The organism is Pseudomonas sp. LBUM1652, from assembly GCF_059716105.1.
In genome coordinates this window covers 1967303-2197988 of sequence record NZ_CP166804.1, presented here as the reverse complement: position 1 = coordinate 2197988, position 230686 = coordinate 1967303, and the positions used below count along the sequence as shown (strand labels likewise).

Annotated in this window: 206 protein-coding genes, 5 tRNA genes, 1 other RNA gene and 1 riboswitch (2 of these 213 cut by a window edge); of the genes, 105 read left to right on the top strand and 107 right to left on the bottom strand. The window is 59.0% G+C overall.

Annotation, left to right across the window (positions count from 1 at the left end):
• The 5 genes from ACA069_RS09995 to ACA069_RS09975 all read left to right on the top strand — a co-directional run.
• Positions 1-34 carry the 3' end of a cupin-like domain-containing protein gene (locus ACA069_RS09995; protein ID WP_497617261.1) on the top strand. The gene continues 1100 nt to the left of window position 1, outside the view, so 34 of the gene's 1134 nt are visible here — the last part of the coding sequence; the start codon falls outside the window, past its left edge; it ends in the stop codon at positions 32-34.
• Between the two features lie 182 nt (positions 35-216).
• On the top strand, positions 217-1221 hold the full coding sequence (locus tag ACA069_RS09990) for a terpene synthase family protein (protein ID WP_497617260.1): 1005 nt from the start codon (positions 217-219) through the stop codon (positions 1219-1221).
• Between the two features lie 129 nt (positions 1222-1350).
• The gene (locus tag ACA069_RS09985) at positions 1351-2151 is read left to right on the top strand and encodes a glucose 1-dehydrogenase (protein ID WP_187680924.1); all 801 of its coding nucleotides are present in this window, start codon (positions 1351-1353) and stop codon (positions 2149-2151) included.
• On the top strand, positions 2144-3970 hold the full coding sequence (locus ACA069_RS09980) for a glycoside hydrolase family 15 protein (RefSeq protein ID WP_497617258.1): 1827 nt from the start codon (positions 2144-2146) through the stop codon (positions 3968-3970). The genes ACA069_RS09985 and ACA069_RS09980 overlap by 8 nt, the downstream gene beginning before the upstream one ends.
• A gap of 378 nt (positions 3971-4348) precedes the next feature.
• Positions 4349-4738 (top strand): hypothetical protein, encoded by a 390-nt coding sequence (locus ACA069_RS09975; protein WP_489878684.1) that lies wholly within the window; start codon positions 4349-4351, stop codon positions 4736-4738.
• Here the strand turns inward: ACA069_RS09975 and ACA069_RS09970 are convergent.
• Positions 4735-5706: a GlxA family transcriptional regulator gene (locus tag ACA069_RS09970; protein WP_497617256.1), complete on the bottom strand. Its 972-nt coding sequence runs from the start codon at positions 5704-5706 to the stop codon at positions 4735-4737. The two genes, ACA069_RS09975 and ACA069_RS09970, sit on opposite strands and share 4 nt — an antisense overlap.
• Before the next feature lie 89 nt (positions 5707-5795).
• On the opposite strand from ACA069_RS09970, the gene inhA reads away from it, so the two are divergent.
• The 4 genes from inhA (at position 5796) to ACA069_RS09950 (ending at position 9872) form a co-directional block, all read left to right on the top strand.
• A complete protein-coding gene (inhA, locus tag ACA069_RS09965) occupies positions 5796-6482 on the top strand; it encodes an isonitrile hydratase (RefSeq protein WP_187680919.1) in 687 nt (228 codons plus the stop codon).
• 217 nt (positions 6483-6699) lie between these two features.
• Positions 6700-7491 carry a CPBP family glutamic-type intramembrane protease gene (locus tag ACA069_RS09960; RefSeq protein WP_489878682.1) on the top strand — a complete coding sequence of 264 codons (792 nt, stop codon included), beginning with the start codon at positions 6700-6702 and terminating at the stop codon, positions 7489-7491.
• 102 nt (positions 7492-7593) lie between these two features.
• Positions 7594-9159 carry a methyl-accepting chemotaxis protein gene (locus tag ACA069_RS09955; protein WP_497617253.1) on the top strand — a complete coding sequence of 522 codons (1566 nt, stop codon included), beginning with the start codon at positions 7594-7596 and terminating at the stop codon, positions 9157-9159.
• A gap of 239 nt (positions 9160-9398) precedes the next feature.
• Positions 9399-9872, top strand: coding sequence for a hypothetical protein (locus ACA069_RS09950; protein ID WP_401265549.1), 474 nt, complete (start codon positions 9399-9401; stop codon positions 9870-9872).
• A gap of 67 nt (positions 9873-9939) precedes the next feature.
• On the opposite strand, the gene ACA069_RS09945 is transcribed toward ACA069_RS09950, so the two are convergent.
• Positions 9940-10305 (bottom strand): DUF6124 family protein, encoded by a 366-nt coding sequence (locus ACA069_RS09945; RefSeq protein WP_401265547.1) that lies wholly within the window; start codon positions 10303-10305, stop codon positions 9940-9942.
• A gap of 996 nt (positions 10306-11301) precedes the next feature.
• Entirely contained in the window at positions 11302-11982 is a 681-nt protein-coding gene (locus tag ACA069_RS09940; RefSeq protein WP_497617250.1) for an alpha/beta family hydrolase, read from the bottom strand.
• Between the two features lie 95 nt (positions 11983-12077).
• Between ACA069_RS09940 and ccoN (ACA069_RS09935) the strand changes: the two genes are divergently transcribed.
• The 10 genes from ccoN (ACA069_RS09935) to ACA069_RS09890 all read left to right on the top strand — a co-directional run bounded on the left by ccoN (ACA069_RS09935) (position 12078) and on the right by ACA069_RS09890 (position 20175).
• Complete coding sequence (gene ccoN / locus ACA069_RS09935) at positions 12078-13502, top strand: cytochrome-c oxidase, cbb3-type subunit I (RefSeq protein ID WP_497617249.1); 1425 nt, start codon at positions 12078-12080, stop codon at positions 13500-13502.
• Between the two features lie 10 nt (positions 13503-13512).
• Positions 13513-14121, top strand: coding sequence for a cytochrome-c oxidase, cbb3-type subunit II (ccoO, locus tag ACA069_RS09930; RefSeq protein WP_339495618.1), 609 nt, complete (start codon positions 13513-13515; stop codon positions 14119-14121).
• Between the two features lie 5 nt (positions 14122-14126).
• Entirely contained in the window at positions 14127-14324 is a 198-nt protein-coding gene (locus ACA069_RS09925; RefSeq protein WP_497617247.1) for a cbb3-type cytochrome oxidase subunit 3, read from the top strand.
• Complete coding sequence (gene ccoP / locus ACA069_RS09920; protein ID WP_497617246.1) at positions 14321-15274, top strand: cytochrome-c oxidase, cbb3-type subunit III; 954 nt, start codon at positions 14321-14323, stop codon at positions 15272-15274. Before ACA069_RS09925 ends, ccoP (ACA069_RS09920) begins: the two co-directional genes overlap by 4 nt.
• A 482-nt stretch (positions 15275-15756) precedes the next feature.
• On the top strand, positions 15757-17199 hold the full coding sequence (gene ccoN / locus ACA069_RS09915; RefSeq protein WP_187681077.1) for a cytochrome-c oxidase, cbb3-type subunit I: 1443 nt from the start codon (positions 15757-15759) through the stop codon (positions 17197-17199).
• Positions 17199-17807 carry a cytochrome-c oxidase, cbb3-type subunit II gene (gene ccoO / locus ACA069_RS09910; RefSeq protein WP_095047713.1) on the top strand — a complete coding sequence of 203 codons (609 nt, stop codon included), beginning with the start codon at positions 17199-17201 and terminating at the stop codon, positions 17805-17807. The genes ccoN (ACA069_RS09915) and ccoO (ACA069_RS09910) overlap by 1 nt, the downstream gene beginning before the upstream one ends.
• A 5-nt stretch (positions 17808-17812) precedes the next feature.
• The gene (locus ACA069_RS09905) at positions 17813-17998 is read left to right on the top strand and encodes a CcoQ/FixQ family Cbb3-type cytochrome c oxidase assembly chaperone (RefSeq protein ID WP_003175465.1); all 186 of its coding nucleotides are present in this window, start codon (positions 17813-17815) and stop codon (positions 17996-17998) included.
• Entirely contained in the window at positions 17995-18978 is a 984-nt protein-coding gene (gene ccoP / locus ACA069_RS09900) for a cytochrome-c oxidase, cbb3-type subunit III (protein WP_187681076.1), read from the top strand. The genes ACA069_RS09905 and ccoP (ACA069_RS09900) overlap by 4 nt, the downstream gene beginning before the upstream one ends.
• A gap of 523 nt (positions 18979-19501) precedes the next feature.
• On the top strand, positions 19502-19756 hold the full coding sequence (locus tag ACA069_RS09895; protein WP_187681087.1) for a type II toxin-antitoxin system Phd/YefM family antitoxin: 255 nt from the start codon (positions 19502-19504) through the stop codon (positions 19754-19756).
• Positions 19756-20175, top strand: a complete 420-nt coding sequence (locus ACA069_RS09890) for a type II toxin-antitoxin system VapC family toxin (protein ID WP_497617244.1) — start codon at positions 19756-19758, stop codon at positions 20173-20175. The genes ACA069_RS09895 and ACA069_RS09890 overlap by 1 nt, the downstream gene beginning before the upstream one ends.
• A 44-nt stretch (positions 20176-20219) precedes the next feature.
• Here the strand turns inward: ACA069_RS09890 and ACA069_RS09885 are convergent, their stop codons facing one another.
• Positions 20220-21224, bottom strand: coding sequence for a metallophosphoesterase family protein (locus ACA069_RS09885; RefSeq protein ID WP_497617243.1), 1005 nt, complete (start codon positions 21222-21224; stop codon positions 20220-20222).
• Positions 21225-21671: 447 nt separating this feature from the next.
• Here ACA069_RS09885 and ccoG point away from each other — a divergent pair, with 447 nt between their 5' ends.
• From ccoG to hemN, 6 genes are all read left to right on the top strand, one after another.
• Entirely contained in the window at positions 21672-23087 is a 1416-nt protein-coding gene (ccoG, locus tag ACA069_RS09880) for a cytochrome c oxidase accessory protein CcoG (protein WP_187681073.1), read from the top strand.
• 11 nt (positions 23088-23098) lie between these two features.
• Positions 23099-23638 (top strand): FixH family protein, encoded by a 540-nt coding sequence (locus ACA069_RS09875; protein ID WP_187681072.1) that lies wholly within the window; start codon positions 23099-23101, stop codon positions 23636-23638.
• Between the two features lie 213 nt (positions 23639-23851).
• On the top strand, positions 23852-26302 hold the full coding sequence (locus ACA069_RS09870; protein ID WP_497617241.1) for a heavy metal translocating P-type ATPase: 2451 nt from the start codon (positions 23852-23854) through the stop codon (positions 26300-26302).
• 22 nt (positions 26303-26324) lie between these two features.
• Complete coding sequence (gene ccoS / locus ACA069_RS09865; protein WP_187681070.1) at positions 26325-26537, top strand: cbb3-type cytochrome oxidase assembly protein CcoS; 213 nt, start codon at positions 26325-26327, stop codon at positions 26535-26537.
• Positions 26530-27213, top strand: a complete 684-nt coding sequence (locus tag ACA069_RS09860) for a sulfite exporter TauE/SafE family protein (protein ID WP_187681069.1) — start codon at positions 26530-26532, stop codon at positions 27211-27213. Before ccoS ends, ACA069_RS09860 begins: the two co-directional genes overlap by 8 nt.
• A 256-nt stretch (positions 27214-27469) precedes the next feature.
• Positions 27470-28852 carry an oxygen-independent coproporphyrinogen III oxidase gene (gene hemN / locus ACA069_RS09855; RefSeq protein ID WP_497617240.1) on the top strand — a complete coding sequence of 461 codons (1383 nt, stop codon included), beginning with the start codon at positions 27470-27472 and terminating at the stop codon, positions 28850-28852.
• Here hemN and ACA069_RS09850 read toward each other — a convergent pair.
• Positions 28849-29331, bottom strand: a complete 483-nt coding sequence (locus ACA069_RS09850) for a hypothetical protein (RefSeq protein ID WP_401269624.1) — start codon at positions 29329-29331, stop codon at positions 28849-28851. The genes hemN and ACA069_RS09850 overlap by 4 nt on opposite strands.
• Positions 29332-29486: 155 nt before the next feature.
• Here ACA069_RS09850 and fnr point away from each other — a divergent pair, with 155 nt between their 5' ends.
• Together fnr and ACA069_RS09840 are read left to right on the top strand one after the other, a co-directional pair.
• Complete coding sequence (gene fnr / locus ACA069_RS09845) at positions 29487-30221, top strand: fumarate/nitrate reduction transcriptional regulator Fnr (protein ID WP_187681067.1); 735 nt, start codon at positions 29487-29489, stop codon at positions 30219-30221.
• Between the two features lie 78 nt (positions 30222-30299).
• The gene (locus tag ACA069_RS09840; RefSeq protein ID WP_187681066.1) at positions 30300-30848 is read left to right on the top strand and encodes an adenine phosphoribosyltransferase; all 549 of its coding nucleotides are present in this window, start codon (positions 30300-30302) and stop codon (positions 30846-30848) included.
• A 120-nt stretch (positions 30849-30968) separates the two neighbouring features.
• Here the strand turns inward: ACA069_RS09840 and ACA069_RS09835 are convergent, their stop codons facing one another.
• The 5 genes from ACA069_RS09835 to dnaX all read right to left on the bottom strand — a co-directional run bounded on the left by ACA069_RS09835 (position 30969) and on the right by dnaX (position 36678).
• Positions 30969-32117 carry an acyl-CoA dehydrogenase family protein gene (locus ACA069_RS09835; protein ID WP_489878671.1) on the bottom strand — a complete coding sequence of 383 codons (1149 nt, stop codon included), beginning with the start codon at positions 32115-32117 and terminating at the stop codon, positions 30969-30971.
• A 193-nt stretch (positions 32118-32310) separates the two neighbouring features.
• Complete coding sequence (gene recR / locus ACA069_RS09830; RefSeq protein WP_187681064.1) at positions 32311-32913, bottom strand: recombination mediator RecR; 603 nt, start codon at positions 32911-32913, stop codon at positions 32311-32313.
• 66 nt (positions 32914-32979) lie between these two features.
• Positions 32980-34014 (bottom strand): NADPH-dependent curcumin/dihydrocurcumin reductase, encoded by a 1035-nt coding sequence (gene curA / locus ACA069_RS09825; RefSeq protein WP_489878670.1) that lies wholly within the window; start codon positions 34012-34014, stop codon positions 32980-32982.
• 170 nt (positions 34015-34184) lie between these two features.
• The gene (locus ACA069_RS09820) at positions 34185-34523 is read right to left on the bottom strand and encodes a YbaB/EbfC family nucleoid-associated protein (protein ID WP_042558527.1); all 339 of its coding nucleotides are present in this window, start codon (positions 34521-34523) and stop codon (positions 34185-34187) included.
• 67 nt (positions 34524-34590) lie between these two features.
• Positions 34591-36678, bottom strand: a complete 2088-nt coding sequence (gene dnaX / locus ACA069_RS09815) for a DNA polymerase III subunit gamma/tau (RefSeq protein ID WP_497617238.1) — start codon at positions 36676-36678, stop codon at positions 34591-34593.
• Positions 36679-36823: 145 nt separating this feature from the next.
• Here dnaX and ACA069_RS09810 point away from each other — a divergent pair, with 145 nt between their 5' ends.
• On the top strand, positions 36824-37573 hold the full coding sequence (locus ACA069_RS09810; RefSeq protein WP_497617237.1) for a substrate-binding periplasmic protein: 750 nt from the start codon (positions 36824-36826) through the stop codon (positions 37571-37573).
• Positions 37574-37767: 194 nt separating this feature from the next.
• Here ACA069_RS09810 and ffs read toward each other — a convergent pair.
• From ffs to ACA069_RS09780, 6 genes are all read right to left on the bottom strand, one after another.
• An RNA gene (gene ffs, locus ACA069_RS09805) (signal recognition particle sRNA small type) lies at positions 37768-37864 on the bottom strand.
• A gap of 146 nt (positions 37865-38010) precedes the next feature.
• Complete coding sequence (locus ACA069_RS09800; RefSeq protein ID WP_489878667.1) at positions 38011-39174, bottom strand: zinc-binding metallopeptidase family protein; 1164 nt, start codon at positions 39172-39174, stop codon at positions 38011-38013.
• A 262-nt stretch (positions 39175-39436) separates the two neighbouring features.
• Positions 39437-41794 carry an NAD-dependent DNA ligase LigA gene (ligA, locus tag ACA069_RS09795; protein ID WP_497617236.1) on the bottom strand — a complete coding sequence of 786 codons (2358 nt, stop codon included), beginning with the start codon at positions 41792-41794 and terminating at the stop codon, positions 39437-39439.
• 86 nt (positions 41795-41880) lie between these two features.
• Entirely contained in the window at positions 41881-42744 is an 864-nt protein-coding gene (gene zipA, locus ACA069_RS09790; RefSeq protein WP_489878665.1) for a cell division protein ZipA, read from the bottom strand.
• A 259-nt stretch (positions 42745-43003) separates the two neighbouring features.
• On the bottom strand, positions 43004-46492 hold the full coding sequence (gene smc / locus ACA069_RS09785) for a chromosome segregation protein SMC (protein WP_497617234.1): 3489 nt from the start codon (positions 46490-46492) through the stop codon (positions 43004-43006).
• A gap of 2 nt (positions 46493-46494) precedes the next feature.
• The gene (locus ACA069_RS09780) at positions 46495-47154 is read right to left on the bottom strand and encodes a GntR family transcriptional regulator (protein ID WP_489878663.1); all 660 of its coding nucleotides are present in this window, start codon (positions 47152-47154) and stop codon (positions 46495-46497) included.
• Between the two features lie 290 nt (positions 47155-47444).
• Here ACA069_RS09780 and xdhA point away from each other — a divergent pair, with 290 nt between their 5' ends.
• From xdhA to guaD, 4 genes are all read left to right on the top strand, one after another.
• Positions 47445-48899, top strand: a complete 1455-nt coding sequence (gene xdhA, locus ACA069_RS09775) for a xanthine dehydrogenase small subunit (RefSeq protein WP_187680665.1) — start codon at positions 47445-47447, stop codon at positions 48897-48899.
• Positions 48892-51288 (top strand): xanthine dehydrogenase molybdopterin binding subunit, encoded by a 2397-nt coding sequence (xdhB, locus tag ACA069_RS09770; protein WP_497617232.1) that lies wholly within the window; start codon positions 48892-48894, stop codon positions 51286-51288. Before xdhA ends, xdhB begins: the two co-directional genes overlap by 8 nt.
• 124 nt (positions 51289-51412) lie before the next feature.
• A complete protein-coding gene (gene xdhC, locus ACA069_RS09765) occupies positions 51413-52270 on the top strand; it encodes a xanthine dehydrogenase accessory protein XdhC (protein ID WP_187680663.1) in 858 nt (285 codons plus the stop codon).
• Positions 52271-52283: 13 nt separating this feature from the next.
• Complete coding sequence (gene guaD / locus ACA069_RS09760; RefSeq protein ID WP_401269675.1) at positions 52284-53588, top strand: guanine deaminase; 1305 nt, start codon at positions 52284-52286, stop codon at positions 53586-53588.
• A gap of 156 nt (positions 53589-53744) precedes the next feature.
• Here the strand turns inward: guaD and ACA069_RS09755 are convergent, their stop codons facing one another.
• Entirely contained in the window at positions 53745-54509 is a 765-nt protein-coding gene (locus ACA069_RS09755; protein WP_007961054.1) for a GntR family transcriptional regulator, read from the bottom strand.
• Between the two features lie 354 nt (positions 54510-54863).
• Between ACA069_RS09755 and ACA069_RS09750 the strand changes: the two genes are divergently transcribed.
• Complete coding sequence (locus ACA069_RS09750) at positions 54864-56054, top strand: benzoate/H(+) symporter BenE family transporter (RefSeq protein ID WP_401269678.1); 1191 nt, start codon at positions 54864-54866, stop codon at positions 56052-56054.
• Between the two features lie 51 nt (positions 56055-56105).
• Here the strand turns inward: ACA069_RS09750 and ACA069_RS09745 are convergent, their stop codons facing one another.
• On the bottom strand, positions 56106-56450 hold the full coding sequence (locus ACA069_RS09745) for a YggL family protein (RefSeq protein WP_187680660.1): 345 nt from the start codon (positions 56448-56450) through the stop codon (positions 56106-56108).
• 234 nt (positions 56451-56684) lie between these two features.
• Here ACA069_RS09745 and dacB point away from each other — a divergent pair, with 234 nt between their 5' ends.
• Entirely contained in the window at positions 56685-58145 is a 1461-nt protein-coding gene (dacB, locus tag ACA069_RS09740) for a D-alanyl-D-alanine carboxypeptidase/D-alanyl-D-alanine endopeptidase (protein WP_187680659.1), read from the top strand.
• A 136-nt stretch (positions 58146-58281) separates the two neighbouring features.
• Here the strand turns inward: dacB and ACA069_RS09735 are convergent, their stop codons facing one another.
• Both ACA069_RS09735 and rlmKL read right to left on the bottom strand, forming a co-directional pair.
• Positions 58282-60663 carry a sensor domain-containing diguanylate cyclase gene (locus tag ACA069_RS09735; protein ID WP_497617230.1) on the bottom strand — a complete coding sequence of 794 codons (2382 nt, stop codon included), beginning with the start codon at positions 60661-60663 and terminating at the stop codon, positions 58282-58284.
• Between the two features lie 145 nt (positions 60664-60808).
• The gene (rlmKL, locus tag ACA069_RS09730) at positions 60809-63079 is read right to left on the bottom strand and encodes a bifunctional 23S rRNA (guanine(2069)-N(7))-methyltransferase RlmK/23S rRNA (guanine(2445)-N(2))-methyltransferase RlmL (RefSeq protein ID WP_187680657.1); all 2271 of its coding nucleotides are present in this window, start codon (positions 63077-63079) and stop codon (positions 60809-60811) included.
• 530 nt (positions 63080-63609) lie between these two features.
• Between rlmKL and rmf the strand changes: the two genes are divergently transcribed.
• On the top strand, positions 63610-63825 hold the full coding sequence (gene rmf / locus ACA069_RS09725) for a ribosome modulation factor (RefSeq protein WP_003223300.1): 216 nt from the start codon (positions 63610-63612) through the stop codon (positions 63823-63825).
• Positions 63826-63974: 149 nt separating this feature from the next.
• Here rmf and ACA069_RS09720 read toward each other — a convergent pair whose 3' ends face one another.
• The 9 genes from ACA069_RS09720 to ppsA all read right to left on the bottom strand — a co-directional run bounded on the left by ACA069_RS09720 (position 63975) and on the right by ppsA (position 73302).
• A complete protein-coding gene (locus tag ACA069_RS09720; RefSeq protein ID WP_401269685.1) occupies positions 63975-64994 on the bottom strand; it encodes a quinone-dependent dihydroorotate dehydrogenase in 1020 nt (339 codons plus the stop codon).
• A 146-nt stretch (positions 64995-65140) separates the two neighbouring features.
• Entirely contained in the window at positions 65141-66175 is a 1035-nt protein-coding gene (locus ACA069_RS09715; RefSeq protein WP_095120047.1) for an OmpA family protein, read from the bottom strand.
• A gap of 107 nt (positions 66176-66282) precedes the next feature.
• Positions 66283-66873, bottom strand: coding sequence for an RNA polymerase sigma factor SigX (gene sigX / locus ACA069_RS09710; protein ID WP_166222309.1), 591 nt, complete (start codon positions 66871-66873; stop codon positions 66283-66285).
• Between the two features lie 90 nt (positions 66874-66963).
• Complete coding sequence (locus ACA069_RS09705) at positions 66964-67788, bottom strand: mechanosensitive ion channel family protein (protein WP_007916401.1); 825 nt, start codon at positions 67786-67788, stop codon at positions 66964-66966.
• A gap of 2 nt (positions 67789-67790) precedes the next feature.
• Positions 67791-68039 carry a hypothetical protein gene (locus ACA069_RS09700; protein ID WP_008076827.1) on the bottom strand — a complete coding sequence of 83 codons (249 nt, stop codon included), beginning with the start codon at positions 68037-68039 and terminating at the stop codon, positions 67791-67793.
• A gap of 63 nt (positions 68040-68102) precedes the next feature.
• Positions 68103-69098: a divalent cation transporter CmaX gene (gene cmaX, locus ACA069_RS09695; protein WP_497617227.1), complete on the bottom strand. Its 996-nt coding sequence runs from the start codon at positions 69096-69098 to the stop codon at positions 68103-68105.
• A gap of 21 nt (positions 69099-69119) precedes the next feature.
• Positions 69120-69611 carry a ribonuclease E activity regulator RraA gene (rraA, locus tag ACA069_RS09690; RefSeq protein ID WP_008061717.1) on the bottom strand — a complete coding sequence of 164 codons (492 nt, stop codon included), beginning with the start codon at positions 69609-69611 and terminating at the stop codon, positions 69120-69122.
• 226 nt (positions 69612-69837) lie between these two features.
• A complete protein-coding gene (locus tag ACA069_RS09685; protein WP_497617226.1) occupies positions 69838-70827 on the bottom strand; it encodes an alpha/beta fold hydrolase in 990 nt (329 codons plus the stop codon).
• A gap of 99 nt (positions 70828-70926) precedes the next feature.
• A complete protein-coding gene (gene ppsA / locus ACA069_RS09680) occupies positions 70927-73302 on the bottom strand; it encodes a phosphoenolpyruvate synthase (protein ID WP_497617224.1) in 2376 nt (791 codons plus the stop codon).
• 174 nt (positions 73303-73476) lie between these two features.
• On the opposite strand from ppsA, the gene ppsR reads away from it, so the two are divergent.
• Positions 73477-74295: a posphoenolpyruvate synthetase regulatory kinase/phosphorylase PpsR gene (gene ppsR, locus ACA069_RS09675; protein ID WP_008076822.1), complete on the top strand. Its 819-nt coding sequence runs from the start codon at positions 73477-73479 to the stop codon at positions 74293-74295.
• A 96-nt stretch (positions 74296-74391) separates the two neighbouring features.
• Here the strand turns inward: ppsR and ACA069_RS09670 are convergent, their stop codons facing one another.
• Complete coding sequence (locus ACA069_RS09670) at positions 74392-75801, bottom strand: aminotransferase-like domain-containing protein (RefSeq protein WP_497617223.1); 1410 nt, start codon at positions 75799-75801, stop codon at positions 74392-74394.
• A 90-nt stretch (positions 75802-75891) separates the two neighbouring features.
• On the opposite strand from ACA069_RS09670, the gene ACA069_RS09665 reads away from it, so the two are divergent.
• Both ACA069_RS09665 and ACA069_RS09660 read left to right on the top strand, forming a co-directional pair.
• Complete coding sequence (locus ACA069_RS09665; RefSeq protein ID WP_401271300.1) at positions 75892-76812, top strand: DMT family transporter; 921 nt, start codon at positions 75892-75894, stop codon at positions 76810-76812.
• A 31-nt stretch (positions 76813-76843) separates the two neighbouring features.
• Positions 76844-77572 (top strand): alanyl-tRNA editing protein, encoded by a 729-nt coding sequence (locus ACA069_RS09660; RefSeq protein ID WP_497617221.1) that lies wholly within the window; start codon positions 76844-76846, stop codon positions 77570-77572.
• A 3-nt stretch (positions 77573-77575) separates the two neighbouring features.
• Here ACA069_RS09660 and prpD read toward each other — a convergent pair whose 3' ends face one another.
• The 6 genes from prpD to ACA069_RS09630 form a co-directional block, all read right to left on the bottom strand.
• On the bottom strand, positions 77576-79060 hold the full coding sequence (gene prpD / locus ACA069_RS09655; RefSeq protein WP_497617219.1) for a 2-methylcitrate dehydratase: 1485 nt from the start codon (positions 79058-79060) through the stop codon (positions 77576-77578).
• Positions 79061-79237: 177 nt separating this feature from the next.
• Entirely contained in the window at positions 79238-80428 is a 1191-nt protein-coding gene (prpF, locus tag ACA069_RS09650) for a 2-methylaconitate cis-trans isomerase PrpF (protein ID WP_497617217.1), read from the bottom strand.
• Between the two features lie 54 nt (positions 80429-80482).
• On the bottom strand, positions 80483-83077 hold the full coding sequence (acnD, locus tag ACA069_RS09645; RefSeq protein ID WP_489878654.1) for a Fe/S-dependent 2-methylisocitrate dehydratase AcnD: 2595 nt from the start codon (positions 83075-83077) through the stop codon (positions 80483-80485).
• Positions 83078-83186: 109 nt separating this feature from the next.
• The gene (prpC, locus tag ACA069_RS09640) at positions 83187-84314 is read right to left on the bottom strand and encodes a bifunctional 2-methylcitrate synthase/citrate synthase (RefSeq protein ID WP_187680646.1); all 1128 of its coding nucleotides are present in this window, start codon (positions 84312-84314) and stop codon (positions 83187-83189) included.
• A 43-nt stretch (positions 84315-84357) separates the two neighbouring features.
• Positions 84358-85248 carry a methylisocitrate lyase gene (prpB, locus tag ACA069_RS09635; protein ID WP_095047757.1) on the bottom strand — a complete coding sequence of 297 codons (891 nt, stop codon included), beginning with the start codon at positions 85246-85248 and terminating at the stop codon, positions 84358-84360.
• Positions 85245-85967 carry a GntR family transcriptional regulator gene (locus tag ACA069_RS09630; protein WP_497618214.1) on the bottom strand — a complete coding sequence of 241 codons (723 nt, stop codon included), beginning with the start codon at positions 85965-85967 and terminating at the stop codon, positions 85245-85247. Before ACA069_RS09630 ends, prpB begins: the two co-directional genes overlap by 4 nt.
• A gap of 292 nt (positions 85968-86259) precedes the next feature.
• Here ACA069_RS09630 and rloA point away from each other — a divergent pair, with 292 nt between their 5' ends.
• From rloA to pabB, 4 genes are all read left to right on the top strand, one after another.
• The gene (gene rloA, locus ACA069_RS09625; RefSeq protein ID WP_489878652.1) at positions 86260-86796 is read left to right on the top strand and encodes a retropepsin-like aspartic peptidase RloA; all 537 of its coding nucleotides are present in this window, start codon (positions 86260-86262) and stop codon (positions 86794-86796) included.
• 5 nt (positions 86797-86801) lie between these two features.
• Positions 86802-88337: an osmotic stress tolerance membrane protein RloB gene (rloB, locus tag ACA069_RS09620; RefSeq protein ID WP_187680644.1), complete on the top strand. Its 1536-nt coding sequence runs from the start codon at positions 86802-86804 to the stop codon at positions 88335-88337.
• Positions 88337-89323, top strand: coding sequence for an alpha-L-glutamate ligase-like protein (locus tag ACA069_RS09615; RefSeq protein ID WP_095189425.1), 987 nt, complete (start codon positions 88337-88339; stop codon positions 89321-89323). The genes rloB and ACA069_RS09615 overlap by 1 nt, the downstream gene beginning before the upstream one ends.
• 213 nt (positions 89324-89536) lie before the next feature.
• Positions 89537-90880 (top strand): aminodeoxychorismate synthase component I, encoded by a 1344-nt coding sequence (pabB, locus tag ACA069_RS09610; protein ID WP_497617214.1) that lies wholly within the window; start codon positions 89537-89539, stop codon positions 90878-90880.
• A 92-nt stretch (positions 90881-90972) separates the two neighbouring features.
• On the opposite strand, the gene thrH is transcribed toward pabB, so the two are convergent.
• On the bottom strand, positions 90973-91590 hold the full coding sequence (gene thrH / locus ACA069_RS09605) for a bifunctional phosphoserine phosphatase/homoserine phosphotransferase ThrH (RefSeq protein ID WP_401271323.1): 618 nt from the start codon (positions 91588-91590) through the stop codon (positions 90973-90975).
• A gap of 163 nt (positions 91591-91753) precedes the next feature.
• Here thrH and ACA069_RS09600 point away from each other — a divergent pair, with 163 nt between their 5' ends.
• The 3 genes from ACA069_RS09600 (at position 91754) to ACA069_RS09590 (ending at position 95297) form a co-directional block, all read left to right on the top strand.
• Positions 91754-92488, top strand: a complete 735-nt coding sequence (locus tag ACA069_RS09600) for a phosphoadenylyl-sulfate reductase (protein WP_007960132.1) — start codon at positions 91754-91756, stop codon at positions 92486-92488.
• Positions 92489-92974: 486 nt separating this feature from the next.
• Positions 92975-94513: an NCS1 family nucleobase:cation symporter-1 gene (locus tag ACA069_RS09595; protein ID WP_497617212.1), complete on the top strand. Its 1539-nt coding sequence runs from the start codon at positions 92975-92977 to the stop codon at positions 94511-94513.
• Between the two features lie 55 nt (positions 94514-94568).
• Positions 94569-95297 (top strand): aspartate/glutamate racemase family protein, encoded by a 729-nt coding sequence (locus ACA069_RS09590; protein WP_187680110.1) that lies wholly within the window; start codon positions 94569-94571, stop codon positions 95295-95297.
• 130 nt (positions 95298-95427) lie between these two features.
• Here the strand turns inward: ACA069_RS09590 and ACA069_RS09585 are convergent, their stop codons facing one another.
• Positions 95428-96354, bottom strand: a complete 927-nt coding sequence (locus ACA069_RS09585; RefSeq protein ID WP_489878649.1) for a LysR family transcriptional regulator — start codon at positions 96352-96354, stop codon at positions 95428-95430.
• A 126-nt stretch (positions 96355-96480) separates the two neighbouring features.
• On the opposite strand from ACA069_RS09585, the gene ACA069_RS09580 reads away from it, so the two are divergent.
• On the top strand, positions 96481-97227 hold the full coding sequence (locus ACA069_RS09580) for a 3-oxoacyl-ACP reductase family protein (RefSeq protein ID WP_187680108.1): 747 nt from the start codon (positions 96481-96483) through the stop codon (positions 97225-97227).
• Between the two features lie 82 nt (positions 97228-97309).
• Here the strand turns inward: ACA069_RS09580 and ACA069_RS09575 are convergent, their stop codons facing one another.
• A complete protein-coding gene (locus ACA069_RS09575; protein WP_187680107.1) occupies positions 97310-98005 on the bottom strand; it encodes an HAD-IA family hydrolase in 696 nt (231 codons plus the stop codon).
• Positions 98006-98251: 246 nt separating this feature from the next.
• Between ACA069_RS09575 and ACA069_RS09570 the strand changes: the two genes are divergently transcribed.
• On the top strand, positions 98252-103105 hold the full coding sequence (locus tag ACA069_RS09570; protein ID WP_497617210.1) for an RHS repeat-associated core domain-containing protein: 4854 nt from the start codon (positions 98252-98254) through the stop codon (positions 103103-103105).
• Positions 103102-103488: a hypothetical protein gene (locus tag ACA069_RS09565; protein ID WP_489878646.1), complete on the top strand. Its 387-nt coding sequence runs from the start codon at positions 103102-103104 to the stop codon at positions 103486-103488. The genes ACA069_RS09570 and ACA069_RS09565 overlap by 4 nt, the downstream gene beginning before the upstream one ends.
• Before the next feature lie 113 nt (positions 103489-103601).
• Here the strand turns inward: ACA069_RS09565 and ACA069_RS09560 are convergent, their stop codons facing one another.
• From ACA069_RS09560 to ACA069_RS09530, 7 genes are all read right to left on the bottom strand, one after another.
• Positions 103602-103760: a hypothetical protein gene (locus tag ACA069_RS09560; RefSeq protein WP_187680104.1), complete on the bottom strand. Its 159-nt coding sequence runs from the start codon at positions 103758-103760 to the stop codon at positions 103602-103604.
• Between the two features lie 122 nt (positions 103761-103882).
• Positions 103883-104305: a glycine zipper domain-containing protein gene (locus tag ACA069_RS09555; protein WP_305442238.1), complete on the bottom strand. Its 423-nt coding sequence runs from the start codon at positions 104303-104305 to the stop codon at positions 103883-103885.
• A 134-nt stretch (positions 104306-104439) separates the two neighbouring features.
• Positions 104440-104811 carry a bacteriocin gene (locus tag ACA069_RS09550; protein ID WP_401269758.1) on the bottom strand — a complete coding sequence of 124 codons (372 nt, stop codon included), beginning with the start codon at positions 104809-104811 and terminating at the stop codon, positions 104440-104442.
• 329 nt (positions 104812-105140) lie between these two features.
• Entirely contained in the window at positions 105141-105329 is a 189-nt protein-coding gene (locus tag ACA069_RS09545; RefSeq protein ID WP_187680101.1) for a hypothetical protein, read from the bottom strand.
• 201 nt (positions 105330-105530) lie between these two features.
• Complete coding sequence (locus tag ACA069_RS09540; RefSeq protein ID WP_187680100.1) at positions 105531-105851, bottom strand: YbjQ family protein; 321 nt, start codon at positions 105849-105851, stop codon at positions 105531-105533.
• Between the two features lie 151 nt (positions 105852-106002).
• Positions 106003-106092: transfer RNA gene (locus ACA069_RS09535), tRNA-Ser, on the bottom strand.
• Positions 106088-106324, bottom strand: coding sequence for a hypothetical protein (locus ACA069_RS09530; protein ID WP_497617207.1), 237 nt, complete (start codon positions 106322-106324; stop codon positions 106088-106090). The genes ACA069_RS09535 and ACA069_RS09530 overlap by 5 nt, the downstream gene beginning before the upstream one ends.
• Positions 106325-106387: 63 nt before the next feature.
• On the opposite strand from ACA069_RS09530, the gene ACA069_RS09525 reads away from it, so the two are divergent.
• From ACA069_RS09525 to ACA069_RS09515, 3 genes are all read left to right on the top strand, one after another.
• The gene (locus ACA069_RS09525; RefSeq protein WP_497617205.1) at positions 106388-107077 is read left to right on the top strand and encodes a crotonase/enoyl-CoA hydratase family protein; all 690 of its coding nucleotides are present in this window, start codon (positions 106388-106390) and stop codon (positions 107075-107077) included.
• 217 nt (positions 107078-107294) lie between these two features.
• Entirely contained in the window at positions 107295-108017 is a 723-nt protein-coding gene (locus tag ACA069_RS09520) for a 1-acylglycerol-3-phosphate O-acyltransferase (protein WP_187680098.1), read from the top strand.
• Between the two features lie 134 nt (positions 108018-108151).
• Positions 108152-109123 carry a magnesium and cobalt transport protein CorA gene (locus tag ACA069_RS09515; RefSeq protein ID WP_187680097.1) on the top strand — a complete coding sequence of 324 codons (972 nt, stop codon included), beginning with the start codon at positions 108152-108154 and terminating at the stop codon, positions 109121-109123.
• Between the two features lie 47 nt (positions 109124-109170).
• Here ACA069_RS09515 and ACA069_RS09510 read toward each other — a convergent pair whose 3' ends face one another.
• From ACA069_RS09510 to ACA069_RS09500, 3 genes are all read right to left on the bottom strand, one after another.
• Entirely contained in the window at positions 109171-109899 is a 729-nt protein-coding gene (locus tag ACA069_RS09510; RefSeq protein WP_489878642.1) for an amidotransferase, read from the bottom strand.
• Positions 109900-109993: 94 nt separating this feature from the next.
• Entirely contained in the window at positions 109994-112138 is a 2145-nt protein-coding gene (locus ACA069_RS09505) for a 3-hydroxyacyl-CoA dehydrogenase NAD-binding domain-containing protein (protein ID WP_497617204.1), read from the bottom strand.
• Between the two features lie 24 nt (positions 112139-112162).
• Positions 112163-113368: an acetyl-CoA C-acetyltransferase gene (locus ACA069_RS09500; RefSeq protein WP_497617202.1), complete on the bottom strand. Its 1206-nt coding sequence runs from the start codon at positions 113366-113368 to the stop codon at positions 112163-112165.
• A gap of 585 nt (positions 113369-113953) precedes the next feature.
• On the opposite strand from ACA069_RS09500, the gene ACA069_RS09495 reads away from it, so the two are divergent.
• Positions 113954-114775, top strand: coding sequence for a c-type cytochrome (locus tag ACA069_RS09495; protein WP_497618213.1), 822 nt, complete (start codon positions 113954-113956; stop codon positions 114773-114775).
• A 113-nt stretch (positions 114776-114888) separates the two neighbouring features.
• On the opposite strand, the gene ACA069_RS09490 is transcribed toward ACA069_RS09495, so the two are convergent.
• From ACA069_RS09490 to ACA069_RS09445, 10 genes are all read right to left on the bottom strand, one after another.
• Positions 114889-115698 carry a transglutaminase family protein gene (locus ACA069_RS09490; RefSeq protein WP_401269748.1) on the bottom strand — a complete coding sequence of 270 codons (810 nt, stop codon included), beginning with the start codon at positions 115696-115698 and terminating at the stop codon, positions 114889-114891.
• Entirely contained in the window at positions 115695-116645 is a 951-nt protein-coding gene (locus ACA069_RS09485) for an alpha-E domain-containing protein (protein WP_007914063.1), read from the bottom strand. The genes ACA069_RS09490 and ACA069_RS09485 overlap by 4 nt, the downstream gene beginning before the upstream one ends.
• Before the next feature lie 12 nt (positions 116646-116657).
• Positions 116658-118067 (bottom strand): circularly permuted type 2 ATP-grasp protein, encoded by a 1410-nt coding sequence (locus tag ACA069_RS09480; protein WP_187680092.1) that lies wholly within the window; start codon positions 118065-118067, stop codon positions 116658-116660.
• Between the two features lie 478 nt (positions 118068-118545).
• A complete protein-coding gene (locus tag ACA069_RS09475) occupies positions 118546-118893 on the bottom strand; it encodes a ribonuclease E inhibitor RraB (RefSeq protein ID WP_007960698.1) in 348 nt (115 codons plus the stop codon).
• Between the two features lie 212 nt (positions 118894-119105).
• Positions 119106-119339 (bottom strand): hypothetical protein, encoded by a 234-nt coding sequence (locus ACA069_RS09470; protein ID WP_085613485.1) that lies wholly within the window; start codon positions 119337-119339, stop codon positions 119106-119108.
• Between the two features lie 130 nt (positions 119340-119469).
• Positions 119470-120345, bottom strand: coding sequence for a polyamine aminopropyltransferase (gene speE, locus ACA069_RS09465; RefSeq protein ID WP_489878639.1), 876 nt, complete (start codon positions 120343-120345; stop codon positions 119470-119472).
• 178 nt (positions 120346-120523) lie between these two features.
• Positions 120524-120715 carry a PLDc N-terminal domain-containing protein gene (locus ACA069_RS09460; RefSeq protein ID WP_016773784.1) on the bottom strand — a complete coding sequence of 64 codons (192 nt, stop codon included), beginning with the start codon at positions 120713-120715 and terminating at the stop codon, positions 120524-120526.
• A gap of 71 nt (positions 120716-120786) precedes the next feature.
• Positions 120787-121317: a hypothetical protein gene (locus tag ACA069_RS09455; RefSeq protein ID WP_187680089.1), complete on the bottom strand. Its 531-nt coding sequence runs from the start codon at positions 121315-121317 to the stop codon at positions 120787-120789.
• A gap of 135 nt (positions 121318-121452) precedes the next feature.
• Positions 121453-121971 carry an ankyrin repeat domain-containing protein gene (locus ACA069_RS09450; RefSeq protein WP_187680088.1) on the bottom strand — a complete coding sequence of 173 codons (519 nt, stop codon included), beginning with the start codon at positions 121969-121971 and terminating at the stop codon, positions 121453-121455.
• Between the two features lie 97 nt (positions 121972-122068).
• Positions 122069-123907 carry a long-chain-acyl-CoA synthetase gene (locus ACA069_RS09445; protein ID WP_497617199.1) on the bottom strand — a complete coding sequence of 613 codons (1839 nt, stop codon included), beginning with the start codon at positions 123905-123907 and terminating at the stop codon, positions 122069-122071.
• A gap of 387 nt (positions 123908-124294) precedes the next feature.
• Between ACA069_RS09445 and ACA069_RS09440 the strand changes: the two genes are divergently transcribed.
• The gene (locus tag ACA069_RS09440; RefSeq protein ID WP_095191301.1) at positions 124295-124573 is read left to right on the top strand and encodes a DUF3509 domain-containing protein; all 279 of its coding nucleotides are present in this window, start codon (positions 124295-124297) and stop codon (positions 124571-124573) included.
• Positions 124574-124653: 80 nt separating this feature from the next.
• Here the strand turns inward: ACA069_RS09440 and mtnC are convergent, their stop codons facing one another.
• From mtnC to aroC, 5 genes are all read right to left on the bottom strand, one after another.
• Positions 124654-125337, bottom strand: a complete 684-nt coding sequence (gene mtnC / locus ACA069_RS09435) for an acireductone synthase (RefSeq protein WP_401269738.1) — start codon at positions 125335-125337, stop codon at positions 124654-124656.
• Between the two features lie 4 nt (positions 125338-125341).
• Positions 125342-125887, bottom strand: coding sequence for a 1,2-dihydroxy-3-keto-5-methylthiopentene dioxygenase (locus ACA069_RS09430; protein ID WP_401269735.1), 546 nt, complete (start codon positions 125885-125887; stop codon positions 125342-125344).
• Between the two features lie 94 nt (positions 125888-125981).
• Positions 125982-126608, bottom strand: a complete 627-nt coding sequence (locus ACA069_RS09425; RefSeq protein ID WP_497617197.1) for a methylthioribulose 1-phosphate dehydratase — start codon at positions 126606-126608, stop codon at positions 125982-125984.
• On the bottom strand, positions 126605-127750 hold the full coding sequence (locus ACA069_RS09420) for an MFS transporter (protein ID WP_401269730.1): 1146 nt from the start codon (positions 127748-127750) through the stop codon (positions 126605-126607). The genes ACA069_RS09425 and ACA069_RS09420 overlap by 4 nt, the downstream gene beginning before the upstream one ends.
• A 34-nt stretch (positions 127751-127784) precedes the next feature.
• Entirely contained in the window at positions 127785-128876 is a 1092-nt protein-coding gene (gene aroC / locus ACA069_RS09415; RefSeq protein WP_401269729.1) for a chorismate synthase, read from the bottom strand.
• 130 nt (positions 128877-129006) lie between these two features.
• On the opposite strand from aroC, the gene ACA069_RS09410 reads away from it, so the two are divergent.
• Together ACA069_RS09410 and ACA069_RS09405 are read left to right on the top strand one after the other, a co-directional pair.
• On the top strand, positions 129007-129960 hold the full coding sequence (locus ACA069_RS09410) for an alpha/beta hydrolase (protein WP_401269726.1): 954 nt from the start codon (positions 129007-129009) through the stop codon (positions 129958-129960).
• Between the two features lie 99 nt (positions 129961-130059).
• Positions 130060-130851 carry a hypothetical protein gene (locus ACA069_RS09405; protein ID WP_497617195.1) on the top strand — a complete coding sequence of 264 codons (792 nt, stop codon included), beginning with the start codon at positions 130060-130062 and terminating at the stop codon, positions 130849-130851.
• Between the two features lie 75 nt (positions 130852-130926).
• Here ACA069_RS09405 and prmB read toward each other — a convergent pair whose 3' ends face one another.
• Complete coding sequence (gene prmB / locus ACA069_RS09400) at positions 130927-131835, bottom strand: 50S ribosomal protein L3 N(5)-glutamine methyltransferase (RefSeq protein WP_401269721.1); 909 nt, start codon at positions 131833-131835, stop codon at positions 130927-130929.
• A gap of 239 nt (positions 131836-132074) precedes the next feature.
• On the opposite strand from prmB, the gene ACA069_RS09395 reads away from it, so the two are divergent.
• The 5 genes from ACA069_RS09395 (at position 132075) to ACA069_RS09375 (ending at position 134846) form a co-directional block, all read left to right on the top strand.
• Positions 132075-132665 (top strand): cysteine hydrolase family protein, encoded by a 591-nt coding sequence (locus ACA069_RS09395; protein ID WP_053118675.1) that lies wholly within the window; start codon positions 132075-132077, stop codon positions 132663-132665.
• 131 nt (positions 132666-132796) lie between these two features.
• Positions 132797-133117 carry a hypothetical protein gene (locus ACA069_RS09390; RefSeq protein ID WP_064118638.1) on the top strand — a complete coding sequence of 107 codons (321 nt, stop codon included), beginning with the start codon at positions 132797-132799 and terminating at the stop codon, positions 133115-133117.
• 74 nt (positions 133118-133191) lie between these two features.
• The gene (locus ACA069_RS09385) at positions 133192-133749 is read left to right on the top strand and encodes a Smr/MutS family protein (protein WP_497617192.1); all 558 of its coding nucleotides are present in this window, start codon (positions 133192-133194) and stop codon (positions 133747-133749) included.
• A 77-nt stretch (positions 133750-133826) separates the two neighbouring features.
• Entirely contained in the window at positions 133827-134372 is a 546-nt protein-coding gene (folE, locus tag ACA069_RS09380) for a GTP cyclohydrolase I FolE (RefSeq protein ID WP_003204506.1), read from the top strand.
• 102 nt (positions 134373-134474) lie between these two features.
• Complete coding sequence (locus ACA069_RS09375; RefSeq protein ID WP_401269716.1) at positions 134475-134846, top strand: glutathione S-transferase N-terminal domain-containing protein; 372 nt, start codon at positions 134475-134477, stop codon at positions 134844-134846.
• 95 nt (positions 134847-134941) lie between these two features.
• On the opposite strand, the gene ACA069_RS09370 is transcribed toward ACA069_RS09375, so the two are convergent.
• Complete coding sequence (locus ACA069_RS09370; RefSeq protein WP_497617190.1) at positions 134942-136108, bottom strand: aminotransferase-like domain-containing protein; 1167 nt, start codon at positions 136106-136108, stop codon at positions 134942-134944.
• A gap of 82 nt (positions 136109-136190) precedes the next feature.
• Here ACA069_RS09370 and ACA069_RS09365 point away from each other — a divergent pair, with 82 nt between their 5' ends.
• The 8 genes from ACA069_RS09365 to ACA069_RS09330 all read left to right on the top strand — a co-directional run bounded on the left by ACA069_RS09365 (position 136191) and on the right by ACA069_RS09330 (position 150602).
• Complete coding sequence (locus ACA069_RS09365) at positions 136191-136637, top strand: MarR family winged helix-turn-helix transcriptional regulator (protein WP_187680076.1); 447 nt, start codon at positions 136191-136193, stop codon at positions 136635-136637.
• Between the two features lie 200 nt (positions 136638-136837).
• Positions 136838-138187 (top strand): NCS2 family permease, encoded by a 1350-nt coding sequence (locus tag ACA069_RS09360; RefSeq protein ID WP_401269712.1) that lies wholly within the window; start codon positions 136838-136840, stop codon positions 138185-138187.
• A gap of 91 nt (positions 138188-138278) precedes the next feature.
• On the top strand, positions 138279-138908 hold the full coding sequence (locus ACA069_RS09355; RefSeq protein WP_497617189.1) for a LysE family translocator: 630 nt from the start codon (positions 138279-138281) through the stop codon (positions 138906-138908).
• Between the two features lie 521 nt (positions 138909-139429).
• A complete protein-coding gene (locus tag ACA069_RS09350) occupies positions 139430-140926 on the top strand; it encodes a hypothetical protein (protein WP_497617188.1) in 1497 nt (498 codons plus the stop codon).
• A gap of 39 nt (positions 140927-140965) precedes the next feature.
• Entirely contained in the window at positions 140966-142873 is a 1908-nt protein-coding gene (locus ACA069_RS09345; RefSeq protein WP_497617186.1) for a hypothetical protein, read from the top strand.
• 44 nt (positions 142874-142917) lie between these two features.
• Positions 142918-144837 (top strand): hypothetical protein, encoded by a 1920-nt coding sequence (locus ACA069_RS09340; RefSeq protein WP_497617185.1) that lies wholly within the window; start codon positions 142918-142920, stop codon positions 144835-144837.
• A gap of 282 nt (positions 144838-145119) precedes the next feature.
• On the top strand, positions 145120-146901 hold the full coding sequence (locus ACA069_RS09335; RefSeq protein WP_497617183.1) for a hypothetical protein: 1782 nt from the start codon (positions 145120-145122) through the stop codon (positions 146899-146901).
• Between the two features lie 149 nt (positions 146902-147050).
• Complete coding sequence (locus tag ACA069_RS09330; protein ID WP_497617181.1) at positions 147051-150602, top strand: calcium-binding protein; 3552 nt, start codon at positions 147051-147053, stop codon at positions 150600-150602.
• Positions 150603-150713: 111 nt separating this feature from the next.
• Here the strand turns inward: ACA069_RS09330 and uraH are convergent, their stop codons facing one another.
• Positions 150714-151067 carry a hydroxyisourate hydrolase gene (uraH, locus tag ACA069_RS09325; protein WP_401269699.1) on the bottom strand — a complete coding sequence of 118 codons (354 nt, stop codon included), beginning with the start codon at positions 151065-151067 and terminating at the stop codon, positions 150714-150716.
• Between the two features lie 432 nt (positions 151068-151499).
• Between uraH and puuE the strand changes: the two genes are divergently transcribed.
• The 8 genes from puuE (at position 151500) to ACA069_RS09285 (ending at position 159568) form a co-directional block, all read left to right on the top strand.
• Complete coding sequence (gene puuE / locus ACA069_RS09320) at positions 151500-152426, top strand: allantoinase PuuE (protein WP_192564080.1); 927 nt, start codon at positions 151500-151502, stop codon at positions 152424-152426.
• The gene (gene uraD, locus ACA069_RS09315) at positions 152423-152938 is read left to right on the top strand and encodes a 2-oxo-4-hydroxy-4-carboxy-5-ureidoimidazoline decarboxylase (RefSeq protein ID WP_401269694.1); all 516 of its coding nucleotides are present in this window, start codon (positions 152423-152425) and stop codon (positions 152936-152938) included. Before puuE ends, uraD begins: the two co-directional genes overlap by 4 nt.
• 88 nt (positions 152939-153026) lie before the next feature.
• Positions 153027-154022, top strand: coding sequence for an allantoicase (gene alc / locus ACA069_RS09310; RefSeq protein ID WP_497617179.1), 996 nt, complete (start codon positions 153027-153029; stop codon positions 154020-154022).
• Between the two features lie 134 nt (positions 154023-154156).
• Positions 154157-154660, top strand: a complete 504-nt coding sequence (locus ACA069_RS09305) for an ureidoglycolate lyase (protein ID WP_008005655.1) — start codon at positions 154157-154159, stop codon at positions 154658-154660.
• A gap of 51 nt (positions 154661-154711) precedes the next feature.
• Positions 154712-156025, top strand: a complete 1314-nt coding sequence (locus ACA069_RS09300; protein ID WP_187680061.1) for a urate hydroxylase PuuD — start codon at positions 154712-154714, stop codon at positions 156023-156025.
• Between the two features lie 168 nt (positions 156026-156193).
• Positions 156194-157552: a nucleobase:cation symporter-2 family protein gene (locus tag ACA069_RS09295; RefSeq protein ID WP_497617177.1), complete on the top strand. Its 1359-nt coding sequence runs from the start codon at positions 156194-156196 to the stop codon at positions 157550-157552.
• A gap of 71 nt (positions 157553-157623) precedes the next feature.
• Positions 157624-158409, top strand: coding sequence for an outer membrane protein OmpK (locus ACA069_RS09290; protein ID WP_401272156.1), 786 nt, complete (start codon positions 157624-157626; stop codon positions 158407-158409).
• A gap of 373 nt (positions 158410-158782) precedes the next feature.
• Complete coding sequence (locus tag ACA069_RS09285; protein WP_077571766.1) at positions 158783-159568, top strand: outer membrane protein OmpK; 786 nt, start codon at positions 158783-158785, stop codon at positions 159566-159568.
• A 134-nt stretch (positions 159569-159702) separates the two neighbouring features.
• On the opposite strand, the gene ACA069_RS09280 is transcribed toward ACA069_RS09285, so the two are convergent.
• Positions 159703-160863, bottom strand: coding sequence for a patatin-like phospholipase family protein (locus tag ACA069_RS09280; protein WP_497617175.1), 1161 nt, complete (start codon positions 160861-160863; stop codon positions 159703-159705).
• 32 nt (positions 160864-160895) lie between these two features.
• Positions 160896-161828, bottom strand: coding sequence for a lipid A biosynthesis lauroyl acyltransferase (locus tag ACA069_RS09275; protein WP_187680057.1), 933 nt, complete (start codon positions 161826-161828; stop codon positions 160896-160898).
• Between the two features lie 117 nt (positions 161829-161945).
• Here ACA069_RS09275 and minC point away from each other — a divergent pair, with 117 nt between their 5' ends.
• The 8 genes from minC (at position 161946) to ACA069_RS09235 (ending at position 170099) form a co-directional block, all read left to right on the top strand.
• Positions 161946-162683 (top strand): septum site-determining protein MinC, encoded by a 738-nt coding sequence (gene minC / locus ACA069_RS09270; RefSeq protein WP_038367080.1) that lies wholly within the window; start codon positions 161946-161948, stop codon positions 162681-162683.
• A gap of 169 nt (positions 162684-162852) precedes the next feature.
• A complete protein-coding gene (gene minD / locus ACA069_RS09265) occupies positions 162853-163665 on the top strand; it encodes a septum site-determining protein MinD (protein ID WP_187680056.1) in 813 nt (270 codons plus the stop codon).
• Entirely contained in the window at positions 163665-163919 is a 255-nt protein-coding gene (gene minE / locus ACA069_RS09260; RefSeq protein ID WP_003223146.1) for a cell division topological specificity factor MinE, read from the top strand. The genes minD and minE overlap by 1 nt, the downstream gene beginning before the upstream one ends.
• A gap of 91 nt (positions 163920-164010) precedes the next feature.
• Entirely contained in the window at positions 164011-164646 is a 636-nt protein-coding gene (locus ACA069_RS09255; protein WP_007960625.1) for an RluA family pseudouridine synthase, read from the top strand.
• Positions 164647-164838: 192 nt separating this feature from the next.
• Positions 164839-166128 carry a M18 family aminopeptidase gene (locus ACA069_RS09250; RefSeq protein ID WP_187681369.1) on the top strand — a complete coding sequence of 430 codons (1290 nt, stop codon included), beginning with the start codon at positions 164839-164841 and terminating at the stop codon, positions 166126-166128.
• 164 nt (positions 166129-166292) lie between these two features.
• Positions 166293-166469, top strand: a complete 177-nt coding sequence (locus ACA069_RS09245; protein ID WP_305442182.1) for a hypothetical protein — start codon at positions 166293-166295, stop codon at positions 166467-166469.
• Positions 166470-166546: 77 nt separating this feature from the next.
• Positions 166547-168700 carry a mechanosensitive ion channel domain-containing protein gene (locus tag ACA069_RS09240; protein ID WP_497617171.1) on the top strand — a complete coding sequence of 718 codons (2154 nt, stop codon included), beginning with the start codon at positions 166547-166549 and terminating at the stop codon, positions 168698-168700.
• A 64-nt stretch (positions 168701-168764) separates the two neighbouring features.
• Positions 168765-170099, top strand: a complete 1335-nt coding sequence (locus ACA069_RS09235) for an amidohydrolase (protein ID WP_187677496.1) — start codon at positions 168765-168767, stop codon at positions 170097-170099.
• Positions 170100-170499: 400 nt separating this feature from the next.
• Here the strand turns inward: ACA069_RS09235 and ACA069_RS09230 are convergent, their stop codons facing one another.
• A complete protein-coding gene (locus ACA069_RS09230; RefSeq protein ID WP_187677495.1) occupies positions 170500-171213 on the bottom strand; it encodes a UTRA domain-containing protein in 714 nt (237 codons plus the stop codon).
• Between the two features lie 352 nt (positions 171214-171565).
• Here ACA069_RS09230 and ACA069_RS09225 point away from each other — a divergent pair, with 352 nt between their 5' ends.
• From ACA069_RS09225 to ACA069_RS09200, 6 genes are all read left to right on the top strand, one after another.
• Positions 171566-172633: an ABC transporter substrate-binding protein gene (locus ACA069_RS09225; protein WP_187677494.1), complete on the top strand. Its 1068-nt coding sequence runs from the start codon at positions 171566-171568 to the stop codon at positions 172631-172633.
• Between the two features lie 133 nt (positions 172634-172766).
• A complete protein-coding gene (locus tag ACA069_RS09220) occupies positions 172767-173573 on the top strand; it encodes an alkaline phosphatase family protein (RefSeq protein WP_187677493.1) in 807 nt (268 codons plus the stop codon).
• A gap of 5 nt (positions 173574-173578) precedes the next feature.
• Positions 173579-174415, top strand: a complete 837-nt coding sequence (locus tag ACA069_RS09215) for an ABC transporter permease (protein WP_497618211.1) — start codon at positions 173579-173581, stop codon at positions 174413-174415.
• Positions 174402-175202: an ABC transporter permease gene (locus tag ACA069_RS09210; RefSeq protein ID WP_401271989.1), complete on the top strand. Its 801-nt coding sequence runs from the start codon at positions 174402-174404 to the stop codon at positions 175200-175202. The genes ACA069_RS09215 and ACA069_RS09210 overlap by 14 nt, the downstream gene beginning before the upstream one ends.
• The gene (locus ACA069_RS09205) at positions 175199-176188 is read left to right on the top strand and encodes an ABC transporter ATP-binding protein (protein WP_187677491.1); all 990 of its coding nucleotides are present in this window, start codon (positions 175199-175201) and stop codon (positions 176186-176188) included. Before ACA069_RS09210 ends, ACA069_RS09205 begins: the two co-directional genes overlap by 4 nt.
• Before the next feature lie 34 nt (positions 176189-176222).
• The gene (locus ACA069_RS09200; protein WP_187677490.1) at positions 176223-176876 is read left to right on the top strand and encodes an HAD family hydrolase; all 654 of its coding nucleotides are present in this window, start codon (positions 176223-176225) and stop codon (positions 176874-176876) included.
• 96 nt (positions 176877-176972) lie between these two features.
• Here the strand turns inward: ACA069_RS09200 and ACA069_RS09195 are convergent, their stop codons facing one another.
• Positions 176973-177935, bottom strand: coding sequence for a zinc-binding dehydrogenase (locus ACA069_RS09195; protein WP_187677489.1), 963 nt, complete (start codon positions 177933-177935; stop codon positions 176973-176975).
• A 138-nt stretch (positions 177936-178073) separates the two neighbouring features.
• On the opposite strand from ACA069_RS09195, the gene ACA069_RS09190 reads away from it, so the two are divergent.
• Together ACA069_RS09190 and ACA069_RS09185 are read left to right on the top strand one after the other, a co-directional pair.
• Entirely contained in the window at positions 178074-180158 is a 2085-nt protein-coding gene (locus tag ACA069_RS09190; RefSeq protein WP_187677488.1) for a carboxy terminal-processing peptidase, read from the top strand.
• Positions 180159-180292: 134 nt separating this feature from the next.
• The gene (locus ACA069_RS09185; RefSeq protein WP_497617167.1) at positions 180293-182083 is read left to right on the top strand and encodes a bifunctional diguanylate cyclase/phosphodiesterase; all 1791 of its coding nucleotides are present in this window, start codon (positions 180293-180295) and stop codon (positions 182081-182083) included.
• A gap of 51 nt (positions 182084-182134) precedes the next feature.
• On the opposite strand, the gene ACA069_RS09180 is transcribed toward ACA069_RS09185, so the two are convergent.
• The 7 genes from ACA069_RS09180 to bamJ all read right to left on the bottom strand — a co-directional run bounded on the left by ACA069_RS09180 (position 182135) and on the right by bamJ (position 190230).
• The gene (locus ACA069_RS09180) at positions 182135-182545 is read right to left on the bottom strand and encodes a hypothetical protein (RefSeq protein ID WP_497617165.1); all 411 of its coding nucleotides are present in this window, start codon (positions 182543-182545) and stop codon (positions 182135-182137) included.
• Positions 182546-182552: 7 nt separating this feature from the next.
• Positions 182553-187298, bottom strand: a complete 4746-nt coding sequence (locus ACA069_RS09175; protein WP_497617163.1) for an RHS repeat-associated core domain-containing protein — start codon at positions 187296-187298, stop codon at positions 182553-182555.
• 237 nt (positions 187299-187535) lie between these two features.
• Positions 187536-187943, bottom strand: a complete 408-nt coding sequence (locus ACA069_RS09170) for an SEL1-like repeat protein (RefSeq protein ID WP_187677484.1) — start codon at positions 187941-187943, stop codon at positions 187536-187538.
• Positions 187944-188315: a hypothetical protein gene (locus ACA069_RS09165; protein WP_003223109.1), complete on the bottom strand. Its 372-nt coding sequence runs from the start codon at positions 188313-188315 to the stop codon at positions 187944-187946.
• Positions 188312-188653 (bottom strand): helix-turn-helix domain-containing protein, encoded by a 342-nt coding sequence (locus ACA069_RS09160; RefSeq protein WP_497617161.1) that lies wholly within the window; start codon positions 188651-188653, stop codon positions 188312-188314. The genes ACA069_RS09165 and ACA069_RS09160 overlap by 4 nt, the downstream gene beginning before the upstream one ends.
• A 112-nt stretch (positions 188654-188765) precedes the next feature.
• Complete coding sequence (locus tag ACA069_RS09155; protein ID WP_187677482.1) at positions 188766-189221, bottom strand: YkvA family protein; 456 nt, start codon at positions 189219-189221, stop codon at positions 188766-188768.
• 292 nt (positions 189222-189513) lie between these two features.
• Positions 189514-190230, bottom strand: a complete 717-nt coding sequence (gene bamJ, locus ACA069_RS09150) for a BamJ family beta-barrel-assembly machinery protein (RefSeq protein ID WP_187677481.1) — start codon at positions 190228-190230, stop codon at positions 189514-189516.
• Between the two features lie 270 nt (positions 190231-190500).
• Here bamJ and ACA069_RS09145 point away from each other — a divergent pair, with 270 nt between their 5' ends.
• Together ACA069_RS09145 and ACA069_RS09140 are read left to right on the top strand one after the other, a co-directional pair.
• Complete coding sequence (locus ACA069_RS09145) at positions 190501-192309, top strand: di-heme-cytochrome C peroxidase (protein WP_497617159.1); 1809 nt, start codon at positions 190501-190503, stop codon at positions 192307-192309.
• Between the two features lie 26 nt (positions 192310-192335).
• The gene (locus tag ACA069_RS09140; RefSeq protein WP_497618210.1) at positions 192336-193469 is read left to right on the top strand and encodes a catalase family protein; all 1134 of its coding nucleotides are present in this window, start codon (positions 192336-192338) and stop codon (positions 193467-193469) included.
• 328 nt (positions 193470-193797) lie between these two features.
• Here ACA069_RS09140 and ACA069_RS09135 read toward each other — a convergent pair.
• From ACA069_RS09135 to ACA069_RS09120, 4 genes are all read right to left on the bottom strand, one after another.
• Positions 193798-193874 (bottom strand) — tRNA-Asp (locus ACA069_RS09135).
• Between the two features lie 19 nt (positions 193875-193893).
• Positions 193894-193969, bottom strand: a tRNA-Val gene (locus ACA069_RS09130).
• A 197-nt stretch (positions 193970-194166) separates the two neighbouring features.
• Positions 194167-194243, bottom strand: a tRNA-Asp gene (locus tag ACA069_RS09125).
• Between the two features lie 19 nt (positions 194244-194262).
• A tRNA-Val gene (locus ACA069_RS09120) sits at positions 194263-194338 on the bottom strand.
• A gap of 159 nt (positions 194339-194497) precedes the next feature.
• On the opposite strand from ACA069_RS09120, the gene rdgC reads away from it, so the two are divergent.
• The 3 genes from rdgC (at position 194498) to sugE (ending at position 196990) form a co-directional block, all read left to right on the top strand.
• Complete coding sequence (gene rdgC / locus ACA069_RS09115) at positions 194498-195418, top strand: recombination-associated protein RdgC (protein WP_122593573.1); 921 nt, start codon at positions 194498-194500, stop codon at positions 195416-195418.
• 171 nt (positions 195419-195589) lie between these two features.
• A complete protein-coding gene (locus ACA069_RS09110) occupies positions 195590-196555 on the top strand; it encodes a bile acid:sodium symporter family protein (protein ID WP_187677479.1) in 966 nt (321 codons plus the stop codon).
• A gap of 120 nt (positions 196556-196675) precedes the next feature.
• Positions 196676-196990 carry a quaternary ammonium compound efflux SMR transporter SugE gene (sugE, locus tag ACA069_RS09105; RefSeq protein WP_497617157.1) on the top strand — a complete coding sequence of 105 codons (315 nt, stop codon included), beginning with the start codon at positions 196676-196678 and terminating at the stop codon, positions 196988-196990.
• 97 nt (positions 196991-197087) lie between these two features.
• On the opposite strand, the gene ACA069_RS09100 is transcribed toward sugE, so the two are convergent.
• The 4 genes from ACA069_RS09100 to ACA069_RS09085 form a co-directional block, all read right to left on the bottom strand.
• Positions 197088-198962 carry an MFS transporter gene (locus ACA069_RS09100; protein ID WP_497617156.1) on the bottom strand — a complete coding sequence of 625 codons (1875 nt, stop codon included), beginning with the start codon at positions 198960-198962 and terminating at the stop codon, positions 197088-197090.
• Positions 198963-199058: 96 nt separating this feature from the next.
• Positions 199059-200210 (bottom strand): TDT family transporter, encoded by a 1152-nt coding sequence (locus ACA069_RS09095; RefSeq protein WP_497617154.1) that lies wholly within the window; start codon positions 200208-200210, stop codon positions 199059-199061.
• Positions 200211-200315: 105 nt separating this feature from the next.
• Positions 200316-200627, bottom strand: a complete 312-nt coding sequence (locus ACA069_RS09090; RefSeq protein WP_497617153.1) for a cupin domain-containing protein — start codon at positions 200625-200627, stop codon at positions 200316-200318.
• Positions 200628-200679: 52 nt separating this feature from the next.
• Positions 200680-201867: an MFS transporter gene (locus ACA069_RS09085; protein WP_497617151.1), complete on the bottom strand. Its 1188-nt coding sequence runs from the start codon at positions 201865-201867 to the stop codon at positions 200680-200682.
• Between the two features lie 91 nt (positions 201868-201958).
• Here ACA069_RS09085 and ACA069_RS09080 point away from each other — a divergent pair, with 91 nt between their 5' ends.
• Positions 201959-202501, top strand: coding sequence for a TetR/AcrR family transcriptional regulator (locus ACA069_RS09080; protein ID WP_401269872.1), 543 nt, complete (start codon positions 201959-201961; stop codon positions 202499-202501).
• A 222-nt stretch (positions 202502-202723) separates the two neighbouring features.
• Positions 202724-206194, top strand: a complete 3471-nt coding sequence (locus ACA069_RS09075) for a hybrid sensor histidine kinase/response regulator (RefSeq protein ID WP_489878562.1) — start codon at positions 202724-202726, stop codon at positions 206192-206194.
• A gap of 78 nt (positions 206195-206272) precedes the next feature.
• Here ACA069_RS09075 and ACA069_RS09070 read toward each other — a convergent pair whose 3' ends face one another.
• Positions 206273-207637 carry a DNA recombination protein RmuC gene (locus ACA069_RS09070; RefSeq protein WP_187677502.1) on the bottom strand — a complete coding sequence of 455 codons (1365 nt, stop codon included), beginning with the start codon at positions 207635-207637 and terminating at the stop codon, positions 206273-206275.
• 175 nt (positions 207638-207812) lie between these two features.
• Entirely contained in the window at positions 207813-208136 is a 324-nt protein-coding gene (locus ACA069_RS09065; protein ID WP_305442149.1) for an SEL1-like repeat protein, read from the bottom strand.
• A 964-nt stretch (positions 208137-209100) separates the two neighbouring features.
• On the opposite strand from ACA069_RS09065, the gene ACA069_RS09060 reads away from it, so the two are divergent.
• The 3 genes from ACA069_RS09060 (at position 209101) to ACA069_RS09050 (ending at position 211513) form a co-directional block, all read left to right on the top strand.
• Positions 209101-209325 (top strand): hypothetical protein, encoded by a 225-nt coding sequence (locus ACA069_RS09060; RefSeq protein ID WP_003223079.1) that lies wholly within the window; start codon positions 209101-209103, stop codon positions 209323-209325.
• A gap of 287 nt (positions 209326-209612) precedes the next feature.
• Positions 209613-210095 carry a hypothetical protein gene (locus tag ACA069_RS09055; protein WP_401269879.1) on the top strand — a complete coding sequence of 161 codons (483 nt, stop codon included), beginning with the start codon at positions 209613-209615 and terminating at the stop codon, positions 210093-210095.
• 146 nt (positions 210096-210241) lie between these two features.
• Entirely contained in the window at positions 210242-211513 is a 1272-nt protein-coding gene (locus ACA069_RS09050) for an OmpP1/FadL family transporter (protein ID WP_497617149.1), read from the top strand.
• An 81-nt stretch (positions 211514-211594) separates the two neighbouring features.
• Here the strand turns inward: ACA069_RS09050 and ACA069_RS09045 are convergent, their stop codons facing one another.
• From ACA069_RS09045 to cobO, 14 genes are all read right to left on the bottom strand, one after another.
• Complete coding sequence (locus ACA069_RS09045) at positions 211595-212155, bottom strand: glutathione peroxidase (protein ID WP_497617147.1); 561 nt, start codon at positions 212153-212155, stop codon at positions 211595-211597.
• Positions 212156-212209: 54 nt separating this feature from the next.
• Positions 212210-212332, bottom strand: coding sequence for a hypothetical protein (locus ACA069_RS09040; protein ID WP_305442146.1), 123 nt, complete (start codon positions 212330-212332; stop codon positions 212210-212212).
• The gene (locus ACA069_RS09035; RefSeq protein ID WP_497617145.1) at positions 212329-213531 is read right to left on the bottom strand and encodes an MFS transporter; all 1203 of its coding nucleotides are present in this window, start codon (positions 213529-213531) and stop codon (positions 212329-212331) included. Before ACA069_RS09035 ends, ACA069_RS09040 begins: the two co-directional genes overlap by 4 nt.
• 52 nt (positions 213532-213583) lie before the next feature.
• Positions 213584-213988 carry a MarR family winged helix-turn-helix transcriptional regulator gene (locus tag ACA069_RS09030; RefSeq protein WP_187677467.1) on the bottom strand — a complete coding sequence of 135 codons (405 nt, stop codon included), beginning with the start codon at positions 213986-213988 and terminating at the stop codon, positions 213584-213586.
• A 124-nt stretch (positions 213989-214112) separates the two neighbouring features.
• Positions 214113-214844, bottom strand: a complete 732-nt coding sequence (locus tag ACA069_RS09025) for an adenosylcobinamide-GDP ribazoletransferase (protein WP_497617143.1) — start codon at positions 214842-214844, stop codon at positions 214113-214115.
• Between the two features lies 1 nt (position 214845).
• Positions 214846-215421 carry an alpha-ribazole phosphatase family protein gene (gene cobC / locus ACA069_RS09020; protein ID WP_497617141.1) on the bottom strand — a complete coding sequence of 192 codons (576 nt, stop codon included), beginning with the start codon at positions 215419-215421 and terminating at the stop codon, positions 214846-214848.
• A complete protein-coding gene (gene cobT, locus ACA069_RS09015) occupies positions 215418-216473 on the bottom strand; it encodes a nicotinate-nucleotide--dimethylbenzimidazole phosphoribosyltransferase (protein ID WP_497617139.1) in 1056 nt (351 codons plus the stop codon). The genes cobC and cobT overlap by 4 nt, the downstream gene beginning before the upstream one ends.
• On the bottom strand, positions 216470-216991 hold the full coding sequence (gene cobU / locus ACA069_RS09010; RefSeq protein WP_497617137.1) for a bifunctional adenosylcobinamide kinase/adenosylcobinamide-phosphate guanylyltransferase: 522 nt from the start codon (positions 216989-216991) through the stop codon (positions 216470-216472). Before cobU ends, cobT begins: the two co-directional genes overlap by 4 nt.
• Before the next feature lie 90 nt (positions 216992-217081).
• Positions 217082-218533: a cobyric acid synthase gene (locus tag ACA069_RS09005; RefSeq protein ID WP_497617136.1), complete on the bottom strand. Its 1452-nt coding sequence runs from the start codon at positions 218531-218533 to the stop codon at positions 217082-217084.
• Entirely contained in the window at positions 218530-219522 is a 993-nt protein-coding gene (gene cobD / locus ACA069_RS09000; RefSeq protein ID WP_401269894.1) for a threonine-phosphate decarboxylase CobD, read from the bottom strand. Before cobD ends, ACA069_RS09005 begins: the two co-directional genes overlap by 4 nt.
• On the bottom strand, positions 219515-220423 hold the full coding sequence (gene cbiB, locus ACA069_RS08995) for an adenosylcobinamide-phosphate synthase CbiB (RefSeq protein ID WP_497617134.1): 909 nt from the start codon (positions 220421-220423) through the stop codon (positions 219515-219517). Before cbiB ends, cobD begins: the two co-directional genes overlap by 8 nt.
• Entirely contained in the window at positions 220420-221070 is a 651-nt protein-coding gene (bluB, locus tag ACA069_RS08990; RefSeq protein WP_401269898.1) for a 5,6-dimethylbenzimidazole synthase, read from the bottom strand. The genes cbiB and bluB overlap by 4 nt, the downstream gene beginning before the upstream one ends.
• On the bottom strand, positions 221067-222467 hold the full coding sequence (locus tag ACA069_RS08985; protein ID WP_497617131.1) for a cobyrinic acid a,c-diamide synthase CobB: 1401 nt from the start codon (positions 222465-222467) through the stop codon (positions 221067-221069). The genes bluB and ACA069_RS08985 overlap by 4 nt, the downstream gene beginning before the upstream one ends.
• Complete coding sequence (cobO, locus tag ACA069_RS08980; protein WP_187677457.1) at positions 222464-223075, bottom strand: cob(I)yrinic acid a,c-diamide adenosyltransferase; 612 nt, start codon at positions 223073-223075, stop codon at positions 222464-222466. The genes ACA069_RS08985 and cobO overlap by 4 nt, the downstream gene beginning before the upstream one ends.
• An 81-nt stretch (positions 223076-223156) precedes the next feature.
• Positions 223157-223382, bottom strand: a riboswitch (cobalamin riboswitch).
• 153 nt (positions 223383-223535) lie between these two features.
• On the opposite strand from cobO, the gene ACA069_RS08975 reads away from it, so the two are divergent.
• Together ACA069_RS08975 and ACA069_RS08970 are read left to right on the top strand one after the other, a co-directional pair.
• Positions 223536-224120 (top strand): hypothetical protein, encoded by a 585-nt coding sequence (locus ACA069_RS08975; protein WP_489878553.1) that lies wholly within the window; start codon positions 223536-223538, stop codon positions 224118-224120.
• Between the two features lie 68 nt (positions 224121-224188).
• Positions 224189-225502: a PQQ-dependent sugar dehydrogenase gene (locus ACA069_RS08970; protein WP_497617129.1), complete on the top strand. Its 1314-nt coding sequence runs from the start codon at positions 224189-224191 to the stop codon at positions 225500-225502.
• A 132-nt stretch (positions 225503-225634) separates the two neighbouring features.
• On the opposite strand, the gene ACA069_RS08965 is transcribed toward ACA069_RS08970, so the two are convergent.
• The 5 genes from ACA069_RS08965 to ACA069_RS08945 form a co-directional block, all read right to left on the bottom strand.
• The gene (locus ACA069_RS08965; protein ID WP_497617127.1) at positions 225635-226168 is read right to left on the bottom strand and encodes a C40 family peptidase; all 534 of its coding nucleotides are present in this window, start codon (positions 226166-226168) and stop codon (positions 225635-225637) included.
• A gap of 221 nt (positions 226169-226389) precedes the next feature.
• Positions 226390-227004, bottom strand: coding sequence for a C40 family peptidase (locus tag ACA069_RS08960; RefSeq protein WP_187677453.1), 615 nt, complete (start codon positions 227002-227004; stop codon positions 226390-226392).
• 214 nt (positions 227005-227218) lie between these two features.
• The gene (gene hda / locus ACA069_RS08955; RefSeq protein ID WP_007919828.1) at positions 227219-227923 is read right to left on the bottom strand and encodes a DnaA regulatory inactivator Hda; all 705 of its coding nucleotides are present in this window, start codon (positions 227921-227923) and stop codon (positions 227219-227221) included.
• 219 nt (positions 227924-228142) lie between these two features.
• The gene (locus ACA069_RS08950; RefSeq protein WP_187677451.1) at positions 228143-229216 is read right to left on the bottom strand and encodes an AI-2E family transporter; all 1074 of its coding nucleotides are present in this window, start codon (positions 229214-229216) and stop codon (positions 228143-228145) included.
• 34 nt (positions 229217-229250) lie between these two features.
• Entirely contained in the window at positions 229251-230309 is a 1059-nt protein-coding gene (locus ACA069_RS08945; RefSeq protein ID WP_497617125.1) for a DUF2066 domain-containing protein, read from the bottom strand.
• Between the two features lie 369 nt (positions 230310-230678).
• Between ACA069_RS08945 and purM the strand changes: the two genes are divergently transcribed.
• Positions 230679-230686, top strand: partial view of a phosphoribosylformylglycinamidine cyclo-ligase gene (gene purM, locus ACA069_RS08940; protein ID WP_401269917.1) — the start only. The gene runs 1051 nt beyond the window's last position; only the first 8 of its 1059 coding nucleotides appear in the window; it begins with the start codon at positions 230679-230681; its stop codon lies off the right edge, out of view.

Here is a 230686-nt window from a genome sequence, read left to right as displayed (position 1 = left end):
GAATTTCTGGGTCAACTCGGGGCGCGGTTGGTAAGCCGCGAGTGACTCCACCACCCGTCGCAAAACCTGCACACCTGTCAGACCTGACAGGTGTGCTTTCTCCCGACAAAGCGCATTTATATTCCCACCGTTACTTACGCAGGAACTCGCCCGTCAAGCACGGACCCGACTATTGCGTTCAGTGTCCTGAGTCAGCGTCGATAACAGGAGCACACCATGAATCAGCCCACGATCTCGTCACAACCACGCAGCGCAATTGCACCCTTTGTCGTGCGCGAACTCTTTTGCCCTCCACCCACACGCATTGATGAGGCGTTGGGCCAGGAGGTCAACGAGCGTCTGATGGCGTGGATACCGAGCGTGGGTATCTTTGCCGGTAAACACGAGAAACTGCGCGCCAGTGACTTCGGCCGCTATGCAATGTTGTGCCATGCCGACACGGACGATCCGGACAGGTTGCTGCTCGCAGCGCAGTGTTTCGCGGCATTGTTCGCGGTGGATGACCATTATTGTGACGACCAATCGCTTGGCGGCCGCCCTGAGAATGTGGCCCAAATGCTGTCGTTCGCCATCACGGCGATCGACCCGGTTTATTTGCCTGCGCCTTTCGATGAAGAACTCTCGCAACAACAATCGCGCGACCCGGTGATCAGAGGATTGCTGTCTTACATGACACGCGTGGGTCATTTCTGCACACCCTCACAAGTGGCTCGAGTCCGGCAAATCACCATTGCCATGTTTGTCACCATGGCTGCCGAAGCTCCGTGGCGTATCTATGGCACCCAACCCACCATCGCGGAATACCTGGCCAGCCGACAGGTCAACAGTTTCTGGCCTTGTCAGGTTCTGATTGATGCTATCGGGGGATACGAAGTACCCGCCAACCTGTATTCCCAGCCGGAGATTCACCACATCAGCGCGCTGGCAGCACTGGCCACGACGTTGGTCAACGACTTGTACTCCGCTTACAAAGAGCACCTCAAGGAAACGGGAGACTTCAAGCTTCCCTACCTGCTGGCGGCCAGACACGACTGCTCGCTTCAAGATGCCATCGATAAATCGGCGGATATTCATGATGCCGTCATGCAGGAATACGTAACGCTTGAAAAGCAATTGCTGAGCACGGCCACGCCTTTGACCAAACGCTATCTGAACGGCTTGACCACTTGGATTGCGGGCAATCGGGAATGGCATAAACACAGTTCGCGTTATCACATCTGAGCGATCGTTTTAATACGCGATGCCCCCTCAAAGCGCATTGGGCTGGCAGGGGCAGCTATTTTTTCACTGAACTCTCGCCTGCGCCGGCCAGTCAGCTATTCAAGACTAACGCTTCAGGCCCTGACACTCATGCAGATTTCCCTCGCCCGCCAAGTTGCCCTCATCACCGGCGCCAGCTCCGGCATCGGCCACGCCGCCGCCAAAGCCCTTGCCGCTGCCGGCGCCGCCGTGGTCATCAACTACAACCGCCAGGCCGAACCCGCCGAAGCACTCGCCCGGCAGATCATCGCCGACGGCGGTCAGGCGATTGCCATTCGCGCCGATGTGTCAAAGGAAGATGACGTAGAACGGCTGTTCGCCGAGACCCTCGACGCCTTCGGTTCGCTGGACATTCTGGTGGCCAATTCCGGTCTGCAAAAAGACGCGGCGGTTATGGACATGTCGTTGGCGGACTGGAACGCCGTGATCGGCGTCAACCTCACCGGCCAGTTCCTCTGCGCCCGCGCCGCCCTGCGGATTTTCAACCGCCAGGGCGTGCGCGAAGGCGTGTCCCGGGCCGCCGGCAAGATCATTCACATGAGTTCGGTGCACCAGCGCATCCCTTGGGCCGGGCATGTGAATTACGCGGCGTCCAAGGGCGGCGTCGATCTGTTGATGCAGTCTCTGGCGCAGGAAGTCAGCCATCAGCGCATTCGCATCAACGGCATTGCGCCGGGTGCGATTCGCACGGCCATCAATAAAGAAGCCACCGAAGGCGCGGCCGGCGAAAAACTGCTTGAGCTGATTCCCTACGGTCGCATCGGCGATGTCGAAGACGTCGCCAACGCGGTGGTGTTTCTCGCTTCCGATGCCGCCGATTACATCGTCGGCACCACCCTGTTTATCGACGGCGGCATGAGCCTCTATCCGGAGTTTCGCGGCAATGGCTGAGCATCATCCAGAACGACAAAGCTCCATCGACGCCCACGGCATCATCGGCGACATGCGCAGTGCGGCACTGGTCAACGACAAGGGCAGCGTGGATTTTTTCTGCTGGCCGGAGTTCGACAGCCCATCGATTTTCTGTTCGCTGCTGGACACCCCTGACGCAGGGATTTTTCAACTGGCGCCGGACTTGCCCGATGCCCGCCGCGAGCAGATTTACCTGCCGGACACCAACGTCCTGCAAACCCGCTGGCTCAGTGAATATGCCGTGGTGGAAATCACCGACATGCTGCCGGTGGGCGACAGTGAAGATGACTTGCCACTGCTGATGCGCCGGGTGCGGGTGGTCAGTGGCGAGGCGACGTTCCACATGCGCTGCGCCGTTCGTCACGACTATTCCCGCGCCGACACCCGTGCGCAGCTGGATCAAAAAGACGTGGTGTTCAGTGCCACAGGGCAACCAACACTGCGTCTGGCTTCGGATCAGCCCATGCAAGTCGACGCAGATGCAGCGGTTGCCCGCTTCACCCTCAAACAGAATCAGACCGCCGCCTTCATGCTCGGCGCCACCGACGATCCGCGCTTTGCCGAAGGTGCCGGAGACTTCTGCATGGAGCGCACCCTGAAGTTCTGGCGCGACTGGATCGGTCAGTCGATTTATCGCGGACGCTGGCGGGAAATGGTCAACCGCTCCGCCCTCGCGCTCAAGCTGCTGACCTCACGCAAACACGGTGCGATCCTCGCCGCAGCCACCTTCGGCCTGCCGGAAACCCCCGGCGGCGAGCGCAACTGGGACTATCGCTACACCTGGATCCGCGATGCCTCGTTCACGGTTTACGCGTTCATGCGTCTGGGTTTCGTCAGTGAAGCCAACGCCTACATGGGCTGGCTACGCGGACGGGTCAGCGATTGCTGTGGCCAACCGATGACACTGAACATTCTGTACTCCATCGACGGTCGTCAGGAATTGCCTGAAACCGAATTGACCCACCTGTCAGGCCATGGCGGTGCGCAACCGGTCAGGATCGGCAATGGCGCGTATGACCAGATCCAGCTCGACATCTTTGGTGAGTTGATGGACGCGGTGTATCTGGTCAACAAGTACGGTGACGCGATTTCCCACGAAGGCTGGAAACACGTGCGCGAAGTGGTCGATCAGGTTTGTGAGACATGGCAGACCAAGGATGTAGGCATTTGGGAAATGCGTGGTGAGCAACATCACTTTCTGCACTCGCGGCTGATGTGCTGGGTGGCTTTGGACCGGGCGATTCGGCTGGCCTCGAAGCGCTCGCTGCCGGCACCGTTCGCGCAATGGGATCAGACTCGCCAAGCGATCTACGCCGACATCTGGGACAACTTCTGGGACGAAGAACGCGGGCATTTCGTGCAGTACAAGGGCGGCACTGCGCTGGATGGTTCAATGCTGTTGATGCCGCTGGTGCGTTTCGTCAGCGCGAAGGACCCGCGCTGGCTGTCGACGCTTGAGGCCATCGAAAAGACGCTGGTGCGCGACGGCATGGTTTATCGCTACCGCAATGATGACGCCAACATCGACGGTTTGACCGGCACTGAAGGCGCGTTTGCTGCGTGTTCATTCTGGTATGTCGAATGCCTGGCCCGTGCCGGGCAAGTGGAAAAGGCCCATCTGGAATTCGAACAACTGCTGCGCTACGCCAATCCGTTGGGGCTGTACGCCGAAGAGTTCGACAGTCATGGGCGGCATCTGGGCAATACACCCCAGGCGCTGACGCATCTGGCATTGATCAGTGCAGCGAGTTTTCTCGATAGGCGCTTGAGTGGGGAAAAGAGTGAGTGGCAGCCGTAATTGTCATCGGAGTCTGTCGGACATTTGCCACCTCCCACTCGCAGCAAGACTAATTCCTACAATCAGTCACTCCCTGTGGCGAGGGGATTTATCCCCGATGGGCTGCGAAGCAGCCCCAAACCCTCCACAAGCAATCCTCCAGAAATACCGCATTCACTGACTTTGCGACTGCTGCGCAGCCGGTCGGGGATAAATCCCCTCACCACAGTTGCGCGGCTCAGTTCCTACATTCGCTAAACACCACCACTCAATCCCTCCCCCCGCAACTTGCACTTACACCCTGAAATACCTTGTTGCCAGCTGTTACATCCGCCCCTACCATCCAACGCAACGGGCACAGCGGAGCTGTCCAACAAAACCCGAATTCAAGGAACCAGAATGTCCCAGCACGTCCAGCGCACCATCAATTCCCCCCTGCGCACCGGCCTGACCCGCACCCAACTGTGGGAAGCCGCCGACAAAGGCCTGATCAAATGCTGGGAAATCGGCCGCCAGCGCGCCACCCGCTTCCCCGACCTCGCTCTACAATGCCTCGCGGGTGAATTGCCGGTGCTCGGCTGGAAAGGTGGCGTCAGCCGCAGCCTGAAGAAAAACGAGAAGTACGGCTCACTGAAATACCTCGCCCAATGGCAAGGGTTGCGCGGAGAAGATCTGGATATCGATTTGAGTGATGAGCGCTCGCTGACGTGTTCACGGACGAAGATGGTGGTGACGTTTACCCCGGATCGGACGAAGTATTTCAATCAGGTGGCGGAAGCTGAGGCTTAAGGAACAGCGGCACTCGCCGAAAACCGCTCCCGATAAGCCTGAGGCGTCACGCCGATAGCGCGCAGGAAACTGCGGCGCAATGTCTCTTCACTGCCAAACCCGCAATTGGCAGCAATTCGTTTGACCGGCAGCCCGGTATCACCGAGCAGCCGCCGCGCGGTCTCGACGCGGATCAACTCGATAGCCCGCGCCGGGGTCTGGCCGGTGTCGGCGCGGTAGTGGCGGACGAAGCTGCGTTCGCTCATTCCGGCTTGTTCGGCCAACGTCGGCACGCCGAGATCGCAGGTCAGGTTTTCGGCGATCCAGGCATGCAAGTCATCGAAACGATTGCCCTGATTCTGCAGCGACAACGTCACGCTGAACTGTGACTGCCCGCCCGGGCGTTTGAGGAACACCACCAGATGCCGGGCGACGTCCAGCGCGATGTCGCGGCCGAGGTCTTCCTCGACCATGGCCAGCGCCAGATCGATGCCGGCAGTGACGCCTGCCGAAGTCCAGACCGGGCCGTCGTTGATGAAGATCGGATTGGCCTCGACTTGCAAGTTAGGGTGCTGCTGCGCCAGTTGCTCGCAACGGGTCCAGTGGGTGACGACGCGACGACCGTCGAGCCAGCCACTGGCCGCGAGCAAAAATGCCCCGGTGCACACCGAGGCCACGCGCCGGCATTTCGCGGCGTGTTCCCGCACCCAGTCCACGAGTGACACATCTTCAGCGGCGGAATAAATCCCCCAGCCGCCCGCGATGATCAGCGTATCGCTCGGCTCCACCGGTAACGGTTCGGCCAGCACCGCCAACCCCGCCGACGACATCACCGCCCCGCCCTCGCTGGCAATCACTGACGGCGCATAAGGAACCGGCAAGCCGCGCTGACGGGCGAGATCATTGGCCGAGGCGAATACCTGCAAGGGACCTGTGACATCGAGGATCTGCATGTTGGCAAACGCGAGTACGTGGATGGCTTTGGGCATTTGGCGTAATTCGTGGGGTAATTGGCGTATGCGCCAAAACCTACGCGCCTACAGTGAAGCCGTCCACCCCTTTTAATGGAGCAAGAACGATGACGCTGCAGATCGGTTTTCTGTTGTTTCCGCAGGTTCAGCAATTGGATCTGACCGGGCCATACGACGTGCTCGCTTCGCTGCCGGGCGTGCAGGTGCATCTGATCTGGAAGGATCTGATGCCGGTCACCGCCAGCACCGGGTTGCTGCTCAAGCCGACCACCACGTTCGAGGACTGTCCGGATCTGGATGTGATCTGTGTGCCCGGTGGCGGTGGCGTCGGGCCGCTGATGGAAGATGAGCAGACGCTGAGCTTCATCAAACGTCAGGCGGCGCAGGCGCGTTACGTGACGTCGGTGTGCACCGGCTCGTTGGTGCTTGGCGCGGCGGGCCTGCTGCAAGGCAAACGCGCAACCACGCACTGGGCGTATCACGATCTGCTGCCGACACTGGGCGCGATTGCGGTGAAGGATCGGGTGGTGCGTGACGGCAATCTGTTTACCGGTGGCGGGATTACTGCCGGGATCGATTTTGCGCTGGTGCTGGCGGCTGAACTGGTTGATGCCGATACGGCGCAACTGGTGCAGTTGCAACTTGAGTACGCGCCGGCACCGCCGTTCAATGCCGGCAGCCCCGATACAGCGCCGAGCGCAATCGTCGATGAAGCCCGGCTGCGTGCGGCGCCATCGTTGAAACTGCGCACGGAAATCACCGGGCGCGCGGCGGCGAAACTCAACTTGCGCTGATCCTCAGCCATCCACAAAACCCTGTAGGAGCTGCCGAAGGCTGCGATCTTTTGACTTTGGCTTTTTCAAGATCAAGATCAAAAGATCGCAGCCTTCGGCAGCTCCTACAGGTCGGCTGTCACTGGCTTCAGCCCCTGCTTTGCTCTTCACCTTCACTTGTCCCCCGCCGCCCGTCCGTGTAGAAAGCCCTTCCACAAAATCTGCACAAGGACCCTCCATGAAGTCTCTGCCATGGCTTTATCTGGCACTTCTCGGTATCGGCTACGGATTGGCGCTGAGTTACGGCCAACTCGGCTGGCTCGCGCTGATTTCTGTCGGGCTTCTGCTCTTCGCCGGTTTTGCCGTACGTCAGCAACACGTGCCGGTCGCGCGCTATCTCGGTCACGGTCTGTTCGTCGTTCTGGCGTTGGCGCTGGCGTTGCATTGGTTGCCCGGTTTCTACAACGGTCGCGCCATCGACCCGCAACGCTTCACCGACAACGCCGTACCGTTCTCGATGTACCTGAATCAGGACAAACCGCTGATCGGCCTCTGGCTGTTGCTGGTCTGCCCATGGATTGTCGAGCGGCGTTCATTGCGCCTGACGGTGTACGCCAGCGCTCTCGCCCTGACCTTGAGCGCGATCCTCGCCCTCGGCGGGGCTGTGTTGCTGGGCGTGATCGCCTGGGCGCCGAAGTGGCCGGATCAGGCGTGGCTGTGGGTGCTGAATAATCTGCTGCTGGTGACGCTGGTCGAGGAAGCGCTGTTTCGCGGCTATATACAGGGCGGCCTGAGCCGACGCTTCAAGCACCTGCCATACGGCGAAAATCTCGCCCTGCTGCTGGCTTCATCATTGTTCGCACTGGCGCATATCGGCGCTGGCTGGACATGGGTGTTGCTGGCGGGTCTGGCAGGTGTCGGCTATGGTCTGGCCTACCGTTTTGGCGGACTCGGCGCGGCGATCGCCACGCATTTCGGGCTGAACCTGCTGCATTTCGGCTTGTTCACCTATCCGATGCTCGCGGGCTGAAGCAAGGCCGGTTTTGCGACGCCGTACATAAATCTGAAAAAAAATTTCAATAAAAAGCTGACACCGCCGACAACCTTTCAAAGCCTTGCGGATTGAAAAACCATGCGTAATAACCAGCCCATCACACAACGCGAACGGACTTTCCCGGCTCAGCAACGGTTGATTTCCACAACCGACGCCAAGGGCATGATCACCTACTGCAACGACGCTTTCGTCGAGATCAGCGGGTTTTCGCGTGAGGAACTGATCCGCGCGCCGCACAACCTGGTTCGTCACCCCGACGCCCCGGCCGCGGTGTTTTCGCACATGTGGGGCACACTGAAACAAGGCTTGCCATGGATGGGCATTGTCAAGAATCGCTGCAAGTCCGGGGACCACTACTGGGTTAACGCCTACGTGACACCGGTGTTTGAAGGCAATCAAGTGGTCGGTTACGAGTCGGTGCGGATCAAACCCACCGCCGAACAGATCCGCCGTGCCGAAGCGCTCTACCAACGCATCAACCAGGGCAAGTCGGCGATCCCTTCCAGCGATAAATGGCTGCCGGTGCTGCAAGACTGGCTGCCGTTCATTCTGGTGAGTCAGTTGGGTTTCGTGATCGGCGCAACCCTGAACTCGCAGTGGGGCTTTGCTTTGGCGGCCGGTCTGTCGGTGCCGCTGGGCCTGATGGGTTTGCAATGGCAACAACGCGGGCTCAAACGCCTGCTGCGTCTGGCCGGGCAGACCACGTCCGACCCGTTGATCGCGCAGATGTACACCGACAGCCGTGGCGCCCAGGCACGTCTGGAAATGTCGATCCTCAGCCAGGAAGCCCGTTTGAAAACCTGCCTGACCCGTCTGCAGGACACCGCCGAACACCTGACCGATCAGGCCAAACAGTCCGACCGACTGGCGCACAGCAGCTCTACCGGCCTGGAACGTCAGCGCGTGGAAACCGAACAGGTCGCCACCGCCGTCAACCAGATGGCCGCAACCACTCAGGAAGTCGCCAGCCACGTGCAGCGCACGGCTGATGCCACTCAAGAGGCCAATCGCCTGACCGGTCGCGGCCGCGACATCGCCGGCGAAACCCGCGAAGCCATCCAGCGCCTGTCGGTGGTGGTCGGTGAAACCGGCCTGACCGTGACCCAACTGGCCAAGGACAGCGACGAAATCGGCGGCGTGGTCGACGTGATCAAAGGCATCGCCGACCAGACCAACCTGCTCGCCCTCAACGCCGCCATCGAAGCGGCCCGTGCCGGCGAGATGGGCCGTGGGTTTGCCGTGGTGGCTGACGAAGTGCGTCAATTGGCGCAACGCACCAGCGAATCGACTGGGCAGATTCATGCGCTGATCGCCAAGTTGCAGCAGACTGCTTCGAGCGCCGTGCAAACCATGGAAGCCGGGCATCGCCAGGCGGAAGAAGGTGTGGCGCGAGTCCTGGAAGCGGATCAGGCACTGGTCGGCATCAGCGAAGCGGTGGCCAACATCACCGACATGACCACCCAGATCGCCGCCGCGACCGAAGAGCAAAGTGCGGTGGCCGAAGAAATCAGCCGCAACATCAGCAATATTTCGGAACTGGCGGATCAGACCTCGGAACAGGCGCACAACTCGGCATTGCTGAGTGAAGAGCTGACGAAGACGGCCAATACGCAGTATTCGTTGGTGGAGCGGTTTAACCGCTGATTGAACTGGCGATAACAAAAACCCGGACAGCGAAAGCTTCCGGGTTTTTTATTGCAGGTCGGAAATGGATGGCGCCAGAGCCGGAATTCGCTGACTACCTTGGTTTGCCTACGCATCCACACTTGCCCGACGCTGTCTAGCTGTCAGGTTTTACAGTAGACGCGCGTTCATTAAAGAACCTTCAATGGCACCCAGGTGTTCTCACCTGTCTTTGTTCATACACGGAGAAGGATTTCATCATGAGCGCGAAGTGCATTTTCATCACGAAGCAAAACAGTTTCCAGCCCGCCACCAATGATTTTCACTGGAGTTTCGGGGCTGAGCCCATCAACGCTCAACACAGCTCGTTCGCCTATAGCGTCTTCGCGCCTACCGGCGAAGAAAGTTGGGTCTTTGCCGGTTCGACCGGATCGTTGGACGAAGAAAACTACTTTAGCTTTCTTCTGAGCGTGCCTTATCTCGATGAAGATTTGATGGAGTACACCTACAAACTGAATGACGGCAAAGGGTTGCATGTTGCCCATATCCATTCGATACCTGCCCCACCGGGTTTCACGGGATTCGCAACAGTCGATGCCGATGACGCGGAACTTACAATCAGACTGGACCGGACAACAGGCACCGTCACCGGTGACTTCACCGCAACGTTCAAATCCGAAGGTTATCGTTTGTGGCCGAACGGAACGTTCAAACTGACAAGAACCGATCAATGAATCAGCATTAGGCGGTACGGCTTCTGTGCGATGAGCGGGGCAAACGCCCCACTCATCGGCTTCGCAACTATTGCGGCAAACGGAGTTTATCCAATAGTCGATTGACCAACAGCTCGTTCAGCATGATCACCTGTTGCAGCGCCAGCAGCGGTTTGCGCTCCGGGCCACCCACCGAGTTGGCGATATTACCGGCAATGGCATGGGCGTACGACAGCGATTCACAGGCTTCGACGAGCAGGGTTTCGTCATCCAGCGTGGGGTCAACGAGAAACACGGGGCGAAACTTGGGCGATTTTGGCGGAGCCGCCAGGTCTTCGGGTTTGAGGTAGTAGTCGAGGGCGCGATCGGTTGCCTCTTTTACCTTTTGCGGGTCGAGCGCAGGGTCGTGGGGGATCGGATCGGTGTGCGGTGGGTTGGGTGTGATTTTGAACATTGGTGTAACTCCAGTTTCGAATATTAGGAGCCATCACCCTCGCTACCAAACGATTGGGTGGTGGCCATACGTGGGTTGGTAGACCGGTCGAAACGGGAAACCCGGCGCTCACGAGTGAGCCCCACGCATGTCCACCATAAAAATCTGAGCCCCAAAAAGGGACTGCTTACGGTGACGCCATACGACGGTTTCGAAGCGGGCTACCAAACCCGATCACTGTTTTTCAGTGACAGGGGAACGATATAGCCCACTGCATAGCCGTGTAAGCCGGCGGATTCTGGCGTACGCGTAGGTAACGGCGCAAGGTGTTGTAGGCCCGATGGCGTAACGGGTTGTGTAGTTTAAACGTGCTCGCGGGATTGCGTTTATGGGCAGAAAAAGCGGGAAGTTGGCCTGTTGTTTTGATGTTGTTTGTCAGGCCGCTTTCGCGAGCAGGCTCGCTCCTACAGTTGCGCCGGGTACACCAGCAAGAGATTGGTCGGCTCGCAGGCCGCCATCGCTGGCAAGCCAGCTCCCACAAGAATGAGTACACCCCGCACGCGGCGCATGCCGCCCCACTCAAAGGATGAGCGTTAGCTCGGCTGCGGCTTTTGATCTTGATCCACGGGCGACGTCGGAAGGCTGAGTGGAGGGATCGATCTGGGCGTGGGAGCGCAGCGACCGTTTGGCGAAGCCAAACACAGCGAGAGGAGGTGCAGCGCAGCAAACCGGAGACGCTGCGCCCGGATCGATCCCGGAGCGAAGGAACCCCGAGCCCCAGCGAGCGGGCCGCACGTAGGAGCAAGCGTTTTTTTGCTTACTTTTTTTAGGCGTTTGTAAAAAAAGTGAGTCGCCGTCAGGGCGAAACCCTAAGTGGCCGTTACCGCAGCAATGGATATGTACCCAAAAAATATGTCGTGACTGAAATCGATCCCCCTCACCCCAGCCCTCTCCCCCATGGGGGCGAGGGGAAAGGGAGCAGATCTTCATGCAGTTCAAAATCTCAGACCAGCTCGGTCAGCTGCTGAGAAACTCGGCTACTTTCTGCGCGGCACTGGCCAAATGCTGCTCATGCGTAAACCCGGAAACCTTGAGCGGCTTCAGGTCATGATCCCCCGCCACAAGCCAAAACACCTCAATACTCGGCGATAACGAATAAGCCTCAACCGCCTCACGATTACCCAGCGCATCCCGCTCCCCCTGCACAATCAACGTCCGCGTCTGCAAACCAGCCAAATGCTCAACCCGCGGCTTCTCCGGTTTGCCCACCGCATAAAACGGATAACCCAGGCAAACCAAGGCATCAGCGCCCAACTCATCGGCCAAAAGACTCGCCATCCGCCCCCCCATCGACTTCCCACCAATCGCCAAAACCCCAGTGACATGACGTCGCACTTCAGAGAAAACCTCACGCCAGCACTCAAGCAGTTTCGCCGCAGGATTCGGCGGCCGCTTGCCCCCATCCACCCGCCGCTGCGCCATATACGGAAACTCGAACCGCAACACGTTCACCCCAAGCCCAGCAAGGCGCCCAGCCATATCCGTCATCCACTCGCTATCCATCGGCGCACCCGCCCCATGCGCAAGGATCAACGTCGCCGAAGCCTCACCCACAGCCGCATCCCATAACCACCCATGATCACGTACGCACTGCGCCCATTGATCCCCGTCAATACTGGCCTTGTGCTGTTTGTCCATGCTTGCCTCGCTTTTAGTCTGCCTATAACTCCAGACGAAGGATTCGCAGCGTTTTCTGCGTGCGCTCACTTCGGCTGAACCGTGGATGGGGAACCATGAACACTTCTATCAGTACCGCCTACAACTACAAGGTGGTCCGCCAATTCGCCATTATGACGGTGGTGTGGGGCATCGTCGGCATGGGCCTCGGGGTTTTTCTCGCGGCTCAATTGGTCTGGCCCGAACTCAACTTCAATTTGCCCTGGACCAGTTTCGGCCGCTTGCGCCCGCTGCACACCAACGCGGTGATCTTCGCCTTCGGTGGCTGCGCGCTGTTCGCCAGTTCGTTCTACTCGGTGCAGCGCACCTGCCAGACTCAGCTGTTTGCGCCGAAAATCGCCGCGTTCTGCTTCTGGGGCTGGCAGCTTGTAATCCTGTTGGCGGCAATCAGCCTGCCGCTGGGTTACACCAGTTCCAAGGAATACGCCGAGCTGGAATGGCCGATCGACATCCTGATCACCATCGTCTGGGTCGCCTACGCGGTTGTGTTTTTCGGCACGATCATGCAGCGCAAGACCAAGCACATTTATGTCGGCAATTGGTTCTTCGGTGCGTTCATCATCACCGTGGCGATTCTGCACATCGTCAATAACCTGGAATTGCCGGTGAGTTTCACCAAGTCCTACTCGGTGTATGCCGGTGCGACCGACGCGATGGTGCAATGGTGGTACGGCCACAACGCCGTGGGCTTTTTCCTCACCGCCGGTTTCCTCGGGATGATGTACTACTTCGTGCCGAAACAGGCCGAGCGTCCGGTGTATTCCTATCGTTTGTCTATCGTGCACTTCTGGGCGCTGATCACCCTGTACATCTGGGCCGGCCCGCACCACTTGCACTACACCGCGCTGCCGGACTGGGCACAGTCGCTGGGCATGGTGATGTCGCTGGTGCTACTGGCACCGAGCTGGGGCGGCATGATCAACGGCATGATGACCCTCTCGGGCGCGTGGCATAAGTTGCGCAGCGACCCGATCCTGCGCTTCCTCGTGGTGTCGCTGGCGTTCTACGGCATGTCGACCTTCGAAGGTCCGATGATGGCGATCAAGACCGTCAACGCCCTCTCCCACTACACCGACTGGACCATCGGCCACGTTCACGCTGGCGCTCTGGGCTGGGTGGCAATGATCTCGATCGGCGCGCTGTACCACATGATCCCGAAAGTCTTCGGCAAAGAGCAGATGCACAGCATCGGTTTGATCAACGCGCACTTCTGGCTCGCGACCATCGGCACCGTGCTCTACATCGCTTCGATGTGGGTCAACGGCATCGCCCAGGGCCTGATGTGGCGTGCGGTGAACGAGGACGGCACGCTGACCTACTCCTTCGTCGAAACCCTGGTGGCCAGCCACCCAGGTTTTGTCGTGCGGCTGATTGGTGGGGCGATCTTCCTCAGCGGCATGTTCCTGATGGCTTACAACACCTGGCGCACCGTGCGGGCCTCGCAGCCTGCTGACGTCGTTGCCGCCGCGCAGATGGCCTGAGGAGTCCGCCATGAAACACGAAACGATTGAAAAGAACGTCGGCCTGCTGATGTTGCTGATGGTGTTCGCCGTGAGCATCGGCGGCCTGACCCAGATCGTCCCGCTGTTCTTCCAGGACGTCACCAACAAACCGGTGGAAGGCATGAAGCCCTACACCGCGCTGCAACTGGAAGGTCGCGACATCTACATCCGCGAAGGCTGCGTCGGTTGCCACTCGCAGATGATCCGGCCGTTCCGCGCCGAAACCGAACGCTACGGGCACTACTCGGTGGCCGGTGAAAGCGTGTGGGATCACCCGTTCCTGTGGGGTTCGAAACGTACCGGTCCGGACCTTGCCCGGGTCGGCGCGCGTTACTCGGATGACTGGCACCGTGCGCACTTGTACAACCCGCGCAACGTCGTGCCCGAGTCGAAAATGCCGGCCTACCCATGGCTGGTCACGCAAGCGGTCGACAGCAGCCACACCGAAACCAAGCTCAAGACCCTGCGCACCCTCGGCGTGCCGTACACCGACGACGACATCAGCGGTGCGGTGGCCAGCCTCAAGGGCAAGACCGAAATGGATGCCCTCGTCTCCTACCTGCAAGTGCTCGGCACTGCGATCAAGAGCAAGAGGTGAGCACGATGGTCATTGAAATGAGTGCAGGCCTGATTCGCGGCCTCGGCACGGTCGTGGTGTTTGTCGCCTTCGTCGGCCTGACGCTTTGGGTGTTCAACGGCAAGCGCAATCCGGAATTTGCCGAAGCACGCCTGCTGCCGTTCGCCGACGAGCCGCAACCCGACCCCCCCCCAGCATCTGAACCAAGGAGTACCCGGCCATGACCACCTTCTGGAGTACGTGGATCTGCGTACTGACCATCGGCAGCCTGATCGGCCTGACGTGGCTGCTGATCGGCACACGCCGGGGCGAGACCAAGGGCAGCGTCGACCAGACCATGGGCCACAGCTTCGACGGCATCGAGGAGTACGACAACCCGCTGCCGCAGTGGTGGTTCATGCTGTTCGCCGGCACGCTGGTGTTTTCCGTGGGCTATCTGATTCTGTATCCGGGCCTGGGTAACTGGAAAGGCATCCTGCCCGGCTACGAGGACGGCTGGACCGGCGTGCATGAGTGGGAAAAGGAGATGAACAAGGCTGACGCCAAATTCGGCCCGATCTTCGCCAAATTTGCCGCCATGCCAGTGGAAGAAGTAGCGAAGGACCCACAGGCGCTGAAAATGGGTGGCCGCTTGTTCGCCTCAAACTGCTCGGTGTGCCACGGCTCGGACGCCAAGGGGGCATTCGGTTTCCCTAACCTGGCCGACAGCGACTGGCGCTGGGGCGGTAATGCCGACACCATCAAGACCACCATCATGGGTGGCCGGATGGCGGCCATGCCCGCCTGGGGCGAAGTGCTCGGCGAGGCTGGGGTGAAGAACGTCGCCGCATACGTGCGTCACGAACTGGCTGGTCTGCCATTGCCAGCCGACAGCAAGGCAGATCTGCAAGCCGGGCAGCAGGCGTTCAGCACCACGTGCGTCGCCTGCCACGGGGCAACCGGCAACGGCACTGAAGCCATGGGCGCACCGAACCTGACGCACCCGGCCGGATTCATCTACGGCACCAGCCTGACCCAGCTTGAGCAGACCATTCGCCATGGTCGTCAGGGGCACATGCCGGCGCAGAACGAACTGCTGGGCAACGATAAAGTGCAATTGCTGGCAGCTTATGTGTACAGCCTTAGCCATGGATTGAATACAGACAACCTGATTACTGAAGACAATAAAAAGTAATCATTGCACACACCTCTGCCGCACCATTCTCGGTGCGGCAGATCCCCACCCCTTTGCGACGCATTGTCGCACCCCTTTACACCCTCTCCTTTCGGTTCCCCGGATTCGGGTCTACGCTTGGTCGATGCGGACTGGCTCGTGCCGGTTCCAGGTCAACGCTAACCGCTGTGTTCTTCGAACCGGCTGACTGACGTGGCCGCAAAGGCCGGCAGATACCGGCTGTCGTGCCATTTGCCGTCCGTCACCCGAACAGGCCGTTTGAACACACCCCGTTACGCGCGATCTGAACCCCTCGCTTTTTTCGTCCGCTGCGACATTTTGTCCGAGGCCAATTTTGACCTTACGCGGCGCATGGAAAGGCCGCAGAATCAGCGCTGGAAAGCATTGACCCAGGTCATGGCGCGTTGCAATGACCCCCTGCTCTCTGCATACTTGCGGCCGATTCTAATCCTAATAAAACACCCAAACCGTGGAACCTTAGAATGAGCACAGCAATCAGTCCGACTGCTTATAACTATAAGGTAGTCCGCCAGTTCGCCATCATGACGGTGGTCTGGGGGATCCTTGGCATGGGGCTCGGTGTCTTCATCGCCTCGCAACTGGTCTGGCCGGAATTGAACTTCGGTCTGCCGTGGACGAGCTTTGGACGCCTGCGCCCGTTGCACACAAACCTGGTGATTTTTGCCTTCGGTGGCTGTGCACTGTTTGCCACTTCCTACTATGTCGTGCAGCGAACCTGCCAGACGCGACTGATTTCCGACAGCCTCGCCGCCTTCACCTTCTGGGGCTGGCAAGCGGTGATCGTCGGCGCAATCATTACCTTGCCGCTGGGTTACACCACCACCAAGGAATACGCGGAACTGGAATGGCCGCTCGCCATTCTGCTGGCCATTGTCTGGGTCACCTACGGTCTGGTGTTCTTCGGCACCATCACTAAGCGCAACACCAAGCACATCTACGTCGGCAACTGGTTCTACGGCGCCTTCATCGTCGTGACCGCGATGCTGCACATCGTCAACCACATGTCGCTGCCGGTCAGCCTGTTCAAGTCCTACTCCGCCTACTCCGGCGCCACCGACGCGATGATCCAGTGGTGGTACGGCCACAACGCCGTAGGCTTTTTCCTGACCACCGGTTTCCTCGGGATGATGTACTACTTCGTGCCGAAACAGGCCGAACGTCCGATCTACTCCTATCGCCTGTCGATCGTGCACTTCTGGGCACTGATCACCCTGTACATCTGGGCTGGCCCGCACCACCTGCACTACACCGCGCTGCCGGATTGGGCTCAATCGCTGGGCATGGCGATGTCGATCATTCTGCTGGCGCCAAGCTGGGGCGGCATGATCAACGGCATGATGACCCTGTCGGGCGCGTGGCATAAATTGCGCACCGACCCGATCCTGCGTTTCCTCGTGGTTTCCCTGGCGTTCTACGGCATGTCGACCTTCGAAGGTCCGATGATGGCGATCAAGACCGTCAACTCGCTCTCGCACTACACCGACTGGACCATCGGCCACGTACACGCCGGCGCTCTGGGCTGGGTGGCGATGATCTCGATCGGCGCGATCTACCACATGATCCCGCGCCTGTTCGGTCGCGCGCAGATGCACAGCACCGGCCTGATCAACGCGCACTTCTGGCTCGCGACCATCGGCACCGTGCTGTACATCGCGTCGATGTGGGTCAACGGCATCACCCAAGGCCTGATGTGGCGTGCAATCAACGACGACGGCACCCTCACCTACTCGTTCGTTGAAGCGCTGCAAGCCAGCCACCCGGGCTACATCGTCCGTGCGCTGGGCGGTGCATTCTTCGCCAGCGGCATGTTCCTGATGGCTTACAACGTCTGGCGCACCGTGCGCGCCTCGAACCCGGCTGAAGCCGAAGCCGCTGCCCAGATCGCTGTCGTTGGAGCTCACTGATGAAGCATGAAGCTGTCGAGAAGAATATTGGCCTGCTGGCCTTCTTCATGGTCATCGCTGTCAGCGTTGGCGGCCTGACCCAAATCGTTCCGCTGTTTTTCCAGGACGTCACCAACAAGCCGGTCGAAGGCATGAAGCCACGTTCGGCGCTGGAACTGGAAGGCCGCGACGTTTACATCGCCAACGGCTGTGTCGGCTGCCACTCGCAGATGATCCGTCCGTTCCGCGCTGAAACCGAACGCTATGGCCACTACTCCGTCGCCGGTGAAAGCGTCTGGGATCACCCGTTCCTGTGGGGTTCCAAACGTACCGGTCCGGACCTGGCCCGTGTGGGCGGTCGTTACTCCGATGACTGGCAACGTGCGCACTTGTACAACCCGCGCAACGTCGTCCCAGAGTCGAAAATGCCGGCTTACCCGTTCCTCGTGGAAAACAAGCTCGACGGCAAAGACACGGCCAAGAAAATGGAAGTGTTGCGCACGCTCGGCGTCCCTTACACCGACGAAGACATCGCCGGTGCCAAAGATGCCGTGAAGGGCAAAACCGAAATGGACGCGCTGGTGGCCTATCTGCAAGGCCTGGGCACCATCATCAAAAGCAAACGGTGAATTAGATGGATATCGGGATGATTCGTGGCCTGGGCACCGTTGTCGTGATGGTGGCCTTCATCGGTCTGGCGCTGTGGGTGTTCAGCCCCAAGCGCAAGTCGGAGTTTGAAGACGCGACCTTGCTGCCTTTTGCGGATGATCCCGAAGCCATCAAGCACGTCGAGCAAGCTTCTAGGAGTAACAAAGAATGACTACATTCTGGAGTCTGTACGTCACAGTCCTCAGTCTCGGTACGATCTTCGCCCTGACCTGGCTGCTGCTGTCGACCCGCAAGGGCCAGCGCAGCGAACAGACGGACGAGACGGTCGGCCACTCCTTCGACGGGATCGAGGAGTACGACAACCCACTGCCGAAATGGTGGTTCATGCTGTTCGTGGGCACCATCGTGTTTGCACTGGGTTATCTGGTGCTGTACCCGGGCCTGGGTAACTGGAAAGGCCTGCTGCCGGGCTACAACTACCTTGATACCGACAAGCAGACCGCGTTCGCCAACGGCCAGACTGGCTGGACCGGCGTTCACGAGTGGGAAAAGGAAATGGCTCGTTCGGACGCCAAGTTCGGTCCGATTTTCGCCAAATTCGCTGCCATGCCGATCGAGGAAGTCGCCAAGGACCCACAAGCGCTGAAGATGGGCGGCCGTCTGTTCGCCTCCAACTGCTCGGTCTGCCACGGTTCCGACGCCAAGGGTGCCTATGGTTTCCCTAACCTGACCGACGCCGACTGGCGCTGGGGCGGCGAGCCGGAAACCATCAAGACCACCATCATGGGCGGTCGTCACGCCGTGATGCCGGCCTGGGCCGAAGTGATTGGTGAACAAGGCGTTGCCGACGTCGCCGCTTACGTGATCACTAATCTTGATGGCCGCAAACTGCCGGAAGGCACCAAGGCTGATCCGGCCAACGGCGGCAAACTGTTCGCCGCCAACTGCGTGGCTTGCCACGGCCCGGCGGGTAAAGGCACCCCAGCCATGGGCGCGCCTGACCTGACTCACCCGGGCGCGTTCATCTACGGTTCGAGCTTCGCGCAACTGCAGCAGACCATCCGTTACGGCCGTCAGGGCCAGATGCCTGCGCAGGAGCAGTTGCAAGGCAACGACAAGGTGCACCTGCTGGCGGCGTATGTTTACAGCCTGTCCCATGGTGAGAAACCAGCGGAAGCCGAGGCGCAGTAAGGCCCACGCTTCACGCAATAAAAATGGCCCCGCCAATGAGAATTGGCGGGGCCTTTTTTATTGCATAGTCATCACTTGAGACATTTACCCAATAGACCCGGATACCGAGGCCCTGTAGCGTTTTGCCGATCCCGATGATCGACATCGGGTTAACTTCAAGGATGAAGTCGCATGTTTAAGAATGACAAAATCACACTGCCAGCCAAGCCATTACCGCACCATCCCGACGACTTTCTCCGTCCTGCACCAGAACCCGCCAAATCCGCAGATTCAGCTCTCCGAGCCCTGGCCAGTCCAGGCAACGGCGGTGGCCTGGACGGCCTCGGAGGCGGCCGATTGCTCTGATCAGTGCAGTACATCAAACGCCAACCGAAACACCCAGCACGCCCGCCAGCTTGCGGGCGTGCTTTCGCTCAGTCGAAGTGACGGTGACAAGCCGATCGTCCCCACCCAGTTTTCCGATTGCAGGGACACCCTCATGGTAGTAACGTTTCTACATCAGAACTTCTGGAGGCCGAACATGATGGCCATCACGACCATTTCCAGCCGCGAATTCAATCAAGACACAAGTGGTGCCAAAAAAGCTGCGCACCAAGGCCCGGTCATCATTACTGATCGTGGCAAGCCTGCACATGTGCTGCTAAGCATTGAGGAGTACCAAAAACTGACGGGCAATCAGACCAGCATCGTTGATCTGCTGGTCATGCCTGGCGCTTCGGAAATCGAATTCGAACCAGAGCGCGCCATCATTATTCCTCGTAGTGTGGATCTGTCCTGATGTTTCTACTCGATACCAATGTGATTTCTGAATTGCGAAAACCCCAAGCCGATAAACAAGTGGTGGCCTGGGCTAACAGCATCCCTGCGGCAAACCTGTATTTGTCGGCAATGACTGTGCTCGAACTGGAAACCGGCATTCTGCGCATCGAGCGCCGAGACCCTCCCCAAGGTGGCCTGCTGCGTAACTGGCTGGAGCGTCACGTCAAACCTGCGTTCTCGGGAAGAATCCTGTCGGTTGATAGCGCAGTTGCCACACGATGCGCACAACTGCATGTCCCTGATCGCTCCAATGAATGCGACGCGCTGATCGCCGCCACCGCGCTTGTACACGGATTGACGGTCGTCACCCGTAATGTCGCAGACTTTGAAATGAGCGGTGTTCATTTGATAAACCCCTGGCTCGCCGCCAACGCATGAAACAACTGAAAAGGCCCCGCCAACGAGAATTGGCGGGGCCTTTTTCATGGACGCCTGGCCCAGATTGATTTCACCGGGATCGTATCGATCAACTTCCGGTTCTGCCATTTATTGTTCTCCACCAGATAGATCTGCAGTTGCTTGCGATCCTCGGTGAAACTGGTGATCAGGTAGGTTTGTTGCGAGGTTGCCCCACTCAGGTACATCGGCACATTGCCCAGCCAGTAAGAACTACCGCCATCCTGATGCAAATGACCGGCAAATACAGCAGTGACCTGATATTTATCGAGCATTTCACGGAAGCGTCTCAGTTGCGCCTCGTTACCCTGCATATCAAACGGCTTATGCATGTTGATGATGATGGCGTAACCTTGAGTCTTGGCGGTACTGAGATCTTTTTCCAGCCAATCCAAGGCGCTGTTGATATTGAAAGTAGTGGGGTTTAGTGCATGCGCAATTCGGGCCGTATACGTCGGCTCATTATTGAGTTGAACCAGATGGACTTCACCGATATTCGTTGAGTAAGCGAGACTGCCCGAATAAGTATTGCTCAAGAAACCACTGGTGATCTTCAAGTCAAAGTTATCCACCTTGTTTTCATGATGTTCTTTAAACTCAACGATACTGCCCGCCGCGCAGCTATTGCTAAAACAATCGTCGACATTGTTTTCATAATCGTGATTACCCAGACCGTACAGATACTCGCCCTTGAAGTGCTGATCCAATGCAGCCTTCATGTAAGAACGCTGCCAACCATGACCAAACGCTGTGATATCGCCATTGATCATGAGTGGCACCTGTGCCTGCCCACCCTGGCTGTTGCGAAAAGCAGCAATACTGGCAAGTTGCGTTTCAACCAGCCATTTCGAGCGGACTTTGAAGTCCGCATCGGACTCCGGTTGCTGGCTATCCGTTTTGTCTGTCCAGGGATACTGGGTATCAGAGGCAAACACCATATGTCGAGGAGTTCCCTCTAACGCCTGAACCCAAGTAGCCGAAGATAACAAAAAAATGCCGAGCAAAAATCGTAGAACTCCATGAGAAGCCATCGTATTCATTTCCATATAAAGTTAGAAAGTTAAAAGCAAATCAATATTGCTGAAATCAACATATTGGAAAAAACAGAAAACATCAAAGGCCAAACCCGAGGCAATTAAATTAATATATTTCAGCAGTACAAACAAACAGCCAACCAACTTCCATTTAACTGACCTGAAACTTTTTCAAGCATCCATTACAGCGAATGCTGAACTCGACGCGCCAGCAAGAAGGTCATGAATCACCTAGACTCTCCCATCTGCATGCGCAAAACCGTTGAGGCGCAGAAGTCAATTGACCCAGATCACTACACCATCAATTGATTTTCCCCAACGCGACCAAAGGTCGCACCCGTTCGTCGGGGTGACAGGCGTATCATTGGGCCACTGCAACGCCCTTTCTGACCGCGGTCGGCACGTATCGACCGAGGCATTTTTCCACTGCCGTGGGATGCAATGATGAGTAACCAGATTCCGGTACACGACGTCACGCCACCGAGCAAAAACGCGAACAACAGCGTCGATCTTTACGCCTCTCGAGAAAAAATCTACACCCGGGCTTTCACCGGACTGTTCCGCAATCTGCGGATGATGGGCGGCGCCGCGCTGTTCCTGCTGTATTTCGGTACGGTCTGGCTGAACTGGGGCGGCCATCAAGCCGTGTGGTGGAACTTGCCGGAGCGCAAGTTCTTCATCTTTGGCGCCACCTTCTGGCCACAAGATTTCATTCTGCTCTCGGGCCTGCTGATCATTGCGGCATTCGGCCTGTTCTTCATCACCGTTTATGCCGGCCGCGTCTGGTGCGGCTATACCTGCCCGCAAAGTGTGTGGACGTGGATTTTCATGTGGTGCGAGAAGGTCACCGAGGGCGACCGCAACCAGCGGATCAAGCTCGACAAGGCGCCGATGAGCGGCAACAAGTTACTGCGCAAACTCGCCAAGCACTCGCTGTGGCTGTTGATCGGCTTCGTCACCGGCATGACCTTCGTCGGCTATTTCTCGCCTATCCGCGAACTGGTCTTCGAATTCTTCACCGGGCAAGCCGATGGCTGGTCGTATTTCTGGGTCGGTTTCTTCACCCTCGCCACGTACGGCAACGCCGGCTGGTTGCGTGAGCAAGTGTGCATTTACATGTGCCCGTACGCGCGCTTCCAGAGCGTGATGTTCGACAAGGACACACTGATCGTTTCCTACGACCCGCGTCGTGGCGAAAGCCGTGGCCCGCGCAAGAAAGGCATCGACTACAAGGCTCAGGGCCTGGGCGACTGCATCGACTGCACCATGTGCGTCCAGGTCTGCCCGACCGGCATCGACATCCGCGACGGCCTGCAGATCGAGTGCATCGGCTGCGCGGCATGCATCGACGCCTGCGACAGCATCATGGACAAGATGGATTACCCGCGCGGCCTGATCAGCTACACCACCGAGCACAACCTGTCCGGCCAGAAAACCCATAAACTGCGGCCTCGCCTGATCGGCTATGCGGTGGTGTTGCTGGCGATGATCAGCCTGTTGGTGACGGCGTTCGTCATGCGTTCGCTGGTGGGTTTCGACGTCAGCAAGGATCGCGTGCTGTACCGCGAAAACGCCGAAGGCCGGATCGAAAACGTCTACAGCCTGAAAATCATGAACAAGGATCAGCGCGACCACACCTACGTGCTGGAAGCCGCCGGCCTGCCGGATCTGCGTCTGCAAGGCAAACGCGAGATCAAGGTTCAGGCGGGGGAGATTTTCAGTATGCCGGTCGAGTTGTCGAGCGCACCGGAACAATTACCATCGAGCACCAACGAGGTGAAATTCATCCTCAAGGATGCCGATGACGACAGCGTCCACGTTGAAGCCAAGAGCCGATTCATCGGCCCACAAATCCGTTGAGAGAACTGAACATGCCCGCAGCAAACGCCGCAAGTCCCTGGTACAAGCACCTTTGGCCCTGGATCATCATCGCGATTCTGGCCTGTTCGGTGACGCTGACCCTGTCCATGGTGACCATTGCGGTGAATAACCCGGACAATCTGGTCAACGACAATTACTACGAGGCCGGCAAAGGCATCAACCGCTCGCTGGATCGCGAACTGCTGGCGCAGACGCTGAAGATGCGCGCTGCCGTGCATCTGGATGACGTGACCGGCGAAGTCGACCTGCGTTTGAGCGGCGACAGTCAGCCAAAAACGCTGGAGCTGAACCTGATCTCACCGACCCAGCCGGAGAAGGATCGCAAGATCGTCCTGACCCGCAGCGAAACAGAACAGGGCCGTTACATCGGCCAGTTGAGCGACAAGATCGACGGCCGCCGGTTTGTCGAGTTGCTGGGGTCGCAGGATGATCACGTGTGGCGGATGTTCGAAGAAGAACTGGTCAATCATGACAAGGAGCTCCTGCTCGGTGATGAACCGCTGCAAGGCGCCGAAGACCTGAAGAAGTAAGTCACCTTCAGAATCCCCCTCACCCTAACCCTCTCCCCCAGGAGAGGGGACTGATCTCGAGCGTTTGCATGTTGTGTGTACGACAGTGACGATGTCAGCGAATGAAGCTGCTTCCGCGGCCAACATCAATCGGCTCCCTCTCCCTCCGGGAGAGGGCTGGGGTGAGGGCAAGCGGACAACTCAAATACAAGGGCTTGCCCCCTCAAAGATGCCATGACCACCCCACTCCCCTGCTACCACTGCGCCCTGCCCGTCCCGTCCGGCAGCCGCTTCACCGCCGTCGTACTCGGGGAGTCCCGCGAGTTCTGCTGCCCCGGCTGCCAGGCTGTGGCCGAAGCCATCGTGGCCGGTGGTCTGGAAAGCTATTACCGGCACCGCAGCGAAGCCTCGGCCAATCCCGACGCGCTGCCGGTGCAACTGGTCGACGAACTGGCGCTGTACGACCGCGCCGATGTGCAGAAACCCTTCGTGCGCCATGAAGGCGATCTCGCCGAAACCACCCTGTTGATGGAAGGCATCAGTTGCGCTGCCTGCGGCTGGCTGATCGAGAAACACCTGCGCACGCTGCCGGCAGTCGCCGAAGCCCGTTTGAACCTTTCCAACCATCGCTTGCATGTGCGTTGGGCCGACGGGCAATTGCCGCTGAGCCAGATCCTCGCCGAACTGCGGCACATCGGTTACGCCGCCCACCCGTATCAGGCCGACCGCGCCAGCGAACAACTGGCCAGTGAAAACCGCCTTGCCCTGCGTCAGCTTGGCGTCGCGGGCCTGCTGTGGTTCCAGGCGATGATGGCGACCATGGCGACCTGGCCGGAATTCAACATCGATCTCAGTCCCGAACTGCACACGATTCTGCGCTGGGTTGCGCTGTTTCTGACCACGCCAATCGTGTTCTACAGCTGCGCACCGTTTTTCAAAGGCGCCATGCGTGACCTGCGCACCCGCCACCTGACCATGGACGTCTCGGTGTCGCTGGCGATTGGCAGCGCCTACATCGCCGGGATCTGGACGTCGATCACTGGCGTCGGCGAACTGTATTTCGATGCAGTCGGCATGTTTGCCCTGTTTCTGCTCGCCGGACGTTATCTGGAACGCCGTGCCCGAGAACGCACGGCCGCAGCCACTGCACAGCTTGTCAATCTGCTGCCCGCCTCGTGCCTGCGACTCGACGAGGCCGGCCAGAGCGAGCGCATCCTGCTCAGCGAATTGCGCCTTGGCGATCAGATTCTGGTGCAACCGGGTTCGATTCTGCCGGCGGACGGCAAGATTCTCGACGGCCAATCGAGCATCGATGAGTCGCTGCTCACTGGTGAATACCTGCCGCAGCCGCGTATGCCGGGCGATGCCGTGACAGCCGGCACGCTCAACGTCGAAGGTGCGCTGACCGTGCAAGTGCAGGCCTTGGGTCACGACACGCGCCTGTCGGCCATCGTCCGTTTGCTCGATCGCGCTCAGGCCGAGAAACCGCGACTGGCAGAGATCGCCGACCGCGCCGCGCAATGGTTCTTGCTGTTGTCACTGATCGCCGCCGCCGCCATCGGCCTGTTGTGGTGGCAGCTGGATTCATCGCGCGCCTTCTGGATCGTCCTCGCCATGCTGGTTGCGACTTGCCCTTGCGCACTGTCGCTGGCGACGCCGACTGCGCTTACTGCTGCTACTGGCACCCTGCACAAACTCGGTCTGCTGCTGACCCGCGGTCATGTGCTGGAAGGTTTGAATCAGATCGACACGGTGATCTTCGACAAGACCGGGACGCTGACCGAAGGCCGACTGGTGCTGCGTTCGATCCGTCCGCTGGGCTCTCTGAACAGCGATCAATGCCTGAGCCTTGCCGCCGCGCTGGAGAACCGTTCGGAACATCCGATTGCCCGCGCCTTCGGCCGTGCACCTTTGGCGGCTGAAGAAGTCCAGAGCACACCGGGGCTTGGTCTCGAAGGATTGGTCGGCGAACAGCGTTTGCGCATCGGCCAGGCGGAATTTGTCTGCGCCCTTAGCGGCGCCCTGATGCCAACGATGCCGGATGAGCCAGGCCAGTGGCTGCTGCTCGGTGACAGCTCGGGACCACTGGCCTGGTTCGTCCTCGACGACCGTCTACGCGACGATGCGCCCGCCCTGCTTGCCGCTTGCAAGGCGCGCGGCTGGCGTACCTTGCTGTTGTCCGGCGACAGTTCGCCAATGGTCGCCAGTGTCGCTGCCGAACTGGGTATCGACGAGGCACGAGGTGGCCTGCGCCCGGACGACAAGCTGCAAGTATTGCAACAGTTGCACAAGGAAGGTCGCAAAGTGCTGATGCTCGGCGACGGGGTCAACGATGTGCCGGTTTTGGCCGCCGCCGACATCAGCGTAGCCATGGGCTCGGCCACCGATCTGGCGAAAACCAGCGCCGATGCAGTGCTGCTGTCCAACCGTCTCGACGCCTTGGTGCAAGCGTTCACACTGGCGCGACGCACCCGCCGGGTAATCATCGAGAACCTGCTGTGGGCCGCGCTGTACAATGGCCTCATGTTGCCGTTCGCCGCCCTCGGCTGGATCACTCCAGTGTGGGCGGCGGTCGGCATGTCGATCAGTTCGTTGACCGTGGTGCTCAACGCCCTGCGCCTGACTCGCCTGCCGAGCGCGCCGGTCGCCCGCCCCTCGTCAGACACCCGCCCGCTGCCGGCCTGAGCCGCGCGGGCCTGGAGTACAGATGCCAGCTCTCTACGTGATGATTCCGGCCGCGCTGCTGATCGTGGCCATCGCCGTGTACATCTTCTTCTGGGCGGTGGACAGCGGTCAGTACGACGACCTCGACAGCCCGGCCCACAGCATCCTGTTCGACGATCAGGACCCGAACCACACCGCCGCCGTGGACGAAGCCAACGCCAGCAAACCGGACGACAAGGCACCACCCCATGCTTGAACTGGCACCACTGCTGGTTTCGGCACTGATCCTCGGCCTGCTGGGTGGCGGCCATTGCTTGGGGATGTGCGGCGGTTTGATGGGCGCGCTGACGCTGGCGATTCCCAAGGAGCAGCGCAGTCGGCGCTTTCGCTTGCTGCTGGCCTATAACCTTGGGCGAATTCTCAGTTATGCGACAGCCGGATTGCTGATCGGCCTCGCCGGTTGGGCGGTGGCCAACAGCCCCGCTGCGCTGTTTATGCGCGTGCTGGCCGGGCTGTTGCTGATTGCCATGGGCTTGTATCTGGCCGGTTGGTGGAGCGGACTGACCCGCATCGAAAGCCTTGGGCGCGGTTTGTGGCGTTACATCCAACCGGTAGCCAACCGCCTGCTGCCAGTGTCGAGCCTGCCCCGCGCCTTGCTGCTCGGCGCCTTGTGGGGCTGGCTGCCGTGCGGACTGGTTTACAGCACACTGCTGTGGTCGGCGAGCCAGGGCAATGCGCTGGACAGTGCGTTGTTGATGCTCGCGTTCGGGCTGGGGACTTGGCCGGTTTTGCTCGCCACCGGGCTGGCGGCGGAACGGGTGACTGCGCTGCTGCGCAAACGTAGCGTGCGCATGGCGGGCGGGGTTCTAGTGATTCTGTTCGGTATCTGGACCTTACCCGGCCCCCATCAGCATTGGTTGATGGGCCACTGACCTTAAGCAAGGCTTTGATCCAGTGATATCTACTGTGGTGAGGGGATTTATCCCCGACCGGCTGCGAAGCAGTCGTAAACCTGTCGGCACGTTATGACTGTTGGAATGTGGCGCGCGCTTCGCGGGCCATCGGGGATAAATCCCCTCACCACAAAAACCGGGCCAAGCCTTCAACCACCGTTGATGCAAATCAAGATGCCCCCGCACGCCCTCCCCTAGACTCGCCACACTGCCAGCCTATCCGGGGAATGCCCGCATGCTCGACGCCATTCGTTGGGACACTGATCTGATCCGCCGCTACGACCTGGCGGGGCCGCGTTACACCTCGTATCCGACGGCCGTGCAATTCAACAGTCAGGTCGGCACATTCGACCTGTTCCATGCCCTGCGCGACAGCCGCAAGGCCCTGCGCCCGTTGTCGCTTTATGTGCATGTGCCGTTCTGCGCGAACATCTGTTACTACTGCGCCTGCAACAAGGTCATCACCAAGGATCGCGGTCGCGCCCAGCCCTATCTGCAACGGCTCGAACAGGAAATCCAGCTGATCGCCTGCCATCTCGACCCGGCGCAGAAAGTCGAACAACTGCACTTCGGCGGCGGCACTCCGACCTTTCTCAGCCACGATGAGCTGCGCCAATTGATGGCGCACCTGCGCAAGCACTTCAATCTGCTCGATGACGACTCCGGCGATTACGGCATCGAAATCGATCCGCGTGAAGCCGACTGGTCAACCATGGGCCTGCTACGCGAACTGGGTTTCAACCGGGTCAGCATCGGCCTGCAAGATCTTGATCCGGCGGTGCAACGGGCGGTCAATCGCCTGCAAAGCCTGGAAGAAACCCGCGCCGTGATCGACGCCGCGCGCACCCTGCAATTTCGCTCGATCAACATCGATCTGATCTACGGCCTGCCCAAGCAGACCCTGGACAACTTCGCGCGCACCGTCGAGGAAGTCATCAGCCTGCAGCCGGACCGGCTCTCGGTGTTCAACTACGCGCACCTGCCGGAACGCTTCATGCCGCAGCGGCGGATCAACGCCAACGAACTGCCGAGTCCGGCGCAGAAACTGGAAATGCTCCAGCGCACCATTGAGCAACTGACCGCCGCCGGTTACCGCTACATCGGCATGGACCACTTCGCGCTGCCCGACGATGAACTGGCGATAGCTCAGGAAGAAGAAACCCTGCAGCGCAACTTCCAGGGCTACACAACTCACGGTCATTGCGATCTGATTGGTCTGGGCGTGTCGGCGATCAGCCAGATAGGCGACCTTTACTGCCAGAACAGCAGCGATCTCAACGAATACCAGAACACCCTCGCCTCCGCGCAACTGGCGACCAGCCGTGGGCTGGTGTGTAACGCCGATGACCGCTTGCGTCGGGCGGTTATTCAGCAGTTGATCTGCAACTTCAGCCTGGAATTCATCAAGATCGAGCAGCAATTCAACATCGACTTCCAGGGCTATTTCGGTGCTCTGTGGCCACAACTGCAAGGCATGGCAGAGGATGGTCTGATTACGCTGGACAGTCAGCGGATCGAAGTACTGCCGGCAGGACGACTGTTGGTGCGTTCAGTGTGCATGGTGTTCGATGCGTACCTCGAACAGCAGAACCGCCAGCGTTTCTCGCGGGTGATTTAGTTTTTCATCAGCAACGAGGCGGTTTTCATGGTTTGTTCCGGCGTCAGGTCGGACTGGTTCATGACTTTGGACAGGGACAGATTGGCGGTAATCAGACCGTTGTTCAGCGCGGCAATGGCACCTCTGAGGGCGGCGAGTTTGGCGATCTTCACTTCCGTGGAGAGCGTCTTGTCGGCCATGACGGCTTTGATGCGCGCGTTCTTTTCGGCGATCTGCTGCTGCAAATTGCGGATCATCTTCAGCAATTGCTGGATATTCTCGGGCAAGCCGCTTTCTTCGATGTCGCGATTGTCACCGCCGGCACTGGCCGACTTCTCGATCGAGGCACCGGACAGCGACACTTTGACGCCCTCGACCAAGGTCGGGGTTGTCCCTGTTGTCGATTCAGCGTCGTGGTGCTTGTCGGCCGTGTTTTTAAACGCCTCCGACAGCGCTTCAACACCGCTGCTACCAAGGCCCAGCGTACCAATGGCCGTCATCGATTCGATTCCTTGCATGCGTTCTGATACCACCTTATCGGCCACTTGCCCTGCGGCTTTACGCCGTTATGGCAATCTCGCCACAGACTGGCCTGAATGTCCCCCCGTGGGTTACCCTTACGTCTTATGTGTGTTTTCCCACAAGGATTAAAGAAATGTCCGAGCCAGTTAAACTGCGCGCTCACAGCCAGGCCCATTGCAAGGATTGCAGCCTGGCCCCTCTCTGCCTGCCACTTTCTCTGAATCTGGAAGACATGGATGCGCTGGACGAAATCGTTAAACGGGGCCGCCCGTTGAAAAAGGGTGAGTTCCTGTTCCGCCAGGGCGACACGTTCGATTCCGTTTATGCAGTACGCTCCGGCGCCCTGAAGACGTTCAGCCTGAGTGATGCTGGCGAAGAGCAACTCACTGGTTTCCACCTGCCGAGTGAACTGGTCGGCCTGTCCGGCATGGACACCGAGAAACACCCGGTTTCCGCCCAGGCACTGGAAACCACGTCGGTCTGCGAAATTCCTTTCGAACGCCTCGATGAACTGGCCCTGCAACTGCCGCAACTGCGCCGCCAGTTGATGCGCGTGATGAGCCGGGAAATTCGCGACGATCAGCAAATGATGTTGCTGCTGTCGAAAAAAACTGCCGACGAGCGCATCGCTACCTTCCTGGTCAATCTGTCGGCGCGCTTCCGTGCTCGCGGATTTTCGGCCAACCAGTTCCGCCTGAGCATGTCGCGCAATGAAATCGGCAACTACCTGGGTCTGGCGGTGGAAACCGTGTCGCGCGTGTTCACGCGTTTCCAGCAAAACGAGCTGATCGCTGCCGAGGGCAAAGAGATTCACATCCTCGACCCGATCCAGCTCTGCGCCCTGGCCGGCGGCTCGCTCGACGGTTGATCTCGACCCGCGGCCGAGCGAATCGATTCAGCCGCGGGTATACTGCGCCGTTTGCAGCCCTGCCAGGACACCTCGACGATGGTCTTCGACTCCTTCGACATCAAATCCCTGATCCGCCCTGTGATCGACTTCCCGAAACCGGGCGTGATCTTTCGCGACATCACCCCGCTGTTCCAGTCGCCAACGGCCCTGCGCCTGGTGATGGACAGCTTCGCCCACCGCTATGTGGAAGCCGACTTCACCCACATCGGCGCGATGGACGCCCGCGGTTTCCTGATCGGTTCGGTGCTGGCTTATCAACTGAACAAGCCGCTGGTGCTGTTTCGCAAACAAGGCAAATTGCCGGCGGACGTGTTGGCCGAGGGTTACGCCACCGAGTACGGCGAAGCGTTTCTGGAAGTCCACGCCGACAGCCTGTGTGAAGGTGATTCGGTGGTGATGTTTGACGATTTGATCGCCACCGGCGGGACGCTGATTGCTGCGGCCAACCTGATCCGCCGCATGGGTGCGCGGGTGCACGAGGCGGCGGCGATCATCGATCTGCCGGAGCTGGGTGGTTCACAGCGTCTGGGGGATATGGGGATTCCTACGTTCTGCCTGACGCAGTTTGCGTTGACTGATAAGTAAGTAGCGTCTGTAAGTCAGCCTTCGCGAGCAGGCTCGCTCCCACATTGGATCTGTGCCGCTCACAAATCCCCTGTGGGAGCGAGCTTGCTCGCGAAGGCGTCAGTCGCCTCACCACATGACTTAAAGCCCCATCTGCTTGCTGATGATCTCGTTCATCACTTCCCGCGTCCCGCCGCCAATCGAAAGAATGCGGTTATCCCGATACAGCCGCTCGACCAGACTCTCGCGCATATAACCCATCCCGCCCAGAATCTGCACCGCCTCGGTGGTGATCCGGTCGGAGGTGTCCGTGGCAAAGTTCTTCGCCATGGAAATTTCCTTGATCACACTTTTGCCCGCGGCCATTTTGGCTGCCTGCCGATACGTGAACTCGCGCGACACTTCCAGCGCCGTGGCCATTTCGGCGAGACGATGCTTGATCACCTGAAACTTGCCGATCGGCTTGCCGAACGCTTCACGCTCGCGTGCCCACTTCAGGCTCTCCTCAAGTGCAAGCTGCGATGTCATGTTGGCCATCAGCGCCAACGCCAGCCGCTCGCTCTGAAAGTTGCCCATGATGCAGGCGAAGCCCATGTTCTCGGCACCGATCAGATTTCCCACAGGCACCTGGCAATCGTCGAAGAACAATTCAGCCGTGTCCGACGCCCACCAGCCCATTTTCTTCAGTTGGCGGCCAACGGTGAAACCCGGCGTACCCTTTTCGATCAGCAGCAGACTGATGCCGCCGAAACCGGGCGCCCCCGTGCGTACCGCGACGGTATAAAAGTCGGCGCGCACGCCACTGGTGATAAAGGTTTTGCTGCCGCTGACCCGGTAGAACTCGCCGTCAAGCACGGCGCGGGTTTGCAGGTTGGCGACGTCGGAACCGCCGCCGGGCTCGGTGATGGCCAGTGCACTGATCTTCTCGCCACTGAGCACTTGTGGGACCACGCGGTCGCGCACCTCGGGCCGCGCCCATTTGACGATCGGTGGCAGGCCGATATCCAGCGACCCCAGCCCCGCCACCAGGCCGCCCGAGCCGCAACGCATCAACTCTTCACTGGCGGCCACCTTGGCGAACACATCGCCTTCATGGCTGCCACCCAGCGCTTCGGGGTAGCCGATACCGAGGATCCCTGCGGCACCCGCCTTCAGGTACAGCTCACGGGGGAAGCTTTCTGATTCTTCCCACAGATCAATGTCCGGCAGGATCTCACGCTCGACGAAACGTCTGACGCTGTCGCGGACCAATTGGTGGCTGGGGTCGAAGTATTCCTGAAAGGCAGGCATGGGCGAGCTCCACGGAAGGGTTCGCCGAAGTTAACCGAGCGCTTGCTTGGTTTTCAACAATATTGTGTGAATCAGTCAAACCGAGGTATGCCATTCGCGAGCAGGCTCGCTCCCACAGAGGATTTGTAAACGACACAAATTCATTGTGGGAGCGAGCCTGCTCGCGAAGGCGTCAAATCAGACACCATAAATATCAGAGGGCGATCGGTTTACGCCCGGCGAACGAATGCGCCAAGGTGCCGCCATCCACCAGCTCCAGCTCACCACCCAACGGCACACCGTGAGCAATTCGCGAAGCGATCAAACCTTTATTGTTGAGGAGCTGAGCGATGTAATGCGCCGTCGCCTCACCTTCCACGGTCGGGTTGGTGGCGAGGATCACTTCGGTAAACGTGCCGGCTTCTTCAATCCGCGCAATCAACTGCGGAATGCCAATGGCCTCAGGCCCGAGCCCGTCGAGCGGCGACAAATGCCCCTTGAGCACAAAGTAACGCCCACGGAATCCGGTCTGCTCGACCGCATAAACATCCATCGGCCCTTCCACCACGCACAGCAACGTATCGTCGCGACGGGTATCGGCGCATTGCGGGCACAGATCGTCTTCGGTCAGCGTACGGCACTGGCGGCAGTGACCGACGCCTTCCATGGCCTGGCTCAAGGACTGGGCCAGACGCAGACCGCCACTGCGATCACGTTCGAGCAACTGCAACGCCATGCGCTGGGCAGTTTTCTGACCCACACCCGGCAGAATTCGCAGGGAGTCGATCAGTTGGCGAATCAAAGGGCTGAAGCTCATGGGTAAAAAGTCCGACAAAACAACGAGACGCGGTTTATACCCGCGCCTCTGGCCAGCGTCAAATACTCAGTCCTGGGCGACCTTCACCACCAGTTTGCCGAAGTTGCGTCCTTCCAGCAGACCGATAAACGCGTCAGGCGCCTGCTCCAGGCCCTCGACCACGTCCTCGCGAAACTTCACCTTGCCCTCACGCACCCACGGCACCATGTGGCTGATGAATTCCGGCTGACGATCACCGTAGTCATCAAACACGATGAAGCCCTGAATCCGCACACGCTTGGTCAACAGCGTGCGTTGCAGCATCGGCAAGCGATCCGGGCCTTTCGGTGCTTCGGTGGCGTTGTAACCGGCGATCAGACCGCACAACGGAATGCGCGCTTTGGGGTTGAGCAACGGCACCACCGCATCGAACACATGACCACCAACGTTCTCGTAATAGACGTCGATGCCATCGGGGCAGGCCTTGGCCAACTGCTCGGCAAAGTCCGCAGCCTTGTGATCGATGCAGGCGTCAAAGCCCAGCTCCTCGACCACGTATTTGCACTTCTCGGCACCGCCGGCCACGCCAACCGTGCGCAGCCCTTTGATCTTCGCCACCTGGCCGACCACCGAGCCGACCGCGCCCGACGCCGCCGCCACCACGAGAGTCTCGCCCTCTTTCGGTTGGCCTATGTCCATCAGCCCCATGTACGCAGTCATGCCCGGCATACCCAGCACGCCGAGCGCCATCGACGGGCTCGGCAGCCCGGACGGAATCGGAATGATATTGCGCCCGTCGCTGATGCTGTGGCTCTGCCAACCGGTCGCGCCGACCACCAGATCACCTTCGTGAAATTTTGGATGACGCGATCGCTCGATTCGGCTGACAGCGCCACCGGTCATCACCTCGCCGATTTCTACCGGCGCGGCGTAGGACGGTGCGTCGCTCATGCGTCCGCGCATGTAGGGATCGAGTGACAGGTACAGGGTTTTCAGCAGAACCTGGCCTTCTTCGAGATCCGGCAGGGCTTCACGTTCGAGGCGGAAGTTTTCCGGGGTCGGCGCACCGACCGGTCGGGATGCCAGGACGATACGTTGGTTTAGGGTCAGAGGGTCGGACATGTCAGCGTCTCCTGTGAATGATGAGTTCGGGGGTATAGGGAGCAGACCTTTGTGGCGGTGGCGCGTTCCACTTGATCGTTCCCACGCTCCGCGTGGGAACGATCAGCCAAAAAAAATGCCAGGCGCAATGCCTGGCATTTTGTGTAGCTCATCTGCCGCCGGATGGCGAATCAGAATGGCAGTTTCATACCCGCTGGCAGGTTCATGCCGGCGGTCATGCCGCCCATTTTTTCCTGGCTGTTGGCTTCGATCTTGCGCACGGCGTCGTTGACGGCGGCGGCAACCACGGCTTCCAGCATTTCTTTGTCGTCTTCACTCAGGCCTTCGACCAGGCTTGGGTCGATGCTCACGCTTTTCACGTCGTGACGACCGGTCATCACCACGGTGACCATATCGCCACCGGCCTTACCGGTGACTTCAGCGTTGGCCAGTTCTTCCTGCATCTTGGCCATTTTTTCCTGCATCTGCTGTGCCTGCTTCATCAGGCCGGCCATGCCACCTTTCATCATGGTAATCACCTCAAAAGTACTTGGATCAAAACAGCGCCCGGTGGTTAAGACCGAGCGCCTTCAGTTATTAGCCTTGGGCGACCAAGGCGTCGACAGGTTCAATAGTATCGTGTCGCACGACCGCGCCGAACTGCTGGACCATCTGCTGGATGAACGGATCGCCGTGGATCGACTCCTCCGCTTCGCGCTGACGGTTGGCTCGGCGACGGGACGCGGCCTGGGCCGGGGTTTCCTGCTCGGGCTTGATCAGTTCGATGGTCAGGCTCAGTGTGCGGCCGTGAAACTGGTTCAACGCATCGTTGAGACGTCGCTGTTGCGTGGCGTTGAACAGTGCGCTGTGGGCCGGGTCCAGGTGCATCAACCAATGGTCGCCATCGACCGCGATCAGCGTGCAGTTGGCGGCGATGCTGCCGGTCATGCCGGAGATCGGCAGTTTCGGGAACAGCTCCAGCCATTGCAACGCCAGACCGGTGGCGGGTGCCGCGGCAGGTTCCGGCTCGGGTTCCGGCGCCGGTTCAGCGGCGTGTTCACTGGCCAGTTCGTCGAGGTAGCTGTAGGCCGAATCCATGTCCGGCTCGATGTAGTCCTCGTCCAGCGGCGGCTCGTCGTCCATCTCCATGCCCGGAGTGGCGGCGTCGACGTCAGCGACCGACGGCTCGGGGATCGGCGCAGCGGCCCACTCGGGTGCGTCCGGCACGACGCTGTCCGGGGTCGGCAGCGGCATCGGCGGCAGCTCGGGCTGCTCGGCGGCGGTTTCCAGCACCGGCTCGACAGCGGGTTGCTGCGCAGGCTCGGGCTCTGGTTCTACCGGATCGTTCCATGGCAAGTCGACAACGGCTTCGACGGCGACAGGCTCTGGCTCTGGCTCTGGCTCGGGTTCCGGTTCAGCGGCAACCACTGGCTCGGGAGCCGGTGCAGGCTCGACCACTGGCGCAGGCGTCGGCGCTGGCGCAACAGCCGCAGCGACCACCGGCGCAGCTTTAGGCGCGGCAGCCACGGAGTTTGCGGAATCAACTGTGGCCTGGCTGATCCCCACTGGCTTTAGCGGTTGCCTCGGGGCGTCCGCGGTGTCGGCAGGCCTGAAGGCCAGCATCCGCAACAGCACCATTTCGAAACCGCCACGCGGGTCCGGCGCCAGCGGCAAGTCACGACGACCGATCAAGCCCATCTGGTAATAGAACTGCACGTCTTCGGCCGGCAAGGCTTGAGCCAGCGCCAGGACGCGGTCACGATCGCCATGGCCGTTGTCGACACCTTCCGGCAGTGCCTGAGCGATGGCCACGCGGTGCAGCACGTTGAGAATTTCCGAGAGTACGCCATTCCAGTCCGGGCCTTGCTCGGCCAGATGACGCACGGCTTCGAGCAAAGCCTTGGCGTCGCCTTCAATCAACGAATGCAGCACGTCATAAACCTGGCCGTGATCCAGCGTGCCGAGCATCGCCCGCACGTCGGTGGCCAGAACCTTGCCTTCACCGAAGGCAATCGCCTGATCGGTCAGGCTCATGGCGTCACGCATCGAGCCGTCAGCGGCGCGACCCAGCAACCACAGCGCATCGTCTTCGAACGGCACGTTTTCGGCGCTGAGGACGTGGGTCAAATGCTCGACCACACGCTCAGGCGTCATGTTCTTCAGGGAGAACTGCAGGCAGCGCGACAAAATCGTTGCCGGAAGTTTCTGCGGGTCAGTGGTCGCCAGAATAAATTTGACGTAGGGCGGCGGCTCTTCGAGGGTTTTCAACAGCGCATTGAAGGAATGGCTGGAGAGCATGTGCACTTCGTCGATCAGGTAGACCTTGAAGCGCCCACGACTCGGCGCGTACTGCACGTTGTCGAGCAGCTCGCGAGTGTCTTCAACCTTGGTGCGGCTCGCGGCGTCGATCTCGATCAGGTCGACAAAACGGCCTTCGTCGATTTCGCGGCACACCGAACATTCGCCGCAAGGGCTGGAAGTGATACCTGTCTCACAGTTCAGGCATTTGGCAATGATCCGCGCAATCGTGGTCTTACCCACCCCGCGCGTACCGGTGAACAGGTACGCGTGGTGCAGCCGCTGGCTGTCCAAGGCATTGATCAGAGCCTTGAGCACATGGGTCTGGCCGACCATTTCGCGGAACGAGCGCGGACGCCATTTACGTGCAAGAACCTGATAACTCATCGAAAACCGTCGCAACGAAGGAAGCTGAAGCGGCTAATGCTAGCGGAGCAAGGGCAAAATTGCATCCGGTGTCCTTCGCTAATCTGGCTAAGCTGCATCAGCAGAGGCTTTTATCGGCTCGGGATCGTGAATTACCGGAGCGTTTATGCGTTGGGCCGTGGGGGCTTTGCTGGGGATCAGCCTGAGCGTGACGGCAGCGGAACCCCCGTTGCGCTTCGCCGTGGCCGACAGTTGGGCGATGCCGATGGTGCAACTGGAACGCGGCCGCCCGACCCAGGGCATTCTCTATGACATCATGCTCAGCCTCGCGACCCAGGTCGGCGTGCCGGCACAATTCAACGTCCTGCCCCGCACGCGCATACAGAGTGCCATGGAACACGGCGAGATCGATGTGCGCTGCTACGCCGCACAGTCGTGGCTGCCGAATCAGTCGGGGGATTACATCTGGAGCATTCCGTTGTTTTTTCAGCGCGACTTGCTGATCACTCGCCAGGATCAACCCGCCAGCGCCGATCCTGCCACCCTGCCCCTCCAGTCGATCGGCACAGTGCTCGGCTACAGCTATCCCACCCTGCAACCCCTGTTCGACGCCAATCGCCTGCAACGCGAAGATGCGCGCAATCAGGAACAAGTGCTGAACAAACTGCTGGCCGGGCGTTATCGCTACGCCGTGAGCAATCAGTGGACGCTGGACTGGTTCAACCAGCGCCTGGCACCCGAACAGCAACTGCAAGGCGTCGCGGTGCTACAGGAGCAGAAAGTCGGTTGCTATGTGAGGAATGATCCGAAGGTGCCGGTGCAGCGGATTTTGCGCACGTTGCTGCGGATGAAAATGTCGGGGGAGATTGATGAGATTATTCGGTTGTATACCGGCAACTCCGAAAACACCCCATAACCCTTGTAGGAGTGAGCCTGCTCGTGATGCGGTGAGTCAGCCAACTCATCTCTTGCAGACTGGACGCCATCGCGAGCAGGCTCACTCCTACAGAGAATTTGTGTCGATCTGACAAATCGCAGACACAAAAAAACCGCAGTGGGCGAAACCCATGCAGTTCTGATTGAAGCGTTCGATGTTCGTTAAGGTGGTGCCCCCACCAGCCACACCCCGGCACACAATGTTCCCGCTGTGGCTGCTGCCTTCCGGCTCTGACCAGGTTCACGGGTAATCGTTGCGGGGGGACCGATGGGGTCACCATAACGACGCTCACCTGTCGGCGAGCCGCGCCATTGTACCTATCTGAGGTGAAGTTACAACCGTTGGTTGTAGATAAAAAATATGAATGGCTTCAAGGACATGCGTTGACGTTAAAAGATCGCAGCCTGCGACAGTTCCTACAGGGTCAGAACCTCATCCGCCTTGCCGCCCGCGCGCTGGATCACCAGGTGAATGAAATGCAGCTTGGCAATCGCCGCTGCCGGCAGCACGAACGGATAGAAATCCGGCTGGCCCATGCTGCGTGACAGTTCGTTGAGCATCCCGGCCAGTTCGATCCACGCGTTGACGAACGACAGGAAGGCTTCGCCACCGGGATGCTCCGGATCGTAGAGCGTACTGGTCGGGAACGGCTGGTAGTCGAAGTCCATCTCCCGCGCGCTCATGCCAAAGCCCAGCGCGGTGTCCACCGCGTCCATCATGTGCAGGTAATGCGCCCAGGTTTCCGCCCAGTCTTCCCATGGGTGCATGGTCGCGTAAGCGCTGACGTACAGCTGTGGCCAGTCCAGCGGCGCGCCCTGCTGATAGTGACGATCCAGCGACTCGGCATAACTGGCGCGTTCATCGCCGAACAGGTTGCGGAATGATCCGAGCCACGGGCCGTTGGCAATCAGCCGATCCCAGTAATAGTGCCCGACCTCATGACGAAAATGCCCGAGCAGCGTGCGATAAGGCTCGTGCATCTGCGCCCTCACCTGCTCGCGATGGGCATCGTCGGCTTCTTTGATGTCGAGGGTGATCAGGCCGTTCGCGTGGCCGGTCATCGGCGCTTTGCCTTCGAGGTCGACGCCGATGAAGTCGAAGGCCAGTCCGGTTTCTTCATCCACGGTTTTCGGGATGACCTGCAAGCCGAGGGTGATCAGTTGCGCGACCAGACGACGCTTGGCGATCTCGACCTTACGCCAGCGTTCAGGGTTGTCCGGATCGGACAGGTCGGGGATGGTGCGATTGAGGCTACAGGCGATGCACAGGCTGTCATGGCCGTTGAACGGCAGCAGCCAGTTGCAGGCGGCAGGTGTGTCGAGGTTGGCGCAGCGGCGGAACAGCCCGGCATCGGGGTCGGCGTCGAGCGTCCAGGTGCCGTCCTGCGGGCCGGGTTGCAACGAGGTCAGGCGACTTTGTTCGGGTTGGTAGCCCAGCAATGCGCTGCACGCCAGGCACTGGCTGTTGCGAAAAAACAGCGACTGGCCGCAGCGGCACGGCCAGACTTTGCTGTTGCGTGAAGATTCGCCCATGAACGGCGCGACGATGCGAGAACTGAGCTGCTCGAAAAAGCGGTACATGGCGATCTCTCCCTGGGGCTTGCCAAGACTAGATCATTCCCATGACAACATCGTTCCCACTCATAACGGCGCTCCCGGGTGATAACACCATTGTGGCGAGGGGATTTAGCGAAACGTCGCACCGCCCCGACGGGTTGCGAAGCAGCCCCAAAACCTTACAACTCGGTCGAATCAGACAAACCGTGTGCTCAGATTTTACGACTGCTGCGCAGCCGGTCGGGGATAAATCCCCTCACCACAGGTTTTGGGTTTACCCAATGACTCAGACGGAGATGCCGTGGGTTTTGAGGAAGGCGACAAACGCCTCTTCGTCCATGACCTTCACGCCCAGCTCATTGGCCTTAGTCAGCTTGGAACCCGCACCCGGCCCCGCGACCACGCAATGAGTCTTGGCCGACACCGAACCCGCCACCTTGGCGCCGAGGCTTTCCAGGTGCTCCTTGGCGACGTCACGGCTCATTAGCTCGACCTTGCCGGTCAGCACCCAGGTCTCGCCGGACAGCGGCAAACCTTCGACAACTTTTTTCTCGCTCTGCCAGTGCATGCCGAAATCACGCAGTTGTTTCTCGGCGCCCTCGGCAAGCTGACGATGCTCCGGCAGCGCAAAGAATTCACGCACCGAATTCGCCTGTTTCTCCGGCAACGCCTGACGCATGTCGAGCCAGTCGGCGTTCATCACCGCTTCCAGCGAGCCAAACTTGTCCGCGAGTTTCTGTGCGCCACCGGGGCCGACCGATGGAATGTGCAGCTTGTCGAGGAAGCCACCCAGCGTTGTGCTGGCAGCGAATTCGGCGCCTAACTCACCCTGATCCTGAATCTGCAAACCATGACCGAGCAATTCGCTGATCACCTGCTGGTTGTGCGCATCTTCAAAGAAGCTGTGAATCTCGTGCGCCACTTCCAGGCCAACATCCGGCAGGTAGGTCAGCACTTGCGGCAGAGCTTGCTGCACACGCTCCAGCGAACCCAATGAGCGCGCCAGCACCTTGGCTGTTTCTTCGCCGACATCAGGAATACCGAGGGCATAGATGAAACGTGCCAGGCCCGGCTTCTTGCTGTCGGCAATGGCTGCCAGCAGTTTGTTGCTGGAGACTTCGGCAAAGCCTTCCAGATCGACGATGTCGTCGAACTTCAGCGCGTACAGATCGGCCGGCGAACTGACCAGACCTTCGTCGACCAGTTGCTCGACGCTCTTGTCGCCGAGGCCTTCGATGTCCATCGCACGGCGCGACACGAAGTGGATGATCGCCTGCTTCAACTGCGCGCCGCAGGCCAGACGACCGACGCAGCGATACACCGCACCTTCGCTGACCGTTTCCTTGCCCTTGCTGCGCTTGATCAATTGCGTGCGCTCGACGTGCGAGCCGCACACCGGGCAATTCTCAGGGATCGCTACCGGGCGTGCATCTTCAGGACGCCGTTCAGTGACCACTTGCACCACTTGCGGGATCACATCACCAGCGCGGCGAATGATCACGGTGTCGCCGATCATCAAGCCCAGCCGTGCGACTTCGTCCATGTTGTGCAGCGTGGCGTTGGCCACGGTGACGCCAGCCACCTTGACCGGTTTCAGACGCGCCACCGGGGTGACAGCGCCAGTGCGGCCGACCTGGAACTCCACATCGAGCAGCTCGGTGAGTTCTTCCATGGCCGGGAATTTATGCGCGATGGCCCAGCGCGGCTCGCGGGCGCGGAAGCCCAACTCTCGCTGATCGGCAATGCTGTTGACCTTGAACACCACGCCGTCGATTTCGTAGGCCAGCGAGTTGCGACGTTCGCCGATGTCGCGGTAGTAATCCAGGCATTCGCCAATGCCTTTGGCCAGTTTCAGTTCGTGACTGATCGGCATGCCCCACTTCTGCAACTGCTTGAGGTTGCCGATGTGGGTGTCGGAAATATCGTGAGAGACCTGACCGATGCCGTAGCAGCAGAATTCCAGCGGACGGTTGGCCGTAATCTTCGAATCCAGCTGACGCAGACTGCCCGCCGCCGCGTTACGCGGGTTGGCGAAGGTCTTGCCGCCGACTTCCAGTTGCGACGCGTTCAAACGCTCGAAACCGGCCTTGGACATGAACACTTCGCCACGCACTTCCAGCGTCGCCGGCCAGCCTTCACCGTGCAGCTTCAGCGGAATGTTACGCACGGTGCGCACGTTGACGCTGATGTCTTCACCCGTGGTGCCATCGCCGCGGGTAGCGCCACGCACCAGCACACCGTCCTGATACAGCAGACTGACCGCCAGGCCATCAAGCTTCGGCTCACAGCTGTACTCCACCGCCGCGCCGCCACCGAACAGATCGCCGGCCGGCAGATCCAGACCTTCGGTCACGCGGCGATCGAACTCGCGCATGTCGGTTTCTTCGAAGGCGTTGCCGAGGCTGAGCATCGGCACTTCGTGACGCACCTGGGTGAAGGCGGTCAGCGCCACGCTGCCGACCCGCTGAGTCGGCGAGTCGCTGGTGATCAGTTCCGGGTTGGCCGCTTCCAGCGCCTTGAGCTCGTGGAACAACCGGTCGTACTCGGCATCCGGAATGCTCGGCTCATCGAGAACGTGGTAACGGTAGTTGTGCTGATCCAGCTCAGCGCGCAGCTCTAGAATGCGATTTTTGGCGGCGGTCATGGTGTTATCTCATAAAGCAAAAGAGCAGCCGAGGCTGCTCAATCTATTTTGCCGATTGCCTCTTTATAGCGAGGCAATCTTTTCAATCAACGCTTCTGGGTCAGGGCGCGGCGTTCGAATTCGACGATGCGCTGACGGTAGTGCTCGATGGTCTGCGCGGTCAGGACGCTGCGCTGGTCATCTTTCAGTTCGCCGTTCAATTCCTGAGACAGCTTACGGGCCGCGGCCACCATCACGTCGAAGGCCTGCTTCGGATGACGCGGGCCTGGCAGGCCGAGGAAGAAGCTCACCGCCGGGGTGCTGAAATGGTCGATGTCATCCAGATCAAAGATGCCCGGCTTGACCGCATTGGCCATGGAGAACAGCACTTCACCGTTGCCAGCCATGCTTTCGTGGCGGTGGAAAATGTCCATTTCGCCGAAACGCAGACCGCTTTCCAGAATGTTCTGCAACAGCGCCGGGCCTTTGAAGCCAGCGGCGTCGCGGCAGATCACGCTGATCACCAAGACTTCTTCAGCTTGTGGCTGATCCTTGTCGACCACGGCAGGCGAAGGCTTGCTGTCTTCGACGAAGTCATCGTCACGGCTGCTGAAGTTCGGGCCACCGTCCAGATCAAGATCCAGATTCAAGTCACCCTGGGCCGGACCGTTGCTGCCGCGCTTGCCACGCTTGGAGCCGGATTCGCGAGGCTCGCGTGCTTCGCGGGCCGGCATGCTCACCGACGGCAGATCGTGTTCGTCCAGTTGTGGCTCTTTATGTGTGTCCAGGACGCGGGCCGGGCCCAACAGCTCAGCGCTGGTGTCCTCGTCCGGCAGGTTGGACAGACTTCGGTCAAGACGGAACTTCAGTTTTCCCTTGCCGCCGCGCATACGGCGCCAGCCATCGAAAAGAATACCGGCAATCACAATGATGCCGATGACGATCAGCCACTCGCGCAGACCGATTTCCATGTAATCCCGTGCCTCTATAAAAAATGCTGAAAAATAAGGGGTTTACACTGTGCAAACCGCTTTAAAACGTGGCGCCAACTCTATGTTCTGACAGGCGTTTTGCCCACGTATACGAAAAATTGACATTAAACTAGCACGACCAAAGACAACTTTACACCGTCTGTCTCATTGGCTTGCGCGAATATGTCGATTGGCCAGCAAGTCGAAGCCAGTAAAAAAGTCCTACAAACCCCTAATACCTTTCCGACACGACGCTGACTCAGGCGTCCACCATCGCCATCGCCTCCTCGACATCCACGGCTACCAGTCGCGAACAACCCGGTTCATGCATCGTTACCCCCATCAACTGCTCGGCCATTTCCATGGCGATCTTGTTGTGGGTGATATAGATGAACTGCACGGTCTGCGACATCTCTTTAACCAATCGTGCGTAGCGTCCAACGTTAGCGTCATCCAGTGGTGCGTCAACTTCATCGAGCATGCAGAACGGCGCCGGATTCAATTTGAAGATGGCAAAAACCAGTGCCAGTGCAGTCAGGGCTTTTTCCCCGCCGGAGAGCAAATGGATGGTGCTGTTCTTCTTTCCTGGCGGCTGCGCCATGATCGTTACCCCTGTATCGAGTAGATCTTCGCCCGTCAGTTCCAAATACGCCCGTCCACCACCGAAAACTTTTGGAAAAAGTGCCTGTAAACCGCCATTGATCTGATCAAAGGTATCTTTGAAACGGTTTCGGGTTTCCTTGTCGATCTTGCGGATGACGTTTTCCAGCGTCTCCAGTGCTTCCACCAGATCGGCGTTCTGAGCATCCAGATAACGCTTACGCTCGGATTGTTGCGTGTATTCGTCGATGGCCGCGAGGTTGATCGCACCCAGGCGTTGAATCCGCGCATTGATCCGTTCGAGTTCTTCTTCGGCTTCACGTTCACTGGCCTGCGCCGTCAATGTTGCGAGCACGCCGTTGAGATCGTAGCCGTCTTCCAGCAGTTGATCCTGCAAAGCCTTGCGGCGCACGGTCAGGGCTTGCCATTCCATGCGTTGCTGTTCGAGCTGACCACGGATCAGTTGCGATTGCTGCTCGGCCTGAGTCCGGCGTTTTTCCGCGTCGCGCAGTTCGCGATCGGCATCTTCCAGGGCGATCTGCGCGGTCTTGAGTTCTTCGTCGACGGTCATGCGCTTGTCGAGCAGCTCTTCGAGTTTCAGGCGCAGCTCTTCCAGCGGTGCCTCGCCCTCCTCCAGATTGAGACTCAACTGTTCGCGCTTTTCAGTCAGACGTTCGGACTGCATTTCCAGACGCTCCAGCGCCTGGCGCGTGGAGTCGTGCTGCGCGCGCAACGAGCCGAGACGCACGGCCAACTGATGCGCGTGATCCTTGTGCTGCCGCGCTTCCTGACGCACGCGATCGAGGCGCTCGCGCAGGCTATCGCGCTGGGCCAGCAGCAACTCGCGCTGCTCGGTGTCCAGCGCCATGGCGTCGAGGGCTTCCTGCAATTGCATGCGCGCTTCGCCGATGTGTTCGTGCTCAAGTGCGCGCTGCTCGCCGAGCTCGACCAGCTCCTCATCGAGGCGAGTACGACGCAGCGTCAGTTGTTCGGCCTTGGCCTTGCCGGCGGACAACTGCGCTTTCAACTCGCCTTGCTGGCGGGCTTCGTCTTGCAGCAAACGACGCAAATGTTCGCGACCGTTTTCCTGCTGACGCTGTTGCGCACGCAGGGTTTGCAAACGGGTTTCCATGGCCTCGACCGTGGCTTCGCGCTCTTCGCGCTCAAGGTGCAGCGCTTCGATTTCCTGGCCACGAGCGAGCATGCCGCTCTCCGCTTCACTGGCGCGACGCACGCGCAGGAAATGCCGGCCGACCCAGTAACCATCACGACTGATCAAGCTCTGGCCGGCGCTCAACTGACCGCGCAAGGCCAGCGCCTGCTCCAGACTGTCGACCGGTTTGACCTGACCGAGCCATGGCGACAAATCGATCTGCGCCTCGACCTTGTCCAGCAAGCTGCCCGCCACTCGCACGCCGTCGGTGCCGGGGCTGAGCAGGCGCAAATCGCCCTGGGTGAAACCGGACAAATCGAAACCGCTGAAATCATCCACCAGCACCGCTTGCAGATCGGCGCCGAGCACGGTTTCCACCGCCAGCTCCCACCCCGCTTCCACCTTCAGGCCTTCGGCCAGACGCGGACGTTCAGCAAGGTTGTGTTCCTTCAGCCATTCGGCGGTACCGGTGCCCGGATCGAGCGCGGCTTGTTGCAAGGCTTCAAGCGATGCGAGGCGACCGTTGAGGCGCTGTAAATCGCCCTGCGCCTGTTGCTGCGCGGTCAACGCTTGCTGTAACTCCTGACGCAGTTGTTCGAGCTTTTCGACCTGCGCTTCTTCGCTGGTCTGCAAATCTTCAAGGGTCGCTTCGGACTCGGCGAGCTGCTCGTTGAGTTCCATGATCGCCGCGTCTTCCGGATCGGCCGAGAGCAACGCGCGCTCTTCGCCGAGTCGTTTCTGCCGATCAGCCAGGCGCTCCATGCTGGTTTCCAGCTGCTGGATGCGCGACTGCTGCACTTCGGCCTGACGACGCGGTTCGGCGGCGGTCAGGTTGAATGTGTCCCACTGCTCCTGCCAGCCATGCATGACGGATTCGGAATCTTCCAGCGCAGCGGCAGCTTCTTCGGCGGCGGCGCTGGTGATTTCCTGCTCGGGGGTGAGCATGTCCAGCTCTTCGCCAAGGGTCAGCAGCAAGGTGCGGTCGTGACCGAGGTGCGATTCGGTTTCCAGGCGCGCGCGCTCGGCTTCTTTCAGATCGTCCTGCAACTGACGCAAGCGTTGCTGGCCGTGCTGGATGCTCTGCTCGACCCGGGCGATGTCGCCGCCGACCGAATAGAAGCGCCCTTGCACCAGATTAAAGCGCTCCGACAGATCGTGGTGCCCGTCGCGCAGGCGCTCGATGGCCGCATCGGCGTTACGTTGCTCGGCGACCAGCGCTTCGAAACTGACTTCCTGAGTGCCGATGATCGACTCGCGCTGGCCGACCTGATCGTTCAGATCCTGCCAGCGCAGCGCCGACAATTGCGCCTTGAGCTGACGCTCTTCGGCTTTGAATTCCTGATACTTCTTCGCCGCCTCGGCCTGACGGTGCAAGCGTTCGAGTTGACGCTCAAGTTCGTCGCGCAGGTCGGTCAGACGGGCGAGGTTTTCGTGGGTGCGGCGGATACGGTTTTCGGTCTCGCGCCGGCGCTCCTTGTACTTGGAGATGCCCGCCGCTTCTTCGATGAAGTTACGCAGGTCTTCGGGCTTGGACTCGATCAGCTTGGAGATCATCCCCTGCTCGATGATCGAGTAGCTGCGCGGGCCGAGGCCGGTGCCGAGGAAGATGTCGGTGATGTCACGACGACGGCATTTGGTGCCGTTGAGGTAATAAGTGGTCTGGCTGTCGCGGGTGACTTTGCGGCGAATGGAAATCTCCGCGTAGGCCGCGTATTCGCCCAGCAGCGTTCCGTCGGAGTTGTCGAACACCAGTTCGATGCTCGCCTGACTCACCGGTTTGCGGCTGGTCGAGCCGTTGAAGATGACGTCGGTCATCGACTCGCCACGCAGGTTTTTCGCCGAACTTTCGCCCATCACCCAGCGCACGGCGTCGATGATGTTCGACTTGCCGCAACCGTTCGGCCCGACGACCGCCGCCATGTTACTGGGGAAGTTCACCGTGGTCGGGTCGACGAAGGATTTGAATCCCGCCAGTTTGATGCACTTGAGCCGCACGCTTAGGCAACCGTCAGGGCAGACACCACCAGATCGCAACTGCGCTGGGCGTAAGCCGTCAACACGATGCGGATCTGCGGCAAATCACGGGCAAGCACAGCGGCCAGCAGACGTTCGAACAGTTCGAGGAACTCGCTCATCTCGGCCTTGCGCTGTTCGAGGGCGAGGAAGTACGCGCGGCTCATGGCCGGTTGCAGGTTCTCGACGGTCTCTTGCAGGTACGGATTGTTGGCGAACGGATAGGCGGCGCGCATCACGGCGAAGCTGTCGTCGACAAACGCGCGGATGTCCTGACGCTCGTAGCTGGCGGTGAGGCGCTGCTGGATCTGCACGAACGGCGCCATGTCCGACTGCGTCTGCCAGCCATTGGCCACCGCGTTGCCGAGCAGGATGTACAGCTCGCTCATCAGCGTGCACAGGCTCTGCACCTTGTGCGCCGTCAGCTCAGTGACGTGCGCGCCACGGCGCGGCAGGATCGCGATCAGGTGGCGGCGTTCGAGGATCAGCAAGGCTTCGCGGACCGATCCGCGGCTGACATTCAATGCCAGCGTGACCTTCTGTTCCTGGATGCGCTCTCCCGGCTTCATTTCGCCACGAATGATGCGTTCGGCGAGGTGGTGAGCAATTTGCTCGGCGAGGCTGTCCGGCGCCTTGAACGTCATGGTTGTCCTTCAAACTCTATCGATCTGCACAAGCGGCGCAGTGTAGCGCAAATGCGCGGTCATGGCGGAGTGCCCACTCAGCGGTTTTTGGCACGATTCCCGCAACTTTCTATAGAAAAACAAACAAAAAACCAGGTGACTCAATGAGGGTCAATACTGAATAGACACGTTATTGATCGACGAAATGCATTTTCTTGACCTTTAAGTCAGAAAACCATTGACCGAAAAGTCAGAGCTGCTAAATTCGGCTCAAGTCGGTTAACAACAATAATGAGTCTGCGAGGCCTTCCGTGATCCAGTTTTTACTTAACCAGGAACTCCGTAGCGAGCACGCCCTGGACCCGAATCTGACTGTGCTCAATTACCTGCGCGAACACGTGGGCAAATCCGGTACCAAAGAAGGTTGCGCCAGCGGTGACTGCGGCGCCTGCACCGTGGTGGTCGGCGAGTTACAAACGGATGACGATGGTCGCGAACACATTCGCTATCGCAGCCTCAACTCGTGCCTGACGTTCGTTTCGTCGCTGCACGGCAAACAACTGATCAGCGTCGAAGATCTCAAGCACAAAGGCGAACTGCACAGCGTGCAGAAAGCCATGGTCGAGTGCCACGGCTCGCAGTGCGGGTTCTGCACCCCCGGTTTCGTCATGTCGCTGTTCGCCCTGCAAAAGAACAGCGATGCACCGGATCAGGCCAAAGCCCACGAAGCGCTGGCCGGCAACCTCTGCCGCTGCACCGGCTACCGGCCGATTCTGGCCGCTGCCGAACAATCGTGTTGCGGCAAACAGCCGGATCAGTTCGACGCCCGCGAAGCCGACACCATCGCCCGCCTCAAAGCCATTGCCCCGACCGATATCGGCGAACTCAACAGCGGTGACAAACGCTGCCTGGTGCCGCTGACCGTGGCCGATCTGGCTGACCTCTACGACGCTTACCCGCAAGCCCGGCTGCTGGCCGGCGGCACCGATCTGGCACTGGAAGTCACGCAGTTCCACCGCACCCTGCCGGTGATGATCTACGTCGGCAACGTCGCGGAAATGAAGCGCATCGACAGCTTCGACGACCGTATCGAAATTGGTGCCGCCACCGCCCTCTCCGACTGCTACGAAGCGCTGAACGCCGAGTATCCGGACTTCGGCGAACTGCTGCACCGTTTCGCCTCTCTGCAAATCCGCAACCAGGGCACCCTCGGCGGCAACATCGGCAACGCTTCGCCGATCGGTGACTCGCCACCGCTGCTGATCGCCCTCGGCGCACAAATCGTGCTGTGCAAGGGTGAAACCCGGCGCACGTTGAACCTTGAGGACTACTTCATCGATTACCGCGTCACCGCGCGTCAGGAAAGCGAGTTCATTGAGAAAATCATCGTCCCGCGTGCCAGCGCCGAGCAGCTGTTCCGCGCCTATAAAGTCTCGAAACGCCTGGATGACGACATCTCCGCCGTCTGCGCCGCGTTCAACCTGCGCATCGAAAACGGTGTGATCAGCGATGCCCGTGTCGCCTTCGGCGGCATGGCCGCGATTCCGAAACGCGCCGCCCATTGCGAAGCCGTTTTGCTCGGCCAGCCGTTCAACAACGCCGTGGTCGAACGCGCCTGCGCTGCACTGGCCGAAGACTTCACGCCGCTCTCGGACTTCCGCGCCAGCAAGGAATATCGCCTGCTCAGCGCGCAGAACCTGCTGCGCAAATACTTCATCGAACTGCAAACACCGCACATCGAGACTCGGGTGACCGCTTATGTCTAACCATCACGCCGTAGAGAAGACCCAGGCTGAACTGGCCGAGCTGTTCGCCCAGGACCTGACCACCGGTGTCGGCCGCAGCGTCAAGCACGACAGCGCCGCCAAGCACGTGTCCGGTGAAGCGCAGTACATCGATGACCGGCTCGAATTCCCGAATCAGTTGCACCTGTACGCACGCATGTCGGACCGCGCCCACGCGAAAATCATCAGCATCGACACCAAACCCTGCTACGCCTTCGACGGCGTGCGCATCGCCATCACCCACGAAGACGTGCCGGGCCTGAAAGACATCGGCCCGCTGATGCCCGGCGACCCGTTGCTGGCGATCGACGACGTGCAGTTCGTCGGTCAACCGGTGCTGGCCGTGGCGGCGAAAGATCTGGAAACCGCACGCAAAGCGGCGATGGCCGCGATCATCGAATACGAAGATCTCGAGCCGGTGCTGGACGTGGTCGAAGCCCTGCGCAAACGCCACTTCGTGCTCGACAGCCACACCCATCAACGTGGTGATTCAGCCGGTGCTTTGGCCACTGCCGAACACCGTATTCAAGGCACGCTGCACATCGGCGGTCAGGAACACTTTTACCTGGAGACGCAGATTTCCTCGGTGATGCCGACCGAAGACAGCGGCATGATCGTCTACTGCTCGACGCAGAACCCGACCGAAGTGCAGAAACTGGTCGCCGAAGTGCTCGACGTCTCGATGAACAAGATCGTTGTCGACATGCGCCGCATGGGCGGCGGTTTTGGTGGCAAGGAAACTCAGGCCGCCAGCCCGGCATGCCTGTGCGCGGTGGTCGCGCACCTCACCGGTCAGCCGACCAAGATGCGCCTTCCGCGCGTTGAAGACATGCTGATGACCGGCAAGCGTCACCCGTTCTACGTCGAGTACGACGTCGGTTTCGACAGCACCGGGCGCCTGCACGGGATCAACATGGACCTGGCCGGCAACTGCGGCTGCTCGCCGGACTTGTCCGCCTCGATCGTTGACCGGGCAATGTTCCACTCGGACAACTCGTACTACCTCGGCGACGCGACCATCAACGGTCATCGCTGCAAGACCAACACCGCCTCGAACACCGCTTACCGTGGTTTCGGTGGCCCGCAAGGGATGGTCGCGATTGAAGAAGTGATGGACGCAATTGCCCGTCATCTCAACCTCGACCCACTCGCCGTGCGCAAGGCCAACTACTACGGTAAGACCGAGCGCAACGTCACCCACTACTACCAGACCGTCGAGCACAACATGCTCGAAGAGATGACCGCCGAACTGGAAGAAAGCAGCCAGTACACCGAGCGCCGCGAAGCGATCCGCCGCTACAACGCCAACAGCCCGATCCTGAAAAAAGGCCTGGCGCTGACACCGGTGAAATTCGGCATTTCCTTCACCGCCAGCTTCTTGAACCAGGCCGGTGCACTGATCCACATCTACACCGACGGCAGCATTCACCTGAACCACGGCGGCACGGAGATGGGCCAGGGCCTCAACACCAAGGTCGCGCAGGTTGTGGCCGAAGTGTTCCAGGTCGAAATCGACCGCGTGCAGATCACCGCGACCAACACCGACAAGGTGCCGAACACCTCGCCGACGGCGGCGTCCAGCGGTGCTGACTTGAACGGTAAAGCGGCGCAGAACGCGGCGGAAATCATCAAGAAGCGTCTGGTCGAATTCGCTGCACGCCACTTCAAAGTCACTGAAGAAGACGTTGAATTCCACAACGGCCACGTGCGCGTTCGCGACCACATTCTGACCTTCGAAGCGCTGATCCAGCAGGCGTATTTCAATCAGGTCTCACTGTCGAGCACCGGGTTCTACAAAACCCCGAAAATCTATTACGACCGCAGCAAGGCCCGTGGCCGCCCGTTCTACTACTTCGCGTTTGGCGCGGCGTGCTGCGAAGTGATCGTCGACACCCTGACCGGCGAGTACAAGATGCTGCGCACCGACATCCTTCACGACGTCGGCGCCTCGCTGAACCCGTCCATCGATATCGGTCAGGTGGAAGGGGGGTTCGTCCAGGGCATGGGCTGGCTGACCATGGAAGAGCTGGTCTGGAACAACAAAGGCAAGCTGATGACCAACGGCCCGGCCAGCTACAAGATCCCGGCCGTGGCGGACATGCCGCTGGACCTGCGGGTGAAGCTGGTGGAAAACCGCAAGAACCCGGAAGACACGGTGTTCCATTCCAAGGCTGTCGGTGAGCCACCGTTCATGCTCGGGATTGCCGCGTGGTGTGCGATCAAGGACGCCGTGGCGAGCCTCGGCGACTACAAACATCAACCGAAAATCGACGCGCCAGCGACGCCGGAGCGGGTGTTGTGGGGGTGTGAGCAGATGCGCCAGTTGAAAGCGGTGAAAGCCGTCGAAGTCGAGTCAGAAGTAGTGGTTTGATCGTTCCCACGCTCTGCGTGGGAATGCAGCCCGCGACGCTCTGCGTCGCATCCTGAAAAGCGGACGCGGAGCGTTCAGAGATGCATTGCCACGCAGAGCGTGGGAATGCTCTTGGGAGGTGAATATGTACAACTGGATCGACGCCCTCGCCGACCTGCAGAACCAGGGCGAACCCTGTGTTCTGGTGACGATCATCGAAGAACTCGGCTCGACGCCACGCAACGCTGGCTCGAAAATGGTCGTCAGTGCCAGACAGATCTTCGACACCATCGGTGGCGGGCATCTGGAATACAAAGCCATGCAGATCGCCCGCGACATGCTCGCCAGCGGCAAGCAGGACACCCATCTGGAGCGCTTCAGCCTCGGCGCCAGCCTCGGCCAATGCTGTGGCGGCGCCACCGTGTTGCTGTTCGAACCGATGGGCCAGGTGCAGGCGCAGATTGCCGTGTTCGGCGCCGGCCACGTCGGTCGCGCGCTAGTGCCGCTGCTCGCCAGCCTGCCCTGCCGCGTGCGCTGGATCGATTCGCGGGAAGAGGAATTCCCCGAACAGATTCCCAAAGGCGTGCGTAAAATCGTCGCCGAAGAGCCTGTGGATGAAATCGATGACCTGCCCGCCGGCAGCTACTGCATCGTCATGACCCACAACCATCAGCTCGATCTGGAGCTGACCGCCGCGATCCTCAAGCGCAACGACTTCACCTGGTTCGGCCTGATCGGCTCGAAGACCAAACGCGCCAAGTTCGAACACCGTTTGCGTGACCGTGGTTTCGACGCCAGCGTCGTGCAACGCATGCGTTGCCCGATGGGCATCGGCGAAGTCAAAGGCAAACTGCCTGTGGAAATCGCCATCTCCATCGCCGGTGAAATCATCGCCACCTATAACGCCAATTTCGGCCAGCACACCGCCAGCGCCGAACCGATTGCCAAACTGCTACCTGTTTCGCGCCGCAGTGAAGCCACCAAACTCAAAGCCTCAAATTGATTAGAGAACCCTCATGCCTCTGACTCGCAAAGCCTACCGCGCCGCCATCCTGCACAGCATCGCCGATCCCGCCGAAGTCGGGATCGAAGCCTCCTACGAGTATTTCGAGGACGGCCTGCTGGTGGTCGATGACGGCAAGATCAGCGCCCTCGGCCACGCCAGCGAACTGCTGCCGACGCTGCCGGCGGACATCGAGATCAACCACTATCAAGATGCTCTGATCACCCCGGGCTTCATCGACACCCACATCCACCTGCCGCAAACCGGCATGGTCGGCGCGTATGGCGAGCAACTGCTCGATTGGCTGAACACCTACACCTTCCCGTGCGAAAGCCAGTTCGGCGACAAGGCGCATGCTGACGATGTCGCCGACATCTTCATCAAGGAATTGCTGCGCAACGGCACCACCACGGCGTTGGTGTTCGGCAGCGTGCACCCGCAGTCGGTGAACTCGTTCTTCGAGGCGGCCGAAAAACTTGATCTGCGGATGATCGCCGGCAAGGTCATGATGGATCGCAACGCCCCGGACTACCTGACCGACACCGCCGAATCCAGCTACGTCGAGAGCAAGGCGCTGATCGAGCGCTGGCACGGCAAGGGCCGCCTGCACTATGCGGTGACCCCGCGTTTCGCCCCGACCAGTACCCCGGAACAATTGACCCTCGCCGGGCAATTGCTGACCGAATACCCGGATCTGTACATGCAGACCCACATCAGCGAGAACCTCAAGGAAATCGAGTGGGTCAAGGAACTGTTCCCGGAGCGCAAGGGTTATCTGGACGTTTACGATCACTACAAGCTGCTCGGCGAGCGCTCGGTGTTCGCCCATGGCGTGCACCTGTGCGACGACGAATGCGCGCGTCTGGCGGAAACGGGCTCGGCAATCTCGTTCTGCCCGACGTCGAACCTCTTCCTCGGCAGCGGCTTGTTCAACCTGCCGATGGCCGAAAAGCATAAATTGAACGTCGGCCTCGGCACTGACGTCGGCGGCGGCACCAGTTTCTCGCTGCTGCAAACCCTGAACGAAGCTTACAAAGTGATGCAGTTGCAAGGTGCGCGCTTGAGTCCGTTCAAGTCGTTGTACCTGGCGACGCTGGGTGGAGCGCGGGCGCTGCGTCTGGAAGACAAGATCGGCAACCTGCAACCGGGTTCCGACGCTGACTTCCTGGTGCTGGATTACAACGCCACGCCATTGCTGAGCTATCGCTTGAAGCAGGCGAACAATATTGCCGAGACGTTGTTTGTGTTGATGACGCTGGGGGATGACCGCACGGTGCAGCAGACTTATGCGGCGGGTGCGCTGGTGCATCAGCGCTGAGTTTTCCCGAGACATAAAAAATCCCCCGGTGGTGTTCAGCCCCGGGGGATTTTTATTGCCTGTCAGTACGCCTTCGCGAGCAGGCTCGCTCCCACATTTGAAATGCATTCCGCTGTGGGAGCGAGCCTGCTCGCGAAGGGAGCGACTCGGTCTACTTTAGAGCTTGGCCGCAGGACGCCCCGGCTTCTTGGTCTGCAACAAATGCGAGAACACCGCATGCAGATCATCCGAAGCGCTTTCCTCGTCGAGGTTGAGCTTGCTGTCGATGTGATCCATGTGATGCATCATCAGGTCCACCGCCAGCTCACCGTTGCGCGCTTCGATCGCGTCGATCAACTGGGTGTGTTCGTCGTAGGAGCAATGCGAACGGTTGCCGCTTTCATACTGGGCGATGATCAGCGACGTCTGCGAGACCAGGCTGCGCTGGAAGCTGATCAGCGGGGCGTTCTTCGCCGCTTCGGCGAGTTTCAGGTGGAACTCACCCGACAAACGAATACCGGCGCCACGATCACCGCGCGAGAAGCTGTCGCGCTCGTCGTTGACCATCTGGCGCAGCTCGGCGATCTGTTCGGCGGTGGCATGTTGCACAGCCAGTTCAGTGATCGCACGCTCGACCAGACGACGGGCCATGAACACCTGACGCGCTTCTTCAACGCTCGGGCTTGCAACCACAGCGCCACGGTTCGGCCGCAACAACACGACGCCTTCATGGGCCAGACGCGACAGCGCGCGGCGAATGATGGTGCGGCTGACCCCGAAGATTTCCCCCAACGCTTCTTCGCTCAATTTTGTGCCGGGCGCCAGACGCTGTTCGAGGATGGCCTCGAAAATATGCGCGTAGACAATATCGTCCTGGGTTCCGCTGCGGCCGGCTTTGCCTGCTCGCGGTTGTTTCTTGAGGGGTTGCAACTGTTCGTTCATGGGCACTCGAGTCGGGAGAACTGCGGCGAATAGACCGTGACTGTAATACGGCACAGTAGGTCGCTGGCAAGTATCGCGTAAAAAACAGCGCGATTGTACACAATGGATGGTGGCAACACGACTGTATGGCTGTTTGTGACCACGGCTGTATTGCAACGATCCGTTACGATTGAGTTTAGGCTTGATCGCAGAATCCGCCTTTTGAACACAACTGCTCTTATGTAGGAGCTGCCGAAGGCTGCGATCTTTTGACTTTGACTTTAGAAGCAAGATCAAGAGATCGCAGCCTTCGGCAGCTCCTACAGGGTTTATGTTGTGGCAGACGTCTTTATCAGAACAAGGAACACCGCCGTCATGAACGACGCCACGCATACCCAACTGCGTCCCTTTTCCGACACCTCGCCCTCGGCCATCGTCGCCGGTTTTATTGCGATGATGACCGGCTACACCAGTTCGCTGGTGCTGATGTTTCAGGCCGGGCAAGCGGCGGGCCTGACCAGCGGGCAGATTTCCTCGTGGATCTGGGCGATCTCGATTGGCATGGCAGTGTGCTCGATCGGCCTGTCGCTGCGTTATCGCACGCCAATCACCATCGCCTGGTCCACCCCCGGCGCGGCGTTGTTGATCACCAGTCTGGGCGGCGTCAGTTACGGCGAGGCCATCGGCGCCTACATCACCTGCGCGGTGTTGGTGACGATTTGCGGGCTGACCGGCAGTTTCGAACGTCTGGTGAAAAAGATTCCGGCCTCACTGGCGGCCGCGCTGCTGGCGGGGATACTGTTCAAGATCGGCAGCGAAATCTTCGTCGCCGCGCAACACCGCACCGGCCTGGTGCTGGGGATGTTCTTCACGTATCTGCTGATCAAGCGTCTGTCGCCGCGCTATGCCGTGCTCGCCGCCCTGCTGATCGGCACCGCGCTGTCGGGCTTCATGGGCCTGCTGGATTTCAGCGGTTTTCATCTGGAAGTGGCGACACCGGTATGGACCACGCCGCACTTCTCGCTGGCGGCGACCATCAGCATCGGCATCCCTCTATTCGTGGTGGCGATGACTTCGCAGAACATGCCCGGCATCGCCGTCTTGCGCGCAGACGGCTATAACGTCCCGGCCTCGCCGCTGATCACCACCACGGGCATCGCCTCGTTGTTGCTGGCGCCGTTCGGCTCCCACGGGATCAACCTCGCCGCCATCAGCGCGGCGATCTGCACCGGCCCGCACGCCCATGAAGATCGCAACAAACGCTACACCGCAGCGGTGTGGTGCGGGATTTTCTACGGGATTGCCGGGGTGTTCGGCGCCACATTGGCGGCGTTGTTTGCCGCGCTGCCGAAAGAACTGGTGCTATCGATTGCTGCACTGGCGCTGTTCGGTTCGATCATCAACGGATTGAGCATTGCCATGACTGAGGTGAAGGAGCGTGAAGCGGCGCTGATTACCTTCATGGTCACGGCGTCGGGGCTGACGCTGTTTTCCATCGGTTCGGCGTTTTGGGGGATTGTTGCGGGGGTGTTGACGCTGGTGATTCTGAACTGGCGTAAAGCATAAAACGCCAGGCATAAAAAAACGGCGACCCTTAGGTCGCCGTTTTTTTCAGTATCACTTAGCCGCGTTGATCGGCTTTTCCGGATACCAAACGTCCAGCAGTGGGCTGACGGTCATACCGGTCAGCTCAGTGCGGTTTTTCAGCCAGGCTTCAACAGCAGCGCGCTGCTCTTCGTTGACCGAGCCACGCTTCTGCAGGCAAACCAGACCGAAGTCATCGCCGCCAACATAACCCAGACCGTTGGCTTCCATGGCTTCTTTGATGAATGCTTCGAGGAAAGCGTCAATGGCTTCTTCGGACAAGTCTTCTTTGAAGTCCAGGTTCAGTTCGAAACCCAGCTCTTGAAATTCATCAACGCACAGTTTTTTGCGCAGACGCTGGGAACGGTTAGTCGCCATTGGAACAATCCTCTTAAGTAATAACGGCCGGCACTTTACCAGTTTAAGACGTCAATTGCCCGCCTCTGTGGACGCTGAGGCCGACCGCCTGTAAAAAAATCACCGATTAGCCCACCCGCCGACGGCACAAGTGGTTACACCTTGGGGCATAATGCCGACACTTTCATGACCACTGAGGGCTTTTTCATCCATGTCCTCGTCTTTTTTCCCCTCTTCTGCAGGGTTTTATTTCATATGATCAAATCGTTGCGTCCTCTGTTGCTGGCCGGCCTTCTTCTTCCTTTGGCCCTGCCTGTTTCTGCTGCCACCCTCAATACCTCCCTCACCCCCAACGTCGAAAAAGCCCTCAAGGCCAGCAAGCTCCAGCCTTCTGCGCTGTCGCTGGTGATGGTGCCGCTCGACGGCCCGGGCACGGCGACCGTGTACAACGCTGACGTGTCGGTCAACCCGGCCTCGACCATGAAACTGGTCACCACTTACGCGGCGCTGGAAATGCTCGGCCCCAACCATCAGTGGAAAACCGAGTTTTACACCGACGGCGACCTGAGCGGCGGCATCCTCAACGGCAACCTCTACCTCAAGGGTGGCGGTGATCCGAAGCTGAACATGGAAAAACTCTGGCTGCTGATGCGTGACTTGCGCGCCAACGGCGTGACCCAGATCACCGGTGATCTGGTACTGGATCGCAACTTCTTCGTGCAGCCGCAGTTGCCGGAATTCAACGATGACGGCAATGACGAGAACAAGCCGTTCCTGGTCAAACCGGATTCGCTGCTGGTCAACCTCAAGGCCCTGCGCTTTGTGGCGCGCAATGACGGTGGCCGCGTGCTGATTTCGGTGGAGCCACCGATCGCCAGTATCCGCATTGAAAACACCGTCAAGGCCCTCAATTCCAAGCAATGCACCGGCGGCGTGCGCTACAACCCTGTGCCACAGGCTGATGGCAGCGTGACTGTCACCGTCGCCGGCCAGTTGGGCGAAGGCTGCAGCTCGCAGACGTACCTGTCGCTGCTTGACCACGCGACCTACACCGCTGGCGCCGTTCGCGCGATCTGGAAAGAACTGGGTGGCAGCATTCAGGGCAAGGATCGTCTGGCGTCGACCCCGAACAACGCCAAACTGCTGGCCCGCGCCTACTCGCCGGATCTGGCGGAAATCATCCGCGACATCAACAAATACAGTAACAACACCATGGCCCAGCAGCTGTTCCTGAGCCTGGGACAGAAATTTCGCAACGACGCCGACGGTGACGACGCCAAAGCAGCGCAACGCGTAGTGCGTCAGTGGCTGGCGAAGAAAGGCATTACCGCGCCGCACCTGGTGATGGAGAACGGCTCCGGCCTGTCCCGCGCTGAACGTGTCAGCGCCCGCGAAATGGCCGGCATGTTGCAAGCCGCTTGGCACAGCCCGTACTCCGCCGAATTTATCAGCTCGCTGCCGATTGCCGGCACCGACGGCACCATGCGCAAACGCCTGAAGACCACCGCGATGCGCGGTGAAGCTCACGTCAAGACCGGCACCCTGAACACCGTGCGAGCGATTGCCGGTTTCAGCCGTGACGTGAATGGCAATACCTGGGCGGTGGTGGCGATCCTCAACGACAAGGCACCGTTTGGTGCATCGTCAGTGCTGGATCAGGTGCTGCTGGATCTGTATCGCCAGCCGAAGACGGCGCAGACGGCTTCGGTCCTGTAATCCAAGTTCAAGCAACACCACAAAAACCTGTGGGAGCGAGCCTGCTCGCGAAGGCGTCAGGTCAGTCAATAAATGTGCTGACTGATACACCGCCTTCGCGAGCAGGCTCGCTCCCACATTGGTTTGGTGGCAGGGCTTAACCCATCTGCTCAACCCGATCCCGCCCGCCCTGCTTCGCCGCGTACACGCCCGAATCCGCCCGCAACAGCAGTGAATCCGCGCCTTCCCCCGGTCGCCAACTGGCGATGCCAAAACTCGCGGTGACCACGCCGACCACATCCACCGGCGCACTGCGTAGCCCTTGCCACAATTCCTGCGCCAGCATGTGCGCGTGTTCGCCGTCGATGTCCGGGCACAACACCATGAACTCTTCGCCACCCAATCGGCAGAACACATCGGTGCGCCGCAGCCGATGGCCAATACGCTCGCACACCGCCTGCAACACCCGGTCACCGACGGCATGGCCGTAATGATCGTTGATCCTTTTGAAATGATCGATGTCGAGCATGATCACCGACAGTTCGCCACCGCCGCGCTCGACCCGGGCCATTTCGGTGGTCAAGCGCTCCTGGAAATAGCGACGGTTATGAATGCCGGTCAGCGAGTCGGTTATCGACAGCGCGCGAAGCTCTTCCTCGACCCGCTTCAAGTCGGAAATGTCCGAGATGTAGCCGTGCCACAGCACACCGCCACCGGGCAGCTCTTCCGGCGTCGCCTCGCCGCGCACCCAGCGCAGACCGCGCTCGGGCAATTGCACGCGATATTCCTCGCGCCACGGGCTGAGGTTATCGGCCGATTCACGGATCGAAGTACGCACGCGGGTAATGTCCTGCGGGTGGATGCGAGAAAAGATCGCCTCGGCGTCGAGCAACAGTACGTCCGGTGCCAACTCGTAAATGTCGCGAATACCATCGCTGGCGTAAATCACGCTGAAACGCCCGCCGAACTCCATTTTGCATTGATAGATGCCGCCCGGAACGTGGGCGCTGAGCTTCTTTAGCAACAAGTCCCGCGCTGCCAGCGCCTCGTGCACACGCTTGCGTTCGGTGATGTCGATACAGATTGCCAGATGCCCGACCCACAGCCCCTGCTCGTCAATGACCGGGGTGGCGAGCATGTTCACCGGCAGATGACTGCCATCGCTGCGCACCAGCGTCCATTCGCGTGCCTCATGACCGCCGACTTCACCGCCCTCGACCAGCATCGCCTGGCAGGTCGGAATGCTCTTGCCGTAACGCGCGCTCAACTCCGCAGAACGCGCCGTCAGCTCGCGTGGCAAGTGCAGGTTTTCCAGGGTCATATGACCAACAACATCGACGCTTCTGTATCCGAGCAACTGTTCCGCGCCGGGATTGAAGGTGTTGATTACGCCGCGCAAATCGGTAGCAATGATTGCGACTTGCGTGGCGGCATTCAGCACCCCGCGTAATTGACCGTGAGTGCCGCGCAGTTCCTGTTCGCGCTCGTGCAGCTCCTGTGTGCGTAGCTCGACCAGACGCAAGGCACGTTGGCGCTGGCTGACCAGGACATAGAGCAGCGAGCTGAGCAGCAAACTGAGCAAACCACCCAGTATGACGACGCTGCTGACTGACGAGTGGTTAGCCTGCATAAAGGCATCGCTCGGCAGGATATCGACCTGATAGTCGTGATCGGCCATGCGCACCAGTCGCGTCGCCGACAAATCACTGGGGGCCGGCTCATTGATCGACTCGAACAGCACTTCATGTTGGTCATTAGTCGACAAGTCGAGGATGCGCACCGAAAGGTAGTCATGAAACGCTTCCGGTAAACCATCCGCCAGCAACTGGCGCATGCTGATCACCGCCATCACGTAACCGAACGGCTTTTTTTCGCCAGCGCGCGTCACTGGCGCGACCAGCAGCACACCACGCGCGTAAGACGCTTCGATACTGACTAGATGCATGGGTTGCGACACCGCCAGACTGCCCAGCTTGTCTGCGCGTTGCAGAGTGTCGCGGCGTAGCGGTTGCGCCAGCAAGTCATAACCCAGCGGCGAGCCCAGACGACTTTGCGTCTGGCTGTACAGCACCGACACGTATTCATCACGGTCGGCGGCCAGTTGCAGTTCGCCCTGCGCATTGAGTTCACGAATGGTGAAGTTGCTCAGCCCTTCCTCACGCACTCGCTGCTCGAACGCCGCGCGTTCGGCAGCGCTGACCCTCAGTGCGAACGAATAGGCCTGGGTGCGCAGCAATAGAGGTTGGGTGTAGCCGTCGAATTCGGCGCGAGAAACCGATTCAGAGTTGGCGAAGAAGCGGCGCAAGCCGTCCAGACGCTGTTCCTGGTCCTGAAAGCGCTCTTCGATGCGGCTGTAGCGTTCGTTGGCCAGCAATTGAAAGCGCTGACGCAATTGTTGCTGAAACTGATTGAGGGTGCCCCAGGCGAGCAGCCCCGTGAGAATCCCGCCGACGAGCAATACCAGCATCGCGACCAGCCAGGCCGAAACTTCTTCGCTGATAAAACCCAGTATCTTCGGGCGCACGGGGTGCAACGACATAAGGGCAACTCACTACGCCAGTGTTCCGGGAAAACCCCTTTGGCCGTGAGTTGAGTTATAGCTATTAGCCACTAATTTGGCTAGCTCGGAAAGAGTCCAAGAGCCTTTAAAAATCAAGGCTCTGTGGATCCAATATTTCCGAGTGTCAACGAGCCGTGATTTTCCAGGCGCGGTGGATCTTGGTATTACGTGCAAAATCCGGATCAATGGTCTGCGCGCTGATTTCCTCGACCGCATAACGCTCGGCGAGGTTTTCTTCCAACTGGAACTTGCGGAAGTTGTTGGAGAAGTACAACACGCCACCTGGCGCCAGACGGGCCATGGCCAGGTCGATCAGCTGAACCTGGTCACGCTGCACGTCGAAGATGCCTTCCATGCGCTTGGAGTTGGAGAAGGTCGGCGGATCGATAAAGATCAGGTCGTACTCTTCACGGCAGCTTTCCAGCCACGCCATCACGTCGCCCTGCTCCAGACGGTTCTTGTCCGAATAGCCGTTCAGCGACAAGTTGCGGCGCGCCCAGTCGAGGTAGGTTTTCGACAGGTCGACGCTGGTGGTGCTGCGCGCGCCGCCCTTGGCCGCGTGCACACTGGCGGTCGCGGTGTAGCAATACAGATTGAGGAAGCGCTTGCCGGCCGCCTCTTTCTGAATGCGCAGGCGCATCGGCCGGTGATCGAGGAACAGGCCCGTGTCGAGGTAGTCGGTGAGGTTGACCAACAGCTTCACGCCGCCCTCGCTGACTTCATTGAACTTGCCCTGTGCAGCCTGACGTTCGTACTGCTTGGTGCCACTCTGGCGCTCACGGCGTTTGACCACCACGCGGCTCTTGTCGACGTTCAGCGCCTGTGGAATGGCTGCCAGTGCGTCGAACATGCGTGCCGAGGCTTTTTCCGGGTCAATCGACTTCGGCGCGGCGTATTCCTGGACGTGCACCCAATCGTGGTACAGGTCGATGGCCATCGCGTATTCCGGCATGTCGGCATCGTAGACGCGGTAGCAATCGATGCCTTCGCGTTTGACCCACTTGCCCATCGCCTTGAGATTCTTCTGCAAACGGTTGGCAAACATCTGCCCGCCTTCGCTCAAGCGCGGCTGCTCGATCACCGGAGCCGGGGCTGGCGTCGGTTTGATCGGGTTGCCGTTCTTGTTGAACTTGCGCTCTTGTGGCTCGTCCGGGGTTTGATCGTAAGCTGCTTGCTCACGCTCGGCCTGACGCTGCTCCGGAGTACGACGCTCGCCCGTGACGAACTGATCCGGCAGCACTTTGATCAACAACAGCTTGCACGGCAGCGCGCCGTTCCAGAACGAATACTGTTTGTGGCTGCGGATGCCCATGCGCTTGCCAAGATCCGGGGCACCGGTGAATACCGCCGCTTCCCAGTTCAGGCAGGCCTGACGCAGGCGTTCGCCGAGGTTCTGGTAGAGATAAAGCAGGCTGGCCTCGTCACCCAGACGCTCACCGTACGGCGGGTTGCAGATGACCAGACCTTTCTGGTTCTGGTCCGGACGCGGCTCAAAGGTCGCGACCTCACCTTGATAGATCTTGATCCACTCGCTCAGACCGGCGCGCTCAACGTTGTTGCGGCCCGGTTGAATCAGTCGTGGGTCAGCTTCGTAACCGCGAATCCACAGCGGTGGCTTGGCCAGACCGGCAGCGGCGCGCTGGGCGGCTTCTTCATGAAGTTTTTTCCACAGCGCCGGCACGTGACCGAGCCACGCGGTGAAACCCCACTGTTCGCGACGCAAGTTCGGCGCCATGTCGGCGGCGATCATGCCGGCTTCGACGAGGAACGTACCGACACCGCACATCGGGTCAGCGAGCGCGCCGCCTTCGGCCGCAATACGCGGCCAGCCGGAACGGATCAGGATGGCTGCCGCGAGGTTTTCCTTCAGCGGCGCCGCCCCCTGCTGCAAGCGATAGCCGCGCTGGTGCAGGCTGTGGCCAGAGAGGTCGAGGGAAAGAATGGCTTCGCCACGATCCAGACGCAGGTGAATGCGCAGATCCGGGTTGAGCTTGTCGATCGACGGACGGTCGCCTTGCGGGGTACGCAGTTTGTCGACGATGGCGTCTTTGACTTTCAGCGCGCCGAAGTGAGTGTTGTCGATGCCCGAGCCGTGGCCGCTGAATTCGACGGCCAGGGTGCCATCGCTGAGCATGTGATCCTGCCACTCGACATCGAGCACGCCGTGGTACAGGTCTTCGGCGTCCTTCATCGGAAAGCGCTTGAGCACCAGCAGCACACGGTTGGCCAGACGCGACCACAGGCACAGGCGATAGGCGGTTTCCATGGTCGCCATGCCACGCACTGCGGACGTGTGCTCGCGGGCTTCTTCAAGGCCAAGCCCGACGGCTTCCTCGATAAGCAGGCCTTCAAGGCCTTTGGGGCAAGTGAGGAAGAGTTCAAAACTGTCGGACATGGTATTTCCAGAGCCTTTGGCTAGTGGATCGGCAACGCATTGCCGACCCGGTTTTCAATCAGGCGCTTTTCTAAAAGAACGCCCGCGTGGCACGAAGGTGTGCCGTTCCATCCCCGCTGCTCGGGTTAACAGAGCTTAGATGCAAGGACAGATAAAAAAGTTGGTGAAACAAATTGCCTGAAATCGACCCTTCGTCGAATAGTACCTGACGCTAAACGTAGGTCATTCTCACTAAAGAATTAACCCCATCATCCAGCGCGGGGCCGATCATACCGGGGTTTGCTGAAAAAACGTGCATGAAACCCAAAGTTACTTATGGCCTAAGCACTAATTTCGTTACGTCCTTATGACAAAACGATCATTCCATCGGTGTGACTCATTGGTTAGAACTGACAACAGGTTGACGTCGCAACGGCGTCAACACCTTGGCTCGCCACGCCGGCAGCGAGCCGCCCCCGGCAGAGTTTTTCTGCCAGACCTCGGTTGAGGTCAACGCGACACAAACAGTCAACAAGTGAGGGAAACACCCTATGAGAAGACTTAAGCGTGATCCGTTGGAAAGAGCATTTTTGCGCGGATATCAATATGGCGTTGGTGGCAAATCCCGTGAGCTTTGCCCATTTACTCTACCGTCGGTACGTCAAGCCTGGATTAACGGCTGGCGAGAAGGACGCGGCGACAACTGGGACGGTATGACCGGCACTGCGGGAATCCACAGACTCAACGAACTTCACGCCGTCGGCTGACACAGGGCATTTATTCCGACACGACAATCTGAATTTGTAACGCACTAACCACGCACGTCCTTCCCGGACGGCGGGCTTCGGCCCAGGGGCTCCTTCGAGGAGCCCTTTTTATTGCCTTGGTGTTTTATCGGTCCCCCGTAGGAGGAGGATCAGCGCAGGGCTGCGATGGCGTCTACCGACTCACGAATCAGCGCCGGGCCCTTATAGATGAAGCCCGAATAAATCTGCACCAGGCTCGCACCCGCGGTGATCTTCTGCGCCGCATGCTTGCCTTCAGTAATCCCGCCCGCCGCAATAATCGGCAGACGACCACCCAACTCAGCCGCCAGCACCTTCACGGTGTGGGTGCTCTTGTCACGCACGGGCGCGCCGGACAGACCGCCCGCCTCGTCGCCATGCTCCATGCCTTCAACGCCAACACGGCTCAGGGTGGTGTTGGTCGCGATCACCGCGTCCATCCCGGTTTCGATCAGCGCTTGCGCCACCTGCGCGGTTTCTTCGTCGGTCATGTCCGGCGCGATCTTGATCGCCAGCGGCACGTGCTTGCCATGGCGCAGCGCCAGTTCGGCACGGCGCGTGGCCAGATCCGCGAGCAACTGCTTGAGCGAATCACCGAACTGCAGACTGCGTAAACCCGGGGTGTTCGGCGAGCTGACGTTGACCGTGATGTAACTGGCGTGGGCGTAGACCTTGTCCAGGCAGATCAGGTAGTCGTCCACCGCGCGCTCGACCGGCGTGTCGAAGTTCTTGCCGATGTTGATGCCCAGCACACCCTTGTATTTCGCCGCTGCCACCCGCGCCAGCAGGTTATCGACACCGAGGTTGTTGAAACCCATGCGGTTGATGATCGCCTCGGCTTCCGGCAGACGGAAGATTCGTGGTTTCGGGTTGCCCGGCTGTGGACGCGGGGTCACGGTGCCGATTTCAACAAAACCGAAACCCAATTGCGCGAAGCCGTCGATGGCCGCGCCGTTCTTGTCCAGACCGGCCGCCAGACCCACCGGGTTCGGGAATTCCAGGCCCATGACTGTCACCGGCATCTTAGCCGGCGCCTTGCACAGCAAGCCGTTGAGGCCCAAACGCCCACCCGCGCCGATCAGATCCAACGACAGATCGTGGGAGGTTTCCGGGGAAAGTTTGAACAACAGCTGACGGGCCAGGGAATACATGGGCGGCGATGACTCGGACGGCGAAAAGAGGCGGCGATTATAGCCGGGCATCGACCTGCCGCGCGAGGCGCGAATACCGACATTATTCAAATCGCAGACAAAGAAAAGCCCGGCCTAAGCCGGGCTTTTCTCAGAGCGGCAGCTAATTACTTAGCTTGAGCTTCAACCTGCGCTTCTACGCGACGGTTAACAGCACGGCCAGCTTCAGTTTTGTTGTCAGCAACTGGGCGGGATTCGCCGTAGCCAACAGACTGAACGCGGGACGATTCAACACCGTACTGATTGGTCAGAACTTGCTTAACGGCGTTTGCACGACGCTCGGACAGTTTCTGGTTGTAAGCGTCAGGACCGACGGAGTCAGTGTGACCTTCAACAGTAGTGGTGGTGGATGGGTACTGCTTCATGAAGTCAGCCAGGTTCTTGATGTCGCCGTAGCTGTTGGTCTTAACAACCGACTTGTCGAAGTCGAACTTGACGTCCAGCTCAACACGAACAACTTCAGCAACTGCAGGGCAGCCGTCAGCATCAACAGTTACGTTGGCTGGGGTGTCTGGGCACTTGTCAACGTTGTCGCAAACGCCGTCGTTGTCGCTGTCGGAGCAGACTTCAGCTGGTGCTGGAACTGGAGCAGCAGCAGGCTTGGAGCCGCCACCGAAGTTCACACCGATACCGACGCTAGGAGCCCACTCGGTGTCGCCCTGGTCGATGTTGTACTGAGCTTCAACGCCGGCACGGGCGTAGAAGTTCTCGGTGAAGTACAGCTTGGCACCGCCGCCAACATTGGCGAAGGTGGAACGGTTACGACCGTTCGAACCGTTCTGGTCGATGCTCTGGTCAGAGAAACCGGCCGAAACGTACGGACGCAGCATGTCGCCCGGGTTGTTGAAGTGGTACAGAGCGTCCAGAGCGGTGTTAGCGCCTTTAACGTTCTTGCCATCATCGGCACGTACGTTGTGAACTTCGTCGTAGCCCAGACGCAGTTCAACGTCGTCGGTCAGGAAGTAACCGATCGAGCCGCCGAACAGGTTGCCGTTGTTCTTGAAGTTACGAGCGCTGTCGAATTGTTCTTTCTTAGCGAAGCCTTCGATTTCAACTGCGCCTTGGCCTTGTGCCAGAGCGCCGAACGAAGTGGCAGCGATAAGAGAACCAATGGCCAAGCCCAAGGTGTTTTTCAGTTTCATCCGTTAAATCCCCATCTGGTGATTGTGAAGCAGTCCCGCAAACCGGGGGACAACTCGGCGGCAAGTCTATCAGAACTTGCCTACACGTAAGAGATATTTGCGCTGAACTAAGTTTCAGCAATGCCTGCAAATTTCTCACGCAATTTATCTAGAGCACGTTTGTAACGCATTTTTGTCGCACTCAAACCCATGTGCATGATGTCTGCGATCTCCTGAAATTCAAGCTCTGCGACAAATCGCAGCACCAGAATTTCGCGGTCAATCGGGTTCACATACACCAGCCAGCGATCAAGCCCGCCCTTCTCCTCGGGTTTCGGCGCCTTTTCTTCGGACGCCTCTTCGAGGGGGTCAAGACTCAATGCGTCCATCAAGCGACGCTTTCGCCGTTCCTTTCGATACTGCGTAATACATTCGTTGTACGTGATGCTGTAGAGCCACGTTTTGAACTTCGATTTCCCCTCGAAGTTCTTCAGGCCGTACAGCACCTTTAACATGACTTCCTGACAGACATCGTCTGCATCGCGATCGTTCCCAAGATATCTCGCGCAGACGTTAAATAATGTTCGCTGGTAACGCCGCATCAGTTCTTCATAAGCGCGCGTTACGTGAAAAAGCTCGGTATGCGAGCGCGCGACCAACTCCTCATCAGAGAGCTCGCGGGGGTCGTAGCGCGTGGATAGCGTATGGGCTTTATTCAAAACAAGTCGTGCCGACAGTCAGGTCAATGTCCGCCGCAACCAGCATCAACTGGCATTTTGCGGCGGCATACATTAGCAGGGTTTGCCGGGTTAGCGGCTACTCACATGCTGTTCCAGCAGGATCCGATTGGAAAGAGAGACTAGCTCACCCTCATCGGTCAGCAATGTGGTTTTAACCGTGCCGATCTCTTCAATCTGGCCTTCGACCTCGCCAACACGCACTTGTTGCCCAACCTGATACAACTCACGCACATAGATTCCCGCAAGAATCTGACCGGCAATTTCCCGGCTTCCCAGGCCCATGGCCAGCGCAACCGCCAGACCAACGGTAATCAAAACGATGACGATCACATGGTTCAGCAGGTCGGTCTTGACCTCAAGCTGACTGATCGCTACCGAGATGCTGATGATGATCACCAGCCCCTGAGCAATTCGCCCCAGCCCCGAAGCGTAGTCCAGGCCTACGCCCTCTGCCGCCCCGCGCACCAGTCCGTTCGCCAGTTGAGCAAGCAAAACGCCCACCAGCAACACCAGCGCGGCGCCGAAAACCTTCGGCAAATACAGCGCCAACATATCCAGCGTAGCTGAAACTCGCTCAAGCCCAAGGGATTCTGCTGCAGAAACCAGAAAAATCAGCAGAACGAACCAGTAGACAATCTTGCCGATCAGGGTCGAGATCGGTACTTGCAGCCCCGCCCGCGACATCAATTTGGTCAGCCCGGTGCCGCCCATCAGGCGATCGAGACCCAGTTTGGCGAGCAGTTTGGACAGCAAGGTATCGAGCAGCTTGGCCACGACGAAGCCCAACAGCAGCACGACCAGTGCGCCGAACAGGTTCGGAATGAAGTTGGCGACTTTGGTCCACAACGCAGTCATTGCAGTGACGAGGCTCTGAGTCCAGAGATCAAGTTCCATATTCAATCAGCCTTATCAGCAGTGCGAGCGGTAGGTTTACGAAGACGGGAAACCGGCGACACGTGGGCCGATCCGTTATTCAGGGCGATCATCAGCGCGGGCAGCCAGCGGCCCAGCAGACTGAACAGATCACCGGCGCCGACCTGGCGGTTGGCGGTTTTGAGTACGCGGCCCAGGCATGCATCGTCGTCGCGGCTGGACGGCGAGGCGTTGAGCATGTCGCGCAAAGACTGTTCAAACGGATCGTGCATACGCACCTCTCGTGATGTCTGTGAAAGACGCGGGCAAATTTGGTCGGGTCACATGCGCCATTTTCAAACCCAGCGCAAACGGCGGAATAACCACCATTGTCCGAACGCCATGGCGAGCACCGTCAGACAGGCGATCAGGAAGCCATAAGGGCTGCTCGCGAAGGGAATTCCGCCAACGTTGATGCCCAATAGACCGGTGATAAAACTCATCGGCAAAAAGATGCAGGTGATGATCCCGAAGCGATACATCGTGCGATTCATGCGCAGGCTCAAACGCCGGTCTTCAGCCTCCAGGACAAGCCCCACGCGCTCTCGAGTCAATTCGAGCTCTTCCAGATAGCGGGTCAGACTGTTGTTCAATTCGTTCCAGTAATCGGCGTCGTCATCGACAAACCAAGGCAGTTTTATCCGCGTCAGCTGTCCGAAAATATCCCGCTGCGGCGCGAGAAAACGCTTCAGCCCGGCCGCTCTGCGACGGATGTGCAAAATGGCGCCATGCTCCGGGGTATACCGTTCGTCGGCATCCATCTTTTCTTCTTCCTCATCGGCGATTTCCGAGAGGCAAGTGACCAGATCCTGCACTTTATTAGTGAGCAACTGCGCCATATAAAGCATCAATTCAGAGGAGGTTTTCGGGCCCTTGCCCTCCTCCAGCATCGTCAGCAACTCATCGGTGGCCCGTAGCGGGCGCAAACGCAGGGAGATAACGCGCTGAGCGGAGGCGAAAATCCGCACCGAGACCATGTCTTCCGGCTCGGCGCCCGGATTGAGGTTGACCCCGCGCAAGAACAGCAGCAGCTCGGAGTCGGGCAACGGCAACAGGCGCGGCCGGGTGTTCTCTTCCAGCAGCAGGTCACAGGTAAACTCATTGAGACCGCTGGATTTGCGTAGCCAGGTCTGGGTTTGCGGATGACTGCGATCCCAATGCAGCCACAGGCTTTCATGGGCCAACAGCTGCAGATCGTCGAGCTCAGTTCGGGCTATCGAACGCGCACCGCCATTACCATCCAGCACCAGGGCATGCACCAGCCCCCATTGCGCGTTTTCTTCCTCGAACATCCTCATCCCTATGTCGAAAGCTTATTCAGGCATCTTCAGCGGGCTCGGCGAGACGATCACGCCGTTGTTGTCCGCGTAGATGTAGTGGCCTGGGTGAAATGTCACGCCAGCAAACGTGACTGCAACGTTGAGATCGCCAATACCGCGCTTGTCGGTTTTCATCGGGTGGCTGGCCAGCGCCTGAACGCCAAGATCAGTCTGGGCAATGACGTCGACGTCACGGATGCAGCCGTAGATCACCAGCCCTTCCCAACCATTTTTCGCGGCTTTCTCGGCGATCATGTCGCCCAGCAGTGCGCGGCGCAGAGAACCACCACCATCGACCACCAGCACCTTGCCGTTACCCTTGAGCTCGGCTTGTTCCTTGACCAGCGAGTTGTCTTCGAAGCATTTGATGGTCACGATTTCGCCGCCGAACGAATCACGGCCGCCGAAATTGCTGAACATCGGTTCCAGCACCTGCACCAGCTCCGGATAGGCGTCGCACAGGTCAGGCGTGAGGTAATGGTTCATCGAAAAACTCCTGTAAAAAGGAAGACGATCAAGGATGACGCACTCTTTTGAGACGAGTCCCGGCGGTCGCTGTTTACCTTAGTTCATCCCATGGTTGCTGAACGAACCTGAACAAACGCTGAAACGTAATAGCGAAACAGCCACCAAATATGACCAGAACCGCACAATGCGTCATATCTTAGCCGCAAGCTGATCCGAGCGAAATGCCCTTTTCAGAGCCCTCGCCTCAGACCGCAGCAGCCAGATCCGGCTTATCGCCCAGCAACGGTGTGTGCTGATCCTGAAGCCAACGCGCCACCAGTGGCCATACTTCGACTTGTGCAGCCTTGCTCACCAGCATCTCGACGTGACCGAAATTATCCTTGAAGCCCTGCTCACGCCCAAGATTGATGAATTGCTTGTGCTCGGAACCGATCTGCTCGAACAGTTTGCGACAAGCCCAGGCAGGATCCTGATGATCCCCTGTCGCACTGACCGCCAGCACCGGCACCTGAACATCGGCAAGACCGGCCCACCAGTCCTTGTCCTTGTCGCCAAAGCGGCCGAACAGGCCGTACCAACGCATGCTTTCCAGTGCCAGCCCGATCGGCTCGTCTTCCGGGCCGCGCTTGAGGCGTGAACCAGACAGCTGCGCAAAGCGCTTGAGAATGAAGCGACCACTCCATTCCACCGGCGGAATTTTCAACGGCCAATAGGTGCGGCTCACCTGCGTTCCAAAAAACGCCGCCGAAGCCACCGCCGGCTCGCCCAGGTATTCGCCGCCGAGCGCGGCAGCCAACGTGATGCCGCCCAGCGAATGGCCGATCCAGTGCGGCACCTGCCCGCTCTGCTCACGCACGAATGCGGCAATCGCCGGAAGATCGTAACGGGCGTAGTCGGCAACGCGATTGCGCCGGTACTCCTCGTTGCGCTGCGACAGGCCGTGGCCGCGCATCTCCGGAATCCACACGTCGAAGCCCAGACGCGCCAGATACGCCCCCAGCCCCAGGCCTTTGGGTGAAAACCAGAAGCGCCGATTGGAAAAACTGCCGTGCAGCAGAATGACCGGCACCCCGCGCACCGCCGGTTCATCGGCCATGCCCAGACGGGTGACGGCGATTTCCACGGACCAGTCCGGGCTGTTGCCGGGCTTCAATCGATAAACGTCTTCGCTCAGATCGCCGCGCCGCTCGGCGCTGATCAGGGCGACAGGAAATAGGTTGCTGCTGCTTTGCATAATGCTCTTGCACAAAAAAGGGCGGCATCCGAAGGCGCTCGCCCTGTTTGAAACACTAAAAGAGCCGCTCCGTATGGGAGCGGCCCGTTCACATACTTATCAAGCCTGCGGCTGGCCTTCGGCGAGGAAGAACCAGGTTTCCAGCACGGTGTCCGGGTTCAGCGACACGCTTTCGATGCCCTGTTCCATCAGCCACTTGGCCAGATCCGGGTGATCCGAAGGGCCCTGACCGCAGATACCGATGTACTTGCCAGCCTTGTTGCACGCGGCAATCGCGTTGGCCAACAGCTTCTTGACCGCCGGATTACGCTCGTCGAACAGGTGCGCGATGATCCCGGAGTCACGATCCAGACCCAGCGTCAGTTGAGTGAGGTCGTTGGAACCGATCGAGAAGCCGTCGAAGAATTCGAGGAATTCTTCAGCGAGAATCGCGTTCGATGGCAGTTCGCACATCATGATCACGCGCAACCCGTTCTCGCCGCGCTTCAATCCGTTCTCTGCCAGCAGATCCACAACCTGGCTGGCTTCGCCGAGGGTACGCACGAACGGCACCATGATTTCGACGTTGGTCAGGCCCATCTCGTTGCGCACACGTTTCAGCGCGCGGCATTCGAGTTCGAAGCAGTCACGGAACGATTCGCTGATGTAACGCGAAGCGCCACGGAAGCCCAGCATCGGGTTTTCTTCTTCCGGCTCGTACAGTTTGCCGCCGATGAGGTTGGCGTATTCGTTGGACTTGAAGTCCGACAGACGCACGATGACCTTCTTCGGAGCGAACGCGGCAGCGAGGGTGCTGATGCCTTCAACCAGTTTTTCGACGTAGAAACCGACCGGATCGTCGTAACCGGCGATGCGCTTGTCGACGCTTTCCTTGATTTCCGGCGGCAGGCCGTCGTAGTTCAACAGCGCTTTGGGGTGGACGCCGATCATGCGGTTAATGATGAATTCCAGACGGGCCAGGCCCACACCGGCGTTCGGCAGTTGCGCGAAGTCGAAAGCGCGATCCGGGTTGCCGACGTTCATCATGATCTTGAACGGCAGATCCGGCATGGCATCCACGGAGTTCTTCTTGATGTCGAAGCCCAGTTCGCCTTCGAAGATGTAACCGGTGTCGCCTTCGGCGCACGAAACGGTCACACCCTGGCCATCTTTCAGCAATTGGGTGGCGTTACCGCAACCTACAACCGCCGGAATACCCAGTTCACGAGCGATGATCGCCGCGTGGCAGGTACGGCCGCCACGGTTGGTGACGATCGCGCTGGCGCGTTTCATGACCGGTTCCCAGTCCGGGTCGGTCATGTCGGAGACCAGCACGTCGCCCGGCTGGACTTTGTCCATCTCGGACACGTCCTTGATAATACGAACCTTGCCGGCGCCGATGCGCTGGCCGATGGCGCGACCTTCAACCAGCACGGTGCCGGTTTCTTTCAACAGGTAACGTTCCATGACGTTGGCCTGGGTGCGGCTTTTCACGGTTTCCGGACGGGCCTGCACGATGTACAGCTTGCCGTCGTCACCGTCCTTGGCCCACTCGATGTCCATCGGGCACTGGTAGTGCTTTTCGATGATCATCGCTTGTTTGGCCAATTCGCTCACTTCAGCGTCGCTCAGGCAGAAACGTGCGCGGTCAGCCTTGTCGACATCGACGGTCTTGACCGAACGACCGGCCTTGGCCTCGTCGCCGTAGATCATCTTGATAGCTTTACTGCCCAGGTTGCGGCGCAGGATCGCCGGACGACCGGCCTCCAGCGTGCCCTTGTGCACGTAGAACTCATCCGGGTTCACCGCGCCTTGTACAACGGTTTCGCCCAGGCCGTAGGCGCCGGTGATGAACACCACGTCACGGAAACCGGATTCGGTATCGAGGGTGAACATCACGCCGGCGGTGCCGGTTTCCGAACGCACCATGCGCTGCACGCCAGCCGACAGGGCGACCAGTTTGTGGTCGAAGCCCTGGTGCACGCGGTAGGAAATCGCACGGTCGTTGAACAGCGAGGCGAATACCTCTTTGGCGGCGCGGATAACGTTTTCCACGCCACGGATATTCAGGAAGGTCTCCTGCTGGCCGGCGAAAGAAGCATCCGGCAAGTCTTCGGCAGTAGCGGAAGAACGCACGGCTACGGCCACGTCAGGGTTGCCGGCCGACAGCGCGGCGAACGCGGTGCGGATTTCGGCATTCAGTTTTTCGGGGAATTCGGCGTCCATGATCCATTGGCGGATCTGGGCGCCGGTCTTGGCCAGGGCATTGACGTCGTCGACGTCGAGAGCGTCGAGGGCCTGGTGGATCTGGTCGTTGAGGCCGCTCAGTTCGAGGAAGTCGCGATAGGCCTGCGAGGTGGTGGCAAAGCCGCCAGGGACCGACACACCGGCACCTGCCAGGTTGCTGATCATCTCGCCCAGGGATGCGTTCTTGCCCCCCACATGCTCAACATCGTGTTTGCCGAGCTTATCGAGGGAAACTACGTACTCTACCAAGGTGATCTCTCCACTAACTGTGTTGGAAAAGCTCAGAAACCGGCAGCTCGGGGGAGCATTGGCCGGTTGTATGGCCTGGACCTGGAAAATAAGTGAGAATGCGGGCCACTGGCGGCCGGCAAATCGCGCCTATCATATCCAAGATTGATGACTAGCTTAAGGCCCAAGGTGCAAATGAAACGATCTGCTTTCTTTATCTCCGATGGCACCGGCATCACCGCCGAAACCCTGGGTCAAAGCCTCTTGGCGCAGTTCGAAAACATTACCTTCAGCAAATTCACGCGCCCGTACATCGACAGCGTGGAAAAAGCCCGGGCCATGGTACAACAAATCAACAAAGCCGCCGAAACCGACGGCTTTCGCCCGATCATCTTCGACACCATCGTCAATCAGGACATTCGTGAGATTCTCGCGACCTCCAATGGTTTCATGATCGACATTTTCTCGACCTTCCTGGCGCCTCTCGAACAGGAACTGACCGAGCATTCTTCCTACACCGTCGGCAAGTCCCATTCGATCGGCCATAACTCCAACTACATGGAGCGGATCGAGGCGGTGAACTTCGCCCTCGACAACGACGACGGCGCCCGCACCCACTATTACGACAAGGCCGATCTGATACTAGTGGGCGTGTCGCGATGTGGTAAGACGCCGACGTGCCTGTACATGGCCATGCAATTCGGCATCCGCGCGGCCAACTACCCGCTGACCGAAGACGACATGGAGCGCCTGACCCTGCCAGCGGCCCTGCGCGCGCACCAGCACAAGCTGTTCGGCCTGACCATCGACCCGGACCGCCTCACCGCTATCCGCAACGAGCGCAAGCCCAACAGCCGCTACTCGAGCTACGCCCAGTGCGAATTCGAAGTGCGCGAAGTGGAAAACCTGTTCCGCCGCGAGAACATCCCGAACATCAACTCCACGCATTTTTCGGTGGAAGAGATCTCGGCGAAGATTCTGGTGGAGAAAGGCGTGGAGCGGCGGTTCAAGTAGTTTTGCGGTGTCTGCAACACCGCCATCGCGAGCAGGCTCACTCCTACAATCTGAAATGCATTCCCTTGTAGGAGTGAGCTGGCTCGCGATCAACGATTACGCGGTCTCTGTTAATGCCCTGGCCAAAGCTTCAAACCCGCCGAGCAACAACCCGTCATCCCCCACCGAATTACACACACTCACCCGAATGAACTGCGGCACCGCCGCATGCCCGACCGCGAACGCCTCGGCAGTCGCCACCAGATAGTTGTTCTCCTTCAGCTCCGCGGCAATCTGCGAGGCGCGCCACAGCTCAGGCACTTGCAGCCAGAAATGCGGACTGTGGATATGTGTCTTGTAGCTCAGCCCCTCCAGCGCCCCCGCCACCCATGCCTTGCGCCGACCAATCTCACTGATCTGCTCATCCAGCAAACGCTGGGCCATGCCGTTTTCGATCCACAGGCTCGCCACTTCCATCGCCAGTGGATTGGCCATCCAGCAGGTGCCGCGAATGGCTGAACTGATACGCCCGAGCAACGCTTGCGGCGCATGTAGATAGCCGACCCGCAACCCCGCCGAGACAGCCTTGCTCAGACTGCCGATCAACACAGAGCGCTCCGGGGCGAAATAACTCAGTGGCAACGGCCGCTGGCGATCCAGAACTGCGTGGGCTTCGTCTTCGAGGATCAGCAGATTGTGCTGGCGACACACCTCTGCAATCGCCTGGCGTCGTGAGACAGACATGACCGCAGCCGTAGGATTCTGGATCGTCGGCGTGCAATACAGCGCGGATACCCGGTGCTGACGACAAATATCCTCCAGCGCCGAAGGCAACAGTCCTTCGTCATCCATCGCGGCACCCACCAGTTTTATCCCGAGCTGGCGTGCGACGCTGATCAATCCGGGGTAGGACAAATGCTCGGTGACCACCGTATCACCCGCCTTGAGCAACCCCATCAACGCGCACAACAGACCATGCTGGCCACCGTTGACGCACAGCACCTGATCGGCGTGCGGGACAAAGTCCCCGTGACGCAGCCACTCGGCACCTGCCGCCCGATGCCGTGGCAGGCCACCTTCGGCGGTGTACCCCGTCAACCGCTGCAAGCGGTGCGAATCAACGGCCAGAGTCTGTAGGGTCTGGCTCATGAACGCCGCTTCCTGCCCGGGAATCGGCTGATTCCTACTCATGTCGAAGCAGGCTGGCGGCTCATCGCTGACATTGCGAAAGCCCTTGTCCTGCGGCCGTTCCATTCCGCGCTGACGCACGTAAGTGCCGTCTCCTACACGGGCCACGACCAATCCCACACGCTCCAGTTCGCCATAAGCACGGCTGATGGTGCCGATGGTGACGCCCAGGCTGTCAGCCAATAGCCGGTGGGGCGGCAACTTGCAACCCGCCTTAATCACGCCTGCACTAATGGCCTTCTCGACCGCATCCGCGAGGCGCTTGTACTTCACGCCGACGCCATGGGCGAGGCCATCACGGAGGATTGACACCATGGCAATACTTACTTTGACAGTCATTCTTGCCCCGAATAGCGTACTGAAAACAGGTTCAATCAGGGATAGACCTTTTCAGTAACCAGGTCAATTCTGCCGTTCGGAGCACACCGCATGTCCATTGCCCTCAGCACGCCATTGAACACCAGCAAACCCTGGCTCGCCGGGTTGGTCACCAGCGTGTTGTTTCTGATTGTCTGCCTGAGTTGGGGCACTACGTGGCTGGGGATCAAGATTGCCGTGGAAAGCGTGCCGCCCCTGACGGCGGCCGGGCTGCGCTTTCTGATTGCCTTTCCGCTGTTTTTGGGCTTCGCCGCATTACGCAAGGAACCATTGCTGTTCCCCCGGCAGAGTCGCTGGTTCTTTGTGTTCGTCACGCTGTCGTATTTCAGCCTGCCCTACTACCTGCTCAACTATGGCGAAATGCACGTATCGTCCGGCCTGACCGCGCTGCTGTTCAGTTGCATGCCGGTGTTCATCCTGATTTTTTCTGCGCTGTTTCTGCGGGAGAAAATCCACCCGGCGCAAATGCTCGGCATCGCTATTGGTTTCGGCAGCCTGTTCATGATTATCCGCAGTCAGGGCTTGCATCTGGATCAGGCGGAATGGCTCGGTGTCCTGGCGATTCTCGGCGCGGCGCTCCTGCATGCGCTGTGCTACGTGGTGACCAAAAAGCACGGCAGCGCGATCAGCGTGATCACCTACAACACCCTGCCCATCGGCATCGCCGGTTTGATGCTGCTGGTCGCTGGCCTTTCGCTGGAAAGTCCGACGTTCGCCACCATCACCCCACGCTCGTGGGGCGCCCTGCTCTACCTCGGACTGGTGGCGTCGGTCGGGGGCTTCATCGTTTATTTCGTCCTGCTCAAACGCCTGAGCCCGGTGCTTCTGTCATTCGTGTTCATCATCTTTCCGGTGTTCGCCGTGATCATCGGCGCCTGGTACGAAGGCACGGAAATTTCTCGGGACCTGATGCTCTATTCGGCAATCCTGCTCGCCGGTTTTGCGATCACCAAGTTGCCTGCCAAACGCTGAAAAAATCACGCATTGAACATCGGAGGTTCAAATGTCGGTACACACCATGGAAACCCTTAGCCTGTTTAACAATGCCCCTTACCAGCGCGATTTCAGTGCTCGGGTAATAGCGGTGGTTGATCAGGCCGTCGTCCTCGAACACACGCTGTTCTATCCCACCGGTGGCGGGCAACCGGGAGACACAGGGCACTTCAGCCTGCCGGATGGCACACGAATCGACGTGACGGCAACGCTGCGCGATCCCTTGCTGCCATCGATCATCTGGCACAACGTGGCGCAGTGCCCGCCGCAGTTGTGTGTCGGCACACTGCTCAATGCCAGCCTCGACTGGGCGCGTCGTTATCAACACATGAAGATGCACACCTGCCTGCACCTGTTGGGTTCGATCATTAATGCGCCGGTCACCGGGTGCAGTATCAGCGCAGACAAGGGACGCCTGGATTTCGATCTGCCAGAAATGACCCTCGACAAAGACAGCCTCACCCGCGAACTCAACGCGCTGATCGAGCAGGCCATTCCAGTCACCACTCTGTCGATGCCGGCCTCGGAACACTCCGCCCTGCTGGAAAAAACCGGCAGCCCAACGGTTAAAGCACCAGCGATTCAGGGTGAGCTGCGGATGGTTGAAGTGATCGGCATCGACATCCAGCCCTGTGGCGGCACCCACGTGCAAAACACTCGAGAAATCGGCCGAGTGTTCTGTGAAAAAATCGAGAAAAAGAGCAGGACCAACCGCCGGGTGATTTTGCGGTTTGAATGAGCCTTAGATCACGAACAGGTCGACAAAGCGGTTCACCGGGGTCGCCTCAAGCCGCGCCTGATCCTTGCACAAGGCAAAAATCTCGCCGCTGCGCTGGCCGGTGAAACGGGTGGCCAGGTTCGTCTTGAACTTGTCTTCGAGCAACGGAATGCCCTCGGCACGGCGGCGGCGATGGCCGATCGGGTACTCCACCACCACGTTGTCGGTACTGGAGCCGTCCTTGAAAAACACCTGCACGGCGTTGGCAATCGAGCGCTTGTCGGCTTCCAGGTATTCGCGGGTGAAGCGCGGCTCTTCGACGATGACCATTTTTTCGCGCAGCACATCGATGATCGGATGGGCCTTGTGGAAGTCATCTTCGTATTGCTCGGCCACCAGATTGCCGAAGGCCAGTGGTACGGCGGTCATGTATTGGATGCAGTGATCGCGGTCAGCGGCGTTGGCCAGCGGCCCGACCTTGGAAATGATGCGGATCGCCGATTGGTGGGTGGTGATGACGATTTTGTCGATTTCATGCAGGCGATTGCGCACGTGTGGATGCAACGTGACGGCGGCTTCGCAGGCCGTTTGTGCGTGGAATTCGGCGGGGAAGCTGATCTTGAACAGCACGTTCTCCATTACGTAACTGCCGAAAGGGCGCGAGAAGCTGAAGGTACGTTTGTCTTCGGTTTTCAGCGCCAGATCGTTGTTGGTGTGGCTGAACAGCACGTCGTAAAAGCCCCACTGTTTCGCACTCAAAACACCCGGAATGCCCATCTCGCCGCGCATGGCGATGTCGGCCAGTCTCACGCCTCGGCTTGAGGCATCCCCCGCCGCCCAGGACTTTCGCGAACCGGCATTCGGCGCATGACGATAAGTGCGCAACGCCTGACCATCAGCGAAGGCATGAGAGAGCGCCGACAACAGTTGCTCGCGATTGGCGCCCATGAGTTTGGCGGTAACGGCGGTCGAGGCGACTTTCACCAGAATGACGTGATCGAGTCCTACGCGATTGAAGGAGTTTTCCAGGGCGATGACGCCCTGAATCTCGTGGGCCATGATCATCGCTTCAAGCACATGGCGAATCGTCAGCGGCGCTTCACCGTTGGCCAGACGTTTTTGCGACAGGTGATCGGCGACGGCGAGGATTCCGCCGAGATTGTCCGACGGGTGCCCCCATTCGGCGGCGAGCCAGGTGTCGTTGTAGTCGAGCCAACGGACGATGCAGCCGATATCCCATGCGGCTTTGACCGGGTCGAGACGATAACTGGTGCCTGGGACCCGCGCGCCAAACGGCACGACGGTGCCTTCGACGATAGGCCCGAGGTGTTTGGTGCATTCGGGAAAACGCAGGGCCAGCAGGCCACAGCCCAAGGTGTCCATCAGGCAATTGCGGGCAGTGTTCAGAGCTTCGGTGGATTCGATTTTGAAAGTAAGGACGTAATCAGCGATGTCCTGCAGGGCAGGGTCATAGTCGGGGCGGTTGTTCAGGTCGACGTTGGCGCTCATGTTCGATTCACTCTTGAAGTGGTTCGTTGATGGGACCTCGGTTCAGGCGATGGATTTTTATTATTGAAATACGAACTCATGTAGGAGCTGCCGGAGGCTGCGATCTTTTGACTTTGTTTTTTAAATCAAGATCAAAAGATCGCAGCCTTCGGCAGCTCCTACAGTGGCGAGGTAGGGTTAGAAAGAATCCCCGGGGACGCGAACATAGCCTTCCATGAGTACCCGCGCACTGCGGCTCATGACCGCTTTCTTCACCACCCACTCACCGTTTTCCAGACTGGCCTCAGCACCCACCCGCAAGGTCCCGGACGGATGCCCGAAGCGCACGGCATTACGTTCAATACCGCCCGCCGCGAGGTTCACCAGCGTCCCGGAAATCGCCGCCGCCGTGCCGATCGCCACCGCTGCAGTGCCCATCATTGCGTGGTGCAACTTGCCCATCGACAAGGCGCGTACCAGCAAATCAACGTCACCGGCGGCAATCGCCTTACCGCTGGACGCCACGTAATCCGCAGGCTTGGCCACGAAGGCGACTTTCGGTGTGTGTTGGCGCTTGGCGGCTTCATCCAGATTGGCGATCAGCCCCATGCGCAAAGCACCGTAGGCACGGATGGTTTCAAACATCTGCAAGGCTTTCGGGTCGCTGTTGATTGCGCTTTGCAGCTCGGTGCCGGTGTAGCCGATGTCTTGGGCGTTGACGAAGATCGTCGGAATCCCGGCATTGATCATGGTTGCCTTGAACGTGCCGACACCCGGCACTTCCAGCTCATCGATCAGATTGCCGGTGGGAAACATCGACCCACCGCCGCCCTCTTCTTCCGCCGCCGGGTCCATGAACTCGACCTGCACTTCGGCGGCGGGAAAGGTCACGCCGTCGAGTTCGAAATCACCGGTCTCCTGCACTTCACCGTTGGTGATCGGCACGTGGGCAATGATGGTTTTACCGATGTTGGCCTGCCATACACGCACCACCGCGACACCGTTGTGCGGAATGCGGCTGGCGTCGACCAGCCCGTTGCTGATGGCGAACGAACCGACCGCTGCCGACAGGTTGCCGCAGTTGCCGCTCCAGTCCACGAACGGTTTGTCGATGGAAACCTGGCCGAACAGATAATCGACGTCGTGATCGGACTTGATGCTTTTCGACAGGATCACGGTTTTGCTGGTGCTCGAGGTGGCGCCGCCCATGCCGTCGATCTGCTTGTCGTAGGGGTCGGGACTGCCGATCACCCGCAGCAGCAAGGCATCGCGCGCCGGGCCAGGAATCTGCGCGGCTTCGGGCAGATCCTTGAGGCTGAAAAACACGCCTTTGCTGGTGCCGCCACGCATGTAGGTGGCGGGGATCTTAATTTGAGGTGCGTGAGCCATGGTGCTCCTTCATCGTCAACGCGGGCGTTGAAGCCCGCGAGCACAAAACGTGATTTAAACGGCAACCGCCGACTCTTCGAGGAAGTCCTGGGCGAAACGCTGCAACACGCCGCCGGCCTCGTAGATCGACACTTCTTCAGCGGTATCGAGACGGCAAGTCACCGGCACCTCAACACGCTCGCCGTTCTTGCGATGGATGACCAGCGTCAGATCGGCGCGCGGCTTGCGGTCGCCGATCACGTCATAGGTTTCACTGCCATCGATGGCCAGGGTGTGACGGTCGGTGCCGGGCTTGAACTCCAGCGGCAACACGCCCATGCCCACCAGGTTGGTGCGGTGAATACGCTCGAAACCTTCAGCGGCAATCGCTTCGACACCGGCCAGACGCACGCCTTTGGCCGCCCAGTCGCGGGACGAACCCTGACCGTAGTCGGCGCCAGCAATGATGATCAGCGGCTGCTTGCGTTCCATGTAGGTTTCGATGGCTTCCCACATGCGCATCACTTTACCTTCCGGCTCGACACGCGCCAGCGAGCCCTGTTTGACCTTGCCGTTTTCCACCACCATTTCGTTGAACAGTTTCGGGTTGGCAAAGGTCGCGCGCTGCGCGGTCAAGTGGTCGCCACGGTGCGTTGCGTAAGAGTTGAAGTCCTCTTCCGGCAGGCCCATTTTCGCCAGGTATTCGCCGGCGGCGCTGTCGAGCATGATCGCGTTGGAGGGCGACAGGTGATCGGTGGTGATGTTGTCCGGCAGCACCGCCAGCGGGCGCATGCCCTTGAGCGGCCGAGCGCCGGCCAACGCGCCTTCCCAGTAAGGCGGACGGCGAATGTAGGTGCTCATCTCGCGCCAGTCGTACAGCGGCGTGACTTTCGGGCCGGTGTCCTCGTGGACGGCGAACATCGGGATATAGACTTGGCGGAACTGCTCAGGTTTGACCGAAGACTTCACCACCGCGTCGATTTCTTCATCGCTCGGCCAGATGTCTTTCAAGCGGATTTCCTTGCCATCGACCACGCCCAGCACGTCTTTCTCGATGTCGAAACGGATGGTGCCGGCAATCGCATACGCGACCACCAGCGGCGGCGAGGCAAGAAACGCTTGCTTGGCGTACGGGTGAATCCGGCCGTCGAAGTTGCGGTTACCGGAGAGTACGGCCGTGGCGTACAGATCGCGGTCGATGATTTCCTGCTGGATCACCGGGTCCAGCGCGCCGGACATGCCGTTGCAGGTGGTGCAAGCGAACGCGACGACGCCGAAACCAAGCTGTTCCAGTTCCGTGGTCAACCCGGCTTCGTCGAGGTACAGCGCCACGGTTTTCGAACCCGGCGCCAGCGACGATTTCACCCACGGTTTGCGGGTCAGGCCAAGCTTGTTGGCATTGCGCGCGATCAGGCCGGCGGCGATCACGTTGCGCGGGTTGCTGGTGTTGGTGCAACTGGTGATGGCGGCGATGATCACGGCGCCGTCGGGCATTTGCCCCGGCACTTCATCCCACTGGCCGGAGATGCCTTTGGCGGCCAGATCGCTGGTGGCGACGCGAGCGTGCGGGTTGCTCGGGCCGGCCATGTTGCGCACGACCGTCGACAGATCGAAGGTCAGACCGCGCTCGTATTGCGCGCCTTTCAAGCTGTCAGCCCACAGGCCGGTGGTCTTGGCATAGTGCTCGACCAGTTGAACTTGCTGGTCTTCGCGGCCAGTGAGTTTCAGATAATCGATGGTCTGCTGATCGATGTAGAACATCGCGGCAGTAGCACCGTATTCCGGGGCCATGTTGGAAATGGTCGCGCGGTCGCCGAGGGTCAGCGCGGAGGCGCCTTCGCCGAAGAACTCCAGCCAGGCGCCGACGACTTTCTGTTTGCGCAGGTATTCGGTCAGCGCCAGCACCATGTCGGTGGCGGTGATACCTGGTTGCAACTTGCCGGTCAACTCGACGCCGACGCTTTCCGGCAAGCGCATCCACGAGGCGCGGCCGAGCATCACGCTCTCGGCTTCGAGGCCGCCGACGCCAATGGCGATCACGCCCAGCGCATCGACATGCGGAGTGTGGCTGTCAGTGCCGACGCAGGTGTCGGGGAACGCCACGCCGTCACGCACCTGGATCACCGGAGACATTTTCTCCAGGTTGATCTGGTGCATGATGCCGTTGCCCGGCGGGATCACGTCGACGTTCTTGAAGGCCTTTTTGGTCCAGTTGATGAAGTGGAAACGGTCTTCGTTGCGACGGTCTTCGATGGCGCGGTTTTTCTCGAACGCCTGGGCATCGAAACCGCCCGCCTCGACGGCCAGCGAGTGGTCGACGATCAATTGTGTCGGCACCACCGGGTTGACCTGCGCCGGGTCGCCACCCTGCAACGCAATCGCGTCACGCAGGCCCGCCAGATCGACCAGTGCGGTCTGGCCCAGAATGTCGTGGCACACCACACGGGCCGGGAACCACGGGAAGTCGAGGTCGCGTTTGCGCTCGATCAGCTGTTTCAGGGAATCGGTCAGCGTGGCCGGATCGCAGCGCCGCACGAGGTTTTCCGCCAGCACGCGTGAGGTGTACGGCAGGGTGTCGTAGCTGCCGGGCTGAATCGCATCGACCGCCGCGCGGGTGTCGTAGTAATCCAGAGGGCTGCCGGGCAGGTTTTTGCGGAATTCTGTGTTCATCGGGTCAGGACTCGGGTCACGGTAGTTTCAAAGGGTGGCCAGCACGGACCTGAGTTACACACCGCTCCCACAGGGTCTAGCGGTGTTCTCGGGCTCCGGGCACCACCATTCAGCGGCGTTCGATTGGCACGAACTTGCGCTGTTCGACGCCGGTGTACTCGGCGCTCGGACGGATGATGCGGTTGTTGGCACGCTGTTCGAACACATGCGCGGCCCAGCCAGTCAGGCGCGAGCAGACGAAGATCGGCGTGAACAACTTGGTCGGGATGCCCATGAAGTGATACGCCGAGGCATGGTAGAAGTCGGCGTTGGGGAACAGTTTTTTCTGCTCCCACATGGTCTTGTCGATGGCTTCGGAGACGGGGAACAACACCTTGTCGCCCACTTCGTCCGCGAGTTTTTTCGACCAGCCCTTGATCACCTCGTTGCGCGGATCGTTGTCCTTATAGATCGCGTGGCCAAAGCCCATGATCTTGTCTTTGCGCTCAAGCATGCCGAGGGTGCCCTTGATCGCCTCTTCCGGCGACGAAAAGCGTTCGATCATTTCCATCGCCGCCTCGTTGGCGCCGCCATGCAGCGGGCCGCGCAGCGAACCGATGGCCGCCGTGACGCAGGAATACAGATCGGACAGGGTCGAGGCACAAACCCGCGCGGTGAACGTCGAGGCGTTGAATTCGTGTTCGGCGTAGAGGATCAGCGACACGTTCATGACTTTGACGTGCAGTTCGCTCGGCTTCTTGTCGTGCAGCAAGTGCAGGAAATGCCCGCCGATGGTCGGTTCATCGCTGACGCAGTTGATGCGCTTGCCGTCGTGGCTGAAGCGATACCAGTAACACATGATCGCCGGGAACGCGGCCAGCAGACGGTCGGTCTTGTCGCGCTGTTCGGAGAAGTCTTTCTCCGGCTCGATGTTGCCCAGAAACGAGCAACCGGTGCGCATCACGTCCATCGGGTGGGCATCGGCAGGGATGCGTTCGAGCACTTCCTTCAGCGCCTGCGGCAGGTCGCGCAGCTTGCTCAGCTTGCCCTGATAGGCGTCGAGTTGCGCTCGGGTCGGCAGCTCGCCGTAGAGCAGCAGATACGCCACTTCTTCGAATTGTGCGTCTGCTGCCAGTTCACGCACGTCGTAGCCGCGATAGGTCAGCCCGGCACCGGCCTGGCCTACGGTGGACAGTGCGGTTTGCCCGGCAACCTGGCCACGGAGCCCGGCGCCACTGAGTACTTTTGCTTCGGCCATCGTTTTCTCCAATCTTGAATTTGTTAGGGAGTACGGCTGCGGCTTATTTTTTTGCCGCAAACAACGCGTCGAGCTTCTGCTCGAAGGTGTGGTAGTCGATGCGATCGTAGAGCTCCATGCGAGTCTGCATGGTGTCGATGACATTCTGTTGCGTGCCGTCGCGGCGGATCGCGGTGTAGACGTTTTCCGCAGCCTTGTTCATCGCGCGGAACGCCGACAATGGATAAAGCACCAGCGACACGTCGGCGCCGGCCAGTTGCTCGGTGGTGTAAAGCGGCGTCGCGCCAAACTCGGTGATGTTGGCCAGAATCGGCGCCTTTACGCGGTTGGCGAACAGCTTGTACATCTCCAGTTCAGTGATGGCTTCCGGGAAGATCATGTCGGCACCCGCCTCGATGCACGCGGCGGCGCGATCCAGTGCCGACTCCAGACCTTCAACCGCCAGCGCATCGGTGCGGGCCATGATCACGAAGCTGTCGTCGGTGCGCGCATCGACGGCTGCCTTGATGCGGTCGACCATTTCCTGCTGGCTGACGATCTCTTTGTTCGGGCGATGACCGCAGCGCTTGGCGCCGACCTGATCCTCGATGTGAATCGCCGCCGCGCCAAACTTGATCATCGACTTGACGGTACGCGCCACGTTGAACGCCGAAGAACCGAAACCGGTGTCCACGTCCACCAGCAGCGGCAGGTCGCAGACGTCGGTGATGCGACGCACGTCGGTCAGTACGTCATCCAGGCCGGTGATGCCCAGGTCCGGCACGCCGAGCGAGCCTGCGGCCACCCCGCCACCGGACAGGTAGATCGCCTTGAAACCGGCACGCTTGGCCAGCAGCGCGTGATTGGCGTTGATCGCGCCGACCACCTGCAATGGGTGTTCGCTGGCGACCGCATCGCGAAAACGCTGGCCTGGAGTGTTCAGGTTGGAACTCATGACTCACCTCGTTCAGTGGCTGTCTTATTGTGGGTGCCGTCCTGGTAATGACGGGCGATGTTGCGTTTCGAGGCGCCGATGTGACGGCGCATCAACAATTCCGCGAGTTCGCCGTCACGGTCGGCGATGGCATCGAGAATCCGGTGGTGTTCGGCGAAGGCCTGGCGTGGGCGGTTCGGCGTGGTGGAAAACTGGATGCGGTACATGCGCACCAGTTGATAGAGCTCGCCGCAAAGCATCTGGGTCAGGGTGCGGTTGCCGCTGCCCTGAATGATCCGGTAATGGAAGTCGAAATCGCCTTCCTGCTGGTAGTAACCGACGCCAGCCTGAAACGCCGCGTCGCGCTCGTGGGTTTCCAGCACCCGACGCAGTTCGTCGATTTCTTCGACGCTCATGCGCTCAGCCGCCAGACGACAGGCCATGCCTTCGAGGGATTCGCGGATTTCGTAGAGTTCGAGCAATTCGGCGTGGCTCAGCGACACCACCCGCGCGCCGACGTGCGGTACGCGTACCAGCAGGCGCTGACCTTCCAGACGATGAATCGCCTCACGCAGCGGCCCGCGGCTGATGCCATAGGTACGCGCCAGTTCCGGTTCGGAGATCTTGCTGCCCGGGGCGATCTCGCCTTTGACGATGGCCGCCTGAATGCGCCGAAAGACGTTTTCCGAAAGCGTCTCGGAATCGTCGCCGCTGATGACCGGGGGATCGAGTTGACCCAGCATGATTGTCGACACCTTTAAATCCAATGCGGCAAAAACTAGCCAATTCGCCCGCATCAGTCAAAGGATAAATAGACATTGTCGACAATCGTCTAATAACCCTCTTCAACAACCCCAAGGGTTATAGACCGGCTCGGGCGCTGGCGCCATAAAACCACCGTGCTAGAATGCCGCCCGCATTTGCTGGCCATTTGTACGGCTTGTCATAAAAAGCTGATAGGCACACGAAGGGCCTTGCGCAAGTTTTTGCCAGGGACCTGAACCGAAAACGGAACGCTGCGCACCAGGATTTATGAGACTCAAGCCTTTCCCCACATTTTTCGCTCTGTTCTGCCTGCCCGGCCTCGCCGCCGCGGGGGAAAAGACCGTGTACGGCCTCAACGAATACGCCGCCCTTGATGGCATCAATCTGGAAGTTGCGGCCAAACTCGACACCGGCGCGAAAACCGCCTCGCTGAGTGCCCGCGACATCAAACGTTTCAAACGCAACGGCGAGTCCTGGGTGCGCTTCTATCTGGCTATCGACGCTGCGCATTCGCACCCGATCGAGCGACCGCTGGCACGGGTCAGCAAGATCAAGCGCCGCGCCGGCGACTACGATCCGGAAGAAGGCAAGAAGTACACCGCCCGCCCGGTGATCGAGCTGGATATCTGCATGGGCACAGCGATGCGCAGCATCGAAGTGAACCTGACCGACCGAAGTGCGTTCCAATATCCGCTTTTGATCGGCTCCGAAGCGCTGAAACGCTTCGACGCGCTGGTCGACCCCAGTCTTAAATACGCTGCCGGCAAACCCGCCTGCACCATCGCCGCTCATACCGCCGAGTAATTTTCATGCGTTCTCTAACCTTCCACCTGAAAATCCTGATCACCATTCTGGTGCTGCTGGGCGTTTCGGTTACGGCCTATCAGATTTTCGTGCTCGGCATCCCCGTGACCGAAGACGCCACCGACGATTTGTGGAACATCGACGCCAAAGTCGAGTTCGTCGCCAGCACCAAGGATCCGGTAAAGATCCAGATGTTCGTGCCGCCGCTGAGCCGCGATTACGTCAGCCTCAACGAGAGCTTCATCTCCAATAACTACGGTGTGGCTGTGAACCGCGTCGACGGCAACCGTAAGGTGACGTGGTCGGCACGCCGGGCCAAGGGCAACCAGACCCTGTATTACCGTCTGGTGCTGACCAAGCGTTACACCGCAGAAAAAACCAAGATCAAAGGCCCGACTTTCCGCGACAGCATGGTTATCGAAGGCCCGGAAAAAATCGCTGCCGAAGCCCTGCTCGCACCGATCCGCCAACACTCGGCCGACGTCGAAACCTTCATCGGCGAGGCGATCAAACGGGTCAACAACGTCAACGACGACAACGTGAAACTGCTGCTGGCCGGCGATACATCGACGCCGCACAAAGCCAAAATCGTCGAATTGCTGCTGTCCATCGCCCACGTGCCGGTGGAAAAAGTCCACACCATCCGCCTCGTCGCGGACCAGCCACAAACCCCTGAACTGTGGCTGCGCAGCTTCAACGGCAATGACTGGCTGTACTTCAACCCGGAAACCGGCGAACAGGGCCTGCCGACTGACCGCCTGCTGTGGTGGACTGGTGATGAGAACCTGATCACCGTCGACGGCGGCAAGAAGGCCAACGTGACCTTCAGCCTGAACAACAGCGAGATGAACGCGATTCGTCTGGCCAAGCTGACCGACGAAAACACCGACGCCAACTTCCTTGAATACTCGCTGTACGGCCTGCCGCTGCAGACCCAGCAAACGTTCATGATCATGGTGATGATCCCGATCGGCGTGCTGGTGATCCTGATCCTGCGCAACCTGATCGGCCTGCAGACCCTCGGCACGTTTACCCCGGTGTTGATCGCCCTCGCCTTCCGTGAAACGCAGTTGGGCTTCGGCATCCTGCTGTTCACCGTGATCACGGCGCTGGGCCTGTCATTACGTTCGTACCTGGAACACCTGAAGCTGCAAATGCTGCCGCGACTCTCGGTGGTACTGACCTTTGTCGTGGTGCTGATTGCCGCGATCAGCCTGTTCAGCCATAAGCTCGGCCTGGAGCGCGGTCTGTCGGTGGCACTGTTCCCGATGGTGATTCTGACCATGACCATCGAACGCCTGTCGATCACCTGGGAAGAGCGCGGTGCCAGCCATGCGATGAAAGTCGCCATCGGTACGCTGTTCGCCGCGTCCCTGGCGCACCTGATCATGACCGTGCCGGAACTGGTCTACTTCGTGTTCACCTTCCCGGCGATCCTGCTGATTCTGGTGGGTTTCATGCTGGCAATGGGTCGCTATCGCGGTTACCGCCTGACCGAACTGGTGCGTTTCAAGGCGTTCCTGAACAAGGCTGATCACTGATGTTCGGTTTCTGGAAAACCTGGAAGGCCCTGGAAGCCCGGGGCATCATGGGCATCAATCGGCGTAACGCCGACTATGTGCTCAAGTACAACAAGCGCAGCCTGTACCCGATCGTCGATGACAAGATCATCACCAAGGAACGCGCCATCGCGGCCGGCATTCATGTGCCGGAACTGTATGGCGTGATCTCCACCGAGAAGGAAATCGACAAGCTCGGCGAGATCATCGGCGGGCGCAGCGACTTCGTGATCAAACCGGCCCAGGGCGCCGGCGGTGACGGCATCATCGTGATTGCCGACCGGTTCGAGGGACGCTACCGCACGGTGTCGGGCAAGATCCTTGCCCACGAGGAGCTGGAACATCACATCTCCAGCATCCTCACCGGCCTGTATTCGCTGGGCGGCCACCGCGATCGCGCACTGATCGAATACCGCGTGACCCCGGATCAGATCTTCAAAAGCATCAGCTACGAAGGCGTGCCGGACATCCGCATCATCGTGCTGATGGGCTACCCGGTGATGGCGATGTTACGCCTGCCGACCCGCCAGTCCGGTGGCAAAGCCAACCTGCACCAGGGCGCCATCGGTGTTGGTGTCGACCTGGCCACCGGTCTGACCCTGCGCGGCACCTGGCTGAACAACATCATCACCAAACACCCGGACACCACCAACGCGGTGGACGGCGTGCAACTGCCCTACTGGGACGGTTTCATGAAACTCGCCGCCGGCTGTTATGAACTGTGCGGATTGGGTTACATCGGTGTCGACATGGTGCTGGATCAGGAAAAGGGCCCGCTGATTCTTGAGCTCAATGCGCGGCCGGGGCTGAATATTCAGATCGCCAATGACTGCGGGCTAACGCTGCGCACTCATGCAGTGGAAGCGCGGCTGGAAGAGCTGAAGGCACGTGGGGTGACGGAGTCGGTTGAAGAGCGGGTGGCGTTTACTCAGGAGATGTTTGGGCATATTCCTGCGGTAGAGGGCTGATCCGCGACCGAGTCGCGGCCTTCGCGAGCAGGCTCACTCCCACATTGGAATGCATCCTCCTGTGGGAGCGAGCCTGCTCGCGAAAGCGGCTCCCCAGCCACCCCAAGGCTCAACCCTGTCGCCAATCTGCCAATCCCCGACATCCCCTCTAGGAGCAACTCCCGCAGAAGACTACAATCCCCACCCCGCCTCAACGGCCGATCTGCCCCGCCCATGTTGACCTGTTCCGTACACCCGCTGCCCTACCGTGCCAATCCCGCCGACTACTTCGCGGCAATCCGCAACGCCCCCGGTGCCGTGCTGCTCGACAGCGGCCGACCGAGTGCCGACCGTGGCCGTTATGACCTGCTCAGCGCCTGGCCGCTGGAACAACTGGCGGTCTTGCCGGACGAAAGCGGCAGCCATTTCCTGCAACGTCTGCGCGACCATCTGGGCCGTTTGGGCGAAGCGCAACTCCCTGACGCTTTTGAGCTGCCGTTCGCCGGCGGGCTGATCGGTTATCTGAGTTATGACTTCGGCCGGCATCTTGAGAGTCTGCCGAGTCAGGCGCGGGATGATCTGCAATTGCCGGATGCGCGGTTCGGGCTGTATGACTGGGCATTGGTCAGCGATCACCAGGCAGGCACCAGCCAATTGGTGTTTCACCCATCGGTTGACGACAGTGAAAAACAGCGGCTGATCGCACTGTTCGCTCAGCCCATTACTGGCTCACTGACACCGTTCAAGTTAAACAACCCGATGACCGCCGATCTCTCGGCCGACGATTACCGTCAGGCGTTCGAACGTATCCAGCATTACATCCAGGCTGGCGACTGCTACCAGGTCAACTTCGCCCAGCGTTTCCGCGCGCCATGCCAGGGCGACCCATGGCAGGCCTATTGCGCACTGCGCGAAGCCTGCCCGACGCCATTTTCCGGCTTCCAGAGTTTGCCCGACGGCGGCGCTGTGCTGAGTCTGTCACCGGAGCGTTTCGTCAGAGTCAGCCAGCGCCAAGTCGAAACCCGCCCGATCAAGGGCACCCGCCCCCGTGGCCTGACGCCCGCCGAAGACGCCGCCAACGCCGCCGAACTGCTGGCCAGCCCCAAGGATCGCGCGGAAAACCTGATGATCGTCGACCTGCTGCGCAATGACCTCGGCCGCACCTGCCGCATCGGCTCGGTGCGGGTGCCGGAGTTGTTCAGCCTGGAAAGCTATCCGAACGTGCATCACCTGGTCAGCAGCGTGACCGGCGAACTGGCGCAGGATCGCGATGCGCTGGACCTGATCGCCGGCAGCTTCCCCGGCGGCTCGATCACCGGTGCGCCGAAGATTCGGGCGATGCAGATAATCGATGAGCTGGAGCCGACCCGGCGGGGGTTGTATTGCGGATCGTTGCTGTATCTGGACGTACGCGGCGAGATGGACAGCTCCATCGCCATTCGCAGTCTGTTGGTCAAGGATGGGCAGGTGTGCTGCTGGGGTGGCGGCGGGATTGTCGCGGATTCGGACTGGCAGGCTGAGTATCAGGAGTCGATTACCAAAGTGAAAATCCTCCTTCAAACCCTGCAAAACCTCTAAACGCCCCCCCTGTAGGAGCTGCCGCAGGCTGCGATCTTTGCCTTTAAAGATCAAAAGATCGCAGCCTGCGGCAGCTCCTACAGGGGTCGGGTTTACAGGCTGAGGTCGCGGTTCGAAGCTTTGATGAACTCCTGCTTCAACGCTTCAAACGTATGCACCGCCGGAAACTGCGGGAACTCGCGGATCACATTGTCCGGCGCATGGAACAGAATCCCCGCATCCGCCTCGCCCAGCATGGTCGTATCGTTATACGAATCACCCGCCGCAATCACCCGGTAGTACAGGCTTTTGAACGCCAGCACCGACTGCCGCTTGGGATCTTTCTGACGCAACTGATAGCTGGTCACCCGCCCGGTTTCGTCGGTAATCAGACGATGGCAAAGCAAAGTCGGGAAGCCCAGTTGACGCATCAGCGGCTGGGAAAACTCATAGAAGGTGTCCGACAGAATCACCACCTGAAAGCGCTCACGCAGCCAGTTGACGAACTCCACCGCGCCGTCCAGCGGTTTCAGTGTGGCGATCACTTCCTGAATGTCCGAGAGCTTCAAGCCATGCTCATCAAGGATGCGCAGACGCTGCTTCATCAGCACGTCGTAATCGGGAATGTCCCGGGTGGTAGCCTTGAGGGATTCGATTCCGGTTTTTTCAGCGAAGGCGATCCAGATTTCCGGCACCAGTACCCCTTCAAGATCCAGGCAAGCAATTTCCACAAGACACTCCCGTTTGTATTGATTATTGAGTCGAGCGAGCCCGAACTCTAGCGGCTCCACCAAAGCCGCGCAACGCACAGCACGTCCCGCCCGGCGCCGCTTTTTGTTACCATCGCCGCCATATAGAGCGCCCAGCGCCACCGACCTGTAGGAAGCCGCCCTGATGAGCCCAACGTTCGATGTCGTGGAACTCGCCACGACCTATGCCAACAAATCCGCCCAAGACATCCTGAAACTCGCGTTTGCCGAGTTCGGCGATGACCTGTGGATATCTTTCAGTGGCGCCGAGGATGTGGTGCTGGTGGACATGGCCTGGAAGCTGAACAAGAACGTCAAGGTGTTCAGTCTCGACACCGGCCGCCTGCATCCGGAAACCTATCGCTTTATCGATCAGGTGCGCGAGCACTACAAGATCGACATCGAACTGGTCTCGCCGGACTACACGAAACTGGAACCGTTTGTGAAGGAAAAAGGCTTGTTCAGCTTCTACAAGGACGGCCACGGCGAGTGCTGCGGGATCCGCAAGATCGAACCGCTGCGGCGCAAACTGTCCGGCGTCAAAGCCTGGGCCACCGGCCAACGCCGCGACCAGAGCCCGGGCACTCGCAGTGCCGTGGCGGTGATGGAAATCGACACCGCGTTCTCCACACCGGAGCGCACCCTGTACAAGTTCAACCCGCTGGCGCAGATGACCAGCGAAGAGATCTGGGGCTACATCCGTATGCTGGAGCTGCCGTACAACAGCCTGCACGAGCGCGGCTTCATCAGCATCGGTTGCGAGCCGTGCACCCGCCCTGTCCTGCCGAACCAGCACGAGCGCGAAGGCCGCTGGTGGTGGGAAGAAGCGACCCAGAAAGAATGCGGGTTGCATGCGGGGAATATCATCAGCAAGGCGTAATTCTCTGCCTCGATGATTTTCCCTTGTGCTTTGTGAAACCTCAAAAAATGTGTACACACGAATGTCACCATCAGTGCCATTTATGTGTGCACTTTTTATTTTCGCGCCCTGAAAAGTTACATCCCGCCTGAATCTCCCTTCCTTCTGCCCCTCGCCACGATCCCGCGCAAAAAATAAATACCTGGCCAATCGGTCAATTTATATCGGCGTCGATTCAGTCACTTAGCAATCAGAAATAACATTTCAAAATCAGCGATGGCCTTCATGGATCGGCAATTGGCACACATCTGGCTTTAGTGCATACATGTTTTGTATACAAAACTGCAAAACATGCACACCTTCGATCCGCAAGCCTGAAGCGCCCTATCCCGTACAGGCTGCAGATGCCCCGTAACCAGTGATGCTTTCACTGCCGCGACGAAGATATGTCGAGCCTGGCGGCTCATGCACAGTCATCGCGGCCCTGAACATCAGGAGCCTGCCGGAATGCGTACAAGTCTCTCCAACAACATCGCGCTGAATCTGCCCTCCTCTGCACTCGATCAACCTTTGCCATATGACGGACTGGTCGAGCCGCTGCATCTGAGCCCTCGTCTGCACAACAGCGACCTAGCACCGACCAAGGCCGAAGGCCGACGCTGGGGCAAATACAGCATCTTCGCCCTGTGGACGAACGACGTGCACAACATCGCTAACTACTCATTCGCCATCGGCCTCTACGCCCTGGGCCTGGGGGGCTGGCAGATTTTGCTGTCGCTGGGGATCGGCGCGGCGCTGGTGTATTTCTTCATGAACCTGTCCGGCTACATGGGGCAGAAAACCGGGGTGCCGTTTCCGGTGATCAGCCGGATCAGTTTTGGCATCCACGGGGCGCAAATTCCTGCGCTGATACGGGCAGTTATCGCCATCGCCTGGTTCGGGATTCAGACGTATCTGGCGTCGGTTGTTTTCAGGGTTTTACTCACGGCGGTGCATCCCGGCTTCGCGGAATACGACCACAACTTGATCCTCGGCCTGTCGACGCTGGGCTGGGTGTGCTTCGTGGCAATCTGGTTCGTGCAACTGGTGATCCTCGCCTACGGCATGGAAATGGTCCGCCGTTACGAAGGGTTTGCCGGGCCGGTGATTCTGCTGACCGTCGCCGCACTCGCCGCCTGGATGTACACGCAAGCCAACGCAACCATCGCCTGGTCGATCCGCGAACCGCTGAGCGGTGGCGAGATGTGGCGCAACATCTTTGCCGGCGGCGCACTGTGGCTGGCGATCTACGGCACGCTGATCCTCAACTTCTGCGACTTCGCCCGCTCCTCGCCCTGCCGCAAAACCATCAAAGTCGGAAATTTCTGGGGTTTGCCGGTGAACATTCTGCTGTTCGCCGCGATCACCGTCCTGCTGTGCGGCGCGCAATTTCAAATCAACGGCCGGATCATCGAAAGCCCGACCGAGATCATCGCTTCGATTCCCAACACCTTCTTCCTGGTGCTGGGTTGCCTGGCGTTCCTGATCGTCACCGTGGCGGTGAACATCATGGCCAACTTCGTTGCCCCGGCGTTCGTGCTGAGCAACCTGGCGCCCAAGTACCTGACCTTCCGCCGGGCCGGGCTGATCAGCGCGACCATCGCCGTGCTGATCCTGCCGTGGAACCTCTACAACAGCCCGTTGGTGATCGTGTACTTCCTGTCCGGCCTCGGCGCCCTGCTCGGCCCGTTGTACGGGGTGATCATGGTCGACTACTGGTTGATCCGCAAAGGCCGGATCAACGTCCCGCAACTCTACAGCGAAGACCCGAACGGCACTTATTACTACAGCCGTGGCGTCAATTTCCGCGCCGTGGCGGCGTTTATTCCGGCGGCACTGATCGCCATCGTCCTGGCGCTGGTACCGGGGTTCCACAGTATTTCGCCGTTCTCCTGGCTGATCGGTGCCGGGATCGCCGGAATGCTCTACCTGATCATCGCCAAACGCGAACCGCACTACGCCGACGTCAGCGGCGAATCCTTCGCGGTCGATAACGTCTGCCACTAAATCCTCGCGGCCCGACTTTCGGGCCGCTGAACCACCCTGCCAAAAAGGACTTCCCATGCGTATTCTCGTGGTCAACGTCAACACCACCGAATCCATCACCCAGGCCATCGCCCGCTCGGCGCAGGCTGTCGCGTCACCCGGTACAGAGATTGTCGGACTCACGCCGTATTTCGGCGCCGATTCGATTGAAGGCAACTTTGAAAGCTACCTGGCCGCCATCGCCGTGATGGATCGGGTGATGTCCTACGACCAGCCGTTCGATGCGGTGATTCAGGCCGGCTATGGCGAACATGGCCGCGAAGGCTTGCAGGAATTGCTCAATGTACCGGTGGTGGACATCACTGACGCGGCGGCCAGTACGGCGATGTTTCTCGGGCATGCGTATTCAGTCGTCACTACGCTGGATCGCACCGTGCCGCTGATCGAGGATCGGCTGAAACTCTCCGGTCTGTGGGATCGTTGCGCGTCGGTGCGGGCCAGTGGTTTGGCCGTGCTGGAACTGGAACATGAGCCGCAACGTGCGCTGGAGGCGATCGTGCATCAGGCTGAATTGGCGGTTACGCAGGACAAGGCCGAGGTGATTTGCCTGGGTTGTGGCGGCATGGCCGGACTTGATGAACAGATTCGTCGCCGCACCGGGGTGCCGGTGGTGGACGGGGTGACGGCGGCGGTGACGATTGCTGAGGCGCTGGTGCGTTTGGGGTTGTCGACGTCCAAGGTGCGGACTTATGCGACGCCTCGGCCGAAGAAAATTGTGGGCTGGCCGGAGCGGTTTGCACGATAGACCGCGTTATCGTTTATCGCGAGCAGGCACACTGCTACAGGGTTAGTGTCGTGCCTGAAATCTGTGAGCAACAGCGATCCTGTAGGAATGAGCCTGCTCGCGATGGCCGCAATTCGGTTAAAAGCCAAACTCAGAGAGCACTGAACCGCCGAGCCAACCCCTGCTGCGCAAACTGCTCAATCACAAAATCGACAAACGCCCGAGTCTTGCCCGGCAACAATTTATGTTCGGCGTAGTAGATCGAAATGTTGCCGTCATCGATGTACCACTCCGGCAGCACGCGCTGTAACGTACCCGCCTCGAGATAACCCACGGCAAACGGCATGCTGACCAGTGCAATCCCCAAACCTTGCGCCGCCGTCGCGCAGGCGGCCTCGGAGTCGCTCATGGTCATTCGCGTCTTGAGGGTCAATGGTCGACACAGCTGACTACCATTACTGATCAATTGCCAAGAGCGTACTCGACCGGTTTGCGGCGACCGAATCAGAATGCCATCGTGATATTGCAGTTCATCCGGCTCGATGATCGCTGCGTGCTTTTCCAGGTAGTCAGCAGACGCCACCAACACTCGATGTGCGGGTGCCAATTTGCGTGCGACGACGCCTTGGGGCAATTCAAATCCCCCGCCAATCGCCGCATCGAAACCCTGCCCGATCAAATCGACCTGACGGTTATCAAAATGCCAATCAGGGTTGATCGCCGGAAATCGACGTAAAAACTCTTCCAGCAACGGCACGACATACAAGCGCCCGAACACTGTGCCCATACTGACTTTCAAAGTTCCCGCTGGCAGGCCTTCGACACTGGCCAGATTGGCCACGGCGTTCTGTATCGTGGTCAGACTGGCACTGACCTGACTCAAAAACAGCTGCCCCGCCTCAGTCAACGTCAAGCTGCGGGTGCTGCGCTGAAACAACCGCACGCCTAGCTTCGCTTCGAGTTTCGCCACGCTTTTGCCGACCGCTGCCGGGGTCAGGCTCAAACGCCGCGCCGCTTCGGCAAAACTGCCAACTTCGGCGCTGCGCACGAAGCATTCGATACTGTTAAAGTTTTCCATGGTCGCCACTGTAAACTTTTGGTTTACACAGACTATAGCAATCATGGGCTAGTGGGTTGTGGATCAGAGGTCGATACTCGGCTCCAACAACAAGGCATCTCGCCTTGAATATTCTGGAGATCGAACATGACCACTCAACACCTCAGCGGCAAAGTCGCTCTGATTCAAGGCGGTTCCCGTGGTATCGGCGCCGCGATCGTCAAACGTCTGGCCGCTGAAGGCGCTGCAGTTGCCTTCACCTACGTCAGCTCCACCGCAAAAGCTGAAGAGTTGCAGAACAGCATCACCGCAAATGGCGGCAAAGCCCTGGCGATCAAGGCTGACAGCGCCGACGCCGCTGCCATCCGCCATGCGGTCAGCGCCACCGTCGAAGCCTTTGGACGCCTCGACATTCTGGTCAACAACGCCGGCGTACTGGCCGTCGCCCCACTGGAAGACTTCAAACTGGAAGATTTCGACCAGACCGTAGCGATCAACATTCGCAGCGTATTCATCGCCTCCCAAGAAGCCGCCAAACACATGGGCGAAGGCGCGCGAATCATCAACATCGGCAGCACCAACGCCGACCGCATGCCCTTCGCCGGTGGCGGTGTGTATGCGATGAGCAAATCGGCGCTGGTCGGCCTGACCAAAGGCCTGGCCCGCGATCTCGGCCCACGCGGTATCACCATCAACAACGTGCAGCCTGGCCCGGTCGACACTGACATGAACCCGGCGCACGGTGACTTCGCCGAAAGCCTGATTCCGTTGATGGCCGTGGGTCGCTACGGCAAAGCGGAAGAAATCGCCGGTTTCGTCGCTTATCTGGCAGGCCCGGAAGCCGGGTACATCACCGGTGCCAGCCTGACCATCGACGGTGGTTTCGGCGCCTGATTTGACTGAGTTACCTGTACGAAAAACGCCGCCCCTCCTTTAACTGAGGGGCGGCGTTTTTGTTTATAGCTTTATGGCCCGATCAAGCCCATTCCAGTGCCGGCAAACCACAAGCGCTCGGGGTGAACGCTTTCAACGAGCGAAGAATCCCGTCGGCGTGTGCGTATTTTTCATCGGCCATGGCGGCATCCGGAATGGCGATGGCGGTCATGCCCGCCGCTTTCGCCGCGGTCACGCCAAACGGCGAATCTTCGAACACCAGACAATCCTCGGGCGCGACCCCCAGACGCCGGGCCGCCGTGAGGAAAATATCCGGCGCAGGTTTGGCTGCACCCACTTCCGGATCGTCCGCCGTGACGATGAAATCGAACAGCGCGAACCAGTCGCGGTGCAACGTGGTTTTCTGACCGAACGACTGACGCGACGAACTGGTGCCCACAGCGATTGGAATATTGTGCGCCTTGAGGTGGCGAATCAGTTCCTCCGCGCCTGGCATCGCTTGCGCCGAGGGGAAACGCTCACGCATCAGCGGCTCGCGGATCACCAGAAACTCTTCGGCGGTAATTGGCAGATCAAGCGCCTGCACCACGTAATTGGCCAGATCGTTGGCACCGCGGCCAATGATGTTCTGCTTGATGCTCCAGTCGAAAGTCCGCCCGTAACGCCCGGCAATCAGCGAGGTGACCTCGGTGTAAATGCCCTCGGTGTCCAGCAGCAAACCGTCCATATCGAAAATCACGGCCTTGATCGGGCCGAACGCCTTCAGCGGTGCATTCATCATCGGATCCGTTATCAAAGACATCCCGGGCGGCGAATAGCGCCGCTGCTCGGATCTGATTAATGGGTTCAGCAGCATAACGAGCGCAACGGGCATTGAGCAACGGGCAATGTACGCTGGGGCGCTGAACGACTCGTGAGTATTTAGCGAAAAGTCCTACAGACATCCCCTACTTGCCCGACTTCTTTACTTTTTGATCACCCGCAAAGTCCGCGCACCTCTTTTGACGTGCGCGAGTGCCTGCGAATGTTCCAAACCGATCGGCTTCTGGCCTTGAACAACAGCATCGGCCTGCTGGTGGTTGCCGCCCTGAATCCAGAACACCCGGACTTCGAAACGTTGATCCGGGAGTTTCGCCTGTGCCTGAACAACTACGACGCCTGGGCCGAACAATTCTGGACGGGGTCGATGCTGGACATCGAGCAGGTGTTCAGAGTCGGCAACGACGTTCACCTCAGTGCACCAGTCAAAAGCCGTAAACCCATCAGTTCATCAGTATTCATGTGCCCCGCCAGCGGCCCGTTGACCCTGGTGCACATGTTCGAGGCTGCGCGCTTCGTCCCCATCGGCAACACCCCACTGACGCTCGAACCGGTGATGTCCGATGTCGGCGGCGTTCTGACCTTCGGCGCCCCGCAGCACTATGAAATCGGACCGAGCGGCATTCTGGAGGTGACCGACTGCGACCGGGGCCAGCGTTATCGCATCACCTTCTTTCCCGATGTTTCCAGCCAGCATGTGCAAGCGCTGTATGCCTCTTATCAAGGCATGCTCGACGGGCTGGAAGTCTGGTTGCGCCAGGAGTGGGACGGATTTCAGCCACTGTGGACAGAGTTCTCCAGTGCCGGATTTCTCGACCGTTACGGTCAATTGCAACAGGCGGATTGGCGCGGATTCGAGAAGGCCCTGCACGGTGTCTGGGATGACATCAAGCAACTGTTCGCCCTGCTCGCCGACTTGCAGGTCAACAGCGAAAAGTTGCTGGAGTACCTGACCGAGGTCGAACTGGACGCTCTGCTGCAAGCCTCCAGCGAAGCCATTGCCAACGGTTTGTTGATCCTCAGCGACGAGCCGCTGCTGTTTATTCATCTGGCGGCCTTCACCAGTTGGCTGAAGATGCTGCCACCGCAATACCTCGCGGAGGTGGTAGCCGAGGTTCGTGTCGAACTGTTGATCAGCTTTCTGTTGATGCGGGTATCGGGCGGCGTCGGCGTGCCACTGCGTTTGAGCAGCAAAGTGCTGGCGAAGATCAAATCCCCTCGCGCGCGGGAATGGCTGGCGGCTTCTGCGTTGCGCCTGGCGGAACTGAGCTCTGCGCCCGAACTGAGCAAGCACGCAAGCGCACTGAAACCGCTGATGCTCAATGTGCGTGACGTTGAGTTGAAACCGACGCCGTCGATACCGCTGAACATTCGTCAGGCGGATTCCTTGGTGTTGACGGTGCCGAACCCGGCGCCTCTCGCACGGGACAAGTCGCATGGCATGAGCCGGATGGAGCGCCATGAGCCACGCGATGACGCCTCCGATCAAGCGAAAAACCCCAACGGCGACAGCGCCGACTGTGTGCCCTCGACCTGCACCAACGGCTGCCCGGTGTCGATGGTTACCGGTGAGGAACTGCTGACCCTGACTGACGGCACGCTCGATGGATTGCTGCCGTTCGAGTTCACCCGGTTGTATCGCACCAGTGCCGCCGAAATCGATGTCGGGTTGGGGTTTGGCTGGAGCCATTCGCTGGCGCATCGGCTGGAGTTTGAGGGCGATTTTGTTGTTTGGGTGGATCACGAAAATCGGCGCACACGGTTTCCGTTGCCGAGTGTCGAGCGGCCGGCGATTCACAACAGTCTGTCGCGGGCGGCGATTTTTCTCGGGGATGAGCCGGAGGAGCTGATTCTTGCGCTGGCGGGGGACACGGCGCGGTTTTATCACTTTCGGGCCGGGCGGCTGACGGCGGTCAGTGATGGGTATGGCAACCGTCTGCGCATCTCTCGGGATCGTCAGGATCGTATTGAGCGGCTGGATAACGGGGCGGGTCGATCGCTATTACTGCGCTACGACCGCCAGCATTTGGTGGCCGTCGATTATCAGTCGTTTCAGTTGGCTGAATGGACGACTGAACAAACCCTCGTCAGTTATCGCTACGACGCTTATCAACACCTGATCGAAGCGTGTAACGCCGTTGGTGACAGCGAGCGTTACGACTACGACGATCAGCACGTCATCCTCCAGCGTCAGCTGACCGGTGGCGCGAGTTTCTTCTGGGAGTGGGAACGGGCCGGAAAATCGGCGCGCTGCGTGCGGCACTGGGCGTCGTTCTCGCAGATGGACACCCGCTACGTCTGGGATGACAACGGCAGCGTGGCGGTGCATTACGTCGATGGCACTGAAGAAACCTACGTGCACGACGACCGTGCGCGGCTGGTGCGCAAGGTCGAGGCCGACGGTGGCGAGCACCTCAAGGCCTACGATGACGCGGGGCGTTTGATCGCCGAGCAGGATCCGCTCGGCGCCGTCACCGAATACCGCTACGACGACGTCGGACGCCTGATTGCGCTGCTTCCACCGGACGATGAGCCGACGTCCTACGAGTACCGCAACGGTTTCCTGCACAGCCGCTCTCGCGGCGAGGCGGTGTGGACGTACCGGCGCAATGCCCAGGGTGATGTTACCGAAGCGGTTGATCCAGACGGGCAGGTCACGCATTACCACTACGATGCGCTTGGGCAGTTGCTGTCGATTCGTTATCCGGACACCAGTCGGCATGTGCTGGTCTGGAATGGTCTCGGTCAATTGGTTGAAGAAACCCTGCCCGATGGCGGTGTGCGGCGCTTCTCCTACGATGCGCTGGGGCGACGGAGCACGACTCAGGACGAACACGGTGCGCTCACGCGTCAGCACTGGGACGCCGTGGGCCGTCTGGTGCAGGTGACGTTTCCTACAGGCGCGACGCGCGCCTACAGCTACGGCGCTTACAACCAGGTCACCGCCGAACGCGACGAACTCGGCCGCGTCACTCGTTACGAATATGACGACGACCTGCATCTTGTCTCCCGGCGGATCAACCCCGACGGTACGCGGGTGCAGTATCGCTACGACCATGCGCAGCTGCTGCTGACGGAAATCGAAAACGAGTCCGGCGAAAAGTACCGACTGGACTACACGCCGACCGGACTGATCCGACAGGAAACCGGCTTCGATGGGCGCCGCACGGCCTACGCCTATGACCTCAATGGTCATCTGCTGGAAAAGACCGAATTCGGCGATGACGGCTCGACGTTGGTCACCGGATACGAACGCGATACCGCCGGTCGCCTGCTGGTCAAAACCCTGCCCGACGGGATCAAGGTCGAATACCGCTATGACCGCCTCGGCCGACTGACCGGCGTCGACGACGGTCAGAAGCATCCCCTGGCCTTCGAATACGATTTGCAGGACCGGCTGATCACCGAGCACCAGGGCTGGGGCACTTTGCGTTACGCCTACGACGCCTGCGGCCAGCTCAAACGCATGCGCCTGCCGGACAACAGCAAACTCGATTACCACCACGCCAAGGGCGGTGCGCTGAGAGCCATCGACCTCAACGGCGCGTCACTGACCCGCCACGTCTATCAGTCCGGTCGCGAGCAACAAAGGCAACAAGGTCTGCTGCTCAGCGATTACACCTACGACGATCAGGGCCGCTTGCTCGCCCACGCCGTAGGCCATCAGCACGATTCGCTGTATCGCCGCGACTATGCCTACAGCGCCAACGGCAACCTTGAGCACATCGCCGACACCCGCCACGGCCAGCGCACCTACGGCTATGACGCTCTCGACCGTTTGATCCGCGTGCGCCACTCGCACGACGAACTCCCGGAATCCTTCGCCCACGACCCGGCCGGCAATCTGCTGATGCAGGATCGCTCCGGCCCGACGCAAATCAAGGGCAACCGCCTGCTGATGCAGGGCGACCGCCACTACGACTACGACGCCTTCGGCAACCTGATCCGCGAACGCCGCGGCACCGCGCAGAAACTCGTCACCGAATACCGCTACGACTGCCAACACCGCCTCATCGGCCTGACCCGCCCCGACGGCAAAACCGCCAGTTACCGCTACGACGCCTTCAACCGGCGCATCAGCAAAACCGTCGACGGCGCCACCACCGAGTTCTTCTGGCAAGGCGATAACCTCGTCGCCGAAAGCAGCCAAACCCACCACCGCAGCTACGTCTACGAACCCGGCACCTTCCGCCCGCTGGCGCTGCTCGACGGCAAAGGCCCGAAAAAGGCCTGCCCGTTCTATTACCAACTCGACCACCTTGGCACCCCACAGGAACTCACCGACTACAGCGGCGAAATCGTCTGGTCGGCGCAATACGACGCCTACGGCAAAGTCGCCGCGCTGACCCTCGCCGCCGAGGAATACTTGGATCAGCCGCTGAGGTTTCAGGGGCAGTATTTCGATGGGGAGAGCGGGCTGCATTACAACCGGCACCGGTACTACGACCCACGGTTGGGGAGGTATCTGACGCCCGATCCGATCAAGTTGGCGGGTGGGTTGAATCAGTACCAGTACGTGCCGAATCCAACGGGGTGGGTGGATCCGTTGGGGTTGAGTGATTGTCCGGGTGGGGACAATTGCGGAAAACCTTCACGTGAAGTCGACACTTTTAGCAACGTTGGTGTAGAGGAAGGGGCACCTGCAACTCCAGCCCCAATACAAGAAAACCATTATTTGTACCGCGGTGATGATCGAGAACCATGGGAAATTTTCGATGCTGGGTTTGAACCGTGGGGCGATAGTAAAGATCTTTTCCTGCATGCTTTGGATAATAAAATTCCTCCTAGCTGGTACGTGAGTACTTCTTTTTCAGAAAAACAGGCAACAAAATTTGCAACGGGCTACGGCATTGCCGACGGCTATATATATGTCCTGAAGAACGTTAAAGGGATTGACGTAAACAAAGAACTTGGTGCCCTTTCACCCCATCGACGTGAAGTAGAAATTGCAGTTCCAGGGGGCATTAAAAGTCAAGATATAGTAGGAGCCACGCCAGTCTACGAAGATGGCAGCTATAAAGGTTATTCAGTGCTCAACCCAAACAGGAGCAAACAATGAAACCGATAGAAATCCAGATTAAAACAGCTCAGGGGCTGGAAGCAGCTCTTATTGAATGTGACAGAAGGAATAGGGCACTAACTTTTACAAGAAAAGATGGCCTAAAAAAAATCTATACGTCTTACGACATGTTTGGCTGTTTTGGTGCGCTGAGGTCAGAATTTCCGGGAGTTACGTTTTTATGTAAGGGCTCTAAAATAAACGTTTATCCATCGGGTATGAGCTCACAAATGTCCTGCGGACTTGTTGCGTACGAACTCCGTGAAGGACGCCCCACAGAAGAGGAAGATATTGTCCGAATTTTCGATTACGAGGACAGAGATCTAACAAACAACATAGAGGATCAAAAGGCCTTCTATCGTTCATGGTTAAAGTCTTTTTAGTTTGTAAGGACCACACAATTTGACTTAACACTCACAGGGCCTGCACCGACAGGCCCCTGAGAAATAGAGGTTTCATACCGCAAACGACACCAAAGACCAAACCAGAAATTTCCTCACTGCTCATCTTCCTCCTCATCAAACTCATCATCCGAATCAATCAGCGGCACCGTCGCATCATCCATCAACGACCCCGGATCCTCATTCCCCGGATCATTGATAAACGGCAGCCCACTCGAGCCTTTTTCTTCCTTGCCTTCGGTTTCGGGTGTCATGGCAAACCTCATGATGTCGGGGAGTGTATGACGTTCGAAAGGCCCTGCTGCCAATCGTTCCCGAGTCGAACCTGCAGAAACGAAAAACCCGGCACACGGCCGGGTTTCTGTTTAATCGTCAATCAATGATGTTTGTTTTTATGCTTGTTCTTATGCTTATGGCCACCACCGGAATGAGACTTCCCGCCATCGTCACCCAGGTTGTTGCCGAGCGCACCACCTGCGGCACCACCCAATCCTGCACCGACAGCCGAACCGGTCGAACCGCCCAGGCTGTTACCGATCACTGAGCCGCCCGCAGCGCCAAGGCCACCACCAATGGCGGCTTCCGTGCGATTGCGTTTATTCGCGCCGACGGCGCTGCCCGCCGCGCCACCCACACCGGCACCGACCGCAGCGCCTGTGCTGCCGCCGAGCTGTCCGCCGACCACGTTGCCCAGCACACCACCCAGCCCGCCGCCAACGGCGGCCGAACCATCACCGGCAGCCATTGCGCCTTGAGCCACCAGCAATCCGAAAAACAGTGCAGATAATGACAAACGCATATGAACCTCACAGTTCCCGAGCCGGGACAGGCTGCCCATGCAGGGCTTATGTGTTATTGGAGACGATTACGGGTAAAACGTTCACCAACGCAAAGCCCGACATCGAGCCGGACTTTTCTGACCTGCAATCAATCTCAGTGACGCTTGTGCCCTTTGGACAGATTGCTGCCAACCGCGCCGCCGGCTGCACCGCCCAGGCCCGCGCCAATAGTAGCGCCATTCTTGCCGCCGAGACTGTTGCCGATCACCGAACCGCCGGCAGCGCCGACACCACCGCCGATGGCCGCTTTGGTCCGGCTGCCTTTACGTGCCGCCACTGCACTGCCCGCGGCGCCTGCGACGCCGGCACCAATCGCAGCACCGGTGCTGCCGCCCATTTTCTGACCGACAACGTTACCCAGCGCGCCACCCAGACCACCGCCCAGCGCAGCGGTGCCGTCACCGGCAGCCATCGCACCTTGAGTAACGAGAAGGCCCAGAACCAGAGCAGGCAATGTTAAACGCATGACAAAAACCTCAAAAAATGGGTATGACAAAAAGGGCCGGGATTTAATGCCGTCGGAGCGCAAAAGTCCAGACAACATGAGTGAACTGCGCGCACTCGGCGCCGTTTGGACAGCGATTCTGGAAAAGGTTTTATGACAGGCAAAAAAAAGCCCGCTGGGGAGACGGGCTGGAGACTTGCTTTCTAACGGATGGCTTCACCCTACTTTGGCAGACGTGAAAAGTTTGTGAAAAGCGTTTACATCCACACTGCGCGCGTAGGAATTTTTCCCGATAGGTTGCGCCAGGCACAAAAAACCCCGCTCATTGACGGGGTTGTGGGTTGCAAGACTTACTTGCGGGCGCGGGTCGCGATCCTGGGTAAAAACTTCGCCTTCGGCCCTTTAGGTACCGTGGACTTGATCTTGCCGGTCTGCACCGGATCCTCGCCAAAGCCCGACTGGTACTCGGTCTGGCCACATCGCACGCAGTTGTTGAAGGAAAATTCAGCGCCATCGTCTTCGATATACGGATCAGTCATACCTTTTCCCCTTCAAAACGGGTCGACACCGGCAAAGCTCTTTGCCTGAAAGGATATCGACCTTCAGTACTTTTGAGACTAGCCGGTCATTCCTGGACTTGTTATTCAGAAACGCTGACGCCCGACGAATGGCCTACAAAAGACCGGATGGCAACAAGTCAAAACGTCGAGATCCACAAATCCCAACGTTCCGTCCAATAATCAGCGCAACTTCACCGCAGTACCTGTCACGAACACCACAACCATACCGCCCTTGCCGGCCGGCATACTGATCTCGAAATCCACCCCAACCACAGCGTCCGCCTGCAAGGCTCGCGCTCGCTCCTTGATCTCCTCAGTCGCCTGGATACGCGCCTCCTTCAGCGCCCGCTCCAGCGTCTGAGAGCGCCCACCAAAAAAATCACGCATGCCGGCAAACATGTCGCGGATCACATTGACGCCCTGCACCGATTCGGCACTGACAATGTCCAGATAGGCGGTGATCTGACGGCCTTCGATGGCTTGAGTGGTGGAGATGATCATGGAAACAGTCCTTTTTCAGGCAGATAAAAACCGCGATTGTAATTCAATCGAGGATCAAGCCGATTTCAGCAGACACCCAACAAAATCCAGACGCCAGAAACCACAAAACCCCTGACTTCTTTCGAAATCAGGGGTTTGTGTTTACTGAATATGGCGGTGAAGGAGAGATTCGAACTCTCGATACAGTTTCCTGTATACACACTTTCCAGGCGTGCTCCTTAAGCCACTCGGACACTTCACCGTATCTCTTCAAACATGTTCTGTCTGTCGAGGCGCGCTAATGTAGTCGAAAGCTTTTCCGATGGCAAACTTTTTTTCAGAATTTTCATGCGGTTAAGAGAAAAAACAGTTTTCCCCGCCAACAGGCCATGGCAAACCGGCCAATCTCCGGTGGGCACGCCCCCTTCTATATAGAAGACAGATAGCAGTCTGCGGGGCATGAGCCGATAAAGGGTGACCGACGGGTCAGTCACGGTGCTTTACCTGGCCTGCGGTGGTGGGTAACGTCTGCCCATCTTTCTTAAAGGAATAGCGTCATGAGTGAGTTGATTTCTTACCACCTCGAAGACGGTATCGCGACCCTGACCTTGAGCAATGGCAAGGTCAATGCCATTTCCCCGGACGTGATTGCAGCGTTCAACGCGGCGCTGGATAAGGCGGTGACTGATCGTGCCATCGTGATCATTACCGGTCAGCCAGGGATTCTGTCCGGTGGCTATGACCTGAAAGTGATGACCGCCGGCCCTAAAGAAGCGGTGGCACTGGTGACTGCCGGTTCGACGCTGGCTCGCCGTCTGCTCTCTCACCCGTTCCCGGTGATCGTCGCGTGCCCGGGCCATGCCGTGGCCAAAGGTGCATTCATTCTTCTGTCCGCCGATTACCGTATCGGCGTCGACGGCCCGTTCAGCATTGGTCTGAATGAAGTGCAGATCGGTATGACCATGCACCACGCCGGTATCGAGCTGGCCCGTGATCGTCTGCGTCGTTCGGCTTTCCACCGTTCAGTGATCAACGGCGAGATGTTCGACCCGCAAAGCGCTGTGGATGCTGGCTTCCTCGATAAGGTGGTTTCCGCCGAGGAGCTGCAAGGCGCTGCCTTGGCCGCCGCACGGCAGTTGAAGAAGATCAACATGACGGCGCACAAGAACACCAAATTGAAGGTGCGCAAGGCGCTGCTGGAAACCCTGGATAACGCGATCATTCAGGATCAGAAACATCTGGGGTAAGCACCCGGTTCCAGCGATCAAGAAAAGCCCGACCGTCGTGTCGGGCTTTTTCTTACGCACCTGGTTGAAAATACCGTTGCAGCTCTAGGACGGGTCTGACAACCAAGCTTGAAACATGCGCTTAAACATCGGCCATCTCCGGACTCTATAGCAGCAATTGCCGAAAACAGTGCACATCCGTACACTGCGCCACCTTTTGTCCCGGTGGGGCCTGAAAATGCTGTTTGTGTTTCGTATGTTGTTGATGGGCCTGCACTTTATTCTGGCTGGCATGCTTGGGGTGATTCTCGGGTTGTGCCGTCCATTCAATCCGGACAACAGTCGTCTGTGCGCCCGCCTCTACGCGCTGCCGGCCATGTGCATTTTGCGTCTGCGGGTGAAATCCGATGTCAGCGGTTTGATGAACAAACCCGACAGTTGCGTGATCATCGCCAACCATCAGTCCAACTATGATCTGTTCGTGTTCGGCAATGTGGTGCCGCGCCGCACCGTCTGTATTGGTAAAAAAAGCCTGAAATGGGTGCCGCTGTTCGGGCAATTGTTCTGGCTGGCAGGCAACGTGTTGATCGATCGTGGGAATGCGCAAAAGGCGCGTCAGTCGATGCTCACCACGACCAACACCTTGCAGAACGAAGACACGTCGATCTGGGTATTCCCGGAAGGCACGCGCAATCTCGGTGAAGAGCTGCTGCCGTTCAAGAAGGGCGCATTCCAGATGGCAATTGCCGCTGGCGTGCCGATCGTTCCCGTGTGTGTCAGCAGTTACGTCAAACATATGCGCCTGAACCGCTGGCGCAGCGGGAAAATTCTCATACGTTCACTCCCGGCAATTCCTACTGTAGGACTGACCATGGATGACATGCCGATGCTCATCAGCCAGTGCCGCGAACAGATGCGCGAGTGCATCGAATCGATGGATCGGCAACTGCAAGCTGCCTGAAAAGCAAACCCGCCTTGTGCGGGTTTTCTTTTGCCGGGTGAACTGTGCAGATTTCACTGACTCTGAAGCAGCGACACGGCTAAGCTGATGCCTTGTATTCCCTGCCATCTGCCAAGAAGAAGTGAACCACCACCATGGGTCGAGTTGTTGCCGCTGCGGTGTACAGCGCGGGTAAGAAAGTCACCAATATTGCCATCGATGAGGGCGCGGCCTGGGCCGCCAAAACCGGGCACTTTGTGTGGATCGGTCTCGAAGAGCCAGACGCTCAGGAACTGGCCAACCTGCAACGTCAGTTCAACCTGCATGAACTGGCGATCGAAGATGCTCTGGAAAAACACAGCCGGCCGAAGCTGGAAACCTTTGGCGACGCTTTGTTTATCGTCACCTACTCGCCGATTCGCGAACACGGGGTTCTGCAGTTTATCGAGACCCACATCTTCGCCGGCAAGGGTTACATCATCACGGCGCGTAACGGCCACTCGGCGTCCTACGCCCATGTCCGCCAACGTTGTGAGGCACGTCCACTGCTGCTGGAGCATGGGGAAGATTTCGTACTCTATGCGTTGCTCGATTTTGTCATCGAGAACTATCAGCCAGTGGGCGAAGCGATCCATGCCGAGATCGATGAGCTGGAACGCAACGTGTTGTGCAGTGCGTTGAATGAACGTGACGTACAAAAACTCCATGGCCTGCGCCGTGATGTGGTGCGCCTGCGCCGTTACGCAGCCCCTATGGTGGAAATCAGCGAGGAACTGCAGAAGCTGAGTTTCCCGTTCATCGACAAGAACATGCGCCCGTACTTTCGCGATGTGCAGATTCACGTCACTCGGCAGATGGAAGACCTGACGACACTGGCCGACATTGCCAGCCAGACCATCGAGATCGGAGTGTTGCTGGAAGCGTCACGGCAGAGCGTGGTGCAGCGCAAGTTTGCGGCATGGGCGGCGATTCTGGCGTTTCCGACCGCGGTAGCGGGGATTTACGGAATGAACTTCCAGAACATGCCGGAGTTGAGCTGGCACTACGGCTATTTTGCCGTGCTGGGGTTTATTACGGTGGGGTGTGTGAGTTTGTGGGCGAGTTTCAAGAAGTCAGGGTGGTTGTAATTCTGTGGTGAGGGATTGCTCCCTCATCACAAATTCCGCATCAGACTTTAAACGGCTTTAGCTTCAGGCTTGTGCGCCACAAAGCGCATCATCCACTCCGCCACCGTAGCGCCATGATGCTCTTGCTCCAGGCTGGCCAAGCCTTTGCTATAGATCTGCGTGCCCAACGCTTCCTGACGCAGATCCAGCAGCGCACGGGAATAGTCGTGAATAAACTCAGGATGCCCCTGGAAGCACAGCACCTGGTCGTTGATGTGGTAAGCCGCAAACGGGCAGAAATCGCTCGAAGCAATTACCGTGGCGTTTTCCGGTAGCGAAGTCACCTGATCCTGGTGGCTGATCAGCAACGTCAGTTCTTCACGCACCGGGCTCATCCACGGCGCCTTGGCCGCCAGTTTGTAGTTGTGAGTGCCGACGCCCCAACCTTGCGTGGCGCGTTCGCTCTTGCCACCGAGGAGCAGCGCCAGCAGTTGATGACCGAAACACACGCCAAGCAATTTGTCGCCTCGCTCGTACCGGGTCAACAGATAGTCCTTGAGGGTCTGGATCCAAGGATCGGTGCCAAACGAATCGGCCTTGCTGCCGGTGACCAGGTACGCGTCGAAAGTCTGATCATCGCTCGGGTATTCGCCCTGCATCACGTTGTAGACGGTGAACTCGGCGGCAATCGGCTGCTGCGAGAACAGGCGCTGAAACATCTGTCCGTAACCCTGATATTGATCGACCAGTTCCGGACGCAGGATGTCGGTTTCCAGAATGCAGATGCGTAGCGACATAAAAAATACCTGACACGTGATGGGAATAATGAACACCCCAGAGCCTGCCTTGAAACACCCTGGCAAGGCAAGCCCCGGATTGGCTTCCCACCCTTTAGAACAGCTCCCCTTTCGCCGCTTTTTCCAGTAACAGGGCAGGTGGCGCGAACCGATCGCCATATTGTTCGGCCAGATACTGCGCACGGGCGACAAAATCCTTCACCCCGTATTGATTGATGAACTGCAGGGCACCGCCGGTCCAAGCAGCGAAGCCGATGCCGAAGATCGATCCGACGTTGGCGTCCGCCGTCGAAGTCAGGACACCCTCCTCCACGCAGCGCACGGTTTCAATGGCTTGCACGAACAGCAGGCGATCGCGCACATCCTTCGGCGAAATTTGCCCGTCAGCCTTCTCGAAGCGAGTCTTCAGTTCGGGCCACAAATGCTTCTGGCTACCAGCCGGGTATTCATAGAAACCGCCACCAGCGGCCTTGCCGGGACGCTTGTATTCATTGAGCAACAAGTCAATCACGGCGAACGCCGGATGATCTATCAGCGGTTTCTCTTCCGCTTGCAGGTCTTTGGCCGTTTGCTTGCGGATATGGCTCATCAGGCTGAGGGAAACTTCGTCAGAGATCGCCAGAGGCCCGACCGACATCCCGGCTTTGCGCGCTTCGGTCTCGATCATCGGTGCGCTCACGCCCTCGCCGAGCATGGCGATGCCTTCATTGGTGAAGGTACCGAATACCCGCGAAGTGAAAAAGCCGCGACTGTCGTTGACCACAATCGGGGTTTTCTTGATTTGCAGAACGAAATCGAAACCCCGCGCCAGGGTTTCCTCGCTGGTCTGAGCGCCTTTGATGATTTCCACCAGCGGCATTTTTTCCACGGGGCTGAAGAAATGAAGGCCGATGAATTTGCTCTGATCGGGTACGGCAGTCGCCAGCCCGCTGATCGGCAAGGTCGAGGTGTTGGAGGCAATTACAGCGTCGGCGCCGACAATTTCCTGCGCGGCCGCCGAGACTTTGGCTTTCAGTTCGCGATCCTCAAACACCGCTTCAATGATCAAATCGCAACCGGCCAGATCGGTATCGGTTTCAGTCGGATGAATTCGCGCCAACACCGCTTCGCGCTGTTCAGCAGTCATTTGCCCACGGGCTACTTTCTTGTCGAGCAGCGCTGCCGAATGGGCCTTGCCCTTCTCGGCTGCAGCGAGGTTGATGTCCTTGAGCACCACTTCGATGCCGGCCGAGGCACTGACAAAAGCGATCCCCGCGCCCATCATGCCGGCGCCGAGTACGCCGACTTTCTGCGTTTTATAAGGCGCAAAGCCCTGCGGCCGTGAGCCACCAGCATTGATCTCGTTGAGCTGAAACCAGAACGTGCCGATCAGGTTTTTGGAGATCTGGCCGGTGGTCAACTCTGTGAAGTAGCGGGTTTCAATCAGGTGCGCGGTGTCGAAATCGACCTGAGCGCCCTCCACCGCCGCACACAGAATCTTCTCCGGTGCCGGCAGCGTGCCTTGGGTTTTGGTGCGCAGGATCGACGGTGCTATCGCCAGCATCTGTGCGACTTTCGGATTCGACGGCGTACCGCCCGGGATCTGATACCCCTTCACGTCCCAACGCTGCACCGCCGTCGGATTGGCAACGATCCACGCGCGAGCCTTGGCCAGCAGTTCATCCCGATCCGTCGCCAGCGCATCGATCAAGCCGGCCTGTAACGCCTGTTGCGGACGAACCTTTTTGCCTTCGAGCAGATACGGCAGCGCCTTCTCGATGCCAAGCATGCGCACCATGCGCACCACCCCGCCGCCGCCCGGCAACAAACCGAGAGTCACTTCCGGCAGACCGAGCTGCACGGACGCATCGTCCAACGCTACCCGGTGATGACAAGCGAGGCAGATTTCCCAACCACCGCCCAGTGCCGTACCGTTGATGGCCGCGACCACCGGTTTACCTAAAGTTTCCAAGGTGCGCAGTTGCCCTTTGAGGGTCAGCACCATGTCATAAAAGGCTTTGGCTTCGGGCTTGCCAACCTTGATCAGCTCATTGAGGTCGCCGCCGGCAAAAAAAGTTTTCTTCGCCGACGTGATGATAACCCCGGCAATGCTGTCTTTTTCCGCGACAAGTCGGGCGACGCAGGCGGCCATGGCCTCACGGTAGACCGCGTTCATGGTGTTGGCGCTCTGGCCCGGCATGTCGATGGTCAAAACGACGATCGCGTCCTGGCCTTTTTCGTAACGAATGGCTTCGCTCATAACAGGGTTCCTTGAATTCGGGACTCAGAGACGTTCGATGATGGTGGCAATGCCCATGCCGCCGCCGACACACAGCGTCGCCAGGCCGTAGCGCAGACGCCGCGCTTCAAGTTCATCGAGCAAGGTGCCGAGGATCGCGCAACCGGTGGCGCCCAGCGGGTGGCCCATGGCGATGGAACCGCCGTTGACGTTGACCTTGTCCGGGTCGACCGCCATGTCTTTGATGAATTTCAATACTACTGAGGCAAACGCTTCGTTGACCTCGAACAGGTCGATGTCTTCCACACGCAAGCCAGCCTTCGCCAGCGCTTTGCGAGTGGCCGGCGCCGGGCCGGTGAGCATGATGGTCGGATCGGTGCTGGTGACGGCCGTGGCGACGATGCGCGCCCGAGGCTGCAAGCCCAGCGCCCGCCCCTTGGCTTCGGAGCCGATCAGCATCAACGCCGCGCCATCGACGATTCCGGAACTGTTTCCCGGTGTGTGCATGTGATTGATTCGCTCGACATGGCTGTAAACACGCAGCGCGGTCGCGTCGAAACCCATTTGACCGATCATTTCAAAACTCGGCTTGAGCTTGCCCAGCCCTTCCAGCGTCGATTCGGCGCGAATGAACTCATCGTGATCGAGCAAGATGATGCCGTTTTGATCCTGCACCGGCACCAACGATTTGTTGAACGAGCCATCGGCCCTCGCCCGCGCGGCTTTCTGTTGTGAGTACAGCGCGTAGGCATCGACGTCCTGGCGGCTGAAGCCTTCCAGGGTGGCGATCAAATCCGCCCCCACCCCCTGTGGTGTGAAGTGACTGTGCAGATTGGTCTGGGGGTCCAGCGCCCAGGCGCCGCCATCGCTGCCCATCGGCACCCGCGACATCGACTCGACGCCGCCGACCACCACCAAGTCTTCGAAACCCGAGCGCACCTTCATGGCACCAAGGTTGACCGCTTCCAGTCCTGAAGCGCAAAACCGGTTGATCTGCACACCTGCCACGCTAACGTCCCAATCGGCCACTTGCACGGCAGTTTTGGCGATGTCCGAGCCTTGATCGCCAATCGGCGTAACGCAGCCGAGCACAACGTCATCGACCTGGCTGGTATCCAGTGAGGTGCGCTCTTGCAGCGCGGTCAACAGACCAGCCACCAGATTTACCGGTTTGACACTGTGCAAGGCGCCGTCGGCCTTGCCTTTGCCACGGGGCGTGCGTAACGCGTCGAAAATCAAAGCTTGGGTCATGACGTCCTCGAACCTGCGCGGTGAGTGAATTTCGTACTGTCACTGTTGTCCCCGACGGTCACGGATTCAATGACCACAGCGCTCAATGACATTGACGTGCACGCTCAGACGGACGGTCATCGGCGATTGGGTGAACCGGTTCAGGTCGGCGAGTTGTCTAGCAAGCGGGCGGCAAAGAAGCTGGCAATACGCCTCATGCCTTTTTAATCGCACTCAGCAGCAAGTACATATGAAATGGATCTAAGCCAAGCGTGACGCGGGCCCTAAGGTAAGACATGTACGTCATGGCCGTCGGGTTTTGCCGAGGCAGGCGTCATTCAACAGGAAGTGCAGCGCTTGCCGTCATGGATATGCAGGCAAGCATCAGGAAATAACAATAAAGGCGGTCAAGCCATGTTCAAACAACCGAAAGTTCGTCAAGCAGGACTCATTCTTTTCGCCACGACGCTGTTGTTGATTTTGCCGAACCTGACCAAGGTCATCGGCTGAGTTCAAGCGGCAGGTGCTGTAATTCGCCACTAAAAATGTGACTGGCCCGCTACCCGGGCCAGCGTGGCTGTGCCAACCTTTGCGCACATCCACGACATGGACGGCGATCATTTGAAAGCGCTCATTGTGTTTGGGGCCATGCTGCTGAGCATGCCCTTGTCTGCCGCGCAACTGGATCTGCAGTTGGGCGCAAATAGCCGCACCTGGCAGACCGAGGAGCTGCTCAAGCATCCTCAGGTACAAACGCTCACGGTAAAAAGCGACGTGTCCTACAAGAAGGACATGACCTATCGCGCCTTGCCCGTCGCGGCGTTGCTGACCGGCATCAAACCTGAGGATCATCTGCAAGCGGTCGCACTGGATGGCTTTGCCGCCGAGCTTGCCGCTGCGCCGTTGCTCAATCAGAAAGGCGCGCGGGCCTGGCTGGCCATCGAGGACCCGGCCAAACCCTGGCCGCCGTTGTCAGAGGGCAAACACAGCGCCGGGCCGTTCTATCTGGTGTGGACCGATCCGCAAGCAGGGAATATCAGCCCGGAACAATGGCCGTTTCAAGTCGCCAGCATCAAGCGCATGGCGCCGGTGGCCGAGCGTTTTCCTGCCCTCCGGCCAGATCCTGCGTTAAAGGCCAATGACCCGGTCAATCAGGGTTTTGCGCTGTTTCAGAAAAACTGCCTCGCGTGTCATCGCTTGAACGGCGCAGGGGATGCGCAGTTCGGGCCGGATCTGAATATTCCGTATAACCCGACCGAGTATTTCGGTGCAGATTTCCTCAAGCGCTACATTCGTGATCCGCAGAGTTTGCGTCAGTGGCCGCAGGCGAAGATGCCGGGGTTTTCTGCGGATGTGCTGCCGGATGGGGATTTGCAGATGTTGATCGGGTATTTGCAGCACATGGCCGGGCGCAAAAACAGGCCCTGAACACAGATCCAATGTAGGAGCGAGCCTGCTCGCGATAACGGTGTGCCAGCCTTGCATGTGCTGGCTGACAGATTGCTGTCGCGAGCAGGCTCGCTCCTACAGGGGTTCGGTGTTTATTGCTGCTGCACAGAGATCACCGGCGCCGGCGTCGGCGACACAAACACCTTCGCATGCATCTGCTCACACCCACCACCTCGGCGCATGCCGCGCACCGGGCAGGCATCGAGGTAATCCAGACCCACCGCCAGTTTCAGGTGCCGCTCAGGTCGCGCCAGTTCATTGGTCACGTCAAAACTGTACCAGGCGTCATCCAGCCACGCTTCCGCCCAGGCATGGCTGGCCAGGTGTTCGCAATCCTCGCTGTACAGATACCCCGACACATACCGCGACGGAATCCCCAGGCTGCGCGCGCAGGCCAGAAACGCGTGGGTGTGATCCTGACAAACGCCCGAGCGCCCGGCGAAAGCCTCGGCAGCGCTGGTGTCGACTTCGGTGGAACCCGGCGTGTAGGTCATGTGCTGATTCAGGCCGTGCATCAAATCGATCAGTGCGGTGCGGTCGCGACGCTGCTTGCAGGATTTTGCCGCGAACGCGCGTAGCGCCTCGTCCGCCTCGGTCAACCGGGTGAACCGCAGAAACGGCAACGCCGACTGGCTTTCATGCTCGGCTTCACGCAATTCGTCGATGTCGACCTGACCACGAGCACCGATGATGATCGATTCGTGCGGCTCGTCCATGGTTAGCACGTGCAGGATGTTGCCGAACGGATCGAGTTGCGCGCGCACTGGGCGCGGCAGGTCGAGCTGCCAGCTCAGCACATGCTGCCGCTCGCTGTCGTGGGGGGTCAGTCGCAAGTACTGGATGCTCGCCCGCACCTGATCTTCGTAGTGATAGGTGGTCTCGTGGCTAATGGAAAGTCTCATGCAGCCTCCAGGTAGGAACTGTGAATGGCGTTGCCCAACTGGCGCACCAATGGGATGAACTCGGTCAGCCAGGCGTGCAGGCCTTCCTCGAGAATTTCGTTGATGCCGGTGTAGCGCAAGCGTGCGTCCATTTCGGCCGCCAGACGTTGCGCGGGACGACCGTTGGCGCCTGGCAACTGGGCAAGGATCTGGTCGATTTCTTCGGTGCAGGCACGCAGGGAGCGTGGTACATCGGCGCGCAACAACAGCAGCTCGGCGACATGTCGGGCGCCGGGCGCATCGCGATAGATTTCGGTATAGGCCTCGAACGACGACAACGCTCGCAGCAACGCACTCCACTGGTAATACGCGTGGGCCGTCCCGTCACTGACGGCTTCGGCCTGATCGCCAGCCATCTCGTAACGCGCGTCGAGCAGTCGCAACGTGTTGTCGGCGCGCTCGATGAACGTCCCCAGGCGAATAAAGCGAAACGCATCGTTACGCATGATCGTGCCGTAGGACGCGCCACGAAACAGGTGCGAACGCTCCTTGATCCATTCACAGAAGCGGCTCATGCCATAGCGGCTCAAGCCCTGTTCGGCGATCCCGCGAATTTCCAGCCACGTTGCGTTGATGTTTTCCCACATGTCGGCGGTGATGCGCCCGCGCACCGCGTGCGCGCTGGCCCGCGCCGCGCCGAGGCAGCTATAGATGCTCGCCGGATTGGCGGCATCGAGGGCGAAGAAATGCAGCAGGCGTTCGGCATGCAAAGCACCGTGACGCTCGAGGTAATCATCCAGGGTGCCGGTAATCAGCAGCGGCATGGCCAGTTCGTGCAAACCGTCACCGCGACCGTCTTGCGGCATCAGCGACAGCGAATAACTGATGTCGAGCATCCGTGCGAGGTTTTCCGCCCGCTCCAGGTAACGCGACATCCAATACAGATCCGAGGCAGTTCTACTTAACATGGCAAGCTTCCTTCAATCCTCGACCACCCAGGTGTCCTTGGTTCCGCCACCCTGGGAAGAATTCACCACCAGGGAGCCTTCGCGCAGGGCGACACGGGTCAAACCACCGGGCACAACCCGGGTTTCGCGACCGGACAAAACAAATGGCCGCAAGTCGATATGGCGCGGCGCAATGCCGTTTTCGACAAAGGTCGGGCAGGTCGACAGCGACAGCGTCGGTTGCGCGATGTACGCGTGGGGCTTGGCCTTGATGCGCTCGCGGAAGGAATCGATTTCCGCGGTTGTCGCAGCAGGCCCCACCAGCATCCCGTAACCACCGGAACCCTGGGTTTCCTTGACCACCAGATCCGGAAGATTGGCCAGCACATGGGAAAGTTCAGACGGATTACGACACTGCCAGGTCGGTACGTTCTTAAGAATCGGTTCTTCATCGAGGTAGAAACGGATCATGTCGGTGACAAACGGATACACCGATTTGTCATCCGCCACGCCCGTGCCGATGGCGTTGGCCAGCACCACATTGCCGGAGCGATAGGACGACAGCAGGCCCGGTACGCCAAGCATCGAATCCGGATTGAACGCCAGCGGATCGAGGAACGCGTCGTCGAGGCGGCGGTAGATCACGTCCACCGCTTTCGGGCCATCGGTGGTGCGCATGAAGACCTTGTCATCGCGCACAAACAGATCCGCACCTTCCACCAGTTCGACGCCCATTTCTCGAGCCAGAAAGGCGTGCTCGAAGAACGCACTGTTGAAGCGTCCCGGCGTCAGTACCACCACGCTCGGATCGTCAATCGGGCTTGAGCTTTTCAGCGTGTCGAGCAGCAGGTTCGGATAATGATCGATAGGCGCGATACGCTGGGCGGAAAACAACTCCGGGAACAGACGCATCATCATCTTGCGGTCTTCAAGCATGTAGCTCACGCCGCTCGGTGTGCGCAGGTTGTCTTCGAGCACGTAATAGGTGCCGTCGCCGTCGCGCACCAGATCGACGCCGGAGATGTGCGAATAGATATCCCGGTGCAGATCCAGCCCTTGCATCGCCAACTGATACTGCTCGTTGGCCAGCACCTGTTCGGCGGGAATAATCCCGGCCTTGATGATGCGCTGCTCGTGATAGAGGTCGGCGAGGAACATGTTCAACGCCTTGACCCGCTGGATGCAGCCGCGCTCGACAATCCGCCACTCACTGGCGGGAATGCTGCGCGGAATGGTGTCGAAAGGAATCAGGCGCTCTGTGCCCTGCTCGTCCCCGTAGAGCGTGAACGTGATGCCGGCACGATGGAACAGCAGATCGGCCTCGCGGCGCCGCTGGGCCAACAGCTCGTCAGGCGTGTCAGCCAACCACCGGGCAAACTCCCGGTAATGCGGGCGGACCTGGCCGCCGGCATCGTACATCTCATCAAAATAGGTGCGGATCATGCCGTACTCCTTGTCACCCGGACATCCAGACCATCGCAAGGCCCGTGCCATCGGCATAAACGCTTTGATTTCAATCGGTTGGATAATCACGCCACAGACGCCGCACCATTCCTGTGCGACAAATGCCCCAACCTGATTGCCCCCGCCTCATTGCGACGCAGTGCTGTCGCCTATCACCAGCATAGTCAGAGTTGATTTCACTGCTCGCGGCTGGCTGCGGATAATCCGCGCATCCGCTGAAAAAACTTCCCCCGATGAAGCCTTCAGCCCAATCGATCCGGACTGCCTTTGCGGCCCTCAAAGCCTTAACCCTGACCGGTTTCCTCTCCTTATCGGTCTTCCCTTTTAGCCACCCTCTCCGGTGGCTTTTTTTTGCCTCGGATTCTTGTTTCAGGGTTTTGCCACGGGAATTCAAGCGAGCCAAAAACGACAACGGCCAACCCGAAGGTCAGCCGTTGCTTGCGTTGATTACCAGAGATCAGTTCAAACGGTGGCGGTTACGCACCTCCTGCTTGACGCCCCAGCCTTCGATGATGCCACCCAAGGGCTCGACCACCGCCGAAAAGCCCTGCTCGAAATCGCCGATATCGTCATAGGTCGCGTACATCACTTTGCTCAATTCCAGAGACCACGCGCCGTCGTCGCGCGCGCTGACCTGGGCATTGATGGATTCACCGCGAAACTTGCCTGCCGCCCTGCGCGCCCGCTCCTCGTCCGGGAAAATGGCGTAAAACTCGATGGGATGGAATCGGGAAAAATCGAAACCGCCTTCTTTCATGCGGCGCAGTACATTGCTGCTGATGTCTTCTTGATAGGCTGTGCTCATGAATCGTCCCCCTCGGATAGATGGATAGACTTTCCGTATTCCCGCCCCGGGCCTTACTGGCCAAAGTACTACGGCAACGTGGTTGCGCGCGGGAAACAAGCATGTAGCTGACAAGACCAGACCTTAGCGATCCGTTCGCTGATCTCGCTTGCAGAGTAGCCCCAAGATAGAGCTGCTGCCAAGGCCTGGTGCTTCAAGTGACAAGAAGAATTTCAGATGGGAGTGATACTGCGGATTTCGATGCTGTTCTGGGTTTTCAGGCTTTTGACGCCTGCATCGGCAGTGCGCCCTTCCAGATCGTTCAGATCCAGTTCCGCGGCGACAGGCAGGAGCCGTTCCTTGATCAGTCGAGCAGCTTCATCGTCGCTTGGGCATTCCGCACGCTCGAAGACCTCATCGACAATTTCACCATGATCGTCCACGAAAGTGACTTTCCACTTTTGCATCGGTGCCTCCTCGATCAAACCCGCAAATGGGCTTACACCTATCTCGACTTTTGGCCGGATTGATCGTTCAAAAGGATTGCTGCGAGCGAACATGAAAAAAGTTACATCCGCTGTAGGAGTTGCGTGATTTTCAGTCGTTGCCTGGCTTGTTAATCGCCTGCAGTACGTACTGCGGCAGCGCAAACGCACCGATGTGAATTTCCGGGTTGTAGTAGCGAGTGACAATGCCGCTGCCGATGAAACGCTGTCGCAGGGTTTCACGGCTCAACTTGCGGTAGGCCGGGTTGGTCGAACCCCAAGCGAACGTCATCGAGCCGCCGATATAGGTCGGAACAGCGGCCTGATAGAAATGCCAGTCCGGAAACAGGCTGCGCAGGCGGCCGGCAGTGGTTTTGACTTCGTCGATCTGCATGAACGGCGTGCCGTTCTGAGTCACGAGGATGCCGCCTTCGTTCAGGCAACGGTGGCAGGCCTGGTAGAAGTTTTCCGAGAACAACACTTCGCCCGGGCCGATCGGGTCAGTGGAGTCGGAGATGATCACGTCGAATTTCTCGGTAGTGGTGGCCACAAAACGCATGCCGTCATCGATCACCAGGTTCAGACGCGGATCGTCGTAGGCGCCCTTGGAATGGTTCGGCAGGAATTGCTTGCACATGTCGACCACGGTGCCGTCGATCTCGACCATGGTGATGTGCTCGACACTGCCGTGCTTGGCCACTTCCCGCAGCATGCCGCCGTCACCGCCGCCGATAATCAGCACGCGCTTGGCGGTGCCGTGGGCGAGGATCGGCACGTGGGTGAGCATTTCGTGGTAGATGAATTCGTCGGCTTCGGTGGTCTGGATCACGCCGTCAAGCGCCATTACCCGGCCCATTCGCGGGTTCTGGAAGATCACCAGATGCTGGTGTTCGGTGCGCACTTCGTGCAGCAGTTTTTCCATGCGAAACCGCTGACCGTAGCCTTCGTAGAGGGTTTCCAGGTACTCACTGGTTTTGGTGACGGTCATGGTGACGTGCTCCGATGAATGCGCGGGCGCCAATCGTGGCGACGATTGTCCGGGAAAGGCGCGCATTCTACGTTGCCGAAGATGACAGGTCGAACCTCGCGCCATCGGCTTGGCACAATCCCTGTGGTAGCTGGCTTGCCAGCTACCACAGGTTTCGAGTTGTTCTCGAAAGTAGCGGCTAGATTCGGACATTCCCCCGCGGCCCGGCGATTGCCCAGATGATCAGGCCCAGCACCGGCAGGAGGATGATCAGCAGCACCCAGACAATTTTCATCCCGGTGGACGCGCCGCTTTTCAGCACATTAATGATGGCCCAGATGTCGAGGGCGAGAATGATCAGACCGATCAGACCGTTAAACGTCGAACCCATGGTGTCGCTCCAGAATAGTGGCATGCACTTTTAGGATAGACGGGCCAGCGCAGGGTTCCCTTTTATTACGCTCAGACGTGAACGGCGATCTTCAGCGCTTCCAGCGACGGTGCGGCGGCGATGCCGACCTCGGCGCACAGTTCCAGCACCCGTGGCACATCGTTGCCGTAGACCAGCACCACTTGCAGCTCATCGTCGAGCAACTGACTGAAGTTCATCAGCGTGTAACCGCCGTTTTCCTTGCTCAGACTGCTCATCTGCACCTGGATACGGTTGAGTGCAGTCAACGCTTCGGTCTTGGCCAGTTGCTTGGGCTTGAGGTTGAAATCCACGCCCGGGCCGAACGAAGCAACAATCTGCGCGAACAGGTCGACGTAGGTGTCGGCCTGAAACATTACGGTTTCCGGCAGGCTGCCGACGACGACCCATTCGCCCAGCGGCATCGGGAACGTGTCGTCATAGTTGATGTCCGGATTGGCGGCCAGAAACGCGTCGGCATCGGCGTAGGCCTGAGCGGCTTCATCGGCCACGTTCAGGATCTCGTCCTCGCCCATGCAGCCGGAACTGATTTTGCTGATTAGTTCGACGAGTGCGGCTTTCATAAGGGCGGATCCTATGGCGAGGGTAGATTTTGAGGGCGCGAAGGATAGCGCAGAAAAGCAAAAGATCGCAGCCTTCGGCAGCGCCTACAGCAGATCAGTGCAGGCGCTGCCGAAGGCTGCGATCTTTTGACCTGATCAACCCAGCAGTTTTTCCAGTTGCGCGGTGGTATCGACCGCGCCCATGGTCCGCGCCGCGTCCAGCGCGGAAACACCATTGGCATCCTTGGCTTTCGGGTCGGCGCCCTTGCTGATGAGGTAATCAACGATTTCAACACGGTTGAACATCGCAGCCATCATCAGCGCAGTGCGGCCATCGAAGGACGAGCCTTCAACCTGCGCGCCACCCTCGACCAGCGCCGAGACTACCGCCAGATCGCCTTTGAAAGCAGCACCGGCAATCGGGCTTTGGCCATTGTCGTTGCGAACTTCCGGGTCGGCCTTGTGTTCCAGCAGAACTTTCACGGTTTCCACATGGCCGTGGTAAGCCGCGAGCATCAACAATGTGTCGCCCTTGTGATTGCGAAGATTCGGTGGCAACCCTTTAGTCAGCAGCGCCGCCATCATCGCGGCATCACCCTCACGCGCCTTGTTGAAAACCTGCTCGGCAAATTCGGCAGCCTCTTCAGGGGTCATCTGGCGGCTTTGGTCGGACATTAGGCAACTCCACTTCGGTCAATCGGAAAGCCGACAGTTTTCCCGAGCAATACGATAGCTGTCACCCTCTTTTTCTCAAGATTGCCTATAGCCACAATCAATAACGGTATTTGCCCTGATGAATTTCAGCCAAAACTTCATCGGTGACCTGCACATAGGTCTGCGTGCCGGGCAGCCAGGCGAAGATCGGGTCATCGCCCGTCTGGCCGGGGTCGAAACCTTCTTTTTTCAGCCGGGTTTTCTGGTATTTGAAGGTGCCGGTGGTTTCCATTTTCACCTTCACCCGCAAAAACAACGGTACGGCGTAGGCCGGCATGCGTTGCCGTGCAAAGGTCAGCAGTTCTGCAAAATCCAGGGTCGCAAGAGATTCAGCCGGGGTTATCGCCGCCATCCCGGCGCGACCGTTGGTGTTGCAGATTTCCACGCCATACGCCACCGCCTCGGAGATGTGCGGATGCTGTAGCAGAAGGTTTTCGACTTCTGTGGTCGAAACGTTTTCACCCTTCCAGCGATAGGTGTCGCCAAGCCGATCAACAAACTGGGCATGACCGAAGCCGATATTTCGCAGCAAGTCACCGGTATTGAAGAAACGGTCGCCTTTGTTAAACACATCGTCCAGCACGACCTTGGCGGTCTTCTGCGGATCGGTGTAACCGTCCAGCGGTGCCTTCTCGTCGATCCGTGCCAGCAGCAACCCCTGCTCGCCCTTGCCGACCTTGCGCATGAAACCGTCATCGCCACGAAGAGGCTCACCGCTGTCGTGATCGTAGGCGACCAACTCCCAGGCCATCAGGGAAAAGCCGATGGTGTTGTCAAAGTTGAGGATGTTGGTGAAGCCGATATTGCCGTCGCTCGCCGCATACAGTTCGCAAATGTGATCCACCGCAAACCGTGTCTTGAATTGCGCCCAGGCGCCCGGGCGCAAACCGTTGCCGATCATCTTGCGCACGCCGTGACGGCTGTCATCGGCACTGGCCGGTTGATCGACCAGATAGCGGCACAACTCGCCGACGTAGCCGATGGTGGTCGCGCGATAGCGGCGTACGTCGCTCCAGAACTGGCTCGCGCTGAATTTGCGGCGGATCGCAAAACCCGATGCGCCATTGATCGCCGAGCCCCAGCACACGCAAAGGCCGGTGGCGTGGTACAGCGGCAAGGTGCAATAAACCACGTCGTCCGGGCGCATATTCAGCGCGATCATGCCGAAACTGGCGGAACTGCGCATCCAGCGGCCGTGCTTGAATACCCCCGCCTTGGGCAGTCCGGTGGTGCCGGAGGTGTAGATGTAGAAGCAAGGGTCATCGAAAAATACTTGCTGGCTGCTCGACGGATTATCGCTGCTGGCGTCGGCACTGGCGCTGATCAGATTGACATAGCCCTCGGACGCAATGCCCGGGTGGCTGTAGGTGTCCTGATCCGCGACAAACCATGTGCGCTGCGGCGCAATCGACACCTGCTCGCGCACCGCAGCAAATGCGGGCACCAACTCTTCGCCGACCACGATCGCCACCGGCGCTACAAGGTTCACGCTGTGGATCAGTGTGTCGCGGGTCTGCGAGGTATTGAGCAGCGCGCTGACAGCGCCGACCTTGGCCAGCGCCAGTATCGTCACCAGCAGTTCCGGGCGATTTTCGACGAATACCGCCACCACGTCGCCCTTGCCGATGCCCTGCCCGTTCAGATAGTGGGCGATACGATTGGCCCACTGGTTGACCTGCGCATAGGTCAGCAACACATCGCCCTGCAATAACGCCGGCCCATCAGGATTGCGCAGAGTCGCTTGTTCGAATGTCCAGCCAAGGCCACAGCTTTGGGTCGGATCCGTGACGTTGGCCACCTTCATGCCTTTAACCACCCGAGGGATGGCTTTGGCGATCATCGGCAGTTTGCGGAGCATCATGCCCCAGGTAATCGTGTCGCTTGGCGCGTGACTCATGGAAGCTCCCCGTTCGGCCTTGGCGTTGGCCGGTGTTTTTATTGTCGGGCGACTGGGTGAGGCAACCGGCGATCTTTTGCGACGGTCGAGACCGAAAATACGTCAGCGCTTCTCGGCCTGTACACGCGGTTTTTGCAATGTTTTGTATCCGCAGGCTCAACGGCGACGGCGCTGATCCTGGCTTTACCAATTGGTTCCGTAGAATCGACAACGATCCCGCAAAATGCAGGATGCACGATGGCCATTCATGCAGATTGCACGACCCGTTTAAATTTTAAATTTTTTAACTTGTTGATTTATATGGATTTTAATTTTATCGACTGCTGGCACAATCACTGCAACCTCCTCTGCATGCTTGCCATTCAAGTGCATACGGAGCTGAAAAACATGAGCCTGATCCAAGAAAAATTTACCTCCCTGTTCTCCAACTTCGACGTCACCACTGCGCCGCGTCCCGATGGCGGGATTCTGCTGACCCTGCGCAGTGCCGACGGCAAAGTGTTCAAGCGCGCCCTCACCTATCAACAACTGCATGCCGGCGACCAACTGTCGTGGGCGATCAGTGCGATTCGCCGTGACTTGGCCGAACAGGCCAGCGAACTGCCGCAAATTGCGATGTTGCAGAGCCAGCAGCGTTTTGCCCTGCCGACTTATCACTCGCTGTAATTCAAACCCTTAAACAAAACAGGCCGTGAAGCATGCGCTTCACGGCCTGTTTGTTTGTGCGCCGTTTCCTTGTAGGTGCTTTAGAAGGCTTCCGGTTCAATTCCGGTAAAACTATCGACCGTCACATGCCCCGCCAACTCCCCGCCTTCACGGGCCAGACCGCAGGTTTGCAAACCGGCAGCCTGAGCCGCATCGAGTTCCTGCACGATGTCTGACAGAAAGAGAATCTGCGCAGGTTCAACACCAATCGCCTGTTGAATATTGGTGTAAGACTGCGCCTCGCGCTTGGGCCCTGACGTGGTGTCGAAGTAACCACTGAACAGCGGCGTCAGATCACCCGCCTCAGAGCAGCCAAAGATCAGCTTCTGCGCCTGGATCGAACCGGACGAATACACAAATAGTTGATAACCCGCCTGATGCCAGCGTTGAAGTGCTTCAACAGCATCCGGGTAAACGTGGCCCTTCAACTGCCCGGCCTGATAGCCCTGCTCCCACACCATGCCTTGCAACGCCTTTAGCGGCGTGGCCTTGCGGTCTTCGGCGATCCAGTCCAACAGAATCTCGACAACACGTTCAACATCAGCCTGCGGCTCGTTGCTGTCGCGGCGCACAGCATCAAGTTGCTCGGCGACATCGGCACGTTCGGCGTTCTGCCGCACGAAGTCCGGCAGATGTTTGGCCGCATACGGGAACAGCACGTCGAAAACGAAACTCACCGCGCTGGTGGTGCCTTCGATGTCGGTAAGAATGACTTTGATCGACATCGGCTCAGTCCTCCAGACGCGGGAAGCGGCCGGCGATGTCTTCGCCGGTGAAGTTGGCGACCCAGCCGTCAGGATTGTTGAACAGGCGAATCGCCACGAAATGAGGATGCTCGCCCATGTCGAACCAGTGCCTGGTGCCGGCCGGCACCGAGATCAGATCGTTCTTCTCGCAGAGTACGGCGTAAACGTAATCGTCGATGTGCAGGGTAAACAGCCCACGGCCAGCGACGAAAAAGCGTACTTCGTCTTCGCCGTGGCGGTGTTCTTCAAGGAACTTGGCGCGCAATTCGGCTTTTTGCGGGTGATCGCTGTTGACGCTGATGACATCGACGGTGACGTAACCGCGTTCGGTCATCAGTTTGTCGATCTGCTCTTGATAAGCGCTGATCACTTCTTCCTGTGTCGCGCCGGGCTGGATCTTTGCGGCGGCTTGCCAGCGGTCGAAACGCACGCCCTGCTCGGCCAGGGTGGAAGCGATGTCTTCGAAATGGGTCAGCACCTTGTTTGGAATCTCGGGGCTGGAAATGTGATAGACGGACAGGCTGCTCATTGGGGCAATTCCTCGGTATCGGCCTTGCCGTCCGGTTCTTGCAGACCGGTCGGGCACAGCATTTCATCAGGCAAATGGGCTGCTTCTGGTGAAGTCAGCCTTGGCGGTTCATGACGCTGCGAGTTTTCAACTCGCATTCAAACAGGAATTCAAAGGCCTCGATCTGGCGTAGCGCGTCGTTCATTTGCGCGCCCCAGGTGTAGAGGCCGTGGCCACGGATCAAGTAGCCGACGCAATCGGGATGGCCATCGAGCCAAGGCTGCACCTTGCCGGCAAGGCGCGCAATGTCCTGATCGTTGTCGAAAATCGGCACGCGCACCCGGGATTCGTGGGTCGAAATGCCGCTGAAGGCTTTTTGCAGCTCGTAGTCTTCGAACTCGATGAAATCTTCCGGGGTCAGCCGTGAAAGCACCGTGGCGTTCACCGAATGGGTGTGCAGCACCGCTCCGATTTCAGGGCGCCAGCTATAGAGCTGGGTGTGCAGCAGGGTTTCGGCGGACGGTTTTTTACCCGGCTCCAGACTGTTACCGGAAAAGTCGGTGGCCAGCACATCATCCACACCCAACTGCCCCTTGTGCTTGCCGGATACGGTGAGCAGCGCTTCGCTGGACGACAGGCGTGTCGAATAGTTGCTGCTGGTGGCCGGCGACCAGCCTCGACCGTAGAGAAAACGCCCGGCGTCGACGATTTGCTGGGCGAGTTGTTCACGCGTAAGGCTCATGGCCTGTCCTCTTGCATACGTGTGGCAATGATAACGGCAGCAGCGAGCGCAGCGAGACTGGCAATACTAAAGGTCAATGTCGAGCCGAGGGCATTCCAGCTGTAGCCGGAATACAAAGCGCCCAACGCACCGCCGGTACCGGCCAGTGCCGCATACAACGCCTGCCCCTGGCCTTGCTGCCGCGCACCAAAGCTACGTTGCACGAACTGGATGGCAGCGGCGTGAAAGCTGCCGAAGGTCGCCGCGTGCAGAACCTGCGCAAACAACAGCAGACCCAGGAATTCGGCGAACGAACCGAGCAGTACCCAGCGCAGCGCCGCCAGCAGAAAACTGGCCATCAGCACCCGGCGCACCGAGATACGCGCAAGAATCCGGCTCATGGCCATGAACATCAGCACTTCGGCGACCACACCGACTGCCCAAAGCATGCCGATTACGCCGCGACTGTAGCCGAGGCGTTCCAGGTGCAAGGTCAAAAACGTGTAATAAGGCCCGTGGCTCATCTGCATCAGCGCGACACTGCCGTAAAACGCGAGAACGCCAGGACTGCGCAACTGCTTGAGAAAGCCGTCCCCATTTGGTCGATTGCCCTGTACCGGTTGCGCGTTCGGCACCCACAAGCTGCTGAGGACGATGCCGGCCATGATCAACACCAGCGCCGCCGGGTAGATGTCGAGGCTGAGCCATTCGAACAGGCGACCCAGCGCGACCACGGTGATGATGAAACCGATCGAACCCCACAGGCGGATCTGGCTGTAACGGGAGGTCTGGCCCTGCAAATGCGCCAGCGTGATGACTTCAAACTGCGGCAACACCGCGTGCCAGAAGAACGCATGCAACGCCATGACCATCGCCAGCCAGGCGTAGGTCTTGCTGACGAAAATCAGCGAAAAGGTCAGCAGCGTGCACACCGCGCCGAAGCGCACGATAGCCAGGCGTTTGCCGGTGTAATCACCCAGCCAGCCCCAGATGTTCGGCGCCACGCAGCGCATCAGCATCGGGATCGCCACTAGCTCACCAATGCGGGCGGCGCTGAAGCCAAGGTGATCGAAGTAAAGCGCCAGGAACGGCGCCGTCGAGCCGAGCAAGGCGAAGTAGAACAGGTAGAAACTGGACAGCCGCCAGTAAGGGAGCGCCGCCACGCCGGTTATGCCGCGACGGCTTTGAGGTCTGCCATTAAAGCTGACCCAGCACCGGCGTGCTCACCCGTACATCGGCGTTCTGGCCACGGTGACGCAGCAGATGATCCATCAGCACGATGGCCATCATCGCTTCGGCAATCGGCGTGGCACGGATGCCAACGCACGGATCGTGGCGACCCTTGGTAATCACGTCGACCGGGTTGCCATCGACGTCGATCGAACGGCCCGGGGTGGTGATGCTCGACGTCGGCTTCAGCGCCAGGTGCGCAACGATTGGCTGACCAGACGAGATACCGCCGAGGATGCCACCAGCGTTGTTGCTGAGGAAGCCTTCCGGAGTCAGCTCATCGCGATGCTCAGTGCCGCGCTGGGCGACGCAGGCGAAACCGGCGCCGATTTCCACGCCTTTCACCGCGTTGATGCTCATCAGTGCGTGGGCCAGTTCCGCGTCGAGGCGGTCGAAAATCGGCTCGCCCAGGCCCGGCATCACGCCTTCGGCGACGACGGTGATCTTCGCACCCACCGAGTCCTGATCACGGCGCAACTGATCCATGTAGGCTTCCAGCTCCGCAACCTTGTCCGGATCAGGGCTGAAGAAGGCGTTGTCTTCGACCGAATCCCAGGTCTTGAACGGGATTTCGATCGGGCCGAGCTGGCTCATGTAGCCGCGAATGACGATGCCTTGGCTCGCCAGATACTTCTTGGCAATCGCACCGGCCGCCACACGCATCGCCGTTTCACGCGCGGAGCTACGGCCGCCGCCACGGTAGTCGCGCTCGCCGTATTTATGGTGGTAGGTGTAGTCGGCGTGGGCCGGACGGAACAGATCCTTGATCGCCGAGTAGTCCTTGGACTTCTGGTCGGTGTTGCGGATCAGCAGGCCGATGGAACAGCCGGTGGTGCGCCCTTCGAACACGCCGGAGAGGATTTCGACTTCGTCGGCCTCCTGGCGCTGGGTGGTGTGGCGGCTGGTGCCGGGCTTGCGGCGATCGAGGTCGCGCTGCAGGTCTTCGATGGAAATCTCCAGGCCCGGCGGGCAGCCGTCGACAATGGCGACCAACGCCGGACCATGGCTTTCGCCAGCGGTGGTGACAGAGAACAACTTGCCGTAGGTATTGCCGGACATGCAGGACGCTCCGTGAAATCAAACCCAAATTCGTGATGCGCGCCAGTATACGCAGGCTAACCGAGTAGTTCATCCTCGAACCTTAGCGGTGTTGGTGAGTCCAACCGGCACCTTGGCGAATGATGGCGTGATGATGCTGCGAGTTTTGATCTTGAGTCTTACCCTCTTTACTGGCTTTGCCCAGGCGACAGTCCTACAGCGTCCGATGACTTTGGATACTGGTAGCGGAGAACTTTTCGGTTCGCTGTTGCTGCCCAAGTCCGACAGTCCGGTGCCGGTTGTCCTCATTCTTTCAGGCTCAGGTCCTACGGACCGTGACGGAAACAACCCCGACGGCGGGCGCAATGACAGCCTTAAACGGCTGGCGTGGGTGCTGGCCAAACACAACATCGCCAGTGTGCGTTACGACAAACGCGGTGTGGCCGCGAGCCTCGCCGCCACGCCTGATGAGCGCAATCTGTCGGTGGAAGCCTATGTCGCCGACGCCCAGGCCTGGGCGCGTAAGCTCAAGGCCGATCCACGGTTCGGCCAACTGATTCTGCTTGGCCACAGCGAAGGCGCGCTGATCGCCACGCTGGCCGCGCCGGGTGCCGATGCCGCTGCGGTTATTTCCCTGTCCGGCAGCGCCCGGCCGGTCGATCAGGTGATCCGCGAGCAGCTGGCCCGCAGCCTGCCGCCCCCCTTGATGCTGCGCAGCAACGAACTGCTCGACAGCCTCAAGGCCGGTCATACCGACGACAACGTGCCGGCGCCGTTGCAAGTGATTTTCCGCCCAAGCGTGCAGCCGTATCTGATTTCGCTGTTTCGCCAAGACCCGGCAAAAGCATTCGCACAATTGCAGATGCCAGCGCTGATTGTTCAGGGCAGCAACGATATTCAGGTCGGCACCGAAGACGCGAAGCTGCTCAAGGCTGCCAAACCCGACGCCGAACTGGCGGTGATCGAAGGCATGAACCATGTTCTGCGCATCGTGCATAACGATATGAAGCGGCAATTGGCCTCCTACAAGGACCCGAATTTGCCGTTGGCCGCTGAACTGGGCAGCAAAATCATCGAGTTTATTGACGGACTTCGCACCCGTTAAGCGCGGTTTGCCCTCCAGTCCTGAAGAAAGCGGCCGATAAGCCTGTGTCGCCAGCGTATCGGCTGGCGACAAGCAGGGCTTGGACAGGATCTCGCCGTTATGACTGATACCCAGACTTCACCCGACACCACCGCTGAAAAAGACGCACCGCCAGCGGTCGAGCTGCCGTGGGCGGATGTCCACGTCGAGCACCACAAGATGCTCCGCCTGGCCCCGCTGCAGACCGATCGTCACACCGGTGGCCGGCCGTTACGCTTTGTTGAGTTCGGTTACGCAGAACGCCACAGCAAAGAACATAGCCTGATGCGCTTGGCGATCAAACTGCCGAGCCAACGGGTACGCAAAGAACAGAATCACCTCGATGTGTGGGCCGATCACACCACCAAGCGTGTGCGCTTCGGCCCGGACAGCGGCTTGCAGATCGAACCGTTGAACCGTGGCATCGGCCGTTTCATGGCCGCGCAAGGGATCAACTGGGCGAAAAAACGCTGGCCGACCTACACCGTCGACGGCTTGGACTTGAACAACAAGGACGCGCTGAACGAAGACCCCCGCCTGCGTCGTGATCATTTCCTGAAAGTCCACGGTTTCGAAGTGGTCTACGCCGATGCCCAGCATTTGAAGGGCAGCATCAAGGACGTTCAGGTCGGTGACTTGCTCGGCGACTGGAACAGCGAAAAGCTGCAGATCGTCGAGATTCTGGAAGCGGCGCAGATGCTTCAGCAGGCCGAGCAAAACCTGGCGGAGCAAGAAGTGAAGCTGAAGAAGCAGGAAGAGAAGGTCAGCAAGTTCAAACGTGAAGACGCCGGGCTGCGCTTCACCATTACCTGTCTGGTGGCGTTTGCGGTGTTTCAGGCCGGGTTGCTGATCTGGATTGCTACGCACCGGTAAATCAAAAGATCGCAGCCTGCGGCAGCTCCTACAGAGACCGGTGTAGGAGCTGCCGCAGGCTGCGATCTTTTGCTTTTAAACGCGGGAAGCGAACAGCGCCTGATGATTGCGGCACTGCTCCGCCGTCAACATGAACACGCCATGCCCGCCGCGCGCGAACTCAAGCCAGGCGAAGTCGACTTCCGGGTACAACGCTTCAACGTGCACCTGGCTGTTGCCCACCTCGACAATCAGCAAACCCTTCTCGGTCAGGTGATCCGCCGCTTCGGCGAGCATGCGCCGAACCAGATTCAGACCGTCATCACCGCAGGCCAGGCCCAGCTCAGGCTCATGCTGGTATTCGTCCGGCATGTCAGCGAAATCTTCCGCGTCGACGTAAGGCGGGTTCGACACGATCAGGTCGAAACGCTGACCCGGCAATCCGTCGAAACCATCGCCCTGCACGGTGTACACACGCTCATCAACGCCGTGGCGCTCGATATTCTGGTTAGCCACTTCCAGCGCTTCGAACGACAGATCGGCCAGCACCACTTCGGCGTTCTGGAATTCGTAGGCGCAGGCAATGCCGATGCAGCCAGAGCCCGTGCACAGATCTAGAATCCGCGCCGGCTCAGTGCCGATCCACGGCGCAAAACGGTTTTCGATCAGCTCGCCAATCGGCGAACGCGGGATCAGCACGCGCTCGTCGACGATGAACGACATGCCACAGAACCACGCCTCCCCCAGCAGATAAGCGGTCGGGATGCGCTCTTCAATGCGGCGTTTGAGCAGACGTTGCAGGTTGACCAGTTCGTCATCCTCCAGCGCACAATCAAGATAACTGTCGGCAATTTCCCACGGCAGGTGCAAAGCGCCCAGCACCAACTGCCGGGCTTCGTCCCAGGCGTTATCGGTGCCATGGCCGAAAAACAGATCCTCCCCATGGAAGCGGCTGACGGCCCAACGGATGTGGTCGCGCAGGGTACGAAGTCGGGAAGTGATCACGGGGCAGAACTCCAGAAAAAACGACTGGCGATTCTACCAGCCAAAACGCGCCACGACGACGCAGGAAAAACACCGGCGCGACGGTAGGAGATTTCTATTTTTTGCATCAGCTATTGAACAGAACGTGTAACTTGACAAGGCTGCAGGCCAGTAACGACGGCACCTACGATGGTAGCGATTCACAGAAGCGCTCAGCCAGAGGACAATGTCGCAAAAGCCCCACCCCAAGGAGCCCCAGAATGTCCGTTCCAAAAACGATGTTTCAACTCAGCGGTCGCGGTTACGCAGCGGCCACACTGAGCCATGCCACTGTGGTCATCATCGATGCCCAGAAAGAGTACCTCAGTGGCCCGCTGGCCCTGAGCGGCATGGACGCGGCCGTCGCGAACATCAAACAAGTGGTTGCCGCAGCCCGTGCAGCCGGTCGGCCGATCGTGCACGTGCGTCATCTCGGCACCGTCGGAGGCCTGTTCGACCCGCAGGGCGAACGCGGCGAGTTCATCCCCGGCCTCGAACCGCAGGGCGACGAAACCATCATCGGCAAATTGCTGCCGAGCGCTTTCCATGGCACCGAGTTGCTTGACCGCCTGCAAAACCTTGGCTCGCTGGACTTGATCGTCTGCGGCTTCATGAGCCACTCCAGCGTCAGCACCACTGTACGGGCGGCGAAGAATCTGGGTTTCCGTTGCACGCTGGTCGAAGATGCCTGCGCCACCCGTGATCTGCCGTTCAAGGGGCGCGTACTCAGCGCCGAACTGGTGCAGGAAGCCGAAATGGCGATCATGGCCGACAATTTCGCTACCCTTGCCTTGACTCAAGACTTGATCTGATAGCGCCTTGATGAGCGGGTCAGCGCGCCGCTCATCCACAAAGTCCTCTCATTTGCCGCAAATGCCATAGCCTCAGGAACAACCCGGTCAACTCCCGGTCGAAGGGCCGATACCCATTGAGGAAGGTCGGAATGAAGTTATCCGATGGATTTGACGCACGCCGCTTGCGGCCAAAAGGCCAAAGCAACTGGCGTTTTCGCTTCGGCGCTGCGATCGCCGCCATTCTGGCGATGTTCGGTGTGCTGCTGGCGATGGCTGGGGCGGCCAGCCTGCTCGGGCGCCCACCAGCGCTCGGCGATTTAAATGCCACGCCGATGGGCTCGGCGATCATTCTCGCGGTCGGCTTGTTGTTCCTGTACTTCGGCGTGGCGCTGTGGCGTAGATGCCGCCGTCGCGCCCGGCAATCGCGGGAACTGAACATGTCCCCGCACCTGATGAAAAAACACGACTGACTCCACGGCCTGGCTTTTTGCCGGGCCGTTTTGTTTCGACTTGGGTAAACTGGCCGCCCTTCGCGGAGGCTGACATGCAAGACGACGATTTTTCCCTGTTCAAAAGTGCGATCCAAGGCGTCAAGCCGATCAAGCACGACCGTGCCGACACCGGCAAACCCAAGGCTGACCGCGCACAGATCGCCAAGCTGCGTCAGTCCGCCACCGTGCGCAGCGATGCCACCATCGTTGATGGCCTGTCCGATCAATTCGTCATCGACGTCGGCCCGGAAGACGAGTTGATGTGGGCGCGCGACGGGGTGCAGGAAAGTCAGATGCGCAAGCTCAAGGTCGGCCAGATTCCGTTCGAAGGCAGTCTTGATTTGCACGGGATGAGCGTAGAAAAGGCCCGGGAAACCCTCTGGGCATTTCTTACCGAAGCGACCAAATTCGAAATCCGCTGCGTGCGCGTCACCCACGGCAAGGCTGTGCGGCTGGACGGCAAGCGGCCGATGATCAAAAGTCACGTCAACACCTGGTTGCGCCAGCATGCGCAAGTGCTCGGTTTCTGCTCGTGCCAGGCGAAACACGGCGGTGCCGGCGCGGTTTATGTGATGCTGAAACGCACGATGATGGAAGGTCGCGACGAATAATCCCGTTACACCGAACTTGCAGGGTTGTGTCCGCCACCGTACCCTTGCCCTTTGCGAAAATCCCCACAGGTAGTTTCATGTCCCTGGAACAGAATTACACCGCGATTCTCGGCCAATTGGGCGAGGACGTCTCCCGCGAGGGCCTGCTCGACACGCCAAAGCGTGCCGCCAAAGCCATGCAGTACCTCTGCCGCGGTTATGAACAGACGCTCGAAGAGGTCACCAACGGTGCCCTGTTCAGCTCCGACAACAGCGAAATGGTGCTGGTCAAGGACATCGAGTTGTACTCGCTGTGCGAACACCACCTGCTGCCGTTTATCGGCAAGGCGCATGTCGCTTACATCCCGAGCGGCAAAGTGCTGGGCCTGTCGAAGGTCGCGCGCATTGTCGATATGTACGCGCGCCGCCTGCAGATTCAGGAAAACCTGAGTCGTCAGATCGCCGACGCGGTGCAGCAAGTCACCGGCGCGCTGGGCGTGGCCGTGGTGATCGAGGCCAAGCACATGTGCATGATGATGCGCGGTGTCGAGAAGCAGAATTCGTCGATGATCACTTCGGTGATGCTCGGCGAGTTCCGGGAAAACGCAGCGACCCGCAGCGAATTTCTCAGCCTGATCAAGTAACTCGTCACACAAAAAAACCGGCGTTGATCGCCGGTTTTTTTTCGCCCGTGAAAAATCGGGTAAGCTGCGCGCCTTCTTCAATGTCCCTGTGAGGCTTGTAACGTGTTCGTCAAAGCGCTTCGTGTCGGCCTCGGCCAACTGATTATCTTCATCGATTTCCTCACCCGTCCGGGCAAGAAAAAACGCCCCGCCGCTGCCCAGGCTCAGGTGGACGCCTCTGCGAAGGACCTGACCCTGTATCAGTTCCACGCCTGCCCGTTCTGTGTGAAAACCCGCCGGACCTTGCGTCGTTTGAATGTGCCGGTGGCGCTGAAGGATGCGAAGAACAATGAGCAGGATCGTCAGACGCTGCTGGAACAGGGCGGCCGGATCAAGGTGCCTTGCCTGCGCATTGAAGAGAATGGGCAGACGACCTGGCTGTATGAATCCAAGGTGATCATTGATTATCTGGATAAGCGTTTCGCTGCGGTCTGATGCATTTGTTGTGGGCCTGCTAACGATGAGGCCCGCCCGGTCAGCGCAAAACCCAGACAACAATAAACCGGCCCTTGAGCCGGTTTATTGGTTTTTCAGGCAGCTTTCTCGATTTGCGCCTTGCGCACCACCGCCGCCAATCGCTTGAGCCCTTCATCCAGCCGCACCGGGTCGATGTGGCTGAAATTCAAACGCAAATGCCCGAGGTTTCTATCGGGGTCGGGAAAGAACGGCTCGCCCGGCATGAACGCCACATCATTGGCCAGCGCCTCGTTAAGCAACGTTCGCGTGTCCAGCGGCTGCTTCAACGTCAGCCAGAAAAACAGCCCACCCTGCGGCACATTCCAATCAGCCAAATCAGCGAAATGCGTTTCCAGCGCCGCTTGAAAACCATCGCGCCGTTCACGGTAGAAACCGCGCAATTCGCTCAAATGTTGCTGATATTTCTCGCTGCCGATCCACTGCAATGCCTGCCACTGGCCAATGCGATTGGTGTGCAGATCCGCCGATTGTTTGAGCTTGAGCAGGTGCGGGAACAGATCCGGGCTGGCGATCAGATAACCGACACGCAAACCGGGCAGCAAGGTTTTCGACACGGTACCGGTGTAGATCCAGCTGGACTTCTTCAAACGTCCGGCAATCGGTTTGGCGCTACCGCCGTCGAAAGTCAGTTCGCGATACGGCTCGTCTTCAATCAGTGTGACGCCGAATTCGTCGAGCAATGCAGCGACGGCGGCACGCTTGGATTCGCTGTAGCGCACGGCGGATGGGTTCTGGAACGTTGGGATCAGATAGATGAACGCCGGACGATGCTGTTCCAGGCGACTGCGCAGTTGTGCCAGGTTCGGGCCATCGGACTCTTGCGGCACGGTGAGGCAGTCGGCGCCGAACAGCTGGAAGATCTGCAACGCCGCGAGATAGGTTGGCGCTTCCAGCAGGATTTCGGTGCCCTGGTCGATGTACAACTTGGCCGCCAGATCGAGTGTCTGCTGGGAGCCGCTGACCACTAGAACCTGACTCGCTTCGCAGGCCAATCCCAACGCCCTCGCCTCCGCGGCCAGCGCTTCGCGCAATGCCGGTTCACCCTCGCTCATGCCGTACTGCCCGAGGGACAGCGGCATGTCGGCCCATTCGACTTTCGGCAGCATGGCTTCGGCGGGCAAGCCGCCAGCGAACGACATCACTTCCGGACGCTGGGCCGCGGCGAGGATTTCACGGATCAAAGAACTTTTAAGGCGCGAGACACGTTCGGAAAAAGCCATGGAAGTCACCGGTAGCGAGGCATGTGAAAAATGAGTCAAACTTGTTGACTGAAATTACGCCAGTCTGAGCGAGTACGTCAACATGCTTGACCTTAAAAACCCCAACAGTCAGCAACAGGCCATGGAAGCTTTTTTCTTCGGCTATCAGGCCTTCACCGCCAAGGCTGACGAAATGCTTGAGCGCCGTGGCTTATCGAGGGTGCATCAGCGGATTGTGTTTTTCATCGCCCGTTATCCGAACTTGAGCGTGAAGGAATTGCTTGCGTTGCTCGGTGTGAGCAAGCAGGCGTTGAACATGCCGTTGCGGCAGTTGCAGGAGATGCATCTGGTTGAGAGCGTGGCGTCGCAGGCAGATAAGCGTAAGCGGTTGCTGGAGTTGACGCCGGAAGGGGCGAAGTTTGAACAGGCATTGCGGCGTGAGCAGGTGAAGTTGCTGGAGCGGGTGTTTGCCGAGGCCGGGGAAGCGGCGGTGAATGGGTGGCTGGCGGTGAACCTGGCGCTGGGGAACACTCAGGCTGCTGTCGAATGACCGATATATCCCTATCGACGGACCTTCCGTAAACAAAATCAAAAACAATATTTGCTTTATTTGTACACAAAAGCATAATCCACAGCGTGCGAGTTCCTGACCGCATGGTCAACAAATTCGCGTATGCCTCAAAGGGCCGCTGCCACCCCTCATGGGTCCGGCCCTGGAAATAAAAATAAAACTCTTGAGGAGTACTCGCTGTGGAAAGCCGCAAATCCGAAGCATCGACGCTGGATCTCTCGCCGCCGTTACGCACTGGCTTGCTTGAGCGCCTGTTTAAACTCAGCTTGCATGGCACCACGGTGAAGACCGAGCTGATTGCCGGTCTGACAACCTTCATCACCATGGCCTACATCATCTTCGTCAACCCGAACATCATGGCCGATGCCGGGATCGATCACGGTGCAGCCTTCGTCGCCACCTGTATCGCCGCTGCGCTGGGCTGTCTGTTGATGGGCCTGTACGCCAACTGGCCGGTGGGTCTGGCACCGGGCATGGGCCTCAACGCGTTCTTCACTTACACCGTGGTCGGTACCATGGGCTACAACTGGGAAACCGCCCTCGGTGCGGTGTTCGTGTCCGGTGTGCTGTTCATGATCCTGACCTTTTCGCGGATTCGCGAATGGCTGCTCAACAGCATTCCCGTCAGCCTGCGTTATGCGATGGGCGCGGGTGTCGGCCTGTTCCTCGGCCTGATCGGTCTGAAAACCGCCGGCATCGTCGTCGACAGCCCAGCTACTTTGATCAAACTCGGTTCTCTGCGTGAACCCGGCCCGCTCCTCGCCGCCATCTGCTTCCTGATGATCGCGATCCTCAGCTACCACCGCGTATTCGGCGCGATCCTCATCAGCATCATCACCGTGACCCTGGCCGGTTGGGGTCTGGGCCTGGTGCACTACGAGGGCATCATGTCCGCCCCGCCGAGCCTGGCACCGACCTGGATGGCCATGAACGTCGCGGGTGTGTTCAACATCAGCATGATCAGTGTGGTGCTGGCCTTCCTCTTCGTGCACATGTTTGACACCGCCGGCACCTTGATGGGCGTTGCCCAGCGCGCCAATCTGGTCGGCGCTGACGGGCGTATAGAAAACCTCTCCCGCGCGATGAAAGCCGACAGCGCTTCGAGCGTATTCGGCGCGGTGGTTGGTGTTCCTCCAGTAACAAGTTATGTAGAAAGTGCTGCCGGCGTGGCCGCTGGTGGTCGGACTGGTCTTACCGCAGTCACCGTAGGTGTGCTATTTATAGCGGCGATGTTTTTCGCACCACTGGCCGGCATGATTCCCGCTTACGCCACCGCCGGTGCGCTGATCTACGTCGCGATGCTGATGATGGGCGGCATGGCCCATATCGAATGGGACGAAGCGACCGACAGCATTCCGGCGATCGTCACCGCGATCATGATGCCGCTGACCTTCTCGGTCGCCGACGGCATCGCGCTGGGCTTTATCACCTACGTGGCGCTGAAGGCCGGTACCGGCAAGTACAAGGAAATTTCCGTCAGTTTGTGGGTGCTCTGCGCGATCTTCATCGCCAAGTTCATCTTCTTGTAAGCGTCACGCGGTTCCAGCTTCAAATCAGCCTCACCCTCGCGGGTGGGGCTTTTGCACATTCGTGATACCAACAAAAATAGGGAGGAAAGTGATGAGTCTGGAAACCTGGTTGCTGTTCAGCGGCGCCGCATTGGTGGTGATCCTGATTCCCGGGCCACTGTCGTTGTTGATGATCAGCAACAGTCTGAATTACGGTTTGCGCCGCTCTTACCCGGCGTTTCTCGGTGGCGTGATTGCCTCGATCTGCTTGCTCAGTGCGTCGGCGCTGGGTCTGGGTGCCCTGCTGCTGGCTTCGGAAAAACTGTTCAGCGCCCTGAAGATCGTCGGCGCGCTGTACCTGTTCTACCTTGCCTGGCAGAGCTGGCAGCAATCGCGTCAGCCATCCACTGGCGCTGAAGTACCGCAGGCGGCTCCGGTACCACGCTTTCGTGCGCTGTTCGGCCGTGCATTTGTGCTGGGCGCAAGCAATCCGAAAGATATCCTGTTCTTCGCCGCTTTCCTGCCGCAGTTCCTCAGCGTCGAACAGCCGTTCCTGCCGCAGTTACTGATCATGATAGCGACCTGGACGGTATTGGATCTGCTGTGCAAGCTGGCTTACGGGCTTGGCGCCCATGGCGCAGCGCGCTATCTGCGCAGCGGCAAAGGCCAGAGCTGGTTCAATCGGATCAGTGCCGGGTTGTTTGGTGGTGCAGGCGCCATGTCTTTACTTGGCAGCCGTTGATCTGATTGAACAAAAGTGGATCATTGCCACCGGCCATCTCGCGCTGACAACTGCCGAGGCACGGGGACATGTTGAAAACCGCATCAGCTCCGAATGCAGTTTTTATCCTTGGAAAGCGCTAACACTCCTCAAACCCTCATCGATCCACCGGTGAGGGTTTTCAAATCCCGCCTCTCGGTATCAGCGTAACGCCTTGCATTACTTGGCCGCAAAGCCAGATATATATACCGCACACCAGCCCCCCCGTTTGCACAACATAAGCCCTCTTGAAACCCGCCGCGCGAAACGCGCTTCACCGGAGCAATTCAATGGCTAAACCACCCAAGAAAATATCCACTACAACGTCAGCCGATCCCTCGGTAACCACAACAAGAGCAACGGCCGACGCCTCTGGCACCGCTCGCGGTGACACGGGGCATTCCGTCCCAGACATCGGGAGCAGTGATCCGACACCCGGGTCCTCTACCTCAGCAGTTCTGTCAGAGACACTTGGCCAGCGCCCAAGCGTTATCGTGAGCCGCATGCAGGAACCCCAACAACTTTCGCCTGCACGTCAATCGCGCACGGCGGACGGCGCACAAGACTCGGCAACACATCAGGCGATCAATATCGATGTGTCCGGCAGCACTGATCCGCGCCCACCTGAATTCATTTTCGCGGAGATGGCTGCCCTGCTGACAAGTGCTGAAAACTCACCTGAAGGCATCCGCTACGGCAAACACGGTACGCCCTATGTCGATATGGAGGGCGGAACCGTGATGATCAGCAAGGCCACCGACGGCAGTGTTCGACACACGCATCCCGGTGAGTCCAGCCCCACGGGAGCCTTGCTCGAACAGATGCCCGGAACCCGACTCTGGCGCTTAAAAGAGCCGACCAACACGGGCGCAAAACGTCCACAGCCCGACGTTGATTCTTCACCTGTCGAAACCACTGAGGCGATTGCCGGCCCAAGCAAACGGCCGCGACAGGAGTCGGCCAGCAGTGACACCGCGAGCACCGACGCGCTCATGGAAACACTGTTTTCCCGGCAGCCCGTCGCACTGGATCTATCCTCTGGCCAGTGGAGAAACTGGGCAAAAGCGACCCGCCCCGAAAATGGCGATTCGGTAGAAATAGACGGCGCCCACTACCAGATCGTATCCCGGGGCGGTCAACCCGACACCGGTCTTGTCTATTTGCAACATCCGGGATTTGCACCTGAGAGCTATGACGCGTTTGAAAACATGCTGCGCAATGAGCCTTCACGCCAACCGAAGTGGGCGCTCAAGCGCAACGGCCAATGGAGCGTCCTGGAAAGCCATCCCCCTTTTGAAATGCCAATGACGCAATACGTTGCCGGTGCCTTCAAATACTTATCAAATCATTGCTCAAACACCATCGCACGCGCCGTGTTTGATCACAGCACGCAGTCCGGAGCGGTAACCAATCATGCACTGTCGATGATGGTTCTGACATTTCGACACTGGGTTGATCGCGTCAATAACGATGCGCCGCCAGCGCGAAGCCTGCTGGACCCGTTGATGCTTCTGCCCAAGTTGCCGACACAGCCCGACAGACTGTTTTCCGGCGGTATCCTGACACTCCCCTCATCCTCCGCCGAAGCATTTTTACGTATCGACTTTGATCCGCAAATGTTCTCCACAAAATGGAACGCATACGTTTCGGCCGCTACGCCTGCCAACTTGCGCTCGTTGTTTATTACCGTTCTGCAAGACAACGGGTACAGCGTCAACCCGAAAACACGCGCCCTGCAAGAGGGAGCATTGATCTTTCACCGCGAAGGCATACCTGCGGTATTCGTGTTGAAACTGCCGCGTATTACCGGGAATTCGATCCCCCGAAACTCGCTACCAGGTTCCGAAATTTCCAGCACGGTATTCCAGGCGAGACTGAGTGCCGCTGCACAGCAGGCATTGAACACTCATCTTGCGCAAAACGAGGTCGTTTATTTGATGGGAGGAACGCAATTGAAGGAGTCGGGTGAACCGACGCTCTTCATGGTTAGAGAAGGGTAATCGCGAACACAGACTCATTAACCGAAAGGAGCGCCAAGGATGGCAAAGCCGCCAAAGAAAATTCTCGTAACCCCCTCATCCGATACTTCACCGACCACCACAAGGGCCGTATCGGACCCATCTGCGGGCGACCGTCTTGTAGCGCAGATTCCCGATCCCGCGATCCCTGGCAGTGTTCGCGCGCCAGAGGTTTCAGGAGATGTTGCGCAAACCGGGACGGACCGGTCGCCAACGGTAACGGTCAGTACATTGCCGGATTCGATCGCCAGATTACTGGAGATCAATATGAGCGCGATTACCTGGCCTGCCGATAAAACCCACCTGTTGCGCACAACCGGCAGCGGCCTTTTCCAGAGCCCGGAGGGCGGCACTTATGCTCACGTGGCAGGCGAAGGCTACCTTCAAGTCATACGCCAGCCGGATGGGCGCTATCGGGTGTTCTGGCCGCAAAATCTGGGGGAGTCGGGTCCGTTCCTGAAACAGATCGAGGGGCAACCTCTCTGGCGCCCCGAGACAGCGAACCGACCGAGTCACGGGGTAGAGGCTGATCGTGCGCTGGCAGTTGAATCACCGTCTGATCCGCAGCCCCCCCTACCCTTGCCGATTGCACAGGTCGCCTGGCTGACAAATGCCCAGAACACGGCGGACGGGCTTCGTTACGACAAACGGGGCGCCACCTATGTCGACATGGAGGACGGAACCACCTTCCTGGTGCGCAGGGATCCGGCCGGTCATTATCGGCAAGCCTCTGCCCGCGAGCGGTCTTCACCTGGCGCAGTTGTCGAGCCTTCTCCGGGCACAAAACGGTGGCGGGTAAAAACGCCGGAACCTTACCGGCCGCCTGGCACGTCACGAAGAACTCATGAACGGTCAGCTGTTGTCATCGACGAACCGACGCCCGGCCCAAGCAAACGCCCACACCTGACTGAAGATAACGAGCAACGCCACACACAGCCATTGACCGTGCCGTTGCCTGATGCCACACCGCTCGCGCATGCCGGGCCCGCAGGACACTGGAGAAACTGGGGGAAAACCTTCAAGCCAGAATGGCAGGATTCCATAGAAATAGACGGTCAGCATTATGTGATCGTGCCGCAACGCGTGTCGGTCGAAACGACCTTGGTGTACCTGGAAAACCCGCTCTTTTCTCCGGGTCGATACGACGCATTCGAGCGGATGCTTAACCACAACCCGTCACTGCAGCCGAAATGGGCGGTTAGAAATGATCACACATGGACGGTGGTGGAACTCCCCGCGTTTGGCAGATCGCTGACTCAGTCTGTTGCCAAATCCTTCAAGTACTTGTCGGATCACTCCTCGAGCACCCTCGCCAGAGCAGCGTTCAATGAGGCCAACCACAGTGATGTCATCAACGGTGAAGGGTTGCGGGTGCTGTTTGACACCTTCTATCACTGGGAAAACCGCTCCCTTGCCACGGCCCCCCGCCGCGAACTCGCTGACCCGCTGATGATGCTTCCGGTCCTGCCCCTGCAACCCGGCGTGCTTAGCCAGACACTGTTGCTGCCCTCGCCCCATGCCACGGCTCTGGAGCGCATCGACTTCGATACGCAAATGTTTGATCAGCGATGGCGTGATGCCATGAATACCCCCGGTTCCAGCCTGCGCGGTGTCTTCAGCGAAATTCTGCAGCACAACGGTTATGAGGTCGATCGCACCAGTCGGTTGTTCAGCGAGGATGCCTTGTTGTTCAAGCGCAGCAATCTGGACGTTGTATTCGTGTTGCGATTCCGCCCCAGCGCCCCGGACGGCACAGTCCAGCGCCTGATGGAACCGGGCGAGGAACTGAATGCACCGGCACTTAGAGCCACGCTCGAGAAATCCGAATGGAAGCACATGCTCGAACCCGGCAAGGTCGTCTATCTCGTGGGCGGCACTCAAAAAGTCTCTGCGCAACAGACATATCTATTCATCGTCAGAGAAGGCTGAGACCGATGCGCAACCGAAAACCAACACGAAAGAGAGTGTCCTGAATGGCTAAACCTCCGAAAAAAAAACCAGGCACCCCTCTGCCTGATTCCCCCGCCAAGACCGATCCTGTGGCCGTGAATTCGCCCGACGTCAACCGCACGGATATCGCGGGTATCGATACGATGCGTGCGCGCGTTGATCAAACTCTCGACCTCACGCCCGAGGGGGCGTCCGACGAATTGACACATCAGCCTTCTGTAACCGTCAGTGAAATACCTTCAACCCGCCCGCTATCACTCGACGACGTATTGCGCTCGATAACCTGGCCCGCCGATCGCTCGCATTTGTTGATGCCACTGGATCCTGACGGAGGTCTGTTCATCAGCTCGGACGGCAGAATTTATGCCCATATCGAAAGCGACGGCCATTTTCTGGTTGAACGCCAAGCCGATGGCCGCTATCAGATTCCCTTCGACTTCGCCCCCGGCTCGCCTGGCCCGTTCGTGAGCAAAATAAAAGACCAGCCGCTTTGGCGCCTGGAAAAACCGGATTGGCTGACACCGCAGTCAGACGTACTACCCCATGTCCCGACCGTGCCATCACCGATGACAGTGAACGCAACCAAATACCTTGATCCGGATCTGGCGGCACGGCTTTCTCAAGCGGCGGATTCCAGCGATGGAATCCGCTATGACAAACATCGTAAAACCTATGTCGATACACCCGACGGCACTGTCATGGTGAGTAAAAATGCTGACGGTAACTATCAGCAGACCTTCGCCAGGGAGCGCCGCCCCTCCGGTGCATTGCTTGAACGGATTGCCGGAACAAAACAATGGCGCCTTAAAACACCGCACGCTTCGGGTACTCAAGATACATTGCGTCTGGACAGACGTCGGCCGGCAACTGAAACGAATCCCGCGCCGGGTCCAAGTAAACGGCTCTTTTTGGGCGACGATGCAGACAGTGCAACCGATACACAAGCACTTACCCAGAGTTTGATTTCATCCAGCGACGCTGCACTTGATCCGTCTTTCGAGCAATGGCGCACTTGGGGCAAGACGACCAGAGCGCCGCTAGAGATGCACATTGAAATAGACAATCTTCACTACCCAGTAGTGATTCAGAACATTAACGCCGACACCCGACTGGTGTATGTGAAACACCCGCAATTTTCACCTGGCTTATATGACGCCTTCGAACACATGCTCGGAACTGACCCGGCGTTACAGCCAAAATGGGCGGTTAAAGTCGATAAAAAATGGTGTGTCCTGAGCAAACGTGTACCGTTCGAAATGCCCCTCACAAATTACATTTCGACGCATTTCAAATATCTGTCGACTGAATCTACACGTTCACTTGCTCGAGCCATGTTTAATCAGGCTAACCGATCCGAAGTTATCAACGGTCATGGCCTAGCGGTATTGAACCAGACATTTAGATTCTGGGCCGACAGGAAGAACAACCCGGTTCAACGACGAGAATTGGCTGACCCGCTCACGATGTTACGCAAACTCCCGCCGCCGAATGCAGACGACCTGTCATTGAGCATGCCTTCATCGCTAGGTGAGGGATTACAACGCCTGGACTTCGATCCCGGACAATTTGCTCAGCACTGGATTGACCACGCCGTGCTACCGACAACACATGACTTGCGGAGTTTGTTCAGCGCTGTATTGACGCAAAACGGTTACCTCATCAACGAAACGTCGCCTCATCTGGGCGAAAATACGTTGTTGTTTCATCGAGAAAAAATCAACAGCGTCTTTGTACTGACCTTCCCGAAAGTTATCGGCAAACAGATACAGCGCAAGGCTCTCCCCGCTTCACATTTGAGTGAGTCTGCTTTGCAAATCCGTATGGGCGAACAACAAAAGGACTTGGCCACCTATATCGATGAACAAAAGGTCGTCTATCTGATGGGGGGCATTCAAAAACAGACTCAGCAACTTACAACACTCTTTATCGTCAGAGAGGGCTGACCTGCTTTCCATATAAAACCACAGCAAACGTCAATTACAACAGCGGTTATCAATTTACATGAAGCACTACGGCTCGTAGCGATAACGCTGCGCCGGTTAACTGTTGCCGAGTGGAGATTGATAAACGCAAAAGACGGAAACCGCCAGAGCGTCAATTAACGACGCCCTGGATAAACAGCAGATCATCAGAGGTCAACGTCAATGACCAAACCACCCAAATCGATAACGGGAAGTCATTACAGCGATACATCCCAAACATCCAGACCTGTACAGGATCAAACTGTGGCCAACCGTGTCAACATTGATAGTTCAAATCCGCCCATATCCGCAGGTGAGCGAGTATCCGACACTTCCACACCCACGTTGGCGGGTAACGACGACATTGCACCGCGTGTCGTTGTAACCCGTATCACGGATCCGGTCATGACGGATCTCAATACCAACCTCAGAGAGATTTCATGGCCGGCCCTGCAGAATCATCTATTGCAGCCCCACGCGTCGATCGACGGGTTTTACGTCAGCCCAAGAGGTGAGTTCTATGCACACTTGGAAGAAGGAGGCTATTACCGTGCCGAACTCAACAGCAACGGTGACTACCAGATTCCCTGGCCCGACGCCCCGGGTGTTACGCCACCGATATTGAGGAAAATCGAAGGGCAGGCTCGCTGGCGTGTCGAGGCAGACTGGTATGGGCGAACGTCAGAGCAGGGAAACAGTACGCAACCTGCAGTGGCAGGCGCGCCGTCACAAGCATCGATCCTCCTCCCCCCGCATCTGGCAGCACTGTTGACGAGTGCACACAGCACGACCGACGGCGTGCGTTATGACAAGTTCAAGAAAAGCTATGTCGATCTGGCGGAGGGAACCGTCATGGTTCGTAAAAACCCCGACGGCCATTATCAACAGACCTTTGCTGGAGAACGGACGGCGTCTGGCTCTGTGCTTGAGCAAATACCGGGAACACAGCTCTGGCGCCGCAAGACCGTGCACACGGTGCCACCGGATAATCGCCGGGCAGCTTCTGAAACCGATGAACCAACGGCAGTGCCAGGTAAACGACCGAGAATGGATGGCGAATCAGACGCTGCGGATCTGCGTAGCGGCGACTGGCGCGCCTGGGGAAACACCACCAGACCACACATCAGTGACGCTATCAAAATCGAAGGAAAATACTTTCCGATAGTCCCTCAGGCGGGACATGCCGATGACGCTCTAGTCTTTATCAAACCACCACGTTTCGCCGCTGAACGTTTCGACGCGTTCGAACAGATGCTACGTGTCATGCCGGAGTTACAACCCAGAGGCGCGGTGAAGATAAAGCAAAATCACGCAGTCACCACAGAACCTGACTGGAGGGTCGTAGACGGTCATCCATTCAAAAAACCGTTCGCCCGCTATGTTGCCGATAAATTTCCTTATATGTCGGATCATTCGGCAAACGAGACCGCACGTCTTATGTTCAAGCGAGCCAATCATTCTGAAGAGATGAATGGTTACGGCCTCAATGATTTGTTTGATACGTTTAACTACTGGACAGACCGATCCAGGAATCTTGACGTTCAAAACGTCAACCGTCAGGAATTGATCGATCCATTGGCTCTCATGCCTCCGCTGCCAAAGGACGCGACAGGCTTCATGTATATGCCACCCTTTTCTGCTGAAGGGCTCTACCGGATTGACTTTGATTCGCAGCGTATGCCAGTGCAGTGGAAAAGAGCAATAAACGGCAGTTCACCGAGAGCCGTGTTCAAAGCGGCTCTGGAAAATCAAGGTTACAATATATTTGAATCTTTTCGCCAAACACAAAGGGACGCACTGATGTTTAGACGAGCAGGCGTCGACAATATATTCCTTATGTTATTCAGTCCTTTTCATGAAGGCAGAACATACAGGGTAAATCCGACAGAGTGGGTTTATTCAAAAGCACTGAAAAACCAAATCAATCATAATGACGCACTTACCCTGCGAAAACATGTTGAGAAGAATAAAATCTTCTACTTACTTGGAAGTTTCAATATCCTACCTTCCGGACAAGGCAGCCTTGTCATCACAAAATTCGATTGATTGATCCAACCGGCTGCTACGCAAAACGGCAGCCAATAGAAACCATTCAAAAAAAATCAGCCGAAACAAGCGAGAGAATTATTTTCTCGCTTGCATCACCCCCTATTCTCATCGACTTATAACTTGCAACACCGAACAAGGATGTTTACATGTCAATCCCCCTGCCCATTAATACCTATGCAAAAGACGAAACCGTCGAAGTTTTTGATATTGGTAATCATGCTAATGAGCGCACTTCATCGACTATCGACTTCGCGCCTGACATCAAGAGCGACAGTGCAAACCCAGAACCCGAAAATAGCGCCCGCAAACCCGGCCAGCTCAAGATGCTCGACGACCTGTTTGGGCCGTTCAAGATCGGCCCCTACACCATTACTCGTCGAGGCCTGGATGCATTGGGTGCGACTATTGATGGCCAACCGCTGACCGGCCATAACACCCAGTTTCGTACACCCAGCCGATCGTTCGTCAACGCCCTGCAACTCAGTTATCCCGAAATCGAGAAGCGCATGAAAGTGTCCACTTTCGGCGACGATTATTTACTGCCCTCCCTGTTATACGAGATGGCCTGCCTGCGCCCGCACACGGCCCCGCCGGTCATAAGGAATGACACCGGTGTGAACGTCGGGGAGGTCGGTTACTCGCAGAAAATGTCTCGTCTTCTCAACTCGGCACAGAACCTGGATCTGCGTCTGAGCTATTCAAAAAAGCAGAGCAGCCCGAGCTGGATCATCATCAAAAACCATTCCACGGTCGGCGCCAGCGTCGGCATTCAGGCCTTTGGCATATTCATGGGCATTCGCGGTATTTACGATGCCGTCAAAAAGAATGACAAGGATGAAATCATCTTTAACAGCATCGGCATCGGGACAGAGGTCGGTTCGATTATCACCGACGTAGCCGTCACCAAAGCCGGTCAACGCATGATCGAAGCAGGCAGTGGCGCCTTGAAGGATTTCGCCAAAACCCGGGTCGGAATCAGGCTGGGGCGTTCAGGGGGACTTGTCGGCGGTGCGCTGACGTTGCCGTTCGATATCTACAGTGCTGTCAGAGAATTCAACGCCGCCAGCAATAAAACCGGCAAACAAGCCATTGATCATTACGTCAGCGCCGGTTTGAACATCGCCAGTGCCGCCATGACGGTCATTCTGGGTACCGCCGCCCTGGCCGGCTTTTCGTTCGCAGGGCCGGTCGGCCTGGCCGCTGGTGCGCTCATGGCGATCGGCTCGCAGATCTACGGCGCCGTGCGCATGGTGGATGAAATCGACGACTACATTGAACTCACCGTTGAAGAACGCTGGCGCACCGGCTGGTTCTCGTTTGTGCCGTTGATGGATATCGATCAAGACATCAAAAATCGCTACGAACTGGCCAAAGCCAAAATCGAAACCGCCAAACGACTGACAACGACGGCCAGAAAGATACTCGACGAGACTCAAAAGGACACCATCGAGGCGGTCGTGCACGGCCGCTACGAAGACCGCCTCAAGAAACGACGTGAACGCGTAAAGCACTGGTGGGGCGTAGAAACCATGCCGATCGTCTACGTCCCCGAGGTCGTAGGTCTTGACGATACGATTGACGCACGAGCCGGCGTTACAGCCCAGACACCCGGTGCTGTGCTCGGTACGCCAGGAGAAGACAAAGGCATCCTGTGGATGATCGGTGATGGCAAGGATACGGTCACGGGTGTCGAGAAAAAGCCCAATGCCTTTTATTACGCAGAGGGGACAAAGACTCTGACCGGGGGTGAAAAGGATGACAAATTCATTGTCCAAAATGCCGCGCAAGCAATCGAGAGGCCGGTTGAGAGCGCTGAGTTCTCCAGACTGAAAGGGGGCGCCGGCAGCGATACATTGATACTGGATGGCAAGCAGTCATTTCCCGCTGAGGGACGGGGATATGACATCGACCTGACGGCGGGCACCCTGCAAATCTACACACCCAATGCGGATCCGGCAGTCGAGGATGGAGACAGTTATTCTTTCAAGGCACTGCTCGAAAACATTGAAAACGTTCAGACGCTCAATGATGGAAAAAGTATTGTCACGGGCACTAAAGAAGCCAACGTGATCACATCAAGAGGCGCAGACAAAATCTACGCCGGCGCCGGTAACGACACGCTTTATCTGCTCAAGAACAATGCAACGGCCTTTGGTGAAGCCGGAACGGATTTTTATCACGTGGACCTTGCGCAGGGCTCAGTGCTCATTAGCGATGATGGTGTTGATGAAAGCTATATCTCGCTGGGCTGGCGAATGGACCACATCGAGAAGTGGAAGGTGGACAGACTTCGCCTTCTGATAACGCTGCAGTTCGATTTTCACTATGGCCGCAGAAGCATCATAGCGATTGACAATGTCTACAAAACATCCGAAGGCCACAGGGTTTTGAACAATGACAAATTGACCATCATCACCAGAGATGGCTACTACTTGAAACCCGATCTGCCTGAAAAAATGCAACACGATGACCCGTTTGAGATAAGCGCAGAAATCACCAAGGTGGGCCGTCCCGAAAAAACCACCATTGTCCATGAAACAGTGTGCAAAGTGCCCACCAACCAGAACACCCATTACTACGTCCAGCGATTCAACCCGCACACTCAATTTATAACCGGGAGTCACCCTGACTCCTATTACGGTACCCGAATCTTTCTCGACTACGACTTTTCCGAGCTGACGAGCGCTCATGCAGCCTTTGCGACGACTCCGTCCATTGAAATGAATGCCGCCGCCGGTAACGACAAGGTTAATGTCTCAATCGATTTTCTGTTTTACTTCGGCAAAAACCTGTTGCAAATCGCCGGCGTTAGCCAATACGCAGACACGACACTCGACGCTGCACTGGTAAAAGCGGCGGCCAATGTTTCAACTCATGGATACATGCTGGTGTTCCGGGATGGAAAAGCCCACACCCTGATTCTTGAAGCGGACTATGCCAAACCTCCCGCGCACTATAAGCCCAACGTGGCTGGCAATACGCTGACCAGCCACGACTTACGCTTCCCGATACGGGTCAAAGACAATGCGGTTTTTGAGATCCCCCAAACCCTGGCGCTAGAGCTGGATCACATTTCCTCTTGCTCCAGGCTACTGCCTCTCGCCAAACAGACTGCCATCGATAACATTGAAGGAGCGGGAGCTACTTATCTTATCCATCTGAGCGCGAACAGGGTGCTGCGGATTTCGACGCCCGGCGGTCTGGCCACCGCAAGCAGCCAACTGAACCATTCCTCCACCTGGGAGCTCGACGCCACACAACTCGGTGAATTCAACATCGTCCTGGCGGATAACAAACTGTATATCGGAAACACCACTGTGCATTTACCTCAATACGGTGCCGACGATCTTATTGACGAGATTTTTGTCATCGGACCAAAGGGCGTGGTGCATACCGTAGACCTTTCTTTCGACAGAATTTATATCAACCGCCTGGACGCCAGATACTTTGAGTCACCCACCGACGCTACAGCCGATGTGCCCGAAGAGTTTTCTGCCATTGCGCAAAGTGTCCTCGAAGTCCGCAATGTTGCGATGACCGATGGCACCCGAGGAAAACTCAAATACAGCATGCCAGAGCGCAAATGGATCCTGGAAAGTAACAAGTCTCGGACAATAACCAATGCCGACCTGAAGATATTTGGCCGCTGCACCCACCAGACGCCGGATATGCTCACACTGTCGTTGCCTGACAACTGAGCTTTAGTCATGCGCCATCACTGAAATAAAAAAAGCCCGCAGTGTGAGCGGGCAAAAGACCAAAGAAGCTATATGCGCAGTCGCTTCCCGGTGGGGGCAGCTGCTTGGGGGTCAGCTGCCCCGGTACGTGGAATAGCTGTAAGGCGAAATCAGCAGGGGTACGTGGTAGTGATCCTGTTCGGCAGAGATGCCGAAGCGCAGCACGACCACATCCAGAAATGCCGGCTCCGGCAGTTGCACCCCACGGGCTCGGTAGTAATCGCCGGCATGGAACTGCACCTGATAAACCCCGGTACGGTAATCATCGCCTTGCAGCAGCGGCGCATCGACCCGGCCGTCACTGTTGGTCATCGCGCTGGCGACCAATTCCAGGTGCGAACCTTCAACGCGGTACAGCTCGACCTTGATCGAGCTGCCCGGGCAACCATGTGCAGCGTCCAAAACGTGTGTTGTCAAACGTCCCATTGATTCTGCGCGCCTGGCCGCAAAGAGCAGTCAGACTTCGCGCCTCCCGAAGTCAGTTGAAAAGGAGACCGCACCCTTTCGATGCACGAAAAGCTGCGGCGAGCGATTGATTAAGACACTTTCCAAAAAAATTGTACACAATAAAAACGACATTTTTCACACCACCCCCGCCATCCGGGCGTTTACAGCGGATCTGCCAGCGCAGCGCCTGATCATTGAACCTCCTATCCATTAGCTGACTGGTCAGGCAGGTTTCTTGCAGGTTCACGCCGATAGCAGTAAAAGATGACAGTCGGTGAAAAATGCAAAAAATCAGGCTTACAAATTGAGAATAAAGTTGTATACAATCAGCCCATCGCTGTGACGCCAGCCTGCAACCTCACCGCCAGGCCGCCACGTAATATCTGTCAACGAATAAGAAGGAAGACTGCAGTGAGCGCTGACTACCCACGCGACCTGATCGGTTACGGCAGTAACCCTCCTCACCCACACTGGCCGGGCAATGCCCGCATCGCCCTGTCCTTCGTACTCAATTACGAAGAAGGCGGCGAGCGCAACATTTTGCACGGCGACAAAGAATCCGAAGCCTTCCTCTCTGAAATGGTCGCTGCTCAGCCGCTGCAAGGCGCGCGCAACATGAGCATGGAATCGCTTTACGAGTATGGCAGCCGTGCCGGCGTGTGGCGGATTCTGAAACTGTTCAAGGAATTCGACATTCCGCTGACCATTTTTGCCGTGGCCATGGCGGCCCAGCGTCACCCGGACGTGATCCGCGCGATGGTCGAAGCCGGCCACGAGATCTGCAGCCACGGCTACCGCTGGATCGACTACCAATACATGGACGAAGCGCAGGAACGCGAGCATATGCTCGAAGCGATCCGCATCCTCACCGAACTGACCGGCGAGCGCCCACTGGGCTGGTACACCGGCCGCACCGGCCCGAACACCCGTCGTCTGGTGATGGAAGAAGGTGGATTCCTTTACGACTGCGACACCTATGACGACGACCTGCCCTACTGGGAACCGAACAACCCGACCGGCAAGCCACATCTGGTGATCCCTTACACCCTCGACACCAACGACATGCGCTTCACTCAGGTGCAGGGTTTCAACAAGGGTGACGACTTCTTCGAATACCTCAAAGATGCGTTCGACGTGCTTTACGCCGAAGGCGCAGAAGCACCGAAGATGCTGTCGATCGGTCTGCACTGCCGACTGATCGGCCGTCCGGGTCGCCTCGCTTCGCTCAAGCGCTTTATCGAATACGCCAAAAGTCATGAACAGGTGTGGTTCAGCCGTCGCGTCGACATCGCGCGTCACTGGCACGAAACCCACCCGTACCAAGGGGCCGCCAAATGAGCCGCTTTCAAACCCTGCAACCGTCGACCCTGAGCCGCGACGCCTTCGTCAACGCCTTCGCCGACATCTACGAACATTCGCCATGGGTGGCCGAAAAGGCCTACGACCTGGGCGCAGATGCCTCGATCGACGAGATCGAAACCCTGCACCAGCGCATGAGCGACATCCTGTTGAGCGCCGATCACGCCAGCCAGTTGGCTTTGATCAACGCTCACCCGGACCTGGCCGGCAAAGCCGCCGTCCAGGGCCAGCTTACCGCGGCCAGTACTGAAGAACAGTCGGGCGCGGGGATTCACCAATGCACGGCCGAAGAGTTTTCTCGCTTCACCGAGCTGAACGACGCTTACAAAGCCAAGTTCAAGTTTCCCTTCATCATGGCGGTAAAAGGCAGCAACCGGCATCAGATCCTCGCGGCGTTCGAAACGCGCATTCACAACTCGGTCGACACCGAATTCAAATGTGCGCTGGCGGAGATCAACAAGATCGCCCTGTTCCGTTTACTGACTCTCTAGCGAAGCCTGACCCGAGTACATCAGACGCGGAGAGTACCCAGGGTCTTGCAAGCATCCCCAGCCAACTTATTAAAGGCAGACAAGAAGAATGAAAGCTTACGCCGTACCTTTCGAGAAGTTCGTCAACCTGGCCGATGCCCGTCTGGGCACCAAAATCCTCTCGGTCACCGATGACTGGTTCGCAGACGCCAATCGTCTGTTTCAGCCAACCCCGGCCGTGTGGAAGGAGGGCGTGTTCGATGACAACGGCAAGTGGATGGACGGCTGGGAGTCGCGCCGCAAGCGCTTCGAAGGCTTCGACAGCGCGGTGATTCGCCTGGGCGTACCGGGTTCGATCAAAGGCGTAGACATCGACACTTCATTCTTCACCGGCAACTTCCCGCCGTCGGCCTCGATGGAAGCGTGCTTCCTGGCCTCGGGCGAGCCTGATGAAAACACCCAGTGGACTGAAGTGCTGTCGGCCGTCGAGCTGCAGGGCAATAGCCACCACTACCACGAAATCAGCAACGACAAAGCCTTCAGCCACCTGCGCTTCAACATCTACCCGGACGGCGGTGTTGCTCGTCTGCGTGTGTACGGCATTCCGTTCCGCGACTGGTCGGCTGTTGGCGACAACGAACAGGTTGACCTGGCGGCTGCTCTGAACGGTGGCCGTGCGCTGGCCTGCTCCGACGAACACTTCGGCCGCATGAGCAACATCCTCAACCCGGGCCGTGGTATCAACATGGGCGACGGCTGGGAAACCGCTCGTCGTCGCACGCCAGGCAATGACTGGGTAATCGTCGCGCTGGGCCACCCGGGCGAGATCGAAAAAATCGTCGTCGACACCCTGCACTTCAAAGGCAACTACCCGGACACTTGCTCGATCCAGGGCGCGTTCGTCAAGGGCGGCACCGACAGCCAGATCGAAACCCAGTCGCTGTTCTGGCGCGAACTGCTGCCGGCACAGAAACTGGAAATGCACGCCGAACACACCTTCGCCGAGCAGATCAAGGCTCTGGGCCCGATCACCCACATCCGTCTGAACGTTTTCCCGGATGGTGGTGTGAGCCGTTTGCGCGTTCTCGGCAAGGTCGCGAAGTAATGCTGAGACTGTAGGAGCTGCCGCAGGCTGCGATCTTTTGACTTTGTTTTTCAAGATCAAAAGATCGCAGGCTTCGCCAGCTCCTACAGGGATTGCAGTGAATTGAACATACATTTGAAGACAAGAAGAACAGCATGCGCACACTGACGATTGAACCGCTGACCAAAGAAGCCTTCGCCCCTTTCGGTGACGTAATCGAAACCGACGGCAGCGATCACTTCATGATCAACAACGGTTCGACCATGCGCTTCCACAAACTGGCGACGGTCGAAACCGCTACGCCTGAGGACAACGCGATCATCAGCATCTTCCGCGCCGACGCGCAGGACATGCCGCTGACCGTTTGCATGCTGGAACGCCATCCGCTGGGCAGCCAGGCTTTCATTCCGCTGCTCGGCAACCCCTTTCTGATCGTGGTCGCGCCACTTGGCGATGAACCTGTATCAGGCTTGGTCCGCGCCTTCGTCACCAACGGCAGGCAGGGCATTAATTACCATCGCGGCGTCTGGCACCACCCGGTGCTGACGATCGAAAAGCGGGATGACTTCCTGGTGGTTGATCGCAGTGGCACAGGCAATAACTGCGATGAGCATTTTTTCAAAGAGGATGAGCGTTTGATCCTCGCCCCCCACCAATAAGAGAAGGTCTGATCACCCGACAACAAGGGTGACAGGCGAGAGGTAAAGACTGTGGAAGCACATCTGTTGGAATGGCTGAACCTGAGCGTGCGCTGGGTTCACATGATCACTGGCGTGGCCTGGATCGGCGCGTCGTTCTACTTCGTCTGGCTGGAGAACAACCTCAACCGCGTCAACCCGAAAACCGGTCTGGCCGGTGATCTGTGGGCGATCCACGGCGGCGGTATCTACCACCTGGAAAAATACAAACTGGCCCCGCCGGCAATGCCGGAGAACCTGCACTGGTTCAAATGGGAAGCCTATTTCACCTGGATGTCGGGGATCGCGCTGCTGTGCGTGGTGTTCTACTACAACCCGACGCTTTACCTGCTGGCTCCGGGCAGCACGCTGAGCGGCCCTGAAGGCGTGGCCATCGGTATCGGCTCGCTGTTCCTCGGCTGGTTCATCTACTCCTTCCTGTGCGACTCCGCTCTGGGCAAACGCCCTGCCCTGCTCGGTTTCATCCTGTTCGTGCTGATCATCGGCGCGGCATATGGCTTCAGCAAGGTGTTCAGCGGTCGTGGTGCGTACCTGCACGTCGGCGCGATCATCGGCACCATCATGGTCGGCAACGTGTTCCGCATCATCATGCCGGCGCAGCGCGCACTGGTTGCGGCGATTGCCGAGAACCGCACGCCCGATCCGGCGCTGCCAGCCAAAGGCTTGTTGCGGTCGCGTCATAACAACTACTTCACCCTGCCGGTGCTGTTCATCATGATCAGCAACCACTTCCCGAGCACTTACGGCAGCCAGTACAACTGGTTAATCCTGGCCGGGATCGCAGTGTTTGCAGTGTTGGTGCGTCACTACTTCAATACCCGTCACGACAGCCACAAGTTTGCCTGGACGCTGCCTGTCGCAGCGGTCGGGATGATCAGCCTGGCTTACGTCACCGGCCCAACGCCGATGTCGACAGCTCCGGAAGTGGCCAACGCACCAGCGAAAATCGAGTACCAACCGCTGCCGGAAACGGCACTGGGTGGTGGCGCAAAACCGGCTGAAGCAGCGCAACCGGCAGCACCTGCCGCCCCTGCTGCGGCACCGGCACAGGCGTCCAACGCCGGCCCCGGTTTCGACAAGGTGCACAACGTGATCCAGGAACGTTGCACGGTGTGCCACTCGGCCAAACCGACCAGCCCACTGTTCAGCGCCGCCCCGGCCGGCGTGATGCTCGACACCCCTGAGCAGATCCGCCAGAACGCGGCGCGGATCCAGGCGCAAGCCATCACCACACAGATCATGCCACTGGGCAACATCACACAGATGACCCAGCAGGAACGTGACCTGATCGGTGCCTGGATCGCCCAGGGAGCCCAGACCAACTAAGCAGTAAAAGCATCGCTGGCAAGCCAGCTCCCACAGGGATTACCTGAATCCTGTGGGAGCTGGCTTGCCAGCGATTAGCCGCAGCGCGGTTTACCTGATGCAAAAAAACAGCTGTGAGCAACCCGGCAGCTGTTCAATCACAAGAATAAAAAAGATCCGAGGTGTTGCATGTCCGAGCTGTACAAAGCGCGCATCCCCGACGCACCCGCCATTCAGCGTTTGCCCCTTTTGCAACTGATCCTGGTCGGTTTGCAACATGTTCTGCTGATGTACGGCGGTGCCATCGCGGTGCCGCTGATCATCGGACAGGCCGCTGGCCTGAGTCGTGAAGAAATCGCCTTCCTGATCAACGCCGACCTGCTGGTCGCCGGCATCGCCACCATCGTGCAGTCGATGGGGATCGGCCCGATGGGCATTCGCATGCCGGTGATGATGGGCGCCAGTTTTGCCGCCGTGGGCAGCATGGTCGCCATGGCCGGGATGCCCGGTATCGGTCTGCAAGGGATCTTCGGTGCAACGATCGCCGCCGGTTTCTTCGGCATGATCATCGCGCCGTTCATGTCCAAGGTCGTGCGCTTCTTCCCGCCGCTGGTGACCGGCACGGTGATCACCTCGATCGGTTTGTCGCTGTTCCCCGTGGCCGTGAATTGGGCCGGTGGCGGTGCCGCCGCTGCGCAATTCGGCTCACCGATTTATCTGGCCATCGCCGCACTGGTGTTGGGCACCATTTTGCTGATCCACCGCTTCATGCGCGGTTTCTGGGTCAATATTTCCGTGTTGATTGGCATGTGCTTCGGCTACCTGTTGTGCGGGGCGATCGGCATGGTCGACTTGAGCGGCATGGCCAACGCGCCGTGGATTCAGTTCGTTACCCCGCTGCATTTCGGCATGCCGAAATTCGAACTCGCACCGATCCTGTCGATGTGCCTGGTGGTGGTGATCATCTTCGTCGAGTCCACCGGGATGTTCTTGGCGCTGGGCAAGATCACCGGCCAGGAAGTCTGCCCGCGCATGCTGCGTCGCGGCTTGCTGTGCGATGCCGGCGCGTCGTTCGTTGCCGGGTTCTTCAATACCTTCACCCACTCTTCGTTCGCGCAGAACATCGGCCTGGTGCAGATGACCGGTGTGCGCTGCCGCTCGGTGACCATCGTCGCCGGTGGCTTGCTCATCATGCTCAGCCTGCTACCGAAAGCGGCGTTCCTGGTGGCCTCGATTCCACCGGCCGTATTGGGCGGTGCGGCGATTGCGATGTTCGGCATGGTCGCGGCCACCGGGATCAAGATCCTGCAAGAAGCCGACATCGGTGATCGTCGCAATCAGTTGCTGGTGGCAGTGAGCATCGGCATGGGCCTGATCCCGGTGGTGCGTCCGGAGTTCTTCGCCCACCTGCCGCTGTGGATGAGCCCGATCACCCACAGCGGTATCGCCATGGCCACGCTCAGTGCGCTGACGCTGAACCTGCTGTTCAACATTCTTGGCGGCAAAGAGCGCGCAACGATCAACGACTGCCACGCGCACCCGCATTAACAGCAACACCGATAGCCCCTTGTGGGAGAGCAACTCTGCGCCTGAAAAATAAAAACAAGAGGGAGCAACAGATGATTCGCACGCAAACCAACCTGCTGTTGAGCGGCTGCCTGCTGGCCGCATCCCAAACCATGGCCGGCGATTTATTGCTGTGGCAGACCAACAGCCTGAGCTATCTGTACGGCAAGAATTTCGCGATCAATCCGTCGATTCAGCAGACGGTGACGTTCGAACATGCTGACAAGTGGAAGTACGGCGACAACTTCCTGTTCGTCGACAAGATCTTCTACAACGGCCAGGAAGACCGCAACAAAGGCCCGCACACCTTCTACGGCGAATTCACTCCGCGTTTTTCGTTCGGCAAGATCTTCGATCAGAAAATCGAGTTCGGCCCGATCAAGGACGTCTTGCTGGCGATGACCTACGAGTACGGCGAAGGTGAAAGCGAGGCCTATCTGATCGGCCCAGGCTTTGACCTCAAGGTGCCCGGCTTCAACTACGTCACCCTGAACATCTTCCGTCGCCAGACCGAGGGCCCGCGTCCCGGCGATGGCGTCTGGCAGATCAGCCCCGGCTGGTCGTACAGCATTCCCGTGGGCAATTCCGATCTGCTGATCGACGGCTATCTGGACTGGGTTGTCGACAACGACGAGAACTCGCGCGGCACCTACCACGCCAACCTGCACATCAATCCGCAGATCAAGTATGACCTCGGCAAAGCCCTTGGCTGGAGTCATAAGCAGTTGTACGTCGGTACCGAGTACAGCTATTGGAAAAATAAATACGGGGTCGAAAACAGCCGCAACCTCGACACCAATCAGAACACCGCCAGCCTGCTGGTGAAGGTGCACTTCTAAGATGACCCGCAACCGTGCCCCATACCTGTCGTCGGTGCTCTGTTGCGGGGCACTTGAGAGCTGGCCAAGGAGTCAGTATTCTCCGCGGCCTCTTGAATTCGGTCTAAAAAAAAGCCCGGATTTAATTCCTGACCGAAAAGCCAACTTATCCCGGCCCCGGCCAGTACCGAGGCATCCCGAAAACACGCTCAATCGACTGTTTTTCAGCAGCCGAACGGGCGTTTTTTTGCTTTCTGAAAGCGTTGGCCCAGCTCTTGCTATCGATAGCGAAGCTGACCGATCGGATGACTTTTGCAGCAACGAAAAAAGGCGCCACACCAGAGCGCCGATCTTAAAAAAATAAACGTGGAACACCTACTTTGGGAGCAACCGAATGAAACGTATGTGCACCAGCCTGATGCTCGCGGGATCGATGTTGGCCGGGGGGCAGGCCATGGCCGAAGGCCTGCTGCAATGGCAGAACAACAGCCTGACTTACCTCTATGGCAAGGATTTCCAGGTCAACCCGCGCATCCAGCAGACCGTCACCTTCGAGCACGCCGATGCGTGGAAGTACGGGGATAACTTCTTCTTCCTCGACAAGATCTTCTACAACGGTGGCAAGGACTTCAGCAACGGCCCGAACACCTACTACGGTGAGTTCAGCCCGCGCATCTCGCTGGGCAAAGTGCTCGACCAGAAGATCGAGTTCGGCCCGATCAAAGACGTTCTGGTGGCGATGACCTACGAGTTCGGCGAAGGCGACACCGAGTCGTACCTGATCGGTCCGGGCTTCGACCTGGCCATCCCGGGCTTCGACTACTTCCAGTTGAACTTCTACCAGCGCCACACCCAAGGTGCACGCGCCGGTGACAACGTCTGGCAGATTACCCCGGTCTGGTCCTACACCATCCCGGTCGGCAAGTCGGACATCCTCATCGACGGCTTCATGGACTGGGTGACTGACAACGACTCCAACTCCAAGGGCGATTACCACGCCAACCTGCACTTCAACCCACAGATCAAATACGACCTGGGCAAGGCGCTGAGTTTCGGCGAGAAGCAGTTGTATGTCGGTGTTGAATACGACTACTGGAAAGACAAGTACGGGATCGACGATACCGGTGCGTTCAAGACCAATCAGAGCACCACAAGCTTCCTGGTGAAGTTCCACTTCTGATAAAGATCAAAAGATCGCAGGCTGCGATCTTTCGCTCTAAAAGCTTCGCGAGCAGGCTCGCTCCCACATTGGTTTTGTGAACGACACAAATCCCTGTGGGAGCGAGCCTGCTCGCGAAGGCCTCACCGCAGATCTCACTCCTGCCGCAATCCTAAAAACCGGCACAGCTCCTCACGCTTGGCCAACGCATCGCGCCGCCCCAGATCGATCAACTCGCTGCAATACCCCGCCTCGAACAGCAGATAACTCAACACCCCTGCCCCACTGGTCTTGGTCGCCCCCGGCCCACGCAAGAACAAGCGCAACGCCGCCGGCAATTCCTGCCGATGTCGCGCCGCGATCTCATCGATTGGCTGACTCGGCGAAATCACCAACACCTCCACCGGCGCCACACCCAACTCGCGAGTCGGCGTACCTTCGGGCATCAGATGGCTGAACTGGTTGAGACGCTGAAGCAGCTCGATATCGCCCTCCAGGCTGTCAATGAACGTGCTGTTGAGCATGTGCCCGCCGATCTGCGCCAGCGTCGGCTGTTGACCGGTGTAGGTGCGCTCCAGTGGCTGCTCGGGATCGAACCCGCGCGGGTTGCCGCTGACGCCCACCACCAGCACGCGACTGGCACCCAGGTGCAACGCCGGGCTGATCGGCGCCGATTGCCGCACCGCGCCGTCGCCGAAATATTCCTCACCGATTTTCACCGGAGCGAACAACAGCGGAATTGCCGAACTCGCCAGCAGATGCTCCACCGACAATTGCGTCGGCACACCGATGCGTCGATGGCGCAACCACGCATCAATCTTGCCGCCACCCTGATAGAACGTCACCGCCTGCCCCGACTCGTAGCCGAACGCGGTCACCGCCACCGCATGCAATTGCTTGCGCGCGATGGATTCGGCGATGCCGGGCATGTGCAGTTTTTCATTGAGCAGGTCGCGCAGTGGCGAACTGTTGAGCAGCGCCACCGGCAGCTGGCGACCCAGGCCAAGCAAGCTGTGGCTGACGAAGCGGCTGGCCTGGCGGATCACGCCCGGCCAGTCGCTGCGCAGCACGCGGTGGCTGCGAAAGCCCTGCCAGAACAGGGTCAGGCGTTCGATGGCAGCACGAAAGTCCGTGGCACCACTGGCCAGACTGACCGCGTTGATTGCCCCGGCCGAGGTGCCGACGATTACCGGAAACGGATTGTCGGCGCCCAACGGCAGCAACTCGGCAATCGCCGCCAGCACCCCCACCTGATACGCCGCCCGAGCCCCGCCGCCGGAAAGAATCAAACCTGTGACCGGTTCAGCTGGGCTCATCGCAACACTCCATGGTGCTTATAGGGATTGGTTCAACCGCGTTTGGCGTACAGCTTCGGCTCGCCCGGCGGACGGCTTTTGAAGCGGCGATGCGCCCACAGGTATTGCTCGGGGCAGGCACGCAATGCGCTCTCGACCCACTGGTTGATGCGGATGCAGTCGGCCTCTTCGGTCTCGCCGGGGAAGTCTTCCAGCGGCGGGTGAATAGTCAGGCGATAACCGCTGCCGTCCGCCAGACGCTCCTGAGTGAACGGCACCACCAGCGCTTTACCCAACCGGGCGAATTTGGTGGTCGCGGTCACGGTCGCGGCCTGAATGCCGAACAGCGGCACGAAGATGCTTTGCTTGGCGCCGTAGTCCTGATCCGGTGCGTACCAGATCGCCCGACCTGAACGCAGCAGCTTGAGCATGCCACGCACGTCATCGCGCTCCACCGCCAGCGAATCGAGGTTGTGCCGCTCGCGACCACGACGCTGGACGAAGTCGAACAATGGATTCTTGTGTTCGCGGTACATGCCGTCGATGGTGTGCTGCTGACCGAGCAGCGCCGCGCCGATTTCCAGCGTGGTGAAATGCGCGGCCATCAGAATCACACCTTTGCCTTCACGCTGGGCCTTTTGCAGATGCTCCAGACCTTCGACGTGGGCCAGTTTCGCCAGGCGCTCGCGGGACCACCACCAGCTCATCGCCATTTCAAAAAAGGCGATACCGGTAGAGGCGAAGTTTGCCTTGAGCAGGCGTTTGCGCTCGGCGGCGGATTTTTCCGGGAAGCACAGCTCAAGATTGCGCTTGGCAATGCGCCGCCGGTCGCCGGCCACGCGATACATCAAGGCGCCCAAAAATCGACCGATGGTCAGCAACGCCGGATACGGCAATTGCACGATCAGCCACAAAAGCCCCAGCCCGCACCAGAGCGGCCAGAAGCGTGGAGCAAGAAATGCTTTTCGAAAACGCGGGCGATCCATTAAAGCTTCCGTAAATACAGTGGCCGCGCATTCTACATCGTTCGACCCGGCTTGCGGCTCGCGGGCGTTCTCGTTATAAGTCTCGGCACTTTTAGTGACAAGCCGTTGTATGCCGACATGAGCCAAACCGAACCGTTAGACCAAGATCCCGTATTCCAGCTCAAGGGCAGCATGCTGGCCATCACTGTGCTGGAACTGGCCCGTAACGACCTCGAAAGCCTCGATCGGCAATTGGCCGCCAAAGTCGCCCAGGCGCCGAACTTCTTCAGCAACGCGCCGCTGGTTCTGGCGCTGGACAAACTGCCACCGAGCGAAGGCGCGGTCGATCTGCCGGGCCTGATGCGCGTGTGCCGCCAGCATGGCCTGCGCACCCTGGCGATTCGCGCCAGCCGTATCGAAGACATCGCCGCCGCTATCGCCATCGACATTCCGGTGCTGCCGCCATCCGGCGCCCGTGAACGACCGTTGGAAACCCCGGAAGCCGAAGTCAAAAAGAAACCGGAAAAGCCGCCGGAGCCGACCATCAAACCGACCCGTGTCATCACTACGCCAGTGCGTGGTGGCCAACAGATATATGCCCAGGGTGGCGATCTGGTCGTGGTGTCCTCGGTCAGTCCGGGGGCGGAACTTCTTGCCGATGGCAACATCCATGTATACGGCCCGATGCGCGGTCGTGCGCTGGCCGGGGTCAAGGGCGACACCAAGGCGCGGATTTTCTGTCAGCAATTGAGCGCTGAACTGATCTCCATCGCAGGCCACTACAAGGTTTCCGAAGACTTGCGTCGCGATCCGATGTGGGGCTCGGGCGTACAGGTCAGCCTGTCGGGCGACGTGTTGAACATCATTCGGCTTTAACGGATACTGCCGCATTTTCCAAGCATCTCTAAAACGTAGCGAAAACGGCTCAAACGAAGTAGGAAAAAGGCCAAAAGCCAAATTCCAGCCAAGGCTGTCCGACTGCAGTAGTTTTCAAGAGATGTTTTTCAGGGGCTAAAAAGTCCTTCTTCCTTAGGGGTGAAACACCTTGGCCAAGATTCTCGTGGTTACATCCGGCAAGGGTGGTGTGGGTAAGACCACCACCAGCGCCGCTATCGGTACCGGCCTCGCTCTGCGCGGCCATAAAACAGTAATCGTCGACTTCGACGTGGGCTTGCGTAACCTTGACCTGATCATGGGTTGCGAGCGCCGCGTGGTGTATGACTTCGTCAACGTGGTCAACGGCGAAGCCAACCTGCAACAGGCTCTGATCAAAGACAAGCGTCTGGAAAACCTCTACGTACTGGCCGCCAGTCAGACCCGCGACAAAGACGCGCTGACTGTCGAAGGCGTGGAAAAAGTCCTGATGGAGCTCAAGGAACAATTCGAGTTCGTGGTCTGCGACTCCCCGGCGGGCATCGAAAAAGGCGCGCACCTGGCCATGTACTTCGCTGACGAAGCGATCGTCGTGACCAACCCGGAAGTGTCCTCGGTACGAGATTCGGACCGCATGCTCGGCCTGTTGGCGAGCAAATCGCGTCGCGCCGAACGTGGCGAAGACCCGATCAAGGAACACCTGCTGATCACCCGCTACCATCCAGAGCGTGTTGAAAAGGGCGAGATGCTTGGCGTTGAAGACGTCAAGGATATCCTCTCGGTAACGCTGCTGGGCGTGATCCCGGAATCCCAGGCGGTGCTCAAGGCATCCAACCAGGGCGTACCGGTCATTCTCGACGATCAGAGCGATGCCGGTCAGGCGTACAGCGATACCGTCGACCGCTTGCTGGGCAAAGAAAAAGCCCACCGTTTCCTCGATGTCGAGAAGAAGGGATTCTTCGAGCGCCTGTTTGGAGGTAGGTAATGAACCTTTTTGACTTCTTTCGTGCCAACAAAAAGCCAAGTACCGCCTCGGTAGCGAAAGAGCGTCTACAGATCATCGTGGCGCATGAGCGCGGCCAGCGCAGCACGCCGGATTACTTGCCAGCCTTGCAGAAGGAACTGGTCGACGTGATCCGCAAGTACGTCAACATCGGCAACGACGACGTACATGTTGCACTGGAAAGCCAGGGCAGTTGCTCGATTCTGGAACTCAACATCACCCTGCCTGATCGCTGAGTCGATACGGCAGGAACGACGGCGGCTCAGGGCCATTCCCATACCGGAATGGCCCTGAGCCGCCGTTGGCATTTGTTACGAGGCTGTTTTAATGCCGTTGTCCAACATCCGCATCATCCATCAGGACGCCGCCGTACTGGTGGTCGACAAACCGACCCTGCTGCTCTCGGTGCCCGGTCGCGCCGACGACAACAAGGACTGCCTGATTACCCGCCTGCAGGAAAACGGCTACCCGGAAGCGCGCATCGTCCATCGTCTGGACTGGGAAACCTCCGGCATCATTCTGCTCGCCCGTGACGCCGACACTCACCGCGAACTCTCGCGCCAGTTTCACGACCGAGAAACCGAAAAGGCCTACACCGCATTGGCCTGGGGTCAGCCTGAACTGGACAGCGGCAGCATCGACCTGCCGTTGCGCTACGACCCGCCGACCAAGCCGCGCCACGTGGTCGATCACGAATTCGGCAAGCATGCGCTGACCTTCTGGCGCGTACTGGAACGTTGCGGCGACTGGTGCCGCGTCGAGCTGACACCGATCACCGGTCGCTCGCACCAGTTGCGCGTACACATGCTATCCATCGGGCATCCGCTGCTCGGTGACGGGCTATACGCCCACGAACAGGCACTGGCAGCCTGGCCGCGCCTGTGCCTGCACGCGAGCATGCTCAGCTTCACCCACCCGCAAACCGGTGAGCGTCTGCGCTTCGAGTGCCCGGCGCCGTTCTGAATGGCACCGCTGGCCCCATGTAGGAGCTGCCGAAGGCTGCGATCTTTTGCTCTGGTTTTTGATTTACGAAACACCAGATCAAAAGATCGCAGCCTTCGGCAGCTCCTACAGGTTATGCATGCGCAGCAACGACCGCATGTCATGCCCCAACCGATGCGTTAAACTCCCGCCCATTGCTGTCTGGAGCTTCTTATGCGCGAAGAGTTGAACCAAGGCCTGATCGACTTCCTCAAGGCCTCCCCTACCCCGTTCCACGCCACCGCCAGCCTTGTTCAACGTCTGGAGGCCGCCGGTTTTGTGCGCCTCGACGAGCGCGAGCCATGGACTACCGAGCCCAACGGCCGCTACTACGTTACTCGTAACGACTCCTCGATCGTCGCGATCAAAATGGGCCGTCACTCGCCGCTGCACGGTGGCATCCGCCTCGTCGGTGCACACACTGACAGCCCGTGTCTGCGGGTCAAGCCACAACCGGAGCTGCAACGTCAGGGCTTCTGGCAATTGGGCGTCGAAGTCTACGGCGGCGCGCTGCTGGCACCGTGGTTCGACCGCGATCTGTCGCTGGCCGGCCGCGTGACCTTCCGCCGTGACGGCAAGGTCGAGAGCCAGTTGATCGACTTCAAGGCACCGATCGCGATCATTCCCAACCTGGCCATTCACCTCAACCGTGAAGCCAATCAAGGCTGGGCGATCAATGCCCAAACCGAACTGCCGCCGATCCTCGCGCAATTTGCCGGTGACGAACGCGTCGACTTCCGCGCCGTACTCACCGATCAACTGGCCCGCGAACACGGCCTCAACGCCGATGTGGTGCTCGATTACGAGCTGAGCTTCTACGACACGCAAAGCGCTGCGGTGATTGGCCTGAACGGCGATTTCATTGCCGGCGCGCGCCTCGACAATCTGCTGTCGTGCTACGCCGGCCTGCAAGCCTTGCTCACCGCCGAGACCGACGAAACCTGCGTGCTGGTCGCCAACGACCACGAAGAAGTCGGCTCCTGCTCAGCCTGCGGTGCCGATGGCCCGATGCTCGAACAGACCCTGCGTCGCCTGCTGCCGGAAGGTGACGAGTTCGTCCGCACCATCCAGAAATCGCTGCTGGTCTCGGCCGACAACGCCCACGGCGTACACCCCAACTACGCCGAGAAGCACGACGCCAACCACGGCCCGAAACTCAACGCCGGCCCGGTGATCAAGGTCAACAGCAACCAGCGCTACGCCACCAACAGCGAAACCGCCGGGTTCTTCCGTCACCTGTGCATGGCCGAAGAAGTGCCGGTGCAGAGCTTCGTGGTGCGCAGCGACATGGGCTGCGGCTCGACCATCGGCCCGATCACCGCCAGCCACTTGGGCGTGCGCACGGTCGATATCGGCCTGCCGACCTTCGCCATGCACTCGATCCGCGAACTGTGCGGCAGCCATGACCTGGCACATCTGGTCAAAGTGCTGAGCGCCTTCTACGCCTGCCGCGAGTTGCCGTAACAATTCGGCACGACACGCCCCCTGTAGGAGCTGCCGCAGGCTGCGATCTTTTGATCTTGTGTTTTATAAATCAAAAACAGGATCAAAAGATCGCAGCCTGCGGCAGCTCCTACAGGTGGAAACCGACCTAGACTCAAATCATCCCTTCCGACAAGGCAGTCACCATGATCTCGATGTCCTCCTTCCACGCCATGCTCATTCCCATCCTGAGCGGAATGATCCTGCTGGCCGTCGGCTTCAACTTCCGCGACAAAAACGCCGGGGTGTTCGCCATGTGGATCGGCATGCTGACGATACTCGCCACCGTGGTCTACAAGATCCTCGCCAAACTCAACGAATAAATCCGCGCCCGGCTCGCATTGATTAATGCGGCCTCGTACACTCCAGCGAATCCGCCCCTTGCGAGGTTGACCGCCTAGTGTTTGCTCGTCTTTTTGCTCTACCCTGCCTGTTCCTCATCTGCTTGATGACGCTGCTGCCCATGGCACCCGCCCACGCGGTCGGTCTGCCGGGCCTGCTCAACACCACCAAGACGCAGCCAGAAGCCCAGGAACCGTTGGGCCAGTCCCTCGATGAAGTCATCAAGTCGCTGGAAAACGACAAGCAACGTGCACAGTTGCTGACCGATCTGAAGAAACTGCGCGACGCCACGAAAAAAGCCCAGGCCTCTCCCGAAGAAGGCGTGCTCGGGTTGATTGGCGGCACCCTGGCCAATTTCGAGAAGCAGTTTTCCGGAGCTGACAGCCCGGTCACTCGCTGGTCCAACGAATTCGATCTGGCCAAAGATGAACTGAAAGCGCTGATGCTCCCGGCCAGTGAATGGCTGCCGATCATTTTCGGCTTCGCCATGATTCTCTTGGTCTGGAGCCTGCTTGCCGCCGCGCTGATCTGGGTCAGTCACCGGGTGCGCATGCGCTTCGGACTCACTGAAGAACTGCCGCAACACCCCAGGGCCGTCGACATGCTGCGCTTCGCATTGCGCAAGCTCGGGCCGTGGTTGATCGCGTTGGTGATCACCGTCTACATGAGTTATGCGTTGCCGTCGTCTCTGGGCAAAAGCCTGGCGATGGTGCTGGCCTACGCGCTGGTGGTCGGCACCTGCTTCTCGGCGATCTGCGTGATCGCTTTTTCCCTGCTCGACGGCCCACACCGCCATCGCGCGTTGTACATCCTGCGCCATCAGGCGTTTCGGCCGTTGTGGCTGATCGGCAGCTTCGCCGCCTTCGGGGAGGCGCTCAACGACCCGCGCCTGATCGAGAGCCTCGGCGTGCATCTGGCGCACAGCGCCGCGACCATCGCCAATGTTCTCGCTGCGCTGTCGACCGGGCTGTTCATCCTGCGATTCCGCCGGCCGATCGCCCACCTGATCCGCAACCAGCCGTTGTCCCGACGCCTGACCCGACGCGCGCTCAGCGACACCATCGAAATCCTCGGCACCTTCTGGTACGTACCAGCGCTGGTGCTGGTCGGCATCTCGCTGTTCGCCACCTTCGTCTCCGCCGGCGACACCAGCACCGCGCTGCGTCAGTCGCTGATCTGCACCGTTTTGCTGGTGATGTGCATGGTGATCAACGGCCTCGTGCGCCGTCATTCGCTCAAGCCACAACGCGGGCCGAAACGCCACGCGCTGTACTCCGAGCGCCTGAAAAACTTTTTCTATACCCTCGCGCATTTGCTGGTGTGGCTGGTGTTCATCGAACTCGGCCTGCGCGTGTGGGGCCAATCGCTGATCGGTTTTGCCGAAGGCGAAGGGCATGACGTCAGCGTCAAACTGTTAAGCCTGATCGGCACACTGGTTTTCTCCTGGCTGATCTGGATCCTCGCCGACACCGCCGTGCACCACGCCCTCACTCGCTCGCGCAAAGGCCTGGCCAATGCGCGGGCGCAGACGATGATGCCGCTGATCCGCAACGTGCTGTTCGTGGCGATTTTCATCATCGCGCTGATCGTCGCCCTGGCGAACATGGGCATGAACGTCACGCCACTGCTGGCCGGTGCCGGCGTGATCGGCCTGGCCATCGGTTTCGGTGCGCAGTCGCTGGTGGCGGACTTGATCACCGGCCTGTTCATCATCATTGAGGACTCGCTGGCCATCGACGATTACGTCGACGTCGGCGGCCACCTCGGCACCGTCGAAGGCCTGACCATCCGCACCGTGCGCCTGCGCGACATCGACGGCATCGTCCACACCATCCCGTTCAGCGAAATCAAAAGCATCAAGAACTACTCACGGGAATTCGGCTACGCGATCTTCCGCGTGGCGGTGCCGTACAACATGGAAATCGACGACGCGATCAAACTGATGCGCGACGTCGGCCAGAAAATGCGCACCGATCCGTTGCAACGCCGCAATATCTGGTCGCCGCTGGAGATTCAGGGTGTAGAGAGTTTCGAGTCCGGCAGCGCGATTCTGCGCGCCCGCTTCAAGACCGCGCCGATCAAACAGTGGGAAGTTTCCCGAGCCTTCAACCTGTCGCTCAAGCGCCATCTCGACGAAGCCGGGCTGGATCTGGCGACGCCACGCATGAGCGTGCAAGTGATCACCGCCGGTGGTGGCCAGCCGAAGGAATAGCACTTAGGCACGACGTTCGGGTCACAGGCTGGGAAGCCAAGAATAATAAACAAGGAGAAACCCGATGCAGCTCACACGTATTGCCCAAGCCGTTCTGTTCACCTTGTTCGCCGGCCACGCCGGGGCTGCCACGATGGACAGCACCCGCGAACAAATCGCCACGCAGGCCAAGGCACTTGAGCCCGAACTGCTGGAAACCCGCCGCGACATCCACGCCCACCCGGAACTGGGCAACACGGAAAAACGCACATCCGAATTGGTCGCCAAACAACTGAAAGCCATGGGCCTTGAGGTGAAAACCGGCGTCGCCCGCACGGGCGTCGTTGCAGTCCTCAAAGGCGCGCTGCCCGGCCCGACCGTGGCCCTGCGCGCCGACATGGACGCGCTGCCGGTCAAGGAAGTCGCGGACCTGCCGTTCGCCTCGAAAGCCAAAGGCACCTACCTCGACAAAGAAGTCGACGTGATGCACGCCTGCGGCCACGACGCCCACACCGCGATCCTGCTGAGCACGGCGAAAATTCTCACAGGCATGCGCGACACTCTGCCCGGCACCGTGGTGTTCTACTTCCAACCCGCCGAAGAAGGCCCAAGCGACTTCATCCCCGACGGCAAAAACACCTGGGGCGCGAAAATGATGGTCGAAGAAGGCGTGATGAAATCACCCAAACCCGACGCCGTCTTCGGCCTGCACGTCTGGGCCGGCGTCCCGGCCGGCCAGATCGCCTACCGCCCGGGCGCCACCCTCGCCAGCTCTGACGACCTGCGCATCAAAATCCTCGGCAAACAAACCCACGCCGGCCGCCCCTGGGACGGCATCGACCCGATCACCGTCGGCGCCCAAACCATCGTCGGCCTGCAAACCGTGGTCAGCCGCCGTACCGACATTTCATCTTTTCCGTCTGTCGTCAGTATCGGCACCATCAACGGCGGCACCCGTTACAACATCATTCCCGAATCCGTCGACATGACCGGCACCATCCGCTCCTACGACTACGGCATCCGCCAGAAACTGCATGCGGACGTACGCCAGACCGTCGAGAAAATCGCCGAAAGCGGTGGTGCGAAAGCCGACGTCACCATCATCGAAAAATACGACCCGACCATCAACAACCCGGCACTGACCGAAAAAATGCTGCCGACATTGAAGTGGGCGGCCAAGGATGACGTGGTGAATGCGCCGCTGGTGGGTGGCGCGGAGGACTTCTCGTTCTTTGCCAAGGAAGTGCCGGGGCTGTTTGTGTTTCTCGGTGTGACTCCACGAGACCAAGACATAAGCAAGGCTGCGCCGAATCACAATCCGGGGTTCTTTGTGGATGAGTCGGCGTTAGTGGTGGGCGTGAGGACACTGGCATCGTTGGCGACGGATTATTTGTATGCCAATGCCGGGGCAGCCAAATAGAGATGGAGTGACTGTGGGGGCGCCTTCGCGAGCAGGCTCGCTCCCACAAAAAAGCAAAAGCAAACCGCATCCGCTCTTCACCACTCAACAGGATGAGCGTTAGCTCGGCTGCGGCTCTTGATCTGAAGGCCCGTCGGCAGGCTGAGTGGAGGGATTGATCCGGGGGTGGGAGCGCAGCGACCGTTCGACGAAGTCGAACACATCGAAAGGAGGTGCAGCGAAGCAAACCGGAAGCGATGCGCCCGGATCAATCCCGGAACGAAGGAACCCGAGCCACGGCGAGGGCCGAACGTCAGGGTAAAGACCTTTGCTTCCTTTGGGGCGTTTGCCAAAGGGAGTCGACCGTCAGGGCGAAACCATAAGAAGCCATCACCGCAGCAACGGATATTCACCCAACCGATCAAACGACATCGACCCCGACATGAATCGCATCATGCCGCCAAAACTCCAGATCACAATCAATCAACCGCTCATGCTGATCATAATTGACCCGAGCAATCCGCAACCCCGGGCTCCCCACCGACACCCGTAAAGCCGCCGCCGCATCCACCGACAACGACGTAGGCACGATCTCAAACCGCACCCGCCCATAGTGCAAATCGTAATGCCGCGCATACAACTCAGTAATCGACTGATTCAAATCAAACTCTAAAATCCCCGGGAAATACTGCGGATTCAAATAGTGCTCTACATAAAGCACCAACCGCCCATCAATCCGCCGCGACCGACAAATCTGAATCACACTCGACAACGCCGGCAACTGCAACCAGGCACACACCGCCGCCGAAGCCGGTTGCAGTCGAGCCGAAATCACCTCGGTCGAAGGCACCCGCCCCTGCGCACTGACCATCGCGTGAAAGTGACTGCGCTGCATCAGGTTGTAGGCCAGACGCGGTGGCGAAACGAACCAGCCCCGCCGCTCCTCACGATAAATCTGCCCCTGCGCCTCTAACTGCAACAACGCCTCACGCACAGTAATCCGCGTCGTGCCAAACAACTCACTGAGCTTGCGCTCGGCCGGCAACTTGCTGCCGGGCGCCAATAGCCCGTGGTCAAGTTGCTCCTGCAACACCTGGCCAATCGCTGTCACCGCTTTTGTTGCCTCATCGCGCATCAACGTTACCTATCTGGACTAGACCAGCACTGTTTCAGGGCAAAAACCGAACGACCTGCAAGCCGTTAACGAGTGTTGCAAGCCTAGGCAGTGCAGATGACCAACAGATGACAAACCTGCTCAACGGTCGCCTTAACGACTTGCAATACATCGGCCAAGTCCCTTGCCCGCCGGGGCTTTGAGCATGGTCTACGCTTATCTGGCAGCCGCCGATACCGGGCAAATAAAAGGCCTGAAGCAAGGCCACCGACATGAAAGTGTCATCCAGCCCCCTTAAATTGGCTCAGGTATTGCTGACCTAGACCAACACAAACCGCAATCGCAGCGTTGAACACGACCAAGGAGCTTCGGAATGAAACAGCTTTTCCTGGCAACACTGTTAGGCTCGACCATTGCAATGTGCACCGCCGCCATGGCGGCCGACACTGATCTGAAAACCCTCGAAGCCGCTGCGAAAGCGGAAGGCGCCGTCAACAGCGTCGGCATGCCCGATGACTGGGCCAACTGGAAAGGCACCTGGGAAGACCTCGCGAAAAAATACGGTCTGAAACACATCGACACCGACATGAGCTCGGCCCAGGAAATCGCCAAATTCGCTGCGGAAAAAGATAATGCCAGCGCCGATATCGGCGACGTCGGTGCCGCCTTCGGCCCGATCGCGGTCAAGCAAGGCGTGGTGCAACCGTACAAGCCAAGCACCTGGGACCAGATCCCGGACTGGGCTAAAGACAAGGACGGCAACTGGGCACTGGCCTACACCGGCACCATCGCCTTTATCGTCAACAAGAAGCTGCTGCACGGTTCCGAAGTACCGACCAAATGGGCTGACCTCAAGGGCGGCAAATACAAGGTTTCCATCGGTGACGTGAGCACCGCTGCGCAAGCTGCCAACGGCGTTCTGGCCGCAGCGCTGGCCAACGGTGGCGACGAGAAGAATATCCAGCCTGCCCTGCTGCTGTTCGCAGACATCGCCAAGCAAGGTCGCCTGTCGATGGCCAACCCGACCATCGCCACCATGGAAAAAGGCGAGATCGAAGTCGGCGTGGTCTGGGACTTCAACGGCCTGAGCTACAAGGCCAAGATGGCCAACCCGGATGACTATGTAGTGCTGATCCCGTCTGACGGTTCGGTGATTTCCGGCTACACCACCATCATCAACAAATACGCGAAGAACCCGAACGCCGCCAAGCTGACCCGCGAATACATCTTCAGCGACGCCGGCCAGACCAACCTCGCTCGCGGCAACGCCCGTCCGATCCGCGCCGAACACCTGCAACTGCCGGAAGACGTGAAAGCCAAACTGCTGCCGAACGAGCAGTACAAAAAGGTCACGCCGATCAAGGACGCCGATGCGTGGGAGAAAACCTCCAAAGGCCTGCCACAGAAGTGGAACGAAGAAGTCATCGTAGAGATGAAGTAATCCTTCATCTGTAGGAGCTGCCGCAGGCTGCGATCTTTTGATCTTGCTCTTGAAAGGCAAAGTCAAAAGATCGCAGGCTTCGCCAGCTCCTACAACGTTCGGTCCCAGCCTTGTTTTCGGAGTCACCGCCCCTATGAAGCACAACGTCATCCTTGTCGTGCTCGACGGCCTCAACTACGAAGTCGCGCGTCACGCCATGGGGCATCTGCAGGCTTACGTTGGCGCAGGACGCGCCGCACTCTACAAGCTGGAGTGCGAGTTGCCCGCCCTGTCCCGACCACTTTACGAATGCATCCTCACCGGCGTGCCGCCGATCGACAGCGGTATCGTTCACAACGACGTCTCGCGCCTGTCCAACCAGCGCAGCATCTATCACTACGCGCGTGACGCCGGCCTGAAAACTGCCGCCGCGGCCTATCACTGGGTCAGCGAGTTGTATAACCGCTCGCCGTTTGTGGCCGCCCGCGACCGCCACACTGACGATCCATCACTGCCGATCCAGCACGGCCACTTTTACTGGAACGATCACTACCCGGATTCGCACCTGTTCGCCGACGCCGAAAACCTGCGCCTGCGGCACACGCCTGACTTCCTGCTGATTCACCCGATGAACATCGACGACGCCGGCCACAAGCACGGCCTCGACACCCCGCAATACCGCAACAGCGCGCGTTTCGCCGACATCATCCTCGCCGACTACTTACAGGCCTGGCTCGACGCCGGTTATCAGGTGCTGGTGACCGCCGACCACGGCATGAACAACGACCGCTCGCACAACGGCCTGCTGCCGGAAGAACGCCAGGTGCCGCTGTTTGTTCTCGGCGACGCCTTCAGCCTCAACGCAGACGCTGCACCGAAGCAGACCGAAATCTGCGGCACGGTCTGCGAACTGCTCGGCGTGCCCCATGACAAACCTGTGTGCCGGGAGCTGCTCAAGTGAATGCCATGACTCGCGGCAAATGGCTGGCGGCACTGTGTCTGGTGCCCTTCACACTGTTCTTTATCGTGTTTGAAATCGCGCCGCTGATCTGGGTGATGATCAACAGCCTGCAATCGGAAGAGTCTGGTTGGGGCCTGGAAAACTTCAGCAAGATCTTCAGTTCGAAGTTCTACCGACAGGCGATCCAGTACAGCCTGGAAATCAGTTTCTGGTCGAGTGTGTTCGGCATCATCATCGCCGTGCTCGGTGCGTACTCCCTGCGCCGGGTCGACTCGAAACTGCGCAACTTCGTGAATGCCTTCGCCAACATGACCAGCAACTTTGCCGGCGTGCCTCTGGCCTTCGCGTTCATCATCCTGCTCGGTTTCAACGGCAGCATCACCATCATGTTGAAGCAGGCCGGGATCATCGAGGACTTCAACCTGTACTCGAAAACCGGGTTGATCATCCTTTACACCTACTTCCAGATCCCCCTCGGCGTGTTGTTGCTCTACCCGGCCTTCGATGCCTTGCGCGAAGACTGGCGCGAGTCCGCCGAATTGCTCGGTGCCAACGGCTGGCAGTTCTGGCGGCACATCGGTCTGCCGGTCTTGACCCCCGCGCTGCTCGGCACGTTCGTGATCCTGCTGGCCAACGCCCTCGGCGCCTACGCCACGGTGTATGCACTGACCACCGGCAACTTCAACGTGCTGCCGATCCGTATCGCGGCGATGGTCTCCGGCGATATCTCCCTCGATCCGAATCTTGCCAGTGCGCTGGCCGTGGTGCTGGTGGCGCTGATGACCATCGTGACCGTCGTGCATCAACTGCTGTTGAAGAGGAGCTACCATGTCTCGCGTTGAATCCGGCCCGGCCGGCCTCTACCACCGCGTCGTGGTCTACCTGCTGTTCGCCATCCTCTTGGCACCGCTTGTGGGCACACTGATTTACTCAATCGCCAGCAGTTGGTCGGCGACCATTCTGCCCAGCGGCTTTACCTTCAAGTGGTACATCCAGTTGTGGAGCGATCCACGCTTCCTCCACGCCTTCGGCCAGTCATTGCTGGTCTGCGTCGGCGCGTTGGTGCTGTCGGTGGTGCTGATCCTGCCGCTGCTGTTTGTGGTGCATTACCACTTCCCCAAACTCGATGCGCTGATGAACATCCTGATCCTGCTGCCCTTCGCGGTGCCGCCAGTGGTGTCGTCGGTCGGCCTGTTGCAGCTCTACGGTTCCGGGCCAATGGCGATGGTTGGTACGCCGTGGATTCTGATCGGATGCTACTTCACCGTGGCGCTGCCGTTCATGTACCGGGCGATCACCAACAACCTTCAAGCGATCAATCTGCGCGACCTGATGGACGCCGCCCAACTGCTCGGCGCGAGCACCTTTCAGGCAGCAATTCTGGTGGTGCTGCCGAACCTGCGCAAAGGCCTGATGGTGGCGTTGCTGCTGTCGTTCTCGTTCCTGTTCGGTGAGTTCGTCTTCGCCAACATCCTCGTCGGCACCCGCTACGAAACCCTGCAGGTTTATCTGAACAACATGCGCAACAGCAGCGGCCACTTCACCAGTGCGCTGGTCATCTCCTACTTCTTATTCGTGCTGGTCCTGACCTGGATCGCCAACATTCTGAACAAGGACAAAAGCGAATGAGCTATGTCAGCGTCCAACATCTTCAAAAAAACTACGCTGGCACCACGGTGTTCAGCGACATCGACTGCGAAATAAACAAGGGCGAATTCGTCACCCTGCTCGGCCCGTCCGGTTGCGGCAAATCCACCCTGCTACGTTGCATCGCCGGGCTGACGCCGGTCGATGGCGGCAAGATCCTGCTCGATGGCGTCGACATCGTGCCGCTAAGCCCGCAGAAACGTGGCATCGGCATGGTGTTCCAAAGCTACGCGCTGTTTCCCAACATGACCGTCGAACAGAACGTCGCCTTCGGTCTGCGCATGCAAAAGGTCAATGCCGACGACAGCCATAAACGCGTTGCCGAAGTGTTGAAACTGGTTGAACTGAACGACTTCGCCAGTCGCTATCCCCATCAGCTTTCCGGTGGCCAATGCCAGCGCGTTGCCCTCGCCCGTTCGCTGGTGACTCGTCCACGTCTGTTGCTGCTGGATGAGCCGCTGTCGGCCCTCGATGCACGGATTCGCAAGCACCTGCGCGAACAGATTCGTCAGATCCAGCGGGAACTCGGCCTGACCACCATCTTCGTCACCCACGATCAGGAAGAAGCGCTGACCATGTCTGACCGGATTTTCCTGATGAATCAGGGAAAAATCGTACAGAGCGGCGACGCCGAAACCCTGTACACCGCCCCTGTCGATGTGTTCGCCGCCGGCTTCATCGGCAACTACAACCTGCTCGATGCTGACGACGCGTCGAAGCTGTTGCAGCGCCCGATCAACCACCGCATTGCCATTCGCCCGGAAGCCATCGAACTGAGCCTGAACGGCGAACTCGACGCACAGATCCGCAGCCACAGCCTGCTCGGCAACGTCATCCGCTATCGCGTCGAAGCGCGCGGCGTAGAGTTGGTGGTGGATGTGCTCAACCGTTCGGCCGCCGATCTGCACCCCGACGGTCAGCGTCTGGCACTTTCCATCGATCCCACGGCCCTGTGTGAGGTAGCCTGATGACTTTGCTGACGTTGAAGAGAGAACTGCACTGATGGCCCTGGCAATTTTTGATCTGGACGAAACCCTCATCCATGGCGACTGCGCCACCCTCTGGAGCGAGCAGATGGGCCGTTTGGGCTGGGTCGATCCCGAATCGTACATGCGCAAAAACAACGAGCTGATGGATGCCTACAGCCATGGCAAATTGCGCATGGAAGACTACATGGACTTCAGCCTCGAACCACTGATCGGCCGTACCCCAGAAGAAGTCGAGCACTTGGTCGGCCCGTGGGTTGAAGACTTCATCGAACCGATCATCTTCAGCGACGCGACCAAAACCATCGCCGCCCACCGCAAGGCCGGGGACCGGATTCTGGTGATCTCGGCGTCGGGCACGCATCTGGTCAAGCCGATTGCCGATCGGTTGGGCATCGACGAAGTCCTCGGCATCGAACTGGAAGTCGCGCATGGCGTGTACAGCGGCCATACCGTCGGCACCCTGACTTACCGCGAAGGCAAGATCACCCGCTTGCTTGAGTGGCTGGATGCTGAAGAGGAAAACCTGGAGGGCGCGAGTTTCTATTCCGACTCACGCAATGACCTGCCGTTGTTGCTGAAGGTCGATTTCCCGCACGTGGTCAATCCGGATCCGGTGCTGCTTGAACATGCCGAAAAGGCCGGCTGGCCGATCCATCTCTGGAAATAAAAGCAAAAGATCGCAGCCTCCGGCAGCTCCCACAGGGTGTACACATTCCACCGTAGGAGCTGCCGAAGGCTGCGATCTTTTGATCTGGCCTTTCTTTCAGCTCAGGCTGTCGTCAATCACCAACACCAGTTTTCCGGAAACGGTATTGCTCGCCAGCTCGGCAAATGCCGCCTCGGCGTCTTTCACCGGGAAAGCCTTGGCCAACTGCGGACTCAAGCGTCCTTCGGCAAACAACGGCCACACATGCTGACTCAGGTCACTGAACAGATCGGCCTTGAACTGATCGTCACGACTGCGCAGCGTAGAACCCAGCAATTGCACGCGCTTGGCCAACACCTGGGCCAGATCCAGCTTCGCCTCACGGCCCCCCATCAAACCGATCAACACCCAACGCCCATCCAGCGCCATGAGCTTGAGATTGAGCGCCGAGTAGTTGCCGCCGACCGGATCGAGAATCACATCGAACGGGCCGAAGTCGCGCAGGCTTTCCAGATCATCCGTACGCACTACGCCGCCCTGGGCTCCCAATGCTTCACAGTAAGCCAAACGCTCGGTCGAGCCGACGCTGACCCAGCACGGGTTGCCGAACGCCTTGCACAGCTGAATAGCAGCTGAACCAATTCCACTTGCCCCGGCGTGCAAGAGAACTTTCTCACCCGGTTTGAGCGCCGCAAGCTGAAACACATTCAGCCAGACCGTTGCATAAACCTCGGGTAATGCCGCCGCCTCGATCAGCGACACGCCTTCGGGAACCGGCAGCACGTGCCGCCCGTCGACGACCACCTCTTCGGCCATGCCACCCCCGGCCAGCAAGGCGCAGACCCGGTCGCCGACGTGCCACGAACTGCCCGCACCGACCTCGCTGATCACCCCGGAACACTCAAGACCGAGGACTTGGCTGGCACCCGGGGGCGGCGGATAAAGCCCTGCTTTCTGTAATAAATCGGCGCGATTGAGGCCGGCTGCCGCCACTCGGATGCGGACTTGTCCTACATCACACGTAGGACTCGGCTCTTCAACCCATGCCACTTGACCTTCCACGCCTTGCAATGCCTTCACAGTGCCTCCATAGTGAGTCTGGACTGAGCCCGAAGCTGTAGCGCCGGGCTTTTTGCATTATGCGACCGGCTCTCGTAGAACCGGCGACTTCAAAGACGGCCTAATATGCGTTATCAATTGTCCCCGCGTCGAATCAGCATGAAGCATTTGCTCCCCAGCACCGCCCTCGCTCTTTTCATCGGCATCGGCCTGTTGCCGGTGTCGGGCAATACATTCGCAGCCAACAGCTGGGACAAATTGCAGCCTGATCGCGATGAAGTCATCGCCAGCCTGAACGTCGTCGAGTTGCTCAAGCGTCACCACTACAGCAAGCCGCCGCTCGACGATGCGCGCTCGGTGATCATCTACGACAGCTACCTCAAGCTGCTGGATCCGTCGCGCAGCTATTTCATGGCCAGCGACATCGCCGAATTCGACAAGTGGAAGACCCAGTTCGACGACTTCCTCAAAAGCGGCGACCTCAACGCCGGGTTCACCATCTACAAGCGCTATCTGGATCGCGTCAAGGCGCGTCTGGACTTCGCCCTTGCCGAGCTTAACAAAGGCGTCGACAAGATGGACTTCACCACCAAGGAAACCTTGCTGATCGATCGCAAGGACGCTCCTTGGCTCAAATCCACCGCCGATCTTGACGACCTGTGGCGCAAACGCGTCAAGGACGAAGTGCTGCGGATGAAGATCGCCGGCAAAGAGCCGAAGCAGATCCAGGAAACCCTGACCAAGCGCTACAAGAACCAATTGTCGCGCCTGGATCAGACCCGTCCGGAAGATATCTTCCAGGCGTACATCAACACCTTCGCCATGTCCTACGATCCGCACACCAACTATCTGTCGCCGGATAACGCGGAAAACTTCGACATCAACATGAGCCTGTCCCTCGAGGGCATCGGCGCTGTGTTGCAGAGCGACAACGATCAGGTGAAAGTCGTGCGTCTGGTGCCTGCCGGCCCTGCCGACAAGACCAAACAGGTCGCCCCTGCCGACAAGATCATCGGTGTTGCCCAAGGCAACAAAGAGATGGTCGACGTGGTCGGCTGGCGTCTGGACGAAGTGGTCAAGCTGATCCGCGGCCCGAAAGGCACCGTGGTGCGCCTGGAAGTGATTCCGGCCAGCAATGCACCGAATGACCAGACCACCAAGATTGTGCCGATCACCCGCGAAGCGGTGAAGCTTGAAGATCAGGCCGTGAAAAAATCCGTACTGAACCTGAAGCAGGACGGCAAGGACTACAAACTCGGCGTCATCGAGATCCCGGCCTTCTACCTCGACTTCAAGGCGTTCCGTGCCGGTGATCCGGACTACAAGAGCACCACTCGCGACGTCAAGAAACTGCTGACCGAGTTGCAGAAAGACAAAGTCGACGGCGTGGTCATCGACCTGCGCAATAACGGCGGCGGTTCTCTGCAGGAAGCCACCGAGCTGACCAGCCTGTTCATCGACAAAGGCCCGACCGTACTCGTGCGTAACGCCGATGGCCGCGTCGACGTGCTGGAAGATGAAAACCCGGGTGCGTTCTATAAAGGCCCGATGGCGCTGCTGGTCAACCGCCTGTCTGCCTCGGCGTCGGAGATCTTCGCCGGCGCCATGCAGGACTATCACCGCGCGCTGATCATCGGTGGCCAGACCTTCGGCAAAGGCACCGTGCAGACCATTCAGCCGCTGAACCATGGCGAACTGAAACTGACCCTGGCCAAGTTCTACCGGGTTTCCGGTCAGAGCACCCAGCATCAGGGCGTCTTGCCGGACATCGACTACCCGTCGCTGATCGACACCAAGGAAATCGGCGAGAGTGCCCTCCCGGAAGCCATGCCGTGGGACACCATCAAGGCCGCCATCAAACCGGCAGCCGATCCGTTCAAGCCGTTCCTGGCACAGCTCAAGTCCGAACATGACACTCGCACCGCCAAGGATGCCGAGTTCGTGTTCATCCGCGACAAGCTGGCACTGGCGCAGAAGCTGATGGAAGAAAAAACCGTCAGCCTCAATGAAGCGGATCGTCGTGCCCAGCACGCCAGCATCGATGCCAAGCAACTGGTGATGGAGAACCTCCGTCGCAAGGCCAAGGGCGAAGAACCGCTCAAAGAGCTGAAGAAAGAAGACGAAGACGCCCTCGCGGCAGCCGAGCAGGACAAGGTAAAACCGGAAGACGATGCCTACCTGAGCGAAACCGGGCGCGTTCTGCTGGATTACCTGAAACTGAGCAATCAGGTGGCCAAGAAGTAAGGTGATGGCAATTTAATGCTGACGATCCCCGGATCGTCATCAAACAGTCATCATTCTGTCGTGCAATAAAGGACTGGGAGCCACTCTCTTCATCGAGAGCGCTCCCAGTCCTTTTTTTATCGCCAGAGATTGCCATGACCACGACCGAACAGCTGAGTGCGTTGAGCTCGATACTGACTCAAAGCGGTTTACACAGCCTGTTCCAGCCGATCATCTGCCTCTCTGAGCGACGTATTCTCGGTTACGAAGCTCTGACTCGCGGCCCGTCCAATAGCCCTCTGCACTCGCCCATCGCGCTGTTCGCGGTGGCGCGTCAGGCCGGACGCTTGAGCGAACTGGAAATCGCCTGCCGCCAGAGCGCTTGCCGTCGATTTAACGAACAGCAACTGCCGGGCAAACTGTTTCTCAACGTCTCGCCGGAGTCCTTGCTCGAAGCGGCGCATCAGCCAGGGCGGACACTGCAATTGCTGCAAGACTTCGGCATCCCGCCGAGTCAGGTGGTGATCGAACTCACTGAACAGACGCCAATCGACGACTTCCAGTTGCTGCAAACGGCTCTACATCATTATCGAGCGATGGGTTTTTCGATTGCCCTGGATGACCTCGGTGCCGGGTATTCGAGCCTGCGCCTGTGGTCAGAGCTGCGTCCGGACTACGTGAAGATCGACCGGCATTTCATTGATGGCATTCATCAGGATGCATTGAAGCGAGAATTCGTCGGCTCGATCCTGCAGATTGCCAAAGCCTCCCGGGCGCAAGTCATTGCCGAAGGCATCGAACTGCCGGAAGAACTGGCGGTGCTCACCGAAATGGGCGTTGATCTGGTGCAGGGTTACTTGCTGGGTCGCCCCCAGGAACAGCCACCCCGTGACGCCCGCGCCCTGATGCCTAAACACGACAGCAGCGCCGTGGCCCTGAACGACGAAGGCAGCGACCTCAGCGCCCTGCTCAACGACCAACCCGCCGTGCCACGCGACACGCCGACCGCCACCGTGCTGGAAGCCTTCCGCCGCCAGGCCAACCTCAACTCACTAGCAGTACTCGACGAACAAGGTCAACCGTGCGGCATCGTCCACCGCCACTCTCTCTCGGATGCTCTGCTCAAACCGTTCGCAACCGACCTGTTCGCGCGCAAACCCATCAGCCGCCTGATGAACGACGACTTCCTCGCGGTGGAAATGAGCCAGTCGCTGCAACAGGTCAGTCGCCTGATCACCAGCCGCGCCCGCCAGCGCATCGAAGAAGACTTCATCATTACCCTCAACGGCGGCTACCTCGGCCTCGGCCGGGTGATCGACGTGCTCAAACTCATCACCGAACTGAAAATCCAGCAAGCCCGCTACGCCAACCCGCTGACCCTGCTACCCGGCAACGTGCCGATCCAGCAATGCCTGACGCGCCTGCTGCAACAGGCCCGCGAATCAATCATCTGCTACGTCGACATCGACAGCTTCAAACCCTTCAACGACATCTACGGCTACGGCCGCGGCGACGAAGTCCTGCTGTGCCTGGCGCAGTGCCTCAACGAACGCGTCGACCCTACCCGCGACTTCGTCGGCCACATCGGCGGCGACGACTTCCTCCTCGTGCTTGGCCCCGAAGACTGGCGCAAACGCCTGAACCAGTTGCTTGATGACTTCCAAAGCCAATGCCGCCGCTTCTACCGCCCCGAGCATCTTGAGGCTGGATGCTTCATCGCCCCCAACCGCCAAGGCATTCGCCAGGAATTCCCGTTGTTGTCACTGTCCATCGGCGTGGTGCATCTGCATCCCGAAGCGTGCGCACAACTCGACGCCAGCCAGCTTGCGGAAATGGCTTCGCAGGCCAAGCATCATGCGAAGAATGTTCCGGGGTATAGCGTGCACCTACTCGACAACCTCACTGCCCCCGAACTGCATACACCGCAACTAATCGGCCAACGCTGATTATTCGAACAACTCAAAACTTTAATAGCCAGCTTATGCCAATTGAAACATTTACCAGTTTAATTGATCTTCAAGACTAGCCTTTCGCAAATCATCTTCCCATACGATCGTAGCCAACCTAAATATATCCTCAAAAAAAACCCTGAAACTTAGCATCTCATCCCAGCCATCCGGGAATGAGGAGTACGCCTCCGGATCATATTTAAAAAACGATTCAAAATCATAATCCGCTTCATTTAAGGCATTTTCTAGCGATTTATAAATCAAATATTTATGTCGATACGACTTCCTTGTAGGTAAACAGTAATCAAGTATTATTCTTTCCCTATCACCGGAATCATTGGGATCAAGCTTTTCCAAGCTTTCCCCTAAAGTTTCTTCTCGATCATAAATATCGACGCCCGCCAAAAAAAAAGCGGGAGTAGGGTTAAATGGCTGACCGGTATCTGAATCTATAAACATTACTAGCCTACTTAATAGGATAAAGCGTGAATGGAACACCTGTTTCTTTATCAAATTTCATTTCAAATCTATTCATTTTAATTAGCTTGGGATTCTCAACAGATTTTGAGTTCGGTATGTACCCCTCTCCCGCACCCGGAAGATCCATCCTCACAATGTCTGCCAATTGAGCATCTTTTCCCGTGAACCGTGGCAGGCCATTTTCAACCCGCGTAGTCCCAAGAGTATAGGCCTCCAGCATTAGTTCGAAACTATGAAACCTCGAACTTGGATTTCCCTGTCTGTTTTTCGGTGTTTTCCCTGTTATTGGATTCGTACCATCAATAGCTCGCTGCTTCCACTTGGCATTTGAAATCTCTGGATCATGCTTTCCAACCATATGCATGCCCTGACTGTCGTTCAATCTTATAATCTCTTTCTTCGCTTTCTCTTCGGCTGTGAGCTCTGGAGCCGGCAGCGTAGGCTCACCTTCATCAATCTTTGCGCCACTAGACCCACCCGGCACCTCACAACCCGGCTTCTTCGGCGGCGGACAGTTCGAACTCAACCCCAACGGATCCACCCACCCCGTCGGATTCGGCACGTACTGGTACTGATTCAACCCACCCGCCAACTTGATCGGGTCCGGCGTCAGATACCGGCCCAACCGTGGGTCGTAATACCGGTGCCGGTTGTAATGCAGTCCGCTCTCCCCATCGAAATACTGCCCCTGAAACCGCAGTGGCTGGTCGAGGTATTCCTCGGCGGCGAGGGTCAGCGCGGCAACTTTGCCGTAGGCGTCGTATTGCGCCGACCAGACGATTTCGCCGCTGTAGTCGGTGAGTTCCTGTGGGGTGCCGAGGTGATCGAGTTGGTAATAGAACGGGCAGGCGCGCTTCGGGCCTTTGCCGTCGAGCAGCGCCAGCGGACGGAAGGTGCCGGGTTCGTAGACGTAGCTGCGGTGGTGGGTTTGGCTGCTTTCGGCGACGAGGTGATCGCCTTGCCAGAAGAACTCGGTGGTGGCGCCGTCGACGGTTTTGCTGATGCGCCGGTTGAAGGCATCGTATTTGTAGGACGCGGTTTTGCCGTCGGGGCGGGTCAGGCCGATGAGGCGGTGTTGGCAGTCGTAGCGGTATTCGGTGACGAGTTTCTGCGCGGTGCCGCGGCGTTCGCGGATCAGGTTGCCGAAGGCGTCGTAGTCGTAGTGGCGGTCGCCCTGCATCAGCAGGCGGTTGCCCTTGATTTGCGTCGGGCCGGAGCGATCCTGCATCAGCAGATTGCCGGCCGGGTCGTGGGCGAAGGATTCCGGGAGTTCGTCGTGCGAGTGGCGCACGCGGATCAAACGGTCGAGAGCGTCATAGCCGTAGGTGCGCTGGCCGTGGCGGGTGTCGGCGATGTGCTCAAGGTTGCCGTTGGCGCTGTAGGCATAGTCGCGGCGATACAGCGAATCGTGCTGATGGCCTACGGCGTGGGCGAGCAAGCGGCCCTGATCGTCGTAGGTATATTCGCTCAGCAGCAGGCCTTGCTGGCGTTGTTGCTCGCGTCCTGACTGATAGACGTGGCGGGTCAGTGACGCGCCGTTGAGGTCGATGGCTCTCAGCGCACCGCCCTTGGCGTGGTGGTAATCGAGTTTGCTGTTGTCCGGCAGGCGCATGCGTTTGAGCTGGCCGCAGGCGTCGTAGGTGTAACGCAGGGTGCCCCAGCCCTGATGCTCGGTGATCAGCCGATCTTGCAGGTCGTACTCAAAGGCCAGTGGATGTTTCTGGCCGTCGTCGACACCGACCAAACGACCGAGGCGGTCATAGCGGTATGCAACCTTGATCCCGTCGGGCAGGGTTTTGACCAGCAGGCGACCGGCGGTATCGCGTTCGTATCCGGTGACCAACGTCGAGCCGTCATCGCCGAATTCGGTCTTTTCCAGCAGATGACCATTGAGGTCATAGGCGTAGCTCGTGCGCCGGCCATCGAAGCCGGTTTCCTGTCGGATCAGTCCGGTCGGCGTGTAGTCCAGACGGTACTTTTCGCCGGACTCGTTTTCGATTTCGGTGAGCAGAAGTTGTGCATGGTCGTAGCGGTATTGCACCCGCGTACCGTCGGGGTTGATTCGGCGTGAGACCAGATGCAGATCGTCGTCATATTCGTAACGGGTGATGCGGCCGAGTTCGTCACGTTCGGCGGTGACCTGGTTATAGGCGCCGTAGCTGTAGGCGCGGGTGCTGCCGCCCGGAGACGTCGTCTGAATTAGTCGGCCCACGGCATCCCAGTGCTGACGCGTGAGCGCACCGTGTTCGTCCTGACTGGTGGTCCGCCGCCCCAGCGCATCGTAGGAAAAGCGCCGCACACCGCCATCGGGCAGGGTTTCTTCAACCAATTGACCGAGACCATTCCAGACCAGCACATGCCGACTGGTGTCCGGATAACGAATCGACAGCAACTGCCCAAGCGCATCGTAGTGGTAATGCGTGACCTGCCCGTCTGGATCAACCGCTTCGGTAACATCACCCTGGGCATTGCGCCGGTACGTCCACACCGCCTCGCCGCGAGAGCGGCTGTGCAGGAAACCGTTGCGGTACTCGTAGGACGTCGGCTCGTCGTCCGGTGGAAGCAGCGCGATCAGGCGTCCGACGTCGTCGTAGCGGTATTCGGTGACGGCGCCGAGCGGATCCTGCTCGGCGATCAAACGCCCCGCGTCGTCGTAGGCCTTGAGGTGCTCGCCACCGTCGGCCTCGACCTTGCGCACCAGCCGCGCACGCTCGTCGTGGACGTAGGTTTCTTCGGTGCCATCGACGTAATGCACCGCGACACTGCCGTTGTCATCCCAGACGTAACGCGTGTCCATCTGCGAGAACGACGCCCAGTGCCGCACGCAGCGCGCCGATTTTCCGGCCCGTTCCCACTCCCAGAAGAAACTCGCGCCACCGGTCAGCTGACGCTGGAGGATGACGTGCTGATCGTCGTAGTCGTAACGCTCGCTGTCGCCAACGGCGTTACACGCTTCGATCAGGTGTTGATAAGCGTCGTAGCGATAACTGACGAGGGTTTGTTCGGTTTGCCAGCCACCATCACAAAACGTTTGGTAATCGACGCCGACCAGATGAGCCCGGTCATACCGCAACAGCAGCGCCCGCCCCGCACCGTTGTCCAACCGCTCAATGCGATCCTGACGATCCCGCGAAATGCGCAGACGATTGCCATACCCATCACTGACCGCCGTCAGCCGCCCGGCCCGAAAGTGATAAAACCGCGCCGTGTCCCCCGCCAGCGCAAGAATCAGCTCCTCCGGTTCATCCCCCAGAAAAATCGCCGCCCGCGACAGACTGTTGTGAATCGCCGGCCGCTCCACACTCGGCACTGGAAACCGCGTGCGCCGGTTCTCATGGTCGACCCAAACAACAAAATCGCCATCGAATTCCAGCCGATGCGCCAGCGAATGGCTCCAGCCAAACCCCAGCCCGACATCGATTTCGGCGGCACTGGTGCGATACAACCGAGTGAACTCGAACGGCAGCAATCCATCGAGCGTGCCGTCAGTCAGGGTCAGCAGTTCCTCACCGGTAACCATCGACACCGGGCAGCCGTTGGTGCAGGTCGAGGGCACACAGTCGGCGCTGTCGCCGTTGGGGTTTTTAGCCTGATCGGGCTTATCGTCGTGAGGTTCGTCTTTCTTCAGCGAGGCGTTGCGCTTGGCATTCCAGCGCAATTGCATCCGGCCTTTTTTCACGCCGGCCACTATGCCGCGCGCGGCAACGGTTTTGTATTGATCAACGTACTTGATGAAGCCGTTGACGATGGCAAACAGCGCCTTCACCAACCGCGTCACCGCTGACAGCAATTGAGCCGCGCGATCTGCCAGACGCAGCGTCAGATACGCGATCCCTGCGCCGCCACTGGCGAAAGTCAGCACAACGCTGATCAGCACATCGATCAGCAATTGCACGATCATCATCGACGCCGCTTCAGCGGTTTTGCCGGCGATCTCACTGGGCGGCAACATCTCCAGCCAGAGACTCGCCGTGCGTAGCAGCAAACACAGGGCCGCCTCGTCACTGACCAGCAATTGAAGCTGCTCCATCACCTCAGGCGCGGTAGCTGCCAGATTGATCAGATCAGTCGCGCCACTTCCCAACCGTTGGGCAAACTTGCCCGGATCCTGGAGAATCTCCGACAACAATCCAATGCTGTCCCACACCCCCTCGATCGCCGCCCAGCTCCCGGCCAGCATGCCGTTGCCCGCCGCCGTCGCCACCGACTGCGACCACTGCGGCTTGAACCCCTGCCATTCGCTACGCAGCCAATCATCCAGTTCCAGGGTCAGGCCATCGTAGGACTCAAAAAGATCTTCAACCTGTTCCGGGCTGACAGCACCGTGCACTTGCACCCGGTAGAACTTGCCCTCTGTGCCCTTGAACTGCCCCTTGCCTTGAGCATCCAGAGTGATGGGCGTCGTTTCGCCACCATCCACTGCCACCACATCGACCACGATGTTGCCGAGCGGGATGTCATACACCGACTCGAACTTGCTCTCGATCAGCATCAGCCCGCCCTTCGGGCACTGCACGACGCTGGAGAAAAACTGGTCGTCGCTACTGCTGACGGCGGTACTGCTCTCACCAAAGCGGATGATCCGCTCCATGCCCATCAGCGACGGCAGATCGGCGGCATGGCTAACTGTGTCGGCGGCACGGCTGGCCCAGTGTTTGAGCTGCTCGCGGTAGAGGCTGAGGGTGTCAGGGAAGCTGTCGAGTGCTTGCTCGATACGGGTGATGGCTTCCATCAACGCACGCTTGGGTGCGGGGTGGACTGAATAACCGGGTCGAGCATGAACGTTCCCTCGCGCAAAAATTAGGCGCGGGAACTGTGCGGGGGATCAATCAGGAAAGAAGTCAGGCGAGTAGGCAATAGATGTAGGACTAATCCTCAAACTATCCAAAAAAACAAACAGGCAGGCGAAAACGCAAACGTGGCGTGAGGTTTCCCTCACGCCACGTTTACTGAGCGGACACAGATAGACTTACTGCGTTGAATCCCGCGCACTCAACTCTTTCAACTTATGCTCGGCCAACGGATGCCCGGCCTTGGCAGCCATGCTCCACCAGCGTGCGGCCTCAGCAGGGTCCGGCGCTTTGCTCGGTGTACCCGTCAGGCTGATCACCCCGACCTGATAAGCCGCTTTGCCATCGCCGGCCAGTGCCGCCAGCCGCAACAGTCGCACGCCTTCTTCACGCGCACCCAGACCTACACCGCGAAAGGTCAGGATGTGGCCGTAGAAGCTTTGCGCGCCGACATCGCCGAGGGTAGCCATACGCGCAAACTGGCCTTCAAGCCAGCGCCAGCCTCGGGGCTGGCGAACAAACCACGACCAGTGAAACAGCCGGCGAGCCAGCCAGTAACCGGCTCGCGCCTTGAGTCGTAAAAACACTCAGGCCTCCGCCGATTCCGGGTATTCGTATTCGAAGACTCTGACGACCTCCGAAGCATGCCATGACGCTGCGGCGACGCCATCGGACGGCCCGGAAAAACGCCCCAGGCGCTCGACGCATTCAAAAAAACCGGTACGCGGCAGGCGACTGGCGCCCTGACTTATCACCAGCGAACTGCGTAATGGTTGTTCGGCCTTGGCATCCAGCGCGGCCAGATGCTCCAACGCGGCCGTCAAGGTTTGCATCGCCGGTGTCGGCAATTGCAAACGTTCGAGCAAGGCCCGATAGGTCAACAGATGGCGCTGCCTGCGCGCCTGATCCAGCTCCCCCAGCAATCCGTCCCAATGTTGACGACTGATGCGTACGCTCACGATTCATCCCTCCACCCTGGCACCGTCAGCTCCCAGGCCAGACTGCGGCGAATCGCGGCGTCGGGCAGACGCTCGCCACTTTCGATCATGGCCAGATAAGACGGGCTGATGCCTACCGTGCGGGCCAGCGCCTCGATGGCGATGCCCTTCCCTTCGCGCAAACTGCTTAGTTGATCCAGACCTGGAAGAATCGGGTCCGGTGTTGCCACGAGCGGCGCTGGCGCCTGTTGTGGCGGTGCTTCGTTGATGCCTGCTGCTTTCAGTAGAGACTGATACTGAGCCCATGGCAAAACCGCATATTCGGGTTCGCCATCGCGTGCAATTATCTGAATATCCATGACTACCCCGTAGGACAACAACACTTAGCGAGTCGGCACTTTTCCTTAGAAGTGTAATCCTAACAGCGGCCAAGGTCGCGGGGGGTATCTATCTGTAAGCGGACTTCGACAATCAGGGCTTTTTCGGGCCCTGGAGTTGCAGTTGCTCGGGGGTATCGGGCAGACGTTCGACGACTGCCAGTTTTTCCGGTTGCAAGCGGTTGCGCCAAAGTCGGAAGGCGTTGAGTTCATCGTCGAGGGTTTTCATCAGCCAGGCGAGGACGGCGATGTCGTCTAGCATGCCGAATACCGGGATAAAATCCGGGATAGCATCCACCGGGCTGAGGAAATACATCAACCCCGCCACCACCGAAACCAAGGCTTTCGGGCTGATCGCCCGGTACTCACCGCGCCAGTAGGCCAGGCACAAGGCCTGAAGCATACGAAGATCATCTTTGAGTTTGCCGAGTCTATTGCCTTGCGCGGCGCCTTTGCTGGCCACGGCAAACAACAGCGTCGGCAGGCGACCGCGAGCCAGCAGACGGCCGGCCAGAGGCAGGAATCGAGCGAAATTCCACGGAGCTTTCATCTATTCCTCCCGTTGAAATGTTATCCACACAAATTGTGGATAACCTTGTGAACAGAGCTGCATTTCAGCGCTGAAAGCCCCGTTTCATAAGGGCTACGCTCAGATCGGGCGTTTTTTACTCACATAAAAAAACCCAATATTTCATTGACTTGGCGGCTGAGGGCGTCTAGCGAGCAACCTCAAAGGCTATGACTCCCCCGACCGCCATCGGTTCGCTCTGTTTACCCTTGCCAAGGTCCAGATGCAACAACGCCCCGCATAAGCGAGGCGTTGTTGTCGAAGCCTTGGCTAATTACTTGGCCGCGGCGCCTTCTTTGGCTGGATCCTTGATGGCCATCAGTTCCAGGTCGAAAACCAGAACCGAGTTGGCCGGGATTGCCGGGCTTGGCGATTGAGCGCCGTAAGCCAGATCGCTAGGGATGTACAGTTTGTACTTCTCACCAACGTGCATCAATTGCAGACCTTCAACCCAACCCGGGATCACGCCGCTTACTGGCAGATCGATCGGGCTGCCGCGCTCGACGGAGCTATCGAATACGGTGCCGTTGGTCAGCTTGCCGGTGTAGTGAACGGTCACTACGTCAGTCGGCTTAGGCTGTGGGCCGTCGGCCTTTTTGACGACTTCGTACTGCAGACCCGAAGCGGTGGTGGTCACACCAGCCTTCTTGCCATTTTCTTCGAGGAATTTCTTGCCAGCGGATGCCGACTCTTCGCTCATCTTGGCCATACGCTCTTCAGCACGCTTTTGCAGCGCGGCGAAGGCTTCGACCAGCTCTTCATCTTTCAGCTTCTGTTCTTTCTTGCCGACGGCATCTTCGATGCCCTGGGCTACCGCTTTGGAGTCCAGATCATCCATGCCTTCCTGAGCAAGGCTCTTGCCCATGTTCAGGCCGATACCGTAGGAAGCTTTTTGCGCCGGGGTTTTCAGCTCTACGCTGGTCTGCGAATCACAACCCGCGAGGACCAGGCTAACCAGGGCTACCGCCGCCGCCAACCGATGCTGTTTCATGCTATTTCCTTGTTCATGCGCCGAAAGGGCAATCGAGTAAAGCCGCGAGCTTATCAGGCCGCCACGACCAATGGCTACCGGCATGAGAGCAGTAAACCTGCGATAAGTTCAGGGATTAAAACGCATTTGGGCAAAGCAATGATGAAGCTTATGTCATCTGGTCGCGACAACGACCGACTTACATTCCCCCAACATCTGGCGTAATGGCCACTTGCCACGCAGGGTCATGCTCAGGCATAACAGCGCAACAATTCGACAAGGATGTTTATCTTGCGCCTTTTATTCCGCGTGCTGGCTCTGGTCGTCGTGCTGCTGGGACTCGTCCTCGCGGTGGTTTTGTACTACGTGGCCAATCCGAAAATGCCCTTCTACACCCCCGCGCAGCAGGTGCATTACCTGAATCAGTGGGCGGAAGAAGAACGACAGACCTATTACTTCACGCCCCAGGGCACGCAAGTCAAAGGGCTGCGCTATGAGTGGTTTCAGGCGCTGGAGTTGCCCTTTTCGCAGCAACGTTTCGCCGCCCCCGAATACCTCGCGCGCTTCGGTTTTCTCATCGATCCGCAACAGAAAGCCACGCAGGGCAATCCCGGCAACCTGCCCGTCGGCTTTGCGCGACACCAGAATCCCGGGAGCACCGAGCAATATCTGGACATAACTTGTGCCGCTTGCCACACCGGTGAACTGCGCTTCAACGGCCAGGCCGTGCGCATTGACGGTGGTTCGGCACAGCACGTACTGCCGTCGAGTGTTCCTACGCTGCGCGGTGGCAGTTTCGGACAGGCATTGGTCGCCAGTCTGACCTCGACTTACCTCAACCCATGGAAATTCGAACGCTTTGCCCGACAGGTGCTGGGCGATGACTACGACGCCCGCCACGAGCAATTGCGCAAGGATTTCAAAAGCTCGCTGTACACCTTTCTGAAAGTCGCGTGGAACGACACGCATCGCGGCCTCTACCCCACCGAGGAAGGCCCGGGCCGCGCCGATGCCTTCGGGCGGATTGCCAACGCGACGTTCGGCGATGCCATCTCCCCCGCCAACTATCGCGTGGCCAACGCGCCGGTGGACTACCCGCAGCTATGGGATATGTGGACGTTCGACTGGGTGCAGTGGAACGGTTCGGCGCAACAGCCGATGGCGCGCAACATCGGCGAGGCATTGGGGGTGGGTGCCACGCTGCAGTTCTTCAACGCCAACGGTCAGCCGTTGCAAGGCGATGACCGTTACGCCTCCAGCGTCCGTGTACGCGACCTGCACAAGATCGAAGAAACCCTGCAACGCCTACAACCGCCCGCCTGGCCGGAAGCTCTGTTTGGCACCGTCGACAGATCGCAGGCAGCCAAGGGACGCGCGCTGTTTACAGAGAACTGCGCGGCTTGCCACGTCCCACGCAAAACCCAGGAAGGCGAACGATGGGTGCAGCATTTGCGCATGGTGCCCGTGGATGTCATCGGCACCGACCCGAACGCTGCCAACAACATCGCCAACCACCGCTTCGACCTGACGGCGCTGCAATGGGATCTGAAAGAGCTGGAAAAGATGGACGTAAAGCTGCATCCAACACCGACGCAACCGCTCGATCTGAGCCAGTTGTCAGTGGCTAAAGGCCTGGCTTACGTCACCGCATTCGTCGAAAACCGCGCTTATCGCGAAGCGAAGGTGACGCCTGAGGAGAAACCCGGGCTCGACGGTTTTGGTCTGCCGATCGGCGTTCGCGAAAAAGTCGCCTACAAGGCGCGCCCACTGGCCGGCATCTGGGCTACCGCGCCGTTTCTGCACAACGGTTCGGTACCAAGCATTTATCAATTGCTGTCGCCGCAGGATGAGCGCGCCACCACCTTCTATAAAGGCACCTTCGAATACGACCCGCGTCATCTGGGCTACCGCACCGAAGCCTTCACCAATGGTTTTGTGTTCGACACGCGGGTTACCGGCAATCACAACAGCGGCCATGAATTCCGCGCCGGCGAGCGCGGCAATGGCGTTATCGGCCGGCTGTTGCAGCCCGAAGAACGCTGGGCATTGCTGGAATACCTGAAAGTTCTGGGCGGCCCGCTCGAGGCGCAATTGCCATGATCTCGACCTTCAAGAAAGAATTGCCTTTGTTGGCCAGAGTCTGGTTGTGGCTGGGACGATTGTTGGGCAAAACGTTGTTGATCGTGTTCGCCATCGGACTGCTCGGCTGGGCCGTCGCCACGGCGTGGTTTGCCTGGCAGCACCGTGGCCCGGTTTCAGCATTGGAGCAGATTCCGCCAGGCGAGTCGGCCATGACTCAGGATGTGATCCAGACGGCCGTGCGCATCGTCGATCAACACCGCGAAGGCACTCGCTATTTACGCGACGCTCACGCCAAGGCCCATGGTTGTGTGAAAGCGCAGGTGCAGGTTCTGCCGCAACTGGCACAGTCATTGCGACAGGGTGTCTTCAGCGAGCCGGGTAAAACCTGGCAGGCGATGATTCGACTGTCCAATGGCAATGCCTATCCGCAGTTCGACAGCATGCGCGACGCCCGTGGCATGGCGATCAAGTTGCTCGACGTGCCGGGGATGCAACTGCTCGGTAACCGCCAGCAACAGCGCGAACAAGACTTCGTGATGTTCAGTCACCCGAACTTCTTTGTCAGCGATGTCGCCGAGTATCGTCAGAATGTGGCGGCGCAGGCTGACGGTAAAAAGGTCATGGCGTTTTTTCCGGGATGGGATCCACGCACTTGGCAGATCCGCCATCTGTTTATTGCGCTGGCAACACTGTCGCCGCCGCCGGACAGTCCGACCGGGACGACTTACTTCTCGGTATCGCCCTACAAGTTGGGTGAGGCCAATGTGAAATTTCGGGTAACGCCCGATCCGGACAATTGCCCAACCTACACCTTGCCCAAGCAGAACCACGACTTGCCGAACTTCCTGCGCGGCGCGCTGAATCAGCAGTTATCAACGGATCGCGTGCCTGCTTGTTACGTGCTGCAGATCCAGCGCCAGAATGCCAATAAATACATGCCGATCGAGGACACCAGCATCGAGTGGCGCGAGCAAGATGCACCGTTCGAATCCGTGGCCCGCATCACCCTGCCACCTCAGGATTTCGATACACCACAGCAAAATCTCCTATGCGACAACCTATCGTTCAACCCATGGTTTGGCATCGAAGCACATCGCCCGATCGGCGGAATCAACCGACTGCGTAAAGCGGTGTACGAAGCGGTCAGCGACTATCGCCACCAGCGCAACGGCGAATGATCAATGCCTGGCCAGTACGTTCTTCACAACGGATGATGCCTCAACCTTTCCGACACGCGGCCAGGTTTTGCTCGGAAGAAGAACGCTGAGGATTCCGGCGTTGGGGACTTTGTCGACAAACATTTGCGGACTCACAGCGCCGGCGCTGATTTTTTGCTCAAGGCCTTGAGCAAGCGAAGAACATTGCCCATTGTCCGAAAGTGGCACGTCTTGCAGGCACTACATAGATATATGCAGCGAAAAAACCCCAAACGCCAGACAGCAAAAAGCCCGCACTAGGCGGGCTTTCTGTGGTGATCTGGCGTTCAGTGTTCCAGATTACCGAATATGGCGCAGCGGACGGGACTCGAACCCGCGACCCCCGGCGTGACAGGCCGGTATTCTAACCGACTGAACTACCGCTGCGCGAAACGCTTGAAACGAATGGTGGGTGATGACGGGATCGAACCGCCGACATTCTGCTTGTAAGGCAGACGCTCTCCCAGCTGAGCTAATCACCCTTCGCTTCGTTACGGGGCGCATTATGCCACAAGTTTTCATAAAGTGTTGATTTAATTGAAGTTTTTTCAAAAAAATCTGAAAACCGATGAAACGACACATCCCGCGGGTACAACGTACAAACTTGAGACAGAAAAAAACCCGCCTCAGCGGGTTTTTCCGTGGTGACCTGGCGTTCAGCGTTCCAGGTTACCGAATATGGCGCAGCGGACGGGACTCGAACCCGCGACCCCCGGCGTGACAGGCCGGTATTCTAACCGACTGAACTACCGCTGCGCGTAACACATGAAACGAATGGTGGGTGATGACGGGATCGAACCGCCGACATTCTGCTTGTAAGGCAGACGCTCTCCCAGCTGAGCTAATCACCCTTCGCTTCGGTGTGGCGCGCATTCTACGGAGCGACCCCACCTCTGGCAAGCACTTTTTTAAATAATTTTCTCAGGCCTTCCAAAGGCTTAGAGAAGGGTTGGCCTATGCCACGGCGAAGACAATAATGCCCCCCTTTGTATAAAGGAGAGACTCACCCCATGTGGTTCAAAAACCTGCTTATCTATCGCCTGACCCAAGACCTGCCTGTCGACGCCGAGGCGCTGGAAACTGCACTGGCCACCAAACTGGCGCGTCCATGTGCAAGCCAGGAGTTGACCACCTACGGCTTCGTCGCGCCGTTCGGCAAAGGCGAAGATGCTCCACTGGTGCACATCAGCGGTGATTTCCTGCTGATTTCTGCGCGTAAAGAAGAACGCATTCTGCCGGGCAGCGTCGTGCGCGACGCGGTCAAGGAAAAGGTCGAAGAAATCGAAGCCGAGCAGATGCGCAAGGTCTATAAGAAAGAACGCGACCAGATCAAGGATGAAATCATCCAGGCGTTCCTGCCGCGCGCCTTTATCCGCCGCTCGTCGACCTTCGCCGCCATCGCGCCGAAGCAAGGGCTGATTCTGGTCAACTCGGCCAGCCCGAAACGCGCCGAAGACCTGCTGTCGACCTTGCGTGAAGTGATCGGCACCCTGCCCGTTCGCCCACTGACTGTGAAGATGGCTCCAACGGCGGTCATGACGGATTGGGTTACCACGCAGAAAGCCGCTGACGACTTCTACGTGCTGGACGAGTGCGAACTGCGCGACACCCACGAAGACGGCGGCATCGTCCGTTGCAAGCGTCAGGACCTGACCAGCGAAGAAATCCAGCTGCACCTGAGTACCGGCAAAGTGGTCACTCAACTGTCGCTGGCCTGGCAGGACAAATTGTCGTTCATGCTCGACGACAAGATGACCGTCAAGCGCCTGAAGTTCGAAGATCTGTTGCAGGATCAGGCGGAACAGGACGGCGGCGACGAAGCCCTGGGCCAACTGGATGCCAGCTTCACCCTGATGATGCTGACGTTCGGCGACTTCCTGCCGGCGCTGGTTGAAGCGTTGGGTGGTGAAGAGACTCCGCAAGGGATCTAAAGCCTCTCGCAAGCACCTTCTTCTATAGAGGGTGCCTGAAAAAAGATCGCAGCCTTCGGCAGCGCCTGCATTTGGAATGCATTTTCCTGTAGGTGCTGCCGAAGGCTGCGATCTTTTTGCAAGCACCGTATGCTTAGCTTCCTAACGCTTTCACATAACAAGGAACAAGCCATGCGCGCACTGGCTGCACTCAGCCGCTTTGTCGGCAATACCTTCGCTTACTGGGTTCTGATTTTCGCCGTCGTGGCCTTCCTGCAACCTTCGTGGTTCCTCGGCTTGAAAAGCGCGATCGTGCCGCTGCTCGGACTGGTGATGTTCGGCATGGGTCTGACGCTCAAACTCGACGACTTCGCCGCTGTCGCCCGCCATCCATGGCGTGTGGCGCTGGGCGTGGTTGCGCACTTCGTGATCATGCCCGGCGTGGCGTGGTTGCTTTGCCAGGTGTTTCACCTGCCCCCGGAAATCGCCGTCGGCGTGATTCTGGTCGGTTGCTGCCCAAGCGGCACCTCTTCCAACGTGATGACGTGGCTGGCTCGCGGTGATCTGGCACTGTCGGTGGCCATCGCCGCCGTCACCACCCTCCTCGCCCCGCTGCTGACCCCGGCGCTGATCTGGCTGCTGGCTTCGGCGTGGCTGCCGGTATCGTTCATGGAGCTGTTCTGGTCGATCCTGCAAGTGGTGCTGCTGCCGATCATCCTTGGCGTGGTGGCGCAACGGTTGCTCGGTGACAAGGTGCGTCACGCGGTGGATGTATTGCCGCTGGTGTCGGTGGTCAGCATCGTGATCATCGTCACTGCGGTGGTCGCCGCCAGTCAGGCAAAAATCGCCGAATCCGGTTTGCTGATCATGGCCGTGGTGATGCTGCACAACAGCTTCGGCTACTTGCTGGGCTACTTCACCGGACGTCTATTCAAATTGCCGCTGGCTCAGCGCAAATCGCTGGCGCTGGAAGTCGGCATGCAGAATTCGGGGTTGGGTGCCGCACTGGCCAGCGCACACTTCTCGCCACTGGCAGCGGTGCCAAGCGCGTTGTTCAGCGTCTGGCACAACATTTCCGGAGCGTTGCTCTCCACTTATTTCCGGCGGATGAGCGAGAAAGAAGATGAACAGGCGCTGGCTCAACGAGCTACGGACTGATCGGGAAACTTGATCCCCGGGTTAATGCGCGGCACTCTATTGCGCAACGCGGGGACGACCTCGCGGCTCGATCGAGTTTTTTAATCTGGGGACGACCCCGTCAATCGATGGAGGTCTCTCATGTCCTGGATCATTCTGTTTTTCGCCGGCCTGTTCGAAGTTGGCTGGGCTGTCGGCCTGAAATACACCGATGGCTTCAGCCGTCCACTTCCCACTGCACTGACCGTTGCGGCCATGGCCATCAGCCTTGGCCTGCTCGGCCTTGCGATGAAGGAATTGCCGCTGGGCACGGCCTACGCGATCTGGACCGGCGTGGGTGCCGTGGGCACGGTGATTGCCGGGATCATTCTGTTTGGTGAGTCAATGGCGTTCATTCGGCTGGCCAGTGTGGCGTTGATCATCACCGGGTTGATCGGGCTCAAGGTCAGCGCTTAGGCCTCTACCGCTATCGCGAGCAGGCTCACTCCTACAGGGGAACGCATTCCAACTGTGGGAGCGAGCTTGCTCGCGAAGAGGCCAGATCAGGCGACAACTATCTAACAGTGCCCCGCAACTCCCTCACCAACCCCTGCAACTTCAATGGCTCTGCCACCTCAACCGTCACCGGCGCCCCCGCCACCAACGTCACCCGCGACCACAACCGGCGGAACACGCCCTTGTTCGGATCGCGACTGAAGAAACTCCCCCACAACCCCTGCAATGCCAGCGGAATCACCGGCACCGGCGTTTCCTCGAGAATCCGCGTCAACCCACCCTTGAACTCGTTGATCTCGCCATCGGCCGTCAACTTGCCCTCCGGAAAAATGCACACCAGCTCACCGTCCTTCAGATATTGGGCGATCCGGGTGAAGGCCTTTTCGTAGATCTGGATGTCTTCGTTGCGTCCGGCAATAGGAATAGTCCCCGCCGTGCGGAAGATAAAGTTCAGTACCGGCAAGTTGTAGATCTTGTAGTACATGACAAAGCGAATCGGCCGACGCACCGCGCCGCCAATCAACAGCGCATCAACAAACGACACGTGGTTACACACCAGCAACGCCGCGCCTTCATCCGGGATCGCTTCAAGGTTGCGATGCTCGACGCGGTACATGGAATGGCTGAGCAGCCAGATCATGAAACGCATGCTGAACTCGGGGACGATCTTGAAGATGTAGGCGTTGACGCCGATGTTAAGCAGCGACACCACGAGGAACAGTTGCGGGATCGACAGCTTGGCCAGGCTTAACAGCACGATTGAAACGATGGCGGACACCACCATAAACAGCGCGTTGAGAATGTTGTTGGCCGCGATCACCCGCGCCCGCTCGTTCTCGGCGGTGCGCGACTGGATCAATGCATACAGCGGCACAATGTAGAAACCGCCGAAAATACCGAGGCCGAGGATGTCGACCAGTACCGCCCAGGTGTGGCCAAAGCCAAGCACTTCGGTCCAGCTATGGCCGGTGACGCTGTCGGGAATTCCACCGGAATGCCACCACAGCAGCAAACCGAACACAGTCAGACCGAACGAGCCGAATGGCACCAGACCGATCTCGACTTTGCGCCCGGAGAGCTTCTCGCAGAGCATCGAACCCAGCGCGATCCCCACCGAGAACACCGTTAGAATCAGGGTGACCACGGTTTCGTCGCCGTGCATCCACTCCTTGGCGTAGGCCGGGATCTGCGTCAGATAAATCGCCCCGACAAACCAGAACCACGAGTTGCCGACAATCGAACGCGACACCGCAGGCGTCTGGCCCAAACCTAGTTTCAATGTGGCCCAGGACTGACTGAAAATATTCCAGTTCAGGCGCATTTCTGGCGATGACGCCGCTGCGCGGGGAATGCTGCGGCTGGCCAGATAACCCAGCACGGCAATGCCGACGATGGCGATCGACACCAGCGGCGCGTAGTGAGTCGAGGACATGATGATCCCGGCGCCGATGGTGCCGGCGAGAATCGCCAGAAACGTGCCCATCTCCACCAGCCCGTTGCCGCCGACCAACTCTTCCTCACGCAACGCCTGCGGCAAGATCGAATACTTCACCGGCCCGAACAGCGCCGAGTGGGTGCCCATGGCGAACAGCGCCACCAGCATCAGCGACAGATGATCGAACAGGAAGCCGACCGATCCTACCGCCATGATCGCGATTTCCGCGAGTTTGATCAGACGGATCAGCGCTTCCTTGGCGAACTTCTCGCCGAACTGCCCGGCCAGCGCCGAGAACAGAAAGAACGGCAGGATAAACAGCAGCGCACACAAGTTGACCCAGATGGAGCGGTCACCCTCGATGGTCAGCCGATAGAGAATGGCAAGGATCAGCGACTGCTTAAACACATTGTCGTTGAACGCACCGAGCGACTGCGTGATGAAAAACGGCAAGAAACGCCGGGTGCGCAGCAGGTTGAACTGTGAGGGGTGACTCATCTTCCGTGTTTCCCTGATGTTGGGTAGTGAGGCCTGGGTTCTTGTATTGGAATCTCGAACCGCGATCCAGGCCACACCTTACCTAAACTTTTCAGGTTATTTCTTCAAACCTGCAATGCAGGGCGAGACAAACAGCTCGCCACGCCACGCACCTTGCACCGTCCGTTTGCCCACAATCAGCCACATCACCGCCAGCAACGCCACCAGCACGCAGCCGACCACACTGAAAAAGCCGAGGTTCAAGGTGCTGGCAAGTTTCAGCGTTGCCAGCGAATAAACGCCCAACGGGAAGGTAAAGCCCCACCAACCGAGGTTGAACGGAATGCCGTCTCGCAGATAACGAGCAGTGATCAGCAGCGCCATCAGCATCCACCACAGACCGAAACCCCACAGCGTGATCCCGGCCACCAAACCAAGGCCCGCAGCGATTTCACCAATGCCCGGCAAACCGTTGGCGGCGAAGATGGCCGGCGCATCAGCGCCCAGCAGCAGCATGCCCAGCGCACCGGTGCCGATCGGGCCCAGGGCCAGCCAGCTCGATGCGGCCATGTTTTCGTGGGGCAGTTTGTGCAGGGCCATGCGCAGCAAGAGGATCGTCAGAATGCTGAACGCGACCGGTAGGGAAAATGCCCAGAGCACGTAGCTTGTGGTCAGCACCACCAGTTGCGAGTGGGCATCGCTCAGGTGCGGTGCGAGCAATCCACCGCTGGCCGCAGCTACTTCTGCGGCTACCACGGGCAACAGCCAAACGGCCGTCATCTGGTCGATGCTGTGTTCCTGACGTGTAAACATCATGTAGGGGATCAACACGCCACAGGCCAGCGACATCGCCACGTCAATCCACCACAGCACTTCGGCGAGATGGATGACGCCATTGCCCCAGCGCGGCAGGCCGAACAGCAGAAAGCCGTTAATGATTGTCGCCAGGCCCATGGGAATGGTGCCGAAGAACATCGACACAGTGGAGTGGCCAAAAATCCGCCGCGCTTCATCGAAGAACAGAATCCAGCGGGCGGCATAGGCAGCGGTAAACAACGTGAACAACAGAATGTTGAACAGCCATAGCCCTTCGGCCACGGCGTGTAAACCCGGAATCGCGACCGGTAAATTCGCCAACGCCAGAGCCAGCACGCCGGTGCCCATGGTGGCGGCAAACCAGTTCGGGGTGAATTGGCGAATCACTTCGCGCGGATGCTGAAGTTGGCTGAACGGCTTGATGCCGGATTTAACGCTGTTAGGGCAAGTCATCATGAACTCCTGTCCTCTGTTGAGGTTGAGTCCATGGTAGATCTGAATCGAATATCTATATAACGGGTAATTTCTCTAACTGTTATCTGTTTTACAGATAAGCAGTCAGATGCTGCCTTCGCTCTCGATCACCAGAATCCGCGCCGCGCCCTGCGGATGGGCGACGTGTTCGGTGCCGACCGAGGCGTGGAAGATGTCCCCGACTTCGAGCAACGTCTGCTTTTCCTCACCGTTTTCGCGATAGCGCATCTGTACTTGCCCATCGAGCACCACGAACACTTCTTCGCCGTCATTGATGTGCCATTTATACGGTTGATCGGTCCAGTGCAGACGTGTGGTGATGCCGTTCATGTTGGCGATATCGAGTGCGCCCCAGGCTCGGTCGGCGGTGAAAGCCTTGCTGCGAATAATCTTCATGAGTGGATCCGAGAACAGAATGACTGGGCAAGGCTAACCGAAAGCGCTGCGGTTATGGAGCGCCGCACACCTTGGCCGATTGCGGACGCAGAGTGAGCAACAAAGCACCGATGGCCAGTACGATAAGTACCCCGCCATACACATCGGTCGTGGCAAGCAGTCCGAGGCTATGGGTGAAATGTCCAGCCAGCAGAGCCGGTAAGCAAAACGCCAGATAGCTCAACACGTAATACGCCGACATCAACCCGGCCCGTTCATGGGGCAACGCCAGCGGCACCAGGCTGCGTACCGCGCCGAGGAAGCCTGAACCAAAACCACAACCGGCGACCAGCGTACCGAGGAAAAACAGCGACAGACTGGCGCTGTGCACACCCAGCAGAATCAGCACCAGACCGCTCGGCAGCAAGCTTGCACCTATCTGCAAAGCCCGAGTGGCGGCACCATTACGCAAGGTGAAAATCATCAGCGCACCGGTCACTGTCAACGCCGCCACGGTCGCGCCACCGATCAGGTTGGAGGTGGAACCGGTGGCGGTGCGCACCAGCGATGGCGCCAGCGATGCGTAAAAACCGCCGAGCGCCCAGGTCGCGGTGTTCAGCGGCAGCACTCGCCACAACGTGGCACGGGCCTGAACCGGTACATGCAAGGTCGGCCGCAACGAGGCCCACGCCCCGACTTGCGGCGTAATGCTTTCCGGCAGGCGCCAGACGTACAACGCCTGCCCCACAAACAGCGCGAGCAGCAGCCAGTAAGTCAGTTGCAACGGCGCCGGGGCAAATTCGGCCAGCAAACCACAGCCCATTGCCCCCAATGCCATCCCGAGCAACGGGGCAACGCTATTAATCAATGGCCCGTGCTGGCGGTCAGTATCGAGCAGCGTCGCACTTAACACCGCAGTGGCCATGCCGGTGGCAAAACCTTGCAGTACCCGCGCTCCGATCAACCAACTGACGCTGTCGGCATAGATAAACAGCAACATCGCCAGCGCATTGAGCAGCACCGCGGTGAAAATCACCGGTTTGCGTCCCAAATGATCCGAGAGCGAACCGACGGTCAGTAGAGCCGCCAGCAGGCTCAACGCGTAGACACCGAAAATCAGGGTCAGCACCGCTGCCGAGAAGTGCAGTTGATCCTGATACAGGTGATACAACGGCGTCGGCGCGGTGGAAGCGGCGAGAAAACTGAGTAAGGTGATCGCCAGAAACCACAGGTTCGAGCGATGGGAAACGGGACTATTCATGTGCACACTCCGCAAAAGCTAATTTTTTGCTTTTGCGGAGTGTGCTACCGCCCAACGCTTAAAGCAAATTCTTTGTGTTAAGGTCTGCCGCATGGCTATTAAAGAAGGTTTACGCCCGGGCGGTCGCAGTGCCCGGGTGCAAGAGTCGATTCACTCGGCAGTCCGCGCGCTTCTGCAAGAACAGGAGCGTTCAACTGTGACCGTGCCGCAAATCGCGGCGCGCGCCGGGGTGACGCCGTCGACGATTTATCGGCGCTGGGGTGATCTGGCGGCGTTGCTGGCCGACGTCGCCCTCGCCCGCATGCGTCCCGACAGCGAGCCGGCGCAAACCGGTAGCCTGCGTAGCGATGTCCGCGCGTGGGCCGAGCAATACCTCGACGAGATGAGTTCGGAGCCGGGCCGCAACATGATGCGCGACGTGCAGGCGAGTGCGACGCCGGGGTATTGCGTGACGATTATCGGGGCGCAGTTGCAGACCATCATCGAACGGCACCCCGCTGAAACGGCGCCGAGTGTTGATCGGTTGATCAATCTGGTGGTGGCGCCGGTGGTGTTCCGGATTCTGTTTTCGGCTACGGCGCTGGAGATAGAGGAGCTGCACCGGTTGATCGATATTGCGTTGAAACAGGACTGACGCCTTCGCGAGCAAGCTCGCTCCCACAGGGGAATGCATTCCAAATGTGGGAGTGAGCTTGCTCGCGAAAAGGCCCGCCCAATCAGCATCAAAACCACCCGATTCCCTGCCTGCGACACCCCGCCACGCCACGACCTTGGTCGACACTGACTAACCGCCGCACTCATGCGAGACTGTCCGCCCGGGCAGGAGTGCCGGGGAGTCTTCTGTCGGGAGTGTTGCATGCCGTTGTCCACCGGGCTGATCGCCGTCGTCGCCCTGGCCTATATGGCCATCATGTTCGCCATCGCCTTCTACGGCGACCGTCGCAGTGCGCCGCTGCCGCCGCGAGTGCGTGCCTGGGTGTACAGCCTATCGCTGGCGGTTTATTGCACCAGTTGGACATTCTTCGGCGCGGTTGGTCAGGCTGCCGAACAGTTGTGGTCATTCCTGCCGATTTACCTCGGGCCGATTTTGCTGTTAGTCGGCGCGCCGTGGGTTCTGCAAAAAATGGTGATGATCAGTAAACAGGAGAACATCACCTCCATCGCCGACTTCATCGCCGCACGCTACGGCAAATCGCAATCGCTGGCGGTAGTCGTGGCGCTGATCTGCCTGGTCGGCGTCCTCCCCTATATCGCCCTGCAACTCAAAGGCATCGTCCTCGGGGTAAACCTGTTGATCGGCGCCGGTGCCGACGCGATGGGCACCCGCGCCCAGGACACCGCGCTGATCGTGTCGCTGGTGCTGGCGCTGTTCACCATCGTCTTCGGCACACGCAACCTCGACGCCACGGAACACCACCGTGGCATGGTGCTGGCGATTGCCTTTGAGTCTTTGGTCAAGCTGTTCGCGTTTCTCGCCGTCGGCGCCTTCGTCACTTATGGCCTGTATGACGGCTTCGACGATTTGTTCAATCAGGCGATGCTCGCCCCGCGCCTTGAGGAATACTGGAAGGAAACGATTAATTGGCCGTCGATGGTGGTACAGACTGGCGTAGCGATGATGGCGATCATTTGTTTGCCACGACAGTTTCACGTCACGGTGGTCGAGAACATCGACCCGCAGGATCTGCGCCTGGCCAAATGGGTGTTTCCGGCTTACCTCGCCTTGGCCGCGCTGTTTGTAGTCCCTATCGCCCTCGCCGGTCAGATGCTGCTGCCGAGCGATGTGCTGCCGGACTCGTTCGTGATCAGCCTCCCACTGGCCCAGGCCCATCCGGCGCTGGCGATGCTGGCGTTTATCGGCGGCGCTTCGGCGGCGACCGGCATGGTCATCGTCGCCAGCGTGGCGCTGTCGACCATGGTCTCCAACGACATGCTGTTGCCGTGGCTATTGCGGCGCAACAACGCCGAGCGCCCGTTTGAAGTGTTCCGCCAGTGGATGCTGTCGGTGCGCCGAGTCAGCATCGTAGTGATTCTGCTGCTGGCTTACGTCGCCTATCGCTTGCTCGGCTCCACCGCCAGCCTGGCGACCATCGGCCAGATCGCCTTCGCCGCGGTGACGCAACTGGCCCCGGCCATGCTCGGCGCACTGTACTGGAAACAAGCCAACCGTCGCGGCGTGTTTGCCGGTCTCGCTACGGGCACCTTCTTGTGGTTTTACACATTGATCCTGCCGATTGCCGCGCGCAGCCTCGGCTGGCCGCTGGACACGTTCCCCGGTCTGGCGTGGCTGCACAGCAACCCGTTGAATCTGCCAATCACGCCGTTGACCCAAGGCGTGGTGCTGTCGCTGGCGGGCAACTTCACGTTGTTCGCCTGGGTTTCGGTGCTGTCTCGCACACGTGTGTCGGAGCACTGGCAGGCCGGGCGTTTCATCGGCCAGGAAATCAGCGCCCGGCCGAGTGCGCGCTCGATGCTGGCGGTGCAGATTGATGATTTGCTGCAACTGGCGGCACGCTTTGTCGGTGAAGAACGCGCGCGGCAAAGCTTTATCCGTTTCGCTTATCGCCAAGGCAAAGGCTTCAACCCGAATCAGAACGCCGACGGTGAATGGATCGCCCACACCGAGCGATTGCTGGCGGGTGTCCTCGGCGCCTCTTCGACAAGAGCGGTAGTAAAAGCCGCCATCGAAGGTCGGGAAATGCAGTTGGAGGATGTCGTCCGAATTGCAGACGAAGCCTCGGAAGTGTTGCAGTTCAACCGCGCCCTGCTGCAAGGCGCCATCGAGAACATCACTCAAGGCATCAGCGTGGTCGACCAGTCGCTGAAACTGGTGGCGTGGAATCGGCGCTATCTGGAGCTATTCAACTACCCGGACGGCCTGATCAGCGTCGGCCGGCCGATTGCCGACATCATTCGCTACAACGCCGAACGCGGCTTGTGCGGCCCCGGCGAAGCGGAAGTCCACGTCGCCCGACGCCTGCACTGGATGCGTCAGGGCCGCGCGCATACGTCTGAACGACTGTTCCCCAACGGCCGGGTGATCGAGCTGATCGGCAACCCGATGCCCGGCGGCGGTTTCGTCATGAGTTTTACTGACATCACCGCGTTCCGTGAAGCCGAGCAGGCGCTGACCGAGGCCAACGAGGGGCTGGAGCAACGGGTCAGTGAGCGGACTCAAGAGCTCTCGCAGCTCAACGTCGCCTTGACCGAAGCCAAGGGCACCGCCGAGGCCGCCAACCAGTCGAAAACCCGCTTTCTCGCGGCAGTCAGCCATGACTTGATGCAACCGTTGAACGCCGCGCGGCTGTTCTCTGCCGCCCTCTCCCATCAGGACGACGGTTTGAGCAGCGAGGCGCAGAAACTGGTTCACCACCTCGACAGCTCGTTGCGTTCAGCTGAAGACCTGATCAGTGATCTGCTGGACATTTCCCGTCTGGAAAACGGCAAGATCAACCCGGATCGCAAGGCGTTTGTGGTCAATGAGCTATTCGACACCCTAGGTGCCGAGTTCAAGGCGCTGGCGCAGGAACAAGGTTTGAGCTTCCGTGTGCGTGGCAGCCATTTGCGCATCGACAGCGACATCAAGTTGCTGCGGCGGATTCTGCAAAACTTCCTGACCAACGCTTTTCGCTACGCCAAAGGTCCGGTGCTGCTGGGTGTGCGGCGACGTGGTGGGGAGTTGTGTCTGGAGGTATGGGATCGCGGGCCGGGTATTCCGGAAGACAAACAGCAGGTGATTTTCGAAGAGTTCAAACGCCTCGACAGCCATCAGACCCGCGCCGAAAAAGGCCTGGGGCTGGGCTTGGCGATCGCTGATGGTTTGTGTCGCGTACTCGGCCATACATTGCGCGTGCGCTCGTGGCCGGGGCGCGGCAGCGTGTTCAGTGTCAGTGTGCCGCTGGCTCGCACGCAGGCTTTGCCGGCGAGCGCTGCTGTCGAGCTGAACGGCAAGTTGCCAAGCGGCGCCCGGGTGCTGTGTATCGACAACGAAGACAGCATTCTGATCGGCATGAACAGCCTGTTGAGTCGCTGGGGCTGTCAGGTCTGGACAGCGCGCAATCGCGAGGAATGTGAGGCGCTGCTCAGTGACGGGGTGCGGCCGCAACTGGCGTTGGTCGACTATCACCTGGATCACGGCGATACCGGCACCGAGTTGATGGCGTGGTTGCGTACGCGTCTGGGTGAGCCGGTGCCGGGTGTGGTGATCAGTGCCGACGGGCGGCCAGAGATGGTCGCGCAGGTGCATGCGGCGGGGCTGGATTATCTGGCCAAACCGGTGAAACCGGCGGCGTTGCGGGCGTTGTTGAGTCGGTATTTGCCCCTTTAAAAGCACAAGATCGCAGCCTGCGGCAGCGCCTACATGGATCCCGTGTAGGCGCTGCCGCAGGCTGCGATCTTTTGATCTTTATTCCGGCAACTCAACCAGCCCATCGACATCCGTCATCGCCCGCTCCAGCAGATCCGCCGGCAAGCTCTTGCTCGCCCGTGCGCCCAGCAGTTTGAGCTGCTCACTGCGGCTGACCAGGTTGCCGCGCCCTTCTGTCAGTTTGTTGCGTGCTGAGCTGTAGGCTTTGTCCAGTTGTTGCAGGCGATTGCCGACCTCGTCCAGATCCTGAATGAACAGCACGAACTTGTCGTAGAGCCAACCGGCGCGCTCGGCGATTTCCCGGGCGTTCTGACTCTGGCGCTCCTGCTTCCACAGGCTGTCGATGACGCGCAGTGTCGCCAGCAACGTGGTCGGGCTGACAATGACGATGTTGCGATCGAACGCCTCCTGAAACAACGAAGGCTCGGCCTGCAATGCCGCCGAAAACGCCGCTTCGATCGGTACGAACAGCAAGACGAAATCGAGACTGTGCAGGCCTTCCAGGCGCTTGTAATCCTTGCCGGCGAGGCCTTTGACGTGATTGCGCAGGGACAGCACGTGCTGTTTGATCGCGATCTGCCCAAGCGTGTCGTCGTCGGCGGCAACGTACTGTTGATACGCCGTGAGGCTGACCTTGGAGTCGACCACCACTTGTTTGTCGCCCGGCAGATAAATGATCACATCCGGCTGGAAGCGCTCGCCATCCGGGCCTTTGAGGTTGACCTGGGTCTGGTACTCGCGGCCCTTCTCGAGACCTGCGTGTTCCAGCACGCGCTCAAGGATCAGCTCGCCCCAGTTGCCCTGGGTTTTCTGGCCTTTCAGTGCACGGGTCAGGTTGGTCGCTTCGTCACTCAGGCGCAGGTTGAGCGCCTGCAAGCGCTCCAGTTCCTTGGCCAGCGAGAAGCGCTCTCGGGCTTCGGCCTGATAGCTTTCCTCCACGCGCTTTTCGAAAGACTGAATGCGTTCTTTCAACGGATCGAGCAACTGGCCAAGGCGCTGCTGACTGGTCTCGGCGAAACGCTGTTCGCGCTCGTCGAAGATCTTGCCTGCCAGCTCGGCGAACTGCGCACGCAGCTCATCGCGCGAACCTTGCAGGTCGTCGAGGCGTTGTTGATGGCTTTCCTGTTGTTCACGCAGCTCGGCGTTCAGCGAAGCCGCCTGAGCGTCGAGGCGACGCAGTTCCGCCTCTTTGTTGGCGCGTTCGAGGTTCCAGGCGTGAGAGGCATCACGGGCGTCGTCGCGCTCGATTTGCAGCAACTCGACTTCGCGGCGCAGAGCCGCCAGGTCAGCTTGCTTGGCCGCGTTGGCCTGGCCAAGATCGGCAACTTCGTCACGGCTGGCATCGAGTTGAGCGTTGAGCCCGTCCTGCGCCAGTTGCGCCATGGCCAGCCGCTCTTCAAGCAACGCCACCTCGGCTTGTCGGTCGCTCGCCCGGCGTTGCAGTTGCCAGGCCAACGCCAGCAGCGGCAGCCCCGCCCCTGCGAGACCGAGCAGCACGCTGGTCAAGTCCATAGCCATAGCCACTCCTGCCGATCCGATAAAGTCTGAAGGTTAACCAAGGTGTCAGAACTTGGACAGCTCAGTCTTCGATGAGGCCAAGTTCCTGTTGCGCACGGTGATCGCCGGCGCGGGCGGCCTGGCGTAACAGATCCTGACCGATCCGGCGATCCCGGGCATTGCCACACTCGCGGCACATCAACTGGCCGAGACGGCTTTGCGCAGCGACCACGCCTTCGCGCGCCGGTTGCTTGAGCAAGCGGCCGGCCAGGTGTTTGGCATTATGGCTGTCGCTCAGGCGCGGGCTGTCGAGCAGCCACTCGGCAACGCGCACGGAAAATCGCTTAGGGGAGGTAACACGGGGAGGTTCTGAGGTAACAGAGTCTGATACTGAGCGAAACTTCATAAAGCACTGTGGGACAGATCGGAAGGCGCGCCACTCTACTCTCTTTTTCTTACAGGTAAAGTCGAAAAATAACCCGGCACGCCCGTCCTAGAGCAAGCGCTTGGGACAATCCACAGAAGCTGTGGATAACTCAGTGGACAACCGCCCTCCAACCGTCGCAAAGCCTTGTAGAATGGGGCTCGCAGTCAAACTGACGATTTTTTCACCAACAAAAAAAAGCGATGTTTTTCATTGACTTAAACTTTCGTTACAGGCAGCCACCGGAGTCAGGATTGATGTGACAGCGCCGTTACAGCGCGCGCAACTAATGTGCACAAGTACCTGTTACCCGGTTATATCGGTGCGCTTTTTCGGGTCGTTTTGGCAGTAATCCTGGGGATAAGCCGCTCTGTCGCGTGGTTTTACAAAAAATCCCTCACCGACCAACGGTCGAGATGTGAGCCAGTTCGGGGCAGTCCAGCGTCTCGCAAGGCAGATCTGTCCCCCGCCTGCAATATTTTTCACCGCAGAGTTTGCTTTACCCATTTCGATCCGTTAGTATCCGCGGCGTTAGTACCAAGCTGAAAGTCAATTCCGGTCGAACACATCCCCACGGTCAATCTTCTTCACAGAAGCCTTCACCGAAAAAAGCGGGAACGACCCCTCGATGGTTTCCAGGTAAATCTTGCGACGACACCGCCTTTGAATGAATGCAAAGGGTGTTGCGAAGGCTACTTACTCTGACCGAACCAACCTGCAAATTGATCAGGATCTTCACCCCGGGCCCAGAACCTTTGCCCTTGATGTGTTGCCTGCCCTCCTAAGTACCTACCTGCCAGCCCAAGCGCGCCAAATTATCAGCGCTTCAAACTGGCTGCTTTGTTCCAGTCGGGTTCTTTGTTCGACCAATGGTGGTCGACATTACTGGAACGTTTTAACGTTGCACGGTTCTTATCCGTGTCATTTGTAGGAACACCTAATAACTATGTCTACTCAAATCCATACTCAGGATGCCATTCGCACCCTAACCAATGCTTTTGCTCCAATGAACTGCCTGATCATGGCCGCTCGCAAAGGTTGCTTCAGCTTCACCGTAGTCAATGAACACGGGATCGCCCGCCACAGCGAGCGTCTGTACCCCGATCAATACTCCAGCGCCGAACCGCTGCAGGCCGTGATCGACCGCACCCGTCAGGCATTGATTGCCTGAGAGCCGCAAAGGCTGCAAAAGCAAAAGCAAAAGCAAAAGCCTCGCTTAAAACGCGGGGCTTTTTATTGCCTGATATTTCACTTTTTACTCTTGGCGCATAAGCACCATCGGATATAAGGGTTATAACTCGCAGCCGGAAATATTTTAAAAACAGACCTTTACGTCGCGAATATGACACTACACTTCAACTCAAGCGGCGTGATCCGCTTCCGGCGAGCCTGAGTCGATCCACCGCTGCCAAGGCCCCCTTCAGGTTTCGCCGCCCAATAACAAGATCCGAGGGATTTATGGGTATCGCTGCCAGCGAACTGTGTCGCTATGTGATCCGTCCTACGCTGATTTATCTGGGACGTCACTGCGCAACCGCCGAATCCCTTTTGCTGGGCATTGCCGCCAGCCAGTCCGCCCTCGGATCAGCCCTGCATGACCGCCGTGGCCACGGCCTCTATCGCATCGCCGAGCATCGTCATCAGGCACTCTGGGATGATTACCTCGCGCTCGATCCGGAGCGTGCCAGCCTGGTTCGCGGGCTCGCCAGTCAACATGCCTTTCTAAGCGGCCCGCACCTGGAACTGACCGTCAATCTACGTTACGCCACAGCCATCGCCTGGCTATTGGTAGAAGAACAAAACCCCACCCTCCCCGAACCGAACGATCTGCTCGGCATGGCGCGCATCTGGCGTCAGACCTTCCAGCCTCAGGGTCGTCTGCGTGACTTCACGTACGCCTGGCAAACTTGTGTTTCACCGCTGAATCAGGTCGCTTGCTGACCGAGCAGTTTCACAAGATCGCTCAACCGGTCGTGATTTTGGTCTGATTGTCCTACAAAACCGCTCTAACTCAAGGCATACAGACTATAGCGCTGAGGCGAAAATGTTGGTAATTTTCGCCCCGGTGATCATCAGGAGTTCTAATAATGAAAAAAGTCATGCTCAAAACCACCCTTAGCCTTGCCGTTACCCTTGCCTCCACTCAAATTTTCGCGGCCGGCTTTGCCCTCAACGAACAAAGCATCAGTGGGATGGGGACTGGTTTTGCCGGGCGATCTTCTTCTGCAGACGACGCAAGTACTGTTTATGGCAACCCCGCCGGCATGTCGCGCATCAAGCGCGAACAAGTTACCGGCGGTGTAGCCGTTGTCGATGCTCATACCGATATCAGCAATGCCAGCTCCAGCCCCAACGGCGGCAGCAACAAAGGCGACATGGTGCCCTTCACCGCTGTACCTATGGGCTTCTACGTCAAACCGATTGATGATCATTGGGCATTCGGCCTCGGCGTTTATGTGCCGTTCGGCCTGATCACTGATTATGAAAACGGCTTTGCCGGCCGTTACTTCGGCAGCAAGTCCGAAGTACAAGTCATCACCTTCCAGCCAACCGTCAGCTACGCCTTCAACGACAAGGTGTCGATCGGTTTCGGCCCGACCATCAACCGCATCGACGGCTCGTTGGAATCCAACCTGTCGATCACTCAGGCAGCGCCAGACGGCAAGGTCAAGATCAAGGGCGACGACACCGCACTGGGCTACAACGTTGGCTTGCTGGTACAAGCCACCGACTCTACCCGCGTGGGTCTGACGTACCACTCGAAAGTCGACTACAAGCTCGAAGGCAACACCAAGGTCAACTACGGTGTACTGGCCTTGGCCGGTCTGAACCCGAGCCAGAAGTACGACGCATCGTTGAAGATCACCACACCTGAGTCCGTCGACCTCTCGGTCACCCAGGCGATCAACGAGCGCTGGAACGTTTATGCCGGTACTACCTTCACCCGCTGGAGCCAGCTGGAGAAGATCACCGTCAAGAACTCCGGCGTACAGCCGGCGCTGGCCGGCCAGTTCGGCGAGATCAACGAAGACCAGAACTGGCATGACAGCTGGGCCTATGCAATCGGTACTTCGTATCAGTTGAACAAGGAATGGGTACTGCGTACCGGTCTGACCTTCGACCAGTCGCCAACCAACAACGTCGACCGTTCGCCACGCATCCCTACCGGCGACCGGACCATCTTCAGCATCGGCGCTGGCTGGAGCCCGACCGAAGACCTGACCATCGACGTCGCTTACTCGTACCTGAAGGAAGAGTCGGTCAACATTCGCAACGAAAACGATCGTGGCCAGACTTACAACTCCAAGTATGAAAACTCGGCAAACGGTTTCGGTGTCGGCGCTACTTACCGCTTCTGATGCTGTTGGGCGAGGCTGATCCCTCGCCCACTAAAAAGCCCCGCTCTCTTTGCAGAGGCGGGGCTTTTTCATGGGCGCCGATCAGGGTTTCAGTGGTTTTGAAGCGATAGCCTTCTCGATCGCCGCAATAAATTCCGGATCATCGGGCTTGGTCAGGCTGGAGAAATTGGCGATCACTTTACCCTGACGATCGACCACGTACTTATAGAAATTCCACTTCGGCGCACTGCTCTGCGCAGCGAGCACCTGGAACAGATGCGTGGCGTCATCACCGCGTACTTTTTGCGGCTCGGTCATGGCGAACGTCACGCCGTAGTTGGCGTAGCAGACCTTGGCGGTCTCGGCGCTGTCCTTGGACTCTTGTTTGAAGTCGTTCGACGGTACGCCAAGCATTTCCAGCCCCTGCGCCTTGTAGCGCTGATTGAGCGCCTCAAGGCCTTCGAACTGTGGCGCAAAACCACAGAAGCTGGCGGTATTGATCACTACCAGCGGTTTATCGGCATAGCGTTGACACAGATCGATGGATTCCTTGGCGCGCAATTTGGGCAGCGAGCCTTGCAACAATTCCGGACAGTCAGCGGCCTGAGCCAGGCCAGTCAACGCCATCAGCAACGCGGGAACAGCACACCAGCGCTTGAGCATGTCGGGCATCCTTGAGAAGTCTTCAAACCATGAAGTTACTCGCCGGGCTTCTTTCTAGCAAATACTCATGCCCAACTGCATCAAGGCCAGACCACCCTGATGCCAGCCCCACCACACCAGCGCCAGCAGGGCGCCGCCGAGTGCGATGACGGCAATACGTGGCCAGAGTCGGCTCATACGGCGCTCGCTTGCAGGCGCTCGACCGGACGCTCGCGCACCGGCCAATTCAACGCGGCCGCCAGCAGGCTCAGAAGCACCGCCACTTGCCAGATCAAGTCATAACTCCCGGTACGGTCATACACCACTCCGCCCAGCCAGCCGCCGAGGAACGAACCGAGCTGATGGAACAGGAACACGATGCCACCGAGCATGGACAGGTTTCGCACGCCAAACAAGGTCGCCACCGTACCGTTGGTCAACGGCACCGTCGACAGCCACAAGAACCCCATGGCCATGCCGAACAGATAGGCCGTTGTCGTCGTCACCGGCAACCACAAGAACAACACGATCACCACTGCCCGCAACAAATACAGCGCCGTCAGCAAGCGCGGCTTGGACATGCGCCCACCCAGCCATCCGGCCGTGTAGGTGCCGAAGATGTTGAACAGGCCGATCAGCGCCAGCACCGTGGTGCCGACCGTGGCCGGCAGGTGTTGATCGACCAGATACGCCGGCAGATGCACACCGATAAAAACGACCTGAAATCCACAGACAAAAAAACCGAACGCCAACAGCCAGAACCCGGAATGCGAACAGGCTTCGCGCAGGGCCTCGGATAATGTTTGCTCATGGCCGAGCACCGGCAGCGGCTTGTCCTTGAGCATGCTCACCAGCGGCACGATCATCGCCACCAACAGGCCCAACACCAGCAACGCGGCGGACCATCCGAGCCAGCCAATCAGCCCCAACGTACCCGGCAACATGGCGAACTGGCCGAAAGAACCCGCAGCGCTGGCAATGCCCATGCCCATGCTGCGTTTCTCCGGTGGCACGGCGCGACCGACCACGCCGAGGATCACCGAGAACGAGGTGCCGGACAAACCGATACCGATCAGCAAACCGGCGCTCAGCGAGAGAGTCACCGCCGAGTCGGACAAGCCCATACACACCAAGCCCAAGGCGTAGAGCACACCGCCGACCAATACCACTTTCGCCGCACCGAAACGGTCGGCCAGCGCACCAGTGAACGGCTGGGCCAGGCCCCAGATCAGGTTCTGCAAGGCGATAGCGAAGGCGAACACTTCACGCCCCCAGCCGAACTGCGCGCTCATCGGCGACAGAAACAGACCGAAACCGTGCCGCACGCCCAATGACAACGCCAGGATCAGCGCACTCCCCAGCAACACCCAACCGCACGTACGCCACATCGATGTCATTGTTATTCTCCAGTCGCGGGTATATACCCGCTTGAATCCGAAAAAACCGGCGCTATGCCAGTTCGTCCAGCAGTCTGAGCAAGGTCTCACGCTTCTCGGCACCCAAGCGGTCGATCAACCGCTGCTGCGCCGCCTCCCACGCCGGCAAAGCTGCCGCCAGGCGCTGCACACCGGTATCGGTGAGCTTGACGATGCGGTTGCGCATGTCTTCGCCCTCAGCCAGCGCCACCAGCCCTTCGCCTTCGAGCACGCGCAGATTGCGCCCGAGGGTGCTGCGATCCAGGCCCATGGCTTCGGCCAGTTCAGAAATGCTCGGTTGATCCAGACGTTGCAGATTGCACAGCAAAGAATACTGGGCAACGTTGATCCCGAAGCCATCGAGAGCGCCGTCGTAATGCCTGCTGACGCCACGAGCGGCGCGACGCAGGTTGGTGCATAAACACTGAGAAGGAAGCATGGTGCGTGTATATACCCGCGACTGTGTTAAATCAAGTTACAGATCAAAAGATCGCAGCCTTCGGCAGCTCCCACAGGGTACGCAATCCCATGTAGGAGCTGCCGAAGGCTGCGATCTTTTGCTTTTAAAACAACGCCAACCCCACCAACACCGCCATCTCCAGCAATTCCAGCAAAGCCCCCGCCGTATCCCCGGTCGTCCCACCCAACCGCCGCACCATCACGTGCCGCAACCAGACAAACACACCAACAGCGACCAGCAGCGCAACAATTGCCTTGAGCCCGGCGATGACCACACAAGCCAAGGCGCTGATCCCCAGCCCCCACCACCCCGCCCTGCGCGGCAGATGATCGGCCAATGCCTGCCCCAACCCACCTGCACGCACATACGGCGTGGTCAGAAATAACCCCAGCAGCGCCGCCCGCCCGAGCAACGGCAAGATGATCAGCGCCACCGCCTGCTGCTGGTCAATCAACGCCAACAATGCGGCGAACTTGAGCAACAACACCAACACCAGCGTCACCACCGCAATCGGCCCACTGCGCGGATCTTTCATGATCGTCAGCGTGCGCTCACGATCACCAAACCCGCCGAGCCAGGCATCGGCGCTGTCGGCCAGACCATCAAGGTGCAACGCGCCGCTGAGCAACACCCACACCGTCAACAGCAACGCTGCGTGTAGCAGCAATGGCGCACCGGCCAACACCAAGTTCAGCGCCCACAGAATCACGCCGAACAGCAGCCCCACCAACGGATAGAACAGCAGTGATCGCCCAAGCTGTTCCGGCTCCGGCATTCCGGGCAATCGAATCGGCAAACTGCTGAGAAATTGCAGGGCGATCCACAGCGGCAACATGTCAGTGACCTTCCTTGAGCGAACCATCAACGGCGACCGTGAGTGAAAACAACGCGCCGTGAACCACCTCGACATTGAGCAATTGCTCACGCGGCAAACCCCGAGCCTGCGCCAGCAACAGGCGCATTACACCGCCATGACTGATCAACAGCACCCGTTCACCCGCATACGCCGCGTTTAGCCGCGCAACCGCTGCCAACACTCGCGCAGAAAAGTCGCTGACCGGCTCGCCCTGCGGCGGTGTGAACGAATACGGATCCGCCCAGAACAGCCCCAACGCCTCGGCATCAGTGTCCATCAACGCGGCGGCGCTCTGCCCTTCCCAAGCGCCGAAGTGCAGCTCTTGCAGATCTTTGTCCAGTTGCACCGGCAGATTCAGTTGCTCGCCAAGCTCAGCGGCGAACCGCGCGCAACGCTGCAACGGCGAACTGACCAGTCGATCCCAAGGCCCGCCCGCGATCACGGCTTCGCGCATCTGCGCCCAGCCCTTTTCAGTGAGCGCATCGTCGAGACTGCCGCGCAAACCGCCGCCCAGTTCAGTCTCGCCGTGGCGTAGCAGATCCAGATGCAAGGTCATGCCGGACGATCCGCCACAGCGGCTTCGGCGAACGTTGCCATCTGCCCGTGCAGATCACAGGCCAGACGCAACAACGGCACCGCCAACGCCGCACCGCTGCCCTCACCCAGGCGCAGGCCGAGTTCCAGCAACGGTTCGGCGTTCAGCGTCTCCAGCACATGACGGTGGCCCGGCTCGGCACCGCGATGGCCGAACAGCAGCCACTCGCGGCAAGCCGGATTCAAGCGCACCGCCACCAACGCGGCGACTGTGCAGATAAAGCCGTCGACCAGCACCGCAATACCTTCCTGCGCACACGCCAGGTACGCGCCGACCAACGCCGCAACCTCGAAACCGCCGAGGTTGAACAAAGTCTGCAAGGCATCGCCACGCTGAGCTGCGTGCAAGGCTAATGCGCGCTCGATCACTTGCGCCTTATGGCTGACGCCCTCGGCATTCAACCCGGTGCCGGGGCCGGTCAGGTGCGCGACAGGGCAATCGAGCAAGGCACAGGCCAGCGCACTGGCCGCAGTGGTATTGCCGATGCCCATTTCGCCGCCGATGAACAACTGCGCGCCTGCGGCTTTGGCTCGCAACACACTGTCGCGACCGGCCTGCAATGCAAGTTCACCTTGGGCCTGCGTCATTGCCGAACCCTGCGCAAAGTTCGCAGTGCCCGGGCCGATGTTCAGGTGGCGCACGCCCGGCAGGTTCAGCGACGGCGTCACCGTGCCCAGATCCACCACTTCCAGTTGTGCATTGAGCTGTCGCGCCAACACGCTGATCGCCGCGCCGCCGCTGACGAAGTTGAGCAGCATCTGCCCAGTGACTTCCTGCGGATACGCCGATACGCCTTCGGCGACCACGCCATGATCACCGGCAAAAATCGCAATCCAGACCTGCTCAAGCGTCGGCTTCACCTGCCCTTGCAGACCGGCCAGTTGCACCGCCACCGACTCAAGCTGGCCCAGCGAACCGGCCGGCTTGGTCAGTTGCTGTTGCCGCGCTGCCGCTTGCTCGACGATATCGGCATGCACCGGTTTGCACGGGTTCAGCCACCAGGTTTGGGTCATAACGCAGATCCTTTCAAAGTCAGGGGCAGGCCGGCAACGGTCAGGACAACACGCTGACAGCGCTCAGCCAAAGCTTGATGCAGCCAACCGGCTTCATCGACATAGCGGCGAGTCAATTCGCCCAGCGGCACGACACCCATTCCGGTCTCGTTGCTGACAAAAATGATTTCGCCCGGCAGTGATGCCAAGCAGTCGAGCAAGGCATCGCGTTCGGCGGCGAGACGCTCAGCGTCATCAAGCATCAGCAGATTGGTCAGCCACAGGGTCAGGCAATCGACCAGCAAGCATTGCGTGACGCTGGCGTTTTCGCGCAGGACACGGGCCAGTTCGAGCGGTTCTTCGATGAGTGCCCATTCGGCAGGACGACGGGCGCGGTGATGGGCGACGCGGTCGTTCATCTCGCCGTCAAGCGGTTGGCTGGTGGCGATGTAGGTCACGGCCAGCGCACTGTCAGTGGCGAGTTTTTCGGCCAGACGACTTTTGCCGGAGCGGGCGCCGCCGAGGATCAGTTGGAGCATGGGGACATCCTGAAAGTTATGTGGTGAGGCAACTGGCGCTATCGCGAGCAGGCTCACTCCTAAAAAGGATCTCGAGCAGCCATAGGCAACTTAAATCCCACAGAGCTGACGCAACAGATCAGTATCGAGATGCTTCTCCACCAGATCCGCCAGGCGCTCGATATCACGCTCGCGCAACCCGTGGTAATCCACCTCCTGCACATCGCTCAACCCGGCCCAGCGCAGCAACGCCGCACTGGCCGCCGGCGACTCGAACAGGCCATGCAGATAGGTGCCGAACACTTGCCCGTCAACACTCTGCGCACCGTCGCAACGACCATCATCGAGCTGCACCGCTGCATTCTCCAGCGCCGGCCCGGTGGTTACACCGGCATGAATCTCATAGCCACTGACCTCGGCATCTTCCAGCGTCAGACGCCCGCGCACATTGCGCAGTTGCTTCTCGGCTTCCAGCGTAGTTTCGAACGCGAGCAAACCGAGCCCGGCGCTGGAACCCGGCGCGCCTTCCAGACCGAGCGGATCGTGCACCTGCTCGCCGAGCATTTGCAGACCGCCGCAAATACCCAGCACTTTGCCGCCATAACGCAAATGGCGACTGATCGCCGTATCCCAGCCATTGGCACGCAAATAGGCCAGATCACTGCGCACACTTTTCGAGCCCGGCAGGATGATCAGGTCAGCCGGCGGAATCGCTTGCCCCGGGCCGACAAATTGCAAATCCACTTGTGGGTGCAGACGCAGCGGATCGAAATCGGTGTGGTTGCTGATGCGCGGCAGCACCGGCACCACCACTTTCAACACCTGCTCGGTCTTGTCGGTCTGGCGCTGATCGATGCCGTCCTCGGCCTCAAGATGCAGATCCATCACATAAGGGAGCACGCCGACCACCGGTTTGCCGGTGCGCTGTTTCAGCCAGTCGAGGCCCGGCTGCAGCAAGGCAATGTCGCCGCGAAAACGGTTGATGATGAAGCCTTTGACCCGTGCCTGTTCGCTCGGCGAGAGCAGTTCCAGCGTGCCCACCAGATGAGCGAAAACCCCGCCACGATTGATGTCGGCGATCAGCAGCACCGGGCAATCGACTGCTTCGGCAAAGCCCATGTTGGCGATATCGCCGGCACGCAGATTGATCTCCGCCGGCGAGCCGGCGCCCTCGACCATCACCAGCGGATACGCGGCGCTGAGTCGCTCGTGGGAGGCGAGCACCGCTTTCATCGCGATGGCTTTGTAGTCGTGATAGGCAACGGCGTTCATGCTGGTGACGGCGCGGCCATGGATGATCACTTGCGCGCCGGTATCGCTATTGGGTTTTAGTAGCACCGGGTTCATGTCGGTGTGCGGCTCAAGGTTCGCGGCTTGCGCCTGCACCGCTTGCGCGCGGCCGATCTCGCCACCGTCGGCGGTCACCGCGCTGTTGAGCGCCATGTTCTGCGGCTTGAATGGCACCACCGCCACGCCCTGCCGGGTCGCCCAGCGGCACAGCGCCGTCACCAGTGTGCTTTTACCGGCGTCGGACGTGGTGCCTTGCACCATCAGCGTTGTCATTGGATTTCCTTGGCGAACGCTTGCAGCGCTTGTTCGAGACGGGATTCTTCAGCGGCGTTGGCGGGCAGGCCGAAACGCACACTGCTGTTGTGGGGGAAGATGCGCAGGAGAATCCCCCGTCGGGCCATGAATTCGTGCAGCGCTTGCGCGTGCTCGGTGATCAGCCACTGAAACAGCGCGCAACCACCCTGCGGTTTGAAACCGTAGCGTTCCAGCAACAGCGCCAGCCGTTCGCTGGCCTCATCGCTACGAATCCGCTGGCGTGTGTGGCCTTCAGTGTCTTGCAGACAGGCTTGGCCCAGCACCCGCGTCGGCCCGCTGACGGCCCACGGCCCGACCTGTTCGGCGAGCAGCTTGAGCAACTTGCGCTCGGCCAGTACAAAACCCAGTCGCACCCCGGCCAGACCGAAGAACTTGCCGAACGAGCGCAACACAATCAGACCGATCTGATGGGTGTGCGCAGCCAGACTCAGCTGCGGAGTGTTGTCCATGAACGCTTCATCAACCACCAGCCAACCGCCGCGCGGGGCCAGTCGTGCATGCCAGTCGAGCAGGCGCGCCGGGGTCAGGCTCAGGCCGGTCGGGTTGTTCGGATTGACCACCACCAGCACGTCGAGGCTGTCGAGAAAGAACTCGACTTCCTGCTCCAGCACTTCGCGCACGATGTAGCCGCTGCGGCGCCAGGCTTCGGCGTGCTCGGCATAACACGGCGACAGCACACCGACCTTGCCGGCCCGACGCAAACGCGGCAGCAACTGGATCGCCATTTGCGAACCGGCCACCGGCAGCACTTGCGATGCACCGTAGTAATCGCACGCCGCCTGCTCCAGACCGTCATCGGTTTCCGGCAAGCGTGCCCAGGCGCGCAGCGGGATTTCCGGGATCGCAAACGGCCACGGCGCCAGACCGCTGGACAGATCGAGCCAGTCGGCCTCGGCGATACCGTAATCGAGTGCAGCCTTGCGCAGCCGGCCACCGTGCTCAAGCATAGAATTCAGCCCCCACGCAGAGAATCAGCAGCCACAACCATACGCCGCGCTGAACCAATTGCCAGCCACGATCAATAGAGTCGGCATCGGCCTGAACGCCTTCGCCCAGTTGCGGACGCTCATGCAATTCGCCGTGGTAAATCGCCGGGCCACCCAGCTCCACACCGAGCGCACCGGCACCGGCCGCCATCACCGGGCCGGCATTGGGGCTGTCCCATTTCGGCGCCTGCGTGCGCCAGCACTTCAAGGCCAGTCGGGTTTTGCCCAGCACTGCGTAGGTCAAAGCCACAAGGCGTGCGGGAATATAGTTGAGGACGTCGTCGATCTTTGCCGCGCACCAGCCGAAACGCTCGAAGCGTTCGTTGCGATAGCCCCACATCGCGTCGAGGGTGTTGCTCAAACGGTAGAGGACGACGCCCGGCGCGCCCGCCACGGCAAACCAGAACAACGCGGCGAACACCGCGTCGCTGCCGTTTTCCAGCACCGATTCGGTGGCGGCGCGGGCGACGGCGGTGCTATCAAGTTCGCTGGTCTGGCGACTGACCAGATAGCCGACACGCGTACGCGCCTCGTCCAGATCATCAGCGCGCAACGCCTTGGCCACTGGCTCGACGTGCTCGCCGAGGCTGCGCATGCCGAGGGCGCAATACAGCGCGAGAATCTCGACGATCCAGCCCACGTACGGCGCCCAGGAAAACGCGGTGGCGAGCAACGTCAGCGGCAACACCGCGATCACCCACGCGGTGACGCCATGACTGCGCCAGCCACGGCCACCGGCGTTGAAACGTTGCTCGATGCGCCCGGCAAAATTGCCGAACGCCACCAGCGGATGCCAGCGTTTCGGTTCACCCAACAGCGCATCCAGCGCCACTGCGGCGACACTCAACAACGCCACACTCATTGACTCACTCCCCAATAATTTTCATACAGCAACTCATTGAGCGGACGCGCCTGCGCCCACCCTTCGAGTACCAGCATCGGCGCCGGATAGAATTCCTTGACCGGGCCAAGACAAAGAACGGCCAACGGCTTGGCCCCCGCCGGCAGTTTCAGCAAATCGGCGAGTGCCTGCGGCTCGAACAGCGAGACCCAGCCCATGCCCAGGCCTTCGGCGCGCGATGCCAGCCAAAGATTCTGGATCGCACAGGACAGCGACGCCATGTCCATTTCCGGCAGCGTGCGGCGACCGAAGATGTGTTTTTCTCGATCGTCCATCAGCGCGGCGACCAGCACTTCCGCGCAATCATTGATGCCTTCGACCTTGAGTGTCATGAACTCATCGCTGCGCTCGCCGAGCGCTTCGGCTGTGCGGATGCGCTCTTCTTCCACCAGATTCTGGATCTGCCCGCGCAGGGTACGGTCGCTGATGCGGATGAATCGCCACGGCTGCATCAGGCCGACGCTTGGCGCCTGGTGCGCGGCTTCGAGCAAGCGGCTCAGCAGTTCGGGCGCGACGGTGCCACCGGTGAAGTGGCGCATGTCGCGGCGTTCGGCGATGGCTTTGTAGACCGCTGCGCGTTCGGCTTCGGAAAATGCGTTGTCTGTCATGGCCCTTTCGCGAGCAGGCTCGCTCCCACAAGGGATCGCATTTCTTCAGTCACCACCGTTTCAACTGTGGGAGCGAGCCTGCTCGCGAAGGCGGCTTCGGAGTCAGGCGCAAACAGCGCAGCGATAGCCGCAGGATTCGACGGGAAATAAAAATGCACATACGAAGCCGTCATCCGCCCTTCCCGATAAACCGCCTCTGCCCCGCGCCCGCCATTCGGGCTCAGGCCCCGGGCTATCGGTGTCAATTCAGTGGTCGTCAGGGAATGGTGATAAGTGTGGCCGCGCAGCGAACCTTCTGGCAGATCCACCGCTTGCAGCGCCAGAGCGGCGAGACGCTTTTGCATCACCGCATCACCCGCCAGAAGCCCCACCAGTTCAGCACGAGTGCCTTCAACGTCGGTCAACGAATCGAGCAGATACAGCATGCCGCCACACTCGGCGAGCAACGGTTTGCCCGCCGCGTGGTGTGCGCGAATCGCGTCGAGCATCGCGGTGTTCTGCGCCAGCGCCACATGATGCAATTCCGGGTAACCGCCGGGCAGGTAAAGGCTGTCCGCCTCAGGTAATTGCGTGTCGCGAATCGGCGAGAAGAAACTCAACTCGGCGCCCATCGCTCGCAGCAGATCGAGGCTCGCACCATAGGTGAAGGCAAAGGCTTCATCGCGGGCGATGGCAATTCGTACACCTTTCAATAACGGCTCTGCAGTGATGACCTCAGGCGCAGCAAATTCCACGGCCGGTGGCAGCGCTACCTCGCAACTGCTGGCAAGCGCTTCGGCGGCAGCGTCCAGGCGCATATCGAGGTCATTGAGTTCACTGGCCTGAACCAGGCCGAGGTGACGGCTCGGCAGTTCGATGCCGGTCTCGCGGGACAGCGCGCCATACCAGCGCAAACCTTCGGTAAGGCTGCCTTCCAACAACTGCGCATGCCGCAATGTGCCGACCCGGTTGGCCAACACGCCAGCGAATGGCAGATCCGGCTGATACTTCGCCAAGCCCAGCGCCAACGCACCAAAGGTCTGGGCCATGGCCGTGCCGTCGATCACGCCGAGCACCGGCACGCCGAAATGCCGCGCCAGATCCGCGCTCGACGGCGTGCCGTCGAACAGGCCCATCACGCCTTCAATCAGAATCAGATCAGCTTCAGCGGCGGCTTCCCACAACAGGCGACGGCTCTCCTGCTCGCCAACCATCCACATGTCCAGTTGATACACCGGCGCACCGCTGGCGCGCTCGAGAATCATCGGATCGAGAAAGTCCGGCCCGCACTTGAACACGCGCACCTTGCGCCCCTGATTGCGATGCAAACGGGCCAGCGCGGCGGTGACGGTGGTCTTGCCCTGACCGGAGGCCGGCGCGGCGATCAGTACCGCCGGGCAGTGACGTGGTTGATTCAAAGTTCGACGCCTTTTTGCGCTTTGATGCCAGCCTGAAAAGCGTGTTTGAGCATGCCCATTTCGGTGACGGTGTCGCCCATCTCGATCATTTCCGGCTTGGCGCCGCGACCGGTGACGATCACATGCTGCATCGGCGGACGCGCCTGCAAGTCGCTGAGCACCTGATCAAGATCGAGGTAGCCGTGCTTGAGGGCGATGTTCAATTCATCCAGCACCACCAGACCGATCGACGGATCGCGCAGCAGTTCACGGGACACTTCCCACGCGGCTTCGGCGGCGGCGATGTCGCGCTGACGATCCTGGGTTTCCCAAGTGAAGCCCTCGCCCATGACGTGGAAACGCACTTGCTCGGGGAAGCGGCGGAAGAACAACTCTTCGCCCGTGCTGTGGCGACCCTTGATGAACTGCACCACGCCGCACTGCATGCCGTGGCCCATGGCGCGGGCGAGCATGCCGAACGCCGAACTGCTTTTGCCTTTGCCGTTGCCGGTCAGGACCAGCACCAGGCCGCACTCGTCGGGCGAGTTGGCGATGCGTTCATCGATCACGGCTTTTTTGCGCTGCATACGCGCCAGATGGCGTTCGTCACGCTCGGGGGAATCAGTCATGGGGGAGCTCTCCGTTGAGGCTGGATAACGGCGGGCAGGCACAAGAATAGACGGCAAAAAGCCTGGCATCGCCCACCGTGATGCCGCTGGATGGATCAGGCCGGTCTCCGGGCTCATGAGCGGCGTTCGCCGGACTGCGCGCCTTCCCGCTGTTGAGCAGTGGCACAAGACGCAGTTTTCACTCATTTACCGTTGCGGGGGCAGCGCCGGGATCGTAGTCGTACTTGCTCTGAAGACAACCCTCACCGGCTTCCCTGTTTCACTCTGTCGACGCAAGCCACAGAGCACCTGAAACAAGCCGCGAAGGTTAGAGGGTTGGGGGTGGAGCGTCAATTAAAGAGGGGGCCAACGGGCGAATAACTGCCGCCGATCAATTATCTGACGCCAATCTTGTGCCACAGTCTCAAGAGTGATATCAAAGAGCCACAATCTCACATCACACAAGAATAAGGTGAGCCACATGCAAGGCATGATCATCAGCAACCCGCGCCTGGAATTTCTGCGTCCGGTGCTGGAACGCTGGTTTGACTGTATCGACCGTTACAACGCCGTGCGCGGCGACAGCGACACGCCCTACTGGCATGACGAAAAAGCCAATCTAGGGCTGCTCTCGGCGGCAGCCTGGATGGCCGAACTGGTTACGCTTGAACAGACGGCCACGCGCAAGCAGAACGAAGAAGGCGAACGCAATGCCCGCGCCGATCTGTTCCTCGCTGGCAGCGAAGACCGCGCTTACATTCAGGCCACGCAACGCTGGCCTCGGGTCAACAACCTCAACCTGACCCAAGCCCTGCTGGAAATCACCAGCGACGCCAAACGCATCAGCTTCGCCAGCGACCTCAAGCTCGGCTGCCTGTTTGTTGCGCCGCAAAAAGCCCAGCACAGCGCCAGCCCCGAAGAACTGCAGGACATGGTCGACGACCTACAGAAGGAACACACCTGCGCCGTCGCCTGGTATTTCCCCTATGCCTATCGCAAGTTGCGCAGTGAAACCGGCAACTATCACCCGGGTATCGCCGTGCTGTTCAAAGAGGCCCGCGGTTGAGCAGTTGAACCATCGGGCTTGCGCGCTTCTCTATGATTAGGTCAATGCATTCATAGGGAAGATCAGTAATGCGCAAGTCCCAGCTCGCTCTCGTCATCGCTCTCGCCGGAGGGCTCGCCGCCTGTGGTGAATCCTCCAGCCTGCAAGTCACCGACGGCACCGGCCCGTCACCGAAACTGCCTGAACCGAATAAAACCCTGATCCCGACGGTGAATATCGCCCCGGCGATCGGCTGGCCCGAGGGCGCAAAACCGACTGCCGCGGCAGGCACACAAGTGGCTGCGTTTGCCGAAGGCCTCGATCATCCGCGCTGGCTCTACGTGCTGCCCAATGGCGACGTGTTGGTGGCAGAAACCAACGCCCCGCCGAAACCTGACGACAGCAAAGGCGTTCGAGGCTGGGTGATGAAGCAAGTCATGGGCAAGGCCGGAGCCGGCGTACCAAGCCCGAATCGCATTACGTTGCTGCGTGATGCCGACCACGACGGCGTGGCCGAAACCCGCACGGTGTTTCTGCAAAACCTCAACTCGCCGTTCGGCATGACCCTGGTTGGCAATGATCTGTATGTCGCCGACACCGATCGTTTGCTGCGCTTCAACTACGAAGCCGGTGCGACCGAGATCAAGACACAGCCGATCAAGGTCACGGATCTGCCCGGTGGCACGCTGAATCACCACTGGACGAAAAACGTTATCGCCAGCAAGGACGGCAGCAAGCTGTACGTCACCGTCGGCTCGAACAGCAACGTCGGCGAAAACGGCATGGATCAGGAAGAAGGTCGCGCGGCGATCTGGGAAGTGGACCGGGCGACCGGCAATCACCGGATCTTTGCCTCGGGCATTCGCAACCCTAACGGCCTGGCGTGGGAGCCTACCAGTGGCGCGCTGTGGACAGCCGTCAACGAACGTGACGAGATCGGCAGCGATCTGGTGCCGGACTACATTACCTCGGTCAAGGATGGCGGCTTCTATGGTTGGCCATTCAGCTATTACGGCCAGCACGTCGATGTGCGGGTGGAGCCGCAGAATCCTGACCTGGTCGCCAAAGCCATCGCTCCGGACTACGCCGTCGGCCCGCACACCGCTTCGTTGGGTCTGACGTTCGCCGAGGGCAACACCCTGCCGGCGCAGTTCAAGGAAGGCGCGTTCATCGGCCAGCATGGTTCGTGGAACCGTAAACCGCACAGCGGCTATAAAGTGATTTTCGTGCCGTTTGCGGCAGGCAAGCCAACGGGCCAACCGGTGGATGTGCTGACCGGTTTCCTCGACAAGGACGAGAATGCACTGGGTCGTCCGGTAGGCGTGGTGATCGACCAGCAAGGTGGCTTGCTGGTGGCGGATGATGTGGGGAACAAGGTTTGGCGCGTTTCTTCTACCAAATAATTTGACCTGCCCCAAAACAACTGTAGGAGTGAGCCTGCTCGCGATAACGGTGTTTCAGTCAACGATGATGTCGACTGACACGACGCTTTCGCGAGCAGGCTCACTCCTACATTGGGTGATGTGCTGCTTGAATTATGGGTTACGCGCCAGATGCTCAGGCTGCAACACACGCTTGGCACTCAAATACGCCTTCTGCCAATAGGCCTTGGACAGGCTATCGAGCTTCACCGTGCCGCCAGTTGCCGGCGCATGCACGAAGCGCCCTTCCCCGACGTAAATCCCCGCATGACTGACCTGCGAACCACCATTGGTGGCGAAGAAGATCAGATCACCGGTCTGCAATCCTTCCTTACCGACATTCGGCGCCTGCATGACGATCAGCTCGCGCGTGGAGCGCGGCAGAGAAATACCGGCAGCATCACGGTAGACGAAGCCGATCAGCCCACTGCAATCAAATCCCGAGTCCGGTGTATTGCCGCCCCAGCGATAAGGCGTGCCGACCAGGCCGAGCGCACGGAACAGCACGTCTTCAGCAGCAGGAGAAAAGGCCTGGGAAGGCCCGAACACCACCGGCGCGCGAACCACTGGCGCAGGCGGCGTACGACTGGCGCAGGCACTGAGTAGCGCTGCGAAGAACATCAATGCGAGGCGGGCCGACATGGTCATAAGCAGAACATCCTGATCTGGCTGCGGCTTTCTCTGCCGGATGGACAGAAAACAAAACCGCCTGCGTGGCACGCAGGCGGTTTGCCATCAATATAGATTCAGGATTCTAGCGGCTACGCGGCAAACTTCAAGTAAGACTTTAACTTCACCTTGTAAAGTATAGGTCTACTCCGTTACCGGAAGCCGTTTTTGTCGCCGCGAATGCGGCGACAACGGGAAAATTACTTGCGAGCAGTCACTACAGTAGGAGCGTTCGCCAAAGCACGTTTGGCTTCGATGAAGGTCTTGCTCCAGTAACTGTCACCCAGGCTGTCTATGCGAACACCGCCGCTGCGACGACTGCTGGAGTGAATGAACTGATTGTCACCCAGGTAGATCCCGGCGTGACTGACACGACCGCGACGACCGTTGGTGGCGAAGAACAGCAGATCGCCAGGCTCGAGATTGCTACGCGATACCAGCGGAGCATCAACGTTGATCATTTCGCGGGTGGAGCGCGGCAGGTTCATGCCGGCTTCTTCGCGGAACAGATAGCCGATGAAACCGCTGCAATCGAAACCGGCTTCGGAGGTACCGCCGAAACGGTAACGGGTACCGATCAGGGACATGCCGCGTTCGAGGATGCTGTCGGCCAGAACCGGAAGCTCGTAAGGCTTCTTGTTGAAGTCCGACAGTTCTTTTTCGGTGTCCAGCTCTTCCTGGTAAATAACGGAAGACTGGGCAGTGGCAGAATTTTTAACCTGTTGAGGCTGCTCTTGGACTGGAGAATGAGCAGCACAACCGTACAACAGGGTGACGAGTGCGAGAGGCACGAGGGGTGCGAAGCGCTTTAGCATGGGCACGACCGTGGCTGATAGTTGTAAAGAAGCCGAGACTATGCCCGCTATCAACCTCATTTGCAAATTCAATCGATCTTTTTGTGACTTCTCGGTTTCTCGTTTACATCTAAGCGCTTAAGCCCATTTGAATCGAAACGCAGCCTGCACAACGTGCAGGAAAGCGGATTTTCTGGCGCCTGAAATATGCCGAAACCCGCTGAAAGCCTTGGATTTACCAGCCTAGCGTTTCTTTGAGGAAGGGAATTGTCAGCTTGCGCTGAGCCTGCAAAGAGGCCTGATCGAGCTGTTCGAGCAAGTCGAACAATGCGCTCATGCTGCGGGTCCCGCGGGTCAAAATAAAATGCCCGACTTCATCGGTCAGGTGCAGACCACGACGCGATGCACGCAATTGCAGGGCACGCAGCTTGTCTTCATCGGAGAGTGGGCGCATCTGGAATATCAGCGCCAAGGTCAGGCGTGATTTCAAGTCAGCCAGTTTGACCGGCAGTTCACGCGGCGAAGTGGATGCCGCGATCAGCAGACGCCGACCGCTGTCACGCAGGCGGTTGAACAGATGAAACATCGCCTCTTCCCAGTCAGCCTTGCCGGCAATCACCTGCAAGTCATCCAGGCAAACCAGCTCGTACTGCTCGAGGTTGTCGAGAATCTCGACGCCGCGATCCATCAACTCCGCCAGGGGCAGGTAAACCGCCGGCTCACCCATCTGCTCGAAACGCAGACACGCTGCCTGCAACAGATGCGTACGCCCTACGCCATGTTTGCCCCACAGATAGATCAGGCTTTCTGTCCAGCCGGCGTCGGCTTCGCATAGGCGCTCGACATAGCCGAGTGCAGCGGCATTGGCGCCTGGGTAGTAGTTGATGAAGGTGGCGTCGTCACGCAGACGCACACCTAGGGGCAGCTGAATCGGTTTCATGCTGACTGAACAGTTCTCAAGGAACCGTTAGTGGCCTCTGTGTAAAGTTTGCGAAGTTTATACCCGTGAAGCTGAGCGCACAATGCGACAGAGTCCAAGCAAAATCAAAGGTTTGCGTTAACACACTGGTTTTATGGCAGATTCTCTGACGCTGCCGTGCCAGTAGTGCCCGCAAAACACGGGCCAACCCGGCGCAATGCCGGGCCGTCCATGATGAAGTTACAACTCCGGTTCGTCGACACCACTATAGATGTCGGAATCCTTGTACAAATCGTGCACGTGGCGCACCAGCACCATAATCACCGCCGCCACCGGCAGCGCCAGCAGCACACCGGTGAAACCGAACAGCTCACCGCCAGCCAGAATCGCAAAGATCACCGCCACTGGATGCAGGCCGATCCGGTCACCCACCAACAACGGCGTCAGCACCATGCCTTCCAACGCCTGACCGACCATGAACACTGCGACGATCCCGATCATCGGGTACAGATCGCCACCGAACTGGAACAACCCGGCGATCAGCGCCGCGCCGATGCCGATCACAAAGCCCATGTACGGCACAATCGCCGCCAGACCCGCGATCAGGCCAATCAACAATCCCAGCTCCAGGCCGACGATCATCAGCCCCGCCGCGTAAATCACGCCCAGTGCCAACATCACCAGCAACTGCCCGCGTACAAACGCCCCAAGCACTTCATGGCATTCGCCAGCCAGTGCTACCACTCGCTCTTCACGATCACGCGGCAGTAGGCTGCGGATCTTGGCCATCATCACGTCCCAGTCACGCAGCAGGTAGAAACTCACCACCGGGATCAGCACCAGATTGGCCAGCCAGCCGATCAGCGCCAGACTCGATGCGGTTGCCTGGCTCAGCACCACACCGACGATATCGGTGGTCTGGCCCATGTGTTCGCTGATCGCCGCTTTGACCTTGTCGAACTTCCAGAACCCGTCAGACAAGCCCAGTTTCGACTGCGCCCACGGCACAGCGGTGTGTTGCAACCAGTCGAGCATTTGCGGAGCCAGTTCGTACAAACGCAGCAACTGCTTGGCGAGCATCGGCACCAGCACCAGCATCAGCGCCGTGACGATCAGGGTGAATAAGGCAAACACCGCGATCACGCCCCAAGTGCGCGACAAACCGAGCTTCTCCAACCGATCCACCAGCGGATCGAACAGATAAGCCAACAGCAGCGCCACCAGAAACGGCGTGAGGATCGGATGCAGCAACCACACAAACGCGCAAAGCAGGACTACCCCACCGAGCCAGAACCAACGCCGCGTATCGGCCATGTACCACTCCTACTGCTTCTATATAAAGAAAGACTTACCAGCGAAACCGCAACGACGGTGCAGCAGGTGTCGGGGCCGGAGCCGCTACAGGCGCTGCACCCGCCACCGCAGGCTGCGGCGCGGCCACCGGGACCGGCGCTTCAGCGGGCAACTCCTGCAACTTCGCCAGCGACAACTGCGCGCGCATCTGATCGGCGCTGCCATTGACCCGATACACGATGCGATCGCCATCGACACTCTGCAGACGCACGCCAAACGGTTCGAGTAACCGCAACAGTGCGGCGTAATGCTCAAGATTCATGCCCTGCACTTCCAGGGTCTGCTGACCCGAAGCACCCGGCTTGACAACAAAACGTGGCGCCAGGCGCTCGGCCACCGCCAGCATCACGGCGTCAGCCACGGCAGCCTGATCGGCCCCTTGCACACTGCCCGCCTCTTTTTGATCACCCAGCCACAAGCGCCATTTAGCCTGCCACTGCCCGCCCTCTTCGCGGGTATGCACGGCCAGCAAGGCGTCAGCGTTATAGCGCTCGGACGCACCGCGCAACGGCGCCGGATCAGCACCTTCCAGCGCAGGTGCTGTGGCAACAAGCTGTTCACTCAGATCCGCCAGCGGCAAACGCAGCGGCAGTCCGCGATGTTGAGCGGCAGTACGCAATGGCGCGGCGGCGGCCTGACCATCACCGACCAGACTGGAACCTTCGGTGGAATCGTTCAGCCACCAACTCAGAATCGACGGCCGACTGGCGCCCCACAAAGACAACCCGGCGCGGCGCAATGCCTGTTCGGTGCTGCTCGGGTCGAAGTCGACTTTCAGCACCTCCGGCGGCCCGGCATCAAAGCCGAACTGACTGATGATCTGCTGCGGGTCCTTGCGAACTGCCGCCAGCCCCGGATTTTGCGGCGCCTTGGGATCGCCGGTCAGGCGCAGCACCAAAGTATCCAGCGCGGCCTGAGTGGCGCGATCGCGCTCTTCCGGGGCTTGGCTGCTGACCGGCTGACGCACTTGATAAAGGCCTTTGAGGTTTTCGGCATGACTCGCCAGGCTGACCACAGACAAACAACCCACAAACAACAATTTACAAAAACGCATGGAGAATTCCCGTCGACAGGAGCGGCTGGAACAGGCCGCGTGAACCGGTTGAGCAAGGCTGTGACCATCGGCCGTTGCAAAACATTCACACGGCAGCGGTAAGTTTTTGCACAGTCATAACGATAGACGGTTAATTGCGACACCTTATACAGGCACCCACATGCCTCAATTGCAAAAAATTTCTGCTGATATGCCCCTGCCCGTCGGCGTGAGGATGGCCGCTGCCCCTCAAGCCTGATAAAATCGCGCGCCTTCGCAGACCGGCAACAGCCGGGCACCTCGAAACTCGCGTGAGGCAATCGCCCCATCGACTTCGGCGCCCCGCTGGACTCGGTCGTTACCCCTGAATCCCCCCTAAAGGCCTGGATCATGAGCAA

Excerpts from the sequence above, each read along its gene's own strand:
- ACA069_RS09840 (WP_187681066.1), top strand. The coding sequence starts at position 30,300 with ATGGTCTTCGACTCCTTCGACATCAAATCCCTGATCCGCCCTGTGATC.
- ACA069_RS09895 (WP_187681087.1), top strand. The coding sequence starts at position 19,502 with ATGGCCATCACGACCATTTCCAGCCGCGAATTCAATCAAGACACAAGT.
- ACA069_RS09595 (WP_497617212.1), top strand. The coding sequence starts at position 92,975 with ATGCGTACAAGTCTCTCCAACAACATCGCGCTGAATCTGCCCTCCTCT.
- acnD (WP_489878654.1), bottom strand. The coding sequence starts at position 83,077 with ATGAACACAGAATTCCGCAAAAACCTGCCCGGCAGCCCTCTGGATTAC.
- ACA069_RS09275 (WP_187680057.1), bottom strand. The coding sequence starts at position 161,828 with ATGGATCGCCCGCGTTTTCGAAAAGCATTTCTTGCTCCACGCTTCTGG.
- cobU (WP_497617137.1), bottom strand. The coding sequence starts at position 216,991 with ATGCTCCAACTGATCCTCGGCGGCGCCCGCTCCGGCAAAAGTCGTCTG.
- ACA069_RS09250 (WP_187681369.1), top strand. The coding sequence starts at position 164,839 with ATGCGCGAAGAGTTGAACCAAGGCCTGATCGACTTCCTCAAGGCCTCC.
- ACA069_RS09245 (WP_305442182.1), top strand. The coding sequence starts at position 166,293 with ATGATCTCGATGTCCTCCTTCCACGCCATGCTCATTCCCATCCTGAGC.
- ACA069_RS09490 (WP_401269748.1), bottom strand. The coding sequence starts at position 115,698 with ATGAGACTTTCCATTAGCCACGAGACCACCTATCACTACGAAGATCAG.
- ACA069_RS09540 (WP_187680100.1), bottom strand. The coding sequence starts at position 105,851 with ATGATCATCTCCACCACTCAAGCCATCGAAGGCCGTCAGATCACCGCC.
- ACA069_RS09440 (WP_095191301.1), top strand. The coding sequence starts at position 124,295 with ATGAGCCTGATCCAAGAAAAATTTACCTCCCTGTTCTCCAACTTCGAC.
- ACA069_RS09925 (WP_497617247.1), top strand. The coding sequence starts at position 14,127 with ATGGTCATTGAAATGAGTGCAGGCCTGATTCGCGGCCTCGGCACGGTC.
- ACA069_RS09985 (WP_187680924.1), top strand. The coding sequence starts at position 1,351 with ATGCAGATTTCCCTCGCCCGCCAAGTTGCCCTCATCACCGGCGCCAGC.
- uraH (WP_401269699.1), bottom strand. The coding sequence starts at position 151,067 with ATGGGACGTTTGACAACACACGTTTTGGACGCTGCACATGGTTGCCCG.
- ACA069_RS09470 (WP_085613485.1), bottom strand. The coding sequence starts at position 119,339 with ATGCAAAAGTGGAAAGTCACTTTCGTGGACGATCATGGTGAAATTGTC.
- cbiB (WP_497617134.1), bottom strand. The coding sequence starts at position 220,423 with ATGAGTGTGGCGTTGTTGAGTGTCGCCGCAGTGGCGCTGGATGCGCTG.
- ACA069_RS09290 (WP_401272156.1), top strand. The coding sequence starts at position 157,624 with ATGATTCGCACGCAAACCAACCTGCTGTTGAGCGGCTGCCTGCTGGCC.
- ACA069_RS09715 (WP_095120047.1), bottom strand. The coding sequence starts at position 66,175 with ATGAAACTGAAAAACACCTTGGGCTTGGCCATTGGTTCTCTTATCGCT.
- guaD (WP_401269675.1), top strand. The coding sequence starts at position 52,284 with ATGCCTCTGACTCGCAAAGCCTACCGCGCCGCCATCCTGCACAGCATC.
- rraA (WP_008061717.1), bottom strand. The coding sequence starts at position 69,611 with ATGAACCATTACCTCACGCCTGACCTGTGCGACGCCTATCCGGAGCTG.
- minC (WP_038367080.1), top strand. The coding sequence starts at position 161,946 with ATGAGCCAAACCGAACCGTTAGACCAAGATCCCGTATTCCAGCTCAAG.
- ACA069_RS09215 (WP_497618211.1), top strand. The coding sequence starts at position 173,579 with ATGACTCGCGGCAAATGGCTGGCGGCACTGTGTCTGGTGCCCTTCACA.
- ACA069_RS09205 (WP_187677491.1), top strand. The coding sequence starts at position 175,199 with ATGAGCTATGTCAGCGTCCAACATCTTCAAAAAAACTACGCTGGCACC.
- ACA069_RS09860 (WP_187681069.1), top strand. The coding sequence starts at position 26,530 with ATGCTTGAACTGGCACCACTGCTGGTTTCGGCACTGATCCTCGGCCTG.
- ACA069_RS09410 (WP_401269726.1), top strand. The coding sequence starts at position 129,007 with ATGATGCTGCGAGTTTTGATCTTGAGTCTTACCCTCTTTACTGGCTTT.
- ACA069_RS09060 (WP_003223079.1), top strand. The coding sequence starts at position 209,101 with ATGTCTACTCAAATCCATACTCAGGATGCCATTCGCACCCTAACCAAT.
- ACA069_RS09075 (WP_489878562.1), top strand. The coding sequence starts at position 202,724 with ATGCCGTTGTCCACCGGGCTGATCGCCGTCGTCGCCCTGGCCTATATG.
- uraD (WP_401269694.1), top strand. The coding sequence starts at position 152,423 with ATGAGCCGCTTTCAAACCCTGCAACCGTCGACCCTGAGCCGCGACGCC.
- ACA069_RS08960 (WP_187677453.1), bottom strand. The coding sequence starts at position 227,004 with ATGCTAAAGCGCTTCGCACCCCTCGTGCCTCTCGCACTCGTCACCCTG.
- ACA069_RS09280 (WP_497617175.1), bottom strand. The coding sequence starts at position 160,863 with ATGAGCCCAGCTGAACCGGTCACAGGTTTGATTCTTTCCGGCGGCGGG.
- ACA069_RS09525 (WP_497617205.1), top strand. The coding sequence starts at position 106,388 with ATGAGTGAGTTGATTTCTTACCACCTCGAAGACGGTATCGCGACCCTG.
- ACA069_RS09395 (WP_053118675.1), top strand. The coding sequence starts at position 132,075 with ATGTCCGTTCCAAAAACGATGTTTCAACTCAGCGGTCGCGGTTACGCA.
- ACA069_RS09955 (WP_497617253.1), top strand. The coding sequence starts at position 7,594 with ATGCGTAATAACCAGCCCATCACACAACGCGAACGGACTTTCCCGGCT.
- ACA069_RS09220 (WP_187677493.1), top strand. The coding sequence starts at position 172,767 with ATGAAGCACAACGTCATCCTTGTCGTGCTCGACGGCCTCAACTACGAA.
- ACA069_RS09445 (WP_497617199.1), bottom strand. The coding sequence starts at position 123,907 with ATGAGTCACGCGCCAAGCGACACGATTACCTGGGGCATGATGCTCCGC.
- ACA069_RS09585 (WP_489878649.1), bottom strand. The coding sequence starts at position 96,354 with ATGGAAAACTTTAACAGTATCGAATGCTTCGTGCGCAGCGCCGAAGTT.
- ACA069_RS09720 (WP_401269685.1), bottom strand. The coding sequence starts at position 64,994 with ATGTATTCCCTGGCCCGTCAGCTGTTGTTCAAACTTTCCCCGGAAACC.
- ACA069_RS09050 (WP_497617149.1), top strand. The coding sequence starts at position 210,242 with ATGAAAAAAGTCATGCTCAAAACCACCCTTAGCCTTGCCGTTACCCTT.
- ACA069_RS09005 (WP_497617136.1), bottom strand. The coding sequence starts at position 218,533 with ATGACAACGCTGATGGTGCAAGGCACCACGTCCGACGCCGGTAAAAGC.
- ACA069_RS09095 (WP_497617154.1), bottom strand. The coding sequence starts at position 200,210 with ATGACTTGCCCTAACAGCGTTAAATCCGGCATCAAGCCGTTCAGCCAA.
- ACA069_RS09225 (WP_187677494.1), top strand. The coding sequence starts at position 171,566 with ATGAAACAGCTTTTCCTGGCAACACTGTTAGGCTCGACCATTGCAATG.
- cobC (WP_497617141.1), bottom strand. The coding sequence starts at position 215,421 with ATGACCTTGCATCTGGATCTGCTACGCCACGGCGAGACTGAACTGGGC.
- ACA069_RS09505 (WP_497617204.1), bottom strand. The coding sequence starts at position 112,138 with ATGAGCGAAGCCATTCGTTACGAAAAAGGCCAGGACGCGATCGTCGTT.
- ACA069_RS09950 (WP_401265549.1), top strand. The coding sequence starts at position 9,399 with ATGAGCGCGAAGTGCATTTTCATCACGAAGCAAAACAGTTTCCAGCCC.
- ACA069_RS09090 (WP_497617153.1), bottom strand. The coding sequence starts at position 200,627 with ATGAAGATTATTCGCAGCAAGGCTTTCACCGCCGACCGAGCCTGGGGC.
- fnr (WP_187681067.1), top strand. The coding sequence starts at position 29,487 with ATGTCCGAGCCAGTTAAACTGCGCGCTCACAGCCAGGCCCATTGCAAG.
- inhA (WP_187680919.1), top strand. The coding sequence starts at position 5,796 with ATGACGCTGCAGATCGGTTTTCTGTTGTTTCCGCAGGTTCAGCAATTG.
- ACA069_RS09520 (WP_187680098.1), top strand. The coding sequence starts at position 107,295 with ATGCTGTTTGTGTTTCGTATGTTGTTGATGGGCCTGCACTTTATTCTG.
- ACA069_RS09460 (WP_016773784.1), bottom strand. The coding sequence starts at position 120,715 with ATGGGTTCGACGTTTAACGGTCTGATCGGTCTGATCATTCTCGCCCTC.
- ACA069_RS09615 (WP_095189425.1), top strand. The coding sequence starts at position 88,337 with ATGTTCGGTTTCTGGAAAACCTGGAAGGCCCTGGAAGCCCGGGGCATC.
- ACA069_RS09065 (WP_305442149.1), bottom strand. The coding sequence starts at position 208,136 with ATGAAGTTTCGCTCAGTATCAGACTCTGTTACCTCAGAACCTCCCCGT.
- cobO (WP_187677457.1), bottom strand. The coding sequence starts at position 223,075 with ATGACTGATTCCCCCGAGCGTGACGAACGCCATCTGGCGCGTATGCAG.
- ACA069_RS09820 (WP_042558527.1), bottom strand. The coding sequence starts at position 34,523 with ATGATGAAAGGTGGCATGGCCGGCCTGATGAAGCAGGCACAGCAGATG.
- cobD (WP_401269894.1), bottom strand. The coding sequence starts at position 219,522 with ATGCTTGAGCACGGTGGCCGGCTGCGCAAGGCTGCACTCGATTACGGT.
- ACA069_RS09575 (WP_187680107.1), bottom strand. The coding sequence starts at position 98,005 with ATGAATGCACCGCTGAAGGCGTTCGGCCCGATCAAGGCCGTGATTTTC.
- ccoN (WP_497617249.1), top strand. The coding sequence starts at position 12,078 with ATGAACACTTCTATCAGTACCGCCTACAACTACAAGGTGGTCCGCCAA.
- ACA069_RS09160 (WP_497617161.1), bottom strand. The coding sequence starts at position 188,653 with ATGGATATTCAGATAATTGCACGCGATGGCGAACCCGAATATGCGGTT.
- ACA069_RS09340 (WP_497617185.1), top strand. The coding sequence starts at position 142,918 with ATGGCTAAACCTCCGAAAAAAAAACCAGGCACCCCTCTGCCTGATTCC.
- ACA069_RS09745 (WP_187680660.1), bottom strand. The coding sequence starts at position 56,450 with ATGGCGACTAACCGTTCCCAGCGTCTGCGCAAAAAACTGTGCGTTGAT.
- ACA069_RS09660 (WP_497617221.1), top strand. The coding sequence starts at position 76,844 with ATGTCGGTACACACCATGGAAACCCTTAGCCTGTTTAACAATGCCCCT.
- ACA069_RS09230 (WP_187677495.1), bottom strand. The coding sequence starts at position 171,213 with ATGCGCGATGAGGCAACAAAAGCGGTGACAGCGATTGGCCAGGTGTTG.
- ACA069_RS09960 (WP_489878682.1), top strand. The coding sequence starts at position 6,700 with ATGAAGTCTCTGCCATGGCTTTATCTGGCACTTCTCGGTATCGGCTAC.
- cobT (WP_497617139.1), bottom strand. The coding sequence starts at position 216,473 with ATGACCCAAACCTGGTGGCTGAACCCGTGCAAACCGGTGCATGCCGAT.
- ACA069_RS09025 (WP_497617143.1), bottom strand. The coding sequence starts at position 214,844 with ATGTTGCCGCTGTGGATCGCCCTGCAATTTCTCAGCAGTTTGCCGATT.
- ACA069_RS09685 (WP_497617226.1), bottom strand. The coding sequence starts at position 70,827 with ATGCAAAGCAGCAGCAACCTATTTCCTGTCGCCCTGATCAGCGCCGAG.
- ACA069_RS09485 (WP_007914063.1), bottom strand. The coding sequence starts at position 116,645 with ATGTTAAGTAGAACTGCCTCGGATCTGTATTGGATGTCGCGTTACCTG.
- mtnC (WP_401269738.1), bottom strand. The coding sequence starts at position 125,337 with ATGTCGATCAAAGTCATTCTTACCGACATCGAAGGCACCACCAGCGCG.
- ccoN (WP_187681077.1), top strand. The coding sequence starts at position 15,757 with ATGAGCACAGCAATCAGTCCGACTGCTTATAACTATAAGGTAGTCCGC.
- ACA069_RS09565 (WP_489878646.1), top strand. The coding sequence starts at position 103,102 with ATGAAACCGATAGAAATCCAGATTAAAACAGCTCAGGGGCTGGAAGCA.
- ACA069_RS09480 (WP_187680092.1), bottom strand. The coding sequence starts at position 118,067 with ATGATCCGCACCTATTTTGATGAGATGTACGATGCCGGCGGCCAGGTC.
- ACA069_RS09430 (WP_401269735.1), bottom strand. The coding sequence starts at position 125,887 with ATGAGCAGCCTGTCCGTCTATCACATTTCCAGCCCCGAGATTCCAAAC.
- minE (WP_003223146.1), top strand. The coding sequence starts at position 163,665 with ATGAACCTTTTTGACTTCTTTCGTGCCAACAAAAAGCCAAGTACCGCC.
- ACA069_RS09235 (WP_187677496.1), top strand. The coding sequence starts at position 168,765 with ATGCAGCTCACACGTATTGCCCAAGCCGTTCTGTTCACCTTGTTCGCC.
- ACA069_RS09500 (WP_497617202.1), bottom strand. The coding sequence starts at position 113,368 with ATGACCCAAGCTTTGATTTTCGACGCGTTACGCACGCCCCGTGGCAAA.
- rdgC (WP_122593573.1), top strand. The coding sequence starts at position 194,498 with ATGTGGTTCAAAAACCTGCTTATCTATCGCCTGACCCAAGACCTGCCT.
- speE (WP_489878639.1), bottom strand. The coding sequence starts at position 120,345 with ATGACCGTCACCAAAACCAGTGAGTACCTGGAAACCCTCTACGAAGGC.
- prpF (WP_497617217.1), bottom strand. The coding sequence starts at position 80,428 with ATGGCTCACGCACCTCAAATTAAGATCCCCGCCACCTACATGCGTGGC.
- ACA069_RS09200 (WP_187677490.1), top strand. The coding sequence starts at position 176,223 with ATGGCCCTGGCAATTTTTGATCTGGACGAAACCCTCATCCATGGCGAC.
- ACA069_RS09885 (WP_497617243.1), bottom strand. The coding sequence starts at position 21,224 with ATGGCTTCTCATGGAGTTCTACGATTTTTGCTCGGCATTTTTTTGTTA.
- ACA069_RS09285 (WP_077571766.1), top strand. The coding sequence starts at position 158,783 with ATGAAACGTATGTGCACCAGCCTGATGCTCGCGGGATCGATGTTGGCC.
- ACA069_RS09560 (WP_187680104.1), bottom strand. The coding sequence starts at position 103,760 with ATGACACCCGAAACCGAAGGCAAGGAAGAAAAAGGCTCGAGTGGGCTG.
- ACA069_RS09355 (WP_497617189.1), top strand. The coding sequence starts at position 138,279 with ATGAGTCTGGAAACCTGGTTGCTGTTCAGCGGCGCCGCATTGGTGGTG.
- alc (WP_497617179.1), top strand. The coding sequence starts at position 153,027 with ATGAAAGCTTACGCCGTACCTTTCGAGAAGTTCGTCAACCTGGCCGAT.
- ccoO (WP_339495618.1), top strand. The coding sequence starts at position 13,513 with ATGAAACACGAAACGATTGAAAAGAACGTCGGCCTGCTGATGTTGCTG.
- xdhB (WP_497617232.1), top strand. The coding sequence starts at position 48,892 with ATGTCTAACCATCACGCCGTAGAGAAGACCCAGGCTGAACTGGCCGAG.
- aroC (WP_401269729.1), bottom strand. The coding sequence starts at position 128,876 with ATGTCCGGCAATACCTACGGCAAGTTGTTCTCTGTCACCACCGCTGGC.
- rmf (WP_003223300.1), top strand. The coding sequence starts at position 63,610 with ATGAGAAGACTTAAGCGTGATCCGTTGGAAAGAGCATTTTTGCGCGGA.
- ACA069_RS09570 (WP_497617210.1), top strand. The coding sequence starts at position 98,252 with ATGTTCCAAACCGATCGGCTTCTGGCCTTGAACAACAGCATCGGCCTG.
- ACA069_RS08945 (WP_497617125.1), bottom strand. The coding sequence starts at position 230,309 with ATGCGTTTTTGTAAATTGTTGTTTGTGGGTTGTTTGTCTGTGGTCAGC.
- sugE (WP_497617157.1), top strand. The coding sequence starts at position 196,676 with ATGTCCTGGATCATTCTGTTTTTCGCCGGCCTGTTCGAAGTTGGCTGG.
- ACA069_RS09475 (WP_007960698.1), bottom strand. The coding sequence starts at position 118,893 with ATGAGCACAGCCTATCAAGAAGACATCAGCAGCAATGTACTGCGCCGC.
- ACA069_RS09735 (WP_497617230.1), bottom strand. The coding sequence starts at position 60,663 with ATGTCGTTGCACCCCGTGCGCCCGAAGATACTGGGTTTTATCAGCGAA.
- ppsR (WP_008076822.1), top strand. The coding sequence starts at position 73,477 with ATGAAACGATCTGCTTTCTTTATCTCCGATGGCACCGGCATCACCGCC.
- ccoP (WP_187681076.1), top strand. The coding sequence starts at position 17,995 with ATGACTACATTCTGGAGTCTGTACGTCACAGTCCTCAGTCTCGGTACG.
- prpC (WP_187680646.1), bottom strand. The coding sequence starts at position 84,314 with ATGGCCGAAGCAAAAGTACTCAGTGGCGCCGGGCTCCGTGGCCAGGTT.
- ACA069_RS09450 (WP_187680088.1), bottom strand. The coding sequence starts at position 121,971 with ATGTCCGACCAAAGCCGCCAGATGACCCCTGAAGAGGCTGCCGAATTT.
- ACA069_RS09835 (WP_489878671.1), bottom strand. The coding sequence starts at position 32,117 with ATGCCTGCCTTTCAGGAATACTTCGACCCCAGCCACCAATTGGTCCGC.
- ACA069_RS09940 (WP_497617250.1), bottom strand. The coding sequence starts at position 11,982 with ATGGACAAACAGCACAAGGCCAGTATTGACGGGGATCAATGGGCGCAG.
- xdhC (WP_187680663.1), top strand. The coding sequence starts at position 51,413 with ATGTACAACTGGATCGACGCCCTCGCCGACCTGCAGAACCAGGGCGAA.
- ACA069_RS09385 (WP_497617192.1), top strand. The coding sequence starts at position 133,192 with ATGCAAGACGACGATTTTTCCCTGTTCAAAAGTGCGATCCAAGGCGTC.
- ligA (WP_497617236.1), bottom strand. The coding sequence starts at position 41,794 with ATGACCGCCGCCAAAAATCGCATTCTAGAGCTGCGCGCTGAGCTGGAT.
- ACA069_RS09980 (WP_497617258.1), top strand. The coding sequence starts at position 2,144 with ATGGCTGAGCATCATCCAGAACGACAAAGCTCCATCGACGCCCACGGC.
- ACA069_RS09365 (WP_187680076.1), top strand. The coding sequence starts at position 136,191 with ATGCTTGACCTTAAAAACCCCAACAGTCAGCAACAGGCCATGGAAGCT.
- ccoP (WP_497617246.1), top strand. The coding sequence starts at position 14,321 with ATGACCACCTTCTGGAGTACGTGGATCTGCGTACTGACCATCGGCAGC.
- zipA (WP_489878665.1), bottom strand. The coding sequence starts at position 42,744 with ATGGAAATCGGTCTGCGCGAGTGGCTGATCGTCATCGGCATCATTGTG.
- ACA069_RS09295 (WP_497617177.1), top strand. The coding sequence starts at position 156,194 with ATGTCCGAGCTGTACAAAGCGCGCATCCCCGACGCACCCGCCATTCAG.
- ACA069_RS09175 (WP_497617163.1), bottom strand. The coding sequence starts at position 187,298 with ATGGAAGCCATCACCCGTATCGAGCAAGCACTCGACAGCTTCCCTGAC.
- bamJ (WP_187677481.1), bottom strand. The coding sequence starts at position 190,230 with ATGAAACAGCATCGGTTGGCGGCGGCGGTAGCCCTGGTTAGCCTGGTC.
- dacB (WP_187680659.1), top strand. The coding sequence starts at position 56,685 with ATGATCAAATCGTTGCGTCCTCTGTTGCTGGCCGGCCTTCTTCTTCCT.
- ACA069_RS09455 (WP_187680089.1), bottom strand. The coding sequence starts at position 121,317 with ATGAAAGCCGCACTCGTCGAACTAATCAGCAAAATCAGTTCCGGCTGC.
- ACA069_RS09875 (WP_187681072.1), top strand. The coding sequence starts at position 23,099 with ATGCCCGCAGCAAACGCCGCAAGTCCCTGGTACAAGCACCTTTGGCCC.
- ACA069_RS09390 (WP_064118638.1), top strand. The coding sequence starts at position 132,797 with ATGAAGTTATCCGATGGATTTGACGCACGCCGCTTGCGGCCAAAAGGC.
- curA (WP_489878670.1), bottom strand. The coding sequence starts at position 34,014 with ATGTCCGACCCTCTGACCCTAAACCAACGTATCGTCCTGGCATCCCGA.
- ACA069_RS09975 (WP_489878684.1), top strand. The coding sequence starts at position 4,349 with ATGTCCCAGCACGTCCAGCGCACCATCAATTCCCCCCTGCGCACCGGC.
- ACA069_RS09045 (WP_497617147.1), bottom strand. The coding sequence starts at position 212,155 with ATGCTCAAGCGCTGGTGTGCTGTTCCCGCGTTGCTGATGGCGTTGACT.
- ACA069_RS09055 (WP_401269879.1), top strand. The coding sequence starts at position 209,613 with ATGGGTATCGCTGCCAGCGAACTGTGTCGCTATGTGATCCGTCCTACG.
- hemN (WP_497617240.1), top strand. The coding sequence starts at position 27,470 with ATGCTCGACGCCATTCGTTGGGACACTGATCTGATCCGCCGCTACGAC.
- hda (WP_007919828.1), bottom strand. The coding sequence starts at position 227,923 with ATGAAACCGATTCAGCTGCCCCTAGGTGTGCGTCTGCGTGACGACGCC.
- ACA069_RS09905 (WP_003175465.1), top strand. The coding sequence starts at position 17,813 with ATGGATATCGGGATGATTCGTGGCCTGGGCACCGTTGTCGTGATGGTG.
- ACA069_RS09515 (WP_187680097.1), top strand. The coding sequence starts at position 108,152 with ATGGGTCGAGTTGTTGCCGCTGCGGTGTACAGCGCGGGTAAGAAAGTC.
- ACA069_RS09750 (WP_401269678.1), top strand. The coding sequence starts at position 54,864 with ATGAACGACGCCACGCATACCCAACTGCGTCCCTTTTCCGACACCTCG.
- ACA069_RS09085 (WP_497617151.1), bottom strand. The coding sequence starts at position 201,867 with ATGAATAGTCCCGTTTCCCATCGCTCGAACCTGTGGTTTCTGGCGATC.
- ACA069_RS09100 (WP_497617156.1), bottom strand. The coding sequence starts at position 198,962 with ATGAGTCACCCCTCACAGTTCAACCTGCTGCGCACCCGGCGTTTCTTG.
- folE (WP_003204506.1), top strand. The coding sequence starts at position 133,827 with ATGTCCCTGGAACAGAATTACACCGCGATTCTCGGCCAATTGGGCGAG.
- ACA069_RS08970 (WP_497617129.1), top strand. The coding sequence starts at position 224,189 with ATGCGCAAGTCCCAGCTCGCTCTCGTCATCGCTCTCGCCGGAGGGCTC.
- ACA069_RS09590 (WP_187680110.1), top strand. The coding sequence starts at position 94,569 with ATGCGTATTCTCGTGGTCAACGTCAACACCACCGAATCCATCACCCAG.
- ACA069_RS09870 (WP_497617241.1), top strand. The coding sequence starts at position 23,852 with ATGACCACCCCACTCCCCTGCTACCACTGCGCCCTGCCCGTCCCGTCC.
- ACA069_RS09850 (WP_401269624.1), bottom strand. The coding sequence starts at position 29,331 with ATGACGGCCATTGGTACGCTGGGCCTTGGTAGCAGCGGTGTTGAAGCG.
- ccoS (WP_187681070.1), top strand. The coding sequence starts at position 26,325 with ATGCCAGCTCTCTACGTGATGATTCCGGCCGCGCTGCTGATCGTGGCC.
- ACA069_RS09255 (WP_007960625.1), top strand. The coding sequence starts at position 164,011 with ATGCCGTTGTCCAACATCCGCATCATCCATCAGGACGCCGCCGTACTG.
- ACA069_RS09555 (WP_305442238.1), bottom strand. The coding sequence starts at position 104,305 with ATGCGTTTGTCATTATCTGCACTGTTTTTCGGATTGCTGGTGGCTCAA.
- ACA069_RS09155 (WP_187677482.1), bottom strand. The coding sequence starts at position 189,221 with ATGAAAGCTCCGTGGAATTTCGCTCGATTCCTGCCTCTGGCCGGCCGT.
- ACA069_RS08965 (WP_497617127.1), bottom strand. The coding sequence starts at position 226,168 with ATGACCATGTCGGCCCGCCTCGCATTGATGTTCTTCGCAGCGCTACTC.
- rloB (WP_187680644.1), top strand. The coding sequence starts at position 86,802 with ATGCGTTCTCTAACCTTCCACCTGAAAATCCTGATCACCATTCTGGTG.
- ACA069_RS09425 (WP_497617197.1), bottom strand. The coding sequence starts at position 126,608 with ATGAGCCTTACGCGTGAACAACTCGCCCAGCAAATCGTCGACGCCGGG.
- ACA069_RS09510 (WP_489878642.1), bottom strand. The coding sequence starts at position 109,899 with ATGTCGCTACGCATCTGCATTCTGGAAACCGACATCCTGCGTCCGGAA.
- ACA069_RS09405 (WP_497617195.1), top strand. The coding sequence starts at position 130,060 with ATGACTGATACCCAGACTTCACCCGACACCACCGCTGAAAAAGACGCA.
- ACA069_RS09370 (WP_497617190.1), bottom strand. The coding sequence starts at position 136,108 with ATGGCTTTTTCCGAACGTGTCTCGCGCCTTAAAAGTTCTTTGATCCGT.
- ACA069_RS09945 (WP_401265547.1), bottom strand. The coding sequence starts at position 10,305 with ATGTTCAAAATCACACCCAACCCACCGCACACCGATCCGATCCCCCAC.
- ACA069_RS09990 (WP_497617260.1), top strand. The coding sequence starts at position 217 with ATGAATCAGCCCACGATCTCGTCACAACCACGCAGCGCAATTGCACCC.
- rloA (WP_489878652.1), top strand. The coding sequence starts at position 86,260 with ATGAGACTCAAGCCTTTCCCCACATTTTTCGCTCTGTTCTGCCTGCCC.
- ACA069_RS09665 (WP_401271300.1), top strand. The coding sequence starts at position 75,892 with ATGTCCATTGCCCTCAGCACGCCATTGAACACCAGCAAACCCTGGCTC.
- bluB (WP_401269898.1), bottom strand. The coding sequence starts at position 221,070 with ATGACAGACAACGCATTTTCCGAAGCCGAACGCGCAGCGGTCTACAAA.
- ACA069_RS09305 (WP_008005655.1), top strand. The coding sequence starts at position 154,157 with ATGCGCACACTGACGATTGAACCGCTGACCAAAGAAGCCTTCGCCCCT.
- ACA069_RS09780 (WP_489878663.1), bottom strand. The coding sequence starts at position 47,154 with ATGACGTTCAAGGCGCCGGACAGCCTCGCCGAGCAAATTGCTCACCAC.
- ccoO (WP_095047713.1), top strand. The coding sequence starts at position 17,199 with ATGAAGCATGAAGCTGTCGAGAAGAATATTGGCCTGCTGGCCTTCTTC.
- rlmKL (WP_187680657.1), bottom strand. The coding sequence starts at position 63,079 with ATGTCCGACAGTTTTGAACTCTTCCTCACTTGCCCCAAAGGCCTTGAA.
- ACA069_RS09580 (WP_187680108.1), top strand. The coding sequence starts at position 96,481 with ATGACCACTCAACACCTCAGCGGCAAAGTCGCTCTGATTCAAGGCGGT.
- ACA069_RS09180 (WP_497617165.1), bottom strand. The coding sequence starts at position 182,545 with ATGTTTATAGATTCAGATACCGGTCAGCCATTTAACCCTACTCCCGCT.
- ACA069_RS09670 (WP_497617223.1), bottom strand. The coding sequence starts at position 75,801 with ATGACTGTCAAAGTAAGTATTGCCATGGTGTCAATCCTCCGTGATGGC.
- prpD (WP_497617219.1), bottom strand. The coding sequence starts at position 79,060 with ATGAGCGCCAACGTCGACCTGAACAACCGCCCCGACTATGACCCTGCC.
- ACA069_RS09185 (WP_497617167.1), top strand. The coding sequence starts at position 180,293 with ATGACCACGACCGAACAGCTGAGTGCGTTGAGCTCGATACTGACTCAA.
- ACA069_RS09080 (WP_401269872.1), top strand. The coding sequence starts at position 201,959 with ATGGCTATTAAAGAAGGTTTACGCCCGGGCGGTCGCAGTGCCCGGGTG.
- ACA069_RS09890 (WP_497617244.1), top strand. The coding sequence starts at position 19,756 with ATGTTTCTACTCGATACCAATGTGATTTCTGAATTGCGAAAACCCCAA.
- ACA069_RS08975 (WP_489878553.1), top strand. The coding sequence starts at position 223,536 with ATGCAAGGCATGATCATCAGCAACCCGCGCCTGGAATTTCTGCGTCCG.
- cmaX (WP_497617227.1), bottom strand. The coding sequence starts at position 69,098 with ATGTTCGAGGAAGAAAACGCGCAATGGGGGCTGGTGCATGCCCTGGTG.
- ACA069_RS09190 (WP_187677488.1), top strand. The coding sequence starts at position 178,074 with ATGAAGCATTTGCTCCCCAGCACCGCCCTCGCTCTTTTCATCGGCATC.
- ACA069_RS09705 (WP_007916401.1), bottom strand. The coding sequence starts at position 67,788 with ATGGAACTTGATCTCTGGACTCAGAGCCTCGTCACTGCAATGACTGCG.
- ACA069_RS09755 (WP_007961054.1), bottom strand. The coding sequence starts at position 54,509 with ATGAACGAACAGTTGCAACCCCTCAAGAAACAACCGCGAGCAGGCAAA.
- ACA069_RS09600 (WP_007960132.1), top strand. The coding sequence starts at position 91,754 with ATGAGCCCAACGTTCGATGTCGTGGAACTCGCCACGACCTATGCCAAC.
- dnaX (WP_497617238.1), bottom strand. The coding sequence starts at position 36,678 with ATGAGTTATCAGGTTCTTGCACGTAAATGGCGTCCGCGCTCGTTCCGC.
- ACA069_RS09345 (WP_497617186.1), top strand. The coding sequence starts at position 140,966 with ATGGCAAAGCCGCCAAAGAAAATTCTCGTAACCCCCTCATCCGATACT.
- recR (WP_187681064.1), bottom strand. The coding sequence starts at position 32,913 with ATGAGCTTCAGCCCTTTGATTCGCCAACTGATCGACTCCCTGCGAATT.
- ACA069_RS09035 (WP_497617145.1), bottom strand. The coding sequence starts at position 213,531 with ATGACATCGATGTGGCGTACGTGCGGTTGGGTGTTGCTGGGGAGTGCG.
- prpB (WP_095047757.1), bottom strand. The coding sequence starts at position 85,248 with ATGAGTTCCAACCTGAACACTCCAGGCCAGCGTTTTCGCGATGCGGTC.
- ACA069_RS08950 (WP_187677451.1), bottom strand. The coding sequence starts at position 229,216 with ATGGCCGATACGCGGCGTTGGTTCTGGCTCGGTGGGGTAGTCCTGCTT.
- pabB (WP_497617214.1), top strand. The coding sequence starts at position 89,537 with ATGTTGACCTGTTCCGTACACCCGCTGCCCTACCGTGCCAATCCCGCC.
- ACA069_RS09110 (WP_187677479.1), top strand. The coding sequence starts at position 195,590 with ATGCGCGCACTGGCTGCACTCAGCCGCTTTGTCGGCAATACCTTCGCT.
- ACA069_RS09700 (WP_008076827.1), bottom strand. The coding sequence starts at position 68,039 with ATGCACGATCCGTTTGAACAGTCTTTGCGCGACATGCTCAACGCCTCG.
- ccoG (WP_187681073.1), top strand. The coding sequence starts at position 21,672 with ATGAGTAACCAGATTCCGGTACACGACGTCACGCCACCGAGCAAAAAC.
- ACA069_RS09030 (WP_187677467.1), bottom strand. The coding sequence starts at position 213,988 with ATGCTTCCTTCTCAGTGTTTATGCACCAACCTGCGTCGCGCCGCTCGT.
- ACA069_RS09545 (WP_187680101.1), bottom strand. The coding sequence starts at position 105,329 with ATGACTGATCCGTATATCGAAGACGATGGCGCTGAATTTTCCTTCAAC.
- ACA069_RS09210 (WP_401271989.1), top strand. The coding sequence starts at position 174,402 with ATGTCTCGCGTTGAATCCGGCCCGGCCGGCCTCTACCACCGCGTCGTG.
- ACA069_RS09800 (WP_489878667.1), bottom strand. The coding sequence starts at position 39,174 with ATGTACCGCTTTTTCGAGCAGCTCAGTTCTCGCATCGTCGCGCCGTTC.
- ACA069_RS09330 (WP_497617181.1), top strand. The coding sequence starts at position 147,051 with ATGTCAATCCCCCTGCCCATTAATACCTATGCAAAAGACGAAACCGTC.
- ACA069_RS09495 (WP_497618213.1), top strand. The coding sequence starts at position 113,954 with ATGGACGGCGATCATTTGAAAGCGCTCATTGTGTTTGGGGCCATGCTG.
- ACA069_RS09810 (WP_497617237.1), top strand. The coding sequence starts at position 36,824 with ATGCGTTGGGCCGTGGGGGCTTTGCTGGGGATCAGCCTGAGCGTGACG.
- ACA069_RS09350 (WP_497617188.1), top strand. The coding sequence starts at position 139,430 with ATGCAGGAACCCCAACAACTTTCGCCTGCACGTCAATCGCGCACGGCG.
- ACA069_RS09970 (WP_497617256.1), bottom strand. The coding sequence starts at position 5,706 with ATGCCCAAAGCCATCCACGTACTCGCGTTTGCCAACATGCAGATCCTC.
- ACA069_RS09040 (WP_305442146.1), bottom strand. The coding sequence starts at position 212,332 with ATGAGCCGACTCTGGCCACGTATTGCCGTCATCGCACTCGGCGGCGCC.
- ACA069_RS09550 (WP_401269758.1), bottom strand. The coding sequence starts at position 104,811 with ATGCGTTTAACATTGCCTGCTCTGGTTCTGGGCCTTCTCGTTACTCAA.